Below are 227,579 nucleotides of genomic sequence, written 5' to 3'. Positions count from 1 at the left end.
CCCGGCCTCGCGGCCCGACACCCCGAGCGACGCCACCCCGTGGTCGCCCGCGAAGAGCACCACCTTCGGCTGCTCGATCGCCCGCACCTTGACCGAGCCCTGCGCCGCCGAGAGCCACTCGCCGAGCTCGTCGAGCCGGCCGAGCGCGCCGGGCGGAACGATCAGCCGTTCCCGGCGGTCCTCGGCGTCACGTCGCACCCCGCCGTCGGGGCGCTCGATCAGATCGGAGAAGTCGTCCAGGTTCAAGGCTCTTCCTCATGACGTCGGTCGGCGTTGGCATGGGTGATCGAACCCTACCCGCGCAGCACCAGAGCCTGGCCCGCTGCGACGAGGAGCACCTGCTCGCACTCGTCACCGAAGGCCGCGTTCAGCCGGCCCAGCTCGTCCCGGTAGCGCCGCCCCGACGCGGTGGCCGGCACGACCCCGGACCCCACCTCGTTGGTGACGGCGACGACCGTACGGGAGGTGGCGCGGACCGCCGCCACCAGCTCCTCGACCCGCTTCCGCAGCGCCTCCTGCCCGCCGTTCGCCCACCGCTCGTCGTCCCAGGCCCCCACCTGGTCCATCGCGTCCGTCAGCCACAGCGACAGACAGTCGATCAGTAGCGCGGGCCCGTCGGCCTCCCGCAGGAGCGGGACGAGGTCGCAGGTCTCGGACGTACGCCAGGAGCCCGGCCGCCGGTCCCGGTGCAGGGCCACCCGCTGCGCCCACTCCGGGTCGCCCTCGCGCGTCCCGCCGGTCGCCACGTACAGCACCTCGGGGAACGTCTCCAGGCGCCGCTCGGCCTCCACCGACTTGCCCGACCGCGCCCCGCCGGTCACCAGAGTGCGGCGCGGCACGTCGGGCACGGCGTGGTACTCACCGACGTACAGGGTCGTGCCGTCCGGCACCGTCCGCGCCCCGGCCGCGGCGAGCCGGCGGTCCAGCTCGGCACCGTTCGGCACGTCGTGGTCGAGATGGACGGCGATCACGTCGGTACTCGCCCCGACCGCCCCGGCCGCCCGCAGCCGCGCCAGCGCGTCGGACCGGCCCGTGACGTCCATGACGACCATGTCGTACGGTGGCCGGTCGTCCTCCGGCAGTCCGGCGGGGGAGCCGCCGGGCGGCAGATAGAGGAGCCGCTCCCCGTCCGGCGACGTCACCTCGTACCCCGTACCCGGCGAGTCCATCGACACCGCCCGCACCCGGTGCCCGCTGATCAGCGTCAACTCCCTGCCGTCCGGCACCCGCCCCGCGGCCGGCAGCCCGGCGGGCACCTCCACCGCGGGTCCGTCGTGCGGATGCGTGAGCAGCACCTGCCGTACGCCGACCAGCGAGTGCCCGGCCCGGGCGGCCGCCAGCGCGGCCCCGGGTGTCAGATCGAGCAGCAGCGACTCGTCCACGAGCAGCGAGGTGGCGGCCCGCGCCCGGTCGCCACGGGAGGTCGCGCACACGGCGCAGGGGCATTCGGGGCGGGGGAGCCCGAGGGGGGCGCCGGTGCCGAGCAGAGTCAGTTCCACCCCTTGATCCTCCCGCGTCGCCGCGAGGGGTGCGCGCCCGGCTACGCTGCGGGCAGGAAACCGATCATCCGGTGAACCTCAGGAGGCGGACATGGCATGGACGTGGCGGTTCGAGAAGGCCGACGGCTCGGAGACGGCTCCCGCGGTGGAGCCGGAGGACTGGACCACCCAGGGCGACGCCGAATCCTGGATCGGTGAGGTCTGGAAGGAGCTCCTGGAGGGCGGAGCCGAGCAGGTCAGGCTCTTCGAGGACGACACGGAGATCTACAAGATGTCCCTCCGCTCGGCCGCGGAGGCCTAGGCCCCTGAACGCCGGGGCGGCCCGGGCCCCGAGGGGTCCTGGGCCGCCCCGTTCGAACGTCGGGCGGCCCGGACCCGGGCGGGTCGGGGCCGCCCCGTTCAGATCTCCCCGAGGGTGACCTGAGCCCTGGCCTCGGTGCCTCCCCGCTCGTACACCACCGTCACCCTGTCGCCCGGCTTCATCGACGCCAGCGCCTCCTGGAGCGAGGTGATCGTCGTGACCGGCGCGTCCCCGATACGGGTGATCACATCGCCGGCCCTGATCCCCGCGCGGCCCGCCGCCCCGTCGGCCGGCGCCTCGACCACAGCGACCCCCTCGGGCTCGTAGGCCTCGTCGAGGACCGTCCGGCCCGTGATGTCCAGGGCAGCCCGGCCCGAGTCGGTGACCTTGCCGTCCTTGATGATCTGGTCCGCGACGGTCCGCACCATCGACACCGGGATCGCGAAGCCGATCCCCGGCACCGAACCCCCGCCGAGCCCCGGATCCGACGCCGCGAGCGTCGGGATGCCGATGACCTCGCCGTCCAGGTTGACCAGCGCGCCCCCGCTGTTGCCCGGATTGATCGCGGCCGACGTCTGGACCATGTTCCCGATGGTCGCCCCCGTACCGCCGTCCGTGGTGCCCTCGCTGACCGTGCGGCCGGTCGCCGAGACGATGCCCTGGGTGACGCTGCCGGACAGCCCCAGCGGGGAACCCATCGCCAGCACGATGTGCCCCATGTCGACCTCGGCCGAGTCGCCGAACGTCGCCGGCTTCAGCCCGGGCGGCACGGAGTCCAGCCGGATGACCGCGAGATCCTGCTCGGGGTAGGTGGCGACCAGCCGCGCCGCCATCGGCTCCTTGCCGGTCGCCGCCGTGACCCGGAAGGACTTCTCGTCGCCGATCACATGCGCGTTGGTGACGATGTGCCCCCGGCCGTCGTAGACGACCCCCGAGCCGAGCCCGGCCGACGCGTCGATCTGGACGACCGACGGCAGGACGTCCTTGATCACGGCCCGGTAGTCGTCCTGGAGCTCGTTGGCGACGAGCGGGGCCGCGGCCTGGGTGGAGCCCTCCGCACGTGGCACGGCGCCGGACGAGCAGCCCGAGACGAGGGCCGCCGCGCAGGCGCCGGCCGTCAGAGGCAGCAGGAGGCGTCGGGCACGGGAGACATCCATGTCCGGAGTATCACGTTCGTGTGATCCGCACGCCTCGGTGGAGGCGGCCGATCAGGGGGCGTCGGACGCGCGGGGTCAGCCCCGGACACGTGCGGGGGGCGGCCCCGGACACGTGCGGCCGTCAGCCCCGGACACGCGCGGGCGTCAGCCCCGGACACGCGCGGGCGTCAGCCCCGGACCCCGCACAGATGCAGCAGTGCCGCGACCCTGCGGTACGGCTCCGCCCGCCCGGCCCGGTCCTCCGCCGCGAGCAGCCGCTCCAGCTCGTCGGCGGCCGGCAGGCCCACGTCGCCCGCCACCCCGTCGGTGAAGACCCGCACGCCGTACCAGGCGTGCAGCGGTGCGGCGATGCCCGCCAGCGTCGACGTCAGCGCGTCGAGCCGGTCGGCCCGGACCTTGAATCCGTTGTCGTCGGTGTACGTGTCCGACTCGAAGCCGGACAGCGCGCCCGACCAGTCCCCGGCCAGGCCCGGCCGCATGGCCAGGGCGTCGGCGTTCCGGACGACCAGGGAGAGCAGACCACCGGGCGCCAGCATGCGGGCGAGGCCCGCGAGGAGAGCGTCCGGCTCGTCCGCGTACATCAGCACGCCGTGGCAGAGCACGACGTCGAAGCTGCCCGGCAGGAAGTGGACGCCCGTCTCGCGGCCGTCGCCTTCGATCAGCCGGACCCGCTCACGGATCCCCGCCGGCTCGGTGGCCAGCGAGTCACGGGCGGCCTTCAGCAGCTCGGGATCGGACTCCAGACCGGTCACCGTGTGACCGGCCCTGGCGAGGCGCAGCGCCTGCGTGCCCTGCCCCATGCCCGCGTCCAGGATCCGCAGCCGCTGCCCCACCGGGTAGCGGCCGGATATCTGCTCGTCGAGCTGGCGCGCGACGAGCTCCTGGCGGACGGTCTCGCGCAGCCCGCCGTACCCGCTCGGCCACGGAGAGGTGGCGGGCAGCAGTGGACTGCCACCCGCTCCCGTATCCGTACCGGACTCGGAGCCGACCGCGCTCAGGGCCGCTCTCCGCGCTTGACCTGCGGCTTCGGCAGTCGCAGTCGGCGCATCTGGAGCGTACGCATCAGGCCGTAGGCCACGGCACCGCGCTTCGGCTCGTTCGGGAAGCGCTCGTTGAGCTGCTTCTTCAGACGGAGCCAGATGCCGATCGAGTCGATGACGATCATCACGATCACACCGAGCCAGAGCAGCAGAGAGACGTTCTGCAGCACCGGGACACGGATCATCGACAGCACGAGGATCACCACGGCCATCGGCAGGAAGAACTCGGCGATCGCGAAGCGCGAGTCGACGAAGTCGCGCACGAAGCGGCGGACCGGACCCTTGTCGCGGGCCGGCAGATAACGCTCGTCGCCGCTGGCCAGCGCCTCGCGCTGGCGTGCCAGGTCGGAGCGGCGGGCCTCGCGCTGGCGCTTGGCGGCCTCCTTGCGGTCGGTCGGCACCGTCGCGGCGCGACGGCGCTGGGTCTGCGCCTCACTCCGCTTCGGGGTCGGGCGGCCCTTGGGGGCCTCGGGGTCGCGGGGCTGCTTGGAGAGGTCCGCCGTCACCTTGTCGGTGGGGGCCTTCTCTTCCTTGGAACGGCTACGGAACACAAAGCCCAGGGTACGTGGTGGGGGGTGTGGACCCCAGTGCGGGCGGGAACGATCTGGTATCGGCCCGCGTCTGTGGGGGTACGTACGGACGACACGCACGGTTTCCCCGAGGTCCATCTACTCCCTGGGCCGGAGAGAGCCCGTTCGCACTCGTCCTTGGGGAGGAGCACATCCGGCCCCGAACAGTGCGTCAATGGAGACAGGGCCCGTACTGTGGATCCTGTTGGAGTGCTTGAGCCGAGTCCGTCAGAAGGGGGCGCGCGAAGCCCATGAGCGGTGTCATGAAGCGTATGGGGATGATCTTCCGCGCGAAGGCAAACAAGGCCCTTGACCGGGCCGAGGATCCGCGCGAGACCCTCGATTACTCCTACCAGAAGCAGCTGGAGCTCCTGCAGAAGGTCCGCCGGGGCGTCGCCGACGTGGCGACGTCGCGCAAGCGGCTCGAACTGCAGCTGAACCAGCTCCAGGGTCAGTCCGCGAAGCTGGAGGACCAGGGCCGCAAGGCGCTGGCGCTCGGCCGCGAGGACCTGGCCCGTGAGGCGCTCTCCCGGCGGGCGGCGCTCCAGCAGCAGGTGAGCGACCTCGAGGTGCAGCACCAGACGCTGCAGGGCGAGGAGGAGAAGCTCACGCTGGCGGCGCAGCGCCTCCAGGCCAAGGTGGACGCCTTCCGTACGAAGAAGGAGACCATCAAGGCGACGTACACGGCTGCCCAGGCGCAGACCCGGATCGCCGAGTCCTTCTCCGGCATCTCGGAGGAGATGAGCGACGTCGGTGTGGCCATCCAGCGCGCCGAGGACAAGACGGCGCAGCTCCAGGCACGGGCCGGCGCGATCGACGAGCTGCTCGCCTCGGGCGCTCTCGACGACCAGTCGGGCCTGGCCAAGGACGACATCCAGGCCGAGCTTGACCGGCTGTCCGGCGGTACGGACGTCGAGCTGGAGCTCCAGCGGATGAAGGCGGAGCTCGCCGGTGGGCCCTCGGCCTCGAAGCAGGCCATCGAGGGCGGCAACGGCGCGGCCGCGCCGCAGGACCAGCAGCAGTCCCAGCCCCGCTTCGACAAGCAGTAGAGCGAGCAGCAGAGCGGGAAGCCGCAGCGAGCAGGAACGAGCCCGAAGGACGCGTCATGATCGTACGGATCATGGGGGAGGGCCAGTGGACGCTGGCCGACAGCCACTTCGTCGAGCTGAACAAGCTGGACGACGAGCTGCTCGCAGAGATGGAGTCGGGGGACTCCGCCGGCTTCCGCCGGACCCTGTGCGCGCTGCTCGACGAGGTCCGCAGGCTCGGTGAGCCCCTCCCGGACGACGCCCTGGAGCCCTCCGAACTGATCCTGCCGTCGCCGGACGCGACCCTCGACGAGGTGCGCGAGATGCTCTCCGACGACGGCCTGATCCCCGGCTGAGCCGCCCGACTCCGACGCACCGGTGCCCCGCCCCCTCACCCGAGGGAGCGGGGCATCCGCGCGTCCCACCCCGTACCGTTGCCTGTCGTGACCTCCCTCGACAGCGGCTTCCAGCGGGGCCGGCAGTGGCTGCGGGCGCACCCCCTCGCCTGCGACGGGGCCCTCGCGTTCGCCGTGCTCGCCTGCATGATCACGGCCTCCTTCGCCGACCCCCACGGCAGCCGCAACGGTCCCACGTTCGGCGACCGCACCCCCGACGTGAGCAGCGTGCTCCTCATGGTCCTCGGCGCCGCCGCCCTCGTCCTGCGGCGCCGCGACCCCCTCGCCGTCCTGGCCTTCACCGGCGGTGTCACCCTCGCCGAGCTGATCACCGACAACAGTCCGGCCCCTGTCACGATGAGCGCCGTCATCGCGCTCTACACCGTCGCCGCCCGCACCGACCGCCCCACCACCTGGCGCGTCGGCCTCGTCACGATGGCCGTGCTGACCTGCGGGGCGATGCTGTTCGGACCCACCCCCTGGTACGCGCAGGAGAACCTCGGGATCTTCGCCTGGACCGGCATGGCCGCGGCCGCGGGTGACGCCGTCCGCAGCCGCCGCGCCTTCGTCGACGCCATACGGGAACGGGCCGAGCGCGCCGAGCGGACCCGGGACGAGGAGGCCCGGCGCCGGGTCGCCGAGGAACGCCTGCGGATCGCCCGCGACCTGCACGACGTCGTCGCCCACCACATCGCGCTGGTCAACGTCCAGGCCGGAGTCGCCGCCCACGTCATGGACAAGCGGCCCGACCAGGCCAAGGAGGCCCTGGCCCACGTCCGTAACGCCAGCCGCTCCGCCCTCAACGAGCTGCGTGCCACCGTCGGGCTGCTCCGCCAGTCCGGCGACCCGGAGGCGCCCACCGAACCGGCCCCCGGCCTCACCGTCCTCGACGAGCTCCTCGCGACCTTCCGCCACGCCGGCCTCCCGGTCGAGCTGGCGCGCGCCACCGACGACGCCGCGCTGCCGGCGGCCGTGGACCTCGCCGCGTACCGGATCATCCAGGAGGCGCTGACCAATGTGCAGAAGCACGCGGGCCCGGGCGCCAAGGCGGAGGTGAGCGTCGTACGGGTCGGCCGGACCGTCGAGATCACCGTCCTCGACAACGGCGTACCGCAGCAGGCGGCGCCCGACGACGGCACGGGGGGCCACGGGCTGATCGGCATGCGCGAGCGCGTCAGCGCCCTCGGCGGCACGCTGACCGCGGCACCCCGCTACGGCGGAGGCTTCCGCGTACAGGCGATACTGCCCGTGACGGCCCGTACGGGGGAGGACACATGACCATCCGGGTGCTGCTCGCCGACGACCAGGCGCTGCTCCGCAGCGCCTTCAAGGTGCTCGTGAACTCCGAGCCGGACATGGAGGTCGTCGCCGAGGCGGCGGACGGGGCCGAGGCCGTCGCGCTCGCCCGGTCCACCCGGGCCGACGTCGTCCTGATGGACATCCGGATGCCGGGTACGGACGGGCTGGCCGCGACCCGCCTCATCACCGCGGACCCGGAGCTGGCCGATGTACGGATCGTCATGCTGACCACCTTCGAGGTGGACGAGTACGTCGTGCAGTCGCTCCGCGCCGGGGCCTCGGGCTTCCTCGGCAAGGGGGCGGAGCCGGACGAACTGCTGAACGCCATCCGTATCGCCGCCGCCGGAGAGGCCCTGCTCTCGCCCGTCGCGACCAAGGGCCTGATCGCCAAGTTCCTGGCGCAGGGCGGCAGCTCGGGAACCGACGACGACCCGGACTCGCCGTCGTACTCCGAGCGTCTGGCCGCCCTCACCACCCGCGAACGCGAGGTCCTCGTCCTCGTCGCCGGCGGCCACTCCAACGACGAGATCGCCGAACGCCTGGAGGTCAGCCCCCTCACGGTGAAGACGCATGTGAACCGGGCCATGGCGAAACTCGGCGCGCGGGACCGGGCCCAGCTGGTGGTCACGGCGTACGAGTCGGGGCTGGTACGTCCAAGGGTGGAGTGAGGGAGTAGTCCGGCGTACTCCAGACGCGGTATGCGCCGGATAAGGATTTGGACCCCGGGGCCGAGGATCCGTCGCTTCCCATGGCTGATCGTGTAGGCGGGCACCCATCACCGCCCGCCTGCCGAGCACGCCACAGAAGAGAGACCCCATGTCCTGGCTGTCCAGATTCAGCCTCGCGCAACGGGCCCTGATCGGGCTGATGTCCATCGTGGCCATCGTCTTCGGGGCGATAGCCATCCCGCAGCTGAAGCAGCAACTGCTGCCCTCGATCGAGCTCCCGATGGTCTCGGTCCTCGCCCCCTACCAGGGCGCGTCCCCCGACGTGGTCGAGAAGCAGGTCGTCGAGCCGCTCGAGAACACGATCAAGGCCGTCGACGGCATCAAGGGCGTGACCTCCACCGCCTCCGAGGGCAACGCCCTCATCATGGCCACCTTCGACTACGGCGACGAGGGCACCAAGCAGCTCGTCGCCGACGTCCAGCAGGCCGTGAACCGGGCGCGCGTCGCGCTTCCGGAGGGTGTCGACCCGCAGGTCGTCGCCGGTTCCACCGACGACATCCCGACCGTCGTCCTCGCCGTCACCTCGGACAAGGACCAGCAGGCGCTCGCCGACCAGCTGGAGCGCACGGTCGTTCCGGCGCTCGAGGACATCGACGGTGTCGGCCAGGTCTCCATCGACGGCGTCCAGGACCTCCAGGTCTCCGTCACCCCGGACGACAGGAAGCTCGCCGCGGCCGGCCTCACCACCATGAAGCTCGCCGAGGCCATCCGGTCGGGTGGCGGCACGGTGCCCGCCGGCGCGTTCTCCGAGGACGGCAAGAGCCGCACGGTCCAGGTCGGCGGCGGCTTCACCTCGCTCCAGCAGCTCCAGGACCTGCGCATCAAGCCCGAGAAGGGCGAGGCCGTCCGTCTCGCCGACGTGGCCTCGGTGCGGCAGGAGGAGTCCTCGCGGGTCTCCATCACCCGTACCGACGGCAAGCCCAGCCTCGCGGTGATGGCCACCATGGACAACGACGGCAGCGCCGTCGCCATCTCCGACGCGGTCAAGGACAAGCTGCCCGACCTGCGCGAGGACCTCGGTTCGGGCGCCGAGCTCACCGTCGTCTCCGACCAGGGTCCCGCGGTCTCCAAGTCGATCTCCGGTCTGACCACGGAGGGCGCGCTCGGCCTCGTCATGGCCGTCCTGGTGATCCTGGTCTTCCTCGCCTCGATCCGCTCCACCCTGGTCACCGCGGTCTCCATCCCGCTCTCGGTCGTCCTGGCCCTGATCGTGCTGTGGACCCGGGACCTCTCGCTCAACATGCTGACGCTGGGCGCCCTCACCATCGCCATCGGCCGGGTCGTCGACGACTCGATCGTGGTCCTGGAGAACATCAAGCGGCACCTCGGCTACGGCGAGGAGCGCCAGGCCGCGATCCTCACCGCCGTACGCGAGGTCGCGGGCGCCGTGACCTCCTCCACGCTCACCACCGTCGCGGTCTTCCTGCCGATCGGTCTGGTCGGCGGCATGGTCGGCGAGCTGTTCGGATCGTTCAGCCTGACGGTCACCGCGGCCCTGCTCGCCTCGCTCCTCGTCTCGCTCACCGTCGTCCCGGTGCTCTCGTTCTGGTTCCTGCGCGCCCCCAAGGGCACGTCGGAGGACCCGGACGAGGCCCGGCGCCTCGCGGAGGAGAAGGAGAGCAGGAGCCGGCTCCAGCGCCTGTACGTCCCGGTCCTGCGGTTCGCGACCCGGCGCCGCCTCACCAGCGTGGCGATCGCGATCGTCGTCCTGGTCGGCACCTTCGGCATGGCTCCGCTCCTGAAGACGAACTTCTTCGACCAGGGCGAGCAGGAGGTCATGAGCATCAAGCAGGAGCTGGCTCCCGGCACCAGCCTGGCGGCGGCCGACGAGGCCGCGAAGAAGGTCGAGAAGGTCCTCGCCTCCACCGACGGTGTGAAGAACTACCAGGTCACGGTCGGTTCCTCGGGCTTCATGGCGGCCTTCGGCGGCGGCACGGGCGCCAACCAGGCCTCGTACCAGGTGACGCTGGAGGACTCGGCGTCGTACGAGAAGACCCGCGACGCCATCGACACGGCCCTCGGCGCGCTCGACGGCATCGGCGACACGACGATCGCGGCGGGCGACGGCTTCGGCAGCCAGGACCTGAGCGTCGTGGTCAAGGCCTCCGACGCGGACACCCTGAAGAAGGCATCCGAGGCGGTCAAGGCCGAGGTGGCCACGCTCGACGACGTCACCGACGTCCAGAGCGACCTGTCGCAGTCCGTGCCCCGGATCTCCGTCAAGGCCAACGCGAAGGCGGCGGACCTCGGCTTCGACGACACCACGCTCGGTATGGCCGTCGCGCAGGCGGTCCGGGGCACCCCGGCGGGCAAGGCGATCCTCGACGACACCGAGCGGGACATCGTCCTGACCTCGGCGAAGCCGGCCACCACGATGGCGAGCCTGAAGGCGCTGCCGCTCGGACCGGTCAAGCTCGGCGACATCGCCGAGGTGAAGCTGGTCCCGGGCCCGGTCTCGATGACCCGGATCGACGGCTCGCGGGCCGCGACGATCACGGCCAAGCCGACCGGTGACAACACGGGCGCGGTGAGCACCGAGCTCCAGTCGAAGATCGCCGCGCTCGACCTCCCGAAGGGCGCGACCGCGTCCATCGGCGGTGTCTCCGAGGACCAGTCCGAGGCGTTCGTCAACCTCGGCCTGGCGATGCTCGCGGCGATCGCGATCGTCTTCATGCTCCTGGTCGCGACCTTCAAGTCGCTGATCCAGCCGCTGATCCTGCTGGTGTCGATCCCGTTCGCGGCGACCGGCGCGATCGGTCTGCTCGTGCTCACGGGCACGGCGATGGGTGTCCCGGCGATGATCGGCATGCTGATGCTGATCGGCATCGTGGTCACCAACGCGATCGTCCTGATCGACCTGATCAACCAGTACAGGGCGCAGGGCCTCGGTGTCGTCGAGGCGGTCGTCGAGGGTGGCCGCCACCGGCTCCGCCCGATCCTGATGACGGCTCTGGCGACGATCTTCGCGCTGCTTCCGATGGCGCTCGGTATCACCGGCGAGGGCGGCTTCATCGCCCAGCCGCTGGCGGTGGTGGTGATCGGCGGTCTGATCACCTCGACGCTGCTGACGCTGCTGCTGGTCCCGACGCTCTACGCGATGGTGGAGCTCCGCAAGGAGCGCCGCGCGAAGAAGAAGGCGGCGAAGAAGGCGAAGAAGGACGGCGGCTCCCGGGACAACCCGGAGCAGCCGGACACGAGCCCCGCGGACGCGACGTTCCTGGACGCGCTCGACGTCTGACGGGCGAGGCCACGACGACCGGAGGCCCGGCCCGGCACCCAAGGTGCCGAGCCGGGCCTCCGGCGTACGGGTCGAGGAAGAAGCGTTACGGCAGGGCGAGCATCCGCTCCAGTGCCAGCTTCGCGAAGCTCTCCGTCTCCTTGTCGACCTGGATCCGGTTCACCAGGTTGCCCTCCGCGAGGGACTCCAGCGCCCACACCAGGTGCGGCAGGTCGATCCGGTTCATCGTCGAGCAGAAGCAGACCGTCTTGTCGAGGAAGACGACCTCCTTGTCCGGGTGCGCGTTGGCGACGCGGCGGACCAGGTTCAGCTCCGTGCCGATCGCCCACTTCGAGCCGGCCGGGGCCGCCTCGAGCGTCTTGATGATGTACTCCGTCGAGCCGACGTAGTCGGCGGCGGCGACGACCTCGTGCTTGCACTCCGGGTGCACCAGCACGTTCACGCCCGGGATCCGCTCGCGCACGTCGTTGACCGAGTCCAGCGAGAACCGGCCGTGCACCGAGCAGTGGCCCCGCCACAGGATCATCTTGGCGTTCCGCAGCTCCTCGACGGTCAGGCCGCCGTTCGGCTTGTGCGGGTTGTACAGGACGCAGTCGTCCAGTGACATGCCCATGTCCCGCACCGCCGTGTTCCGGCCGAGGTGCTGGTCGGGCAGGAACAGGACCTTCTCGCCCTGCTCGAAGGCCCAGTCGAGGGCTCGCTTGGCGTTGGACGAGGTGCAGATCGTGCCCCCGTGCTTGCCCGTGAAGGCCTTGATGTCGGCCGAGGAGTTCATGTACGAGACGGGGACGACCTGCTCGGCCACCCCGGCCTCGGTCAGCACGTCCCAGCACTCGGCGACCTGCTCGGCGGTGGCCATGTCGGCCATCGAGCAGCCGGCCGCGAGGTCCGGCAGCACGACCTTCTGGTCGTCGGTGGTGAGGATGTCGGCCGATTCGGCCATGAAGTGCACACCGCAGAAGACGATGTACTCGGCCTCCGGGCGCGCGGCCGCGTCGCGGGCGAGCTTGAAGGAGTCGCCCGTGACGTCGGCGAACTGGATGACCTCGTCGCGCTGGTAGTGGTGGCCGAGCACGAAGACCTTGTCCCCGAGCTTCTCCTTGGCCGCGCGGGCGCGCGCCACCAGGTCGGGGTCGGAGGGCGACGGAAGGTCGCCGGGACACTCCACTCCGCGCTCGCTCTTGGGGTCGGCCTCGCGGCCGAGCAGCAGGAGGGCGAGCGGCGTCGGCTGGACGTCCAGGGGCTGGGCGGTGGTCACGTCACGCACCCTTTCTTTCTGCGGAAGACCTTTTCGTCTAAATGACGCTATCTATCATAACCGCTTCACGTCAGTTTGACGATGTCCATAGTGTCGATGTGACGAATTCGCGGTGCCCGAATCGGATCTTGCCGTTCTCCGGTCCGCGAGCGGGTGTGCGAGCATGAAGGGGACAAGACGTGAGAGCCGAGCCTCGCCCGGAATGAATCCGGGGCCCCGCCGGTTGCACCCGTCGGCAAGCAGTCTCCGTACAACCCGGGAGAGAAGCAGATGTCCGTATCGGACGAGAAGACCACTGTCAGCGACGGCATCCTCCTGTCTGACGCCGCCGCGGCCAAGGTCAAGGCCCTGCTCGACCAGGAAGGCCGCGACGACCTGGCGCTGCGCGTCGCCGTACAGCCCGGCGGCTGCTCCGGCCTGCGCTACCAGCTCTTCTTCGACGAGCGTTCGCTCGACGGCGACGTCGTCAAGGACTTCGACGGCGTCAAGGTCGTCACCGACCGGATGAGCGCCCCGTACCTGGGCGGCGCCTCCATCGACTTCGTCGACACCATCGAGAAGCAGGGCTTCACGATCGACAACCCGAACGCCACGGGCTCCTGCGCCTGCGGCGACTCGTTCAGCTAAGTCGTCAGCCGTACGTACGAAGGCGGCCGCCCCGGAATCCCGGGGCGGCCGCCTTCGTACGTATGCCGTCGTCCGCCTGCCTCACTTACGCGGGACGGGCTCCCCGCTCGGCGCGTCCACGACCGTCCGGCCGCCCAGCGGCTGCTCGAGCGTCACCGTCCGGGTCACCTCGACCGCCATGGCGATGCACGCCCTGCCCGGCTCCATCGGCTTCTCCGTCACCCGCACGGTGACCTTGTCGGCGCTCTCCCCGGCCGTCGCCGTGTACTCGCTGCACACCCCGCCCCAGAAGGTGACCGACAGCTTCGTGCCGGCGCCGTCGACCCGGTACGACGTGAGCTGCCGCTCGGGCGCCGTGCCCTCGCCCGGATCCCGCGCCGGGGGCGGCGTCGGACTGGGCTTCGCCGGGGGTGCCAGGTGCTCCGGCGCCACCGCCGTCCGTACGACCGTGTGGGGCTTCGCCCCGGCCTCCGCCTCCACCTGGAAGAGCCAGGACGGTACGAGAGCCCGCTCACCGTCCACGAACTGCGACGCGAGCCCGAGGACCGCGCCCGTGACCGCCAGCTCCTTCGGCTTGCCGTCCGGCTCGCAGGTCACCGTCGGGGCCTCCCCGGCCGGCGGATCGGTCGCGCAGCCGCCGATCCCGATCGAGCCGGGACCGGACGACGCCTTGTTCAGCTCCTCAAGAGCCTTCTCGGCATCGATCAGGGGGTACTCGGCACCCTTCGCCGGCTCCTTCAACTGCCCGGTGCCCGCGACCAGTTCACCGCCCGGACCGACATGGATGCCGGTCGACCAGCCGTACGTCGGCAGCCCGCCCACCACCGGATCGGCGTTGACGACCCGTACCGCCCCCATCAGCTGGCCCGCGTCCAGCTTCGCGTCCTCCTGGCCGATCGCCTTCAGTACGGGAGTGGCCGCCGCCCTCGCCGCCGCCTCGCTTACCGGCCCGCCGCTCGGGGGCTTCACCTCGCCCGGCGGCGGACATGCCTTGCCCTTGAGGCAGGTGTCGCCCGCCGGACCCCCGTCGTACCGCGAGAACGTCCAGCTGCCCGGGGCCTCGGCCGACACGTCGAGCCGCAGCCCCGAGCCGTCCTTCTCCGGCGCGATCTTCCAGACCTCGCCCTCCAGGCGCGGCGCGCCCGGGATGCCGAGGGCCTGGGCCAGTCGGGTGACCTCCGCCGAGGTGACGCGGCCCTCGGGCCGGTGGACGGCGGCCGAGGAGGGCCCGTCGGGGAGGGGGCCCTCGGCCCGGTAGACGGCCCCGCCGCCATTGGGGTCGGGCTCGCCGGGCGCGATCCCGGACCCGCCGTCGGTACCGCCCGTGCCGTCCGCGCCGCCCTTCGCGTCGAGGCGCAGCGGCGGGGGAGCGGCCGCACCCGCGGGGCGGGCGTCACCCGCGTCGGACGCCGCGGTCGCCAGATACACCCCGCCGCCCCCGGCCAGCAGGACGCCCGTCGCCACCGAGGCCACGAGCAGCGGCCGGTGCCGCATCCGCCGGTTCTCCGTACCGCTCACCGCATCGCTCCTTCGTCCCTGACCCCGGAAGGCGTCTCCCCGGGAAGCATCCTCCGGAAGACATCCCCCGGACGACATCAGTGGGACGGAACGGGCGAGCGGGTGGTTCCGTCGCTCAGGTGCCGGATCGCTCAGGCGCCGTAGTCGGACGTCGCGGCGATCAGCCGAGCCGACGCGGGCGGAACGACGACACCGTGGATCCGCGCGGGGGAGACCCTGGCGGGCGTGGCGACCGCGGGCAGCACCCAGTGGGGGGCCATCCGCGCACTGTCGCCGCACAGCTGGGCCAGGCTGAACTCGGACTCCTGACGCTCACGACGAGCGGGGTACGTGGACATAAGCGCACCGTACGCACGCCATGGCTTCGGGGAAAAGGCCTACTCTGGGGTAGTTTCCACTGTTCGGCAGGGCGGCCCCCAGCCGGTAGCGTGAACTGTCAACCCCTTTCCGTCCCGCAGGAGCGCCCAGCCGTGCGTATCGCAGTCACCGGCTCCATCGCCACCGACCACCTCATGACCTTCCCCGGCCGGTTCGCAGACCAGCTCGTCGCGGACCAGCTGCACACGGTCTCCCTCTCCTTCCTCGTCGACAACCTCGACATCCGTCGGGGAGGCGTGGGCCCGAACATCTGCTTCGGCATGGGCCAGCTCGGCGGCAACCCGATCCTCGTGGGTGCGGCCGGTTACGACTTCGACGAGTACCGCGCCTGGCTCGACCGCCACGGCGTCGACACCGGATCGGTGCGGATCTCCGAGGTCCTGCACACCGCCCGCTTCGTCTGCACCACGGACAAGGACCACAACCAGATCGGCTCCTTCTACACGGGTGCGATGAGCGAGGCCCGGCAGATCGAGCTGAAGGCCGTCGCGGACCGCGTGGGCGGCCTCGACCTCGTCCTGATCGGCGCCGACGACCCCGAGGCGATGCTGCGCCACACCGAGGAGTGCAAGACCCGGGGCATCCCCTTCGCCGCGGACTTCTCCCAGCAGATCGCGCGGATGGACGGCCACGAGATCCGCACGCTCCTGGACGGCGCCACCTACCTCTTCTCCAACGAGTACGAGAAGGGACTCATCGAGTCCAAGACCGGCTGGTCCGACGAGGAGATCCTCGGCCGGGTCGGCCACCGGGTCACCACGCTCGGCTCGCGCGGTGTGCGCATCGAGAGCAAGGGCGGGGAGACCGTCGAGGTCGGCTGCGCGGAGGAGGAGGCCAAGGTCGACCCGACCGGCGTCGGCGACGCCTTCCGCGCCGGCTTCCTCACGGGCCTGTCCTGGGGCGTCAGCCTGGAGCGCGCGGCTCAGGTCGGCTGCATGCTCGCCACGCTGGTGATCGAGACCCTGGGCACCCAGGAGTACACGCTGCGCCGGGCGAACTTCATGGAGCGCTTCACCAAGGCGTACGGCGACGAGGCCGCGGCCGAGGTCCAGACGCACCTGAGCTGACCCGCCAGGGGCTCCGCCCACGGCGGAGCCCCTGTGCCACCCGGCGCGGAGCCCCTGTGCCCCACCCGGCGCGGAGCCCCTGTGCCCCACCCGGCGCGGAGCCCCTGCGCGGACGCCACGTCTCCTCGCGCACCGCCTAGGCCACCCGGCGCACCACGTACGCCGACCCGCCCCTCGGGGACGGCTCCTCGCCCACGTACTCCTGGCCGCGCATCTCGCACCAGGCCGGGATGTCCAGGCGGGCCGCCTCGTCGTCCGCGAGGACCGTGACCGTGCCCCCCACCGGCACGTCGCCGATCACCTTCGCCAGCTCGATCACCGGGATCGGGCAGCGCTTGCCCAGGGCGTCGACCACGAGCGACCCCGAGACGCCCGGCTCCGTCGTCGCCTCCGGCGCGCCGAGCCGCTCCCGTACCTGCGCGACCACCCCCGGCAGCACCGCCAGGAAGCGGTCCACGTCCTCCTCCGAGGTGCCCGTGGGCAGAGACACCCGGACGTTGCCCTCGCTCAGTACCCCCATCGCGCGCAGCACATGGCTGGGCGTCAGCGTCGAGCTCGTACACGACGAACCGGACGAAACGGAGAAACCCTCCCGGTCCAGCTCGTGCAGCAACGTCTCACCGTCGACATAGAGACAGGAGAAGGTGACGAGATGGGGGAGCCGGCGCACCGGGTCGCCCACCACCTCCACATCCGGCACCAGCTCCGGAACCCGTGCCCGGATCCGGTCCACCAGACCCCGTAGCCGCGCCCCTTCGGCCTCCGCCTCCGCCCGTACCGCCCGCAGCGACGCCGCCGCCGCCACGATCGCCGGCAGGTTCTCGAAACCGGCCGCCCGCCCCGACTCCCGTTCGTCCGCCGGGCCTTGGGGCGAGAAGCGGACACCCTTACGGACCGCCAGCAGGCCCACGCCCGCCGGACCGCCCCATTTGTGCGCACTCGCCGCGAGCAGCGACCAGGCCCCCTCCACCGGCCCCCAGCCCAGCGACTGCGCCGCGTCCACGAGCAGGGGCACCCCCGCCGCCCCGCAGGCCTCCGCGACCTCCGCGACCGGCTGCGCCGTCCCCACCTCGTGGTTGGCGGACTGCAGACAGGCCAGCGCCGTCCCCGGCTCCAGGGCCGCCGCGAAGGCCGCGGCCTCCACCGCCCCCGACCGGCCCACCGGCACCTCCGTCAGCGACCCGCCCGCCGCCGCGTGCGTCTCGGCCGCGTGCAGGACGGAGGAGTGCTCGACCGCCGAGACCACCAGCCGGGTCCCGACACGCCGACGCCCCGCGAGCGCGCCGGAAATTCCGGAATGGACCGCCCGTGTCCCCGAAGGAGTGAACACCAGCTCGTCGGGCCGGCAGCCCACCGCCTCAGCGGCGGCCTCCCGCGCCGCGTCGAGCAGCATCCTGGCCCGCCGCCCCTCCCGGTAGAGCCGGGCCGGGTCGGCCCAGCCCTCGTCCAGGGAGGCAAGCAGCGCCTGGCGGGCGACGGGGTGGAGCGGGGCGGAGGAGGCGGCGTCGAAGTAGGGCACTCGAATACGCTAGCCCGCGATCCGTAATCCCCCGTCAGATGCCCCGCCCGGACCGTCGATCGCCGCACGTCCGGGGGGTCGCGGCCCCCTCGCGGAGGCCAGGAGTCCACCCCTTCGGGGAGTCGGACGGCGCGTTGGGCACCCTCCCCGCGCGACCCCAAATAGCGTCCAGTAGGGTTTGGTCCGCATAAACATCCAAACCCCTGCCCGCGGCCGGGGCGGCGACCGACCAGCGAGGCGGCCGTAGCCGACCAGCGCGGGCCGAGACTCTCGGGAAGGCGCTACGTGAGTCCCAACGGCTCCGACCTCCCCCGCAGCCAAGGCGCGGGTGGTACCCCCACGTCTCGGCGCCCGATGCGGCGGAAGCTGCCGCAGGTGCTGACTGCGGGCCTGATCCTGGCGACAGCCACCGGCTGCTCGTACAACTGGGAAGACTTCCCCCGCCTTGGTATGCCCACCCCCGTCACGGAAGAGGCTCCCACGATCCTCTCCCTCTGGCAGGGTTCGTGGGCCGCTGCGCTCGTCACGGGCGTGCTGGTGTGGGGGCTGATCCTGTGGTCCGTCATGTTCCACCGGCGCAGCCGCACCAAGGTCGAGGTTCCTCCGCAGACGCGGTACAACATGCCCATCGAGGCGCTGTACACGGTCACCCCGCTCATCATCGTGTCGGTGCTCTTCTACTTCACCGCGCGCGACGAGTCGAAGCTCCTGTCGCTCTCCGCCAAGCCGGCCCACACGATCAACGTGGTCGGCTACCAGTGGAGCTGGGGCTTCAACTACATCGAGAACGTGCCCGGGGTGACGGGTGACGCACAGACGGCCCCGAACCTCGACGCCATTCCGGACAAGTACCAGGACCAGTTCCCGGCGAACGCCGGCGGTGTCTACGACGCCGGTATCCCCGGTGACCGGAACCCGCAGACCGGCAACCCGGGCCCGACCCTGTGGCTGCCGAAGGGCGAGAAGGTCCGGTTCGTCCTGACCTCCCGTGACGTCATCCACTCCTTCTGGGTGGTCCCCTTCCTGTTCAAGCAGGACGTCATCCCGGGTCACACCAACGTCTTCGAGGTGACCCCGAACCAGGAGGGCACTTTCCTCGGAAAGTGCGCCGAGCTGTGCGGCGTCGACCACTCCCGGATGCTCTTCAACGTCAAGGTGGTCTCTCCTGAGCGCTACCAGCAGCACCTGAAGGAGCTGGCGGAGAAGGGGCAGACCGGCTACATCCCGTCCGGCATCGAGCAGACGGACCCGGCCAGGAATGCGGAGAAGAACCAACTGTGAGCATCCTCAACGAACCCCAGGGTGCGGCCGCGGCTGAGGACTCGTACGAGAACGAGCTCCCGGTACGCCGCAAGCAGCCCGGCAACGTCGTGGTGAAGTGGCTGACGACCACGGACCACAAGACGATCGGCACGATGTACCTCGTGACGTCGTTCGTCTTCTTCTGCATCGGCGGCGTGATGGCGCTCTTCATGCGCGCCGAGCTGGCCCGTCCGGGCACGCAGATCATGTCGAACGAGCAGTTCAACCAGGCGTTCACCATGCATGGCACCGTCATGCTGCTGATGTTCGCGACGCCGCTGTTCGCCGGATTCGCGAACTGGATCATGCCGCTGCAGATCGGCGCGCCCGACGTGGCGTTCCCGCGGCTGAACATGTTCGCGTACTGGCTGTACCTCTTCGGCTCGCTCATCGCCGTGGGTGGCTTCCTCACCCCGCAGGGTGCCGCCGACTTCGGCTGGTTCGCCTACTCCCCGCTGTCGGACGCCGTCCGTTCGCCGGGTGTCGGCGCCGACCTCTGGATCATGGGCCTGGCCTTCTCCGGCTTCGGCACGATCCTGGGCTCGGTCAACTTCATCACCACGATCATCTGCATGCGCGCTCCGGGCATGACGATGTTCCGCATGCCGATCTTCACCTGGAACGTGCTGCTGACCGGTGTGCTGGTCCTGCTCGCCTTCCCGGTCCTCGCCGCCGCGCTCTTCGCGCTGGAGGCCGACCGCAAGTTCGGCTCGCACATCTTCGACGCGTCCAACGGTGGCGCGCTGCTGTGGCAACACCTCTTCTGGTTCTTCGGCCACCCAGAGGTGTACATCATCGCGCTGCCGTTCTTCGGCATCGTCTCCGAAGTGATCCCGGTCTTCAGCCGCAAGCCGATGTTCGGCTACATCGGTCTGGTGGCCGCGACCATCGCGATCGCCGGTCTCTCCGTGACCGTGTGGGCCCACCACATGTACGTCACAGGCGGCGTCCTCCTGCCGTTCTTCTCCTTCATGACGTTCCTCATCGCCGTACCGACCGGTGTGAAGTTCTTCAACTGGATCGGAACGATGTGGAAGGGCTCGTTGTCCTTCGAGACACCGATGCTCTGGACGATCGGCTTCCTGGTCACCTTCACCTTCGGTGGTCTGACCGGCGTCATCCTGGCCTCGCCGCCGATGGACTTCCACGTCTCCGACTCGTACTTCGTCGTCGCGCACTTCCACTACGTCGTCTTCGGCACCGTGGTCTTCGCGATGTTCGCCGGCTTCCACTTCTGGTGGCCGAAGTTCACGGGCAAGATGCTGGACGAGCGGCTCGGCAAGATCACCTTCTGGACGCTCTTCATCGGCTTCCACGGCACGTTCCTGGTCCAGCACTGGCTGGGTGCCGAGGGCATGCCGCGCCGGTACGCGGACTACCTGGACGCCGACGGCTTCACCGCGCTGAACACGATCTCGACGATCTCCTCGTTCCTGCTCGGCCTGTCGATCCTGCCGTTCATGTACAACGTCTGGAAGACCGCCAAGTACGGCAAGAAGATCGAGGTCGACGACCCGTGGGGTTACGGCCGTTCGCTGGAGTGGGCCACCTCCTGCCCGCCCCCGCGGCACAACTTCCTCACCCTGCCGCGGATCCGCTCAGAATCCCCGGCGTTCGACCTGCACCACCCTGAGATCGCCGCTCTCGACCAGCTCGAGAACAAGCCGCACGAGGCCGAGGCCCTCACCGGCAGCAAGGAGGCCGGCAAGTGAAGATCCAGGGCAAGATGTTCATCTGGCTGAGCGTCTTCATCCTCGCCATGGCGATCCTCTATGGCGTGTGGTCGAAGGAGCCGGTCGGCACCACGGCGCTCTTCCTGGCCTTCGGCCTCGCCATCATGATCGGCTACTACCTGGCCTTCACGGCCCGGCGTGTCGACGCGATGGCGCAGGACGACAAGGAGGCGGACGTCGCGGACGAGGCCGGCGAGGTGGGCTTCTTCGCCCCCCACAGCTGGCAGCCGCTCTCGCTCGCCATCGGTGGTGCGCTCGCCTTCCTCGCCGTCGCGATGGGCTGGTGGATCCTGTACTTCTCGGCTCCGCTGATCCTGGTCGGCCTGTTCGGCTGGGTGTTCGAGTTCTACCGCGGTGAGAACCAGAACCAGTAGCCCGTAGCGGTACCACGCAACACCCCGAGGGGCCCGGACACTTCGTCACCCGAAGTGTCCGGGCCCCTCGTTTGCAGTACTCGGCGCGCTGGCCGCGAGGATTGTTCTTACGGTGATGTCATGAACGACACGCCGCGCATTCGGACTGTTCTGAGCTGCACCCTTATGGCCCTCATGGTCACCGTCGGCGCCGGTGCCTGCGCGGGCACCGACGGCAACCCGCTGTCCACCAAGCCCTACGACGCCGCGGAGCAGGTCTCCTTCAGCGCCCCGGAGGACGGCAAGAAGGCCGACCCGGACAAGGCGCTGGAGATCAAGGCCAAGGGCGCGGACGGCCGCATCACGGACGTGACGGCCGTCGACGGCGGCGGGCACCACCTGGCCGGCGAACTCACCGCGGACGGCCTTCTCTGGCGCTCCACGGGCTCACTGACGGCCGGCGCCCGCTACACCGTCAAGGTGTCCACGGAGGACGAGGACGGAGCTCCTGGTACCCGTACGTTCACCTTCGAGACGGCCCCGGCCAAGCGGGCCCTGACCGTCGCGTTCGGCCCGGAGGCGGGCACGTACGGCGTCGGACAGCCCATCACGGCCGAGCTCAGCCTCCCCGTCAAGGACCTGGCGGCCCGCAAGGTCGTCGAACGGGCCCTGAAGGTGCGCTCCACCCCGGCCGTCGTCGGCTCCTGGCACTGGGTGGACGACCGGAAACTGCACTTCCGTCCGAAGGAGTACTGGCCCGCCGGCGCGGCCGTCACGGCCACCGCCAACCTCGCCGGCGTCAAGGTCGGCGACAAGGTGTACGGCGGGGACTCCAAGCCGCTGAAGCTGACGATCGGCGACCGGATCGAGGCCGTCGCGGACGCGGGCTCGTACTCCATGACCGTGCGGCGCAACGGAGAAGTGATCAAGACCATCCCGGTGACCACCGGTAAACCGGGCTTCTCCACCCGAAACGGCATCAAGGTCGTGCTCGGCAAGGAGTACTACGTCCGGATGCGGGGCACCAGCGTCGGCATCGCGGAAGGCAGCTCGGAGTCGTACGACCTGCCCGTCTACTACGCGACCCGGGTCACCTGGAGCGGCGAGTACGTCCACGCCGCGCCCTGGTCCGTGGGCTCGCAGGGGTTCGCGAACGTCAGCCACGGCTGTGTCGGCATGTCGACGGGCAACGCGGCCTGGTTCTTCGAGACCGTCCGTCCGGGCGACATCGTGCAGACCGTCAACAGCATCGGCGACATGATGGACCCGTTCGGGAACGGCTTCGGCGACTGGAACCTGCCCTGGGACAAGTGGCGCGAGGGCAGCGCCCTGGTGGCCGACACCAAGAGCGCCGCGCACGAGCCGGCCCCGAGCCGCCTGCAGCCGTCGATCTGACCGTCAGGCGTCGATGGAGAGACGTGAACGGAGGAGGGCGGACAGGGACGCCGCGAACTCGACCGGTTCCACCGGAAGGGTGACCGCGGCGTCCGCGCGGCTCCAGGTGGCCAGCCACGCGTCCTGCGGGCGGCCGATCAGGAGCAGCACCGGCGGGCAGCGGAAGACCTCGTCCTTGATCTGCCGGCAGACGCCCATGCCACCCGCAGGGACCGCCTCGCCGTCCAGGACGCAGGCGTCGATGCCGCCCTCCTCCAGCCGCTTGAGCACGGCCGGGAGTGTCGCGCATTCGATGAACTCGACCGGCGGAACGTCGGCCGCGGGCCTGCGACCCGCAGCCAGCCGCACCTGTTCCCGCGTGTTCGCGTCGTCGCTGTAGACCAGGACTGTGGCGCTCGACTGCATCGTTCCTCCGTGAAGGTCATCAACCGATGCGCGGGATGCTACTCCGTCCCACACCCCGTCAACACCGGTACGACACCGGTTGGGAGGCCACTTCGATGGGCCGTTCGGGCTGGACAGAGGCCCCTGACACTCCGAACGGCACCCCCCGGAGTGAGGGCGGGATAAGCGACCGACATAATGTCGGTCGTGGCGACAGTAACGACAGTAGAAACCGGGCACGCGCACCCGTCGGTCAATCGACCGAACCTCACCAGCGTCGGAACCATCATCTGGCTGAGTTCCGAGCTGATGTTCTTCGCGGCCCTCTTCGCGATGTACTTCACCCTGCGATCGGTGACCGGTCCCGAGTTCTGGACGGAAAAGGCCGACGCCTTGAACTTCCCGTTCTCGGCGACCAACACCACGATCCTGGTGCTCTCCTCGCTCACCTGCCAGCTCGGCGTCTTCGCCGCCGAGCGGGGCGATGTGAAGAAGCTCCGGACGTGGTTCATCATCACGTTCGTGATGGGTGCGATCTTCATCGGCGGCCAGGTCTTCGAGTACACCGAGCTGGTCAAGCACGAGGGGCTCTCGCTCTCGTCGGACCCGTACGGCTCGGTGTTCTACCTGACCACCGGCTTCCACGGCCTGCATGTGACGGGCGGTCTCATCGCCTTCCTGCTGGTCCTGGGCCGGACGTACGCCGCCAAGAGGTTCACTCACGAGCAGGCAACCGCCGCCATCGTCGTGTCCTACTACTGGCACTTCGTCGATGTCGTCTGGATCGGCCTCTTCGCCACGATCTACATGATCAAGTAATCGGGTCCCGGGACCCGAGCACATCCAGCAAGCACCGACGCAGAAGATCCTGACACCGGGGTAATCCGTGAAAAAGCTCTCCGCACGACGACGCCATCCGCTGGCGGCGGTCGTCGTCCTACTCCTCGCGCTGGCGGCCACCGGGGGGCTGTACGCCGCGTTCGCGCCCGCGGGCACGGCGAAGGCCGATGAAACCGCCCAGTCCCTCGCCATCGAGGAGGGCCAGAAGCTCTACGCCGTCGGCTGCGCCAGCTGCCACGGCACCGGCGGTCAGGGCACCTCTGACGGCCCGTCCCTGGTAGGCGTCGGCTCGGCCGCCGTGGACTTCCAGGTCGGCACGGGCCGCATGCCGGCCCAGCAGCCCGGTGCCCAGGTGCCGAAGAAGAAGGTCATCTACACGCAGGCTGAGATCGATCAGCTCGCGGCGTACATCGCCTCCCTCGGTGCCGGCCCGACCACACCGAAGGCGAGCCAGTACAGCCCGGACGGTGCCGACATCGCCCGTGGTGGCGACCTGTTCCGCTCCAACTGTGCCCAGTGCCACAACTTCACCGGTGAGGGCGGCGCGCTCACGCACGGCAAGTACGCCCCGAACCTCGAAGGCGTGAGCCCGAAGCACCTGTACGAGGCCATGCAGACCGGCCCGCAGAACATGCCCTCCTTCCCGGACACGACCATGCCGGAGAAGGAGAAGAAGGACATCATCGCGTACGTCCAGGCCGTCAACGGCGAAAAGGCCGACAGCCCCGGCGGGCTCTCGCTCGGCGGCCTCGGCCCGGTCAGCGAGGGTCTGTTCGCCTGGGTCTTCGGTCTCGGTGCGCTGATCGCAGTTGCCGTCTGGGTCGCGGCCCACACCGCTAAGGCCAAGAAGTCATGAGTAGCCAAGAGATTCCAGAAGAGAACCTGCCCGCTGAGCAGGACACCGCGCACGGCGCGGTGAAGGTCCTCGACGACCCGTTCGCGGACCCGGGCCTTCCGCCCCACAAGCCGCGCATCCAGGACATCGACGATCGGGCCGCCCGCCGGTCCGAGCGTGCGGTCGCCTTCATGTTCACGCTGTCGATGCTGGCCACCGTCGGCTTCATCGCGTCGTACGTGATCTTCCCGGTCGACAAGATCGTCTACATCTGGCCGTTCGGCCGGGTGAGCGCGCTCAACTTCGCCCTGGGTCTCACCCTCGGCGCGGCGCTCTTCTTCATCGGCGCGGGCGCGGTCCACTGGGCCCGCACCCTGATGTCCGACGTGGAGATCGCCGACGAGCGTCACCCGATCCAGGCGTCGCCGGAGACCAAGGCGAAGGTCATGGCGGACTTCGCGGCCGGTGCCGCCGAGTCCGGCATGGGCCGGCGGAAGCTGATCCGCAACACGATGTTCGGCGCGCTGTCGCTCGTACCGCTCTCCGGTCTCGTGCTGCTGCGTGACATGGGCCCGCTGCCCGAGAAGAAGCTCCGGACCACTCTGTGGGCCAACGGCAAGCAGCTCATCAACATGAACACGCACGAGCCGCTGCGTCCCGAGGACGTCGCGGTCGGTTCGCTGACCTTCGCGATGCCCGAGGGCCTGTCCGAGCACGACCACGACTTCCAGGTGCAGATCGCCAAGGCCGCCCTGATGATCGTCCGGATCCAGCCGGAGGACATCAAGGACAAGCGCGAGCTCGAGTGGTCGCACGAGGGCATCGTCGCCTTCTCGAAGATCTGCACCCACGTGGGCTGCCCGATCTCGCTGTACGAGCAGCAGACGCACCACGTGCTCTGCCCGTGCCACCAGTCCACCTTCGACCTCTCCGACGGCGCCCGTGTCATCTTCGGCCCGGCCGGTCACGCCCTTCCGCAGCTGCGGATCGGTGTGAACGACAAGGGCAACCTGGAGGCGCTCGGCGACTTCGCCGAGCCCGTCGGCCCTGCCTTCTGGGAGCGCGGATGAGCACTGTGACCGATACGAAGAAGAAGGCACCCGCCGGCGAGCGGGTGGCCGACTGGGCCGACGGCCGCCTGGGGATCTACTCCCTGGCCAAGGCCAACATGCGGAAGATCTTCCCGGACCACTGGTCCTTCATGCTCGGTGAGATCTGCCTCTACAGCTTCCTCATCATCATCCTGACGGGTGTGTACCTGACGCTGTTCTTCCACCCGTCGATGAACGAGGTGGAGTACCACGGCAGCTACATCCCGCTCCAGGGTCAGCTGATGTCCGAGGCGTTCAACTCGACCATGCACATCTCCTTCGATGTGCGCGGTGGTCTGCTCATCCGGCAGATCCACCACTGGGCGGCGCTGATCTTCCTCGCCGGCATGTTCGTGCACATGATGCGCGTGTTCTTCACGGGCGCGTTCCGCAAGCCGCGTGAGATCAACTGGCTGTTCGGCTTCCTGCTGTTCTTCCTGGGCATGTTCACCGGCTTCACCGGTTACTCGCTCCCGGACGACCTGCTCTCCGGCACCGGTGTCCGCTTCATGCAGGGCGCGATCCTGTCCGTGCCGATCGTCGGCACGTACCTGTCGATGTTCCTGTTCGGCGGAGAGTTCCCCGGCGGCGACTTCGTGGCCCGGTTCTACTCGGCCCACGTCCTGCTGCTGCCCGGCATCATGCTGGGTCTGGTGGTCGCCCACCTGATCCTGGTCTTCTACCACAAGCACACGCAGTTCGAGGGCCCCGGCCGTACGAACAAGAACGTCGTGGGCATGCCGCTGCTGCCGGTCTACATGGCCAAGGCCGGAGGCTTCTTCTTCCTGGTCTTCGGTGTCATCTCGATCGTCGCGGCGATCGCCTCGATCAACCCGATCTGGGCGCTCGGCCCGTACCGCCCGGACCAGGTGTCCACCGGCGCCCAGCCCGACTGGTACATGGGCTTCGCCGAGGGTCTGATCCGAGTGATGCCGGGCTGGGAGATCAACCTCTGGGGCCACACGCTCGTCCTGGGCGTGATGATCCCGCTGGCGATCTTCCCGCTGGTCCTCGCGGCCATCGCGGTCTACCCGTTCATCGAGTCCTGGATCACCGGCGACAAGCGCGAGCACCACATCGCGCAGCGCCCGCGCAACGCTCCGACGCGCACCGCCTTCGGTGTCGCCTGGATCACCGCGTACATGATCATGCTCGTCGGTGGTGGAAACGACCTCTGGGCCACCCACTTCCACCTGTCGATCAACTCGATCACCTGGTTCGTCCGGATCTTCTTCTTCGTCGGACCGGTCATCGCGTTCATCGTCACCAAGCGGATCTGTCTCGGCCTGCAGCGCCGCGACAAGGACAAGGTGCTGCACGGACGCGAGTCCGGCATCATCAAGCGCCTGCCGCACGGTGAGTTCGTCGAGGTCCACCAGCCGCTCAGCCAGGGCGAGCTGTACCGGCTCACGGCGCACGAGCAGAACCAGCCGGCCGAGATCGGCCCGCTGGTCGACGAGAACGGCGTCGAGCGCAAGGTCGGCCGGATGGAGAAGCTCCGCGTCAGGCTCAGCAAGAGCTACTACGGCGAGGACAGCCAGATCGCCAAGCCGACCGCCGACGAGTACAAGGAGATCACCAGCGGCCACGGCCACCACTGATCACCTGACCTAGAGGTCGCCACAGCGGGAGCCCCGTCCATTCGATGGACGGGGCTCTTTGCCGTCCTCGTTGCTCGATAGGGTGGAGTCGTCACCGTCACGCACTGACCAGGAGCTGCCATGAGCGCTGCGACCCCCGCTGGAGGACCTACGTCGGCGGGCCGCTCCTGGCCCACCGTCCTGGACGGACTGCTGACCGGTCGCGACCAGAGCGCCGAGGACACCGCCTGGGCGATGGACCGCATCCTCCGCGGTGAGGCCACCGACGCCCAGATCGCCGGCTTCGCCGTGGCCCTGCGCGCCAAGGGCGAGACCGTCGAGGAGATCTCGGGCCTCGTGAGGACGATGTACGAGCACGCCAACGTGATCGAGGTCCCCGGCCCGTCCGTGGACATCGTCGGCACCGGCGGCGACGGAGCCAAGACCGTCAACATCTCCACGATGTCGGCGATCGTCGTGGCCGGTACCGGCGCGAAGGTCGTCAAGCACGGCAATCGCGCCGCCTCCAGCGCGAGCGGCGCCTCCGACGTCCTGGAGAAACTCGGCGTCAACCTGCAGCTCACCCCGCAGCGGGTCGTCGAGGTCGCGGAGGAGGCCGGGATCACCTTCTGCTTCGCGGTGAAGTTCCACCCGGCGCTGCGCCATGTGGCCGCGGCCCGCAAGGAGCTCGGCATCCGCACCACGTTCAACTTCCTCGGCCCGCTCACCAACCCCGCCCGCGTCAAGGCGCAGGCGACCGGTGTGGCCGACGCCCGGATGGCCCCGATCATGGCCGGAGTGCTCGCCGAGCGCGGCTCATCGGCGCTGGTCTTCCGCGGCGACGACGGCCTGGACGAGCTGACGACCACGGCCACCTCACGGGTGTGGGTCGTACGGGACGGCGCGGTGCGCGAGGAGGCCTTCGACCCGCGGGACGTCGGCATCGAACTCGTACCCGTGGAGGCGCTCCGCGGCGCCGACGCCTCGTACAACGCGGATGTCGCCCGTCGGCTGCTGGCCGGCGAGACCGGTCCGGTACGGGACGCGGTTCTGCTGAACTCCGCGGCGGCACTGACGGCCCTGGAGCCGGGCGCGGGCACCCTGGTGGAGCAGCTGCGCGAAGGAATCGCGAAGGCGGCCGAGTCGATCGACTCGGGCGCGGCACGGCAGGCGCTGGAGCGTTGGGTCGCGGCCAGCAACAGGTAGCGGCGCCGCGCGCACCCCGTTCCGCCATCCGGAACGGGGTTGCGCGCCGGCGATCACGTGGCATACGTTCAGTGCCAGGTCATGAGTGACAGCCATGAAGCCCCGGCTGGCTGTCCGGCAACCCTCCGTCCGTGGCGGGGTGCCCCGGGTGAAGACCAGGCCGTGGACAGCAAGGTCCGCGGCAAGCGCGGACCCCTGCACACCCTGGGGTCCTGGTCCTCAAGGGAGCAGTCTCGTGAGCAAGCGAATGCGCTAGGGCCTCCGGCCCCGTTTCCCCACCCTCCGCACGAACACCGTGTGTCGAGGCAACACCCGTGTGAGGCACCCCTCTTCGCGCTGCCCCGCGGGCCCTTCGCTGCCCTTCCTGCCCGGGAGATACCGCCATGTCCGCGTACCCGCACGCCGCCGCCACGACCGCCGCCCCCGCCACCTCCACCGCCGCCACCGACTCCGAGGCCGGCGATCCCTGCTGCGCCGCCCCGCTCCCGGTCCTCGGACGGGACGTCACCGTGCCTCTCGTGACCGGGGGCGAGGTCACCTACGCCGCGCTCGACTACGCCGCCAGCGCGCCGGCCCTGCAGCGGGTCTGGGACGACGTCGCCGCGTACGCCCCCTACTACGGCAGCGTCCACCGGGGCGCCGGATACCTCTCGCAGCTCTCCACCGACCTCTTCGAGAGCAGCCGCGTCACCGTCGCCGAGTTCCTCGACTGCCGCCCCGGCGACCAGGTCGTCTTCACCCGCTCCACCACCGACTCGCTCAACCTGCTCGCCGCCACGCTCCCCGCCGGCTGCGAGGTCTTCGTCTTCGAGACCGAGCACCACGCGTCGCTCCTGCCGTGGCAGGACGCCCGGGTCACGTACCTCAACGCCCCGCGCACGCCCGCCCAGGCCGTCGAGACCCTGGAGCGCGCCCTCGCCGAGCGCGACCCCTACGGCCCCGCGCTCGTCTGCGTCACCGGCGCGTCCAACGTCACCGGCGAGCTGTGGCCGGTGAAGGAACTGGCCGCCGCGGCACACGCCCACGGCGCCCGGATCGTCCTGGACGCAGCCCAGCTCGCGCCGCACCACCCCGTCTCCGTACGGGAGTTGGACGTGGACTGGGTCGCCTTCTCCGGCCACAAGCTGTACGCGCCCTTCGGCTCCGGCGTCCTCGCCGGCCGCGCCGACTGGCTCCAGGAAGCCGAGCCGTACCTCGCGGGCGGCGGCGCGTCCAAGAAGGTAGCCCGCCGCAGCGACGGCGGAGTGGACGTCGAATGGCACACCACCGCGGCCCGCCACGAGGCCGGTTCGCCGAACGTCATCGGCGTCTACTCCATCGCCTCCGCCTGCAAGGCGCTCACCGAAGCCGGGTTCGACGACCTCGTCGCCCGTGAGCAGCACCTGATCGCCACCGTCCGGGAGGGCCTCGCCGAGGTGCCCGAGGTCAAGGTCCTCTCGCTCTTCGGCGACGACTCCCCGCGCGTGGGTGTCATCTCGTTCGTCGTGGAGGGCTGGAACAGCTCCCACTTCGCCGCCGCGCTCTCCGCCGAGTACGGCATCGGCGTCCGCGACGGCCTGTTCTGCGCCCACCCGCTGGTCCGCACGCTGCTCGGCAGCGACCCGCAGACCCAGGGCGAGTGCGGGGCTCCCGAGGCCGCGCCGGGCGAGAAGTCGCTCAACGCCATCCGCGTCAGCTTCGGTGCCGGTACGCCCGACGAGCACGTGGAGCGTTTCGTACGGGCCGTGAAGGAGCTCGTCCGGGACGGCGCACAGTGGAAGTACCGCACCGAGGACGGCCGCTGCGTCCCGGACCGCGGCTGAACGCCCACTCGTACGGGTGATAGGGGGCTCCTGTCGGGGCCCCCTTCGTCAGGACTCCAGGCCGATGGCGAAGGCCGCCTCGAGGTCGTGCTGGGAGTACGTACGGAACGCCACGTGCGTGTCCGTCGCCTCGACGCCCGGGATCTTGCTGATCCGTCCGGGGATGACGTCCGCCAGGTCGTCGTGCCGGGGCACGCGGACCATGGCGATCAGGTCGTACGTGCCGGTCACCGAGAAGACCTCGCTGACGCTGTCGAGCGCGGCGATCGACTCCGCGATCTCGGGGATGCGGTCCACGCTGGTCTTGATGAGCACGATCGCGGTGATCACGGCTGGCTTTCTCCCTCGGTCGCCGCGGCTGGGGACTTCACTGTATCCCCACCCCGGTAGCGGCCCCAGGCGTAGAGGAAGCCGACGGCGAAGCCCACCACATGGGCCAGATAGGCGACACCGGGTCCCGCCCCCGCCGAGCGGGCCGCGAGCCACTGGAGCACGAACCAGAAGACGAGCACGATCCAGGCGGGAAAGCGCAGCGGCAGGAAGAAGAGGAACGGGAACAGGCTGGTCACGCGGGCGCGGGGGAAGAGATACAGGAACGCCCCGAGCACCCCCGAGATCGCCCCCGACGCCCCCACCAGCGTCTGCTCGCTGCTCGCGTACGCCGCCGCGTAGCCGAGCAGCGCCAGATAGCCGCAGCCCACATAGAAGAGGGCGAAGCCGACCGCCCCCATCCGCTCCTCGGCCATCGCGCCGAAGACGAACAGGAACAGCATGTTCCCGAGCAGATGCAGCCAGCTGCCGTGGACGAAGAGGGCGGTCAGCGGGGTGAGGAGCGTGCCCGGCTCACCGCTCATCAGCTCGGCCGGCACGACCCCCCAGCGGCGGAAGTACGCGCTCTGCGCCGCCATGGCCGTGTCCCCGGTCCCGTAGGACGGGTTCAGGCCCGACACCGGGCTGATCAGGAACGTGAGGCAGCAGGCCGCGATCAGGGCATACGTCACCGTGGGTCCGCTCCAGGCACCCCGCCACGCCCCGAGCGCCGCCTCCCGCCAGTCGATGCGCCGCCTGTCGATCATGGACAGATCATGGCGTAACGGGGCCGACCTGGACAGAGTGCCTCGCCGCGACACGGGGTACCTGCGAGGCCGTAGGGTTACGGGCAGTACCTCCGCAGTTCAATGGCGCACCGCGGCACCCGCATCCGCATCACGCACCTGAAAGAGGACGGCACGATGACGACGGTTCCCCTGCCGACCGCCGAGACCCGCTGGCGCTGCACCCTGTGCGGCAACCTGACCCGGTTCGATGTGACCCGCTCCTCCAAGGTCGTCGAGTACGTCCATCTGGATCTCGCGGGAGAGCCGAAGGTCGAGGAGCGCGAGGTGGTCAGTGAGACCATCGAGTCGGTCCGCTGCCGCTGGTGCAACGCGGTGGATCAGATCGAACTGGTGGACAGGCCCGGCACCGCTTCCTGACGGCGGCGGTGCGCAACACGATGGGGTGACGGAACGTGGAGCAGCCCGCGCGCGGTGGTGAACCGGCCGGCGCGGCAGGTGACGCTGCCGAGGCGCTCGACCGCCCGCTGCCTGACGGTGTACGGCGGAGGGTCGTCGCGCTGGTCTCGGACGCCTTCGGCGGGCTGACCGTCGCCGAGCTTCCGGCACCCCTGAGGCAGTACGCCCGCTTCACCCCGAGCCGGCGGGCCAAGTTCGCGGGCAACGCCATGGCCGCCGCCCTGGAGAGCGATCCGCTGTTCCGGCAACGGATCGGCGAGCGCTTCAAGGAGGCACAGCCCGAGCTGGCCGGGGCCGTCGAGACAGGCGCCCCGCCCGCAGCCGCCGACCCCGTCGACGTCGCTGCTGCCGCCTACGTGCTGCGCCCCACCGGCTGGGTCAAGCTGGTCGCCGCCGCGGGCGAGGAAGCCCAGCGGGCGGACGCCGAGCGCGCCGACGAGGCCGGCCGGCGCGAACTGGAGCGCCTGCGCGAGGAGGTCGCCGCCGCCAGGGAACGCGGCCGCGCGGAGACCGAGGAGCTGCGCCACGACCTGGAGGCGGCGCGCAGGGAAGCCGAATCGCTTCACCGCAAGCTGCGCAGCGCGCAGAGCGATGTGAAGCGCGGTGAGGCGGCGCTGCGCCGCACCCACGCCGAGATCGACACGATCAAGGCGGAGGCGGCGGCGCAGGTCTCGGCCGCCGAGAGTGAGACCCGTCGTCTCAAGGCCCGCCTCGGCGAGGTCGAGGCCGCCCTGGAGGCCAGCCGCCGGGCTGCCCGTGAGGGCCGCTCGGTCGAGGACATGCGGCTGCGGCTGCTGCTCGACACGGTGCTCGACGCCGCGCAGGGGCTGCGCCGCGAACTGGCTCTGCCACCCGTCTCCGTCCACCCCGCCGACACCGTCGACGCGGTGGAGCCCGGCCGGATGTCGCCGAAGGACATCGCGGCCCGCGCGCTCTCCGAGACCGATCCGGCGCTCCTGGACCAGCTTCTGGCGCTGCCGCAGGCGCATCTGGTCGTGGACGGCTACAACGTCACCAAGACCGGCTATCCCACCATGCCGCTGGAGAAGCAGCGGCTGCGGCTGCTCGGCGGGCTCTCCGCGCTCGCGGCCCGCTCGGGCGCCGAGGTCACCTGTGTCTTCGACGGGGCGGAGCTCGCCGCCCCGGTGCTCCTCGCGCCGCCGCGCGGGGTGCGGGTGCTCTTCTCCAAGCCGGGCGTGACGGCCGACGAGTTGATCCGTCAGCTGGTGCGTGCCGAGCCGCCGGGCCGGCCGGTCGTCGTGGTCTCCACCGACCGTGAGGTGGCCGACGGAGTCGCCAAGGCCGGTGCGCGGCCGGTCGCGTCCGCCTTGTTGCTGAAGCGGCTTTCGCGCGCCTCGTGACGTGTGGTAACTCCTGGGCTTAATGCCCGAATTCTGGAGGGCGCACGGTCAAGTGGCCGTTACTACCTGTGTGATGTGTGTAAATAAAGTGCCGCGTGAGCGAGATTTTGCTCATGAGGATTTGAACTGATCACAAGATGGTCACTAGGGTCAGGCCTCGAACCTCCGCGCGGTTGATCATCCATCCGGGATGGCAGCGGAGGAACCGCCTGCCGCAGCCTGGTTGGGCGGCTCGAGGAAGAAGGAGATCGCCTTCGTGGCGTCCCACCGTCGTCCCAAGCAGCCGAGCCGCACCCGTGTGACCGTGCTCACCGCGACCGCCGCCGCGGCCGTCGCGCTCTCCGCCCAGACGGGCGCCCAGGCGGCTCCCAAGCCGAAGATCGACGACGTCAAGTCGAAGGTCGACAAGCTGCACCACGAGGCCGAGGAGGCCACGGAGCAGTACAACCTGGCCGAGGAGCGTCGCGGCAAGCTGCAGAAGGAGATCGGCGCCCTTCAGGACAAGGTGGCGCGCGGCCAGCAGGAGCTCAACACCCTGCGGAACAACATCGGTTCGGTCGCCAGCGCGCAGTACCGCTCCGGTGGCATCGACCCGGCGCTCCAGCTCTTCCTCTCCTCCGACCCGGACACCTACCTCGACAAGGCGTCCGCGATCGACCAGCTCGGCGCCAAGCAGGCCGACGTGCTCCAGTCGATCCAGTCCAAGCAGCGCACGCTCGCCCAGCAGCGCGCCGAGGCGACGACGAAGCTCGCCGACCTCGAGGACGTCCGCAAGACCCTCGGTGAGAAGAAGAAGTCCTACCAGGGCAAGCTCGCCGAGGCGCAGAAGCTGCTCAACACCCTCACCGCCGCCGAGCGGGCCAAGATGCAGGCCGAGGAGCAGCGCGCCAGCCGCGCCGCCGGCGACCGCGTCGACCTCGGCAACGAGGTCCCGGCCTCGCAGCGCGGTGCCGCCGCGCTCAGCGCCGCCGCCACCCAGATCGGCAAGCCGTACGTCTCCGGCGCCGAGGGCCCCAACTCGTACGACTGCTCCGGGCTGACGCAGTGGGCCTACCGCCAGGCCGGCGTCACGCTCACCCGCACCACCTACACCCAGCAGAACGACGGCGTGAAGATCGGCCGCAGCCAGCTCAAGCCGGGCGACCTGGTCTTCTTCAACGGCCTGTCGCACGTGGGTCTGTACGCGGGCAACAACACGATCCTGCACGCTCCGAAGCCGGGCGCCTCGGTCCGCTACGAGTCCATGAGCTACATGGGCACCTTCCAGTTCGGCGTCCGCATCTGACGCGACCGCCGCACTCCGACGTGACGCCCAATCGGGTGGAATGTCGCATCCTTCTCTGACGTGACGCCCCGCCGGTGACCTGTGGTCTCCGGCGGGGCGTCACTTTGCGTGCCGGGAACCTTCGTTGGACGGAGAGTGATCACCGGCTACTGTCTGCCGCGCCAGTCTGGGTAACACCGAACGGAGCGCGATACGTGGCGTCACACCGACGACCCGCCAGGGTCACCGTCCTGACCGCCGCCGCGGCCACCGCGGCCACGGCCTTCGGTGCCGTCCCCGCGAGCGCCGACCCGGGCGGCACCCCGGAGACGACGCGCGCCACGGTCGACCGGCTCTTCGAGGAGGCCGAGCGGGCCACCGAGGGCTACAACAAGGCCGACGAGCGGGCGGACGAGCTGCGCAGGACGGTCTCCCAGGTGAAGGACAGCGTCGCGCGCGGCCAGGAGCGCATCAACCGCATGCGCGGCGCGCTCGGCTCGGTCGCCGGGGCCCAGTACCGCTCCGGCGGGATCGACCCCGCCCTCGCGCTGCTGCTCTCCTCCGACCCCGACTCGTACCTCGACCGGGCCTCCGTCCTGGACCGGGTGACCGCCCGGCAGAGCCTGGCCCTCGGTCAGCTCCAGCACGAGCAGCGCCGGCTGAACCAGGAGCGGACCGAGGCCGGCCGGCTCCTCGCCGAGCTGGAGCGCAGCCGCACCCAGGTCGCCCGGCACAAGCGCACCGTCGAGCGGAAGCTCGCCGAGGCCCGCCGGCTGCTCCAGTCGCTGACCGCCGAGGAGCGGGCGGACTTCGAGGGCCGTGCCTCCCGTTCGGGCCGTGACGGGCTGGAGGCGGAGCTGCCGCCGCTCGCCGACCTCGGCCCGGCCTCCTCGCGGGCCGCTGCCGCGGTGATCGCCGCGCGCAGTGCCATCGGCAAGCCCTATGTGTGGGGCGCGACCGGGCCGTCCGCCTTCGACTGCTCGGGTCTGATGGTGTGGTCGTACCGGCAGGCAGGCATCAGCCTCCCGCGGACCTCGGCGGCGCAGCGGTACGCGGGCCGGCAGGTGCCGCTCTCGCAGGCACAGCCCGGCGACCTCGTGACGTACCGCGGCGACGCCAGCCACGTCGGGATCTATGCGGGCGACGGGCAGGTCATCCACGCCCCCTATCCCGGCGCACGGGTGCGCTACGACCCGGTCGGGATGATGTCCCACGTGACGGTGACGCGGGTCTGACCGTACGCCCGTCCGCTCGTCTGCCCGTACGATCGGGAGCGTGGCAGGTCAGGGGTGTGGAGCGAGGCGAAGGGCGGCGGCCTGCCTGCTGACCGTTCTGCTCGCCCTCGCCGGCTGCGCGGCCCCGGAGGCGGCCGATCCGGCGCCCCAGGAGATCAGCGCGCTGCTCGACCGGCACGCGCGGGCGCTGCTCGCCCGCGACGAGGCGGCGTACGCCGTGGGGCTCGACCCCGCGTTCGCGCCCGCCGCGCTCCGGGAGTTCGACCGGCTCACCGAGGTGCCGCTCGCCTCGTGGGGCTACCGGGTGCGGGAGGTCGAGCGGCGGGACGAGGGCCGGGCGACGGTCCGCGCCGAGCTCAGCCACCGGATCGCCGGATACGACTCCGGGCCCGTCACCACCGAACGCGTCCTGGATCTGACCGAGCGCGAGGGCCGGTGGTACGTGACCGGCGACCGGCCCGCCGAGGGCGCCGCCCAGCAGCTGTGGCAGCAGGGCGAGGTCGACGCGGTACGGGGAGGGCGCAGCCTCGTCCTCGGCGTCGGGCAGCCGGAGGAGCGGCTCGAGGCGATCGCGGCGGCCGCCGACCGGGCGGTGCCCGCGGTCTCGTCGGCCTGGCCCGGCACGTGGGCGGGCCGGGTGGTCGTCCTCGTCCCCGCCTCGCTGGACGCCATGGGCGGGCTCCTCGGGGCGCCGGCGGCCTCGTACCGGGGGATCGCGGCGGTCACGACCGGGGAGGTCGGCGGCGGGCCGGACGCGCCCGCGGACCGGGTGATCGTCAACCCCGAGGCGTACGGGGTCCTCGGGGACTTCGGGCAGCAGATGGTGCTCACCCACGAGACGACCCACGTGGCCACCCGCGCCACCACCTCGGCGTCCACCCCGGTCTGGCTCTCCGAGGGCTTCGCCGACTGGGTCGCCTACCGCGGGACGGGCCGCACGGCCGCCCAGGCGGCCCCGGAACTGCGCCGCGCGGTCCAGGCGGGCGACGTACCTCCGGCCCTCCCGGATGACAAGGCCTTCGCCTTCGGCAGCGACCCGGACGCCCTGGCCCGCGCCTACGAGGGCGGCTGGCTGGCCTGCGCCCTGATCGCGGAGCGCTGGGGCGAGGCGAAGCTCACCGCCTTCTACCGCGCGGTGGGCGCCCACCCGCAGCGCGAGGGCGCGGTGGAGAAGGCGCTCGCCGAGGTTCTCGACACGACCCCGGAGGAGTTCACGGCGGCCTGGCGGGACCACGTACGGGAGCGGCTGGCGTAGGCGGCGGCGCGGCCCGCCTGTCCGGCCGGTTCCTCAGGCTCGGGCGTCCAGCTGCCGCAGCGCCTCGGTCAGCCACTCCTTCTCCGCCGTGCCGGTCGCGCGGGCGATCCTGAGCATGCCCTGGCGGAAGAGGTCGGGCTCCTCCTCGGCGCGGACCGGAGCGCCGTCCCGGTAGAAGAAGCTGGCCGGGGTGTTCAGGAAGGTCTGGCGGCGGCGCAGCACCGCCGCCTGGTCCGCCGGGGAGGGGAGCAGGCCCAGGAAGGCCAGCAGCGTGAAGAAGCGCTGGCCGTCGGTGATGTCCGCGTCCTTGGGATCGCGCAGCCGGGCGAAGAGCTCCTCCCGGCCCTCGGGGGTCAGCGACAGCGTCCTCCTCGGCGCCGCGCTCGTGCCCGGTTCCGTGTGCCGCTCCAGGAGGCCCGCCTTCACCATGCGGGTGATCGCCGGGTAGAGCGCGCCGTCGCTCACCGGGCGCACATGGCCGCTCAGCCCCTGGATGCGGTCCTTCAACTCGTATCCGTGCAGCGGCTTCTCGTAGAGAAAGCCGAGGATCGTCAGCTCCAGCACCCGCGCTCCTTCGCCCTTGTCCCGAACGGTGCGCCATGCTATCTCTTTTCGATGTGCCTCGAATCGAGGTATATCGTTTCGAGGGGGGACTGTCATGACACACCGCCGCACCCTGATCCGGCTCGCCCACCCCGTCTACTTCGAGCTTCTCGCCTCCGTCGCCGCCGGGATCATCACCATGGTCTGGGTCGCCCGCCTCGGCGGCGACGCCGTCGCGGCCGTCGCCGTCGCCACGAACGTCGAGAACGTCGCTCTCGGCGTGGTCCTCATGGCGTCCTCCGGCACCACCGTGCTCGTCGCCCGCGCCCGGGGCGCGGACGATCCGGGCGCCGTACGGGCGGCCGTCCGCGGCGGACGGCTGCTCGGGGCCCTGCTCGTCCCGCCCGTCGCCCTCGGTGGCTACCTGCTGCGCGAACCCCTCGCCGGGCTCGTCCTCGGCGGCGCCGGCACCCCCGCACACGCCCTCGCCACCGCATACTTCGCGATCTCGCTCCCCGGCACGGCCGTCTTCTTCGCGATCACCGTGGTCGACGGCATCCTCAAAGGCGCGGGGGACACCCGCACGCCCATGCGGCTCGCCTTCCTCGCCAACGGGCTGATCCTGGTCCTCGACCCGCTACTCATCCACGCGTACGGGGTGGAGGGCGCCGCACTCGCCACCGTGATCGGCCGCTCCGTCGCCCTGGCCGCCGGGCTGCTCGTCCTGCGCCGCAACCCGCTCCTGCGCGCGGCCCGGTCGGCCCTGCCCTCGGAGGGGACGACCGCCGCGCTGCGCCGTACCGTCGCCATCGGCCTGCCCATGTCCGTCGACTTCGTCGTGCGGATGGCGGGCGCCCTCGCCCTCGTCGCCGTCGTGGCCCGGCTCGGCGTCACCCCGGTCGCCGCCTACGGCATCGCCACCAAGGCCATGTACGTCGCCACGATGGCCTTCTACGCCGTGCGCCAGGCCGCCGCCATCCACACCGCGCACCTGCTCGGCGGGATGGGGGCGCCCCCTGCCCGAGCGGAGTCGGGAGCCCGGGGGAGGGACGAACGCCGGGAGGTGGGCCGGCAGGCCCTGTTCCTCGGAGCGGCCATCGGAACGACCGCCGCCGTCCTGCTGCTCGTCACCGCGGGGCTCGTGATGCGCGGCTTCGGTGCCGAGCCGGACGTGGCGGCCGCCGGCGCGCTCTTCCTGCGCTGCCTGGGGCCCTATCTGATCCTGATGGGCGGCTTCATCGCCCTCGCCGGAGTCTTCGAGGGCGCCGGGGACAGCCCCCGCCTCGCCAGGATCACCGTGCTCGGTGTCCTGGCCCAGCTCCCGCTCGCCCACACCTTCTCAGGCCTGGGCCTCCCCGGAATCTGCCTGGCCATGGCCCTCGCGATGGCGGGCCAGTGCGCGGCCCTGGGGATGCTGCACCGGCGTACGGCCGTTCCTCAGCCGACCGGCAGGCTCCGCGCGCGCTCCGGCTCCGGCTCCGTCTGAGCCGGGATCCGCACCGGGGTGAGCCGCGGCTCGGTGACCGTCTGCTGCCAGAGAATGCGACAGGCCGAGACCGACGCGGCGACCAGCAGCCCGTTCCGTATGAGCAGCAGCGTGATGCCCAGCGGGTCGCTGTCCGTCACATGCGAGAACCACACCGGGAACTCGAACTGCGTCACCGCCGTCGCCCACACCACCAGATGTGCCGGCCGTCGCATGCGGCTCGCCCGGTAGGCCATGCACACGGCGGCCAGACCGACCAGCCAGAGCATGTACTGCGGGCTGATCACCCGGCTCGTCGTGGTGAAGAGCAGCACCGCCACGAACGCCGCGTCCGCCGCGGTCGTCGACGTGAACCCCCGGGCGCGTATCCGCCACACGAGCAGCCAGCAGAACGCGGCGATGGTCAGGGCCATCGCGACCGTGGCGACCGCGGAGACGTACGGGCCGAGGAACTCGATCGAGCCGTAGTTCATCTGTGCCACGCCGTCCCAGCCGAGGTGGCGGGCCACATGGAAGACCATCGCCCCCAGGGACTCCAGCTCCAGCCCCCGGTCACGCTGGTACGTCAGGAAGGCCAGCGCCCCGGGCGCCGCGAGCACGCACAGGAGCAGCAGTCCGGCCGCCGCGCCCGCCGCCGTCGACCACGAGCGGAACGTCGCACGGCCGCGGGGCGTGCCCGCGAGCAGCAGCGCCGGCCAGACCTTCAGCATCGCCCCGAACCCCGCCAGGGCGCCGAGGACGCGCGGCCGGTGCACACCGGCCAGCAGCGCGGCCACCGCCACCGCCGTGACCATCAGGTCGTAGCGGGCGTACGCGGTCGGACCGAGCAACGGCACACCCGCGATCCAGATCCAGGCGCCGTGCCGGCTCCGGCCGCGCCGCCGGCCGGTGTACATCAGCAGTCCGAAGACGAGCGCGTCGCACAGGAAGGCGAGGACGAAGAAGGCCGAGGAGTACCCGAGGAACGGCAGCACCGCGGGGGAGAGGATCGCGAGGGCGGCCAGCGGCGGGTACTGCCAGGTCACGTCGTCCAGCGGGTACGTGCCCGTCTTCAGGACCTCGAACCAGCCCTGGTAGATCTGCTCGATGTCACTGGTGATGTCCGGCCCCGGGACCGTGACGACCTTGAAGACACACAGGAGCAGAATGATCCGGGTGAGCCCCCAGAGCACTATGGGGTTTCGTCTCGCGCGCTCGGCAGCCGTACCCAGTACGCCCGTCATGCCTACCTCGTCCCATCCTGTCGGTCTGTTCGGTCCGCGTCCGCGGACGGGTGGTGTTGCCGGGCGGGGGGTGCCGTCACGTACATTCGGCGACGATGCACAAGACCCTGATCGTAACCAACGACTTCCCGCCCCGGCCCGGTGGAATCCAGGCGTTCCTGCACAACATGGCGCTGCGTCTCGACCCCGAACAGATCGTGGTCTACGCCTCCACGTGGAAGCGCAGCCGCGAGGGGATCGAGGCGACCGCCGCGTTCGACGCCGAGCAGCCTTTCATGGTGGTGCGGGACAGCACCACCATGCTGTTGCCCACACCTCGGGTCACCGCGCGGGCGACAGCGCTGCTGCGCGAGCACGGCTGCGAATCGGTCTGGTTCGGGGCGGCGGCACCGCTCGGCCTGATGGCCCCCGCGCTGCGCCGGGCGGGCGCGCGACGGCTCGTGGCGACGACGCACGGGCACGAGGCGGGCTGGGCGCAGCTGCCCGGCTCCCGGCAGCTCCTGCGCCGGATCGGTGAGGGTACGGACACGATCACGTACCTCGGCGAGTACACGCGCTCGCGGATCGCCACCGCGCTGACCCCGGCCGCGGCCGGGCGGATGGTGCAGCTGCCGCCGGGCGTGGACGAGAAGACGTTCCACCCGGACTCGGGCGGCGACGCGGTACGGGAGCGGCTCGGGCTCAGCGGCCGGCCCGTGGTCGTGTGCGTCTCGCGGCTCGTCCCCCGCAAGGGCCAGGACACGCTGATCCGCGCCCTGCCGGAGATCCTGCGGCGGGTGCCGGACACGGTGCTGCTGATCGTCGGCGGCGGCCCGTACGAGAGGGACCTGCGGCGCCTCGCGGCGACGACCGGGGTGGCCGATTCCGTACGGTTCACGGGCGCGGTGCCGTGGGAGGAGCTGCCGGCCCACTACGGCGCGGGGGACGTCTTCGCGATGCCCTGCCGCACGCGCCGTGGGGGCCTGGACGTCGAAGGCCTCGGCATCGTCTACCTGGAGGCCTCCGCCACGGGGCTCCCGGTCGTCGCGGGCGACTCGGGCGGCGCGCCGGACGCGGTCCTCGACGGCGAGACGGGCTGGGTGGTCAGGGGCGACGCCCCGGAGGAGTCGGCGGACCGTATCGCGACCCTCCTGCTCGACCCGGCGCTCCGTGCCCGCATGGGCGAGCGGGGCCGCTCCTGGGTCGAGGACCGCTGGCGCTGGGACCTCCTGGCGGAACGCCTGAGGGAACTGCTGTAGCCGAACGCGTGGCCGGGGCCGTCGCGTCCCCGGCCACGCGACGCGGACGGGCCCCGCGGACCGCCTTTCGGCGGCCTGCGGGGCCCGTCGACGTTCAGGCACCGTGGGCGCTAGGCGCGGTAGATCGACTCGATCTCGTCCGCGAAGTCCTTCGCCACCACGTTCCGCTTCAGCTTCAGCGACGGCGTGATGTGGCCCGCCTCCTCCGTGAACTGGTACGGCAGGACGCGGAACTTCCGGACCGACTCGGCCTTGGACACCGCCGCGTTGCCGTCGTCCACCGCCCGCTGGACCTCCGCGAGCAGATCCGCGTCGTCGCGCAGCGACGCCGCTGTCGAGTCCGCCGGCTTGCCGTTCTCGGCCGCCCAGCGGCCCAGGAACTCCTCGTCCAGGGTGACCAGCGCGCCCACGAACGGCCGCCCGTCGCCGACCACCATGCACTCCGCGACCAGCGCGTGCGCCCGGATCCGGTCCTCGATGACCGCCGGGGCGACGTTCTTGCCGCCCGCCGTCACCAGGATCTCCTTCTTCCGGCCGGTGATCGCGAGGTAGCCGTCCTCGTCGAGCGTGCCGATGTCGCCCGTGTGGAACCAGCCGTCCGCCAGCGCCTCGGCCGTCGCCGTCTCGTTCTGCCAGTAGCCCGAGAAGATGTGCTCGCCGTGCAGCAGCACCTCGCCGTCGTCGGCGATCCGCACCACCGAGCCCGGCAGCGGCTGACCGACCGTGCCGATCTTCTGCCGGTCCCAGGGGTTGAACGCGGTCGCCGCGCACGACTCCGTGAGGCCGTAGCCCTCCAGGACCGTGAAGCCGATGCCGCGGAAGAAGTGGCCGAGCCGCTCACCCAGCGGTGCGCCGCCCGAGATCGCGTACTCGCCGCGTCCGCCGAGCACGGCCCGCAGCTTGGAGAAGACCAGCTTGTCGAAGACCTTGTGCTTGAGCTTCAGGCCGAGGGACGGGCCCTGCGGCGTGCCGATCGCCCGGCTGTACGCGATCGCCGTGTGCGCGGCCTTGTCGAAGATCTTGCCCTTGCCGTCGGCCTGGGCCTTCGCCCGCGCCGAGTTGTAGACCTTCTCGAAGACCCGCGGCACGCCCAGGATCAGCGTCGGCCGGAACGACGCCAGCTCGTCAGTGAGGTTCTTGATGTCCGGCACGCAGCCCAGCTTGATCGGCGCCATCACCGACGCGATCTCGACAAGGCGTCCGAAGACGTGCGCGGCCGGAAGGAACAGCAGGACCGAACACTCGCCGGTACGGAAGAGCGGCTTCAGGCGCTCCACCACGTTGCCGCACTCCGCGAAGAACGCCCGGTGCGTCAGCACACAGCCCTTCGGGCGGCCCGTGGTGCCCGAGGTGTAGACGATCGTCGCCGGGTCGTCCGCGTGCGCGGACGACATGCGCTCGTCGAGCAGCTCGTCCGAGACGTCCGCGCCGGTCGCCGTGAGCTGCGCGACGGCGTCCGCCTCGATCTGCCAGACACCCTTGAGGGCCGGCAGGCCCGCCCGTACCGACTCCACCGACTCCTGGTGGGCCGCGGACTCGACGAGGACGAGCGAAGCGCCCGAGTCACCGAGGATCCACTGGATCTGCTCCGGCGAGCTGGTCTCGTACACCGGCACGGTCACCGCGCCCGCGCTCCAGATCGCGAAGTCGAGGAGCACCCACTCGTAGCGCGTCCTGGAAAGCAGGGCCACGCGGTCGCCCGGCTCGACGCCGGCGGCGATCAGACCCTTCGCGGCCCCGCGGACCTCGGCGAGGAACTGCTTGGCGGTGACGTCCGTCCAGACGCCGGCCACCTTGCGTCCCATCACGGCGGTGTCTGGGTGCTGAGTGGCGTTGCGGCGGATGAGATCCGTCAGGTTGCCGTCCGAGGGGACCTCGTACAGGGCCGGAAGGCTGAACTCGCGCAAGACTGCTGCTCCTCATCGGGCGCCGGCGCCACGGCTCTGTGTGAATGCACCGGTGCGGTCCAAGATCGGGCAGGTGCTCAGTGGGGGTGAGCACAACTGGACTGCCCGGACGTTACCCATCAGTACTGGGTTCCCGATAGGGGGTCCTGGCCAGATGTTCCGTGCGTCACACAGCTGTGGCGGTGCTTCGCGCACAGTAGTCCACAGCTTTGAAGACTCGGAAGTAACCGCAGGTCCGACGCCCTACGCTGAACCGCATGAGGATCAACGTGGTCAGTGACGTACACGGGAACAGCGGGGCCCTCGCCAAGGCGGGGCAGGGCGCGGACGCCCTGGTCTGTCTCGGCGACCTGGTGCTCTTCCTCGACTACGCCGACCACAGCCGGGGCATCTTCCCCGACCTCTTCGGTGTCGAGAACGCCGACAGGATCGTCGAACTGCGCACCGCCCGCCGCTTCGACGAAGCCCGTGACCTGGGACGGCGCCTCTGGGCCGAGCTCCCCGTCGACCGCGACACCGCCATCGAGTCCGCCGTGCGCCGCCAGTACGAGGAGCTCTTCGCGGCCTTCCCGGACCCGACGTACGCGACGTACGGAAACGTCGACATCCCCGGGCTCTGGCGCGAGTACGCCCAGCCCGGCACGACGGTCCTCGACGGTGAGCGGGTCGAGCTCGACGGCCTGGTCTTCGGCTTCGTGGGCGGCGGGCTGCGGACGGCGATGCGGACGCCGTACGAGATCTCCGACGAGGAGTACGCGGCGAAGGTCGAGGCGCTCGGCGAGGTCGACGTGCTGTGCAGCCACATCCCGCCGGACGTACCGGAACTGACGTACGACACGGTGCCGCGGCGCTTCGAGCGCGGCAGCCGGGCGCTCCTCGACGCGATCCGGCGCACGCGGCCGCGGTACGCGCTCTTCGGCCACGTCCACCAGCCGCTGGCGCGGCGCATGCGGGTGGGAAGCACGGAATGCGTGAACGTCGGCCACTTCGCCTCGACGGGCAGGCCGTGGACGCTGGAGTGGTGACAGGCGTTCGGTGACGGCGCGATAGCCTTCGGTCCGGCACGTTCGTGCCCCTACGACTTCCGCCGGACCGCACAGTGGAGGACCCACACGATGGCCGAACACACCAGCTCGAGCATCACCATCGAGGCGGCACCGGCCGACGTCATGAGCGTCATCGCCGACTTCGCGCGCTACCCCGAGTGGACGGGCGAGGTGAAGGAGGCCGAGGTCCTGGAGAAGGACGCGGCCGGCCGCGCGGAGAAGGTCCGACTGCTGCTCGACGCGGGCGCGATCAAGGACGACCACACGCTGGCGTACACCTGGACCGGCGACAACGAGGTCGCGTGGACGCTGGTCAAGTCCCAGATGCTCCGCGCACTCGACGGCTCCTACCGGCTGGCGCCGGCGGGCGGCGGCGAGCGCACCGAGGTGACGTACCAGCTGACGGTGGACGTCAAGATCCCGATGCTGGGCATGATCAAGCGCAAGGCGGAGAAGGTCATCATCGACCGCGCTCTGGCGGGCCTGAAGAAGCGGGTCGAGTCGGGCGCGTAGGTCCGCGACCCCCGTTGTGGGCACCCGATCCGCCCCGGCGGATCGGGTGCCCACAACGGAACGGCGCCCTCGCCGGTCCCAGGCTCCCCGCTCCCACGGGTGCGGCGCCGTCGTGGGTTGCGCCCACCGGTCCCGCCCCGCGGGACGACTGCCCGCAACCGGGGGCGGGGGTGACCGCCCACAACCGGGGCCCGGTTCGTACCGGTAACGTTCCCGGCCATGGGGATCATGCTTGTCACCGGCGCCGGCGGCGCCGGGCGGACCACCGTCGCCACCGCCGCCGCCCTCGCCGGGGCGCACGCCGGCCGACGCGTCCTGCTCGTCTCCGCCGAGGCCGACGAGGGCCTCGGCGTGGACGTCCTCCGGCCGAGCCCCGCCGCCGACTTCCGGCGCGAGTTCCTCGCCCTGCAGGAACGCACCGCCACCGCCCTCGACCTCCTCGGCGCCACCCCCTTCGAGGACGCCGAGCTCACCGAGCTCCCCGGCAGCGCCCCCTTCGCCCTCCTCCGCGCCCTGCGTGACGCCGCGGCCCAGGACCGGGACCTCGTCGTCGTCGACCTGCCCCCGCTCCTGGACGCCCTCGCCCTCCTCGCCCTGCCCGAGCAGCTGCGCCGCTACCTCCGCCGCCTCCTGCCGCCCGAACGGCAGGCCGCCCGCGCCCTGCGCCCCATGCTGGCCCAGCTCGCCGGCGTCCCGATGCCCGCGCAGTGGCTCTACGAGACGACCGCCCGCTGGGAGGCCGAGCTCGCCGCGGTCCAGGCCGTCGTCGACGCCCCCACCACCACCGTCCGCCTGGTCGTCGAGCCGGGGCCCGCCGCCGCGGACACCCTGCGCACCGCCCGCCTCGGCCTCGCGCTCCACGGCCTCACGCTCGACACCGTCGTCGCCAACAAGCTGCTCCCCGCCGAGTCGCCCGACCCCTGGTTCGCCGCGCTGACCGCCCAGCAGCACGAGCACCTGGACCGGCTCCGTACCGGACACGACGGAGTCGTCCACGCGCTCCCGCACCTCGGCCGGGACCCCCGCGGCCCCGAGGACCTCGCCCTGCTCGCCGTCGACACCAAGCCCGCCCCGGCCCCCGAGTGGACCGTCGAGGACCGCCGCGCCGAGGACGGCCTCCTCGTCTGGCACATCCCCCTGCCCGGCGCCACCAAGGACGAGCTGTCCCTCGTCCGCCGCGGCGACGAACTCCTCCTCGCCGTCGGCCCGTTCCGCCGCAACATCCCGCTGCCGCCCGCCCTGCGCCGCTGCACGGTCGCCGGCGCCGGACTCGTCGACGGCGATCTCCGGGTCAGGTTCACCCCGGACACCGGCCTCTGGCCGAAGACGCCGAAGACGCCGTAGCCCCGGGCCGCCGAAGACGCCGTGGTCCCGGGCCGCCGAGAACGCCGTCGCCCCCGAGGACCGCCCGCGCCGTGTACCGTCGACGGTATAAGCCGTAAGGAGTACGCCATGAGCGATTCAGATGCCTGGGCCAAGGCGTGCGCCGAGGACCTGGAGGCCGAGAAGGCCCGCCGCCGTGCCGCGGCCGGCGTGGAGCCCGGGTCGGCCGCCGAGGAGTTCCGCAAACTCTTCGACGCCGTCGCCGAGAAGGTCTCCACACTGCGCAACCCGCTGATGGGCATGGCCGCCCAGGGCACGATGCAGCAGTTCGTCAACCAGGCGAAGGCCGCCGTCGAGCCGATCGTCGAGCGCAACCCCCAGGTCTTCGACCACCTTGCCGCGGCCGGCAACGAGCTGCTCGCCGCGTACCGCTCGGCGGTCGAGAACCACGAGACGCGCTGGACGCGCGACGAGCCGGACGACCCGCGCAAGCAGGCCCCGGCGGAGCGGCCCGAGGACGCGAAGAGGGACGACGAGGGGCCCGGAACCGGGCAGCACATCGACCTGGACTGATCAGGACGGTCGGCCCCCTCGGGTACGGTTGGCCTTAGCGGGGCTCGACCGAAAACTGAGGGACACATGGGACTCACCATCGGCGTCGACATCGGCGGCACGAAGATCGCGGCCGGCGTGGTCGACGAGGAGGGCAACATCCTCGACACGCACAAGGTGCCCACCCCGCCGACCCCCGAGGGCATCGTCGACGCGATCTGCGCCGCTGTCTCCGAGGCCGGCAAGGGCCACGAGATCGAGGCTGTGGGCATCGGTGCCGCGGGCTACGTCGACGACAAGCGCGCCACCGTCCTCTTCGCGCCGAACATCGACTGGCGGCACGAGCCGCTGAAGGACAAGGTCGAGCAGCGGGTCGGTCTGCCCGTCGTCGTGGAGAACGACGCGAACGCGGCGGCCTGGGGCGAGTACAAGTTCGGCGCGGGCAAGGGCCACGAGGACGTCATCTGCATCACCCTGGGCACCGGCCTCGGCGGCGGCATCATCATCGGCAACAAGCTGCGCCGCGGACGCTTCGGCGTGGCGGCGGAGTTCGGTCACATCAGGGTCGTCCCGGACGGACTGCTCTGCGGCTGCGGCAGCCAGGGCTGCTGGGAGCAGTACGCCTCCGGGCGTGCGCTCGTCCGGTACGCCAAGCAGCGCGCCAACGCCACCCCCGAGCGGGCCCAGGTCCTCCTCGGTCTCGGCGACGGCACCCCGGGGGGAATCGAGGGCAAGCACATCAGCGAGGCGGCCCGCGCCGGCGACCCGGTGGCCGTGGACTCCTTCCGTGAGCTGGCCCGCTGGGCCGGTGCCGGCCTCGCCGATCTCGCCTCGCTCTTCGACCCGTCCGCCTTCATCGTCGGCGGCGGAGTCTCCGACGAGGGCGAGCTGGTCCTCGACCCGATCCGGAAGTCCTTCCGGCGCTGGCTGATCGGCGGCCAGTGGCGACCGCACGCCCAGGTCCTCGCCGCGCAGCTCGGCGGCAAGGCCGGACTGGTCGGCGCGGCCGACCTGGCCCGCCAGGGCTAGCTTTCGCGCAGCACGACTCCACCCGCCCGCCGCGTCCCCCGGGGACCGGCGGGCGGGTGTCGTATGTTGCTGGGATGGCGATCACTCCGCTGCCCAACTCCCGCACCGAGACGGACGGTTCGGCCGTCGTCCGGGTCCTCGGCTACAACGTCCGTTCGATGCGGGACGACGAGGACGCGCTCGCCCGGGTCATCCGGGCGTGCGCACCCGATCTCGTCTTCGTCCAGGAGGCGCCGCGGTTCTTCCGCTGGCGCAAGCACGCGGCCCGGCTCGCCGCGAAGTGCGAACTCGTCGTACTCGGCGGTGGCGCGACGGCCGCCGGGCCGCTGCTGATGTGCTCGCTACGGGCGACGGTGGAACGCACCGAGGACGTGCTGCTGCCGCTCACCCCGGGTCTGCACCGGCGCGGTTTCGCCACCGCCGTCGTACGGTTCGGGGGCGCCCGGGTCGGCCTGATCAGCTGTCATCTGAGCCTGCGGAGCGAGGAACGGTACGCCCAGGCCGGGATGCTCCTCGACCGGGTGGCCGCTATGGACACCCCGCACGTGATCGTGGCGGGAGACCTCAACGAGCGGCCGGGCGGCCGGAGTTTCACCCGGCTCGCGAAGGAGCTCCAGGACGGCTGGGAGGTCAGCCCTTGGGGCGGCGAGTACACGTCGACGCCCGGCGACCCGCACCAGCGGATCGACGCGATCCTGGCCACGCCGGGGGTGGAGTTCCTGGGCTGCGGCGTCCCGCAGGACCTCGACCCGTCGGACCTGGAAGCGGCGACGGACCACTTGCCGGTCCTGGCGGCGGTGAGGATTCCGGCGTCCTGAGGGAAGCCGCGGACGGGGCGACCACGCTCGGCGGACGGAGTCCGGCGCAGCCGTCCCGAATCCCGTGAGGCGCCCAGGCGCCGAGCGGAGGGCGTCAGGAGCACAGCCCGGGATCCGTACCGACCGCGATCGCGGCGCCCCGCCCCGAGGCCGGGGCGCCGGCGCCGTCACACCACCGCGCCGCGGCCCGGGTCGTCGAACTCGTCGTCCTCGTCGTCGTGCCTCATCCGGGCGACCAGCGTCGCGAAGCCGCCCAGGAAGCCGCCCACGCACACCGTCGTCAGCCACCACGTCATGTCCCACTGGAGCAGCACGGCGAGGAGCATGAGGACCGGGCCGCCCACGACGCCCAGCCACGCGAACTTCGTCGTCGCGTCCGCCTCCGGCAGGGGAGGCGGCTCCGGCGGGACGAAGTGACCCTCGCCGTCGTCGTCGTCCTTCTTCGCCGTCTTCTTGCCGTCGGCCTCGGCGGTCTCGGCGTCCGGGTCCGCGAGCTCGTAGTCCCGGGGACCGCCGCCGCCCACGCCCACACCGACGCCGGGCGCGAAGACGATCGAGCTGCCCGGCGCGGGCTTGGCGGGGCCCCCGCGATCCTCGTCCTCGTCCGAGTCCTCTTCTTCCTCGTCCTCGTCCTCGTCGTCGGCGTCCGCGGTACCGCCCGCGCCGCCACCCGCGCCGCCGTCATCGTCACCGTCGTCCAGGCCGTCCACCGGCTCCGGGAGCGCCAGATCCTCCACCGACCGGAACGGCCTCGCCCCCGGCGGGTCCGCCGGCTCCTCGCCGTACCCCGCGACGATCGCGGCCCACGCCGCCTCCTCGTCGATGGGCTGCGGGTCGCCGCGCTCCCCGTCCTGCTGCTCAGCCACCGCTCGTGCTCCCCTTCTCCCCGACGACGTCCGGAGCGAGCCGGCCCACGAAGGCCAGGCTCTCCTCGAAAATCCGCTCCGCGTCATGGTCCAACGTCGCCACGTGGTAGCTCTGTTCCAGCAGGATCTCCTTCACGTCCGTCGAGGAGATCCGGCTCAGGATCCGCGCCGAGTCGGCGGGCGGCACCACATGGTCCTGCGGGCTGTGCAGAACCACCACCGGCTGCGTGACCTGCGGCAGCTCCGCGTCCACCGTGCGGAAGAGCCGGCGCAGGGAGTGCGCCGCGTGCAGCGGCACCCGGTCGTAGCCGATCTCCGCCATGCCCTCCTTGGCGATGTCGCTCGCGATGCCGTTGGTCGTACGGACGAAGTGGCGGACGACGGGCAGCGCGTGCGCCGCGAGCCCGTGCACCTTGTTGCCGGGGTTGACGAGGACGAGGCCCCGTACCGCGTCCCCGTGTTTGGCCGCGAGGCGCAGCGCCAGCGCCCCGCCCATGGAGAGGCCGAAGACGAAGACGTGCTCGCAGCGGGCGAGCAGCTCCCGCAGCTCCCGGTCCACCTCCGCGTACCAGTCGTGCCAGGTGGTGAGCTGCATGTCCTCCCAGCGCGTGCCGTGTCCGGGCAGCAGTGGCACCGACACCGTCAGTCCGCGCTCGGCCAGGTACTCGGCCCAGGGGCGCATCGACTGCGGGGAACCGGTGAATCCGTGACAGAGAAGGACGCCGACCTTGCCGCCCTCGTGGCGGTACGGCTCGGCTCCAGGAAGGACCGGCACCGGGGTCTCCTGTTCGGGGGTTTCGGCTTCGAGGAGGGCGAGGCTTCGACGAAGCGACGAGAAAAGGGGAAGGCCTTCACGGTACGCGACCGGACCGACACCGGACCAGGTCCGTTCGCACGAAGGTGCCCCGCCCACGGCCGGACCCGAGCGGGCAGGCGGGAAAAGGCGGGATAAGGTCAGTCCGACGGCACACGGAAGGTACTCGAGTTGATCTACGGCGCAATGAAGTTCTCCATCGGAGGGTCACTGAAGCTCGCCTTCAGGCCGTGGGTGGAGGGCCTCGAGAACATTCCCGCCGAGGGGCCGGCGATCCTCGCGAGCAACCACCTCTCCTTCTCGGACTCCTTCTTCCTGCCCGCCGTCCTCGACCGCAAGGTCACCTTCATCGCCAAGGCCGAGTACTTCACCTCACCCGGTGTGAAGGGCAAGCTCACCGCCGCCTTCTTCAAGGGCGTCGGCCAGCTCCCCGTGGACCGCTCCGGCGCCCGCGGCGCGGGCGAGGCGGCGATCAAGGCCGGTATCGAGGTCATCGAGAAGGGCGGGCTCTTCGGTATCTACCCCGAGGGCACCCGCTCGCCCGACGGCCGGCTCTACCGTGGCAAGCCCGGTGGCCTCGCGCGCGTGGCCCTGGCCACCGGCGCGCCGGTCATCCCGGTCGCCATGATCGACACCGAGAAGATCCAGCCGCCCGGCAAGGTCGTCCCCAAGCTGATGCGCCCGGGGATCCGGATCGGCAAGCCGCTCGACTTCAGCCGCTACCACGGCATGGAGGGCGACCGCTTCATCCTCCGCTCGGTGACCGACGAGGTCATGTACGAGATCATGAAGCTGTCCGGCCAGGAGTACGTCGACATCTACGCGACCGCCGCCAAGCGTCAGATCGCGGAGGCCGAGAAGGCCGCCAAGGAGGCCGTCAAGGCCGAGATCGCGGCACGGGAAGAGTCCGGCGCCTGACCCTCACGCAGAGGAGGGGGCGCCCCGGGGGGTGGGGGAGATGGCCAAGCGCGAGCGTGTCGTGCGGATGTCGGTCGAGCAGCCGTTGTGGCGCGCGCTCACCGCGTACCGCGTCGGCACGATGATCTACGCCGTTCTGATCTTCGTCTTCGCCCGGGACCGCTACGAGCGTCCCTGGGTGGCCGTCGCCTTCCTCGCCGTCATGTGCGTCTGGACGCTGGCCACCCTGCCCAAGGTGGCGAACGCGGCCAGCTGCACCAGGCGCTTCCTGATCGCCGACCTCGCCGTCGCCCTGACCGGCATCCTGCTCACTCCGCTCGCGGACCAGCACGCCCAGTCGGTCGACGGCCCCACCCTGCCGACGATATGGACCGCCGGCGCCGTCCTCGCGTACGCGATCAAGGGCGGGTGGCGCTGGGCCGGCTTCGCCTCCTCGCTGGTCGCCGTCGCCAACATCATCGAGCGCGCCCACCCCACCCGGGACACCCTCCACAACGTCCTCCTGGTGTGGGTGGCGTCCATCGCCATCGGATACGTCGTCGAGGTCGCCCGCGCCTCCGAACGCACCCTCGCCCGCGCCCTGGAGATCGAGGCCGCGACCCGGGAGCGGGAGCGCCTCGCCCGGGACATCCACGACAGCGTCCTCCAGGTCCTGGCGATGGTGCAGCGGCGCGGTACGGCCCTGGGCGGCGAGGCTGCCGAGCTGGGCCGGATGGCGGGCGAGCAGGAGGTCGCGCTGCGCACCCTGGTCGCCGGCGGGCTGACCCGGCCGTCGCTGGTCTCGGAGGACGAGTCCGAAGGGGCGGTGGTCCGCGTCGTCGAGGAGCCGGACGACGACACCCCGGTCGATCTGCGCGCCCTGCTCGCCCCGCGCGCCGGGGCGAAGGTCACGCTCTCGGACCCGGGCGCCCCGGTCCTGCTGCCGCAGGCCGCCGGCCAGGAGCTGGCCGCCGCCGTCGGAGCCGCCCTGGACAATGTCCGGGTGCACGCGGGCGAGGACGCGCGGGCGTGGATCCTGGTCGAGGACTGGCCGGACGAGGTGATCGTGACGGTACGGGACGACGGCCCGGGCATCCCGGAGGGGCGGCTCGCGCAGGCGGAGGGCGAGGGACGGATGGGCGTCGCGCTCTCCATCCGCGGCAGACTGCGCGACCTGGGCGGCACGGCCGAGCTGATCTCGGTGCCGGGCCAGGGCACGGAAGTGGAACTGAAGGTCCCGAGGGGCACACGCCCGACGGACGCACGGGGGAAGGCGGGAACGAGATGAGCGAGCAGCAGCAGATCAAGGTGATGGTCGTCGACGACCATCCGATGTGGCGGGACGCGGTCGCCCGCGACCTCGCCGAGGCCGGGTTCGACGTGGTGGCCACCGCGGGCGACGGCGAGCAGGCCGTGCGCCGGGCGGGGGCGGTGAGCCCGGACGTGCTCGTCCTGGACCTCAACCTGCCCGCCAAGCCGGGGGTCCAGGTCTGCAAGGAGCTGGTCGGCGCCACCCCCACCCTGCGGGTCCTGGTGCTCTCCGCGAGCGGCGAGCACGCCGACGTCCTGGAGGCGGTCAAGTCCGGTGCCACCGGCTATCTGCTGAAGTCGGCCAGCACGGCCGAGCTGATCGACGCGGTACGCCGTACGGCCGTCGGCGACCCCGTCTTCACACCCGGGCTCGCGGGCCTGGTCCTCGGCGAGTACCGCAGGCTCGCCTCCGAGCCCGCCCCGGTGGCCGGCGCGGACGAGCCCAAGGCGCCCGAACTGACCGAGCGCGAGACGGAGGTGCTGCGGCTCGTGGCCAAGGGCCTGAGCTACAAGCAGATCGCCGAGCGCCTGGTGATCTCGCACCGGACCGTGCAGAACCACGTCCAGAACACGCTCGGCAAACTCCAGCTGCACAACCGGGTGGAGCTCGTCCGGTACGCGATAGAGCGCGGCCTCGACGACGCCTGACCCTCCTGCCGCGGCCGTACCCGAGCCGTCGGCCGTGGAGCCCGTACGGCCGTGCCCGACCGCCCCGGGGCGGGGGCCGAACGGCCCCGCCCGAGCGTCCGGGCGGGAGCCCGTACCGCCGTACGGCGCAGGACAATTCACTCTCCGTGCCATGTCGAAGTGACCCACGTCACTACTAGCGTGGGTCGCGCATCCCGTCCGCACGGCGAAGGAGAGGTCCATGCGCGTCGGCGTACTGACCGGAGGCGGCGACTGCCCCGGTCTCAACGCGGTCATCCGCGCCATCGTCCGCAAGGGCGTCCAGGAGTACGACTACGAGTTCACCGGCTTCCGCGACGGCTGGCGCGGCCCCCTGGAAGGCGTCGCCGTACCCCTCGACATCCCGACCGTCCGCGGCATCCTGCCGCGCGGCGGCACGATCCTCGGTTCCTCCCGCACCAACCCGCTCACCGCCGAGAACGGCATCCGCCGGATCAAGGAGAACCTCGCCAAGTACGAGATCGACGCCCTGATCGCGATCGGCGGCGAGGACACCCTCGGCGCCGCCGCCCGGCTCGTCGACGAGTACGGCGTCCGCTGCGTCGGCGTCCCGAAGACCATCGACAACGACCTGTCCGCCACCGACTACACCTTCGGCTTCGACACGGCCGTCGGCATCGCCACCGAGGCCATCGACCGGCTGCACACCACCGCCGAGTCCCATATGCGGGTCCTGGTGGTCGAGGTGATGGGCCGTCACGCAGGCTGGATCGCGCTGCACTCCGGTCTCGCGGGCGGCGCCAACGTCATCCTCATCCCCGAGCAGCGCTTCGACCTCGACCAGGTCTGCGCCTGGGTCACCTCCCGCTTCAAGGCCACCTACGCCCCGATCGTGGTCGTCGCCGAGGGAGCGATGCCCAGGGACGGCGACATGGTCCTCAAGGACGGCACCCTCGACTCGTACGGACACGTCCGCCTCTCGGGCGTGGGCGAATGGCTCGCCAAGGAGATCGAGAAGCGGACGGGTCACGAGGCCAGGACCACCGTCCTCGGCCATGTGCAGCGCGGCGGCACGCCCAGCGCCTTCGACCGCTGGCTCGCCACCCGCTTCGGACTGCACGCCATCGACGCGGTCCGCGACGGAGCCTGGGGGCAGATGGTCGCGCTGCGCGGCACCGACATCGTCCGCGTCCCGATCGCCGAGGCGACGGCGCGGCTCAAGACGGTCGATCCGGCGCTGTACACGGAGGTGGGCGTCTTCTTCGGCTGAGCGGAGCGGCGCCGGTGAGGCCGGTCGGTGTTTTTTCCCAGCCGGTCGGCCGACCCGGAGTCAGCTGACCCGGCGTCGGCCGCCCCGGCCTGCGGCGCGGACCGCTCCCGGGGTCGTATATTCGCCGGTACCCGACAATTCCGGCGAACCCCCGGGAGGGGATCCGTGGAAATCCTGGCATTCGGTGTGCAGGCCGACGAGAAGCCGCTGATCGAGAAGGCCTTCGCGGGACTCCACGACGTCCGCTGCCTGGACGTGTTCCTCAACCAGGACACCGCCCCCATCGCGGCCGGCCACGAGATCGTCTCCACGAGCGTCAACGCCGACCTCGGCGGAGCGGTCCTGCGCACGCTCGCCGCCGGCGGCACGAAGCTCATCGTCCAGCGCTCCACCGGCTTCAACAACATCGACCTCGATGTCGCCGAGCGCCTCGGCCTCACCGTCGCCAGGGTCTCGTACTACTCCCCGTACTCCGTCGCCGAATTCGCCTGGACCCTTGCGATGGCCGTCAACCGGCGGATCGTCCGCGCCTCCAACCGGACCCGCGACTTCGACTTCCGGCTCGACGGGCTGATGGGCCGTGACCTGCGCGGCCGCACGGTCGGTGTGCTCGGCACCGGGAAGATCGGCGAGGCCTTCACCCGGATCGCCCACGGCTTCGGCATGAACCTCCTCGGCTGGGACGTCGCCGAGAACCCCGCCTGCCTCGAACTCGGCATGAAGTACGTCGAGAAGGAGCAGCTCCTCGCCGAGTCCGACCTGGTCAGTCTGCACGTACCGCTGCTCCCCGCGACCCGGCGTCTCCTCGACGCCACCGCGCTCAGGTCGATGAAGGACGACGCCATCCTCGTGAACTCCAGCCGCGGCGGGCTCATCGACACCGAGGCGCTGGTGGCCGAGCTCCGCGCCGGCCGGTTCACCGGCGTGGGACTCGACGTGTACGAGGCGGAGGCCGGGCTCTTCTTCCTCGACAAGTCGCTCGAGGTCGTCGAGGACGACACGCTGGCCCGCCTGGTGACCTTCCCGAACGTGGTGGTCACCTCGCACCAGGCGTACTACACGTTCGACGCCGTCGGCCAGATCGTCGACACGACCGTCCAGAACGTCCTCGACTACACCGCGGGGCGGCGCAGCGAGAACGTCCTGGTCCCGGCCGGCTCCTAGCGTCCGGGCCGTCTCCTAGCGTCCCGGCCGCCTCCTAGACCAGTACGCCGGCGAGCAGGGACGCCGTCAGCGCCGCTCCCTCCATCGTCAGGACCGACTCCGGGTGGAACTGGACGCCCGCGAAACCGGGCCCGCGCAGCGCGTGCACCTCGCCCGTCTCCTCGTCCCGGCTCACCTCGATCCGGTGCAGGGCCAGTTCGGTCGCCGACCGGTCGTCGCAGCGGGCCGTGAAGCTGTTGTAGAAGCCGACGGTCTGCTCCTGGCCGAAGAGGTCGATCCGCACCTGCGCCCCCTGGAACGGGGTGCGCTTGCGGACGATCTCCAGGCCCAGTTCGGCCGCGATCAGCTCATGACCGAGGCAGACGCCCAGCAGGCCGTGCCGGTGGTCCCGTACGAGATCGGCCGTGAGCCCGCGCAGGAGACGCATCTTCGGATCGGCGGCGTCCGACGGGTCCCCCGGCCCCGGGCCGAGCACCACCGGACCGTCATGGGCGAGCGCGAGCTCCCGCAGCCCCGGCTCGTCGTAGCGGACCACCGAGACCTCCAGGCCGGAGGAGCGCAGCAGGTGCGCGAGCATCGCCGTGAAGGTGTCCTCGGCGTCGATCACCAGCGCGTGGCCGCTCAGCTCGGCCGACCGGACCTGCATCCGCAGCCAGAACGGCGCCAGGTCGGCCCGCCGGGCGTCCAGCGCGGCCCGCACCCGCGGATCGTCCGCGAGCCGCGGGCCCAGCGGAGACGCGTCGCGCGGCCGCCCCTCCCGTACCCCCAGCGCGGCGAGCACGCCCGCCGCCTTGGCGTGCGTCTCGGCGACCTCACCCGCCGGGTCGGAGTGCCGCACGAGCGTCGCGCCGACCGGCACCCGCAGCCGCCCGTCGCCGGAGATGTCGGCGGTCCGGATGAGGATGGGGGAGTCCAGGGTCTGCGCCCCGCTCTCGTCGGTACCGAGCAGGGCGAGGGCGCCCGCGTAGTAGCCGCGCCCGCCGGCCTCGTGCCGCTCGATCACCCGGCAGGCGTTCTGCACGGGCGAGCCCGTGACCGTCGCCGCGAACATGGTCTCCCGCAGCACCTCCCGTACGTCGAGGGACGAACGGCCCCGCAACTCGTACTCGGTGTGCGCGAGATGTGCCATCTCCTTGAGCCGCGGCCCGATCACCACCCCGCCCATGTCGCCGACCGTGCACATCATCTTCAGCTCCTCGTCGACCACCATGGAGAGCTCCTCGGTCTCCTTGCGGTCGGCCAGGAACGTCAGCAGGTCCTCGGGGGTGGGCGCGGCCCCGGCCGGGTAGCGGTACGTCCCGCTGATCGGGTTCATGACGACCGTTCCCCCCGACATCCGGACGTGCACCTCCGGGCTCGCCCCGACGAGGGTCCGGTCGCCGGTGTGGACGACGAACGTCCAGTACGCGCCCCGCTCACCCGCCAGAAGACGGCGGAAGAGCGCGAGGGCGTCGGCGCGCCCGAAGCCGGGGATCTCGCCGGTGTAGGTCCGGCGGATGACGAAGTTGGCGCCCTCACCGGCGCCGATCTCCTCGTCGATCACCCGCCGCACGGTCTCGGCGTACGCCTCGTCCGACACGTCGAACCCGCCGCCCCGGACACGGACCGCGTGCGTCGGAAGCTGGGCGAGCGCGTCGGCGAGCGGCAGGTCGTACGCCTCCTCGGCGACGAGCACGCAGAGCGGGGTGCCGTCGTCGCGGACGTCGAAGCCCCGCTCGCGGATCTGCCGGAACGGCACGAGGGCGAGCGTCGGGAGCGCGCCGACGGGCAGCTCGGCGAGCCGCTCGGCCTCGTGGACCGAGCCGATCAGTACCTCGACGGTGTCATGGTCGCGGCCTGGCGTGCGCCTGCGGAGCAGGGCGAAGGGCGGGCAGGAGTCGTCGAGGAGACGGGAGAGGTCCATGGAGCGTGTTCCTTCCGGGAGTCGGAAGAGGAACGGCCTCGGGGTACGAGAAAGGCCGCCCCTCGGGGCGGCCTTCGCGTGTCGTGGGTGTACGCGCAGTCAGGGGGCCGCCGGATGAGCGGTCCACCACCAGTTCTGGGTCGTCTGCGCGAACATGGGTGCACTGTAACGCAGCCGGACAGCGGGAAGGGGCCCGGTTCACACCGCGGACGGTGCGAGCCGGGCCCCTCGGACGATCGGACTGATCAGATCAGGACCGGGGTCAGGATCAGAAGATCAGGTTGTAGATCTGCCAGCCGCTGCCGACCTTGGTGCGGGCGGCGAACGGGGCGGTGGCGCTGCCCGTGCCCTTGTAGAACCACAGGGTGCCGGAGCCGTCGCGGCCGACGAGGTCCACCTTGCCGTCGGCGTTCAGATCGCTCGGCCCGACGAGCTGGTTGTACGTCTGCCAGCCGCTGCCGACCTTGGTACGGGCGGCGTACGGTGCGGTGGCGCTGCCGGTGCCCTTGTAGAACCACAGGTTCCCGGCGCTGTCGCGGGCGACGAGGTCGGCCTTGCCGTCGGCGTTCAGGTCACCGGTGCTGACGAGCTGGTTGTACGTCTGCCAGCCGCTGCCGACCTTGGTGCGGGCGGCGAACGGCGAGGCAGGGTTGCCCGTGCCCTTGTAGAACCAGAGCACGCCGGACTTCTCGCGGGCTATGAGGTCCGGTATGGAGTCCCCGCTCAGGTCCCGGGCGCCCAGGATCCTGTCGTAGATCTGCCAGCCGCCACCGGTCTTGAGCCGGGCCTTGAACGGGGCGGAGGGGTTGCCGGTGCCCTGGTAGTACCAGAGCACGCCGGCGGCGTCACGGGCGACCATGTCGCCGGTGCCGTCCGCGCGCAGCGCGGTCATCGGGGTGATCGTGTTGAACATGTTCCAGCCGCTGCCGACGCGGTACCGGGTGAGGAACGGCGCGGTGGCGCTGCCGCGGCCCTGGTACTGGTAGAGCACGCCGGAGGCGTCACGGGCGAGGAGGTTGTAGCGGTTGTTCGTAGCGACGGGCGCGGCTGCCGCGACCACCTGCACGTCCTTGGACTGCACCCACGCGATGCGGTGGTTGTAGCGGATGGGGATGAACTTGGTCGTCCCCTGGACGCGGGTTCCGTCGGTGTTGTACGCGCTGGAGTAGTAGTCACCGGCGACCTCGGCGCCTGCGGCGATGTACGCCTGGCCGGCCGGGATCGTGTACTTGGTCAGCGGGTCGGAGTTCTTGTCCTGGACGCTGACGCCCGTTCCCGTGTACGCCGCGGCCTCGGGGTAGGCGCGACCGTAGACCTTGATCGGGGTCGTACCCACCGCCTTCACGACGGTCTTCGCGGTGCTCACGAGCGAGGTGTACTGTCCGCCCGGGTTGCGGAACCACGCCTTCTGGCCGCCGTACCAGATGGCGGTCCAATCGCTGCGGACGTCGGCGACGACGTACTGGCCACCGGCGACGACCTTGTTGCCCCAGTTGTCGCCGCTGTTCCACGCAACGCCAGGGATGTACGGGTCCTTGATCACCTTGGCGGAGTCGGCGACGGGCTCCGAGTACAGATACCCGAAGTTCGCCGGCTGGGCCGGAGCGGTCTTCCGGACGATGACGCCGTCGACATTCTCCGTGTAGGTCAGTGGAGGCTGGTTCGCCGAGGTGAACGGCGGCACCACACGAACCGTCTGCCCCTGCCTCAGGAGACCGCCCGCACCTTCGGCGCCGGTCGGGACGCCGATCTTGGCCATGAAGCGGTTCCAGTCCCAGAACGGGCCCGGGTCCCAGTGGACGCCCGCGGCCTTGGTGTCGAGCACACCAGGGACCTCGTCGTGGCCGATGATGTGCTCGCGGTTCAGCGGAACGTTGTACTTCGCGGCCAGGTACTTCACCATCGCCGCGGTGGTGTCGTACTGCGACTCCTTGTACCAACCACCGCCGCCCTTGATGGCGTAGCCCTCGTGCTCGATGCCGATCGAGTGCATGTTGACGGTTTTGTTGCCGGCGTGGAACGCCTCGTTCTTGGTCTCGACCATCTGCGTGACGCGACCGTCGTACCGAACGATGTAGTGGGCGCTGGCCCACCTGTTCGGGTCCTTGAACACTCCCACCGCGCCGTCGTGGGTGCCCTCGACGTCGTGAATGACGATCTGGCGGATGTCGAAGCCGCCACTGCCGTACGGCACGCGGGTCGCGATGTTGAAGTTGCCCAGGTCCTGCACGTAGGCCGCCGAGTCGTACGAGCAGACCAGACCGGAGGGGCACTCGGCAGTCGCCGCCGTGGCGGCGGCCGTCGCGGCCAGCGGAACGTTCGCCGGCTTGACCGGCTCGACCGTCGGGTCGGCCGGCAGGAGGACCTGCTCGCCGTCCGTGGTGATCTCGGCCTCGCCGGTCTTGATCGACTCGAAGACCCGCTCGGCGAACTGGTCAGCGCCCTTGCGGTCCTCGGACTGGCTGAAGCGGGCAACCGCCGGGTACCAGTCGCCCGGCTTGTCGGACAGCTCGGCGCCGGCCTGCTTCTGGTACTCCGCGAGGAGCGCCGCACCGGCGCGGATGGAGGCGTCGGTGTCCTTCTGGACGGCCTCGGTCGAGCTGTCGATCAGCTCCGCGGCCTTGTCCAGGGTGTGCAGCTTCGGGTCGTCGGTGTCGACGGTGTCCTTCGGCAGCGGAGCCAGCAGTTTCTTCTTGTCGACCTTCTTGTCGACCGACGGGTCACCGGCGCCGTTGACGAGGTGCTCGATGTGCTCATCAGAGCGCACGACGTCCTCCGGGTCGACCTTCGTCAGGCCCATGACGTTGTAGTCACCGGTGACGCTGGGCTGACCGTCGTGCGACTCCCACCGCGTCTGCCGGTACGACACCGCCATCAGCACGCTCTGCGGGACGTCGAACTCATCCGCCGCCTGCGCGAACTGCGACTGCAGCGACGTTTCTGCGGAGTTCTTGTCGTCCGAGGAGTTCAGGATCCCGGGCGACGCCACGGCGATCGTCCCGATCGTCGCGGTGGCGACGACGGCAGCCGCCGCCCCGTAAAGCAGCCGTCTCGTTTTGCGGTCCCTGCGGTGCCCCTGGCTCACGCCCACCCCTGTGAAGTATTTAGGCCTCAGATGTTTAAACACGTGTTTGAACGCGCGTGAGGGTAACACCCGTCCGAGGCGCGATCACCGTCGACAGACATTTCGGGCACGCGTCTCACCCAATGGTCGTGTCGCTGGACCGGTCGCCGGACACCGTAATGTGGTGGTTGTGACCGTGAACGCTAAGACCACCGCAACCGGTGGCAACACCTGGCGAGACCTTCCCGCGGCGCAGCAGCCTGAGTACCCCGATGCCGAGGCTCTGCGCGATGTGATCGCGGACCTCGAGTCGTATCCGCCGCTCGTCTTCGCGGGCGAGTGCGATCAGCTGCGCGCCCGCATGGGAGCCGTCGCCCGTGGCGAGGCGTTCCTGCTCCAGGGCGGCGACTGCGCCGAGGCCTTCGACGCCGTTTCCGCCGACCACATCCGTGCCAAGCTCAAGACGCTGCTCCAGATGAGCGCCGTCCTGACGTACGCGGCCTCCGTGCCCGTCGTCAAGGTCGGCCGCATCGCCGGGCAGTACTCCAAGCCCCGTTCCAAGGGGACCGAGACCCGCGACGGCGTGACCCTGCCGACGTACCGCGGTGACTCGGTCAACGGCTTCGACTTCAACGAGAAGGCCCGCGTCCCGGACCCCGAGCGCCTGAAGCGGATGTACAACGCGTCCGCCTCCACGCTCAACCTGGTGCGCGCCTTCACCACCGGTGGCTACGCCGACCTGCGCCAGGTGCACGCCTGGAACCAGGACTTCGTGAAGTCGTCCCCTTCGGGCCAGCGCTACGAGCAGCTGGCGCGTGAGATCGACAACGCGCTGAACTTCATGAAGGCCTGTGGCACCGACCCGGCCGAGTTCAAGGCCGTCGAGTTCTACGCCTCCCACGAGGCGCTGCTGCTCGACTACGAGGGCGCGCTCACCCGTACGGACTCGCGTACCGGCAAGCTGTACGACACCTCCGGCCACATGGTCTGGATCGGTGAGCGCACCCGCCAGCTCGACCACGCCCACATCGAGTTCGCCTCGCAGATCGCGAACCCGATCGGCATCAAGCTCGGCCCGACGACCACGGTCGACGACGCGCTGACGTACATCGACCGGCTCGACCCGGACCGCGAGCCCGGCCGGCTGACCTTCATCGTCCGTATGGGCGCCGACAAGGTCCGGGACAAGCTCCCGGAGCTGGTCGAGAAGGTCACCGCCTCCGGCGCGACCGTCGCCTGGGTCACCGACCCGATGCACGGCAACACCTTCGAGGCGGCCTCCGGTCACAAGACCCGGCGCTTCGACGACGTGCTCGACGAGGTCAAGGGCTTCTTCGAGGTCCACAAGAGCCTCGGTACGCACCCGGGCGGCATCCATGTCGAGCTCACCGGTGACGACGTCACCGAGTGCGTGGGCGGCGGCGACGAGATCTTCGTCGACGACCTGCACCAGCGCTACGAGACGGCCTGCGACCCGAGGCTCAACCGCAGCCAGTCCCTGGACCTGGCGTTCCTGGTGGCGGAGATGTACCGCGATCAGTAAGTAGCTTCGTACGACGATGGGGCGCGGATCCATGTGATCCGCGCCCCATCGTCGTTGCGAGGGCTTTTGAGCCTCGTGAGTGCCGGGTAAGGTTAGGTTAGCCTTATCGATCTCGGCAGGAGGTGAACCGCGTGTACGTATGCTCATGCTTCGGTGTCACGGAGAAGCAGGTCAAGGAGCACGCGGACGCGGGCGCCTGCACGCCGCGCCAGATCGCCTCGGCCTGCAAGGCCGGAACCGACTGCGGTTCGTGCGTACGACGTATTCAGGCCATTCTCGGGCGCGGCAACTGCCCGCGGCGGGAGCTCCTGGACCAGGGGCTGCCGGCGCTGACCTCGGTCTCGGATCCCGAGAGTGCCGAGAACCCCGAGAACGCCGAGGATCTGCGGGACCTGCCTGAGGCCGCTTAGCTCGGCTGCTCGATCAGTGTCGAGATGTAGAGCGCCTCACCGAGGTTCTCGATCAGCTCCAGCTGGGTGTCGAGGTAGTCGATGTGGTGCTCCTCGTCGGCCAGGATCTCCTCGAAGAGGTTGGCCGAGGTGATGTCGCCCTTGGCCCGCATGACCTCGATGCCGCGCTTCAGACGGTCGATCGCCTCGACCTCCACCTGGCGGTCCGCCTTGAACATCTCGGTCACCGTCTGACCGACCCGTACATGGAAGAGCCGCTGGTAGTTGGGCAGCCCGTCCAGCATCAGGATGCGCTCGGTGAGCTTGTCCGCGTGCTTCATCTCATCGATGGACTCTTCGCGGGTGTACTTGGCCAGCTTGGCCCAGCCCTTGTTGTCCTGGATGCGGTAGTGCAGCCAGTACTGGTTGATGGCCGTCAGCTCGCCGGTCAGCTGCTCGTTGAGGAACTCGAGGACCTCGGGGTCGCCCTGCATCGCAGAGGCTCCTTCCACGCATGTCTGGGTCGTGACTGGGCAGGATGGCCGCATCCTTGCACCACGGATGGGGGGCGTCCAGTAAGTGGAGGCTTAGTGGGACTTGCCCTGAATCGTGCACGCGTGCGAGGTTGCCTGGTCATGACCACCCCTCGCGGTCTGTCACCATGGATGACATGGGTCAGCCGGAGAGCGGAGTACGCCGGGAAGCAGAGCAGTCGGATCTTCCGCCGGGGCAGCGGCTGCAGCGCGGCTGGCCGGTCACCCATTACGGCCCCGTCCCCAAGTTCAAGCCGGACCGCTGGGAGTTCCGGGTCTTCGGGGCGACGGCGGACGGCGACAAGCGGTGCTGGAACCACGAGGAGTTCTCGGCCCTCCCGTTCTCGACGGTCGTGGCCGATCTGCACTGCGTCACGAAATTCAGCATGCTCGGGGCCGAATGGGGTGGGGTGCCCGCCCGGACGATCCTGGAGCTGGCCCCGCCGGCCCCCGCTGTCACGCATGTGATGGTCTGGGCCGAGTACGGCTTCAGCGCGAACATGCGGCTCGCCGACTTCGCGGCCGAGGGCACGATCTTCGCCACCCACAAGGACGGTGAGCTGCTCACCGCCGAGCACGGCTTCCCGCTGCGGCTCGTCGTCCCGCACCTGTACGCCTGGAAGGGCCCCAAGTGGGTCCGGGGCGTGGAGTACATGACCGCCGACCGCCGGGGCTTCTGGGAGGAGCGCGGCTACCACAACCTCGGCGACCCCTGGAAAGAGCAGCGGTACTCGTACCAGGAGGAGCCGGGCGACGGCCCGGAGCTGTAGGCGCCCCGGGCCGGCCGTGCTCAGTGGTGGTACTGGTGCACCACCGCGTGGCCCTTGCCGCGGCCGATCAGCCACTTGTTGACCGGTGTGGTGATCAGGAAGGCGACGAGGAAGGCGAAGGCCAGGGCGCCCCAGAAGAGCGCGTCCGAGAGGTGTGCGTCCATCGCGCCCGGGACCAGCAGCAGGACTCCGTTGTCGACGATCTCCATGACGGCGATGGAGAGGGTGTCGGCGGCGAGTGCGACACCGACGGCCGCCTTCAGGCTCAGTCCGGCGCGGACGACCGCCCACAGGGTGAGCGAGTAGCCGAAGAAGAAGGCCAGGACGATGGCGAGGATCATCGTCGGGGCGTTGCCCCAGCCGAGCGCGGTGCCGATGATCATGCCGAGGACCTCGCCGATGGCGCAGCCGGTGAGGCAGTGGAGGGTCGCCTTCATCGCCATGGACCAGCTGGCCTTGCCGGGGGCGTGGCCCTCGTGGGCGGTGGAGTGGTGGCCGGTGTGGTGGTCGGCGTGCGATTCGTGCTGATCCATGGGTCCCCCAATGACCAGTGGCGGTTCCTGCTGCCTACACAGGAACCGTATACCCCCTAGGGGTATTCCTCAACGGGGAGATCGCCGTGTCCTCACCCCCGGAGTTTCTTGAGCCGCTCCACATCCGCCACGTGCCCTTCCTTGCCGCCCGGTGTCTCGATGATCAGCGGGACGCCTTCGGTCGCGTGGTGCCGCATCAGCTCGCGGAACGGCTCCTCGCCGATATGGCCCGCCCCGATGTTCGCGTGCCGGTCCTTGTGCGCGCCGACGATGTCCTTGGAGTCGTTGGCATGGATCAGTTTCAGCCGCCCCTCGCCCACGGTCGCGACCAGCTGGTCGAGCGTATGCGTCATACCGTGCGGCCCGGTCAGATCGTGGCCCGCCGCGAAGATGTGGCAGGTGTCGAGGCAGATCCCGAGCCTCGGATGGCGGTCGAGCGCCTCGAAGTACGGGCCGAAGTCCTCGGCGCGCGAGCAGAGCGAGAAGCCCTGCCCGGCCGTCGACTCCAGCAGCAGGAACGGGTCGTCCGGGTGCGTCAGCTCGTCGAGCAGGGGCCGCATCCGCTCCCGTACCTGCGCCAGCGCCTCCGCGCGCGGGCGGCCTCCGGTCGCCGAGCCCGTGTGCACCACCACGCCCTTCGCCCCGATCTCCCGGCCCCGGCGCAGCGAGTGCCGCAGCGACTCGACCGACCGCTCGACGGTGGCCTCGGTGTGGGAGCCGAAGTTGATCAGGTACGGGGCATGGACCCAGGCCGAAAGGGACTCGGCCTCGCACGCGGCGCGGAACAGCTCGTCCTGCGCCGGGTTGCCCACGGGCGTGGCCCAGCCGCGCGGGTTGGCCACGAAGACCTGGACCGCCTCCGCGCCCAGCTCGCGGGCGTAGCCGAGACCGACCGTGGCGAGGCCGCCGGCCACGGGGACATGGCCGCCGACGGGGTTGCGCATGAGTCTCTACAGTCCCTTGATCGTGATGGTGATGGTGGAGCCCTCGGGGGCGGTGGACCCGCCGTCGACCGACTGGCCCGAGACGGTGTCACCGAGGAAGGGGAAGGTCTTCTCGACCTTCACCTCGAAGCCCGCCCCTTCCAGCCTCCCGCGCGCGACGTCGGTCGACTCGCCCGTCACGTCGGGGACCTCGATCATCCGGGGTCCCTTGGAGACGGTGAGGACGATCCGGTCGCCCTTCGCGGCGCGGCTGCCCTCCGCGAGGGACTGGGCCGCGACCGTGCCGGCCTCCTCGGCGGAGTGGATCTGCTCGGTCGCGATCTGCACGGTGAGCCCGGCGTCCTGGAGCGTGCCGGTGGCCTCGGCGACCGACTCGCCGGCGACGTCCGGGACGTCGATCGGGCGGCCCTTGCTGACCACGAGCGCCACGGCCGAGTCCGGGCTGCGCTCGGTGCCGGGCTCGGGGTCGGAGCTGATCACGGCGCCCTGCGCGATCTCCTGGCTGAACGCGCTGGTGATCACACCGGCGGCCAGGCCCTCCTTCGCGAGGAGCTCCTTCGCCTGCGCCAGCGGCTTGCCCTTGAGGTTCGGGACCTTCACGGTCTCGGGGCCGCGGGAGATGGTCAGCGTGACCGTGCCGTTGCCGCGGATCCGCTCGCCGGAGGCGGGATCGGCGGCCATGACCGTGCCGCGTTCGTACACCTCGCTGAACGCCCGCTTCGTCGTGCCGACGTCGAGCCCCGCGTCCGTGATCCGCTCGGTCGCCTCGGCCTCCGTCTGCCCGAGCACGGCGGGCACCCGCGTGAACTGGCCGGAATTGATGTACCAGACACCGCCGCCGAGCCCGAGGACGAGCAGAACGGCGGCGAGGACGAGGAGGGGCCCACGGGGACGGCCACCGGTGTTCCGGCGCCGCGACGGGGGCTGCTCGGGCGGCGGCATGGTCAGCCGGCTGGTGTGCTGCACCGGCTGCTCGCTCTCCACGGGCAGGACCCGCGGGATCACGCTGGTCCGGTCCTCGGAGCCGGTGCGGTCCTCGGGGTGGGCCTGTGGCGGTACGGCGTCCAGCTGCTCGTCCGTGAGGGCCGCGCGGGCCTCGCGGGCCTGGGCCAGGAGCGCGACGGCGTCGTGCGGCCTGATGTCGGGGTTGCGGGCCGTGGCGCTCGCCACCAGCTCGTCCAGTTCGAGGGCGAGGCCGGGCACGACCGCCGAGGGGGCGGGCACATCGGTGTTCAGGTGCTGGTAGAGAACCTGGGCGGGGGTGTCCCCGCCGTGCGGCTTGCCGCCGGTCAGCATCTCGTACAGGACGACACCACAGGCGTACACGTCGGCGCGGGTGTCCGCGGTGCCGTGCTCGATCTGCTCCGGCGCCAGGTACGAGACGGTGCCCAGGACCGAGCCCGTGGTGTGCGTGGCCGAGCCGACCGCGCGGACGAGACCGAAGTCGGCGACCTTCACCCGGCCGTCGTCCCCTATCAGGACGTTCTCCGGCTTCATGTCCCGGTGGACGAACCCGGCCCGGTGCGCGGCCCCCAGCGCGGCGAGTACCGGCTCCAGGACGTCGAGCGCGGCGCGCGGCTGGAGCGCCCCGCGCTCGCGCAGCACGTCACGGAGGGTGCACCCCGCGATGTACTCCATCGCGAGGTAGACGTACGCGCCGTCCGCGCCCTGGTCGAAGACCCCGACCACGTTGGGGTGGGAGAGCCGGGCGACGGACTTGGCCTCGCGGATGAAGCGCTCGACGAAGGTGGCGTCGGCGGCGAGGGCCGGGTGCATCACCTTGAGGGCGAGCACCCGGTCGAGGCGGATGTCGACGGCCCGGTAGACCGTGGCCATCCCGCCGACGGCGATGCGCGCGTCGACGCGGTAGCGGCCGTCGAGCAGCTGCCCGACGAGGGGGTCCTGAAGGGTCGTGTCCACGGCCTCGAGTTTACGAGCCGCCGAGCCCCACCCGTCCCCACCGCCCCCGACCGCAGCACAGCTGTGACGCGAGGCCGCCGCGTCAGAACGCCGGGCGCTCCGGGTCCAGGGCTGCCTGGCCCTCCGTGGGGGAGGAGGCGTGGGCGAAGTGGCGGCGGGGGATGCGGCCCGCCCGGTGGGCCAGGCGGCCCGCCTCCACCGCGTGGCGCATGCCCTCCGCCATCAGGACCGGGTCCTGCGCCCGGGTCACCGCGGAGGCGAGCATGACCGCCGAGCATCCCAGCTCCATCGCCTGCGCCACGTCCGAGGCCGTCCCGGCCCCCGCGTCCAGGATCACCGGCACGCCCGCGGATTCCACGATCAGCTCGAAGTTGTGCGGGTTGCGGATCCCGAGCCCGGAGCCGATCGGCGAGCCCAGCGGCATGACCGCCGCGCACCCCACGTCCTCCAGCTTCCGCGCGAGGACCGGGTCGTCGCTGGTGTACGGCAGGACCGTGAAGCCGTCGTCCACCAGGGTCTCCGCCGCGTCCAGCGTCTCGACGGGGTCCGGCAGCAGGGTCCGCTCGTCGGCGATGACCTCCAGCTTGATCCAGTCGGTGCCGAGCGCCTCCCGGGCCAGGCGCGCGGTCAGGACCGCCTCGCCCGCCGTGTAGCAGCCGGCCGTGTTCGGCAGGACGCGGATCGAGAGCCGGTTCAGGACGGACAGGACCGAGCCGCGCACGGTCGGGTCCAGTCGCCGCATGGCGACCGTCGTCAGCTCGGTGCCGCTGACGGCCAGCGAGCGTTCGAGCACGTCGAGGCTGGGCGCCCCGCCCGTGCCCATGATCAGCCGCGAGGAGAACTCCGTACCGCCGAGGAGGAAGGTGTCGTCGGACATGGCGCTCAGCCCCCCTGGACGGCGGTGAGGATCTCGACCCGGTCGCCCTCGCCGAGGAGGGTCGCGGACCACTGGCTGCGCGGCACGACCGTCTCGTTGACGGCCGCGGCGACACCCGACGGCGCCGTCGTCAGCGTCGCCACCAGGGCGTCGAGGGCCGTGGGCGCGGCGAGGGCACGCGCCTCGCCGTTGACGGAGACGTTCATCGAGACGGTCGTCGAGACGGTCGTCGAGGCGGTCGTCGGCTCGTTCGGCTCGTTCGTCGAGGGGTTCGTCGAGGCGTTCATACGGGCTGCTCCTGACGTACGGGGGAGAAGCGGCGGGGAGTGAAGGGGCGGGCCTCGTCCGGAAGCGCGCCGGTGGTGAGCAGCTCGGCCATGACATCGCCGGTGACAGGCGTGAGCAGGACCCCGTTGCGGTAGTGCCCGGTGGCCAGCTGGAGGCCGGGCAGCGCGGTCGGGCCGAGCAGCGGCGCGTTGTCGGGGGAGGCAGGTCGCAGACCCGCCAGCGTCTCGGTGAGCGGCAGCTCGGTGAGACCCGGTACGAGCTCATGGGCGTCCCGGAGCAGCTCGTAGACCCCGCCCGCCGTGACGGTGGTGTCCCAGCCCAGCTCCTCGCTGGTCGCGCCGACCACGAGCTCCCCGTTCTCGCGCGGCACGAGATAGACATGGCTGCCGCGGACGACGGCCCGGACGGTCCGGGACAGGAACGGCGCGAACGCGCGCGGCACGGTGAGCCGCAGCACCTGTCCCTTCACAGGGCGTACGGGAGGCAGGACCTCCCGCGGCACCCCGGCGAGCTGCCCGCTCAGGCTGCCCGCGGCCAGGACGACCTGGTCCGCGGTGAGCTCGTGGCCCCCGGTGAGCGCGACACCCGTGGCCCGGTCCCGTACCACCGTCAGCCGTTCGGCGGGACCCCGGTGGAAGACCACCCCGGCCCGCTCGCAGGCGGTGACCAGCGCGGCGGCGAGCCGGCGCGGATCGACCTGATGATCGCCGTCGACCCGCAGCCCGCCGCGCACCCCCGGCGCCAGCATCGGCTCGAGGCGGCGGCAGTCGCGTCCGCTGAGCCATTCCGACTCCAGGCCGCAGCGGGTCTGCAGCGCGTGCAGTTCACGCAGATGCGCCCGGTCGTCGGCGTCGAGCGCGACGGCGAGCGTGCCGCAGGCGCGGTAGCCGACGTCATGTCCCGTGGCGTCCTGGAGTTCGGCGGTGAACTCCGGATAGCGGCGCGCGGAGGCGAGGTTGAGGGCGAGCAGGGTCTCCTCGCCGTAGTGGAGCTCGGTGACGGCGGCCAGCATTCCGGCCGCCACCCGGGCGGCCCCGCCGCCCGGTTCGGGGTCCACGACCGTGGTGCTCAGCCCGCGCTGCGCGGCCCGCCAGGCCGTGACCAGGCCGATGATTCCGCCCCCGATGACGAGAACGTCAGAGGTACTGCATGTACGCGACATGGGCGTCCAGCCCCTCCCTTCGCCGGCATGACCCGGATCAGGTTCGTACGGTCGGAGGCCGGCCAGCCTCCCTCTCAGCCCGGTGCGTCCGGGCTCCCGCGAGTGCTCTACGTTGACGGTCAGCCTAACCCCAGCCCCCGACGCCCAGTAAGGGAGCCTCCACCGTGCCGCGTTCTCTCGACGGTCTCGTCCTCGCCCCGGTCGCCGACCAGGCCCCCGGTCAGGTCGGGACGCGTACCCGGTTCACGTACCACGAGGAGGACGGCCGGATCTGGGCCGAGTACGCGGGCGGGGACGTGGTCCGCGGGAACCTCGTCGGCACGCGCGCGGGGGACCGGCTCGACTTCCGGTACGTGCAGCTGAAGCAGGACGGAACGACTTCTTCCGGGCATTGCGTCTCCATCGTGGTCGAGCTCCCGGACGGCCGCGTTCGGCTGGAGGAGAGCTGGGCATGGGAGTCCCAGGAGGGCTCCGGCACCAGCGTCGTGGAGCAGCTGTCTTCCTGACGGTGCGTCAGATACGTAAGGTGATCGGGTGAGCGAGCAGAAGCAGGCACAGCAGCGGGTCGTCGTCGTGGGCGCGGGGATGGCGGGGGTACAGACCGCCGTAGCCCTGCGCGAGCAGGGCTTCGACGGAGCGGTCACCCTCATCGGGGCCGAGCCCCACCAGCCCTACGACCGCCCGCCCCTCTCCAAGGCGGTCCTCCTCGGCAAGGCCGAGGACTCGGCCTTCGACGTCGACTTCGAGGCGCTCTCCATCGAGCTGCGCCTCGGCCTCGACGTGACCGGCCTGCGCGCCGACGCCCACGAGGTCGACACCGAGGCCGGGCCCGTCCCGTACGACGTCCTGGTCGTCGCCACCGGCGCCGAACCCGTCACCCTGCCCGGCACCGAGGGCGTACCCGGGGTCCATCTGCTCCGCACCCTCGACGACGCCGCCCGCCTCAAGCCCGTCCTGGAGCGGCGGCACGACATCGTGGTGGTGGGCGCCGGCTGGATCGGCGCCGAGTTCGCCACCGCCGCGCGCGAGGCCGGGTGCGCGGTCACCGTGGTCGAGGCCGCCGACCGCCCGCTCGCCGGCGCGCTGCCCGCCGAGGTCTCCGCCCCGATGGCCCGCTGGTACGAGGAGAGCGGCGCCGAACTCCTGACCCACGCGCGCGTGGACCGGATCGAGCCCGGCACGGTCCACCTGGCCGACGGCCGGCGACTGCCCGCCGACGCGGTCGTCGTCGGCATCGGCGCCCGGCCGGCCACCCGGTGGCTCACCGGTTCCGGCATCGCCCTCGACGAGGACGGCTCCATCACGGCCGACGACCGGCTGCGCACCTCCCTGCCCGACGTGTACGCCGTCGGCGACTGCGCCTCGTTCCCCTCCGCCCGCTACGGCTCCCGGCTCCTGGTCCACCACTGGGACAACGCGCTCCAGGGCCCCCGTACCGTCGCGGCCGACATCATCGGCGAGACTCCCGGGACCTACGACCCGGTCCCGTACTTCTGGTCCGAGCAGTTCGGACGCTTCGTCCAGTACGCCGGGCACCACGCCACCGGCGCCGAGCTGGTCCACCGCGGGGACCCCGCCGAGCCCTCCTGGTCCGTGCTGTGGCTGCGCGACGGCGCCCTGGTCGCCCTGCTCGCCGTCGGCCGCCCCCGCGACCTGGCCCAGGGCCGCAAGCTGATCGAGTCCGGAGCGCGGCTCGACCCGGAGCGCGCCGCCGACGCCTCCGTCCCCCTGAAGGCGGCACTCCTGTAGGCCCGACTACCGACTGTCAGTCCGGGATGGCAGGCTTGTCCCCGTGACCGAGATTGACGCAAGAACCGATGCTCTCGTCCCCGCCTGGCTCTACCTCCCCGACATCGCGGAAATGCTCGACGTCGAGGTGACGCGCGTGCGGCAGCTGGTCAAGGAAGGCCAGCTCATCGCCGTCCGCCGCGGCGAGAACAAGGCGCTTCAGGTGCCCGCCGCCTTCATCGACGGCGACAAGGTGGTCAAGGGCCTCTCCGGCACCCTGACTCTCCTGAGGGACGACGGCTTCACCGACGAAGAGATGCTGGAGTGGCTTTTCACTCCCGACCCGACCCTGCCGGGCACGCCCGCGCAGGCCCTCAGCGAGAATCGCGGCACGGAGGTGAAGCGCCGCGCCCAGGCGCTTGCCGTCTGACGTAGACGAAGAGACACCACAGGAGTCTCCGGGGGCCGGCACCGCCCGGCCCCCGGGGACCGCCGCACCCAACGGGGGGAAGCACCCATGTCCACGCCTCGCGCGCAGCTCGCCGACGCCCGGCTCTACCTCTGCACGGACGCCCGCAGGCGGCAGGGGGACCTGCCCGCGTTCCTCGACGCCGTGCTCTCCTCCGGCGTGGACATCGTGCAGCTGCGCGACAAGGGCATGGAGGCCGGTGAGGAGCTGGAGCACCTCGCCGTCTTCGCGGAGGCCTGCCGCCGGCACGGCAAGCTGCTCGCCGTGAACGACCGGGCGGACGTGGCCCACGCCATCGGCTCCGACGTGCTGCACCTGGGCCAGGGCGACCTGCCCGTGCCCGCGGCCCGGGCCATCCTCGGCGACGAGGTGCTGATCGGCCGGTCCTGCCACCACGAGTCCGAGGTGGACGCGGCAGCCGCCGAGCCCGGCGTGGACTACTTCTGCACCGGCCCCTGCTGGCCCACCCCCACCAAGCCCGGGCGGTACGCCCCCGGCCTCGGCCTCGTGCGCCACGCGGCCGCCCTGGAGCAGGACCGCCCCTGGTTCGCCATCGGCGGGATCGACGAGACCAACCTGGACGAGGTCCTGGACGCGGGAGCGCGCCGGATCGTCGTCGTACGGGCGATCACCGAGGCCGACGACCCGGCCGCGGCGGCGGCCCGGCTGGCCAAGCGGGTCCGCGAGCGCGCCTGACCGGGACGGCACGGACGTCGTCGTCCGGGGGCTGTCGTCCGGCGCTTGTCGTAACGTCCGAGGACCCACCCCGACTCTCGGGTGATGTCCAAAATCGTGTCCATTACTCGGACGCTGCTTCGTCGGCCGTGGCACCCCGTCTAACCTGCCGGTATGGCCCTTGGTACCGCTTCCACCCGCTCGGACCGCGCGCGAACGGTCCGCGACATCCTCGCCTCCGGCAGGCCTTCGTACTCCTTCGAGTTCTACGCGCCCAGGACCGAGAAGGGTGAGCGGAGCCTCTGGAACGCCCTGCGCCGGGTCGAGGCGGTCGGCCCCAGCTTCGTGTCCGTGACCTACGGCGCTGGCGGCTCCACCCGCGGCGGCACCGTCAAGGCCACCCAGAAGATCGCCGGCGACACCACGCTCACCCCGGTCGCCCACCTCACCGCGGTCGACCACTCGATCGCCGAGCTGCGCAACGTCCTGGGCCAGTACGCCGACGCCGGCATCCGCAACATGCTCGCCCTGCGCGGTGACCCGCCGGGCGACCCGCTGGGGGAGTGGGTCGAGCACCCCGAGGGCGTCCGGTACGCCGCCGACCTGGTGCGGTTGATCAAGGAGTCCGGCGACTTCTGCGTGGGCGTAGCCGCCTTCCCCGAGATGCATCCGCGCTCCACCGACTGGGACACGGACATCCGTCACTTCGTGGACAAGTGCCGGGCCGGCGCCGACTACGCCATCACCCAGATGTTCTTCGACCCCGAGAACTATCTGCGGATGCGCGACAGCGTGGCGAAGGCCGGCTGCGAGACGCCGATCATCCCCGAAGTCATGCCCGTTGTGAACGTGAAGACCCTCGACCGCCTGCCCCAGCTGAGCAACGCGACCTTCCCCGCGCATGTGAAAGACCGCATCCTCGCCGTCAAGGACGATCCGGCCGCTGTACGCTCCATGGGGATCGAGTTCGCGACGGAGTTCTGCGCACGTCTGCTCTCCGAGGGTGTCCCCGGACTGCACTTCATCACGCTGAACAACTCCACCGCGACGCTGGAGATCTACGAGAATCTCGGACTGCACGTGCAGTCGTGACCGGCGTACCCGCCCCAGACCCGCGGCGGTGGCCGTAGGAGAGGGGCGGGCATGGGGTGGACGGTCCTCTACATCGCGTTCGGTGTCGTCGCGTTGTGGCTGCTGGGTGAGGTGCTCCTGCAGTACAAGGCGAGGCTCCGCTGGCGCGTGCTCGCCTTCTGCGGCTTCCTCGGAGTCGTCCTCGGTGTGCTGATGCCGTCCGTCGCGGTGATCATCGTGGGCGCGGTGGCCTTCGCCGTCGGGCAGACCTATGTGACCCTGTCGTTCCGCCGCGGCTTCTCCACCGGGTGGGCGATCGGCGGCAGCCCCGGCGCGAGCCGGCGCCGCAGGTCCGCCGCGCCGGCCGAGACCGGCCCCACGCTGGAGGTCAGCGACCTCTCCTACGAGCAGGCCGGCGAGCCGTCCGCGGCCGAGACGACCGCGGTGTACGAGCCCCAGCCGCTCCCCGACGACACCGGCCAGTACGGCGTCTACGCCACCGCCTACGACGAGTCCCAGGCGCACGCCGAGACCCCGCAGCCCGCCTACGGCGGTTACGACGGATACGGCGCGCAGGACACGCAGGGCACGCAGGGATACGAGCAGCAGCCCGGCGGCTACGAGGCGCAGCCCGGCTACGCGCAGCCGGCCTACGACTACGGCACCGGCCAGCAGCAGTACGCCGCCTACTCCGACCCGTACATCGGCCCGACCCCGGACGGCCCGCAGTACGCCGCGTACGACTACGGCACCGGCGGCCAGCAGCCCTACGCGGACCCGTACGCGCCCTCGTACGCCTACGACACCCCGCCCGGTGGGGTGTGGGTGCCGCAGCAGCGCGACGGCGAGCAGCCCGCGCCGCCGCAGCAGGGCTACGAGAACTACGAGCCCTACAACAACGACCAGCAGTACCGGTACTAGCTCCTCAAGGCCTCACCGGGAGCCGCGGAAGTCGTCGCCCTCCACGATCAGCCCGGCGACCAGCGCGCCCGACATGCCCGCGTGGGCGAGCCCGCCGCCCGGGTGGGACCAGCCGCCCGCGAAGTAGAGCCCGGGCAGCGGGGAGCGGTTGGCCGCGGGCAGGAAGGCGCCCCGGCCGCCCGCGAGCGCCGGACCAGGAACCTCGGCCGCGCCGGTCTCCCGCAGGGTGTCGTCCGGGGTGCGGACCTCCTGCCAGAGCAGCCGCTCACGGAGCCCGGGAACGGCCGATTCCGCGGCCGTCACCATCCCCTCGGCGATCTCCGCCCAGTCGTGCTCCGGGTACAGGTTCACCGTCGCGGCGAGGGTGACCGACTCGTGGCCGTCGTCGGGGCGCAATGCCGGGTCGTCGGGCCGCAGCACGGTGGTGGTCGGGCGGCCGGCGGTCGCGTGGACGACCGTACGGTGCACGGCGCCCGCCTCCCGCGCTCCGCGCAGGGCCAGACAGACCGTCATCCTGCCCGTCCCGTCGGCCTGGTACCGCGGCCACTCGTCCTGGCGCTCCCAGCCCACGACATGGTCCCGGTACAGCGCGGGGACGGGCGCGCCCGCGACGACGTGGTCCGCCTCGACCGTCTCGCCTCCCGCCAGCGCGACCCCGGCGGCCCGGCCGTCCTTCTCCAGGACCTCGGTGACCTCGGCGTCGAAGACGAACTCCACGCGCCGCCTCAGGCACCGCCGGTACACCGCGTCCGCGAGCGCCCGGATGCCGCCGCTCACGTACCAGGTCCCGAACGTCTGCTCCATGTACGGCAGGACGGCGGCCGCCGCCGGGGCGGTGGCCGGATCGAAGCCGTACGCCCAGGCGTACGCGTCGAGGAGCGCGACCAGCCGGGGGTCGCGCAGCTCCCGCGCGCCGACCTGGGCGAGCAGGGTCGTGGGACGCCGCAACAGCCCCGGCTTCAGGGCCGGGTAGGGCTCGCGGGCGAGCGGTGAGGTGTCCGCGGTCTGCGGCTCCTCCAGAAGCGGGCGGCGCGTGCGGTCCCAGGCTTCGCGGGCCCGGACCAGGAAGTCGCCCCAGCGCTCGCCGGCGCCCGCGCCGAGCGCCGCGTCCAGCGCGGCGACCGTGCCCGCCCGTGAGGCGTTCGGCAGGTCCACGCGGGTGCCGTCGGCGAAGACATGACGGCTCGCCGGATCGACCTGCGTCAGCCCGACGGAGTCCTCCAGGGACTCCTTGCCGGTCTTGACGAAGAGATCGCGGTAGACCGCGGGCAGATGCAGCAGCCCGGGGCCGGTGTCGAAGCCGAACCCGTCCCGCTCGAAGCGGCACACCGCACCGCCGTACGTCCCGCCGCGCTCGTACACCGTCACCCGGTGGCCCGCCACGGCCAGCCGGGCGGCGGCCGCCATGGCGCCGAGACCTGCGCCGATCACCACAATCCGTGCCATGTCAGCGACCTTATCGGCCGTCACCGACAGTCATGCCAGGCGCCCCGGTCAGGCGGGTGGGACCTGGGCCTCGGAGTCGGGCGTCGTCGGCGCCCCGGTCAGTAGGGCGGGACCCTCCGGGTCCCGGCGGCGGCCAGGCGCCGCTCCTCCCGCCGTTGCGCCCTGCGGCGCAGGAAGCGGCGGATGCTGTGGGCGAGGAAGCCCAGTATCACCAGGCCGAGTACGAGCAGGACGGCCGCGATGATCGCCGCCGCCTGCGGGTTGAACATCGCGAAGGTGATGATCCCGGCGACCCCGAGATCCTCGGCGGTGCTCATGGCGATGTTCGAGAACGGCTCCGGCGACGTGTTGATCGCCATCCGTGTCCCCGCCTTGACGAAGTGGCTCAGCAAGGCGGTCGAGCCGCCCACCGCGCCCGCCGCCAGCTCCGGGATCGAACCGGACTCCCCGGCGAGCAGGGCGGCGACCACGGCGCCCGCCACCGGCCGGATGACCGTGTGCACGGAGTCCCAGACCGAGTCGACGTAGGGGATCTTGTCCGCCACCGCCTCGCAGAGGAACAGCACCCCGGCGACGATCAGGACGTCGGTGCGCTGCAGCGACTCGGGCACCTCGTCGGTGAGGCCGGTCGCGCCGAAGATGCCGAGGAGCAGGACCACCGCGTACGCGTTGATCCCGCTGGCCCAGCCGCTGGTGAAGACCAGGGGGAGTACGGACACGCCCGCGATCGTAACCAGGTCTGAGTACCCGTACCTACAGGTCGAGATGAGTAGATACGCGGATGGGCTCCGACCTGCGAGGAGGAGAGAGTGGGGAGCACGGAAGGGGCGCGGCTCCGGGACCGCCGACACGGGGTGGCGGAACGGGGTCGCGCACCTGCCGGCACGGGGGTGCACGGGGGTGCAACGGGGGTTGCAGGAACGGCGGACGGCGAGGCTCGGGGGGATCGAGCCTCGCCGTTCGTCGTGGTCGTGCGGTTCAGGTCCGCCCGGCGGACTTCACCTCGCCGGGGTTCCGACCGGGGTCAGCGGCCGCTCACGCGCCCGTGCAGCAGCCGGGACAGCGCGCTGTGCACGTCGTCGAGCGAGCGCTCCCGCTGGAAGGCCTGCCAGTCGAGAGCGGCCACCAGGACCATCCCCACCAGCGCCGCGGCGGTGAGCGGGATGTCGATCTCCTCGCTCAGCTCGCCCTCCGCGACCCCCTCGCGCAGGACTCCCTCCACGACCGCGACCGCCTGCTGGCGGACCACCAGGAGGGTCGAGTTCCAGGCCCGGTTGGTGCGCCAGAGCTCGGCCACGTACAGCTGGGTGAAGGCCGGATAGCGGTCGATGAAGACCAGGCCGGCCCGGATCATCGCGTCCAGCGCGTCGACCCGGCTCCCGCCCCGCTCCGCCGTCTCCTCGGCCGCGTCCCGCAGGGAGGCGGTCAGGAGCCCGACGCCGTGCCGCAGCAGCTCCTCGAACAGCTCGGTCTTGCTCTTGAAGTTGTAGTAGACCGTGCCCTTGGCGACACCCGCGCGCTCGGCGATCTCGTCCACCGTCGTCGCCGAGAAGCCCTGCTCGGCGATGAGGGTGACGGCGGCCTCGTAGAGCTTCGCGCGCGTGGCCTGGCGTCTGGTGCTGCTGCTGTCCATGGGCTCGATTCTCACAGGTCTCGCGGATGCCACAGGGGTGGGTTCACAGGGACAGATCGGGGTGGAGCCGGTCCAGCGTCCACACCTGCTTGCGCCGCGCGGAGAGGGCCGTCAGCGCCAGCGCGCCCACCGTGAAGGCGGTCAGGACCGCGCACGCCTGCCAGACCGGTCCGATCCCGCCGCCCGAGATCAGCCGGCGCAGCGACTCGACCACGTAGCTCATCGGCAGGAACGGGTGGATCGCGTTGAAGAAGCCGGGGCTGGTCTGTACGGGGTAGGTACCGCCCGCCGAGGTCAGCTGGAGCATGAGCACGGCGAGCACCAGGATCCGGCCCGCCGCGCCGAAGCGGGCGTTGAGCCACTGGATGATCGCGGCGAAGCAGCAGGTCACCAGCGCCAGGAAGCCGACCGTGCCGGCGGCCCTGGTCATCTGGAGGCCGAGCCCCCAGTGGAGGACCGACATCAGCGCGGCGACCTGGAGCAGCCCGATGGCCGCCACGGGCAGCCAGCCGGCCAGGGCGATCCGCCAGGCCGAGGCGCCGGCGGCGAGCGCGCGCCGGTTGAGCGGCTGGATGAGCATGTACGCCACCATCGCGCCGACCCAGAGGGAGAGCGGGATGAAGTACGGGGCGAAGCCGGTGCCGTAGTTGGGTGCCTTGTGCAGCGACTGGGAGGCGAGCTCGACGGGGTCGGCCATGACCTCCGTACGCCGGTCGCGGTCCTGCTTGTCGTAGTCGGGGATCTGGGCGACCCCCTCCTTCAGGCCGGTGGCCAGCTCGCCGGAGCCGTCGGCGAGCTTGAACAGGCCGCCGTCGAGCTCTCCCGCGCCCTTCTTGAGCTTGCCGACACCGCTGTCGAGCTTCGCCGAGCCGGTCTTGGCGCCGGTCAGGCCGGTGTGGAGCTCGTCGGCGCCCTTGGCGACCTTCTGGGCACCCTCGTTGAGCTTGTTGATCTTCTTGACGGCGCCTTCGAGGTCGTCGTCCAGGTGCGGGGCGTCCTTGGCGAGGTCGTTGGCCTGCTTCTGGACGGCGGCGAGCCGCTTGTCCAGCTTCTTCAGGTCGCCGTCGCTGTCCTTGGCCAGCTCGTGGAGGTCGTCGGCGATCTTGGCCACGTCGTCGGCCGTGGTCTTGGCCTCCTTGAGGGCCGGGCAGGTCTTCGCGTCGGGCAGCGGGTTGTCCACGCACTGCTTCTTGTGGAGGGCCTCCAGCTTGTCGTCCGCCACATGCGCGGCGCTGCGGGCGACCGGGGCGCGGCGGACCACGTCGTCCAGGTCGTGGCGGACGGCCCCTGCGGCGTCGGCGACCAGGCGGGCGGTGTCGCCGATCGTCTTGCCGTTGTTCTTCAGGTACGGGCGGACCTTGTCGGCCTTCCCGTTGACCTTGTCGGCGAGCGCCTTGGTGCCGTCGGCGACCTGCCGGGAACCGGTCTCCAGCTCGCCCGCGCCCTTGTCGAGCTTCTTCAGGCCGGAGGAGAGGTTCCCGCTGCCGGTCTTGGCGTCCTTCAGCCCGTCGGCCAGGCTCTTGGAGCCCTTCTTCGCCTTGTCCACACCGTCCTTGAGGTCCCCGGCGCCCTTGGCCGCCTCGGCGGTGGCGTCGTGGATGTCGGAGAAGGAGATGAAGATCTTGTCGAGGAAGGAGCGCGAGGACTTGGTGGAGGCGGCGGTGCGCACCTCGGAGAACACCGTCCGCGAGATCTGCCCGACGATGTAGTTGTTGGCGTCGTTCGTACGGACCTTCAGCGCGCCGGTCTCGGGGGAGTCGCCCGAACTGGAGGCGATCCGGGTGCTGAAGTCCTCCGGCATGGTCAGCGAGAGGTAGTACGTCCCGTCCTCGACGCCCTTGCGGGCCTCGGCGTCGCTCACCTGGTGCCAGTCGAAGACCTTGCTGTCGAGCAGGTTCTCGGTGATGTCGTCACCGGCGTTGATCTTCTTGCCGTCGGCGGTGGCGCCCTTGTCGGCGTTGACGAGGGCGACGGGTATCCGGTCGAGCCTGCTGTACGGGTCCCAGAAGGACCAGAGGTACAGCGCGCCGTACAGCAGCGGCAGCAGCAGGATCGCGACGAGCGCGGCGCGCGGCAGCTTCCCCCTGCCGAACCGCTTCAGCTCAAGCGCGGCCAGTTTCGGCGAGCGCATCGGCTTCCCCCTCCTCGGTCGTGTCTTCGTTCGCGTCGGCGTCGGGCGTCTCCTCGGCCGTTTCCGCGGCCGTGTCCTCGCTCGTTTCCTCGGCCGACTCCTCGGCCGGTTCCATGGCCGTTTCCTCGGCCGTTTCGTTGGCCGGGTCTTCGGTCGCGTTCTTGGCCGCATCTTCGGCCGGGTCTTCGGTGCCGGCTTCGTCCGTGCCGGCGGTCGTCTCTGCGGTGGCCCGAGCCGTCGTGTCCTCGGCGGCGCGTGGTGCCGTGGTGACCCTCAGGGCGCCCTCGGGGGCCTCGCTGCACACCGCGAGCACGGTCGTGCCCGCGCCGGCGATCGAGCGCAGCAGGGCCCAGGCCTCGGCCCGGTCGGCCGGCGAGAGCTTGAGGTCGGTGTCGTCGAGGGCGAGCACCCGGGGCCGGCCGATGAGGGCCAGGGCCACGGACAGGCGCAGCGCCTCCAGACGCTCCAGGTCGCGTACGGAGGTCCGCTCGCCCTTCGGCAGGGTCTCCAGGTCGAGTCCGGCGGTCTCCAGGGCCGCGTCGATCCGGGCCCTGGTGGCGGCGGCGCGCTCGCCGGGCGGCCGGAGCAGGGCACGGACCGCGCCGTCGTAGCGGCGCTGGAGCAGGGCGCGCTCGCGCAGATGCTCGGCGACGGTGAGGGACGGGTCGAGGTCGCTGACCCCGGGCACCGGGCCGAGCGAGCTGATCCGGCGCACGGCGGCCATCCTGCGGGGCAGGGGGAGCCCGGCGACCTCGGCGTGGCCCTCCTGGGGCTTCATCCGGCCGGTCAGCGCGAGCAGCAGGCAGGTGCGGCCCGACCCCGACGGGCCCTCGATCGCGACGAGCGCGCCCGGCTCGGCCCGGAAGCCGACCTCGCGGAAGACCCAGCCGCGCGGTCCCTTCAGCCCGAATCCGTCCGCGACGACGGCGGCGCCGTGCGGCTCCTCCGGGTTCGCTTCCACCGGTCCACCCCCACTTTCCCCACTTTTGAACTGACCAGTCAGTTCAAAAACTTACCCCTTGATCGTCGTTCTCGGCAAAACGCCAGGTCAGCGGGATTGTCAGTGGTGGCCTTCACGATGGACACATACGGACACAGAGCCGTCACACGACGACAGGAGGCTCGTCATGACCAGCTCCTCCGCAGCAGCCGCGCCCAGGCGCCGCCCCGGTGGCCGGCCTGCCCCCGCACTGGCAGGACCACCGTCCGACGTCCACCCCGTGCTGCGCCGCTCCACGGCGCCGCCCGCCGCCCTCGACCTGCTCGCCCAGGCCCGCACCGGGCTCGACGAGGCCGCCGCCTTCGACCGGCCCAACGAGCGGTACGCCACGGCCCACCTCGCCGCCCTCCGTACCGCCGCCGCCGTGCTCGCCGTCCGGGGGCGGCCCGAGGCCAATCCCCGTAAACGGGCCAGGATCCGAAGCGCCTGGGAGGTGCTGCCCGAGATAGCGCCGGAGCTCACCGAGTGGAGCGCCCTCTTCGCCTCCGGCGCCTCCCGCCGGGCCCGGGCCGAGGCGGGCATACCGGGCGCCGCGACCAGCCGGGACGCCGACGACCTGATCCGGGACGCCGCGATGTTCCTGCGCCTGGTCGAGCGCCTCCTCGTCCTCCAGCCCGTACTGCCCCGCCAGACCGGCGCCGGCGAGGCCACCGGGTGAGCGACGGCTGAGCGGGGCAGCACGGCCGAGGCCATAGGGTGGGAGGCGTTCGTACACCGTCACCGAGGAGTCAACAGCCGTGTCGGACCCTTCCCCTGTCTTCGGTCGAGAGGCGTCGTCGCGGCCGTCGCGCGCCTCCCTTCGTACGGCCGTCGTCTGGGACGTCCTCAAGGACGCCCTCGATCGCCGGGTCAAGGCCACCGGGAAGGACAGCCTGGATGTCCTCGACACGGGCGGCGGCTCCGGGAACTTCGCGGTGCCGGTGGCGCGCCTCGGTCACCGCGTCACGGTCGTCGACCCCAGCCCCAACGCGCTGTTCGCGCTGGAGCGCCGGGCCGCCGAGGCCGGGGTCGCCGAGCGGGTCAGCGGGGTCCAGGGCGACATCCGGGGGCTCTTCGACGTGGTCGGACGCGACGGGTTCGACGTGGTGCTCTGCCACGGCGTCCTGGAGTACGTGGACGACCCGGCCGAGGGCGTACGGAACGCGACCGCGGCGCTCCGGGACGGCGGCGCGCTCAGCCTCCTCGCCGCGGGCGTCGGCGGCGCCGTCCTCGCCCGCGCGCTGGCCGGGCACTTCACCGAGGCCAGGAACGCCCTCAGCGACCCGGCCGGGCGCTGGGGCACCGGAGACCCGATGCCCCGGCGCTTCACCGCGGAGCAGCTCACCGAGCTGGCGGGCGCGGCCGGTCTGGACGTCGGCGCGGTGCACGGCGTGCGGGTCTTCGCCGACCTGGTCCCCGGCGTCCTCGTCGACACCGAACCCGGCGCGGCCGAGGCGCTGCTCAAGCTGGAGGCCGCCGCGGCGGAGCTGGCGTCCTTCCACGCCATCGCCACCCAGCTGCACGTCCTGGGCGAGAAGCCCGCCTGACGCCCCACCCGACACCCCGGCTGCGCCGCTGATCAGCGGCGCAACCGCACATGGAGTACGCCACAGCACCTCCGGTCCCGGGCTTTGCCCCGTATGATCGGGGGACACCGTCCGGCATGACGGGCAGGTAGCCGGGGAATCAACGCCTCAGCAACTGAACCGCATGGCGGCCCGGATTGGCGATTTGGCGTTGAGGGCGGGTTTCACGGGGGCGATTCCCTGCCTATCCTGAAAGGGCCGCATCCCGGTCGCCCCCGCGACCGACGACTAGGAGGACTCCGTGCCGCTCTCGGAGCACGAGCAGCGAATGCTCGAGCAGATGGAGCGAGCGCTGTACGCCGAAGATCCCAAGTTCGCGACAGCGCTCGAGGGAAGCGGACTGCGTACGTACACCCGGCGACGGGTCTACCAGGCAGTCGCCGGCTTCCTGGTGGGTATCGCGCTCCTCATGGCTGGAATGGTCGCTCAGCAGATCTGGATCAGCGTGGTGGGGTTCCTCGTCATGCTGGGCTGCGCGGTACTGGCGGTCACCGGATGGCGCAAGGCGCCCAAACCGGGTGAGCAGCAGGCGAGTGGCGGGGCGGCGGCCGGTGGCCGTCAGACCCGGCAGCGCCGCTCGATGATGAACCGGATCGAAGAGCGGTGGCAGCGCCGCCGTGACGAACAGCAGGGCGGCGGCCACTGACGCCGCGCTGAGGGCCCTGCGCCCCTTACACGACTCCGAGCCCCGCGGGCCCGCGCCGAAGCGCGACCCCGCGGGGCTCGTTCGTCGTGGCGCCCGGCAGCCGCCCGCGCCGGGTGCGGGCAGTCGTCCGCGCCGGCGGTACGGCTGGCCCCGTGGGGGCAGTCGTCCCGCCCAGCGGGGTACGGCCGGCCCCCGTGGGGGCAGTCGTCCCGCCCAGCGGGGTACGGCCGCCCCCCGTGGGGGCAGTCGTCCCGCCCAGCGAAGCGGTCCGGGGGATAGTCGTCCCGCCCAGCGAAACGGTCCTTGGGGCAGTCGTCCCGCCCCAGTGGGACGGTCGGCCCCCGTGGGAGTCGTCCCGCCGGGGCGGAACGGTCCCCCCACGTCGGCAGTCGTCCCGCCTCAGCGGAACGACTGCCCACAACGGGCCTCAGCCCCGTTGGCGGGTCACTCGGCGGAGCGAGGCCGTCAGGCGGAGCGTCGTGGCCTGGCGGCGTGCTCCCCAGCGGTCCGTCAGCGTCGACCAGCGGGACGAGGCCGTCCACACCACCCGGGCGGCCGAGCGCGGAGCCAGCAGCGCCCGCAGCCGGACCTTCCGGGAGGAGACCGCCGTGAAGCCGGACCTGACCAGGGCCACCTCGTCCACCAGACCCGTGCCCGGGCGGGGTTGCGGGGCGTAGAGGACCTGCTCCACCGCCCGCGCCACCCGGTGCACCGCGTTCGCCGGCTCGCCCTCCAGCGCGCCGAGCCGGACGATCCGCGCCGCCGTCTTCCGCGGCGTGATCGACTCGTCCGGCACCACCCCGTGGTCCCAGGCCGTGTCGACGATCTCCTGCCACGCCGCCAGGGTCCTGGCCACCGCGTCCTCCTCGGTGCGGCCCGAGGAGCCCAGGCGCCGCGCCCGTACCCGCGTACGCCACAGCAGTGGCGTCAGCGGCAGCAGCAGCACCACCGCCACACCCAGACACACCAGCACCACCGCCAGCGGATTCACCCCGCCGCCGTCCGACGAGGCACCACCCGCGGCGACGTCCGGGTCGCACTCGCCCAGGCGGCGCAGCTGCGGCGGGCAGCTGTCCGAGGCGCTCGGCACCGCCGACGGCGCAGCGGAGGCGCTGGTCGACGGCTGCGCCGACGCGCTCGGCGTGTCCGTCGGGGACTGCTGCCGGGTGTACTCCGGAGTGGAGCCCCGCGTCGGCGTGGGCTCGAACCGGGTCCACCCCGCTCCCTCGAAGTACAGCTCGGGCCAGGCGTGGGCGTCCCGGATGCCCACCGACATCGTGCCGTCGGCCTGGGCGTTGCCCGGCATGAAGCCGACCGCCACCCGCGCCGGGATCCCCAGGGTCCGCGCCATCGCCGCCATCGAGAACGAGAAGTGGACGCAGAAGCCCTCCCGCCGCTCCAGGAAGCGCGAGATCGCCTGGACTCCCGTCCCGGACTCGACGTCGACGTCGTAGCGGAAGCCGCCGTCCTTCGCGAACCAGTCCTGGAGCTTCACGGCACGCTCGTAGTCGTTCCGGGCGCCCCTCGTGACCTGCAGCGCCGTCGCCCGTACGTCGAGCGGCAGCGAGTCGGGGACCTTCGTGTACTCGGTGCGGAGCGTGGCCGGCGCCGGCGGGGCCGCCGCCAGCTGCGCGGCCGTGGGCCGCACGTCCAGGCTGGCCACCGTGTACCGGGCGCCCCGGGTGCTCTGCCCGTCGTCGCCGACGAGCATCCGCCCGGCCGGCTCGTACCGCCAGCGTCCGCCGATCTCGACCCGGGACGCCGGGTACGGCATCGGCAGCCATTTCTGCTCGTACGTCGAGGAGGCGACGAAGTTGCCCGTCACCTCGGTCGTGGCGACCTGCCCGCTCAGGCCGTCCGGCCGCGGCAGCGGCTTGGGGACGTCCTCGATCGGGCGGACCGAGGACTTCCAGGACGTGCCGTCGAACTGGTCGAGCGCCACGAGCCGCAGATACATGCCGCTCGTGTCGGTCGCGTTGGTCCGGTACCGCAGCACCTCGCGGTCCTCGGGCTGGCGGAGGTTGTCCTGGAGCGAGACCAGCGGGTTCACCGCCGAGATCGTCCCGCCCTTGCCGCTCTCGCCCGGTCCTCCGCCCGCGCCGCCGAACAGGCCGCCGGAGAGCGTGGGCAGCACGGCCGGCACGGCCAGCGCGACGCCCATGGCGATCACGCCGATCCGCCGGCCGGTGCGGACCGGGGCGAGCGGCCGCCCGCCTCCGGACCCGCCCGTACCCGGGCGGCCGGCCCGGGGCGCCGCGCCGAAGACCCGCCCCCACTGCGAGAGCCGGTCGCGGCCCTCCGCGAGGAGCAGCAGGAGGTAGCCGGACGCCGCCAGCAGGAACCACAGCCAGCTCGCGCCGCCCTCGGAGAGCCCCGCGGCCACCGAGTAGAGCGCGAGCAGCGGCAGACCGGCCGGGGCCGCGCTGCGGAAGGTCACCGCGAGGGTGTCCACCAGGAGCCCGATCACCAGCACGCCGCCGATGACCATCAGACGGATGCCCGCGGTGTCCGGCGCCGGGATCGCGTAGGTGCCCACGTCGTCGGCGCCCGACCGGAACAGCGTGGCGAACCGTGCGAAGGCCTGCGGCCCGGGCAGCAGCCCGAGCAGCGCCTGCTCACGGGCGAAGACCAGGGTCAGCGCCAGCAGGCTCACGACGGCCTGCGCCGTGACCGTCAGCGGCCTGGCCAGCGGCACCCGCCGGGTCAGCACGCCGACCCCGCTCTGCACCGCGAGCAGCAGCGCGGCGGTGAAGACCCAGTTCGCCGGCCGCACCAGCGGAAGGAGCGCGCCCGCCGCCATCAGTGTGGCGGCGTAGGCGCCCAGCGTCAGCCGTCCGAGGCCGCTCATGACCAACCTCCGTACGTGTCACCCGCGGCGCTCTCCGCGCGGATCCCGGCCGCCTGCTGCCACAGCTCGGCGAGCCGGGCTCCCGGGGGGACGGCCAGCGCCGTCCATCCGGCCTCCCGCAGCTGCCTCAGCCGCTCCTCGACCGCCCCGGACGCCGTGCCTCCGGAGAGCCACGTGCCGGAGTCCAGGACGAACGCCACGGCCGCGCCACTGCGCTGCCGCATCCGGGCGGCCAACGCCGCCTGCTCCTCGTCGATGTCGCCGACGAAGGCGATCAGCAGCCCTTCGTTCCCGCCGCGCAGCACGTCGTACGCGCGCGAGAGGCCGGCGCCGTCGGAGTGGTCCACGACGGCGAGGGTGTCCATCATCAGCCCGGCCGCCTCGGCCGAGTCGTGCGTCGTACCGGCGAAGCCCTCGGCGCCCTCGCCGGGCACCGAGGTGCCCGTGTCGGTGAGGAGCCGTACCGAGAAGCCCCGCTCCAGCATGTGCACCAGCGCGGAGGCCGCGCCGGAGACCGCCCACTCGAAGGCCGAGTCGGGCCCGGCGCCCTCGTAGGCGATGCCCCGGGTGTCGAGCAGCACCGTGCATCGGGCCCGCTGCGGCTGCTCCTCACGGCGCACCATCAGCTCGCCGTAGCGCGCGGTGGACCGCCAGTGGACCCGGCGCAGGTCGTCGCCGTGGCGGTAGGTGCGCGGGATGACGTCGTCGTCGCCGGCCAGCGCCAGCGAGCGCAGGCTGCCGTCGCCGTACCCGGCCGCCTCGCCGGTCAGCTTCACCGGCGGGAGCGGCTCGGTCCTCGGGATCACGGTCAGCGTGTCGTACGCGCTGAAGGAGCGCGTCAGCTCGCACAGGCCGAACGGATCGTTCAGCCGCAGCTGGAGCGGGCCCAGCGGGAAGCGGCCGCGCAGGTCCGAGCGGACCCGGTACGACACCTCGCGCCGGCCGCCCGCCTCGACCCGGTCCAGGACGAACCGGGGCCGCGGCCCGAGCATGTACGGGACGTGGTCCTGGAGCATGAGCAGCCCGGTGGGCAGCCGGGAGACGTTGTCCATCCGCAGGTGGACGCGCGCCTCCGAGCCGACCGGCACCCGCTGCGGGGAGAGCCGTCGGCTGCCCGCGACCCGGTAGCGGGTGCGGTGGAGCACCACGGCGCAGAGCAGCGGCAGCACGGCGAGCAGCACCCCGACGCGCAGCAGGTCGCCCTGACCGAGGACGAAGGCACAGATCGCGGCGGCGACACCGGCGGCGAGGAAGGACCGGCCGCGCGTGGTGAGTCCGCTGAGGGCGGCCCGCAGACCGCCCCGGTCCTCACCGGCGCGAGCGCCCAGGTCGTCACCCCGCTGCCCCTCCGGCGCGGCAGCGGTCGTCATCACAGCGGCCGAACGCCGGGCTGCTGGTGGCCGTAGTGCGGGCCGGCGGGCGGCGCGGTGGCCGGGACGGGCGTGCGCTGCAGGATGTCGAGGACGACCTGCTCCGCCGTACGCCGGTTCAGCTGGGCCTGCGCCGTCGGCAGCAGCCGGTGCGCGAGGACCGGCACGGCCAGCGCCTGGAGGTCGTCCGGCAGGACGTACTCGCGGCCGCTGAGCGCGGCGGACGCCTTGGCGGCGCGCAGCAGGTGGAGCGTGGCGCGCGGGGAGGCGCCGAGTCTCAGGTCCGGGTGGCTTCTGGTCGCGGCGACGACGTCCACGGCGTACCGGCGCACGGAGTCGGCGACGTGGACGGCCCGGACCGCGTCGATCAGCTTGACGATGTCATGGGCGTGGGCGACCGGCTGCAGATCGTCCAGCGGGTTGACCGCGCCGTGGATGTCGAGCATCTGGAGCTCGGCCTCGGCGCTGGGGTAGCCGATCGAGACGCGCGCCATGAAGCGGTCGCGCTGGGCCTCGGGGAGCGGATACGTGCCCTCCATCTCCACCGGGTTCTGCGTGGCCACCACCATGAAGGGACTCGGCAGCTCGTACGTCTGCCCGTCCACCGTGACCTGCCGCTCCTCCATGGACTCCAGGAGTGCGGACTGGGTCTTCGGCGAGGCGCGGTTGATCTCGTCGCCGATCACGATCTGGGCGAAGATCGCGCCGGGTTTGAACTCGAAGTCACGCCGCTGCTGGTCGAAGATCGACACGCCGGTGATGTCCGACGGCAGCAGGTCGGGCGTGAACTGGATGCGGCGCACCGAACAGTCGATGGACCGCGCCAGCGTCTTGGCCAGCATCGTCTTGCCGACGCCGGGGACATCCTCGATCAGAAGATGTCCCTCGGCGAGCAGCACGGTCAGCGAAAGCCGTACGACCTCAGGCTTGCCCTCGATCACACCCTCCACCGACCTGCGGACACGCTCCGCTGTGGCGGTCAGATCTGTGAGGCTCGCTCGATCGTCATAGGTCGTCACCCGGCCCTCCTCGGCCCCTCCGAAAAACACCGACACCTGCCCCCGCGTTTCATTCGGGGGGTGTCACCCGAGCATTCTTGTTGCCCTTGCCGGGTTGTGTCACTCGCCTGTGGACAAGTGGAGGCGTTATGCCGGAGTTTGCCATGTTGCGCCCGGCGGATCAGGTGGGATCGATCTCGCGGAGCAGACCGGTGGTCACATCGAAGACGAAGCCGCGGACGTCGTCGGTGTGCAGCAGGAACGGCGAGGTCCGCACGCGCTGCATGGACTGCCTGACGTCCTGCTCCACATCGCGGAAGGCCTCCACGGCCCAGGCCGGCCGCTGGCCGACCTCCATCTCCAGGTCGTGCCGGAAGTCCTCGGTGAGGGACTCCAGGCCGCAGCCGGTGTGGTGGATGAGCACCACGCTGCGGGTCCCGAGGGCGCGCTGGCTGATGGTGAGCGAGCGGATCACGTCGTCGGTGACGACGCCACCCGCGTTGCGGATGGTGTGACAGTCGCCGAGCTCGAGGCCGAGCGCGGCGTGGAGGTCGAGACGGGCGTCCATGCAGGCGACCACGGCCACGTTCAGCACGGGTCGCGCGTCCATGCCCGGATCGGTGAAGCCGGCGGCGTATCGCTTATTGGCCTCGACGAGCCGGTCGGTGACCGTACCGGCGGTGCCTATCACGTCGGCGGAAGGGTGCGCAGAGGTCGACATGCCTATGACGGTAATGGTCACGCGCGTTCATGGCCCGCTGTGAGAGTGGACAAAGAACGTCAATGAGCCTTGTTGTGAGGTAACCCACACGCATGAGCAGAGGAGGCCCATTCAGGTGAGTCGTCCCGAATGACCCGCTCCGGCCGAAGCCCCGTGCGACGCGCCAGCCGGTTGATTGACCGCTGCGGCCAGTGGACTAAAGTGGCGCGAAGTTCACGGAGACATTGAGCGATTTCCGCGCTTTCTCCCCCGCATAGGCGGCGGATGCGTAGCGGCCGCGCCGAATCATGAGCCGAATTCTGAGAGGGCGCATTGAGCAACGACCGACACGTCCCGGTGATGCTCCAGCGGTGCCTGGACATGTTGGCCCCCGCCCTGGAGCGCCCCGGCGCGGTCGTCGTCGACTGCACCCTCGGCCTCGGCGGCCACAGCGAGGCGCTACTCGAGCGGTTCCCCGAGGCGCGCCTCGTCGCCCTCGACCGCGACAAGGAGGCGCTGCGGCTCTCCGGCGAGCGGCTCGCCCCGTTCGGCGACCGCGCGACGCTCGTCCACGCGGTGTACGACGAGCTGCCCGAGGTCCTCGACCGGCTCGGCATCCGGCGCGTCGACGGCATCCTCTTCGACCTGGGCGTCTCCTCCATGCAGCTCGACGAGGCCGACCGCGGCTTCGCCTACGCGCAGGACGCCCCGCTCGACATGCGCATGGACCAGACGACCGGCGTCAGCGCGGCGGAGGTCCTCAACACCTACCCGGCCGGCGAGCTGGTCCGCATCCTGCGGGCGTACGGCGAGGAGAAGCAGGCCAAGCGGATCGTCTCCGCGATCGTGCGCGAGCGCGACAAGGAGCCGTTCACCAACAGTGCCCGCCTGGTCGAGCTGATCCGCGACGCGCTGCCGCAGGCGGCCAAGCGCACCGGCGGCAACCCGGCCAAGCGCACCTTCCAGGCCCTGCGCATCGAGGTCAACGGCGAGCTGACGGTCCTGGAGCGGGCGATCCCGGCGGCGGTGAAGGTGCTCGCCGTGGGCGGCCGGATCGCGGTCCTTTCGTATCACTCCCTGGAGGACCGGCTGGTCAAGCAGGTCTTCGCGGCGGGCGCGGCGAACACCGCGCCGCCCGGCCTGCCGGTCGTCCCCGAGCAGTACCAGCCCCGGCTGAAGCTGCTCACCCGCGGCGCCGAACTCCCCACGGAGGAGGAGATCGCCGAGAACCGCCGAGCCGCCCCGGCCCGGCTCCGAGGAGCGCAGCGCATCCGGGAGGACGAACTGTGAGCACCCGCCCGTCTCCCACCGCCACCCTGCTCGAAGCGTCACGCGCCACCCCCCTCCACCGCGACGCCGCCGGGCCGCGGACGACGACGGTGCCCGCACCGCCGCGCCTCACGGGCGGGGACGGGGGCACCGCCCGGGCGGCAGCTCCGGGGGAGAACGAGGGCGCAGGGGCATGACGACGAAGGGGCCGCTCAAAGGGCGGGCGGCGCGGCTCGGGCGGCTCATGCCCTCGGGGCCCAGTACTGCCGCACGTACCCCCTTCGTCCTGCTTGTCGTGGTGCTGCTCGGCGGCGGTCTCATCACGCTCCTGCTGCTGAACTCCGCCCTCAACCAGGGCTCCTTCAAGCTGCGCGACCTCAAGAACCGCACCACCGAGCTGACCGACGAGGAGCAGGCCCTCCAGCGGGACGTGGACGACCACTCCGCGCCCGACGCGCTGGAGCGCAGGGCGCGGGAGCTCGGCATGGTCCCCGGCGGCAGCCCCGCCTTCCTCGACCTGAACGGCACGGTCCTCGGCGAGCCCTCGAAGGCCACGCCCGCGCCGAAGCCGCCGCCCGCCCCTAAGCCGACCCCGCCGGGTGCGACCCCGGGCACGAGCACCCCGGCCGGCTCCGCCCGGCCGGCCACGCAGCCCGCCCAGGGCGGCGCGACACCCGCGAAGCCCCCCGAGACGACGCCGAAGACGACCGCGCCCGCCCCGACGACCTCCGGCAGGTGACCTCAGTGCCTCCCAAGGAGCCCCCGCGCCGCCGGGTGCCCGGCCCCGCCGGGCCCGCGCGCCCCGCCCGCCCCCGGCCCGCCGCCGCACGCTCCGGCGGCGCCCCGCGCAGGCCCGCGCCCCGGCCCCCCGCGCGGCCGAAGGCGCGCACCATCCGGCTCGGCAGCCCGAAGCCCCGGCTGCGGCTCGTCTCGCTCGGCCTGACCCTCGTGATGCTGGCGTTCGTCGTCCGGCTGCTCCAGGTGCAGGCCGTCGACGCGAGCGCGCTGGCCGCGAAGGCCGAGGCACACCGCTACCAGGAGTACACGCTCTCCGCGGAGCGGGGCGAGATCACCGACCGCTCCGGCATCGCGCTGGCCGCCAGCGTCGACGCGTACGACATCACCGCCGACCCCAAGCTCTTCACCCCCGAGGAGAGCAAGGTCCAGGACGCCCCGGAGCAGGCCGCCGCGCTCCTCGCGCCGCTCCTCGGCAAGGAGCCCGCGGACCTCGCGAAGAAGCTCCGTACCCCCGAGTCCCGCTACACCCTGCTCGCCCGTAAGCAGACCCCGCAGGTCTGGAACCAGATCAAGGACCTCAAGAAGGTCTACGCGCAGAAGTCCAAGCCCTCCGAGGGCGGCAACGGCGTCAACCTGCTCGGCGGCATCCTCAGCGAGCCCAGTAGCAAGCGCGTGTACCCCAACGGCGAACTCGCCGCCGGGATACTGGGCTACGTCAACGCCGAGGGGCGCGGCGCCGGCGGTCTGGAGTCCATGCTGGACAAGGAACTCGCGGGCCAGGAGGGCAAGATCAGGTTCGCCGAGTCCGGCGGCCGCCAGGTGCCCACCGCGGGCTCCCGGGGCACCCCGGCCGTGCCCGGCTCCGACATCGAGCTGACCATCGACCGGGACATCCAGTGGGCCGCCCAGCAGGCCATCACCGAGCAGGTGAAGAAGTCCAAGGCCGACCGCGGCTACGTCATAGTGCAGAACACGAGGACCGGCGAGGTCCTGGCCATGGCCAACGCCCCCGGCTTCGACCCCAACGACCTGTCCGCGGCCAACTCCGCCTCGATGGGCAACGCGGCCCTCCAGGACGCCTACGAGCCCGGCTCCACCAGCAAGGTCATGTCCATGGCCGCCGTCCTGGAGGAGGGCGCGGCGACGCCCGACACCCATGTCGTCGTCCCCAACCGGCTCCACCGGGGCGACCGGCTCTTCAAGGACGACATCGACCACCCGACCTGGTACCTGACGCTCAACGGCGTCCTCGCCAAGTCCAGCAACATCGGCACGATCCTGGCCACCGGCCAGCTCGGCGACACCCAGGCCGAGTCCAACCGGATCCTCCACTCCTACCTGCGCAAGTTCGGCATCGGCAGCCCCAGCGGGCTCGGCTACCCCGGCGAGACCTCCGGCATCCTCGCCAAGCCCCAGAACTGGTCGACCTCGCAGCAGTACACGATCCCCTTCGGCCAGGGCCTCTCGGTCAACGCCATGCAGGCCACCTCGGTCTACTCGACCATCGCCAACGGAGGCGTACGGATCGAGCCCACCCTCGTCCGCGGCACCAAGGGACCCGACGGCCGCTTCACCCCCGCGCCCGCCCCGAAGCAGACCCGGGTGGTGAGCGACAAGACCGCCAAGACCCTCGCGCAGATGCTGGAGTCCGTGGTCGGCGACGAGGAGGGCACCGGCACCAAGGCCCGGATCCCCGGCTACCGCGTCGCGGGCAAGACGGGAACCGCCAACCGCGTCGACCCCGAGCTCGGCCGCTACAAGGGGTACACCGCCTCGTTCGCGGGCTTCGCGCCCGCCGACGACCCGCAGATCACGGTGTACTGCGCCATCCAGAACCCCACGAAGGGCAGCTACTTCGGCGGCCAGATCTGCGGCCCCATCTACAAGAAGGTCATGGAGTTCGCCCTCAAGACCCTCCATGTGGCCCCGACGGGCAACGAGCCCGCCCGACTGCCGGTCATCTTCAAGGACAGCGAGTGACACCCCGGGAGCACCAGTGAGCACGATCACCCCCGATTCCGGGAACCGGAATTCGAACTCCGGCGACGCCCCGGCCTCTTTTGGCCCCGCGGCGGGTGGGCCCGGTACGCTCACCGCCGTGCCACACGCTGATCAGTACCGAACCACCCCGCCCCGCCCGGAGCAGGCCCGCCCGACACCCCTGGGTGACCTGGCCGGCCGGCTCGGGATCGAGACGCCCGGCGACGCCGCCGTCACGGGCATCACCCACGACTCGCGGGCGGTACGGCCCGGCGACGTGTACGCGGCCCTGCCCGGCGCCCGGCTGCACGGCGCCGACTTCGCCACCCAGGCCGCCGGCCTCGGCGCCGCCGCGGTCCTCACCGACCCGGCCGGTGCCGAACGCGCCGCCGCGACCGGCCTGCCGGTCCTGGTCGTGGAGAACCCGCGCGGACGGATGGGCGAGCTCGCCGCCGAGATCTACGGCCGGCCGGGAGAGGACCTCCTCCAGATCGGCATCACCGGAACCTCCGGCAAGACCACCACGGCCTACCTCGTGGAGGGCGGCCTCAAGGCGGCCGGGCGCAGGAGCGGCCTCATCGGCACCGTCGAGATGCGGATCGGCGACGAGCGCATCAAGTCGGAACGTACGACCCCCGAAGCCACCGACCTCCAGGCCCTGTTCGCCGTGATGCGCGAACGCGGGGTCGAGGCGGTCGCCATGGAGGTCTCCAGCCACGCCCTCGTGCTCGGCCGGGTCGACGGCTGCGTCTTCGACGTCGCCGTCTTCAACAACCTGAGCCCGGAGCACATGGAGTTCCACTCCGACATGGAGGACTACTTCCAGGCCAAGGCGCGGCTCTTCACCCCCGAGCGCAGCCGTCGCGGCGTGGTGAACCTCGACGACGCCTACGGCCGCCGGCTGGCCGACGAGGCGGGCGTCCCGGTCGTCACCTTCTCCGCCGAGGGCCACCCGGACGCCGACTGGCGCGCCGAGGCCGTCGAGATCGGCTCCCACGGCTCCACGTTCACGGTCGTCGGCCCCCGGGGCGAGCGGATCTCCGCCGCCGCCCCCCTGCCCGGCCCGTTCAACGTCGCCAACACCCTGGCGGCGATCGTCACCCTGGCCGTCGCCGGGCTCGACCCGCAGACCGCCGCCGACGGCGTCGCCGCCGTACCCGGCGTCCCCGGCCGGCTGGAGCGCGTCGACGCCGGCCAGCCGTACCTCGCGGTCGTCGACTACGCCCACAAGACGGACGCCGTCGAATCGGTCCTGCGCTCGCTGCGCAAGGTCACCGAGGGCAAGGTGCACATCGTCATCGGCTGCGGCGGCGACCGGGACACCACCAAGCGCGGCCCGATGGGCGCCGCCGCGGCCCGCCTCGCCGACACCGCCGTACTGACCTCCGACAACCCCCGCTCCGAGGACCCCCTCGCGATCCTCGCCGCGATGCTCGCCGGCGCCGCCGAGGTGCCCGCCCACGAGCGCGGCGACGTCCTGGTCGACCCCGACCGCGCCGCCGCCATCGCCGCGGCCGTGGCCCGCGCGCAGCCGGGCGACACCGTCCTCGTCGCCGGCAAGGGCCACGAACAGGGCCAGGACATCGCCGGGGTGGTCCGCCCCTTCGACGACCGCCAGGTCCTGCACGCAGCGATTGAACGCAGCCTCAAGAACAGTCAGGGATAAGTTGTGATCGCCCTCTCCCTCGCCGAGATCGCCGAAATCGTCGGCGGGCAGTCGTACGACATACCGGATCCGGCTGTCCGGATCACCGGTCCCGTCGTCATCGACTCCCGTGAGGTGAAGCCCGGCAGCCTGTTCGCCGCCTTCACCGGCGAACAGGTCGACGGCCACGACTACGCGGCCCGCGCCGTCGAGGCGGGCGCGGCAGCCGTGCTGGCCGCCCGCCCCGTCGGCGCACCCGCCATCGTCGTGGACGACGTCCAGACGGCCCTCGGCGCCCTCGCCCGCGCCGTCGTCGAACGCCTCGGCACGGATGTCGTCGCGCTGACCGGCTCGGCCGGCAAGACCTCCACCAAGGACCTGATCGCCCAGGTACTCGAACGCCACGCACCCACCGTGTGGACGCCCGGCTCGCTCAACAACGAGATCGGGCTGCCGCTGACGGCACTGCGCGCGAGCGACGAGACCAAGCACCTGGTCCTCGAAATGGGCGCCCGCGGCATCGGTCACATCCGCTACCTCACCGGACTGACCCCGCCGCGCATCGGACTCGTCCTCAACGTGGGCACCGCCCACATCGGCGAGTTCGGCGGCCGCGAGCAGATCGCCCAGGCGAAGGGCGAACTCGTCGAGGCGCTCCCGCCGGCCGACCAGGGTGGTGTGGCGGTCCTCAACGCCGACGACCCGCTCGTCCGGGCCATGGCCGCACGGACCCAGGCGCGCGTGACGCTCTTCGGAGAGTCGGACGAAGCGGTCGTACGTGCCGAGAACGTCCGTCTCACAGGGAACGGACAGCCCTCTTTCAAGCTTCACACACCCACCGGGTGCAGTGACGTGACCTTGCGCCTGTACGGTGAGCACCACGTGTCGAACGCGCTCGCCGCGGCCGCCGTCGCCCATGAGCTGGGCATGCCCGTCGAGGAGATCGCCACCGCGCTCTCGGAGGCGGGCACCCTGTCGCGCTGGCGCATGGAGGTCACCGAGCGTCCGGACGGCGTGACGATCGTCAACGACGCCTACAACGCGAACCCCGAGTCCATGCGAGCCGCTCTGCGCGCGCTCGCGGCCATGGGCCGGGCCGCACAGGCCCAGGGGGGCCGGACGTGGGCGGTGCTCGGCAAGATGGCCGAGCTCGGAGACGCATCGCTCGCCGAGCACGACGCGGTCGGACGGCTCGCCGTCCGACTCAACGTCAGCAAGCTCGTGGCAGTAGGGGACAGGGAAGCGTCCTGGCTGCAACTGGGCGCATATAACGAGGGTTCGTGGGGTGAGGAGTCGGTGCACGTGTCCGACGCGCAGGCGGCTGTCGACCTGTTGCGCAGAGAGCTGCGCCCGGGGGACGTCGTCCTTGTGAAGGCTTCCAGGTCTGTCGGTCTGGAGCAGGTCGCCCTGGCACTGCTCGACACCGGGAGCGAGGTCGCGGGCCGATGAGGCAGATCCTCTTCGCGGGCGCCATCGGGCTCTTCCTGACCCTGATCGGCACCCCGCTGCTCATCAAGCTCCTTGCCCGCAAGGGGTACGGACAGTTCATCCGCGACGACGGCCCGCGCGGCCACGCCGGCAAGAAGGGCACGCCCACCATGGGCGGTATCTCCTTCATCCTGGCCACGCTCATCGCGTACGCGCTCGCCAAGGTCATCACCGGTGAGGACCCGACGTACTCGGGTGTGCTCGTCCTCTTCCTGATGGCCGGCATGGGTCTCGTCGGCTTCCTCGACGACTACATCAAGATCGTCAAGCAGCGTTCGCTGGGTCTGCGGGCCAAGGCGAAGATGGCCGGCCAGCTGATCGTCGGCATCGCCTTCGCCGTGCTCTCGCTGCAGTTCGCGGACCTGCGCGGGCTCACCCCCGCCTCCACGAAGCTCTCCTTCATCACCGACTTCGGCTGGGCCATCGGGCCGGTGCTGTTCGTGGTCTGGGCTCTCTTCATGATCCTGGCCATGTCCAACGGCGTGAACCTGACGGACGGTCTGGACGGCCTGGCCACCGGCGCGTCGGTGATGGTCTTCGGCGCGTACACCTTCATCGGCCTGTGGCAGTTCCAGGAGTCCTGCGCCAACGCGATCACCCTGACCAACCCCAACGCCTGCTTCGAGGTCCGCGACCCGCTCGACCTCGCGGTCGTCGCCTCCGCCCTCATGGGTGCCTGCTTCGGCTTCCTGTGGTGGAACACCTCGCCGGCCAAGATCTTCATGGGTGACACCGGTTCGCTGGCCCTCGGCGGCGCGCTCGCCGGTCTCGCCATCTGCTCCCGTACGGAGCTGCTGCTCGCCCTGCTCGGCGGACTGTTCGTGCTGATCACCATGTCGGTGGTCATCCAGGTCGGCTCGTTCAAGATGACCGGCAAGCGCGTCTTCCGGATGGCCCCGCTCCAGCACCACTTCGAACTCAAGGGGTGGTCGGAGGTCCTGGTCGTCGTCCGGTTCTGGATCATCCAGGGCATGTGCGTGATCGTGGGCCTGGGCCTCTTCTACGCGGGATGGGCATCCGAAAAGTGAGCTGGAACGGCAAGAGGGTCACCGTGGCGGGTCTCGGGGTCTCCGGGATCCCGGCCGCCCGCGTCCTGCACGGCCTCGGCGCCGTCGTGACCGTCGTCAACGACGGCGACGACGAGCGTTCCCGGGCGCAGGCCGACGAGTTGCGGGCCGAGGGCATCACCGTTCGCCTCGGCGACGGCGACACCCTGCCCGAGGGCACCGAGCTGATCGTCACCGCCCCCGGCTGGCGGCCCGACAAGCCGCTCTTCACGGCCGCCGCGGAGGCGGGCGTGGAGGTCTGGGGCGACGTGGAGCTCGCCTGGCGGCTCCGCGGCCCTGACGCGGCCCCCTGGCTCGCCGTGACCGGCACCAACGGCAAGACCACGACCGTACGGATGCTCGCCTCGATCCTGGAGGCAGCGGGCCTGCGGACCGCGGCCGTCGGGAACATCGGCGTCTCGCTCCTCGACGCCGTCCTCGGCGAGGAGGCGTACGACGTCCTCGCCGTCGAGCTCTCCAGCTACCAGCTCCACTGGGCCCCGAGCCTGCGGGCCCACTCGGCCGCCGTGCTCAACCTGGCGCCCGACCACCTCGACTGGCACGGCTCCATGGAGGCGTACGCCGCCGACAAGGGCCGGATCTACGAGGGCAACACCGTCGCCTGCGTCTACAACGTCGCGGACAAGGCCACCGAGGACCTGGTCCGCGAGGCCGACGTCGAGGAGGGCTGCCGGGCCATCGGCTTCACCCTCGGCACGCCCGGCCCGTCCCAGCTCGGCGTCGTCGAGGGAATCCTCGTCGACCGGGCCTTCGTCGAGAACCGGCAGAAGCAGGCCCAGGAGCTCGCCGAGGTCGCGGACGTCCAGCCGCCGGCCCCGCACAACATCGCCAACGCGCTCGCCGCGGCCGCCCTCGCGCGCGCATTCGGCGTCGCGCCGAAGGCCGTACGGGACGGGCTGCGGGCCTTCCGGCCCGACCCGCACCGCATCGAACTGGTCGAGGAGATCCAGGGAGTCGTCTACGTCGACGACTCCAAGGCCACCAACACCCATGCCGCGGAAGCCTCGTTGGCGGCCTGCGACCCGATCGTCTGGATCGCCGGCGGCCTCGCCAAGGGCGCCACCTTCGACGAGATCGTGGCCAAGTCGGCGAAGCGTCTGCGCGGGGTCGTCCTCATCGGCGCCGACCGTGCGCTGATCCGCGAAGCCCTGGCGCGACACGCCCCCGAGGTCCCGGTCGTGGACCTCGACCGGACCGACACTGGGGCGATGTCCGCGGCGGTCGAGGAGGCGTCCCGGCTCGCGCGGCCGGGCGACACGGTCCTGCTGGCCCCGGCCTGCGCCTCGATGGACATGTTCGCCAACTACAACAAGCGGGGCGAGGCCTTCGCGGACGCGGTCCGCGCCCTCGCCGCCACCGGGCGCGTCTGACCTGACCAGCAAGGAGGTCCGGCAGCGCCGGGCACGACTGGAGGGGACAGCGCCCATGCCGAGCAGAACCGCCGGGACCCGCCGGCCCTCCGCCGTCCGCGGCGGAGGGCGCGCTCCCGCGCCTCCGCGCGCCCCCCGGACCCGCGGCGTACGGCGGATGTACGAGCAGGCGCGGCGGGCCTGGGACCGGCCGCTCACCGCGTACTACGTCATCCTCGGCGCCGCCCTGCTCATCACCGCGCTCGGCCTGGTGATGGTCTACAGCGCCTCGATGATCACGGCGCTCCGGTACGACCTCGTGCCCTCGTACTTCTTCCGCAAGCAGTTCTTCGCCGCGATCCTCGGCGCGGTGCTGCTCCTGGTGGCCTCCCGGATGCCGGTGAAGCTGCACCGGGCGCTCGCGTACCCGATCCTCGTCGGCGCGGTCTTCCTGATGGTGCTCGTGCAGATCCCGGGGATAGGGCGGGCGGTCGGCGGCAACCAGAACTGGATCTCGCTGGGCGGCCCGTTCATGCTGCAGCCCAGCGAGTTCGGCAAGCTGGCGCTCATCCTGTGGGGCGCCGACCTGCTGGCCCGCAAGCAGGACATGAAGCTGCTCACGCAGTGGAAGCACATGCTCGTGCCGCTGGTGCCCGCCGCGTTCCTGCTGCTCGGGCTCATCATGCTCGGCGGGGACATGGGCACGGCGATCGTGCTGACCGCGATCCTCTTCGGGCTGCTGTGGACGGCGGGCGCGCCCACCAGGCTCTTCGTCGGGGTGCTCGCGGTGGCGGGGGCCATCGGATACCTGCTGATCAGGACCAGCGACAACCGGCTGAAGCGGTTCGCCTGCATCGGTGCCACCGATCCCGGGGGAGAGGGCGCGCCCTGTCTCCAGGCCGCCCACGGGATCTATGCTCTGGCCTCGGGCGGATGGTTCGGTTCCGGGCTGGGTGCCAGTGTGGAAAAATGGGGCCAACTACCCGAAGCGCACACCGACTTCATCTTCGCCGTCACCGGGGAGGAACTGGGTCTGGCGGGGACGCTGTCGGTACTCGCCCTGTTCGCGGCTCTAGGCTATGCGGGTATCCGCGTGGCCGGACGCACGGAGGACCCCTTCGTGAGGTACGCCGCGGGAGGTGTGACCACGTGGATCACGGCCCAGGCCGTGATCAACATCGGTGCGGTGCTCGGTCTGCTGCCGATCGCCGGGGTCCCGCTCCCGCTGTTCTCCTACGGGGGGTCGGCCCTGCTGCCGACCATGTTCGCCGTCGGGCTCCTCATCGCCTTCGCGCGACAGGATCCCGCCGCGAAAGCGGCCCTGGCCATGCGGCGCCCCGGCTGGGGCAAGCGGGCCGGGGTGAGATGGAAGTCGATGCGACGGCGCGTCAAGAAGCGTCCGTCCGGAGAGCGGTGAATTTCGGTGCATGTCGTACTCGCCGGTGGGGGGACCGCCGGCCACATCGAGCCCGCGCTCGCCCTCGCGGACGCCCTGCGCAGGCAGGACCCGAGCGTGGGCATCACGGCGCTCGGCACGGAGAAGGGCCTGGAGACCCGGCTCGTCCCGGAACGGGGATACGAGCTGGCGCTCATCCCTGCCGTGCCGCTGCCGCGCAAGCCCACCCCTGAGCTGATCACCGTCCCCGGACGGCTGCGCGGCACCATCAAGGCGGCCGAGCAGATCCTGGAGCGCACCAAGGCGGACTGCGTGGTCGGCTTCGGCGGCTACGTGGCCCTGCCCGGCTACCTCGCGGCCAAGCGCCTCGGGGTGCCGATCGTGGTCCACGAGGCCAACGCCCGGCCGGGCCTGGCCAACAAGATCGGCTCGCGGTACGCGGCCGGGGTCGCCGTCGCCACCCCGGACTCCAAGCTCCGCAACGCGCGTTACATCGGCATCCCGCTGCGGCACACCATCGCCACCCTCGACCGGGCCCGGGTCCGGCCCGAGGCGCGCGCCGCCTTCGGTCTCGACCCGAACCTGCCGACGCTGCTCGTCTCCGGCGGCTCGCAGGGCGCACGCCGGCTCAACGAGGTCATCCAGCAGATCGCGCCGGTGCTCCAGCGCTCCGGCATCCAGATCCTGCACGCGGTCGGTCCGAAGAACGAGTTGCCGCGTGTCGACAACATGCCCGGGATGCCGCCGTACGTCCCGGTACCGTACGTGGACCGGATGGATCTCGCGTACGCGGCGGCGGACATGATGCTCTGCCGCGCGGGCGCGATGACCGTCGCCGAACTCTCCGCCGTCGGGCTGCCGGCCGCGTACGTGCCGCTGCCGATCGGCAACGGCGAACAGCGGCTCAACGCCCAGCCGGTGGTCAAGGCGGGCGGCGGGCTGCTCGTCGACGACGCGGAGCTGTCGCCGCAGTGGGTGCAGGGCAACGTCCTGCCCGTACTGGCCGATCCGCACCGGTTGTACGAGATGTCCCGCGCCGCCGCCGAGTTCGGCCGCAGGGACGCCGACGATCTGCTCGTCGGCATGGTGTACGACGCGATCGCCGCGCGCTGAGGCTCCGAGCGAGCCTCAGGAAGCACAGGAGGCCAAGGACGTGTCCGGACCGACGACCGCGGAGAAGCGCGGCACACGCGAACCGAAGGGGTCGTCGGAACGGCCGGCGGGGACGGGTGCTCGGAACGGTGGATTCCGGGTGCCCGGCCCGCGGGTCCTGCTCATCACGCTCGCCCTCGCCCTGACCGTGGCCGGCGGAGTCTGGGCACTCTACGGCTCGGCCTGGCTGCGCGTGGAACGCGTCACGACCTCCGGCACACGGATTCTGACACCCCGTGAGGTGGAGACGGCCGCCGCCGTGCCGATCGGATCGCCGCTCGTTTCCGTCGACATCGACGCCATCGAGGCACGACTGCTGCGGGAACTGCCCCGGATCGACAGGGTCGAGGTCGTTCGGTCCTGGCCGGATGGAATCGGTCTGAAAGTGACGGAACGGAAACCGGTTCTGGTGGTGGAAAAGGGCGGAAAGTTCACGGAAGTGGACTCCGCCGGAACCCGATTCGCCACCGTGGACAAAGCGCCCTCCGGCGTACCCGAACTCGTTCTGAAAGCCGCCTCCGCACCGAGCCTGCGCCGTTTCGACGAGGACCGGCTCCTGCTCGAAGCCGTGCGCGTGACGGGCGAACTCCCGGAGAAAATCGCCCGGAACACTCGTGTCGTCGAGGTCACCTCGTACGACTCCATCACCCTGGAGCTCAGCGGCGGCCGTACGGTCTTCTGGGGCAGCGGCGAGGACGGTGCCGTCAAGGCCCGCGTACTCACCGCTCTGATGAAGGCGACGCCCAAAGCGGGGCACTTCGATGTAAGCGCCCCCACAGCCCCCGCCGCATCGGAGAGTTGACGCCCATACGCGCTGGCCAGCACCCTGGTTGGCCAGCGCTACGGGTGATCACATAGGGTGAAAAGAAAAACGGGAGGTTCGGCGTGTTCGTTGAACGTGCGCCACTTGTCGACTTAGTGTCCTGTTCGGAAGAGTCCAGCGAACAGAGACACTGGTAACCCTAAACTTCAACGTTAGGGTTTGGGTCGGCGTTTCGGACCGTCCCATCGGCATCCGTCGTCGCAGCGCGACTACCACCGCGAAGCGGCGACACGTAACTCGAGGCGAGAGGCCTTCGACGTGGCAGCACCGCAGAACTACCTCGCAGTCATCAAGGTCATCGGTGTCGGCGGCGGTGGTGTCAATGCCATCAACCGAATGATCGAGGTCGGTCTCAAGGGCGTCGAGTTCATCGCGATCAACACCGACGCGCAAGCGCTGTTGATGAGCGACGCCGACGTCAAGCTCGACGTCGGCCGTGAACTCACCCGTGGCCTCGGGGCCGGGGCGAACCCGGCAGTCGGTCGCAAGGCGGCAGAGGACCACCGTGAGGAGATCGAGGAGGTCCTCAAGGGGGCCGACATGGTCTTCGTCACCGCCGGCGAAGGTGGCGGCACCGGCACCGGCGGCGCACCCGTCGTGGCCAACATCGCGCGCTCGCTCGGCGCCCTCACGATCGGTGTGGTCACCCGGCCGTTCACCTTCGAAGGACGCCGTCGGGCCAACCAGGCGGAGGACGGCATCGCCGAGCTCCGCGAAGAGGTCGACACCCTCATCGTCATCCCGAACGACCGGCTGCTCTCGATCTCGGACCGCCAGGTCTCCGTGCTCGACGCCTTCAAGTCGGCCGACCAGGTGCTGCTGAGCGGTGTGCAGGGCATCACCGACCTCATCACCACCCCCGGTCTGATCAACCTCGACTTCGCCGACGTCAAGTCGGTCATGTCCGAGGCCGGTTCGGCCCTCATGGGCATCGGCTCCGCCCGCGGCGACGACCGCGCGGTCGCGGCGGCCGAGATGGCGATCTCCTCGCCGCTCCTCGAGGCGTCCATCGACGGCGCCCGTGGTGTGCTGCTCTCCATCTCCGGCGGCTCGGACCTCGGTCTCTTCGAGATCAACGAGGCCGCGCAGCTGGTGAGCGAGGCCGCCCACCCCGAGGCCAACATCATCTTCGGTGCCGTCATCGACGACGCGCTGGGCGACGAGGTACGGGTCACGGTCATCGCGGCCGGCTTCGACGGCGGCCAGCCGCCGGCCCGCCGGGACAACATCCTCAGCTCGGCCTCGGCCAAGCGCGAGGAGCCGGCCCCCGCGCCGCGCGCCACCGAGCGCCCGCTCGGCGGTCTCGGCACCGTCGCCCCCCGGGACGAGCCGGCCGCCCCGGCCGAGCCGGCTCCGGTGGCCTCCGCCGAGAGCACGCTGCCGCCGGTCACCCCGCCGGTCGTCCCGCCGGCCCGCCCGTACCCGGACACCGCGGCCGAAGAACTGGACGTTCCGGACTTCTTGAAGTGATAGAGCAGCTCGAACCCGTGAGCGGCGCGCACTTCGCCTTCACCGACAGGTGGGGCGGGGTGAGCGCCGTTCCGTACGAGGAGCTCAACCTCGGCGGCGCGGTGGGGGACGACCCCGAGGCCGTACGGACCAACCGGGCGCGGGCGGCCGGGGCTCTGGGGCTCGACCCCGGGCGGGTCGTCTGGATGAACCAGGTGCACGGCCCGGATGTCGCGGTGGTCGACGCCCCCTGGGGCGAGCGGCCGGTTCCCGCGGTCGACGCGATCGTCACCGCCCGGCGCGGACTCGCCCTCGCGGTCCTCACCGCCGACTGCACGCCGGTCCTGCTGGCCGATCCCGTCGCCGGGGTGGTGGCCGCCGCCCACGCGGGGCGGCCCGGGATGGTCGCCGGGATCGTACCGGCCGCGGTGAAGGCCATGATCGAACTCGGCGCCGAGCCGGCCAGGATCACCGCCCGTACCGGCCCCGCCGTCTGCGGGCGTTGTTACGAGGTGCCGGAGGAGATGCGCGCCGAGGTTGCCGGGGTCGAGCCGGCCGCCTTCGCCGAGACGAGCTGGGGCACCCCGGCCGTCGACGTCACCGCCGGGGTGCACGCCCAGTTGGAGCGGCTCGGCATCCGGGACCGGCAGGCCAGTGAGGTCTGCACGCGCGAGTCGGGTGACCACTACTCGTACCGCCGCGATCGCACCACGGGGCGACTCGCGGGATATGTCTGGTTGGACGGATATGACGGACCGTAAGTCGGAACTCGCCGAGAACCTGGCGCGGGTGGAGGAACGTATCTCCGCCGCCTGCCGCTCCGCCGGCCGCAAGCGGGAGGACGTGACCCTGATCGTGGTCACCAAGACCTACCCCGCGAGCGATGTGCGCATCCTGCACGAACTCGGTGTACGGGACGTCGCCGAGAACCGCGACCAGGACGCGGCCCCCAAGGCCGCCGCCTGCGCGGATCTGGACCTCCGCTGGCACTTCGTCGGCCAGTTGCAGACGAACAAGGTCCGTTCTGTGACGAGTTATGCGGATGTCGTGCAGTCCGTCGACCGTTTGAAGCTGGTCACCGCGCTGTCGGCGGCGGCGGAGAAGGCCGGCCGGGAACTCGGCTGCCTGGTCCAGGTCGCGCTCGACGCCGAGTCCGGCGCGCGGGGTGAGCGGGGAGGCGTCTCGCCGGACGGTGTCGAGGAGTTGGCCGCCGCGGTGGAGGCCGCGCCCGGGCTGAGGCTCGACGGACTGATGACCGTCGCACCGCTCGCCGGCCCCTTCGCGGGGCGCCAACGTGCGGCGTTCGACCGCCTGATGGATTTGTCGACTCTCCTGCGCGCGACCCGTCCGGCTGCGAACATGGTGTCCGCGGGGATGAGTGCGGACCTCGAGGACGCTGTGGCGGCCGGAGCGACACATGTGCGCATCGGTACGGCGGTACTGGGTGTCCGCCCCAGGCTCGGGTAACGTCGCGAAGCAAGTCGGACCACAGCAGAAAATATGGTCATTCCCGCCGGTCGGCGGGCAGACCTCGTGGATCACGGGCACTTGGCGACGAGGCCGATCCACCACAGAGCGGAGGACTCAGAGAATGGCCGGCGCGATGCGCAAGATGGCGGTCTACCTCGGCCTCGTGGAGGACGATGGGTACGACGGCCGGGGGTTCGACCCCGACGACGACTTCGAACCCGAGCTGGAACCGGAACCCGAGCGCGAGCGGCGCCATCAGCCCCCGCGACAGGTGGAGCGCGAGGAACCGATGCGTGTGGTGCAGCAGCCCGCGCCCCGCGAGCCGGTCGTTCACGCCTCTTCACTATCCGCCGAAAGCGGACGTCCGGCTCGAATCGCCCCCGTGGCGTCCATCACACCCGAACGCCCGAGCCTGGAGAAGAACGCACCGGTGATCATGCCCAAGGTCGTGTCCGAGCGGGAGCCGTACCGCATCACCACGCTGCACCCGAGGACCTACAACGAAGCCCGTACCATCGGGGAACACTTCCGCGAGGGCACTCCGGTGATCATGAACCTCACGGAGATGGACGACACCGACGCGAAGCGACTTGTCGACTTTGCCGCCGGACTCGTCTTCGGGCTCCATGGCAGCATTGAGCGCGTGACGCAGAAGGTGTTCCTGTTGTCGCCTGCTAACGTCGATGTCACGGCGGAGGACAAGGCCCGGATCGCAGAGGGCGGATTCTTCAACCAGAGCTGAGAAAACGAAGACCGGAACGGCCGGCCGGAAGGCCGGGCAAGTGAGAGCACGAGAGCCAGGGGAGAGGGAAGCGCGGGATGGGCGTCGCACTACAAGTGGTCTACATCGCTCTGATGTGCTTCCTCATCGTGCTGATCTTCCGGTTGGTCATGGACTACGTCTTTCAGTTCGCACGTTCATGGCAACCCGGTAAGGCGATGGTGGTCGTTCTGGAGGCCACCTACACTGTCACCGATCCACCGCTCAAGCTTCTGCGGCGGTTCATCCCGCCGTTGCGTCTCGGGGGCGTGGCACTTGACCTGTCCTTCTTCGTTCTGATGATCATCGTCTACATCCTGATCTCCATCGTGAGCAGCTTCGCGAGGTGAATGTGGACGATACGGTCTTGCCGACTGCCGACGACTACGTAGAGGTGAAGAAGAGATGCCGCTGACCCCCGAGGACGTGCGGAACAAGCAGTTCACGACCGTCCGCCTTCGAGAAGGCTATGACGAGGACGAGGTCGATGCCTTCCTCGACGAGGTCGAAGCCGAACTGACCCGCCTGCTCCGCGAGAACGAGGACCTGCGCGCCAAGCTGGCCGCGGCGACGCGTGCCGCTGCGCAGAACCAGCAGCAGCAGGGCATGCGCAAGCCCCCGGAGCAGCAGGATCGTCCCGTCGGTCCCGGCGCCCCGGTGCCCGCCGCCATATCCGGACCGCCGGTCCAGCAGCAGCCCCCGCAGATGGGCCCGCCGCAGCTGCCGTCCGGTGCGCCTCAGCTTCCTGCCGGTCCCGGTGGCCACGGCCCCGGCCCGATGCAGGGTGGCCCGATGGGCCCCGGCCCGATGCAGGGCGGCCCGATGGGTCAGCCGATGGGCGGCCCCATGGGGCACCCGCAGCAGCAGATGCAGCAGCCGATGCAGCAGCCCCAGCAGGGCCCCGGCGGCGACAGCGCCGCGCGTGTCCTCTCGCTGGCCCAGCAGACGGCCGACCAGGCGATCGCGGAGGCCCGTTCCGAGGCCAACAAGATCGTCGGCGAGGCGCGCTCGCGCGCCGAGGGCCTGGAGCGGGACGCCCGCGCCAAGGCCGACGCGCTGGAGCGGGACGCGCAGGAGAAGCACCGCGTCGCCATGGGCTCGCTGGAGTCCGCTCGCGCGACGCTGGAGCGCAAGGTCGAGGACCTGCGCGGCTTCGAGCGCGAGTACCGCACGCGTCTGAAGTCGTACCTGGAGTCGCAGCTGCGTCAGCTGGAGACCCAGGCGGACGACTCGCTGGCTCCGCCGCGGACGCCGGCCACGGCTTCCCTGCCGCCGTCGCCCTCGATGGCCTCGGCGGGCGCGGGTGCGCCGTCGTACGGCGGCAACGGCTCGATGGGCGGCGCGCCGTCCATGGGCGGTGCCCCGTCCTACGGTGGCCAGCAGCAGATGTCGCCGGCGATGACCCAGCCGATGGCTCCGGTCCGCCCGCAGGCGCCGCAGCCGATGCAGCAGGCGCCGGCGCCGATGCGTGGCTTCCTGATCGACGAGGACGACAACTGACGGCGGCGGTTCGCGCGATGAGCGCGTAGCCGTCGGCAGGCTGAGGGCCGGGCCCCTGGGAAACCAGGGGCCCGGCCTTTTTGCCATGGACGGGTACGGGGGCAGGTCTACGGGGGCTCCGCCCCCGAACCCCCGGGTTGGGTGGCACGGGGGTTCCGCCCCGGGGCCCGAGACGCGGCAGCTTCGCGCCGCGGAACCCGAAGGCGGCGGCGTAAGAGCTGTGGCTTCGCGCCGCGACCGGTTCGCCCGGGATCCGGGGGTCGGGGTGTGGGAGCTTCGCTCCGGCCGCGAAGGGCGGCGGGACTGCGGGGTTCGCCCGGGTCCCGGGGGTGGGTGCGGTACGGGGTTCCTGTCCCGGGCCCCGAGGCAGGGCGGCTTCGTGCCTCGGGAGGCCCTGGGGGTGCGGCGGCTTCGCGCCGCGGAACCCGAAGGCGGCGGCGGTCGGGCGGCGGCTTCGCGTCGTGTCAGGTGCGCTCCGGGCCCCCGGCCCCCGGGCCCCGGGCGGGGCGGGGCTGGGGTTTCGGGTTCCGGCGCCGGGGCGTGGGGGTTTTGTCGCGTGGCCTGGCGTTCGCGGCGGAAACGGTCTCGTCGGGGGAACGCGAAAGGCCCGGTCCCCACAGGGGCCGGGCCTTTCGGGTTGAGGGTTATGCCTTGCGGAGGCGGAACGTCAGGGACAGGCCCTCGTCCGTGAACGGGGTGCCGTAGGTGTCGTCCGACGGGCCCGTGGCGAAGTCCGTTGCCAGGATCTCGTCCGCGATCAGGGTCGCGTGGGCCGTCAGGGCCTCCGTGGTCTCCGGGGACTCCGACGTCCAGCGCAGGGCGATCCGGTCCGCCACGTCCAGGCCGCTGTTCTTGCGGGCCTCCTGGATCAGGCGGATCGCGTCACGTGCCAGGCCCGCCTTGCGGAGCTCCGGAGTGATCTCCAGGTCCAGCGCCACCGTCGCGCCCGCGTCCGACGCGACCGACCATCCCTCCCGGGGAGTCTCCGTGATGATGATCTCCTCCGGGCCGACCGTGATCGTCTCGCCGTTGACCTCCAGCGTCGCCTCGCCGCTGCGCAGGGCGAGGGACAGAGCGGCGGCGTCCGCGGCCGCGACCGCCTTCGCCACGTCCTGGACGCCCTTGCCGAAGCGCTTGCCCAGCGCGCGGAAGTTCGCCTTCGCCGTCGTGTCGACCAGCGAACCGCCCACCTCGGAGAGGGAGGCCACCGACGTGACGTTCAGCTCCTCGGTGATCTGCGCCTGGAGCGCGGGCGAGAGGTCCGCGAAACCCGTCGCCGCCACCAGCGCCCGCGACAGCGGCTGACGCGTCTTGACGCCCGACTCCGCCCGCGTCGCCCGGCCCAGCTCGACCAGGCGGCGGACCAGGGTCATCTGCGTCGAGAGCGTCGGGTCGACCTGCGACAGGTCCGGCTCCGGCCACGTCGACAGGTGGACCGACTCCGGGGCGTCCGGCGTCACCGGCACCACCAGGTCCTGCCACACCCGCTCCGTGATGAAGGGGGTCAGCGGGGCCATCAGGCGCGTGACCGTCTCCACCACGTCGTGCAGGGTGCGCAGCGCCGCCGCGTCGCCCTGCCAGAACCGCCGGCGCGAACGCCGCACGTACCAGTTGGACAGGTCGTCCACGAACGACGAGATCAGCTTGCCCGCCCGCTGGGTGTCGTACGACTCCAGCGCCTGCGTGACCTCGGACACGAGCGTGTTCAGCTCGGACAGGAGCCACTTGTCCAGGACCGAGCGCTCCGCCGGCGCCGGGTCCGACGCGCTCGGTGCCCAGCCGGACGTACGGGCGTACAGCGCCTGGAAGGCGACCGTGTTCCAGTAGGTGAGGAGGGTCTTGCGCACGACCTCCTGGATCGTGCCGTGGCCCACCCGGCGCGCCGCCCACGGCGAACCGCCGGCCGCCATGAACCAGCGGACCGCGTCGGCGCCGTGCTGGTCCATCAGCGGGATCGGCTGCAGGATGTTGCCGAGGTGCTTGGACATCTTGCGGCCGTCCTCGGCGAGGATGTGGCCCAGGCAGACCACGTTCTCGTACGACGACTTGTCGAAGACCAGCGTGCCGACCGCCATCAGCGTGTAGAACCAGCCTCGCGTCTGGTCGATAGCCTCGCTGATGAACTGCGCGGGATAGCGGGACTCGAAGAGTTCCTTGTTCTTGTACGGGTATCCCCACTGCGCGAACGGCATCGAGCCCGAGTCGTACCAGGCGTCGATCACCTCCGGCACGCGCGTCGCCGTCTTCGAGCAGCTCGGGCAGGGGAACGTCACCGCGTCGATGTACGGGCGGTGCGGGTCCAGCTCCGACTGGTCCGAGCCCGTCAGCTCCGTGAGCTCGGCGCGCGAGCCCACGCACGTCAGATGCCCGTCCTCACAGCGCCACAGCGGCAGCGGCGTGCCCCAGTAGCGGCTGCGGGAGAGCGCCCAGTCGATGTTGTTGTTCAGCCAGTCGCCGAAGCGGCCGTGCTTCACCGAGTCCGGGAACCAGTTCGTCTTCTCGTTCTCCTCGAGAAGACGGTCCTTCACGGCGGTCGTACGGATGTACCAGGACGGCTGCGCGTAGTAGAGCAGTGCCGTGTGGCAGCGCCAGCAGTGCGGGTAGCTGTGCTCGTACGGGATGTGCTTGAAGAGCAGGCCGCGGGCGTCCAGGTCGGCAGTCAGCTGCTCGTCGGCCTTCTTGAAGAAGACACCCCCGACCAGCGGCACGTCCTCCTCGAAGGTGCCGTCGGGGCGGACCGGGTTCACGACCGGCAGGCCGTAGGCGCGGCAGACCTTGAGGTCGTCCTCACCGAAGGCGGGGGACTGGTGGACCAGACCCGTGCCGTCCTCGGTCGTGACGTACTCCGCGTTCACGACGTAGTGCGCCGGCTCGGGGAACTCCACCAGCTCGAAGGGGCGCCGGTACGTCCAGCGCTCCATCTCCGCGCCCGTGAAGGACTCGCCCGTGGTCACCCAGCCCTCGCCGAGCGCCTTCTCGAGGAGCGGCGCGGCGACGACGAGCTTCTCCTCGCCGTCGGTCGCGACGACGTAGGTGACCTCGGGGTGCGCGGCGACGGCCGTGTTGGAGACCAGCGTCCAGGGGGTCGTCGTCCAGACCAGGAGCGCCGCCTGGCCGGCCAGCGGGCCGGAGGTCAGCGGGAAGCGGACGAAGACGGAGGGGTCGACGACCGTCTCGTACCCCTGCGCCAGCTCGTGGTCCGAGAGGCCGGTGCCGCAGCGCGGGCACCAGGGGGCGACGCGGTGGTCCTGGACCAGGAGGCCCTTCTCGAAGATCTGCTTGAGCGACCACCAGACCGACTCGATGTACTCGGGGTCCATCGTCCGGTACGCGTCGTCCAGGTCGACCCAGTAGCCCATGCGCGTCGTGAGCTCGGCGAAGGCGTCGGTGTGGCGGGTCACGGACTCGCGGCACTTGTCGTTGAACGCGGCGATGCCGTATTCCTCGATGTCCTTCTTGCCGGCGAAGCCGAGTTCCTTCTCGACGGCGAGCTCGACCGGGAGGCCGTGGCAGTCCCAGCCGGCCTTGCGGGCCACGTGGTAGCCGCGCATGGTCCGGAAGCGGGGGAAGACGTCCTTGAAGACGCGGGCCTCGATGTGGTGGGCGCCCGGCATGCCGTTGGCGGTCGGCGGGCCCTCGTAGAACACCCACTCGGGGCGGCCCTCGGACTGCTCCAGGGTCTTGGCGAAGACCTTGCTCTCGCGCCAGAAATCGAGCACGGCGTGCTCGAGCGCGGGCAGGTCGACCTGGGCGGGCACCTGGCGGTACTGCGTCATCGATCTTCCTCCGGCGGACTGCTTCGTTTCCGTCCGGAGGGACGAGAGCGCCGTGCTGCGCGGCTCCCGCGGTACCACCCTCCTTGGCCCCGGGCGTGCGTCGCCCGCGGCCCCCTCATTGGGGTCGCGCTGCCGGTTCTAGTCGCCTGACGGCTTTCTTCCGGCGGCTCCGGGGTGATGCTTCACATCGGGCTCGCCCCCGGGCTCTCACCGTCCCCGGGTCGCTCATGGCTGCGTACGACGCTACTCGTCCCCATCCAAGCCTTTCGCTCAGCCCAGTGTACGGGGCCGGAAGCCGCTCGGCAGACCGCTTTTCCGGCGGCGCGCGGGGCGACCGCGCATGACCCGAATGGCCATACGGCCGTGGCCGGACTTCGCCGGCCGCCCGGGGGCGGATTACCGGGCGGGGAGCTGGGCACAACGGATGCAGACTCGCCTTGCCACCGGCATGGGGCGGGTGCGAACGGCGGCGTGCCCCGTTGCCGCGGGCCTTGGGCCGATTTATCGTCCCAGCACGATTCGCGAGCAAGATCACAAAATGTGAAGGGGCCGCGACATGGTGGCGAAGAAGACCGCCGCGAAGAAGACCTCGACCGCCGGATCCACCGGTGTGGACGGGGCGGCCAAGGACGTCACCGGCAAGAAGACGACGGTCGCGAAGAAGGCGGCCGCCAAGAAGGCCCCGGCACGCGAGACGACGGCGAAGAGCACGGCGAGGACGACGAAGACCGCCGAGGAGCCGGCCGAGGCCGCCACCGCGGCGACGAAGACCTCGGCGAAGACGGCGACGAAGACCTCGGCGAAGAAGGAGTCGGCCGAGAAGGCGGCCGACGCGAAGGCTCCGCCGACGAAGAAGGACTCCGCGGCCAAGAAGGCCCCGGCCGCGAAGAAGGCGGTCGCCAGGAAGACCGCAGCCAAGAAGACCGCAGTCAAGAAGAAGGCCGCATCCGCGGCGCAGGTGGAGCAGACAGGAGCCGCGACAGTGGCAGCGAAGAAGACCGCGGGTGGCGTCACGACGGCCGAAGGCGAGGCCGCGGTCCCCCCGGCACGCGCCGGTGAGCTCGCCGTACGCCCCGGTGAGGACCCCTGGACGCCCGCGGAGGTCGCGGAGGCCCGGGCAGGGCTGGAGAGCGAGGTGCTCCGTCTCCGGGCCGAGCTGCTCCACTCGCAGGAGGAGCTGACCGGCCTCATGCGGGACTCCGGGGACGGCGCAGGCGACGACCAGGCCGACACCGGCACCAAGAACATCACCCGCGAGCACGAGCTCGCCCTGGCCGCCAACGCCCGCGAGATGCTGGAGCAGTCCGAGCACGCCCTGGAGCGCCTCGACGCGGGCACGTACGGCCTCTGCGAGGTGTGCGGCAAGCCGATCGGCAAGGCGCGCATGCAGGCGTTCCCGCGGGCCACCCTCTGTGTCGAGGACAAGCAGAAGCAGGAGCGCCGCGGCTGAAGGGCCCGAAGGGGTGTGCCGTACCCTCGTGCACAGTCAGGGCACCTAGGTTGAGGGACTCACGTGGCAGAGGCGGAGCGCATCATCGGTACGCCGGATTCAGACGCGGACGGCTCGGGCGGCGAGGCCGCGGCCCCGGCTCCGGACCAGCGGCCGAAGGGCCGGCGCAAGATCGTCGCGCTGCTGGTCGTGGCGGTCGTCGCGTATCTGCTCGACCTCGGCAGCAAGATGCTCGTGGTCGCCAAGCTGGAGGGCCACGAGCCGATCCAGGTGATCGGCGACGTGCTGAGGTTCGAGGCGATCAGGAACCCGGGCGCCGCCTTCGGTATGGGTGAGGCCTTCACGATCATCTTCACCTTCATCGCGGCCGCCGTGATCGTCGTGATCATCCGGCTCGCGCGGAAGCTCTACAGCACGTCGTGGGCGATCGCGCTCGGCCTGCTGCTCGGCGGTGCGCTGGGCAACCTGACCGACCGGATCTTCCGTTCGCCGGGCGTCTTCGAGGGCGCGGTCGTGGACTTCATCGCGCCCGCGCACTTCGCCGTCTTCAACCTCGCGGACTCGGCGATCGTCTGCGGCGGCTTTCTGATCGTGATCCTGTCGTTCCGGGGCCTGGACCCCGACGGCACCGTCCACAAGGACTGACAAGGCATACTCGACGGGTGAGTACGAGTCCCGAGATCCGCACCCTGCCCGTTCCCGATGGCCTGGAGGGCGAGCGCGTCGACGCCGCCATCGCCCGGATGTTCGGGTTCTCCCGTACGAAGGCGGCGGAGCTGGCCGCCTCCGGCAAGGTCCAGGTCGACGGCGCCGTCGTCGGCAAGTCCGAGCGGGTCAGCGGCGGCGCGTGGCTCGAGGTCGAGATGCCCGGGGCCCCGGCGCCGGTGCAGATCGTGGCCGAGCCCGTCGAGGGCATGGAGATCATCCACGACGACGACGACATTGTCGTGATCATGAAGCCGATCGGGGTCGCCGCGCACCCGAGCCCCGGCTGGACCGGGACGACGGTCATCGGCGGCCTCGCCGCCGCCGGGTACCGCATCTCCACCTCCGGCGCCGCCGAGCGCCAGGGGATCGTGCACCGCCTCGACGTCGGTACGTCCGGGCTCATGGTCGTCGCCAAGTCCGAGCGGGCGTACACGCTGCTCAAGGCGCAGTTCAAGGAGCGGGTCGTCGACAAGCGCTACCACGCGCTGGTCCAGGGCCACCCGGACCCGATGAGCGGCACGATCGACGCGCCGATCGGGCGCCACCCCCAGCACGACTACAAGTGGGCCGTGACCGCCGAGGGCAAGCCCTCGGTGACGCACTACGACCTGATCGAGGCCTACCGCGCGGCCTCGCTGCTCGACATCAAGCTGGAGACCGGCCGTACGCACCAGATCCGTGTGCACATGTCGGCGCACCGCCACCCCTGCGTGGGCGACCTCACCTACGGCGCGGACCCGACGATGGCCAAGCGGCTCGGGCTGACGCGCCAGTGGCTGCACGCCGTACGGCTCGGCTTCGAGCACCCGTCGGACGGGCGCTGGGTCGAGTTCGCGTCCACGTACCCGGCGGACCTGCAGAACGCGCTGGACCGGATCGCGGCGGAGAGCGCGTGAGCACCGGATACGAGGTTCGCGAGGCGATCGGCCAGGGCGACCGGCAGGCGTGCTTCGCGGTCCGCCACGAGGTCTTCGTCGTCGAGCAGAGCGTGCCGCAGGAGATCGAGTACGACCGCTACGACGAGACCGCCGTCCATGTCCTGGCCGTGCGCGAGGACGGGCTGCCGCTGGGCACCGGCCGGCTGCTGCACGGCGCCGACGCGCTGGGCAAGACCGGAGGGGACGCCTCCGTCGGCTCGCTCGGCCGGCTCGCGGTCGCCGAGGCCGCGCGCGGCCTCGGGGTCGGCGCGGCGCTCGTCCGCGCCATCGAGGACGCGGCGCGCGAGCGCGGACTCGCGGCCGTCGACCTGCACGCCCAGACGCACGCGCTCGGCTTCTACGAGCGGCTCGGCTACGAGGCGTACGGCCCCGAGTTCCCGGACGCGGGCATCCCGCACCGCGCGATGCGGCGGGTGCTCTAGCACCAGCCGCTCCGGCCCGGTGGCGGGGTGGCGGCGCACATACGGCGGTCCGGGGTGATTCGCCCGCTCGCGTGGCAGGGTTGAGGCCCGATCATCGACCGTGCCTGCCGCCAGGCCGGAAGGGCGCCCCGTGGATCAATTGGCCCTGCTGTTCGTGCTGTTGCTCGGCGCGCTGCTCACCGTGCCGCTCGGGGACCGGCTCGGACTGCCCGCCCCGGTGCTCATGACCGTCATCGGGGTCGTGTTCGCGTTCCTGCCCTTCGTGCCGAACGTCGACATCCCGCCCGAGCTCATCCTTCCGCTCGTCCTCCCGCCGCTGCTCTACGCCTCCGTGCAGCGCACCTCCTGGCGCCAGTTCGCGGCCAACCGGCGGCCCATCTTCCTGCTCGCCGTCGCCCTGGTCTTCGTCACCACGGCCGCCGTCGCCGCCACGGCGAACGCGCTCGTCCCCGGGCTCCCCCTCGCCGCCGCCGTCGCGCTCGGCGCGCTCGTCGCCCCGCCCGACCCGGTCGCCGCGACCGCCGTCGCCGGCTCGCTGGGGCTGCCGCGCCGGCTCGTCTCCATCCTGGAGGGGGAGGGGCTGTTCAACGACGTCACCGCGATCGTCCTCTACCACGTGGCGATCGGGGCGGTCGTCGGCGGCAGCTTCAGCTGGCAGGGCGCCGGCCTCGACCTCGTCCTCTCCGCCGTCGTCGCGGTCGCCGTCGGTCTCGTGCTGGGCTGGCTCAGCAACAAGCTCATGGGTCTCCTCGGCGAAGCCACCCTGCAGACCGGGCTCACCCTCCTCGTCCCCTTCGTCGCCTACGTCCTCGCCGAGGAGCTGCGCGGCTCCGGAGTCCTCGCCGTCCTGGTCGTCGCCCTCTATCTCGCGGAGAACGCGCTCGACGCCGACGACGTGATGGGCCGGCTCGCCGGGCAGACCTTCTGGGAGATCGTCGACACCCTCGTCACCGGCATCGCCTTCGGACTCATCGGCCTGGAGCTCCACAACGTCTTCGGCACGGCCGACGACCGGCTCGGCGAGATGCTCGGCTGGGGCGCGGTCGTGGCCGGTGTCGTGATCGGCGTACGGCTGCTGTGGCTGCTGCCCGCCACCTGGCTGGCCAAGCGGATGCACACCCGGCGCGACTACGACGAGGAGATCCCCGTCAGCTGGCGGGAGACCGTCGTCATGTGGTGGGCCGGTATGCGCGGGGTGGCGTCGGTGGCGCTCGCGCTCGCCATTCCGCTGCGTACGGACGACGGGTCGCCGTTCCCCGGCCGGGAGCAGATCATCTTCATCGCCTTCTGTGTGATCATGACCACACTTCTGCTCCAGGGGCTCACCCTGCCCTGGCTGGTCAAGCGGCTCGGCGTGCAGGCCGACACCGACGCCGAACGGGCCCTGGAGCGCGAGCTGGCGCTGCGGGCCGCCAAGGCGGCCAGGCGGCGGCTGAAGGAGATCGAGGAGGTCGAGGAGCTGCCGGAGGAGGTCCAGGAGCGGCTCCAGCGCGGGGCGTTCGACATCGGGGCCCGGATCAGCCCGGAGATGGTGGACGAGGAGCGGCGGGCGGCCTTCGTCGAGCGGGCCGGACGCCTCAAGGCCGTCCAGCGGATCCAGCGGGAGATGATGTCGGCCGCCCGGCACGAGGTGCTCTCGGCGCGCAGCGAGCCGGGGGCCGATCCCGAGGTGGTGGACCGGGTGCTGCGCCAGCTGGACGTCCGCAGCATGCGGTGACCGGCACGCGTCTCCGCTCAGCCGCGGCCGGTCCGCGAGGGCTCGTCGCCGTTGGTGTACGGCGACGGATGCCCCACCTCGCGCGGCGACGGGTGCTCCGCCTCGCGCGGCGACGGGTGTTCCATCTCGCGCGGCGACGGCACCGCGGGCGAGGTCGCGATCCGCGGCAGGGCGTACGGGTGCTGCTCGGCGAGCCAGGCCACGAGCCCCTCCCGCACGGTGCACCGCACCGTCCAGAGGTCGTCCGCGTCCTTGGCGGTGACCACCACCCGCACCTGGATCGTGCTCGGCGTGGTGTCCGTGACGGCCAGGTTCCAGTCGCGGCCGTCCCAGGCCGGGCACTCCGCGAGGATCTTCTCGGTCCTCCGGCGCATCGCGTCGAGCGGTGTGGAGTGGTCCAGATGGAACATGACCGCCCCCGTCATCTGCGCCCCGCCGCGGGACCAGTTCTCGAAGGGCTTGCCCGTGAAGTACGAGACCGGCATGGTGATCCGGCGCTCGTCCCAGGTCCGTACCGCGAGGAACGTCAGCGTGACCTCCTCGACCACGCCCCACTCGCCGTCGACGACCACCGTGTCGCCGATCCGCACCATGTCGCCGAAGGCGATCTGGAAGCCGGCGAAGAGGTTGCCGAGGGTGGACTGGGCGGCGACGCCCGCCACGATGCCGATGATGCCGGCGGAGGCCAGCATCGAGGTGCCGACGGTGCTGAGCGCCGGGAACGTGAGCAGCGCCGCCGCCAGCGCGACCACGGCGACGACCGCCGTCACGATGCGTGTGATGAGGGCCACCTGGGTGCGTACCCGGCGGACCCGCGCGGGGTCGCGGGTCGGGGAGGCGTAGCGGGCGAAGCTGGCCTCGACGACGGCGGAGGCGATGGTGATGACCAGCCAGGCGCCGGAGCCGATGAGGAGGAGGGAGAGGATCTGGCCTATGCCCGCCGCGTGTTCCTCGACGATCCGCCACTCCGTCTCGCGATAGGTGCCGCGCAGGACGGACACGAGCAGTACGGCCTGGAGCGGTGGCCGGCAGCGGCGCAGCAGCCCCCAGAGTGGGGTCTCGCGGTGGTTGTCGTCGGCCCGGCGCAGCAGTACGTCGACGACCCACCCCACCAGCAGGGTGAGCAGGACCGCCCCTCCGACGACGAGCAGCGGGCGCAGCGCGGTGTCCATGTGATCGAGGCCTCCGTGTCTCCGACTTGGTGTGCCCGGCTGGCAGGATGGTCCGCATGGACATCATGCTTTTCCACTCGACCTACGGTCTGCGTCCAGCGGTGGAGGCCGCGGCCGAGCGGCTGCGGGCCGCCGGGCATCAGGTTCGGGTGCCCGACCTCTTCGGGGGCCAAACCGCGGAGACGGTCGAGGAGGGGATGGAGCTCCAGAAGTCGATCGGCAAGGAGGAGCTGCTGAAGCGTGCCGTCCTCGCCGCCGCGCCCTACTCGGACCGCGGTCTCGTCTACGCCGGGTTCTCCTTCGGCGCCTCGGTGGCGCAGACCCTGGCCCTCGGCGACGAGAAGGCGCGCGGGCTGCTGCTGCTCCACGGCACCTCCGACATCGCCGAGAGCGCGTCGGTCGACGACCTTCCCGTACAGCTGCACATCGCCGACCCGGACCCGTTCGAGTCGCACGACTGGCTGACGTCCTGGTACCTGCGGATGGGGAAGGCGGGGGCGGACGTGGAGGTCTACCGCTACCCGGGCGCCGGGCATCTGTTCACCGACCCGGACCTGCCGGACTTCGACGAGGCGGCGGCCGAGCAGGCCTGGGCGGTCGCGCTGGCGTTCCTCGACAGCCTGTAGGGCGACAAGGCCCTGGACGTACGGAAGGGTGCGGCGGGGGCTCTCCCGCCGCACCCTTCCTTCCTGCGGTGCGTCAGCCGGCGCGGTACGCCGTCCACATGCTGTTCATCCGCGTGACCTGGCCCGCGGTGAACTGGTACATGCACGCGTCGTACGTGTAGTCCATGAAGTTGTGGATCGGGTCCACACCGGTCTTGGACGCGCAGCTGTCACGGCCGGTCGGGCACTCGTACGCCGGGCTCTTCTCGGCCGGGGTGTCGCTCACCGAGTCGCCGTTGCCGTTGCAGCCGCCCTGGAACGTGTGGTACAGCCCCAGCCAGTGGCCGACCTCGTGGGTCGCGGTGTCACCCTCGTTGTAGTTGGCCGCGGAGCCGCCCGGCAGCGAGGAGTCGAGGACGACCACACCGTCCATGGACGGGCTGGAGTTGTACGAGGACGGGAAGGTCGCCCAGCCGAGCAGACCGCCGCTGAGCTTGGCCGTGTAGAAGTTCAGCGCGCCGGCGCCGCCCTTGCGCAGCGTCTGCTTCATCTGCTTCTCGGCCGTGGAGCCGGACGCCAGGTTGTACCAGGTGGCGTTGTCCGTGTAGTCGGTCGAGGCGAGCGTGAACTGGAAGTTGGTGTTCACGTTGCCGGTGCCCTGGCCGCCGTAGGCCGCGTTGAGGACCGCCATCTGGTTGTTGATGGCGGTGGCGCTCAGCTTGCCCGTGGTGCCGCTGTGGATGACGTGGAAGTAGACGGGGATGTTCACCACGGCGGCGGTGGAGTTCATGCCGCTCGCGCGGACCGACTCCAGTCTCTTCTTCAGGTCGGCGTCCATGGCCTTGGCCTGGGCGGCGGAGATCTCGTTGGGCTCGTGGCCGTGGTGGTCGGCGCCGCGGGCCTTGCGGGCGCCGGAGAGGGACTCCGTACCGTCCACGCACTCCTCGGCGGAGACGCCGGCGGCGGACGTGGTGGCGGCCGGGGCGGCCGACGGGGCGGAGAGGGGAGCCAGGGCCAGAGTTCCGGCCATGACCGCGGTGCCGAGCAGACGACGTGACATACGCGGCGATATACGAACAAGAGCACGCACAGGTGACTCCTCGCGGGGGGTTTGTGGAGAGGTAGTTCCTCGCCACCGCGGGGAGATTACGGGTCCATGTCAGACGTTGTTGAGCATTGATCAAGCCCAATCATTCGTGGGGCAAACCGGGTTATCGGGGAGAAGAACTTTCGTCGGTTCCGGAGTTTGAGACGTGGACGTAACGAGCCAGGTGACGGAGGCGGGTGGTGTGTCCGGATTCGATCGCCCGAACTCGCCACCCGCCGTAGTGACGTGATCTCCCGTTAACAGAAGAGATCATGGCCGAAAATCGACCATGCAGTCATCTCATCGCACCGGCTGGTACACGCGCTCGACGCGCTGCGTTCCGTTCTTCGTCCGGTACGAACGCGCCCAGGCGGTCGTCGCGTCCTGCTTCGTCTTGTCGGAGACCGTGTAGTAGTCCATCTGCGAGTGCTCGGCGGTGACGTCCAGGACGCCGTAGCCGTGGTTGTCCATGTCCACCCACTTCACATGGCGGTTGGCGGCCTTGATCGCCCCTGCCGCCACCACGGAGAGGGTGCCCGGCGCCACATGGAGCAGGTCGTCGATGTTGTCCGAGGTCACCGAGGTCACCACGAACTCGGTCGCCGCCGACTGCGACAGCGGGTACGTCGCCGCCTTCACCGGCACGTCCGTGGCCCAGGCCATGTGGATGTCACCGGTCAGGAAGACGGTGTTCCGGACGGAGCGCTGCGTCAGGTGCGCGAGCAGCTCCTTGCGGTCGTCCGTGTAGCCGTCCCACTGGTCGACGTTGATCGCGAGCCCCTCCTTCGGCAGGCCGAGCAGTTCGGCGAGCGGGCCGAGGAGTTGGGCCGGCAGTGAGCCGAAGGCGACCGGCGAGATCATCACCGACGTGCCGACCAGCTTCCAGGTGGCGTCCGAGCTCGCGAGCCCCGACTTCAGCCAGTCGAGCTGAGCGCGGCCGGTGATCGTACGCTCCGGGTCGTCGACGGTGCCGCTGCCGATCTTGGCCTGCTGTGAGCGGAACGACCGCAGGTCGAGCAGGTGCAGATCGGCCAGCTTGCCGAAGCGCAGCCGCCGGTAGACCGTGCCCTCGGTCGAGGCGCGGACCGGCATCCACTCGAAGTACGCCTGCTTCGCGGCCGCGACCCGGGCCGCCCACTCGCCCTCGGCGCCCGGCGTGTGGTTCTCCGCGCCGCCCGACCAGGCGTCGTTGGCGACCTCGTGGTCGTCCCAGATCGCGATCACGGGGTGGGCGGCGTGCAGCGCCTGAAGGTCGGCGTCCGTCTTGTAGGTGGCGTGCCGGAGGCGGTAGTCGGCGAGCGAGACGATCTCGTGCTTCGGCTCGTGCTGCCGTACGGAGTAGGCCGCGTCCGGGTAGGAGCCGGCCGCGTACTCGTAGATGTAGTCGCCGAGATGGAGGATGGCGTCCAGGTCCGCGCGGGCCGCGAGATGGCGGTACGCGGAGAAGTGGCCGGCCTCCCAGTTGGCGCAGGAGACCACGCCGAAGCGGACGCCGGGGGTGGCGGCGTCGGCCGCCGGAGTGGTGCGGGTACGGCCCACGGGGGAGACGGTGTCGCCCGCCGTGAAGCGGAACCAGTGGGCGGTCGCGGGGCGCAGGCCCCGGACGTCCACCTTCACCGTGTGGTCCGAGGCGGCCGTCGCGGTCAGGGTGCCGCGGGCGACGGTCCGGGCGAAGTCCCGGTCCTCGGCCACCTCCCAGCCGACCGTGACGGCTGGGCCTCTGCCCGAACCGGGCGTGGCGTCGGAGGTGGGGGTGACGCGCGTCCAGAGCAGGACGCCGTCGGGCAGCGGGTCGCCGGAGGCGACACCGTGCAGGAAGGCGGGTGCCTCGGAGCCCGCGAGCGCGGGGGAGGCGGCGCCCACCAGGACCGGGGTGGCGACGGCCGTGACGGCGGCGGCCTTCACGACGGTGCGGCGGGTGGGCTCGGAAGATATGTGTCGACTGGTCACGGGCAGTCAGATTACTGATCAGTATGCCGAACAGGCAGACGAAATCCGGAAAGTTCGCGCACTCGTCGCCCCGCGGTCGGCATCCGTCGGACACCTCGGGATCCTCCGGGCGTCTCGGGATCGTCCGGGTGTCTCCGGATCGTGCGGACAAAGGGGCGGGCCCGCGGGAGCGAACTCCCGCGGACCCGTACCGTCGGCCGTCGAACCGGCCGGCGCCCGATGTCAGCCCTTGAGCGCCGGGGTGAGCGCCGCGTTGAACTCCTCGACCGTCAGCGGCGGGTTCTTGCTGCCCTCGACCGTCAGCGCCTTGCCGTCCATCTTGAGGGTCGGCGTGCCGGTGACCCCGCTGGCGTCGAAGGCGGCGGACATCTTCATCGCCCAGGCGTCGAAGGTGCCGTTCTCCACATTCTTCTTGAACTCCGCGTTCCCCTTCAGCGCCGGGACCGCGTCCGCGACCTCCAGGAGGTAGGAGTCCTTGGCGAACTTGTCCTGGCTCTCCTCCGGGTGGAACTGCGTGGAGTACAGCGCCGCCTTGTACTTCATGAACGCCTCGGGGCTCACGTCCAGCGCCGCGCCCAGCGCAGACAGGGCGTTCTTCGAGCCCTCGCCCTGGTCGGAGTTGTCGATGAAGGTGGCGCCGACGTACTTGAGCTTGTACTTGCCGGCCTCCACGTCCTTGTCGACGGTGGCGCCCACCTGCTGCTCGAACTGCGCGCACACCGGGCAGCGCGAGTCCTCGTAGATCTCCAGGGTCTTCTTGGCGGACGCCTTGCCGACGACGACCGTCGTACCGTTCGTGCCCTCGGTGTTCTTGGGCGCGGTGACGCTCGCCTCCTTGGCCACCGACTCCCAGTGGGACGGCTTGTTGGCCTGGACGACGGCGTAGCCGACACCGCCGGCGACCGCCAGGACGGCGACGGCCGACACCGCGACGGTCACCTGGCGGCGGACCTTCTCCTTCTTGGCCTGGCGTTCGCGCTCGACGCGCAGCCGCTCGCGGGCGGCCGCCTTGTTGGCGTGGCTGTTGCGTGCGCTCATGGTCGTGATCTCCGTGAAAGTCGAAAGCCCGTGGGGCGGAAGGCCCGTGGGGGCGGAAGGGCGGGGACTGCGAGGCTCAGGCGAGTACGAAGCCCGGGCGCGGCGGTCCCCGCCGTCCGACGGAGTGCACGAGAAGGCGGGTACGACGGGACCGGCGCGGCCGGTCCAGGGGGCGCCCGCCGCGCCCATGAGCCGTGCGCGGGGTGCCGAAGAGCGCGACGACCAGCATCAGGGGGCGGAACGCGAAGGCGGCCACCGCGGAGAGCAGCCGGGCGAGCGCCCGCTCGCCGTGCCGCAGCCAGGCCGCCGCGAACAGCCCGACCGACACATGGGCGGCGAGCAGCAGCCACGGCAGGGCCGGGGCGGGAGAGCTCAGCAGGGCGGCCGCGGTGCCGCTCTCGGGAGCGGCGACGCCCGGCAGCGGGCTGCCGAAGGCGCCGCCGCAGAGCACGTCCACGCCCACCGAGCGCAGCGAACCGGCGACCGGGCCGCCGGAGGGGCCGTAACAGACCGTCTGGCCGGCGGTGAAGACCGTGTCGGCCGCCAGCTCCAGCGGGACGAGCAGCCCGGCTATCGGCCAGAAGCGGCGCTCCCGGCCGGCCAGGGCGTACGCGACGGCGAAGACGCCGGCCGAGAGCAGCCCCACGGTCAGCAGCGGCAGCGGCACCTGGGACAGCAGCACGTGCGAGCCGGCGGACAGCGTCACGACCAGTGCCGTGAAGAGCGCCGCCCGCAGCCCTCTGAGCCGCTTCCCTGATATGTCCATAGCGGAGGAAGTCTGCCACGCCATCCTGTAAGAGGCCCTTAAGGGCGAGCTGTGAGAGGCCTCGGCCGGCCGGGAACCGGCCTAGAGGCCCGGGATCCGGCCGTTGCGGAACAGGTCCACGAAGATCTGGTGGTCCGCACGCGCGCGTGCCCCGTAGCTGTGCGCGAAGTCCACCAGCAGGTCCGCGAAGCCCTCCTCGTCGGCCGCGATCGCCGCGTCGATGGCCCGCTCCGTCGAGAACGGCACCAGGGAGTGCCCGCTGGAGTCGTCGGCCGCCGCGTGCATCGTCGCCGTCGCCCGCCCCAGGTCGGCCACGGTCGCCGCGATCTCCGCCGGGTCGTCGATGTCCGACCAGTCCAGGTCCACCGCGTACGGCGAGACCTCCGCGACCAGCTGCCCGGAGCCGTCCAGCTCCGTCCAGCCCAGCCACGGGTCCGCGTGCGCCTGCAGGGCCCGCTGGGAGATGACCGTGCGGTGGCCCTCGTGCTGGAAGTACCCCCGCACCGCCGCGTCCGTCACATGGCGCGACACCGCGGGCGTCTGCGCCTGCTTCATGTAGATCACGACGTCGTTCTCCAGGGCGTCGCTGTTGCCCTCCAGGAGGATGTTGTACGACGGGAGGCCGGCCGAGCCGATGCCGATGCCGCGCCGCCCCACGACGTCCTTGACCCGGTACGAGTCGGGGCGCGCGAGCGAGGACTCCGGCAGGGTCTCCAGATAGCCGTCGAAGGCCGCGAGCACCTTGTAGCGGGTCGCCGCGTCCAGCTCGATGGAGCCGCCGCCGGAGGAGAACCGGCGTTCGAACTCACGGATCTCCGTCATCGAGTCCAGGAGCCCGAAGCGGGTCAGCGAGCGGGCGACGCGCAGGGCGTCCAGGAGGGGGCCCTCGGCGGTGTCCAGGGTGAAGGGCGGCACGTCGTCGTTCTTGGCGCCGGTGGCCAGGGCGTGGATCCGCTCGCGGTAGGCGGCGGCGTAGATCCGTACCAGCTCCGTGATCTGCTCGTCACTGAGCGCCTTCGTGTAGCCGATCAGGGCGAGCGAGGCGGAGAGCCGCTTCAGGTCCCAGGTGAAGGGGCCGACGTACGCCTCGTCGAAGTCGTTGACGTTGAAGATCAGCCGGCCGTTGGCGTCCATGTACGTGCCGAAGTTCTCCGCGTGCAGATCGCCGTGGATCCACACCCGGCCGGTCCGCTCGTCCAGATACGGACCGCTGGGCATGTTCCCGCCCACCCGCCCGGCGTGCTCCTGCTCCAGGTCGCTGTAGAACAGGCACGCCGTGCCCCGGTAGAACGCGAAGGCGGACCCGGCCATCTTGCGGAACTTCACGCGGAAGGCTGCGGGATCGGCGGCGAGGAGCTCACCGAAGGCGGTGTCGAAGACGGCGAGTATCTGCTCACCGCGCGCGGTGGCGGTGGGCTGCGGGACCGACATCGAGAGTGCCTCCTGGTGCAAGACTGTTCATGACAATTGGGACAGGCGTTCCGTGTCTCTCAACGCGCGACGGTACCCCCGAGTGCCCGCCCGCCCGGCACCCGGCCGCCACCCCTCATCGAGGGGCTTGCGCCCCGCAGTATCCCTCCGATGTCAGTCCGGAGAAGTAGACTTCCACGCTGTCCCCCCAGACTGTCCGCAGCCTGTTTCCCGCCGTTTCCGGAGGCCTTCCGCCGTGACCAAGCCGCCCTTCACGCACCTTCACGTACACACCCAGTACTCGCTGCTGGACGGTGCCGCGCGGCTCAAGGACATGTTCAACGCGTGCAACGAGATGGGCATGACCCATATCGCCATGTCCGACCACGGCAACCTCCACGGGGCGTACGACTTCTTCCACTCGGCCAAGAAGGCCGGTGTGACGCCGATCATCGGCATCGAGGCGTACGTCGCCCCCGAGTCCCGGCGGAACAAGCGGAAGATCCAGTGGGGCCAGCCGCACCAGAAGCGGGACGACGTCTCCGGTTCGGGTGGTTACACCCACAAGACGATCTGGGCGGCGAACGCGACCGGACTGCACAACCTCTTCCGCCTCTCCTCCGACGCGTACGCCGAGGGCTGGCTCCAGAAGTGGCCCCGGATGGACAAGGAGACCATCTCCCAGTGGTCCGAGGGGCTCATCGCCTCCACCGGCTGCCCCTCCGGCGAGCTGCAGACCCGGCTGCGCCTCGGCCAGTTCGACGAGGCCCTGAAGTCCGCCTCCGAGTACCAGGACATCTTCGGCAAGGACCGGTACTTCCTGGAGCTGATGGACCACGGCATCGAGATCGAGCGCCGCGTCCGCGACGGACTCCTGGAGATCGGCAAGAAGCTCGGCATCCCGCCGCTGGTCACCAACGACTCGCACTACACGTACGCGCACGAGGCCGCCGCCCACGACGCGCTGCTGTGCATCCAGACCGGCAAGAACCTCTCCGACCCGGACCGCTTCAAGTTCGACGGCACCGGCTACTACCTGAAGTCGACGGACGAGATGTACGCCGTCGACTCCTCGGACGCCTGGCAGGAGGGCTGCCGCAACACGCTGCTCGTCGCCGAGCAGGTCAGCACCGACGGCATGTTCGTCGAGAAGAACCTCATGCCGAAGTTCGACATCCCCGAGGGCTACACCGAGGTCTCCTGGTTCCGCGAGGAGACCATGCGCGGCATGCACCGCCGCTTCCCGGACGGCATCCCGGACGACCGCATGAAGCAGGTCGAGTACGAGATGGACACCATCATCTCGATGGGCTTCCCCGGCTACTTCCTCGTCGTCGCCGACTTCATCATGTGGGCGAAGAAGCAGGGCATCGCCGTCGGCCCCGGCCGTGGCTCCGCGGCCGGCTCGATCGTCGCGTACGCCATGGGCATCACCGACCTCGACCCGATCCCGCACGGACTGATCTTCGAGCGCTTCCTCAACCCCGAGCGCGTCTCGATGCCCGATGTCGACATCGACTTCGACGAGCGCCGGCGCGTCGAGGTGATCCGGTACGTGACGGAGAAGTACGGCTCCGACAAGGTCGCCATGATCGGCACGTACGGCAAGATCAAGGCGAAGAACGCCATCAAGGACTCGGCCCGTGTCCTCGGCTACCCGTACGCCATGGGTGACCGGCTCACCAAGGCGATGCCCGCCGACGTCCTCGGTAAGGGCATCGACCTCAACGGCATCACCGACCCCTCGCACCCGCGCTACAGCGAGGCGGGCGAGATCCGGGCGATGTACGAGAACGAGCCGGACGTGAAGAAGGTCATCGACACCGCCAAGGGCGTGGAGGGCCTCGTCCGGCAGATGGGTGTGCACGCGGCCGGCGTGATCATGTCCAGCGAGCCGATCGTCGACCACGCCCCGATCTGGGTGCGGCACACGGACGGCGTGACGATCACGCAGTGGGACTACCCCCAGTGCGAGTCGCTCGGCCTGCTGAAGATGGACTTCCTGGGCCTGCGGAACCTGACCATCATGGACGACGCCGTCAAGATGGTGAAGGCCAACAAGGGGCTCGACCTCGACCTCCTCTCCCTGCCGCTGGACGACCCGAAGACCTTCGAACTGCTCCAGCGCGGCGACACCCTCGGCGTGTTCCAGTTCGACGGCGGCCCCATGCGCTCGCTGCTGCGGCTGATGAAGCCCGACAACTTCGAAGACATCTCCGCCGTGTCCGCCCTGTACCGGCCGGGCCCGATGGGCATGAACTCGCACACGAACTACGCCCTGCGCAAGAACAAGCAGCAGGAGATCACCCCGATCCACCCCGAGCTGGAGAAGCCGCTCGAAGAGGTGCTCGCGGTCACCTACGGCCTGATCGTCTACCAGGAGCAGGTGCAGAAGGCCGCTCAGATCATCGCCGGGTACTCCCTCGGCGAGGCCGACATCCTCCGCCGCGTGATGGGCAAGAAGAAGCCCGAGGAGCTGGCGAAGAACTTCGTCCTCTTCCAGAAGGGCGCCCGGGAGAAGGGCTACAGCGACGAGGCCATCCAGGCCCTGTGGGACGTCCTGGTCCCCTTCGCCGGCTACGCCTTCAACAAGGCGCACTCCGCCGCGTACGGCCTGGTCTCCTACTGGACGGCGTACCTCAAGGCCAACTACCCGGCCGAATACATGGCCGGTCTGCTGACCTCGGTCAAGGACGACAAGGACAAGTCCGCGGTCTACCTGAACGAGTGCCGCCGCATGGGCATCAAGGTCCTGCCGCCGAACGTCAACGAGTCCGAGTCGAACTTCGCCGCCCAGGGCGACGACGTGATCCTCTTCGGTCTCTCCGCCGTCCGTAACGTCGGCACCAACGTCGTCGAGTCGATCATCAAGTCGCGCAAGGCGAAGGGGAAGTACTCCACGTTCCCCGACTTCCTGGACAAGGTCGAGGCGGTCGTCTGCAACAAGCGGACCATCGAGTCGCTGATCAAGGCCGGCGCCTTCGACGAGATGGGCCACACCCGCAAGAGCCTGGTCGCCCACCACGAACCGATGATCGACAACGTGGTCGCGGTCAAGCGCAAGGAGGCCGAGGGGCAGTTCGACCTCTTCGGCGGCATGGGCGACGAGGCGAGCGACGAGCCCGGATTCGGTCTGGACGTGGAGTTCTCCGACGTCGAGTGGGAGAAGTCCTACCTGCTCGCCCAGGAGCGCGAGATGCTCGGCCTCTACGTCTCCGACCACCCGCTCTTCGGTATCGAGCACGTCCTCTCCGACAAGACGGACGCGGCGATCTCCCAGCTGACCGGCGGCGAGCACTCCGACGGCGCCGTCGTCACCATCGGCGGCATCATCTCCGGCCTCCAGCGCAAGATGACCAAGCAGGGCAACGCCTGGGCCATCGCCACCGTCGAGGACCTGGCCGGCTCCATCGAGTGCATGTTCTTCCCCGCCACGTACCAGCTGGTGTCCACACAGCTCGTCGAGGACACGGTCGTCTTCGTCAAGGGCCGCCTGGACAAGCGCGAGGACGTGCCCCGGCTGGTCGCCATGGAGCTGATGGTCCCCGACCTGTCGAACGCCGGGACCAACGCGCCCGTCATCCTGACCATCCCGACCGTGAAGGTCACCCCGCCGATGGTGAGCCGGCTGGGCGAGATCCTCGGCCACCACAAGGGCAACACCGAGGTACGGATCAAGCTCCAGGGCCCGCGCAAGACGACCGTCCTGCGGCTCGACCGGCACCGGGTCCAGCCCGATCCCGCGCTCTTCGGCGACCTGAAGGTGCTGCTCGGCCCGTCCTGCCTGGCGGGGTGACGGCCGGCCCCGCGCGGAGAGCTGGGGCGTCCTGCCCCGCGCGGAGAGCCGGGGCGTCACGCGGCCTCCGGAAGGCCCACGCGCGGAAGGGGCGCGCCCGTCGTCACGGGTGCGCCCCTTCCGGGGTTCTGCGCGGTCAGTTGTGACCGAAGCGCTTCTGCCGGCCCTTGCGAGCCATGTCGCCGGGGGTCACCTGCGAGGCACGCTGCTCGGCCTGGGACTCCATCGACGACTGCTGCGCCTGCTGGGCGCCGCGCTCGGCCTGCGACTGCTGCGGACTGCGGTTCTGCTTTCGATTCTTGGCCATGGTGATGCCTCCTCAATGGGATCTCGGGGCCAGGGCCGCTGCCAGCCTCACACATGGGGTTAAACGCCGCATTTTGGATCATTACCGTCAGTGAGCGGGGTCCCGGTCGACCGCGGAGTGACATTCGCCACGCCGATGATCCAGTTCCGACCGTCAACCTCCCCACGTTCGGGCAGACTCGAAGGAAATCCGAAGCAACTTCCGATCCCGAGGTTCCCGAAAGAGGGTGGAACACGTGGACCGCTGCGTCGTTCTGGTGGACGCCGGCTATCTGCTGGGCGCCGCCGCGAGCCTCCTCGCCGGGGAACCGGCCCGCTCCCGGATCACCGTCGATCACGCCGCCCTCATCCAGGGGCTCCGCGAACGGGCCGAGGCGGACACCGAACAGCCTCTGCTCCGTATCTACTGGTTCGACGGCGCGCCCGACCGAGTGCCCCAGCCCGAGCACCGCAGGCTGCGGGTGATGCCCCGGGTCACCGTCCGGCTGGGGGCCCTGACCCGCAGCGACGGCCGCTGGGCCCAGAAGGGCGTCGACGCCGCGATGCACGCCGAGCTCACCGAGCTGGCGAGGAACCGGGCCTGCTCCGACGTGGTCCTCGTGACCGGCGACGGCGATCTGCTGCCCGGCCTGATGTCCGCCAAGGAGCACGGCGTCGCCGTCCACCTCTGGGCCGTCCAGGCCGCCGACGGCGACTACAACCAGTCCGAGGACCTCGTCGCCGAGGCCGACGAACGCCGCGTCCTCGACCGGGCCTGGATCACCCGGGCCGTCCGCGCCAAGGACCTCAGCGGCCTCTGCGCGCCCCCGCCCGCCCCGCGCCCCGAGATCGCCGCCATCCTCTCCGCCCCGCTGCCCGAGTCGGCCCTCGCGGCCTCCGCCGAGCGGGCCGCCGAGGCGGCGGCCGCGGAAGCCGCCTCCGTACACAACGGGGCGTCGGCCCCCGCCGACTCAGCCCCTCCGACCGACGGGGACGGACCGGCGTCCGCCGTGCCCGCACCCGCCGGGGGGCGGGGCGTCCCCACGCCCAAGGACCTCGCCGGACTGCGCGCGCCCGGCGGCCCGGCCGCTCCGCCGGCCACCAACGCCACGCTGCGCTGGTCCTCCGACAAGGGCTGGATCGAGCGACCCGGCGGCGCGCTCGGCGAGCCGCCCGAGACCGCCTCGCTGCCCACCCTCGCCCAGCTCACCAGCGCCGAGCAGCGCTGGGCCGACCGCGAGGAGGACATCACCACCGTCGGCGGCGACCCTTTCGAGGTCGGCCAGGTGTTCGCCCGTCGCTGGATGGAGCGGCTCCCCGAGCAGAGCCACGTCCAGAAGCTGTCCGTGATGTACCCGAGGATCCCGCACCGCATCGACGGCGAACTGCTCCGGTACGCGGCCAGGTTCGGCCTGCTCGCCCACAAGGACGACCAGATCGACGAGCACGACCGGTACGCGATCCGGGCGGGCTTCTGGCGCGAGATCGACGTCCGGGCCGCCGCGGAACGCGCCCCCGCGGGGGAGTAGGCCGACGGACCCCGTAGGCTCATCCCTCGTGAGTACGGTGTGCGTGGTGCGGGATCTGGTCAAGACGTACCCCGCCGCGCGCGCTCGCCGGGGGACCCCGGCGACCCCCGAGATCCGCGCCACCGACGGCATCAGCCTCGATGTCCACGGCGGCGAGATCTTCGGTCTGCTCGGGCCCAACGGCGCCGGGAAGTCCACGCTGGTCCGCCAGCTGACCGGGCTGATGCGCCCCGACTCCGGAACGGTCGAACTGCTCGGCCACGATCTCGTACGCCACCCGGAACGCGCCGCGCGCCTGCTCGGCTACCTCGGGCAGGAGTCGACCGCGCTCGACGAACTGACGGTCGCTCTCGCCGCCGAGACCACCGGGCGGCTGCGCGGGCTGACCGCACGGGACGCGCGCGCCGCCAAGGACGCCGTCCTGGAGGAGCTGGGCCTCACCGAGCTCGCCGGCCGGCCGCTGAGGAAGCTCTCCGGCGGACAGCGGCGGCTCGCCTGCGTCGCGACCGCGCTGGTGGGCGAACGGCCGGTCCTGGTGCTCGACGAACCCACCACCGGCATGGACCCGATCGCCCGGCGGGCCGTCTGGTCCGCGGTCGACCGCCGGCGCGCCGAGCACGGCACCACCGTGCTGCTCGTCACCCACAACGTGATCGAGGCCGAGACCGTACTGGACCGGGTCGCCGTCCTGGAGCGGGGCCGGGTCATCGCGTGCGACACGCCGGCCGGGCTCAAGGAACGCGTCGCGGGCGAGGTCCGGGTCGATCTGGTGTGGCGCGAGCGCGCCCCGCTGGAGGTGCCCGAGGTCGCCGCGCTGCGTGGACTCGCCCAGGAGTCGGGCCGGCGCTGGACGCTCCGGCTCGCCCCGGACGAGGCGCGGGCGACGGTGGCGGCGGTCACGGGCGGGGCGGCGTTCGCGGCTCTGGACGACTTCACACTGGCGACGCCGAGCCTGGAGGACGTGTATCTGGCGCTGGGCGGCGAGACGCAGGGGTTGGTCAAGGCTTGAGGAGCTGTACGGAGTGAGTATCGTGCCCGCCCAGGCCGCGTCGGGGTCGGCGGCGACGTCGGGGTCGGCGGCGACGTCGGGGTCGGCGTCCGCCGAGGACGTCTCGGCCTGTGCCGTCGGCGCGTCCGCCGGGAACGGGGACGCCGCCGCACCACTGGCGCCGCGCGCCCGGCTGCTGCCGGCCCTCGCCGCCGTGTACCGCGCGCAGCTCTCGCGCGCCCGGGTCTCCCGTATACCGCTGCTCTTCGTGGCGACGTTCCAGTCCGTCGGGATCATGGTCCTGATGCGCGGTGTCGTCGACGGAGGGTCGGAGGCGCGGGCCGTCGTGGCGGGCTCGTCGGTGCTCGTGGTCGCGTTCGTCGCGCTCAATCTGCTCGCCCAGTACTTCGGGCAGCTGCGGGCGACCGGCGGCCTCGACCACTACGCCACGCTGCCGGTGCCGCCGGCCGCGGTCGTGCTCGGGGCGGCGGGGGCGTACGCGTCCTTCACGGTGCCGGGGACCGTGGTGACGGCGGTCATCGGGTCGCTGCTCTTCGGGCTGCCGCTCGGCCATCTGTGGATCCTCGCGGCGGTCGTGCCGCTGGCGGGGGCCGCGCTGGCCGGTCTCGGGGCGGCGCTCGGGCTGCTCGCGCCGCGCCCGGAACTCGCGACGCTGCTCGGGCAGCTGGGCATGTCGGCCGCGCTGCTGCTCGGCGTGCTGCCGGCGGACCGGCTGCCCGGGCCGGTCGGCTGGGCGCGGGACCTGCTGCCGTCGACGTACGGGGTGGAGGCGCTGGCCCGCACGTTCGACGCGCACCCGGACTGGGCGGTGGTCGGGCTCGACCTCGCGGTGTGCGGGGCGGTCGGGGTGGCGTCGCTCGCGGTGGCGACGTGGGCGTACCGGCGGGCGGCGGTCCGCTGAGGCGGGTCGTTCCCGTACCTGGCACGATGGCGGGGTGACCGCACCTCTGACACCGCCTCACCAGCCGCCGAACGATGCCGTGCCGCCGGACGGATGGCCCTCGCCCTATCCGCCGATGCCGCCGGGCGACGGTGCCCCGAGCGTGGCCACGGAGCTCCGGCAGGCCGCGGTGGTGGCCGCGGTCTCCACGGTCGCCGGGGTGGCGCTGGGGCTGCTGTGGCTGTGGCTGGCGCCGAGGGTTCCGCTGATCTCGGACGGCAAGGCGGTGTTCCTGCGGAACAGCGAGGGGGAGTCGGCGGTCGGGGCGGACGGCACGTTCGTCCTGCTGGCGCTCGGGTTCGGGGCGGTCGCGGCGGCGCTCGTCTTCCTGTTCCACCGGCACGGCGGCGTGGGTCTTGTGCTCGCGCTGGCGGCGGGCGGTGTGCTCGGGTCGCTGCTCGGGTGGGGCGTGGGGACGTTCCTGGGGCCGACGCACGACGTGGTGGCGCACGCGCGGGAGGTCGGGGCGGGGGTGCAGTTCGACGCGCCGCTGAAGCTGGAGATGTGGGCGGGGGCGCTGCTGGCGTGGCCGCTCGCGGCGATGATCGTCCACCTGTCCCTGACGGCCCTCTTCGGCCCGAGGGACACGGAACTGGAATGGCCCCCGGAGGGGGACGCGGGCGACAAGGCGTAAGGGGTTTTGCGGGGGTGGTGGCCGGGGAGTCGGCGCCTCTGCGGGTGGCGGGGCGTTGTCTTCCCCCACCCCACCCCTCCCCGAAACTATGACGAGACCGGGGGCTCCGCCCCCGAACCCCGGCGGCGGCTTCGCGCCGCGAGCGGGCTGCACCACACCTGGGGCTCCGCCCCCCAGCCCCCGGCGGCGGCTTCGCGCCGCGAGCGGCTGCACCGCACCGGGGCCCCGGAACCCCCGGGCGGCGGCTTCGCGCCGCGAGGGGCTGCACCGCGTCGGGGGCCCCGGAACCCCCGGGCAGCGGCTTCGCGCCGCGAGGGGCTGCACCGCGTCGGGGGCTCCGCGCCCGAAGCCCCGGCGGCTCGCGCCGCGAGCGGGCTGCACTACACCTGGGGCTCCGCCCCCTAGCCCCCGAACCCCCGGGTGGCGGCTTCGCGCCGCGAGGGGCTCCGCCCCCGAACCCCCCCCGGCGGCTTCGCGCCGCGAGGGGCTGCGCCCCCGGGTGGCGGCTCCGCGTCGCGGTGGCCCGAGCGCGTTCAGCCAGTGGCTTCTCGCCGTGTGCGGCGGCGGGTGGTGGGGCGGTGATTTCCCCCACCCCGCCCCTCCCCGAAACTCTGACGAGACCGGGGACTGCGCCCCCGAACCCCCCCCGAGGCGGCTTCGCGCCGCTAGTGGGCTGCACCGCACCGGGGGCCCCGGGCGGTGGCTTCGCGCCGCTGGCGGGCTGCACCGCGTCGGGGTCCTGGAACCCCGGGCGGCGGCTTTGCCGCGCCGCGGCCTTCGTGCTGGGCCGGGGGCTACGCGCGGCCGATGGGGGCCAGGAGGGCGGCCGTGAGGGTGGTGAGGGCTTCGGGGGTCAGTTCGACCTCCAGGCCTCGGCGGCCCGCCGAGATACAGATCGTGGTGTGCGTCGACGCCGACGCGTCCAGGACCGTGCGCAGGCGTTTGCGCTGGCCCAGGGGGGAGATCCCGCCGCGGACGTAGCCCGTCGTGCGTTCCGCCAGCGCCGGGTCCGCCATCGACGCGCGCTTGCCGCCGACCGCCGAGGCCAGGGCCTTCAGGTCCAGCTGGCCCGCGACCGGGACGACCGCGACCGTCAGTTCGCCGTCGACGTCCGCGACCAGCGTCTTGAAGACCCGGTCCGGCGACACCCCGAGCGCCTCCGCCGCCTCCTCGCCGTACGACGGCGACGCCGGGTCGTGGTCGTAGGAGTGGAGGGTGTACGGAGTCCCCGCCGCGGTCAGTGCCACCGTCGCCGGCGTGCCGCCCGCCTGCTTCTTCTGCTTCTTCGCCACCGCGCTCCTCCGTCAGTTCGGGCTCGTCGGCGCCCGCGTCAGCTCCACCGCCGGGAGTGACGGCAGATGCCGCAGCACCGCCGTCTCCGACCGGAGCAGCGTCAGTTCCTCCCGCAGCCGCGTCGCCGTGTCCGGCGCCTGCAGCAGCCGCTGCTTCGCCGGCGTGTCGAGTACCGCCGCCGCCGCGACCAGGTACGACACCACCGAAGGATCGTCCGGGAGGTCACTCGTCGTCAGCGACCGCTCCCGCGCCCCCGCCAGCCGCTTCTGGTAGCTCCGGAACGCCCGCAGCACGCCCTCCGCGAGCGTGCCCGCCTCGTCGCCCTGCTCCTCCGGGATCTCCTCGATCTCGGCCACCAGGTACGGCCCCGTCGCGTCCACGGACAGCAGCTTCACCCGGGTCGTCCCCGTCGCCATCACCTCGAAGCTGCCGTTCGACCGCTCCCGGATGGTCGCCGCGTCGGCGATGCAGCCCACCCGGTGGAACGCCTGGATCGGGTCCGGGCCGAAGCCCGCTCCGGGCCCCTTCTCCGGCAGCGCCGTCTGGTCCGGCATCCCCGGCGCCGTCGGCGCGACCTCACGGCCGTCACGGATCGCGACGACGGCGAAGCGGCGCGGCTCCGACTCGTCGGTCTTGAGCAGCTCGCGCATCATGGCGCGATACCGCTCCTCGAAGACGTTCAGGGGCAGCACGAGGCCCGGGAACAGCACCGCGTTGAGCGGGAAGAGGGGCAGGCGAGCGGTGGTCACAGCGGTCAAGAGTAATGGCCGCCGGGCGCGCCCCGTCAGGCCCGTCCCGCTCGGGTTCCGCGCTGCGGCGCCGCGCCGCCCGCTTCGGCCCGCACGAGGTCCCTCGTCTCCAGGAAAGCGGCGAGCGGATCGTCCTCGACGAGCCCCCACGGAAACGTCGTCGCGTACGGGCCGATCTTCCGGAACTCCTCCAGCGCGTCCGCCCAGCGCCCCCGCCTGACCAGCACGTACACCAGCAGGTTGCGGACCTCCGCGGCCCACGGGTCGCCCTCGGGGAGCTCCGCCGACACCGCGATGCCCCGGTCCGCCGCCGCGTCGATCCGGTGGCCCTGGAAGGGGGCCGGGTCGGCGAGGAGCTGGGCGAACGCGGCGTTGACCGGGAGAGCCCGGGCCAGCGAGCCGGGCGGCGCGTCCTCGGCAGCCTGCTCCGCGAAGTCGAAGCACTCGTGGTGCGAGCCGTACCACTGGGCCGAGAGATACCGCAGCGCGGCGACGTGACAGCCGTAGTGGTGCGGGGAGCGGCGCACGGCCTGCTCCCACAGCGACTCGAAGGCCGTGTGCCCGGCATGGGTGCCCCGCGCGTGGTCCAGGGCGAGCCGCCACGGCACCGGATCGCGCGGAGAGGCCTCGGCGGCCGCGTCGATCAGCGGTCCGAGCTCGCGCAGCCGCTCGGAACGGGCCGGCGACTCCCAGGCCCTGCGCACCGCGAGCTCCGCCTTGACGAGCAGCGCGTCCGGGTCGCGGGGCGAGACGGCAAGCCAGTGGGCCAGCCACCCGTCACGGCTGTACGCGAAGGTCGCCAGCCGCGCCACGTACCGGTCCCGCTTCTCCCACTCGGCGCCGTCCCGGGTCGTCGCGAGCAGCTTCGCCGCGGGCTCGGGGTCGGCGAGCGCGGCCGCCACCAGGGCCGGGGCGAGCCTGTCGTCCGGCGCGTCGAGCAGCACGTCGTCGTCCGGCGGCAGGGCGGCGTCGAGCCGCGGTGCAAGCCGGACCATACGGGCGGTGCCGATCAGGGCGCGGAGGAGAGACATCGTGCGGACCATTCAAAAACCGCAGGTAGGGGCGGCGCCAGTGGGGGACTGTGAAGCTTTGGTAGCGGCGGGAAAGTTGTCCTGCGGGAGGTCAAGACAGCGTAAAGAAAGGGGTGGGAGTCGGCACAATCCGCCCCTCACGCCCCACCCGTCACCCCCGCCTCAAGAGCCTCGACGCTCCCGCCGCCACCGTCGTCGCCAGCACCCAGCCGAGCAGGATGAGCGCCGTCGCGACCCACTGCCACAGCCCCTCGAGCCGCCAGTAGCCGTCCTGGCCGAGATTGATCACCGGCAGCAGCAGATCCAGCGCGTACAGCGTGGCGCTCCAGTTCGGCGACTCCTCCGCCTTCAGCGGCTGCGGGTCGTAGCGCGAGAACGCCCAGGCCCCCGCCGCCCACAGCACCGCCATCCACAGCGCCGCGCGGCCCGGCCGGTAGCCGTACGCCACCGTCCAGTCCTGGAGGTACCCCCAGAGCTTCCCGGCCACCGGCAGCGTCTCCCGGCGCCGGCGCTGCTTGGCGAGCAGCACCACCCGGGCGTCCGCGTCCTCCCCGCTGTTGCGCAGCACCGTCGCCAGCCGTTCGTACGGCTCCGGGGCGTACTCCGGAGTCGCCGCGGCCACCCACTCCAGGCGGCGCGTCAGCGGGAAGTGTCCGTACGGCACGAGGTTCTCGTAGACGAAGCCGTTCATCGACAGCCCGCCAGGGCCCGGCCAGCTCGTGGACAGGTCGATCAGCGTCACCACACGGGCGCCGTTGAGCACCACCCGTCCCTCCTCCGGGCGCTCACCGTTGAACCGCAGCTCCGGGGTGGCGATCCGGCGCAGCGACACCTCCTCGCGGCTCGCCCCGTTCAGCACGAACCGCGCGTAGTGCAGGTCCACCGCGTCGCCGAACCGCCCGTCGTCGAGCCGCACCCCGCCATGGCACTCCACGGGCTTGCGCCGGGCCCCGCGCACCGGGGTGTATCCCACGCCGTACGGCGGAGTGGCCGTCGAGTTCCCCGAGCCCTCGTACACCCACGCCGCGTTCAGATAGAGCGAGCGCTCCACCGTCAGCTGCGGCGCGTTCAGCGCGCGCCGCTGCTGCGCGCCGCGCAGCACGCTGCCCCGCAGGCTCAGCGACACGCCGACCTTCGCCCCGCGCAGGCTCAGCTCGCCGTACGTCTCGATCAGCTCCGCCTGGAGGTCCTGCGCCACCACCAGACCGTCCGCCGTGATCGCCCGGCCGCGCCGGTCCGGCCACACCCGGATCTGGTTGATCAGCAGGTCGGTGCCTATCTGCGCGTCCGTCAGCCGGATTCCCCGCTGCACCTGGCACCGGGGCAGATGCAGATCGCCCTCCGTGTGCAGCCGCGCCGCCTCCAGCCGGGGTATCGCGCACTCCACCATCCGCACCGTGCCGAACCGCGCCTCCGGCAGCACGATCTCCTGGTCGAAACGGCAGCGGTTCCACTCCACGTACGGGTCGATCGTCCCGCCGGCCAGATTGAGCACGCCGGTGATCCGCACCCCCCGCAGCTTCAGAGCCGCGACCCGCCCGGAGCGCGCCTGCGGGCCGTCGAGCAGCAGCAGCGCCACCACCTCGGCGCGCACACTGCGCTGCTCGCCCCACGACTCGGCCCCGAAGGGGTCGTCCCGCGCCGCGTCCCCCTCGCTCAGATCACAGCTCCTGCCGATCCGGAAGGCCCGCCACATGGCCCGCTCCGGGCCCGTCAGACCGTCCGGCATTCCGTCCTCGTGCGGCTCGGTCACTGCCGCCCCCTCGCTTTCCACGAATCCGCTTCCCTGGATTCGTACAGCCGTTCTTCCCGCTGAGTGACGGACTGAACGCTAACGGTCAGCTGTGGCGACAAGACGCCACTGTGGCTCGTATCAGCCAGTGATACAGACGTCCGGCCCTTGTGGGGCGTCTGAGAGAATTGACCCGTGATCTCTCGTATCGACCTGCGCGGCGACGCCCTCCCCGAGGGTGGCGCACTGCGCGACCTGCTGCCCCGTGCCGAGTTCGACGTGGAAGCCGCCCTGGAGAAGGTGCGGCCCATCTGCGAGGACGTCCATCATCGGGGCGACGCGGCGCTGGTCGAGTACGCCGAGAAATTCGACGGTGTGGAGCTCACGCACGTGCGCGTGCCGGCCGAGGCGCTCGCCGAGGCCCTGGAGCAGCTCGACCCGGCCGTCCGCGCGGCCCTCGAGGAGTCCATCCGGCGGGCCAGGATCGTCCACCGCGCCCAGCGCCGTACGACGCACACCACCCAGGTCGTGCCCGGCGGCACGGTCACCGAGAAGTGGATCCCCGTCCAGCGCGTCGGCCTCTACGCGCCCGGCGGCCGCTCCGTCTACCCCTCCTCCGTGATCATGAACGCCGTCCCGGCGCAGGAGGCGGGCGTCGAGTCCGTCGCGCTCGCGTCCCCGCCGCAGAAGGAGTTCGGCGGGCTGCCGCACCCCACGATCCTCGCCGCGTGCGCGCTGCTCGGCGTCGACGAGGTGTACGCCGCCGGAGGCGCCCAGGCCGTCGCGATGTTCGCGTACGGCACCGAGTCCTGCGCCCCCGCCAACATGGTCACCGGACCCGGCAACATCTGGGTCGCCGCGGCCAAGCGGTACTTCACCGGCCGCATCGGCATCGACGCCGAGGCGGGGCCGACGGAGATCGCGATCCTCGCGGACTCCACCGCCGACCCGGTCCACGTCGCCGCCGACCTCATCAGCCAGGCCGAGCACGACCCGATGGCCGCCGCCGTCCTCGTCACCGACTCCGAGGAGTTGGCCGAGGCCACCGAGGCCGAGCTGAAGACCCAGGTCGCCGCCACCAAGCACATCGACGACCGGGTCGTCCCGGCGCTGGCCGGAAAGCAGTCCGCGATCGTCCTCGTCAGCGACCTGGAGGACGGCCTCAAGGTCGTCGACGCGTACGGCGCCGAGCACCTGGAGATCCAGACCGCCGACGCCGCCGCCCGCGCCGAGCGGGTCCGCAACGCGGGCGCGATCTTCATCGGCCCGTGGGCGCCGGTCTCCCTCGGCGACTACTGCGCCGGCTCCAACCACGTGCTGCCCACTGGCGGGTGCGCCTGCCACTCCTCGGGCCTGTCCGTGCAGTCCTTCCTGCGCGGCGTCCACATCGTGGACTACACCCGGGACGCCCTCGCCGAGGTCACCCACCACGTGGTCACCCTCGCCGAGGCCGAGGACCTGCCCGCGCACGGTGCCGCGCTCAAGGCCCGGTTCGGTTGGAAGGTGCCAGAAAGCAAGTGACCTCGAACGACACCATCCGGATCGACGACCTTCCGATCCGTGACGAGCTGAAGGGGAAGTCCCCCTACGGCGCGCCCCAGCTCGACGTCCCCGTGCAGCTCAACACCAACGAGAACCCGTACCCGCTGCCCGAGCCCCTCGTGGCCCGGATCGCGGAGCGGGTCGCCGAGGCCGCCCGCGGCCTCAACCGCTACCCCGACCGGGACGCGATCGAGCTGCGCACCGAGCTCGCCCGCTACCTGACCCGTACCGGAAAGCACCCCGTCGCCGTCGAGAACGTCTGGGCCGCCAACGGCTCCAACGAGGTCCTCCAGCAGCTGCTGCAGACCTTCGGCGGGCCCGGCCGTACGGCCATCGGCTTCGAACCGTCGTACTCGATGCACGCGCTCATCGCGCGCGGCACCGGCACCGGCTGGATCTCGGGGCCGCGCAACGACGACTTCACCATCGACGTCGAGGCGGCCGAGAAGGCGATCGCCGAGAACCGGCCCGACGTCGTCTTCATCACCTCGCCCAACAATCCCACCGGCACGGCGGTGGGGGCGGAGACGGTCCTCGCGCTGTACGAGGCCGCCCTGGCCGCCAAGCCCTCGCTCGTCGTCGTCGACGAGGCGTACGTCGAGTTCAGCCACCGGGACTCCCTCCTGCCGCTGATCGAGGGCCGGCCGAACCTGGTCGTCTCCCGCACCATGTCCAAGGCCTTCGGCGCGGCCGGTCTGCGCCTGGGCTACCTCGCCGCGCACCCGGCCGTGGTCGACGCCGTGCAGCTCGTACGGCTGCCGTACCACCTCTCCGCCGTCACCCAGGCCACCGCCCTCGCAGCCCTGGAGCACACCGATACGCTCCTCGGGTACGTCGAACAGCTCAAGACCGAGCGGGACCGCCTGGTCACCGAGTTGCGGGCGATCGGCTACGAGGTCACCGAGTCCGACGCCAACTTCGTCCAGTTCGGCCACTTCGACGGAGCCGAGGGCTCCCACGAGGCCTGGCGGAAGATCCTCGACCGGGGTGTCCTGGTCAGGGACAACGGCGTACCGGGCTGGCTGCGGGTCACCGCCGGCACCCCCGAAGAGAATGACGCGTTCCTCGATGCGGTTCGCGCACTGAAGAAGGAGCAGAGCTCATGAGCCGCGTTGGCAGAGTCGAGCGCACCACCAAGGAGACGTCCGTCGTCGTCGAGATCGACCTCGACGGCACCGGCAAGGTCGATGTCGCCACCGGCGTCGGTTTCTACGACCACATGCTCGACCAGCTCGGCCGTCACGGGCTCTTCGACCTCACCGTCAAGACCGACGGCGACCTGCACATCGACTCGCACCACACGATCGAGGACACCGCCCTCGCCCTCGGCGCCGCCTTCAAGCAGGCGCTCGGCGACAAGGTCGGCATCTACCGCTTCGGCAACTGCACGGTCCCGCTGGACGAGTCGCTCGCCCAGGTCACCGTCGACCTCTCCGGCCGCCCGTACCTGGTGCACACCGAGCCCGAGAACATGGCGCCGATGATCGGCTCCTACGACACGACCATGACCCGGCACATCTTCGAGTCCTTCGTCGCGCAGGCGCAGATAGCGCTCCACATCCACGTGCCGTACGGGCGCAACGCCCACCACATCGTGGAGTGCCAGTTCAAGGCGCTGGCCCGGGCGCTGCGCTACGCCTCCGAGCGTGACCCGCGCGCCGCCGGCATCCTGCCTTCCACGAAGGGCGCGCTCTAACTCCATGACCGGCCTCTCCACCATCCTCATCGTCGTCGGTCTCTTCCTCGCCGGCGGCGTGTACTCGTTCTCCAAGCAGAACCTGCCCAAGGGCGTGATCGCCCTCCTCGCCATCGCCTCCGTGATGTGCCTGGTCGCGGGCGTCCTGCGGATTCAGGGAATCTGGGAATAAGCGGCATGAGCACCACGAGCACCCCCAAGAAGGTCGTCGTCTTCGACTACGGCTTCGGCAACGTCCGCTCCGCCGAGCGTGCGCTCGCCCATGTCGGCGCCGAGGTCGAGATCACCCGTGACTACGACAAGGCCATGAACGCCGACGGGCTCCTCGTCCCCGGCGTCGGCGCCTTCTCCGCCTGCATGCAGGGCCTCAAGGAGGCCCGCGGCGAGTGGATCATCGACCGCCGGCTCTCCGGCGGCCGCCCCGTCATGGGCATCTGTGTCGGTATGCAGATCCTCTTCGCCCGGGGCATCGAGCACGGCGTGGAGACCGAGGGCCTCGACGAGTGGCCCGGCACGGTCGAGCCGCTGAAGGCCCCGGTCGTGCCCCACATGGGCTGGAACACCGTCGAGGCGCCCGAGGGCAGCGAGCTGTTCGCGGGGCTCGACGCCGATGCCCGGTTCTACTTCGTGCACTCCTACGGAGTGCGGGAGTGGAGCCTGGAGGTCGGCAACCCCAACATGCGTGCCCCCAAGGTCACCTGGGCCACCCACGGCGAGCCGTTCGTCGCGGCCGTCGAGAACGGCGCCCTGTGGGCGACCCAGTTCCACCCCGAGAAGTCCGGCGACGCCGGAGCACAGCTGCTCACCAACTGGATCGGAACCCTGTGACTGTGTCTTCTAACAGCGTGCTCGAACTCCTCCCCGCCGTCGATGTCCGCGACGGCCAGGCCGTCCGCCTCGTGCACGGAGAGTCCGGTACGGAGACCTCCTACGGCTCCCCGCTGGAGGCCGCGCTCGCCTGGCAGCGCTCCGGCGCCGAGTGGCTGCACCTGGTGGACCTCGACGCCGCCTTCGGCACCGGCGACAACCGTGAGCTGATCGCCGAGGTGGCCAAGGCCATGGACATCAAGGTCGAGCTCTCCGGCGGCATCCGCGACGACGCCTCGCTCGCCGCCGCCCTCGCCACCGGCTGCACCCGCGTCAACCTGGGCACCGCCGCCCTGGAGACCCCCGAGTGGGTCGCCAAGGTCATCGCCGAGCACGGCGACAAGATCGCCGTCGGCCTCGACGTGCGCGGCACCACGCTGCGCGGCCGTGGCTGGACCCGCGACGGCGGCGACCTGTACGAGACGCTCGCCCGCCTCGACTCCGAGGGCTGCGCCCGCTACGTCGTCACCGACATCGCCAAGGACGGCACGCTCCAGGGTCCGAACCTGGAGCTCCTGAAGAACGTCTGCGCCGCCACCGACAAGCCCGTCGTCGCCTCCGGCGGCGTGTCGTCCCTGGACGACCTGCGGGCCCTGTCCGGGCTCGTCCCGCTGGGCGTCGAGGGCGCGATCGTCGGCAAGGCGCTGTACGCCAAGGCGTTCACCCTGGAGGAGGCGCTGGAGGCGGTGGCTTCCGTATGACCGACGGCGTGAAGAAGGTCGTCACCGGCGCACCCTGGGAGGAGCAGTTCGGCTACTCCCGCGCGGTGGAGCTGCCGAACGGCCTGGTCCTCGTCTCCGGCTGCACGTCGGTGGTCGGCGGCCAGATCGCCGGCGGAGGCCCGTACGAGCAGGCGATCAACTCCTTCAACGTGGCCTTCGACGCGCTCAAGAAGCTCGGCCTAGGCCCGGAGGACGTCGTCCGGACCCGGATGTACATCACCCACGCGCGGGACGTGGACGAGGTCGGCCGTGCCCACAAGGAGCTGTTCGACGCGGTCCGCCCGGCTGCTTCGATGATCATCGTGTCCGGCTTCGTCGACCCGAGCCTGGTCGTCGAGGTCGAGGTCGAGGCGTTCAGGAGTGGTGCGGAATGAGCCTCGCCGTACGAGTGATCCCCTGCCTGGACGTGGACAACGGCCGGGTCGTGAAGGGCGTCAACTTCCAGAACCTGCGCGACGCCGGCGACCCCGTCGAGATGGCGAAGCTGTACGACGCCGAGGGCGCCGACGAGCTGACCTTCCTCGACATCACCGCCTCCTCCGGCAACCGCGAGACGACCTACGACGTGGTGCGCCGCACCGCCGAGCAGGTCTTCATCCCGCTGACCGTGGGCGGCGGGGTGCGCGCGGCGGAGGACGTCGACAAGCTGCTGCGCGCCGGTGCCGACAAGGTGGGCGTGAACACGGCCGCCATCGCCCGGCCCGAGCTGATCCGCGAGATCGCGGAGCGCTTCGGCCGTCAGGTGCTCGTGCTCTCCGTGGACGCCCGGCGTACGGCCTCCGGGTCGTTCGAGGTGACGACGCACGGCGGCCGCAAGGGCACCGGCATCGACGCCGTCGAGTGGGCGCACCGGGCCGCCGAGCTGGGCGCGGGCGAGATCCTGCTCAACTCGATGGACGCGGACGGCACGAAGGACGGCTACGACACCGAGATGATCGCGGCCGTGCGCAAGCACGTGACCGTGCCGGTGATCGCGAGCGGGGGAGCGGGCAAGCTGTCCGACTTCCCGCCGGCGATCGAGGCGGGCGCGGACGCGGTGCTCGCGGCCTCGGTCTTCCACTTCGGCGATCTGCGGATCTCCGAGGTCAAGGGCGCGCTGCGGGAGGCGGGCCACCCGGTCCGCTGAGCCAGGCTCCGAAAGGCCCCCGGAAGGGGGCCTTTCTGCCGGCCCGATGGGCAGGATTATTTGTGCAATTTCCATTGCGCAAGTTTTCTTTCGCACCTACGGTCGTGGACATGACCTCGCAGGAGAACCGCCGGATCACCGATCTCGGCACCCTCAAGGCGCTCTCGCACCCGCTGCGGATGCGCCTCTACCGCGCCCTCTTCGTCGCCCGCACCGCCACCGCGTCCCAGCTCGCCGACCAGGTCGACGAGGCGGTCTCCCTCGTCAGCTACCACCTGCGCAAGCTGGCCGAGCACGACCTCATCGAAGAGGCGCTGGGGCACTCCGCCGACGGTCGCGAACGCTGGTGGCAGCCCAGCTCGTACGGCGTCTCCATCCGGGACGAGGACGTCCGGGGCACACCCGAGCTGGTAGCCGCGAGCGACGCTCTCGGCCGCACCCTCAACGACCAGCGGTCCGAACTCCACCGCCGCTTCCTCGACGAACGGCTCACGTGGTCGGGCGAGTGGCGCTCCGCCTCGATCAGCTCCGAGTGGCTCCCCCGGCTGACCGCGGCCGAACTCGCCGCGCTCGGCGAGGAGCTCGACGCGCTGCTCGAGAAGTACGACACCCGGGCCCGCGCCGCCGAGCAGGCCGGCGACACCGAAGGCCGCGAGAACGTCGCCGTCCACCTCTACGGCTTTCCCTACCGGTCATGACGGCGCTCACCGAGGCCGCGGCCGGCCCCACCGGTCCCGGCGGCCCCGCGCACCGTGACCCGAACGTGCTGCGCTGGCTCGGCGCCTACACCGCCTCCACGCTCGGCGACAGCGTCTACCACCTCGCCCTGTCCTGGACCGCCGTCCGCGGCGGCACGCCCGCCGAGGCGGGGCTCGTCATGGCCGTCAGCGCCGTGCCGCGCGCCCTGCTCATGCTCGGCGGGGGAGTGATCGCCGACCGCTTCGGGCCGCGCCGGGTCGTCGTCCTCTCCGACACCGTCCGCTGCCTCGTCGTCCTCGGCGTGGCCGCCCTGCTGCTGCTCGCGAGCCCGGCCCTCTGGGTGCTCGCCGTCGTCGCCCTCGTCTTCGGCACCGTCGACGCCCTCTTCCTGCCCGCCGTCGGCGCACTGCCGCCCCGGATCGCCGCGCGCGACCAGCTAGCCCGCGTCCAGGGGATGCGCGGCCTCGCCTACCGCGCCGGGCTCGTCCTCGGCGCCCCGCTCGGCGGCCTCGCCGTCGCCCTCGGCGGACCGGCGGCCGCGTTCGGGGCCGCCGGTCTCCTCTTCGCGTTCTCCCTGCCGCTGCTCCTGAGGCTCCGGATGACGCCGCTGCCCGGCGGCGAGCCCTCCCGTGACGGCACCGCGCTGCGCGACCTCGCCGACGGACTGCGGTACATCCGCCGCCACCGGGTCCTCGGCCCGCTGATGATCGTCGTCGCGCTCTCCGACCTCGGCTTCGTCGGCCCCCTCAACGTCGGCCTCGCGCTCCTCGCCGACGAGCGCGGCTGGGGCGCCGCGGGCATCGGCTGGGTCCTCGCAGGGTTCGGCGTAGGAGCGGGCGCCGCCTCCCTGCTGCTGACCGTACGCGGCCGGATACCCCGCGCCGGGACGGTCATGGCCTGGACGATCACCCTCGGCGCGGTCTCGATCGGCGCCCTCGCGTACGTACCGCAGCTGCCCGGCGCCGTGGCCGTGTCCGTCTCCGTCGGCCTGCTCGCCGGCCTCAGCGGCGCGCTCTGCGGCGCCCTTACCCAGACGGAGTGCGACCCCGCGTACCTCGGGCGGGTGACGGCCGTGTCCAGCTTCTTCAGCCTGGGCGTCGCCCCGCTGAGCTACCCCCTCACCGGCGCGGCGGTGGGCCTGTGGGGCCTGGGCCCGGTGTTCGTGGCCAGCGCGGCGGTGTGCGCGCTGGGCGGCCTGTACGCCCTCTCGGTCCGGCCCCTGCGCCGAGCGGAACTCCCACGGGGGGACGCCGCCTGACCGGCCCTGCGCTTCGTACAGGCTGGGTGGCGCGCGGGGACGCCGCGTGACCGGCTCCGCGCCTCGGACGGGGGCGGGCGGCCCGCATCACCGGGCGGTCCGGCGGCCGGAGCCGCCCTAGATCCCCAGCTGCTTCGTCTCGTGCAGGCGGTCGATCGCGTCCTGCTCCCCGTCCAGCTCCACCTTCGCCTGGTCCTGGCGGCCGAAGACGAACATCGTCAGCTCACCCGGCTCGCCGGAGACCGTCACCACCGGGGTGCCGCGGTGCGCCACCGCCGTCTGGCCGTTCGGGCGGCGCAGCACCAGGCCCACCGGGGCCCTGCGCCCCAGCAGCTTCGCGCCCTTCTCCAGGCGCGACCAGAGCGCGTCCGAGAAGACCGGGTCCAGCTCGCGCGCCGACCAGTCCGGCTGGGCGCGCCGCACGTCCTCCGCGTGGACGTAGAACTCGACGATGTTCGCCCCCTCGTCCACCTGCTTGATCGTGAACGGGGACATCCGCGGCGGCCCCGTCCGGATGAGCTGGATCAGCTCCTCGTACGGCTTCTCCGCGAACTCCGCCTGCACCCGGTCGAGCCGCGCCTTCAACGCCGGTACGAGCGTTCCGGCGGCCGCGTCCGGGCGGCGCTCGCGCACCACCACATGGGCCGCGAGGTCGCGGGTCAGCCACCCCTCGCAGAGCGTCGGGGCATCGGGCCCGGCCGCCTCCAACAGATCGGCGAGCAGAAGGCGTTCACGCTTCGCATGGGTCGACATGCTCGCCAGCGTACGACCGACGCCCGCGGTCCGCCCAGTGGACGCCCATCCGGACACACCCCCCGGCCACGGCACAATGGCCGCATGAGCAGCAATCTCGACCCGGCCATCGCCGCCCGCCTCAAGCGCAGCCCGGACGGCCTCGTCCCGGCCATCGCCCAGCAGTACGACACCGGCGAGGTGCTGATGCTCGGCTGGATGGACGACGAGGCCCTCCACCGCACCCTCACCACCGGCCGCTGCACCTACTGGTCGCGCAGCCGCCAGGAGTACTGGGTCAAGGGCGACACCTCCGGCCACGTCCAGCACGTCAAGTCCGTCGCCCTCGACTGCGACGCCGACACCGTGCTCGTCAAGGTCGACCAGGTCGGCGCCGCCTGCCACACCGGCGCGCGGACCTGTTTCGACGCCGACGTCCTGCCCCTGGGCAAGTAGGGTCTGGCGCCATGGATCTCGAGACCTTCCGCAAGCTGGCGGAAGACCGCCGTGTCATTCCCGTCAGCCGCCGGCTCCTCGCGGACGGCGACACCCCGGTCGCGCTCTACCGCAAGCTCGCCGCCGAGCGCCCCGGCACCTTCCTCCTCGAATCCGCCGAGAACGGCCGCTCCTGGTCGCGCTATTCCTTCATCGGGGTCCGCAGCGATGCCACCCTCACCGTCCGCGACGGCCGGGCCCACTGGCTCGGCACCCCTCCCGTCGGCGTCCCCACGGACGGCGACCCGCTCGCCGCGCTGCGCGCCACGGTCGAGGCCCTGCACACTCCCCGCGACCTCGCGTCCGGGATGCCGCCCTTCACCGGCGGCATGGTCGGCTACCTGGGCTACGACGTCGTCCGCCGCCTGGAACGCATCGGGGACTCCACGCGGGACGACCTGCAGCTCCCCGAGCTGACCATGCTGCTCACCAGCGACCTCGCCGTCCTGGACCACTGGGACGGCACGGTGCTGCTGATCGCCAACGCGATCAACCACAACGACCTGGAGACCGGCGTCGACGAGGCGTACGCCGACGCCGTCGCCCGGCTCGACGCCATGCAGGCCGACCTGGCCCGCCCCGTCGCCACCGTGCCCGCCGCGCTCCCGCCCTCCGAACTGCCGGAGTTCTCCGCGCTCTGGGGCGGACCGGCCTACCAGGCCGCCGTCGAGGACATCAAGGAGCGGATCCGGGCGGGCGAGGCCTTCCAGGTGGTCCCCTCGCAGCGCTTCCAGACCCCGTGCCATGCCTCGGCGCTCGACGTCTACCGGGTCCTGCGGGCCACCAACCCGTCGCCGTACATGTACCTCTTCCGCTTCGAGAACGGCTTCGACGTCGTCGGATCCAGCCCCGAGGCCCTGGTCAAGGTCGAGGACGGGCAGGCGATGGTGCACCCCATCGCCGGCACCCGGCACCGCGGCGCGACCCCGCAGGAGGACCACGACCTCGCCGAGGAGCTGCTCGCCGACCCCAAGGAGCGGGCCGAGCACCTGATGCTCGTCGACCTCGGCCGCAACGACCTCGGCCGGGTCTGCGAGCCGGGTTCGGTGGAGGTCGTCGACTTCATGTCGATCGAGCGGTACTCGCACGTCATGCACATCGTCTCGACGGTGACCGGACGGGTCGCCGAGGGACGGACCGCGTTCGACGTGCTCACCGCCTGCTTCCCGGCCGGCACGCTGTCCGGTGCGCCGAAGCCGCGCGCCATGCAGATCATCGAGGAGCTCGAGCCGTCCCGGCGCGGACTGTACGGCGGGTGCGTCGGCTACCTCGACTTCGCCGGCGACTCCGACACGGCGATCGCCATCCGTACGGCCCTGCTGCGTGACGGCACCGCGTATGTGCAGGCCGGAGCGGGTGTCGTCGCCGATTCCGACCCGGTCGCGGAGGACAACGAGTGCCGGAACAAGGCCGCCGCCGTGCTCCGCGCCGTACACACCGCCAACCGGATGAACGGCGCGTGACGGCGTAAGGGATAGTGGGGTACGTGAGTGCTGTTCCCGTACCCCAGCCCCGAGCCGCCCGCGTGGGTGCCGCTGCCGCCGCGCCCGGCGGCCGCCGCAGCCTGGCCGCGGCTCTTCTGCTCGGCGCCCTCGGTGCCACCGTCGTGCTGCTGTCCGCGGGCCAGATCTGGGCCGAGGGCACGGCGTCGGTCGGCGGCGGCACGGTGCCCGTCGAGGCCGACGGCGGCACCGTCACCGGTGTGCCGACGGCGCTCGCGATCGTCGGCCTCGCCGCGCTCGTCGCCGTCTTCGCCGTCCGCCGCGCCGGGCGCACCCTGGTCTCCGGCCTGCTCGCGCTGAGCGGCGCGGGAGCGGCGGTGGCGGCGTTCCTCGGCGCCTCGGACAGCAACGCGCTGGACGCCGAGGCCGCCCGGATCTCCGGTGACACCGCGGCGACGGTCTCGGGCCTCGCGCACACCGCCTGGCCTTACGTCACGGCGGTCGGCGCGCTGCTGATCCTGGCCGCGGGGCTGCTCGCGCTGCGGTTCGGCACGCGCTGGCCGACGATGGGCGGACGGTACGAGCGGGCGGGCGCGCCGCGCGCCGCGCGCCGGGCGCCCGCCGCCTCCCCCGACCGGCCCGAGGACCTGTGGAAGGCCCTGGACCGCGGCGAGGACCCGACGCGCGAGGGGTGATCGCGGAGGCCGGACGCGACGCGTGATCGTCGCGCCACCCCGATTCATCCTCGCGCCCCTGTGTGCGGGACAATGAGCCACGAGTGTCCGCGCACGCGAGACCTCACCATCGAGCCACCACCGAGCAACAGCAACGAGGAGCAACTCATGGCGGGCAGCGCCCACGGACACACCCCGGCCGCCTGGACCGGTGTCATCATCTCCTTCATCGGCTTCTGCATCTCCGGAGTCTTCATGGTGGCGGCCAACACGACCGGCTTCTGGGCCGGTATGGCCGTCGTCCTGCTGGGTGGTGTGGTCGGCCTGGCGATGAAGGTGGCGGGCCTGGGAATGCCGAAGGAGTCGGCGGCGGTCGCCGCGGCCCGCGAGGCGGCGACGGCGAAGGCGCGCGCCGTCTGACGGACGACGCACACGACGTACACGACACGCGCGAAGGCGCAGTCCGGCGGGGCCGGGCTGCGCCTTCGCGCGTGAGGCGCGAGAATCACCGCGTGGACGCCAACCCCGAGCCCTCCGCCACGCCGCGGCCGACCGCCCCCACGGGCCACCCCTACCCGGCCGTGGTCCCGCCCGGTCCGTCCGTGGCGGGCGCAGGCCCGGCCCCCGCGTCGCCCGGTCCGTCCGTGACGGGCTCCGGGGCGGCCAGGGCGGCCACCGAGCCCTCCGGGGCTTCCGGGGCCCGTGAGGGCGTCGAGGCCCCCGCCGGGCCCGTCCGTGCCCTGGGCGTGCGCGAGGAGCCGCTCGGGTACTCCGCAGAGGGGCTCGGGCCGCGTGCGCCCAGGTCGCTCCCGGTGCGGCTGCTCGCGCCCGTCGGAACGCTTGCCGGGGTCGCTGCCGCGTTCGCCTACGTCGGCGCCGTCGATCCCAACGAGCCCGGGCACTATCCCGTCTGCCCGCTGCTCCGCTTCACCGGCCTGTACTGCCCCGGCTGCGGCGGACTGCGCAGTGCCCACTCCTTCGTCCACGGCGACCTCGCCGCCGCGTTCGGCGCCAACACCCTCGCCGTCGTCGGCTACGGCCTCTTCGCCCTCGTCATGGCCCTGTGGCTGATTCGCGCCGTACGGGCCGTGCCCATGAGGGTCGCCCTCACGCCCGCCTGGTCATGGGCGATCGGCGCCCTCCTCGCCCTCTTCACCCTCGTGCGGAACCTCCCGTTCGGCTCCGCCCTGGCCCCCTGACCCCTTCCCGGAAGTCCCAGTACGTGGGACGCATCACGGCCGGATGCGAGTCCGGAGCCTCGGTGCGGATACCATCGACATGGCTGAACCTGGTTCATCTGCACCACCGTCACCATCACCGTCCCGGAAGGGGGCCTCTCGCGTGAGTGTGCTCGACGAGATCATCGAAGGCGTGCGCGCCGACCTCGCAGAGCGGCAGGCGCGGGTCTCCCTCGACGAGCTCAAGGAGCGCGCCGCCAAGGCGCCGCAGGCCAAGGACGGCGTCGCCGCACTGCGCGGCGAGGGCGTCACCGTGATCTGCGAGGTCAAGCGCTCCAGCCCGTCCAAGGGCGCCCTCGCCGCGATCGCCGACCCCGCCGGCCTGGCCGCGGACTACGAGGCGGGCGGCGCAGCCGTCATCTCCGTGCTCACCGAGGAGCGCCGCTTCGGCGGCTCGCTCGCGGACCTGGAGGCCGTACGTGCCCGGGTCGACATCCCGGTCCTGCGCAAGGACTTCATCGTCACGGCGTACCAGCTGTGGGAGGCCCGCGCCTACGGCGCCGACCTCGCCCTCCTGATCGTCGCCGCCCTCGAGCAGGAGGCCCTCGTCTCCCTGATCGAGCGCGCCGAGTCCATCGGCCTGACGCCGCTGGTCGAGGTGCACGACGAGGACGAGGTCGAGCGCGCCGTGGACGCGGGCGCCCGGATCATCGGCGTCAACGCACGGAACCTCAAGACCCTCAAGGTCGACCGCTCCACCTTCGAGCGCGTCGCCCCGGAGATCCCGGCCGGCATCGTCAAGATCGCCGAGTCCGGCGTCCGCGGGCCGCACGACCTCATCGCGTACGCCAACGCCGGCGCCGACGCGGTCCTGGTCGGCGAGTCCCTCGTGACCGGCCGCGACCCGAAGGCCGCCGTCGCCGACCTCGTGGCCGCCGGCGCCCACCCGGCCCTGCGCCACGGGCGGAGCTGACCCCGCCATGACCCCGCACCGCGCCACGCCGACCCCCCAGGGCATCGCAGCCCCGGGCGGCTTCGGCGCGGCCGCGGTGACCCGCGCGATGCGCACCCGGCTCCGTACCGCCGCCGCGCCCGCCCACGCCCCGCTGGCCCGGGGCTGCCGGCCGCGCGGCTGCCGTGCACCCGCCCGCCGTGTCCACGGCCGCCGGGTGCGGTACGTGATCGGCGACGAGCCGGGCCAGGTCAACGGCATGCGATGGCGCCCCCACCCCGCGCGCACCCTCACGACGACCGCCGCCGCCTGACGGCCCCGGCCGCCCCGGCCCCCGTGTGGGCAATCGTCCCGCAGGGCGGGACGGGTGGGCACACGGGACGGCGCCCTTACGGGCGCGTCCGCTCCCCGGCCCCCGCACCACGAGGTGCCGCACCCGTGGGCGCCGGAGGGACCGGGAGCCTGGGCCCGGCAAGGGCGCCGTTCCGTTGTGCCCACCCGTTCCGCCCCGGCGGAACGCATGCCCACAACGGCGTGAGCTCGTCGCGCGCATAACGTGACCACCAGACCGCATGTCACACGGGGCATCCGTCCCGCGAGGAGCAGCCGCATGTCCAGCGAGTTCTTCATTCCGGACCCGGAGGGTCAGGTTCCGAGCGCCGAGGGTTACTTCGGTGCCTACGGCGGCAAGTTCATCCCGGAGGCCCTCGTCGCCGCCGTGGACGAAGTCGCCGTCGAGTACGACAAAGCCAAGGCCGACCCCGAGTTCGCCCGCGAGCTCAACGACCTGATGGTCGACTACACGGGCCGCCCGAGCGCCCTCACCGAGGTCCCCCGGTTCGCCGAGCACGCCGGCGGCGCCCGGGTCTTCCTCAAGCGCGAGGACCTCAACCACACCGGCTCGCACAAGATCAACAACGTGCTCGGCCAGGCCCTGCTCACCAAGCGCATGGGCAAGACCCGCGTCATCGCCGAGACCGGCGCGGGCCAGCACGGTGTCGCCACCGCCACCGCCTGCGCCCTCTTCGGCCTCGAATGCACCATCTACATGGGCGAGATCGACACCCAGCGCCAGGCGCTGAACGTCGCCCGGATGCGCATGCTCGGCGCCGAGGTCATCCCGGTGAAGTCCGGCAGCCGCACCCTCAAGGACGCCATCAACGAGGCGTTCCGCGACTGGGTCGCCAACGTCGACCGTACGCACTACCTCTTCGGGACCGTGGCAGGGCCGCACCCCTTCCCCGCCATGGTCCGCGACTTCCACCGCGTCATCGGCGTCGAGGCCCGCCGCCAGATCCTGGAGCGCGCCGGCCGCCTCCCCGACGCGGCCATCGCCTGCGTCGGCGGCGGATCCAACGCCATCGGTCTCTTCCACGCCTTCATCCCGGACGCCGACGTGCGCCTCATCGGCTGCGAGCCGGCCGGGCACGGCGTCGAGACCGGCGAGCACGCCGCCACCCTCACCACCGGTGAGCCCGGCATCCTGCACGGCTCGCGGTCGTACGTCCTCCAGGACGACGAGGGCCAGATCACCGAGCCGTACTCCATCTCGGCCGGTCTCGACTACCCGGGCATCGGCCCGGAGCACTCGTACCTCAAGGACAGCGGCCGCGGTGAATACCGCGCCGTCACCGACGACGCGGCCATGCAGGCCCTGCGGCTGCTCTCCCGCACCGAGGGCATCATCCCGGCCATCGAGTCCGCGCACGCGCTCGCCGGTGCCCTGGAGGTCGGCAAGGAGCTGGGTCCCGAGGGCCTGCTCGTCGTCAACCTCTCCGGGCGTGGCGACAAGGACATGGACACGGCCGCCCGCTACTTCGGGCTGTACGACACCGACGCGGCCCCCGTCGAGGCCGACGCCGCCGCCGAGGACGGCGCGGGCGAGATCCGGAGGGACACCAAGTGAGCGGCAACATCCAGCTCCTCAGCGACACCCTGGCCAAGGCCAAGGCGGAGAACCGCGCCGCTCTCATCGCCTACCTCCCGGCCGGTTTCCCGACCGTGGACGGCGGCATCGCGGCGATCAAGGCCGTCTTCGACGGCGGCGCCGACATCGTCGAGGTCGGCCTCCCGCACAGCGACCCGGTCCTCGACGGCCCGGTCATCCAGACCGCCGACGACATCGCCCTGCGCGGCGGCGTCAGGATCGCCGACGTCATGCGCACGGTGCGCGAGGCCTTCGAGGCCACCGGGAAGCCGGTCCTGGTCATGACGTACTGGAACCCGATCGACCGCTACGGCGTCGAGCGGTTCACCGAGGAGCTGGCCGCGGCCGGCGGCGCGGGCTGCATCCTGCCCGACCTGCCCGTCCAGGAGTCCGCCCAGTGGCGTGAGCACGCCGAGAAGCACGGTCTCGCGACCGTCTTCGTCGTCGCCCCGAGCAGCCAGGACGCGCGGCTCGCCACCATCACGGCTGCCGGTTCCGGCTTCGTGTACGCCGCCTCGCTCATGGGTGTCACCGGCACCCGCGAGTCCGTCGGCGCCGAGGCCGCCGACCTGGTCCGCCGCACCCGCGCCACCTCCGACCTGCCCGTCTGCGTCGGACTCGGTGTCTCCAACGCCGAGCAGGCCAAGGAGGTCGCGAGCTTCGCCGACGGCGTGATCGTCGGCTCCGCCTTCGTCAAGCGGATGCTCGACGCCGACGGCGAGGCCGCCGGGCTCGCCGCCGTAAGGGAACTGGCGGGCGAACTCGCCGAGGGCGTGCGGCGCGTTTCGTAACCCGTACGGGTGGATCTATGACCGGGGAGGCGCGGACGCGCCTCCCCGGTTCGTTGCTGAGGGCGTGAGCCAGAAGAACAGTGACGGTAATCGGAGCGCGCGGGAGCGCCTCCAGCAGCAGCGCGAGCGCGAGAAGGCCAGGGAGAAGCAGCGGCGCGTCCTGATCGTGTCGGCCGCGGTCGTGGGTGTCCTCGGCCTGGCGGCGATCGCCGGAGTGATCGCCGCCAACACGGGAGGCGACGACGGCGGCTCGGACAAGGCGGGACCGGTCGTCGCTCCGACCGGCTCGATCGAGGGGGACAAGCCCGCGATCCCGACGGGGGCGTCGGACGCCCCCTCGACGCTCGAGATCTGGGAGGACTTCCGCTGTCCGGCCTGCGCCTCCTTCGAGAACGCGTTCCGGGACACGATCCACGAGCTGGAGGCGTCCGGCGCGCTCAAGAGCCAGTACCACCTCGCCACCCTCATCGACCGGAACATGGGCGGCCAGGGCTCGCTCCGCGCGGCGAACGCGGCGGCCTGCGCCCAGGACGCCGGGAAGTTCACCGCGTACCACGACACGCTGTACATGAACCAGCCGCCGGAGCCGGACGACGCCTTCGGAGACAACGCCAAGCTGATCGAGCTGGCGGCGAAGGTGCCGGGGCTCGACACACCGGCCTTCCGCAGCTGTGTCGAGGACGGCACGCACGACAGCTGGGTCGGGAAGTCGAACGAAGCCTTCCAGAAGGGCGACTTCCAGGGCACGCCGTCCGTGCTGCTCAACGGAGAATCGATCTTCCCGTCGAAGGGCGGCGAGCAGATCTCCCCGGAGAACCTGAAGAAGTGGGTCGCCGAGGCGAACCAGGGCAAGAAGCCCGGCACGGCCTCACCGGCCGCGGGCTGACGTTCCTCCGGAAGATCCCCTTAGTTACGCAGACGTTGCCGGGTGGGCTGCCGTGACGCCCGCCCGGCAAGGTAGCGTCGGTTCTGCCATGGACCTTGCCTACATTCCCAGCCCGTCGACCGGCGTCCTCCACCTCGGACCGGTCCCGCTGCGCGCCTACGCCTTCTGCATCATCATCGGTGTCTTCGTCGCCGTCTGGATCGGCAACAAGCGCTGGATCGCCAGGGGCGGCAAAGCCGGCACCGTGGCCGACATCGCCGTCTGGGCCGTGCCCTTCGGTCTCGTCGGCGGCCGGCTCTACCACGTCATCACCGACTACCAGCTGTACTTCAGCGAGGGCGAGAACTGGGTCGACGCCTTCAAGATCTGGGAGGGCGGCCTCGGTATCTGGGGCGCCATCGCGCTCGGCGCGGTGGGCGCCTGGATCGGAGCCCGCCGGCGCGGCATCCCGCTGCCCGCGTACGCCGACGCGATCGCACCCGGCATCGCCCTCGCCCAGGCCATCGGCCGCTGGGGCAACTGGTTCAACCAGGAGCTGTACGGCAAGCCGACCACGCTGCCCTGGGGCCTGGAGATCTCCGCCGGCGCGAACCGCGAGGAAGGGATCTACCACCCGACCTTCCTGTACGAGTCGCTCTGGTGCATCGGTGTCGCGCTCCTGGTCATCTGGGCCGACCGCCGCTTCAAGCTGGGCCACGGCCGGGCGTTCGCGCTGTACGTCGCCGCGTACTGCGCGGGCCGTGGGTGGATCGAGTACATGCGCGTCGACGAGGCGCACCACATCCTCGGCCTCCGGCTGAACGTCTGGACCGCGATCGTCGTCTTCGTCCTGGCCGTCGCGTACATCGTGATCTCGGCGCGGCTCCGCCCGGGCCGGGAGGAGATCGTGGAGCCCGAGAAGGACAAGCCGTCCGGCGGCGCCAAGGGCGCGGCCGCGACCGAGGACTCTCCCGGGGCCGACGCCGGCGAGGACCGTGACGGCGGCGGCGAGGCCGCTCGGCGCGAGGCCGTGACCGACGAGCCGGACGGCGCACCCGCGAACGGCACGGAGTCCGCAGCCAAGGGCTGACCAGCAGACCGACGTACGCCACAGGGCCGCCGGGACCGATGGGTCCCGGCGGCCCTGTGGCGTACGGGCGGGAGCGCGGGCCGCCGGTCAGGCGGCTCTCGCCGCCAGGGTCAGGACGCGGCGCGCGCCCTCGACGACCGCCGCGTCGACGAAGCGGCCGTCCGGGAGGGCCAGGGCGCCCTCCTCCGTCTGGGACGCCTTGACGACCTCCTCGGCCGCGGCCACCTCGTCGGGTGTGGGGAGGTAGGCCTGTTCGATGACCGGGAGCTGGCGGGGGTGGATCGCCGCCCGGCCGAGGAAGCCCATGGCGCGGCCACGCGCGCAGCCCGCCGCCAGGGAGTCCAGGTCGCGGATGTCGGGATGGACCGACTGGATCGGTGGCGGGAGGGCCGCCGCGCGGGCGGCGACGACGAGGCGGCCGCGCGACCAGTCGAGGCCGCAGTCGTCCCGTACCCCCAGGTCGGCGCGGAGGTCCGCCTCGCCGAGGGCGATGCCGTGGACGGTGGGGTGGGCGGTGGCGATGGTGTACGCCCGCTCGACGGCGAGCGCGTTCTCCAGGAGTGCGTAGAGCGGGAGCCCCGAGGTGACCTCGGCGATCCGGTGGATGTCAGTGGCGTGTGTCACCTTGGGAACACGGAGACCACGGAGGCCGGGGAGGGAGGCCAGGGAGGGGATGTCGCGTGGCGTGTGGATGCGGACATGGATCGGTACGGGGTGCGGATCGGAGAGCAGATCGGCCGTGGCGGCCAGCGCGTACGCCTTGCGGTCCGGGGCCACCGCGTCCTCGAGATCGACGATCACCACGTCCGCGCCCGAGACCAGGGCCTTCTGGACGACGGCGGGGCGGTCCCCGGGGGCGTACAGCCAGGTGAGGGGGAAGTGCGTACCGCTCATACGGCTCCTTCACCGCGGAGGGCGCCGATCTCGGCCGGAGTGAGGCCGAGCTCGGCGAGGACCTCGGCCGTGTCCGCGCCGTGCGGGCGCCCGGCCCAGCGGATCCCGCCGGGGGTCTCGGAGAGCCGGAAGAGGACGTTCTGCATCCGGATCGGTCCCAGCTCGGGGTCCGGGACCTCGGTGACGGTGTCCAGGGCGCGGAACTGCGGATCCTCCATCACGTCCCGGACGTCGTAGACGGGCGCGATCGCCGCCTCGGCCTTCTCGAAGGCGGTCATCGCCTCCTCCCGGGTGTGGCGGGCGATCCAGGCGCCGACCGCCTCGTCGAGCTCGTCCGCGTGGGCGGCCCGGCCCGCGCCGTCGGCGAACCAGGGTTCGTCGATCAGCTCGGGGCGGCCGACCAGCCGGAGCACGCGTTCGGCGATCGACTGGGCGGAGGTGGAGACGGCGACCCAGGAGTCGTCGGACGTGCGGTAGGTGTTGCGGGGGGCGTTGTTGCGGGAGCGGTTTCCGGTGCGGGGCTGGACGTAACCGAGCTGGTCGTACCAGAGGGGGTGGGGGCCGATGACGGAGAGCATCGGTTCGATGATGGCCATGTCGACGACCTGGCCGCGGCCGGTGGCCGTCCTGGCGGTGAGCGCGGTCATCACCGCGTACGCCGTGGCGAGGGCGGCGATCGAGTCGGCGAGGCCGAAGGGGGGAAGGGTGGGCGGACCGTCCGGTTCGCCGGTGATGGCGGCGAAGCCGCTCATCGCCTCGGCCAGGGTGCCGAAGCCGGGCCGGTGGGAGTACGGGCCGAACTGGCCGAATCCGGTGACCCGGGCGAGGACGAGACCGGGGTTGACGGCGGACAGCTCCTCCCAGCCCAGACCCCAGCGTTCCAGGGTGCCGGGGCGGAAGTTCTCCACGATCACGTCCGCGTCGGCGGCCAGACGCAGGAGGGTGTCCCGGCCGCCGGGAGAGGAGAGATCGAGGGTCATGGTCCGCTTGTTGCGGCCGAGGACCTTCCACCAGAGACCGACGCCGTCCTTGGATGGTCCATGACCGCGGGACGGATCGGGCTTGCGGGGGTGCTCGATCTTGATGACGTCGGCGCCGAAGTCGCCGAGCATCATCGCCGCGAGCGGGCCGGCGAAGAGGGTGGCGAGATCCAGGACGCGCAGTCCGTCGAGGGGAGGCGCGGTGTCGGATGTACGGGTCATACGGCGTCGACCTCCTGGCCGCTGAGGGGACCGTGGGCCGCGTCGATCTCGGAGCGGTACGGCATCGAGGACGAGGCGCCTTCGCGCTGGACGGAGAGCGCCGCAGCGGTCGAGGCCCAGGCCATCGCCTCGCGGACGGGCCGGCCCTCGCCGAGGGCGACGGCGAGCGCGCCGACGAAGGTGTCGCCCGCAGCGGTGGTGTCCACGGCGCGGACACGGGGGGCGGGGACCGTGAACGGCTCGGTGTCGCGGGCCGCGTAGAGGGCGCCGGCCGCGCCGAGGGTGATGACCACCTCGGGGACCTGGGCGAGCAGGGCGGTGGCGGCGGAGCGCGGGTCGGCGACCCCGGTGAGCGCGGCGGCCTCGTGCTCGTTGGGGACCAAGAGGTCGGTGGCGGCCAGGAGTTCGGCAGGGAGCTGCTGGGCCGGGGCGGGGGTGAGGACGGTGCGGACGCCGAGGCGGCGGGCGGTGACGGCGCCCTCGACGACCACGGAGAGGGGGAGTTCGAGCTGGAGGAGCAGCGCCCCGGCGTTGGCGATCAGGGCCTCGTCGCCGTGGTCGAGGGAGGAGACGGTGCCGTTGGCGCCGGGGACGACGACGATCGCGTTGCCGCCCTCGTCGTCGACGACGATGTGCGCGGTGCCGGAGGGGCCTTCGACCGTGCGCAGCAGGTCGGTCTCGACCCCGGACGCCTCGAGCGTGGCACGGAGCCGTACGCCGAACTCGTCGTTGCCGACCGCGCCGATCATCGACACGTCGCCGCCGGCGTGGGCGGCGGCGACGGCCTGGTTGGCGCCCTTGCCGCCGGGGATCGTCCGGAACTCCCGTCCGGTGACGGTCTCGCCGCGCGCGGGGGCACGGGAGACGAAGGCGACGAGGTCCATGTTGGTGCTGCCGAGCACCACGATGCTGGTCATGGGCGTACTGCCTCCTGATACGTCAGTTCGGCCAGGGTGTCGAAGCCGATGCCGTCGAAGGACGGGATCGAGGTGGAGAGCCGGTTCTTGAGGGGGGAGGTCCAGCGCTCGGGCAGCCGGTCGGGGTGGCCGGCGAGGAGACCGGCGACGGAACCGGCGGTGGCGCCGTTGGAGTCGGTGTCCCAGCCGCCGGAGACCGCCGCGCAGATGGTGCGCGAGAAGTCGCCGTCGCCGTGGGTGAGGGCGGCGGCGAGGAGGGCGGAGTTGGGGACGGCATGGACCCAGTGATACCCGCCGAGGGCGGTGTGGAGCCGGTCCACGACGGTGTCGAAGTCGGGGGTGGTGCGGGCCGTCTCGATGCCGAGACGGACGGCTCGCGCGAGCCGCGAGCGCGGCGGGACCACGGCCAGACCGGCGGCGAGGGCACGGTGGACGTCGGCGGTCCCACCCGTGGCGGCGGCGATCGTCGCCGCGACGAACAGGGCGCCGTGGACGCCGTTGGCGGTGTGGGTGAGCGCCGCGTCCCGGTACGCCTGCTCGGCCGCGGCCCCGGGGTCGCCGGGGTTCGTCCAGCCGTGTACGTCGGCGCGGATCTGGGCGCCGATCCACTCGCGGAAGGGGTTGCGGTGGACGGCGGTCAGCGGGGGTTCGATGCCGTCGAGGAGGTTGCGGTAGGCGACGCGCTCGGCGGTGAAGGTGCGGCCGGCGGGGAGTTCGTCGAGCCAGAGGCGGGCGACGTCGGCGGTGGCGAAGCCGCGGCCGTACCGCTGGAGGAGCAGCAGGTTGAGGAGGGGGTAGTTGAGGTCGTCGTCCTCGGGCATGCCGTCGATGTTCTCGGCGAGTGAGGTGGCCGCGGAGCGGCGGTTCCAGGGGTGGGCCGCGAGCAGGTCCGCGGGGACGCCGGTCTCGGTGAACCAGGTGGTGAGCGGCCAGTTGCCCGCGGCGCGGGCGAGGGCGCGGATGGCGGGGAGGGGGAGCTTCTCGACGGGCTTGCCGAGGAGACAGCCGGCGGCGCGCCCGAGCCAGGCGGCGTGCAGCCGGTCGCGCAGGGGGCGGTCCTCGGGGTGGTCCTCCCGCAGAGCGCGAGGTGCCCCGCGCGACAGGGAAAGGGGATGGGGGACCAGTGCCTGGATGGCGGGAAGAGCCGTCGGTTCGTGCGGGGTCAGGGGGCTGGGGAGCGTGGCCAGGTCGTCGAGGAGGGTCTCGGCCAGCGGACGCAGGTCCGGGCGCGGGGTGGCGGACGCTCCGGCCGTCGACGGGGCGGGGTGGCCACCCGCCGCGCGCCAGCGGGCGGCGATCGCGGCGACGTCGCGGCCGTCCTCCGCGGCCTGGCGGAGTTCGTGGCCGACGAGGTCCTCCGGCTGGACCCAGGTGACGCGCAGGTTCATCGGACCGCCGCGCTCGTCAGGGTCGCGTACGCCGACTCGTGGGCCCGGCGGCGGGCCGTGTCGCGCGCGAAGACCTCGTGGGCGACGGCCGTCAGCGCGCGCGCCGGGGCGTGCAGGTCCAGGCGGCTCGCCTCCGCGACCTGCTTCGCCCAGGCGGGCGGGATCGCGGCCTCGCCGCCGAGAGCGCCCACGATCGCGCCCGCCATCGTCGCGATCGAGTCGCAGTCACGGCCGTAGTTGACCGCGCCCAGGACCGTACGCCGGTAGTCGCCGCCGCCCACGAGCAGCATCCCCAGGGCGATCGGCAGTTCCTCGATCGCGTGCAGCCGCGACGGGCGGCGCGCCCCCAGCGACGGTGCGCGGTAGTCGGGGCCCACGGTGTCGAACGGCGCCACCGCCTGGCGGAGGGGGACGAGGGCCGACTCGAAGTCCGTGTGCCCGGACGCGACTTCGGCGACCGACTCGATCGCCCCGCGGGTGCCGTCCTTCGCCAGGGAGAGTGCGGCCGTCACGACGGACTCCGGGGTCGCACCGGGCGCGCACGCCGCCGCCACCGCCGCCGCGAACACCCCCGCCGCCTCGCGGCCGTAGGAGGACTGGTGCGGCGCCGCGATGTCCAGCGCCTCGGCGTACGCCGCCTCCGGGTGGGCCGCGTTGATCAGGCCCACGGGCGCCATGTACATCGCCGCCCCGCAGTTGACGATGTTTCCGCTGCCCGCCTCGCGCGGATCGACATGGCCGTAGTGGAGGCGGGCCACGAGCCACTTCTCCGCCAGGAAGATCCGCTGGAGGGGGAGCGCCCGCGCCTCGAGTTCGGGGATCCAGACCGGGTTGCCGATGAGCTCGGGGACGAGGTGGTCCGCCACCGCGTACGCGTCGAGATGGTCACGGACCTTCTCGTACACCCTGATCAGGGCGTGGGTCATCAAGGTGTCGTCGGTGACGTGCCCGTCGCCCTTGTGGTACGGCGCGATGGGGCGGGCCGTACGCCAGGCGTCGCCGTTCCAGGGGCCGACGACGCCGGTGACCCGGCCGCCGTGGCGTTCGACGATCTGCTCGGGGGTGTAGCCCTCCACGGGGCCGCCGAGGGCGTCGCCGACGGCGGCCCCGAGGAGACTTCCGGTGATCCGGTCATCCAGTGTGGGAGTCATGTCGGAATTGTCCACCCGGCGTGGCCAGTTCCGTGTCTCCGAGCAGCCCGGCGAGTTCGACGAGGTCCGTGCCGGCGAGGCGGGGCAGCGCGCAGCCGGCCAGCCTGCGGCATGCTTCACGCCAGGTGGCGGGGAGCGCGTCGGCGCCGCCGAGCGCACCGGTGAGCGCGCCCGCGAGCGCCGGGGCGGAGTCCGCGACACGCGAGAGGCAGGCGGCCGCGGGTACGGCCCCCGACACCTCGCCGCGCGCGGCGAGGGCGAGCGCCAGGGCGACCGGCACGGTCTCGGCGGCGGCGATGCCGTAGCTGTAGACGTGGTCGACGATCTGGTGCTCCAGGAGGGGGACGAGCTCGAAGGCGCTCGTGACGTCCTGGGCCATCTTCACGGCCTGACGGGCGTTGCGGCCGATCTCGGTGGTGGGCGGGAGTTGGGCGAGGGCCACCTCCACGGCCTCGTCGACGTCCGCACCGCCGAGAGCGGCGGCGACGGCGGCGGCCATCGCGCGGGCGCCGTGCACGCCGTCGCCGTCCTGGGTGTACCGGGCGTCGAACTCGGCGAGTTCGGCGGCGGCGGCCGGGTCGCCCGGGTGGACGACGGCGAGCACGGCCGCGCGGACGCAGGCGGCGTCGTCGAAGTAGTGCGGGTTGTCGTGGCCGGTGGCGGGGGGACGCAGTCCGGTGGCGAGATTGCCGAGCCCGGCGCGTACGGAGATCCGGGCGCGGAGGGGGAGGATGGCGGACTCGACCTCGGGGGCGCGGTCGGCGGCGGCGGCGACCTGGCTCGCGAGGGAGTTCCAGGCGAGGTCGACGGCGGCGCGGAGGCGGCGCTCCGGGGGGAGCGTGGCGAAGAGGGGGCCGGTGGCGGCGAGGACCGCCTCGGCGGTGAAGACCGCCCATTCGGCGTCGTCGGAGGGGCCGAGACGGAGGGGTTCGGGGGGCTGGTTGAGGGCGATGGGGACGGGGAGGGTGGTGGTGGCGTTCTGTTCGGCGAAGGTGTCGAGTTCGCGGGTGAGGCGGCGGGTCCATTCGGGCATGCGGGCGGCGCGGTGCCTGGCCGCGGGCCAGCCCGCGGCGTCGCCCGCGGCGAGGCCCAGGAGAAGACCGGCGATCCTGGCGGGGCTGGGGCGTCTGTCCCGGGCGCCGGCCCCGGGGCCGGCCTCCGGGCTCCCGTGGGTGCCGCCCTGGTCCAAGGCGCCGCGCTCGGGGACGGGGCCCACGCCTTCCGCCCCGGCGGAACAGATGCCCACAGGGGTCGGAACAGTCGCGGCCGCAGCGGGGTCGGCGGAGCCGTAGGTGCGGTGGGTCGGGTCCGTGGTGGTCATGCGGCCTCCTCCTCGTCACCCGTCAGCAGGTCCGCGATGTCCAGGACGTGGTAGCCCCGCATCGACGGGAGGCAGCTGCCCGTCACCGGGGCGATCGCCGACGCCCACTCCTCCGGGATGGCCGAGACGCCCGAGGCCGCGCCCGCGAGCGCGCCCGCCACCGCCGCCGTCGTGTCGGCGTCGCGGCCCATGTTGACCGCCATCAGGACCGCCGTACGGAAGTCTCCGCGGGCCGCCGCGAAGGCGCCGAAGGCGAGGCCCACCGCCTCCGGGGCGAGGTCCGTCCACGGGTAGCCGCCGATGACGACCGCCGAGCGGACCGTACGCTCGCGCACCAGCGGATCGGGGTCCACCCGCTGCGCCGCCACGACAGCGCGGCGCATCGAGCGCGCCGTCCAGGAGTCCATCGGGACCACCGACAGGGCCGCCGCGATGACCGAGGTCACCGACGCGCCGCCCATCGCCGCCGCGACACCCGCCGCGACCGCCTGGCCGCCGTAGATGCCCTCGCCGTCGTGGCTCACGGTGCCGTCGATGGCGACCAGCCGGGCCGCCTCCGACGGGCGGCCCGCCGCGAAGACCCCGAACGGCGCGGCCCGCATCGCCAGGCCGTCCGACCACGCGTGCCGGTGCTGCGCCGAGATGGGCGCCGCGAGGCCCCGCCGGAGGTTCTCCAGCGTGCCCCGCTCGCTGAAGCCCGCCCCGCGGAACGGGCCCTCGTCCAGGTCCGCGATCCAGTGGTGCCAGGCCCGTTCCACGTGCTGGACGGTCAGCGCCGAGCCGTGCCGGGCGAGCAGCAGCCCCGAGAAGATCGCGTACTCGGTGTCGTCCGTGCCCGCCGGGCGGTCCGTCACGAAGCCCTCGATCCGGCCCCAGCGGCGGCGGATCTCCGACGGGCGCATGTTCTCGGCGGGGGCGCCGAGCGCGTCACCGACCGCGAGGCCGAGCAGCGCGCCCCTGGCGCGCTCGCGCGTATCGCATGCCGTCGTTCCCGTCTCGCTCACCATCTCGCACCCCTTCTTCACGGTTCCTGGATCTGTGCCACGCCGGGGAGGAGATGACGTCGCAGAAACGTCTCTGTCACCCGGCTGACACCCCGCCAGAAGGGCAGGTCAGCCTTACTAAGTACGGCCTGCCTTGCTGGCGGGCCCCTTACATCGGGCGTATTTTCGAGGGTGTTGGGGGCGGCGGGTGCGGCCCGGCCCGCCGGAGCGAACAGGGGAGAAGCATGTCCATCATCGAAGTTCAGGCACCACTGCACGAAGCCCACCGCGACAACCACACGCACCGCGATGTGAACGGCGGCTGGCTGCGCCCGGCGGTGTTCGGGGCGATGGACGGACTGGTCTCCAACCTGGCGCTGATGACCGGTGTCGCGGGCGGTGCGGTCTCGCAGCAGACCATCGTCATCACCGGTCTCGCGGGGCTCGCGGCGGGCGCCTTCTCCATGGCGGCCGGCGAATACACCTCCGTCGCCTCGCAGCGCGAACTCGTCCAGGCGGAACTGGACGTCGAGCGCCGCCAGTTGCGCAAGCACCCGGTCGACGAGATGGAGGAGCTCGCCGCGCTGTACGTGTCCCGTGGCGTCGAGCCCGCACTCGCCCGCGAGGTCGCGATGCAGCTCTCCCGTGACCCGGAGCAGGCGCTGGAGATCCACGCCCGCGAGGAGCTGGGCATCGACCCCGACGACCTGCCGTCGCCGATGACCGCCGCCGTGTCGTCCTTCGCCTCGTTCGCGCTCGGTGCGCTCCTTCCCGTACTGCCGTATCTGCTCGGCGCGAGCGCGCTGTGGCCGGCCGTGCTCCTGGCGCTCCTCGGGCTCTTCGGCTGCGGCGCCCTCGTGGCCCGCGTGACGGCGCGCAGCTGGTGGTTCAGCGGACTGCGTCAGCTCGTGCTCGGTGGCGCGGCCGCGGCTCTCACGTACGGGCTCGGCATGCTCTTCGGCGCCGCGATCTGAGCCGGGGCGCGCCCGCCATCGAGGCCGGGGCGCCCGCGAGCACCCGCTCGCGAGCCCCGCTCCCGTACCCGCACCGAAGGCCCTCGTCCTGCGACGGGGGCCTTCTGCGTGCATGCTTGCTGTGACGTATATCCCCTGGGCGGATCGGCCGGCCAGTGAGACACTATGCACAGCGCGACATATGTAGCCGTTACCCGGCGGTTTCGAATGCATGACCACCGGGCATGAGGCGTAAGCGCCGCGGGCAATGAGGCTCGCTCTGCGTCGGGTCGTCCGACCCCTTGAGATCCACCGAGATTCACCCCTGAGATCCACCACTTGACGCGTGAACCACCATCACCGCTCCGTGTCAGCGGTGTCCGCATGCTGGAATGAGCTATCCGCTTCGCGAGAAGCCAGCCATCATGTAACCTGCACGAAATTTCGCGGAGGGCCAACGTCGTCCCTCGGCAGCTGCATATGCCACGACGACGACGGGAGAGCCGATGCGTTCCGACGCCTGGTCGCCCATGGACGGTCGCCCCGCTCCGCAGGGGATGTACGACCCCCGTAACGAACACGACGCCTGTGGTGTCGGGTTCGTGGCCACCCTGACCGGTGTTGCCAGCCACGCGCTGGTCGAGCAGGCGCTGACCGTACTGCGCAACCTCGAGCACCGCGGCGCCACCGGCTCCGAGCCCGACTCCGGAGACGGCGCCGGCATCCTGCTCCAGGTCCCGGACGCCTTCCTGCGCGAGGTCACCGACTTCGACCTTCCCGACGCCGGCGCCTACGCCGTCGGTATCGCCTTCCTCCCTGCCGACGGCTCCGCACAGGCCGTCTCGCAGATCGAGACGATCGCGTCCGAGGAGGGTCTGAACGTCCTCGGCTGGCGTGAGGTCCCCGTCGCCCCCGAGCTGCTCGGCGCCTCCGCCCGCTCCACCATGCCGGTCTTCCGTCAGCTCTTCGTCGCCGACGGCACGAGCACGGACATCGCGCTCGACCGCAAGGCGTTCGTGCTGCGCAAGCGCGCCGAGCGCGAGGCCGGGACGTACTTCCCGTCCCTCTCCGCCCGCACCATCGTCTACAAGGGCATGCTGACCACCGGCCAGCTGGAGCCCTTCTTCCCGGACCTGTCGGACCGCCGCTGCGCCACCGCCGTGGCCCTGGTCCACTCCCGGTTCTCCACCAACACCTTCCCGAGCTGGCCGCTGGCCCACCCGTACCGCTTCGTCGCGCACAACGGTGAGATCAACACGGTCAAGGGCAACCGCAACTGGATGGTGGCCCGCGAGTCCCAGCTCGCCTCCGACCTCTTCGGCGAGGGCAAGCTCGACCGCATCTTCCCGGTCTGCACCCCGGACGCCTCCGACTCGGCCTCCTTCGACGAGGTCCTGGAGCTGCTCCACCTCGGCGGCCGTTCGCTGCCGCACTCGGTCCTGATGATGGTCCCCGAGGCGTGGGAGAACCACGACTCCATGGACCCGGCCCGGCGCGCCTTCTACCAGTACCACTCCACGATGATGGAGCCCTGGGACGGCCCGGCCTGTGTCACCTTCACCGACGGCGTCCAGGTCGGCGCGGTCCTCGACCGCAACGGTCTGCGCCCCGGCCGCTACTGGGTCACCGACGAGGGCCTCGTCGTCCTCTCCTCCGAGGTCGGCGTCCTCGACATCGACCCCGCGAAGGTCGTCCGCAAGGGCCGCCTCCAGCCCGGCAAGATGTTCCTCGTCGACACCGCAGAGCACCGGATCATCGAGGACGACGAGATCAAGGCCGGCCTCGCCGCCGAGAAGCCGTACGCGGAGTGGCTGGAGACCGGCGAGATCACGCTCGAGGACCTCCCCGAGCGCGAGCACATCGTCCACACCCACGCCTCGGTCACCCGCCGCCAGCAGACCTTCGGCTACACCGAGGAAGAGCTCCGCATCATCCTCGCCCCGATGGCCCGCACCGGCGGCGAGCCGCTCGGCTCCATGGGCACGGACTCCCCGATCGCGGCCCTGTCCGAGCGCCCCCGGCTGCTCTTCGACTACTTCACCCAGCTCTTCGCGCAGGTCACCAACCCGCCGCTGGACGCCATCCGCGAGGAGCTCGTCACCTCGCTGCACTCCTCGCTGGGCCCGCAGGGCAACCTCCTGGAGCCGACCGCGGCCTCCTGCCGCAGCGTCACCCTGCCCTTCCCGGTGATCGACAACGACGAGCTGGCCAAGCTCATCCACATCAACGCCGACGGCGACATGCCCGGCATGAAGGCCGCGACCCTGTCCGGCCTGTACCGGGTCTCCGGCGGCGGCGACGCGCTCGCCGCCCGCATCGAGGAGATCTGCACCGAGGTCGACGCGGCGATCGAGGGCGGCGCCCACCTGCTCGTCCTCTCCGACCGGCACTCCGACGCCGAGCACGCGCCGATCCCGTCGCTGCTGCTCACCGCGGCCGTCCACCACCACCTCATCCGTACCAAGCAGCGCACCCAGGTGGGTCTGCTGGTCGAGGCCGGGGACGTCCGCGAGGTCCACCACGTGGCCCTCCTCATCGGCTACGGCGCCGCCGCCGTCAACCCGTACCTGGCGATGGAGTCGGTCGAGGACCTGGTCCGCGCCGGCACCTTCATCGAGGGCCTGGAGCCCGAGCAGGCCATCCGGAACCTGATCTACGCCCTCGGCAAGGGCGTCCTCAAGGTCATGTCCAAGATGGGCATCTCGACCGTCGCCTCCTACCGCGGCGCCCAGGTCTTCGAGGCCGTCGGCCTCGACACCGCCTTCGTCGAGAAGTACTTCAACGGCACGGCCACCAAGATCGGCGGCGCCGGCCTCGACGTCGTCGCCAAGGAGGTCGCCGCCCGCCACGCCAAGGCGTACCCCGCCTCCGGCGTCCCCTCCGCGCACCGCGCGCTGGAGATCGGCGGCGAGTACCAGTGGCGCCGCGAGGGCGAGCCGCACCTGTTCGACCCGGAGACCGTCTTCCGGCTCCAGCACGCCACGCGCAACAAGCGGTACGACATCTTCAAGAAGTACACGGACCGGGTGAACGAGCAGTCCGAGCGCCTGATGACGCTCCGCGGCCTGTTCGGCTTCACCTCGGACCGCGAGCCCATCTCGATCGACGAGGTCGAGTCGGTCTCCGAGATCGTCAAGCGGTTCTCGACCGGCGCCATGTCGTACGGCTCCATCTCCCGCGAGGCGCACGAGACCCTCGCGATCGCCATGAACCAGCTGGGCGGCAAGTCCAACACCGGTGAGGGCGGCGAGGACCCGGAGCGCCTGTACGACCCGGCGCGCCGCTCCTCCATCAAGCAGGTCGCCTCCGGCCGCTTCGGTGTGACGAGCGAGTACCTGGTCAACGCGGACGACATCCAGATCAAGATGGCCCAGGGCGCCAAGCCCGGCGAGGGCGGCCAGCTGCCCGGCCACAAGGTCTACCCGTGGGTCGCCAAGACCCGGCACTCCACCCCGGGTGTCGGTCTGATCTCCCCGCCGCCGCACCACGACATCTACTCCATCGAGGACCTGGCTCAGCTGATCCACGACCTCAAGAACGCCAACCCGGCCGCGCGCATCCACGTGAAGCTGGTGTCGGAGGTCGGCGTCGGCACGGTCGCCGCCGGTGTCTCCAAGGCGCACGCGGACGTGGTCCTCATCTCCGGCCACGACGGCGGTACGGGCGCCTCGCCGCTCACCTCGCTGAAGCACGCGGGCGGTCCCTGGGAGCTCGGCCTCGCCGAGACCCAGCAGACGCTGCTGCTCAACGGGCTGCGCGACCGGATCGTCGTCCAGACCGACGGCCAGCTGAAGACCGGCCGTGACGTCGTCATCGCCGCGTTGCTCGGCGCCGAGGAGTTCGGTTTCGCGACCGCGCCGCTCGTCGTCTCCGGCTGCGTCATGATGCGCGTCTGCCACCTGGACACCTGCCCGGTCGGCATCGCCACCCAGAACCCGGTCCTGCGCGACCGCTTCTCCGGCAAGGCCGAGTTCGTCGTCAACTTCTTCGAGTTCATCGCCGAAGAGGTCCGCGAGATCCTCGCCGAGCTGGGCTTCCGTACGCTCGAAGAGGCCGTCGGCCACGCCGAGCTGCTCGACACCAGCCGCGCCGTGACGCACTGGAAGGCGCAGGGCCTGGACCTGGCCCCGCTCTTCCACGTGCCCGAGCTCCCCGAGGGCGCGGTCCGCCACGCCCTGATCGAGCAGGACCACGGTCTGGAGAAGGCCCTCGACAACGAGCTGATCGAGCTCGCCGCCGAGGCGCTGGGTGCGGCGACGGCCGAGGAGGCCCAGCCGGTCCGGGCCCAGGTCGCGATCCGCAACATCAACCGGACGGTCGGCACCATGCTCGGCCACGAGGTGACGAAGAAGTTCGGCGGTGCGGGTCTGCCGGCCGACACCATCGACATCACCTTCACCGGCTCCGCCGGCCAGTCGTTCGGCGCCTTCCTGCCGGCCGGTGTCACGCTCCGCCTGGAGGGCGACGCCAACGACTACGTCGGCAAGGGCCTCTCCGGCGGTCGCGTCGTCGTCCGCCCGGACCGTGGCGCCGACCACCTGGCCGAGTACTCGACCATCGCCGGCAACACCATCGCGTACGGCGCGACCGGCGGCGAGCTGTTCCTGCGCGGCCGCACCGGTGAGCGCTTCTGCGTCCGCAACTCCGGCGCGCTGGTCGTCTCGGAGGGCGTGGGCGACCACGGCTGCGAGTACATGACCGGCGGCACCGCGGTCGTCCTCGGCGAGACGGGCCGCAACTTCGCGGCCGGTATGTCGGGCGGCGTCGCGTACGTCGTCGACCTCGACCGGGACAACGTGAACTCCGGCAACCTGTCCGCCGTCGAGACGCTGACGGACTCCGACAAGCAGTGGCTGCACGACGTCGTGCGCCGTCACCTCGAGGAGACCGGTTCGACGGTCGCGGAGAAGCTCCTTGCCGACTGGCCCGCGAACGCGGAGCGCTTCAGCAAGATCATCCCGTCCACGTACAAGGCAGTGCTCGCCGCCAAGGACGCCGCTGAGCTCGCCGGTCTCTCCGAGGCCGAGACCACCGAGAAGATGATGGAGGCGGCGACCAATGGCTGACCCCAAGGGCTTCCTGACCACCGGGCGCGAAGTCGCCAAGACCCGTCCGGTGGGCGAGCGCGTCAAGGACTTCAACGAGGTCTACGTTCCCGGCTCCCTGCTGCCGATCATCAGCAAGCAGGCCGGCCGCTGCATGGACTGCGGCATCCCGTTCTGCCACAACGGCTGCCCGCTCGGGAACCTGATCCCCGAGTGGAACGACTACGCCTACCGCGAGGACTGGTCGCAGGCGTCCGAGCGGCTGCACGCCACGAACAACTTCCCGGAGTTCACCGGCCGCCTGTGCCCGGCTCCGTGCGAGGCGGCGTGTGTGCTCGGCATCAACCAGCCGGCCGTCACCATCAAGAACGTCGAAGTCTCGATCATCGACAAGGCGTGGGACAGCAACGACGTCAAGCCGCAGGCGCCCGAGCGCCTGTCCGGCAAGACCGTCGCCGTGATCGGCTCGGGCCCGGCGGGTCTCGCCGCCGCCCAGCAGCTGACGCGGGCGGGCCACACGGTCGCCGTCTTCGAGCGCGCCGACCGGATCGGCGGACTGCTGCGGTACGGCATCCCCGAGTTCAAGATGGAGAAGCGGCACATCAACCGGCGCATCGAGCAGATGCGCGCGGAGGGCACCAAGTTCCGTACGGGTGTCGAGATCGGCCGCGACATCACGGCGACCGACCTGCGCAAGCGGTACGACGCCGTGGTCATCGCCGCGGGCGCCACGACCGCCCGTGACCTGCCCGTCCCTGGCCGGGAGCTGTCCGGCATCCACCAGGCGATGGAGTACCTGCCGCTCGCCAACAAGGTCGTCGAGGGTGACTTCGTCACGGCGCCGATCACGGCCGAGGGCAAGCACGTCGTCGTCATCGGCGGCGGCGACACGGGCGCGGACTGCGTGGGCACCGCCCACCGCCAGGGCGCGGCCTCGGTCACGCAGCTGGAGATCATGCCGCGTCCGGGCGAGGAGCGGCCGGCCGGCCAGCCGTGGCCGACGTTCCCGATGCTGTACAAGGTCACCTCGGCGCACGAGGAGGGCGGCGAGCGGGTCTACTCCGTCTCCACCACCCACTTCGAGGGAGACGAGGACGGCAACGTCCAGTTCCTGCACCTGGTCGAGGTCGAGTTCGTCGACGGCAAGCTGACGCAGAAGCCGGGTACGGAGCGGAAGATCCCGGCGCAGCTGGTGACGCTCGCGATGGGCTTCACGGGTACGGACGTCGAGAACGGCCTGGTCGCGCAGTTTGGTCTGGACCTCGACGAGCGGGGTAACATCGCCCGAGACGCGGACTTCGCCACCAACGTCGGTGGTGTGTTCGTGGCCGGTGACGCCGGCCGCGGCCAGTCGCTGATCGTCTGGGCGATCGCCGAGGGCCGCTCGGCCGCCCGCGGAGTCGACCGCTTCCTGACGGGCGCGAGCGACCTCCCGGCCCCGATCCGCCCGACGGACCGAGCCCTGACGGTCTGACCGTCCCGTCCCCAGGACGTCCCGTACAACGACGTACGGAACTGAGCGCGGCGCCCCCCGAATGTCCCCGACCGGACGACTGGGAGGGCGCCGCGGTGCGTGTCCCTGCGGGGTGCTGGGTGCTGGGTGCGGGGTGCGGGTGTGCGGGGTGCGGTGTGCGGGGTGTTCGTCGGGGCGGGACGCGCTACTGGAGGCTCATCCGGTGCGGGTGTGCCGGGTCCGCCGGGCAGACGAAAACCCGGTACGCGCCGTCCCGGCCGACCCGGATGCCGGTCGGCTGGTGCGGGTCGACCGGGAACGGGCCCCAACTCCCTCCGGTTTCGTACGAGTCCATCGTCAGGAGCACCCGCATCTCCGTCCCGCACACCCCGCAGAACACCCGTACGAGATCGGTCCTGTGCCAGGAGTCCCAGCCGCCGATCTTCCAGCCGGGCGCGAGTGACAGGTCGTCCTGGTAGAGCGGCGCCGCGTCCCCGGCCCGCTCCGTCAGCGCGTCCTCCCAGGCCTGGATCCGCTCGTCCAGCTCCTTCGGCAGATAGTCCCCGAACGGGTACTCGACGATCCGCTCGGGGAAGAGCACGCACGGCTTCGGGAGGTACTTCTGCCGCTCGACGACCGGGGGCTCCGGCTGGTCGGCCCACGGCTCCGCCACCTCCGCCGCCCTTCGCCAGCGAAGGTGCGTCGAAGGGCCCATGTCGCTGAGCCGACCGTCGTCGTCATGGTCCGTGAACGGGCACCACAGCACCTGGAGCAGGTCCGTCCCCGGCGGTGCGAACGTCGCCAGGTCCGGTACGTCCCGGGCGTGGAACTGGGCCAGCGCGAGAAGCGGCACGGGGGATCCGTCGTGACGGTCCGGCTGGTAGCCCGCGTCCGTCATCTCGTCCAGCTCGGCCTGTTCGGCGTCCGAGTACGGCAGGCCCTCCGCACCGGCCGGCCGGGGACGCGCCCAGGCCGCCTCGACGATCCGCTCGTACCGCCGGGCCCGCTCCGACCGCACCCCCGGCACCCGCCCATGGGCCGTCCCGCACACCGGCCACGCCTCGTCCGCCGGCCACAGCAGCGGCCCGCCCACCGAACTGTCCGCCGCCGTCGGCGTGCCCCGGCGCGGGTGAAGCCGGGTCGCCGTCCGCGCGTACGCGGCCAGTTCGGGGAAGGGGATCGTGATGTCCAGGGGACGGTACGGCGTGGTCGGCCTCACCGGCACAGGCTAGCGAGCCAGCCGGCCGCGCCCGCCAGGGCCGCGTCCGCCTCCGGCAGTACGCCTCGCGCCCCCAGGAAGCCGTGGAAGACCCCGGTGTGCAGCCGCACCTCGGCGCGGACGCCCGCCGAGGAGAGCCGGCGGGCGTAGGCCAGGCCCTCGTCCCGGAGCGGGTCGCAGTCGGCGAGGACCACGAGGGCCGGCGGGAGGCCGGTGAGGTCGGGGGCCAGACCGGGGGAGGCGGCGACCAGGTCGCCGCCCGGGCCGACGTACTGCTCCCAGTACCAGCGCATATGGGCCGTGGTGTGGAAGAAGCCCTCGGCGTACGCGTCCGCCGAGACGGAGTCGAGCCGGTGGTCGAGGGCCGGGTAGAAGAGCAGCAGGCCCGCGACCGAGGGGCCGCCCGCGTCCCGCGCGCGCAGGGCCGCGCCCGCCGCGAGATTGCCGCCGCTGGAGTCGCCCGCCAGGATCAGCGGGCCTCCGTACCGGGCGGCGGCCCACTCCAGGACCGCGTACACATCGTCCTCGGCGGCCGGGAAGCGGTCTTCGGGGGCGCGACGGTAGTCCACGGAGACCACCGAAACCCCTGCCCGGACGGCCAGTTCTCGGCAGAGGCCGTCGTGTGTGTCCAGGTCGCACAGAACCCAGCCGCCGCCATGGGCGAACACGACGACGGCCCGCTGGCCGGGATCCGCAGGCGCGTGCGCGAAACCCCCACCCGGCCCGGAGCCCGCACCCGGCCCGGAGGCGGTACCCGGCCCGGAGGCCGTACCCGGGCCCGAGGACGTGCCCGGGTCGTAGAGCCGTACCCGTACGCCGTTCGCCGTCGTCTCGTGCGGCGGCGGGACGTCCTGTACGCCCGCCCGTGCCGCCGCCCGCAGCGCCGCCGGCGATCCCGGGCCCGGGAAGTTCGCCGACATCGCCTCGCAGAGCGCCCTGGCCGCCGGTGTCAGTGGATCCGTCATCCGGTCGTCAGCCCCCCGTCCACCGTGAACTCCGCGCCCGTCACGTAGGAGGAGGCGTCCGACACCAGGAAGGCGATCAGTCCGCCGACCTCCTCCGCCCGGCCCATCCGGCCGAGCGGCACGTGCGACCAGTCCCTGCCCGCCGCCACCACCGCAGCCGTCATCGGCGTGTCGACGGCCCCCGGGTGCACCGAGTTGACCCGGATGCCGTACCTCGCCAGGTCGAGCGCCGAGGAGCGGGTCAGGCCGCGCAGTCCGAACTTGCTCGAGCCGTACGCCGCGTGGCCCGGGATGCCGACCAGGCCTGCCGTCGACGACACGTTCACGATCGAGCCGCCGCCCGCCTCGCGCAGCGCCGGCGCGACGGCCTGGATGCCGAGGAACGGGCCCAACAGGTTCACGCGGAGGAGGAGTTCGAAGTTCTCGTACGTCTCCGCCTCCACCGGAGCCGTCCGCCACTGCGCCGCGTTGTTGACCAGCGCGTCCACGTGACCGTACGACGCGACGGCGCGCGCGACCACCTCCCGCCAGCCCTCCGCCGAGGTGACGTCGTGGCGTACGAAGAGGCCCGCGTCGCCGAGCTCCGCCGCGACCGCCCGGCCCTCCTCCTCCCGCACGTCCGTGCAGACGACCCGCGCGTCCGACGCCACCAGGAGCCGGGCCTCCGCCGCGCCCTGGCCGCGCGCCGCGCCCGTGACGACCACGACCTTGCCGGAGAGGGAGGTCACGAGGTCTCCCCCGAGCGCGCGCGGAAGTGCGGGATGACCCGCTCGCCCCACTGCCGGATGGTCTCCATGCAGACGTCCTGCGGGACCGTGCCCATCTGGATCAGGCACATCACCTCGTCGACGCCGATCTCGCGCAGCCGCTCGACGTAGGCGATGGCGGTGTCGGCGTCCCCGTAGGCGTGGTCGGTGTTGTACGGGCCGGTGTCGACCGGGCGGGCCGGGACGTTCGCCTCGTGGAGCCGGGCGACCAGCTCCTCGCGGCGCTGCGCGAGCGCGGCCGTGTGGTCCTCGTCCTCGGCGTAGCCCGTGGGGGCCGGGGCGCTGCCGTACCAGTGGGCGATCGACTCGGCGAAGAACCGCTGGCCGCGCGTGCCGAGGCGCAGCGCGCGCTCCGCGTCGTCCAGGACGATCGTGGGGCAGAGCGCCGAGAAGTGGTCGTTGACCTCGGTGGAGACGAGCCGCGAGCCGTCGCGTACGGCGATGGCGTCGTCGTAGACCTTGCGCATGGCGCGGACGTCGTCGGCGCCCGCGAACCCCAGCACCAGAGCGCCGATGCCGAGTTCGGCGGCGAGCTTGAGGGTGTCGTGCTTCGAGCAGGCCATGAAGAGCGGCGGGTGCGGGTCCTGCACGGGGCGCGGGAGGACGGCGCCGGGGCCGATGTCGATGGAGCCGTGCCACTCGAACCGCTCCTCGCGCCAGGCGTGCGAGAAGATCCGCAGGGCCTCCTCCATCTGCGGATACGTGTCCTCCTGGCGCACTCCGTACATGCGCATCTCCTGCCGGGTCGCGCCCCGGCCTGCGCCGATGTCCACCCGGCCGCCGCTGAGGACGTCGAGCATGGCGGCGCGCTCGGCCACCCGTACCGGGTGCTGATAGCCGAAGGGCATGGTGACGACGCCGTGGCCGATCCGGATGCGTTCGGTGCGGGCGGCGACCCAGGACAGGAAGACCTCGGACGCGCTCATGTGCGCGTACTGGGTGAGGGAGTGGTGCTCGACGGCCCAGACGCGGTCGAAGCCCATCCGCTCGGCGTGGACGGCCTGTTCGACGCAGTCGTGGATGACCTGGCGCTCACGTTCGGGGGTCGGGTCGACGAGCTGGGCCTCGAAGATCATGGAGAACTTCACGATGAACTCCTCTATTCCGAATAGAAATACTTCTAGCAGTCATAGGTGGGGGACGGAAGAGAGTCGTAGACTTCGGTCCGTGGCGGACAAGACGACGGCGGGGCGGGGCGAAGAGCCGGAGATTCCCGGGTTTCCTGCGACCAGTTGGGCGGTGCTCGGACTGCTCTCCTTCGGTCAGGAGCTGTCCGGCTACGACCTCAAGAAGTGGGCCGACCAGTCACTGCGCTTCTTCTACTGGAGCCCGTCGTTCAGCCAGATCTACAGCGAGCTGAAGCGCCTGGAGCAGGCCGGCTTCGCCACCTCGCGGACGGTCGCCCAGGAGACGGGGAGCCGGGACAAGCGGGTCTACCGGATCACGGACGAGGGAATGACCGCCGTCCGTACCTGGGCCCGCACCGCGCCCGTCGACCCGCCGGTGCTCAAGCACGGACCGATGCTCAGGCTCTGGCTCGGCCATCTCCTCGAACCCGAGCAGATGCGCGAAGTCCTCGCCCGACACCGGGAGTTCGCCGAGACCATGCGCCTGCGCGCGGAGGCCGACGTGGAGGGGGCGAAGGCCGAGGAGGCATGGGCGTACCCCATGCTCACCCTCACATGGGCCGAGCGGTACTACGCCGCCGAGCGCGACCTCGCGGACGCCATGCTCACGGACATCGAGAACCTGGAGAGATCCCGCGCGGCAGAGAGCGGACGCCCGGACGGCGCCGCACCGCGCTCTCCCCGTACTGCCGGAGGGCTGTGATGACGACCGAGATCGAGCAGTGGTGGGCCGAGGGCGAGCAGATCACGCTCACCGTCGCCGGGGTTCCCCGCGAGGTGTTCGTGCGCCGGACCGGCAGCGGACCCGTGATGACCCTCCTCCACGGCTTCCCCAGCTCCTCGCACGACTGGGCGAGGGCGGTACCCGCGCTCGCCGCCCGTCACACCCTCCTCATACCGGACTTCCTCGGCTTCGGCGCGAGCGAGAAGCCGGCCGACCACACCTACTCGATCCATGAACAGGCCGACCTGGTGGCCGCGTTGTGGCAGCACGAGGCGGTGTACTCGACGCATCTCGTGGCCCACGACTACGGGACCACCGTGGCGCAGGAGCTCCTCGCCCGCCGCGCCGAGGGATCGTCGAAGAGCCGGATCGCGACCCTGACGCTGCTGAACGGCGGCATCTACCCCGAACTCCACCGGCCGGAACCGGCCCAGTCCGCGCTGCTCGATCCCGAGCTCGGCCCTCAGCTCAGCGCGGCGCTGAACGCCGAGCTCCTGGCCGGCGCCCTCGCACCGACCTTCGCCGAGGGCCACGACGCGAGCGCCGACGTGGCCGGGATGTGGAAGGGCCTCAGCCGCGGTGACGGACACCTGAACGCCCATCGGCTGATCCGCTACATCGACGACCGGGCCACCCACCGCGACCGCTGGGTCGGAGCCATGGAGGCCCGCGATCTGCCCACGACATTCGTCTGGGGCATGCTCGACCCCATTTCGGGTGCCCACATCGCCGAGCGGATCGCCGAGCGCATGCCGGACGCGACGCTCCACGCCCTGGCGGACGTCGGTCACTGGCCCCCGCTGGAGGCCCCGGAGCGCGTCGCCTCCCTGATCCTCGCGGTGGTGGGAAGCGCGTGACGGCTGCCCGTCGGAGAACGTGAATCGCGCCACGGCTGATCCCGTACGCTCGGGAGTCCATGCGGGAGGGAGTCCGCGCGGGAGTACTCCGCGCGGCCCTGGGGAGGGGAGCCGTCCGTGGCACTGAGTCTGCGCAAGGTCGAGGAGACCGCACCGGCGCTGGTGAGTCTCTACAAGTCGGCAGGTGTCTCCCTGCGCAAGCACGGCATGGAGGGGCAGCGCGTCGCCGTCTATCTCGTCCTCGACTACTCGGGCTCGATGAAGCCGTACTACAAGGACGGCAGCGTCCAGGCGCTGGCCGACCGGGTGCTGGGTCTCTCGGCCAACCTGGACGACGACGGCCGGGTGCCCGTGGTCTTCTTCTCCACCGACATCGACGCCGAGACCGACATCGAACTCGCCGACCACCAGGGGCGGATCGACCGGATCGTCTCCGGCCTCGGCCACATGGGGAAGACCAGCTACCACCTGGCCATGGACGCGGTCATCGACCACTACCTCGACAGCGGCGCCACCGCGCCCGCGCTCGTCGTCTTCCAGACCGACGGCGGGCCGATCAACCAGCTCGCCGCCGAGCGGTATCTGTGCAAGGCGGCGATGCTGCCGCTCTTCTGGCAGTTCATCGGCTTCGGTGACCCGGGCAGCCGGCAGTTCGAATTCCTTCGCAAGCTCGACGAGTTGGCGGTACCTGACAAGCGTCCCGTCGACAACGCCGGGTTCTTCCACGCGGGCATGGACCCGCGCAGGGTCCCGGACGCCGAGCTGTACGACCGGCTCGTCTCCGAGTTCCCCACCTGGCTCTCCGCCGCCCGGGCCCGCGCCATCGTCCGCTCCTGAGTCCTGCCGGAAAGGCGTTGGCCAGAGGGTGTTGATCAGGTGATAGTGATTCCATGGCATCTCTTGTGCGACATGTGACGATCGACTGTGCCGACGCGTACACCCTGGCGACCTTCTGGGCCGCCGTGCTGGACTCCAAGGTCTCGGACGAGGACCAGCCCGGCGACGAGGAGGCGCTGGTCGAGACGCCCGGAGGCGGTCTGCTCTTCATCCAGGTACCGGAGAAGAAGTCGGTCAAGAACCGGATCCACCTCGACCTCCAGCCGCAGGACCGCAGCCGGGACGAGGAGGTCGAGCGGCTGCTCGCTCTCGGCGCCACGTTGGTGGAGGACCACCGGAACGCGGACGGTACGGGGTGGGCGACGCTGGCGGACCCGGAGGGCAACGAGTTCTGCGTGGAGCGCAGCCGGGCGGAGCGCGAAGGCACGGAGTAATCCAGACAGAAGGTGTCTGGTATCCGGTGTTCACTGGAAACATGGGACATACCACCGGATCCGGAGCCACCTGGGCGGCCTTCGCGGCCGCCGAGCCCGCGTTCGCCACGACCGTGCGCGAGCGCTTCGGGCAGTACACCCACCACTCGCTCGCCACCCTGCGGAAGGACGGCTCGCCGCGGCTCAGCGGCATCGAGGCCGACTTCCGCTGGGACGAGCTGTGGCTCGGCATGATGCCGAACTCCCGCAAGGCGCTCGACCTGCGCCGCGACGGCCGCTTCGCGCTCCTCGCCAACCCGGGCGCGGGGACGGACATGGGCGGCGGCGACGTCCGGATCTCGGGCCGGGCCGTCGAGGTCACCGACACGGGAGCGCTGGAGCGGTACGCGGAGGCCGTGGGCATGCCGCTGCCGTTCCATGTCTTCCGCGTGGAGCTGACGGAGGTGGTCCGCACCTTCGTCGAAGGCGACGACCTGGTCGTCCGCACCTGGTCGCCGGGGCGGCAGATGCGGACGATCCGGCGCGGTACGGACGACAGCCCGCCGCGCGAGGAGTCATGAACCGCCGTACGCGTCGAGGACACGGGCCCGGCACCAGGACGGCGTGCCCCAGGCGTCCCGGAGGGGGCGGGCCTTGCGGAGCCAGAGGGAGAGATCCAGCTCCTCGGTGTAGCCGATGGCGCCATGGATCTGGAGCGCCGTGCGGGCGGCGGTGTACGCGGCCTCGCCTGCCGTGACCTTGGCGGCCGCGAGATCGGTGCTCGCGAGATCGGTGCTCGCGAGATCGGTGCTCGCGAGGCCGGTGGTCGCGGGGCCGGTGTCCGATGGGCCGGTGCTCGCGAACGTGAGCGCCGCTCCGAAGACGAGGGGGCGGGCGAACTCGAGCGCGATCAGGGTGTCGGCCAGCCGGTGCTTGACCGCCTGGAAGGAGCCGATCGCCGTACCGAACTGCCGGCGCTGCTTGGCGTACGCCACGGTCCGTTCGAGCAGCGTGAGCCCGACGCCGAGCGCCTGAGCGGCGGTCGCGAGCATGGCCCAGTCCCCGGCCCGCGCGACGGCCGCCGTCACACCGGGCCCGGCGGCGAGGAGCTCCCCGCCCGGTGCGGGCCGCGCGAACCGGCGTGCGGGATCGGCGGAGATCCGTACGTCCTCGTACCCGTCGGCGATCCGCAGCTCGTCCCCTCGGACGACGAGGACGAGGTCGGCGCTGTCCGCGTCCAGGGCGGCGCCCCGGGGCGGGGCGGGAGGCGCGCCCACCGCCAGCGTGGCGATCGTCCCGCCCGTGGCGATTCCCGGGAGCAGCCGCTTCGCGGGGCCGTCGTCGCCCTGCCGCGCCAGCTCCGCGAGCAGCGCCGACACCGCCACCGTCTCGACGGCCGGACCCGGCACTCCATGCCGGCCCAACTCCACGAACGCCGTGACCAGTTCGACCGGCAGCGGGCCCACGCCCTCGTACGGCTCCGGCACCGCGAGCGCGAGGGCGCCCGCCTCCGCGAGACGGGACCACAGGGCGCGACCCGGGGACTGATCGCCCGCCGCCCAGGCCCGTATCACCGTCGGCGTCCCCGCCGCCGCCAGCATCGCGTCCAGCGAGCGCGCGAAGTCGCGCTGCTCCTCCGTCGCCAGGAACTCCATCAGCGCCGCCCCTTCGGCAGGCCGAGCAGCCGCTCGGCGATGATGTCGCGCTGGATCTCGTTCGTGCCCGCGTAGATCGGGCCCGCGAGGGAGAAGACGTACCCCTCGCCCCACGCGCCGTCCGCCGACTCCGCCTCGTCGCCCAGCAGATCGAGCGCCGTCTCGTGCAGCGCGATGTCGTACTCCGACCAGAAGACCTTGTTCAGGCTCGACTCCGCCCCCTTCGTCGCCCCCGCGGCGAGGCGCGCGGCGGCGCCCGCCGTGAAGAGCTGGTACGCCCGTGCCCCGATCACCGCGTCCGCGACCCGGTCGCGGACCCCCCGGTCCTCGCCGCCCGCGCGCCACAGCCGGACGAGCCGGTCGGCGGCGGCGAGGAAGCGGCCGGGGGAGCGGAGCATCAGACCGCGCTCGTTGCCGGTCGTGGACATCGCGATCCGCCAGCCCTGGCCGGGCTCCCCGATCACGTCCTCGTCCGGCACGAAGACCTCGTCGAGGAAGAGCTCGGCGAACGCCGGCTTCCCGTCGAGGCGCCCGACGGGCCGGACGGTCACCCCCGGCGCGCGCAGGTCGAACATCAGATACGTCAGCCCCCGGTGCGGCCGGGCGGGGTCCGTCTCGGGGTCGGTGCGGAAGATGCCGAAGGCGCGGTCCGCGAAGGCCGCCCGCGACGACCAGGTCTTCTGCCCGGACAGCAGCCAGCCGCCCTCCGTCCGTACGGCCCGCGAGGTCAGTGAGGCGAGGTCGGAGCCGGACTCCGGCTCCGACCAGGCCTGCGCCCAGACGACCTCCCCCGTCGCCATCGACGGCAGCACGCGGGCCCGCTGCTCCTCCGTGGCGTGGTCGAAGAGGGTCGGGGCGAGGAGGCTGATGCCGTTCTGCGAGACCCGGCCGGGCGCCCCCGCCGCGTAGTACTCCTCCTCGAAGACCAGCCACCGGAAGATGTCGGCGTCCCGGCCGCCGTACCGCTCGGGCCAGGACACGACCGACCAGCGGCCGGCGGCCAGCTCCGCCTCCCAGGCGCGGTGCGCGGCGAAACCCTCCTCGGTCTCCAGGGACGGCAACGGCTCGGCGGGGACATGAGCCCGCAGCCACTCCCGGGCCTCCAGGCGGAAGGCGTCCTCCTCGGGGCGGTACGAGGCGTTTTCTTCGGCGCGGTACGAGGCGTCCTCCTCGGCGGTGTGCGACGGGTCCATCGGGACACTCCTTCCCTAACAAGTGTTTGGTAGGTTAACGTACGGCCATGAGCAGCGCCATGAGCAGCGTCGAGGAGTTCCGCGCCGAGATACGCGCCTGGCTGCGGACCCACCTCGTCGGGGAGTTCGCCGGCCTCAAGGGTCTCGGCGGACCCGGCCGCGAGCACGAGGCGTTCGCCGAACGCCTCGCCTGGGAACGCCACTTGGCCGCCCACGGCTGGACCTGCGTCGGCTGGCCGAAGGAGCACGGCGGGCGCGGCGCGAGCATCGAGGAGCAGATCGCCTTCCACGAGGAGTACGCACTCGCCGACGCCCCCGCCCGGGTCAACCACATCGGCGAACAGCTCCTCGGCCCCACCCTCATCGACCACGGCACCGAGGAGCAGAAGGCCCGCTTCCTGCCCCCGATCCGGGCCGTCGAGGAGCTCTGGTGCCAGGGCTACAGCGAGCCGGAGGCCGGCTCCGACCTCGCCGCCGTCCGCACCCGCGCCGTGCGGGAGGGCGACGAGTGGGTGGTGACCGGCCAGAAGATCTGGACCTCGCTCGCCCACGAGTCCCAGTGGTGCTTCGTCGTCGCCCGCACCGAGCCCGGCTCCCGGCGCCATGCCGGACTCTCGTACCTGCTCGTCCCCCTGGACCGGCCGGGCGTCGAGATCCGGCCGATCGTCCAGCTCACCGGCACCAGCGAGTTCAACGAGGTCTTCTTCGACGGGGCCAGGACCGCCGCCGCGAACGTCGTCGGCGAGCCCGGCGACGGCTGGCGCATCGCCATGGCCACCCTCGGCCACGAACGCGGTGTCTCCACCCTCGGCCAACAGGTCGGCTTCCGCCGCGAGCTGGAAGGCCTCATCGCGCTCGCCCGGCGCAACGGCGCCCTCGCCGACCCGCTGATCCGCGACCGGCTCACCCGGGCGTGGACCGGGCTCCAGGCCATGCGCGCGAGCGCCCTGCGCGGCACCGATCCCTCCATGGCCAAGCTCTACTGGTCGCACTGGCACCGCGACCTCGGCGAGCTGGCCATGGACGTCTGCGGCGCCGCCTCCACGGTCGTCGCCGCCGAGCCGTACGAACTCGACGCATGGCAGCGGCTGTTCCTCTTCTCCCGCGCCGACACCATCTACGCCGGATCGAGCGAGATCCAGCGCAACCTCATCGCCGAGCGGGTGCTCGGCCTCCCCAAGGAGCCGCGCCCATGACCCCACCCGCGACCCCACCGGGCGCCCCGCCCCCGTACGTTCCCGGGCACGGCCTCCTGGCCGGCCGTACCGCAGTCATCACCGCCGCCGCCGGAGCGGGCATCGGCGGGGCCACCGCCCGCCGCTTCCTTGAGGAGGGCGCCCGAGTCCTCATCAGCGACGCCCACGCCCGCCGCCTCAAGGAGACCGAGGCCGCCCTCGCCGCAGAGTTCGGCGCGGACCAGGTCGACGCGCTCCCCTGCGACGTCACCGACGAGAGCCAGGTCCAGGCCCTCTTCGACACCGCCGTACGGCTCCACGGCCGCCTCGACGCCGTCGTCAACAACGCCGGGCTCGGCGGCACCGCCGCGCTCGTCGACATGACCGACGCCCAGTGGAGCCGCGTCCTCGACGTCACCCTGACCGGCACCTTCCGCTGCACCCGCGCCGCACTGCGCCGCTTCGAGGCCGCCGAGCAGGGAGGCGTGATCGTCAACAACGCCTCCGTCGTCGGCTGGCGCGCCCAGGAGGGCCAGGCCCACTACGCCGCCGCCAAGGCCGGCGTCATGGCCCTCACCCGCTGCGCCGCCGTCGAGGCCGCGGCGTACGGCGTCCGTGTCAACGCCGTCTCCCCGTCCCTCGCCATGCACCCGCACCTGGTCAAGGTCACCTCCGCCGAGCTGCTCGCCGAGCTCACCGAGCGCGAGGCGTTCGGGCGGTACGCCGAGCCCTGGGAGGTCGCCAACGTCATCGTCTTCCTCACCAGCGGCTACTCCTCCTACATGACCGGCGAGACCGTCTCGGTCAGCAGCCAGCACGCGTAGGACCAGAATGGACGTGTGCCGAAGACCGTCAGCAGCAACAGCAAGAAGAAGCCCCCCGTGACCGCCTCGCCCGAGCGCCGCCGGGAACTCCTGGACACCGCGGCCGAGGTGTTCGCCGCCCAGGGGTACAACGCCACGACCGTACGGAAGATCGCCGACGCCGCCGGCATGCTCGCCGGCAGCCTCTACTACCACTTCGATTCCAAGGAATCGATGCTCGACGAGATCCTCTCCACCTTCCTGACCGAGCTGTGGGAGGGGTACGACGCCGTCCTCGCCGCAGGACTCGGCCCCAGGGAGACCATCGAGGCCCTCGTCACCGAGTCCTTCCGGGAGATCGACCGGCACCGCGCCGCCGTCGCGATCTACCAGAAGGAGTCCAGGCACCTCACCGACCAGCCCCGCTTCCACTACCTCTCGGACTCGCAGCAGAAGTTCGAGAAGGCGTGGCTGGGCACGCTGGAGCGCGGGGTCGAGGCCGGTACCTTCCGCGCCGACCTCGACATCCGGCTCACCTACCGGTTCGTGCGCGACACCGTATGGGTCGCCGCGTCCTGGTACCGCCCGGGCGGACAGCACAGCCCGGACGAGATCGCCCGCCAGTACCTGTCGATGGTCCTGGACGGAATCGCCGTACGTCCCTAGACGTCTGGAGGAGTTGTCATGGCCGAGGCCTACATCGTCGAAGCGGTCCGCACCCCGGTGGGCCGCCGCAAGGGAGGCCTGGCCTCCGCCCACCCGGCGGACCTCGGCGCGCACGTCCTGAAGGCCCTCGTCGCCCGCTCCGGCGTCGACCCCTCCGCCGTCGAGGACGTCGTCTTCGGCTGCCTCGACACCGTGGGCCCGCAGGCTGGCGACATCGCCCGTACGGCATGGCTGGCGGCCGGCCTCCCCGAGGAGGTCCCCGGCGTCACGATCGACCGCCAGTGCGGCTCCTCCCAGCAGGCCGTGCACTTCGCGGCGCAGGGCGTCCTGTCCGGCACCCAGGACCTGGTCGTGGCCGGCGGCACCCAGAACATGTCGGTGATCCCGATCGCCTTCGCCTCCCGGCAGGCCGCCGAACCCCTCGGCCTGACCGACGGCCCCTACGCCGGCTCCGAGGGGTGGCGGGCCCGGTACGGCGACGCGCCCGTCAACCAGTTCCACGGCGCCGAGCTGATCGCCAAGAAGTGGGGCATCACCCGCCGTGACCAGGAGGAATTCGCCCTCCGCTCCCACCGGCGGGCGCTGCGCGCGATCGACGAGGGCCGCTTCGAGCGCGAGACCGTCCCCTATGGCGACGTGACCGTGGACGAGGGCCCGCGCCGGGACACCACCCTGGAGAAGATGGCCGGGCTGAAGCCGGTCGTCGAGGGCGGCACCATCACGGCGGCCTGCTCCTCCCAGGTCTCCGACGGCGCTGCGGCGATGCTCCTGGCGAGCAAGCGGGCCGTACGGGAGCACGGTCTGACGCCGCGCGCCCGTGTCCATCACCTCTCGGTGCGGGGCGAGGACCCGATCCGGATGCTCTCCGCCCCGATACCGGCCACCGCCCACGCCCTGAAGAAGACCGGCATGACCATCGACGACATGGACCTCGTCGAGATCAACGAAGCCTTCGCCCCGGTCGTCCTCGCCTGGCTGAAGGAGACGGGCGCCGACCCGGAGCGGGTCAACGTCAACGGCGGCGCGATCGCCCTCGGACACCCCCTGGGCGCGACGGGCGTGAAGCTGATGACGACCCTCCTCCACGAACTGGAACGAACGGGCGGCCGCTTCGGCCTCCAGACGATGTGCGAGGGTGGGGGCCAGGCCAACGTGACGATCATCGAGCGGCTCTGACCGTCAGCACGTGCCGTGACGATCATCGAGCGGCTCCGACCTTCTCACCGCTCCCGGTGTGATGCTCGTCGCCGTCCCGCCCTCCGGGTGGGGCGGCATGCTAAGGTTTCACTGTTGCTAGTTGGTACCCATGAACTTTATGTGCGCCTGACGGGAATGTTCCTCAGGCGCAATTTTGTTTTCCGGACTCTCCGGGATGGGACCCTTACCTATTCAGGAGATAATTGTGGCTACCGGAACCGTGAAGTGGTTCAACGCCGAAAAGGGCTTCGGCTTCATCGAGCAGGACGGCGGCGGCGCCGACGTCTTCGCCCACTACTCGAACATCGCGACCTCTGGCTTCCGTGAGCTGCAGGAAGGCCAGAAGGTCACCTTCGACGTCACGCAGGGCCAGAAGGGCCCGCAGGCGGAGAACATCCTCCCGGCCTAATTGCCGGACGCGTTTTCTCGCAGCCGGGACCCGCACCGCGCAGGTGCGGGTCCCGGCTTGTGCTGTGCTCAGGCCAGGAAGGCATTTCCCATGACCCGATCCGAAAGGCGGCCCCGCAGGGCCGCGGAATCCCGCTCCGGAAACCCGTCCGGAAATACCCGCCGTGGCTCCGCCGCCGCCCCCAAGGGCAAGGCCAAGGGCGCCGGCCGTGGCCGTGGACCGGCCTCGCCTCCGCCGCCGCGTGAGTTCACCCTGCCCGAGACGCTGACGCCCGCGCTCCCCTCCGTCGAATCCTTCGACGCCCTCGACATGCCCGCGGCCCTGGTCAAGACCCTGGGCGCCCAGGGCGTGACCGAGCCGTTCCCGATCCAGGGCGCCACCCTGCCGAACTCGCTCGCCGGCCGGGACATCCTCGGCCGCGGCCGCACCGGCTCCGGCAAGACCCTCGCCTTCGGCCTCGCGCTCCTCGCCCGCACCGCGGGCCGCCGCGCCGAGCCCAAGGCCCCGCTGGCCCTGGTCCTGGTGCCCACGCGCGAGCTCGCCCAGCAGGTCACCGACGCCCTCGCCCCGTACGCCACCTCGGTGCAGCTGCGGCTCGCCACCGTCGTCGGCGGTCTGTCGATCACCAAGCAGGCCAACTCCCTGCGCCGTGGCGCCGAAGTCGTCATCGCCACGCCCGGCCGCCTGAAGGACCTCATCGAGCGGGGCGACTGCCGGCTCGACCAGGTCGCGATCACGGTCCTCGACGAGGCCGACCAGATGGCCGACATGGGCTTCATGCCGCAGGTCACCGCGCTCCTCAAGCAGGTCGAGCCCGACGGCCAGCGGATGCTCTTCTCCGCGACGCTCGACCAGAACATCGACCGGCTCGTGAAGATGTTCCTCGACGACCCGGTCGTGCACTCCGTCGACCCGTCCGCCGGCGCCGTCACGACGATGGAGCACCACCTGCTCTACATCGCCGACGAGACCGACAAGAAGGCCGTCACGCTGAAGATCGCCGCCCGCGACGGCCGCACGATCCTCTTCCTGGACACCAAGCGTGCCGTGGACCGCCTGGTCAAGCGGCTGCTCGCCAGTGGCGTACGCGCCTCCGGCCTGCACGGCGGCCGCTCGCAGCCGCAGCGCAACCGCACCCTGGACCAGTTCAAGAACGGTCAGGTCACCGCGCTCGTGGCGACCAACGTGGCGGCCCGTGGCATCCACGTCGACGACCTCGACCTGGTCGTGAACGTCGACCCGCCCATCGACCACAAGGACTACCTGCACCGGGGCGGCCGCACCGCCCGGGCCGGCGAGTCCGGCAGCGTGGTCACCCTCGTCCTGCCCGAGCAGAAGCGCGACATGGGCCGGCTGATGTCGAACGCCGGCATCAGCCCGCGTACGGCGCAGATCAAGTCCAGCGACGACGAGCTGACCCGTCTCACCGGCGCCCGCGAGCCCTCGGGCGTCCCGGTCGTCATCGAGGTCCCGCAGCCGACGCAGCCCGCGCAGCCCCGCACCGGCGGCCAGCGCTCGCGCCGCGGCGGCGGTGGCGGCGGCCGTTCCCGCTCGGGCGCCAACACCCGTACGGGTACGGCTGGTTCGCGTACGGGAGCGGGTACGGCCGGTGCGCGCACCGGAGCGGGTACCGGCGGTGCGCGTACGGGTACGGGTGGCGCGTCCACCCGCACCCGCAGCGGCGGCGGTTCCGGCTCCGGGACCGGCGGCGGCCGTGGCGGTCGCCGTGGCGGCGGCGCGTCCGCCTAGTCGACGAGGCGGTCCTGGAGCTTCGCCAGCGTGCTCAGCTCCAGGCCGAGGCCTTGGGTGAGGTAGCGGAAGAGGCTGCCGTACCCCGCCTTGACCTCGTCGAGCGCGGTCTTCAGATACTCGGTCCGCACCTCCTGGAGAGGGATGATCAGGTCCGGGTTCTGCATGAGCCCGCCCTGCTTCAATCCCTCCCGCACCTTCGCGTCGTACGCCGCCCGGAAGGTGTTCGAGGCCAGGTAGTCGCCGACGGCCGTCGTCTCCGGCACGCCCAGAGCCGTCAGGAGCAGGTAACTCGTCCAGCCCGTACGGTCCTTGCCCGAGGTGCAGTGGTACAGCGACGGTGTCGCGCCCAGGCCGGCCAGCTCGCGGAGCGTGAGGCCGAGCTGGGCACGGTTCGCCGCGCTCGTGACGAAGGAGCGGTACACCTCCCGCATGAAGGCGGCCGCCCGGCCGCCGCCGAGCATCTCCTCCTGCCGCACCGGGTCACGGGAGCCGATCGCCGCGAGCAGCTGCCCGAACAGGCCGTTGTCGGTGACCGGCCGTGACACCGCCACGAGCCCGGCCGGGAGCCGGTCGGCGCCGTCGTACTGGACCTCCAGCGGGATCCGGAAGTCGACGACCCGGCCCAGCCGCAGCCCGGCGAGCGTCGTCACGTCGGCGTCGGTCAGCTTGCTCAGGGCGTCGGCGCGGTAGACCAGGCCGTGCCGGACCCGTTCGCCCGTGTACGTCAGGTAGCCGCCCAGGTCACGTACGTTGACCGCGCCCTGGAGCGGGATGTGGCGGACGGCCGCGGCGCGGGCACGGCTCCGGGGCGCCGCGACGGCCGGGGCGGTGACCGCCGTGAACGCGGCGGCGGTGGCGGTGCTCAGCAGTGCGCGTCTCGACAAAGGCATGAGGGAACTCCCGTGGGGGACGAGGGCTTCACCCTGGTGATGGCAGGGTGCGGAGCACGTGCTCGGCCTCGGACATGACCCGCAGGACGAGTTCCTCGCAGCTGGGGAGGTCCTCGATGATTCCCGCGACCTGTCCGGACGCCATGACACCGAGGTCGGTGCGGCCCTCGACCATGGACGCTCTGAGGAGCATGGGGGTGTTCGCGGCGAGCAGGACCTGGCTCCACGACAGGTCCTTGCCGTGTTTCATCGCGAGACCGTCGCGGACCATCCGTGACCACGAAAGCCCGGAGATCCCGCGGAAGCCCGCCGCGCGGCGGACCGCCTGTGCCAACGCCCGTACGCGCCCCGCCCGTTCGAGGGCGGCGACCATCTCCGTACGGAGCATCCGGTGCGGCAGCCCGTCGACGGCGGTCGTCACCGTCACGTCCTTGACCGTCGCGGCGAGGTACTTCGCCTTGACGGCGTCGGGAACGGTGGAGTCGGAGGTGAGGAGGAAACGGGTACCCATGGCGATGCCCGCGGCCCCGTAGGAGAGCGCGGCCACCAGACCGCGCCCGTCGTGGAAGCCGCCCGCGGCGATCACCGGGATGCCGACCGCGTCGACGACCTGCGGGAGCAGGACCGTCGTGGCCACGTCGCCGGTGTGCCCGCCGCCTTCGCCGCCCTGCACGATCACCGCGTCCGCGCCCCAGGCCGCGACCTTCTCGGCGTGCCGCCGGGCCCCGATGGAGGGGACGACGACCACGCCCGCGTCCTTGAGCTCCGCGATCAGCTCGCGGGAGGGGGCGAGGGCGAAGGAGGCGACCTGTACCCCCTCGTCGACGATGATTCGCACGCGCTCGCGGGCGTCGCCCGCGTCCGCGCGCAGGTTGACCCCGAACGGCCGGTCCGTACGGGACTTCACCTCGCGGACCGCGGCCCGGAGTTCGTCGACCGTCATCGTCGCGGAGGCGAGGATGCCGAGGGCGCCCGCCTCGGCCGTGGCGGTGACCAGGCGGGGGCCCGCGACCCAGCCCATGCCGGTCTGGACGATCGGATGCCGGACCCCGGTCAGCTTGGTGAGCGCCGTCTCCATCAGGCCCTGACCTCCCGGTCCCGCAGCCCCCGGGGGTCGATCACCTCGCGGATCAGCCGCAGCTCCTCGGCGGTCGGCTCGCGGGTGTACGGGACGGCGTCGCCGATCACGAGGTCGAAGCCGGTGGCCCGGCGGACCTGGTCCACGGTGACGCCCGGGTGCAGGGAGGCGAGCCGCATCGAGCGGTCGGGCGTCTCGAAGTCGAAGACGCCGAGGTCGGAGACGACCCGGGGGATCCGGTGGAAGCGGTTCACCCCGGCGGCTGCCGCGCGGTCGTGGCCGACCCCGCTGACCATGTCGACGCGTTCGACGAAGACCCTCGGGGAATGCTTGGGGATCCAGTAGCTGACCGGGTTGTTCAGGGTGTTGACCGGTGCGCCGCGGACGCCGAGGAGCTGCCGGGCAGGACGGGACCAGTCGCCGATGCACGAGATGTTCTGGTTGCCGTACCGGTCGATCTGGCTCGCGCCCATCATGACGTGCCGCTTGCCGCCGGTGACCATCGTCAGATGGCGGCGGTACGGCAGCCAGCCCTCGACCTCCCCGTCGAGGCCGACGAGCATCGCCTCGCCGTCGGTCAGGAGCAGGTCGGGGGAGAAGGAGCGCTTGGCCAGCCGGGCGCCGAAGGAGGAGACCGGGGCCATGGCGGCGGCGAGGACCTCGCCGCCGTCGCGCCAGGCCTCGGCGCAGGCGACGACGCAGTACTCGGCGCGGGTGACGGTCGTGGTCGTGGTCACTGCTGCTCCTCGTGCCAGACGCGGACGGCCTGCTGGTAGTCGTCCTCGCTCTTGCCGGAGAGGAAGCGCGCGGCGAACTCGGTCCAGGGAGTGGTCGCGTACAGCTTCTGGAAGGGTTCGTCACGGCCGCGGTCGGGGACGCAGGAGGTGAAGTGGGCGCCGTTCGGTGTCTCGACGACGCCGGTGACGCTGTGCCGGCTGACGAGCAGGGACTGCGGGGCGGTGCCGGCGTCGAACCGCTCGACGATCCGCTCGCACGAGAGGTACGCGGTGTCGGCGGCCTCGCAGAAGAGGTCGTCGAAGTACGGGTCGGGGCCCAGGTACTGGCCGTTGCCGAGCCGGTCGGCGCGGTTGAGGTGGACGAAGGCGGCGTCCATGCGCAGGGCGGGCACGGCGACGAACGTCTCGCCGTCCTCGTAGGGCGAGGTGACCGTCCGCAGCTCGGGGTTGACCGTCATCACGTCCGAACCGAGACCGGCGCGGACGGGCATGAAGGGCAGCCGGTTGGCGGCGGCGTGGAGGCCCCACATGAACATGGCCTCGTCGAGTTCGGTCATGGTGAAGTCGCCGCGTTCGCGGGCGGCGCGGAAGTGCGGTTCGAGGGGGATGGAGTCCAGGGTGGTGAAGGCGGCCACCAGCCGGCGGATCCGGCCGGCGGCTGCCAGCAGCCCGACGTCGGGGCCCCCGTACGAGACCACGGTGAGATCGGTGATCTCGGACCGGAGCAGCGCTCTGACCAGCGCCATCGGCTTACGGCGGGAGCCCCAGCCGCCGATGCCGAGGGTCATGCCGCTGTGCAGGCGGCCCACCACCTCGTCGGGGGTCATCGTCTTGTCGGTCACGAGCCGGCCTCCCTGGCCTCGTCCTTGCCGAAGGTGTCACGGACGCGGTCGGCGACCCCGCTGAGGTTGGCCTCGAAGGTGAAGCCCTGCTCGAAGCGGTAGCTGCGGCGCACGTCCACGGGGTCGATGCCGTTGATCGCGGCCTTGGCGAGCCGGATCAGATACCCGTCCTTCCGGGCGATCTCGGCCGCCAGCTCCAGCGCCGCGCCGAGGAGTTCCTCGCGTGGCACGACCTTCCAGACCGAGCCGTGGGCGTGCAGCTCGGCGGCGGTGGCGGTGCGCGAGGTGTAGTACAGCGCGCGCATCAGATGCTGGGGGACGAGCCGGGCCAGGTGGGTGGCGGCGCCGAGGGCGCCGCGGTCGAGTTCGGGCAGTCCGAAGGTGGCGTCGTCGGATGCCACGATCGCGTCCGCGTTGCCGACGAGCCCGATGCCGCCGCCCAGGCAGAAGCCGCCGACCGCCGCGACGACCGGCACCTCGCACTCGTACACCGCCGCGAACGCCTCCGCGCAGCCGTGGTTGGCGCCGATGAGCCTGCCGTGCCCGGTGTCCCGCTGCATCTCCTTGATGTCGACCCCGGCGTTGAAACCGCGGCCCGCGGCGGTCAGGACGACGCAGCGGGTCCCCGGGTCCCGGCCGGCCGCGCGGACGGCGTCGGCGAGCTCGTACCAGCCCTGTACGGGCAGGGCGTTGACCGGTGGGAAGTCGACGGTGACGAGGGCGATGCCCTTGCCCGGGCTTGTGGTGGAGACACCCATGAGCGGATCAGCTACCTTTCCACCAAACATTTGTTAGGTGACTGCTTGGTGAGGAAGGTAGCAGCCGATGGAGCTGGACGGGAGGGTCGCCGTCGTCACCGGCGGCACACGCGGGGTCGGCGCGGGCATCGCGCGGGCCCTTCTCGGGGCGGGGGCGCGGGTGATCGTCTGCGCCCGCCGACCGCCGGACACGCCCGTGGCGGAGGGCGGCCGCGAGGCCTTCTTCGTCCCCGTCGACCTGCGCGAACCCGCCGCCGTCGGCGCGTTCTTCGCCGAGGTCGGCGAGCGGTACGGCCGGCTCGACGTGCTGGTCAACAACGCGGGCGGCACGCCCTACCGGCTCCTGGGGGAGGGGGGCGCCGAACGGCACGCACGGGTGGTGGAGTTGAACCTGACCGTCCCGCTACGGGTGTCGCTCGCCGCCCACGGGCTGCTGCGGGCCGCGCGCGGCTCCGTCGTCATGATCGGCAGCGTCAGCGCGACCCGGCCCTCACCGGGCACGGCCGCGTACGGCGCCGCGAAGGCCGGCCTGGAGAACCTCGCGCGCTCGATGGCCGTGGAGTGGGCTCCGTACGTCCGGGTGAACACCCTGGTCCTCGGGATGGTCCGGACCGAACTTTCCCATCTGCACTACGGGGACGAGGACGGGATCGCGGCCGTCGCCCGGACCGTGCCGCTCGGCCGGCTCGCCGATCCCTCGGACGTGGGGGAGGCGGTGGTCTTCCTGGCCTCCGACCGGGCCGGCTACATCTCCGGAGCCTCACTGCTGGTGCACGGGGGCGGCGAGCGCCCCGCCTTTCTGGAAGCCGCGACGGTCAACCATGCCGCAACTGCCGACAAGGAGAGCTGAGATGGGTCTGTGCGAGGGCCGGGTCGTGATCGTGACCGGTGCGGGACGGGGCCTGGGGCGGGCGCACGCGCGCGCCTTCGCCGCCGAGGGGGCGAAGGTCGTGGTCAACGACCTGGGGGTGGGTCTCGACGGCTCCGCCGGGTCGGGCTCGCCCGCCGGGCAGGTGGTGGAGGAGATCCGTACGGCGGGCGGCGAGGCCGTCGCGCACGGCGGCGACGTCGCCACGGAGGAGGGGGCGGCCTCGCTGGTGGCCGCCGCGCTGGACGCCTTCGGACGCCTGGACACCCTGGTCAACAACGCGGGCTTCCTGCGGGACCGGATGCTGGTGAACCTCGGCGAGGACGACTGGGACGCGGTGATGCGCGTCCATGTGAAGGGCCACTTCCTGCCCCTGCGGCACGCGGCGGCGTACTGGCGCGCGGAGGCGAAGGCGGGTCGCAAACCGGTGGCCCGGGTCGTCAACACCACCTCGGGCGCAGGCCTGTCGGGGAGCGTCGGGCAGGGCAACTACGCGGCGGCCAAGGCGGGCATCGTCGGTCTGACGCTGGTCGCGGCGGCGGAGATGGGCCGTTACGGGGTCCAGGTCAACGCGATCGCCCCGGCGGCCAGGACGCGGATGACGGAGCAGGCCTTCGCGGGCCTGGAGGGCGCACCGGAGGACGTCTCCCCGCTGGTCGTCTGGCTGGGCTCCGCCGCCTCGGCGGGTGTGACCGGCCGTGTCTTCGAGGCGGAGGGCGGCCGGATCACGGTCATGGAGGGCTGGCGACCGGGCCCGACGGCCGACAAGGGGGCGCGCTGGAGCCCGGCGGAGGCGGGGGAGGCGGCCTCGAAACTCCTGGCGGAGGCGGAGGTGCCGCGACCGGTGTACGGCGCGGGTGGATGAGCCTTCACCTGCGAAGAAGGGGAGGACGTGACGTCCGGGTGAGGGCCGCACACGCGGCCCCCACATCGGGCAGAAGAAGTTAACGTCCGTGGAAATCAAGGGAGTTGGACTGTCGGGGCCGCTTCTACGCGCGTCATCATCGGGGGCATGCGAATCCCCCCACGATTCACCGTCATCGGCGGCGCCGCCGCCCTCGTCTCGACCCTCCTCCTGGGCGCCCCGGCCGGCGCGGCCGTCGCCCCGGCGGCCCCGGTGTCCGCCGCGTCCGCCTACTCGGCCGCCGCCGTCGGCGAGATCTGCTACTCCGACCTCCCCTCCCAGGCCCACGACACCCTCCGCCTGATAGAGCAGGGCGGACCCTTCCCGTACGACCAGGACGGCAGCGTCTTCCAGAACCGCGAAGGCATCCTCCCGGCCCACTCCACCGGCTACTACCACGAGTACACGGTGAAGACCCCGGGCTCCTCCACCCGCGGTGCCCGCCGGATCGTGACCGGTGAGTCCCACCAGGAGGACTACTACACCGCCGACCACTACGCCTCGTTCGACCTCGTCGACCACGGCTGCTGAACCACCCGCCCCCCTCAGCCCCCGGTTCGCGGCCGGCCCCCATCCTGGCCGGGCCGCGGACCGGGCACGATGGCGTCCATGACGTGCCGCCTGTCGCCGGAGTCCGGTTCGGGCGGCTGTTGGGCTGTCCGTAACCCCTCGGTCATCCGCGGCTGCGAGGCTCCTCGGAGAACGGAAGTTGTCTGTACAACTTGGAGAACCTCATGGCGTCACTCGCCGCCGCACCGCCGCTCTGGCTGCGCGACAACTGTCCCTGCACCGCCTGCCGGGACCCCCGGAACGGCCAGAAGCTGTTCCAGATCACCGAGCTCCCCGCCGCGCTCGCCGTCGGCACCGTCCATGACACCCGCACCCCCGACGGCGCCCCCGCCCGCGAAGTCGTCTGGGCTCCCGACGGACACCGGTCGGTCTACGCCGAGTCCTGGCTGGGCGCCCACCTCCCCGGCGCGGCGGCCGCACCCGGCGACGGCCGCACCGAGGACGACAAGGAGCTGTGGGCCGCCGAGCGGTTCGCCGACGGGCTCCCCGAGGCCGACTGGACCGCCTACACGACCGACCCCACCGTCCGCGCCGACACCCTCGACGCCGTGCTCCGCCTGGGCTTCGCGGTCGTCCGGAACGTGCCCGTCCGCGACCGCCAGGTCCTCGACGTGGCCCGTACCTTCGGCTACGTACGCGAGACCAACTACGGCGAGCTGTTCGAGGTCCGGGTCGAGGCCGACCCCAACAACCTCGCGTTCACCGGCGCGCGGATCACCCCGCACACCGACAACCCCTACCGCGACCCGGTCCCCACCCTCCAGCTGCTGCACTGCCTCACCAACGCGGCGCAGGGCGGCGACTCCGGCCTCGTCGACGGCTTCCACGCCGCTTCCCTGCTGCGCGCCGAGGACCCGGAGGCGTACGAGATCCTCACCCGCGTCCCCGTGCCGTTCGCCTTCGCCGACGAGCGGACCGAACTCCGCGCCCACCGGCCCCTGATCGGCACCGACCCGACCGGCCGGATCCGCGAGATCCGCTTCAACAACCGCTCCATCGGTACCCTGCGGCTGCCCGCCGACCTCCTCGCCGACTTCTACGCGGCCTACCGGCGCTTCGGCGAGCTGCTCCTCCGAACGGAGCTCCAGCTCGACTTCCGGCTCACCCCCGGCGACTGCCTGATCTTCGACAACACGCGGCTGCTGCACGCCAGGACCGCGTTCGCCGAGTCCGGCGACCGCCACCTCCAGGGCGCCTACGCCGACATCGACGGCCTCGCCTCCACGCTGGCCGTCCTGCGCCGGGAAGGGACCGCGAAGTGAACCCCCTCGACACCCTCGCCACGCTCTTCGAGGGCGAAGGCAGCGCCGAGTACTTCGGCGAGGCCGTCACCCAGGCCGAGCACATGCTCCAGGCCGGCGCCCTCGCCGAGGCGGCCGGTGCCCCGCCGCACCTGGTCGCGGCGGCGCTGCTCCACGACGTCGGCCACTTCCAGGGCGCGGTCACCGGCCGTGACCTGATGGAGAACGGCACCGACAACCGCCACAGCCACACCGGGGCCGACTGGCTCGACCAGTGGTTCGGGCCCGAAGTCACCGAACCCGTACGGCTGCACGTCGCCGCCAAGCGGTACCTGTGCGCCGTCGAGCCCGGCTACGTCGCGCTGCTCTCCGAGGCATCCGTCCACACCCTGGAGGTCCAGGGCGGGCCGATGACCGAGGACCAGGTCCGCGCCTTCGAGGCCCACCCGGGGGCCGCCGACGCCGTCGCCGTACGCCGCTGGGACGAGCAGGCGAAGGACCCGGACCTGCCGACCCCCGGCTTCGCGCACTTCAGGCCCCTGCTGGCCGCCCTGCTCAGAAGCTGAGCGCAAGAACCTCGGTCAGGAACCGAGCCGCCTGCCCAGCGCGCTCGTCGCCGTCGAGCTCTGCATCGTGAACGCCACCGTCCCCGGCAGATAGCGGTCCTGCGACCACTCCACCGGGTTCCCCGCCGGGTCGGTCGAGTGCCGCCGCTCCCGCAGTAGCGACTCCCCGGCCCGGCAGCCCAGCAGCTCCGCGTCGTCCGCGTCGGCCGGCACCAGATCGATGGTGTGCCGGGCGTCGGCGAACAGCACGCCGTGCAGCTCCAGTTGCTCCGAGTGCGAAGCCGTGTCCAGCGGCATCCCGGCCACCAGCTCCCCGATCCGCTCCGGATACGTCGTGCGCTCCACCATCACCGGCGTGCCCGCGAGCGTCCGCAGCCGCCGCACCCGGTAGACCGGCGCGCCCTCCTCGACGCGCAGCTTCTCGGCCTCCTCCGCGTCCGCCGGCACCCGCTCCACCGCCACGATCCTGCCCCCCGGCTCCTCGCCGAGCGAGCGCGCCCAGCGCGTGAAGGAACGCAGCTCGCCGAAGCTGTGGAGCCGGGGCCCGCCGAGGACCACCCGGCGCGAGCCGCGCCGGGAGGTGATCAGCCCGTCGGTGCGCAGCGCGGCCAGCGCCTGGCGGACCGTCCCCCGGGACACGCCGTAACGACGGGCCAGTTCGTCCTCCGCCGGCAGCTTCGCCCCGGAGCCGTACTCGCCCGCCGTGATGGCGGTCCGCAGATCGGCGGCGACCTTCAGATACAGCGGCGTCCGCGCCCGTTCCTCACTCACACGTCCACCCTGTCATGTGCCCCGCTCACCCGACCAGGGAGTGCAGGAGCTCGGGGTCGACCTCGGTCAACGAGCCCGCCAGCGTGACGCCTTCGGTCCCGGCGAACTCCCCGAGCGGCTCCGTCGACGGCACGGCGAGGACGCGGCAGCCGGCGGCGACGGCCGAGGCGACCCCCGTCGGGCTGTCTTCGACCGCCACGCACCGCCCGGGCTCGGCGCCGAGCGCCACGGCGGCCGCCAGATAGGGGTCGGGCTCCGGCTTCGTCCGTGCCGTGTCCTCCGCGCCGAACAGCGCGTCGAACCGGTGCCCGTCCAGGGTGCTCGCCACCTGGGCGACGACCGCCCGTGGCGAGGCGGAGACCAGCGCCGTCGGCACCCGGCTCTCCCGCAGCGCGGCGAGCAGCCGCAGCGCGCCCGGGCGGGGCGCCGCGGCCACCGCGAGCCGCCCGGCGAAGTCCGCGCTCAGCTCTGCGGCGAGCTCGGCCGCCGGGGCGTCCAGGTAGGTGTGCAGCAGGGCCGCGGTGTCCTCGACGGACCGTCCCGTCACCGCCGTTCGGCGCCCGGCGTCCAGGGCGCGGCCCCGGCGCGCGGCGGCCGTCTCGACGACGTCCAGCCAGACGCCCTCGGTGTCGACGAGGGTCCCGTCCATGTCGAACAGGACCGCCTGCAGCCGTGTCACGCCGCACCGCCCGTCGGCGCGGAGGAGACGAGCAGCACGGGCCGCTGGTGCGGACGGACGGAGACGTCCGTGCCCGGGGTGAGCCCGGCCGCCGCGTGCGTGGGGACGTCCGCCTTGACGTCCGTACCGTCGGGCAGGGTGATCCGCAGCCGGGTCGTCGGGCCGTGGAACGAGGTGCCGGTGACGCGGGCGGGGCCGCCCGCCGTCACCTCCAGGGCCTCCGGTCGCAGGAGCACCCGCACGTCACCCGTGCCGCCCGACCCCTCGACCGGCAGCCGGGCGCCGAGCACCTCGACGAGACCGTCGCCCACGGCCCGGCCGGGAACCCGGTTCATGGTGCCGATGAACCCCGCGACGAAGTCCGTGGCGGGACGCTCGTACAACTCCGTGGGAGTGGCGCACTGTTCGAGCCGGCCGCCGTTCATGACCGCGACCCGGTCGGCCATCGACAGCGCCTCCTCCTGGTCGTGCGTGACGAACACGGTGGTGATGCCCAGCTCCAGCTGGAGCCGGCGGATCTCCTCCCGGAGCGTCACCCGGACCCGGGCGTCGAGCGCCGAAAGCGGCTCGTCGAGCAGCAGCAGCCGGGGACGCAGCGCCAGCGCGCGGGCCAGCGCGACCCGCTGCTGCTGGCCGCCGGAGAGCTGGTGCGGGAAGCGGTCGCCGTGGCCGGCGAGCCCGACCAGTTCGAGCAGCTCGGCGGCGCGCGCACGCCGCTCGGCGGCCCGCACCTTGCGCATCCGCAGCCCGAAGGACACGTTGTCGGCGGCCGTGAGGTGCGGGAAGAGGCTGTACGACTGGAACACCATCGCCGTGTCACGGCGGTTGGCGGGCACCGGCACGATGTCCTCGCCGTCGAGCAGGACCTGGCCCTCGTCGGGCCGCTCGAATCCGGCGAGCACGCGCAGCGCGGTCGTCTTGCCGCAGCCGGACGGGCCGAGCAGGGCGAGGAGTTCGCCGGGGGCGACGTCCAGGTCGAGGCCGTCGAGCGCGACGGCGGAGCCGAAGGACCGGCGCAGGCCGCGCAGCTGGAGAGCCGCCCCGGTCCGGGTGGGGGTGTCGGTCACGGTCATCGGGAGGTCTTTCCTCGGGAAGCCTCGGTGGCTTCGGACGTACGGGAAGGGCGCGACGCGCGGCGGCGGTCGCCCCGGCGCCGGTTGCCCACGGTGGTCAGCGCGAGCAGCAGCACCCAGGTCAGCAACAGACTCAGCAGCGACACGGCCACCGAGAGCCGGGCGTCGGAGCCGGAGGCCTGCACGATCCACACCGCGAAGGGCTGGTAGCCGAGGAGCGAGGCGACCGTGAACTCGCCGAGCACCAGCGCCAGCGTCAGGAACGAGGCGTTCAGGAGCGCGCCGCGCAGATTGGGCAGCACGGCCGAGACCAGCGCACGCGGCCAGGACGCGCCGCAGTCCCGCGCGGCCTCGACCAGCGTGCGGACGTCGACCGCGCGCAGACCCGCGTCGAGCGCCCGGTGGACGAAGGGGAGCGCCATCACGGCGTACGCGAGGACCAGGACGAAGGGGAAGTCCGGGTTCTGCACGGCCACGAAGGTCTGGTAGAGCGGGGTCGTGGAGAGCTTCTCCGGACCCCAGCGCAGGACGGTTCCGAGCCCGGCGGTCAGCGCCACCGGCGGCACCACCAGCGGCAGCGTGCACACGATCTCCAGGACCGGCCGCAGCCGGGGCACCGAGAGCCGGGCCGCGACCGCCGCGGGGATGGTGATCAGCAGGACGAGCGCGACGGTCGCCGCCGCGAGCCCCAGCGAGAGCAGCAGACTGCCGGTGAACCCGGGCGCGGTGAAGATCCGGGTGTACGAGGAGAGGGTGAGCCCCTGCCCGGGGATGTCCACGGTGAAGACGGCGGACGCGAGCAGCGGCACCAGGAAGTAGATCCCCGCGACCAGGAGGACGAAGGGACGTCCTAGGCGAGCCATCGGGTGCTCCTTCGCTGGAGGGGGAGGTGGACGGCCATCACGAGCGCCGCGACCACGACCATGTCGAGGCTCAGCGCGAGCGCCACGTTCTCCTGGCCGACCAGGACGTTGCCGGAGAGCGCGTCCGCGATCTGCAGGGTGACCAGCGGCACGGAGCTGCCGACCATCGCCGCCGCCGTCGCGTACGCGGCGAACGCGCTGCCGAACAGCAGCACGAAGCCACCCAGCAGGGACGGCAGGAGCACCGGGATGCCGACATGCCGCCAGTACTGCCAGGTCGTCGCGCCGTTGTCGTGGGCCGCCTCGCGCCACTGCACGCGCAGTCCGTCGAGCGCGGGCGCGACGGTCAGCACCATCAGCGGCACGAGGAAGTACAGATAGGTCAGGGCGAGGCCCCAGAATCCGTACAGCGACCAGCCGTGGTCGGCGAGACCGAGGTGGGTGGTGAGCACGCCCGCGTTGCCGAGGGTGGCGACGAACGCGAAGGCGAGCGGGACTCCGCCGAAGTTGGCGAGCACACCGGACGCCGTGAGGACGGCTTCGCGGAGCGCCCGGCCGCGCGAGGAGACCACGGCCTGGGCGAGGAGAAGACCGAAGACCGTGCCCGCGGCGGCCGTGAGCGCGGAGAGCTCGACACTGCCGATCAGGGCGGTGCGGTACGCGCCGTCCACGGACCGGGTCACGTTGTCGAGGCCGTACCCGCCGTCGGCGACGGTGAAGGCACCGTCGGCCATGGCGAGCGCGGGCAGCCCGAAGGCGAGCGCGACGACCAGGAACAGCGGCAGGGCGGCGAGCCAGCCGCTGGGCCGCCTGCGGCGCAGGGCCCGGCGCACGGGGGCGTGCGGGGCGGGCGGGGTGGGCAGGGCGTGCGGGGCCGCGGGCGAGACCGGGGCCGCGAGGGAGTCGTCGGCCATGGGGGAACCGGCGGTTCCCGACCCCGCCGGGGCCACCCGCGCGGTATGCGCGTGGGCGGCCCCGGACGGGGCGGTGGAGGAGTGCGGAGTCATCGAGGCGTCACCCGGAGACGGCCGCGGCCCAGCCCTGCGACAGGGTCTCCTTGGCCTTGGACGTCTGCTGCTCGGTGGGGAACTCCGGGGTGCCGGAGACCTTCGGCAGCGCGGCGGCGGCGGTCTTGTCGAGCGTGCCGTCGGCCTCCATGGCCGGCATCAGGACGGGCCGGGCGTAGCCCTTGAGCCACAGGTTCTGGCCCTCGGCGCTGTACAGGTACTCCTGCCACAGCCGCGCGGCCGCCGGGTGCGGGGCGTCCTTGTTGATCGCCTGCGAGTAGAACTGGGCGTAGACACCGTCCGTGGGCACGGCGACCTTCCAGTCCACGCCCTTGGACGCGAACTGCTCGGCGTAGCCGGCGTTGAGGTAGTCCCAGTCGATGGAGATGGGCGTCTCGCCCTTCTCCACGGTGGCGGGGGTCGACTCGACGGGGTTGTAGTTGCCGTTCTTCTTCAGCTTGCCGAAGAAGTCGATGCCCGGCTGGATGTCGTCGAACGAGCCGCCGTTGGCCAGCGCCGCCGCGTAGACGCCGCCGAAGGCCGAGCCGGACTTCGTCGGGTTGCCGTTGAGGGCGACCTTGCCCTTGTATTCGGGCTTGAGCAGATCGGCGAAGGTCTGCGGGCAGACCTTGACGCGCTTGGCGTCGCAGCCGATGGAGACGTAGCCCCCGTAGTCGTTGAACCAGCGGCCCTGGGCGTCGCGCTGCGTCTGGGGGATCTTGTCGAAGGCGGCGACCTTGTACGGGGCGGTCAGGCCCTGCTCGCCGGCGGCCTGGGCGAAGGAGGCGCCGAGGTCGAGGACGTCGGGGGCGCGGTCCTGGCCCTTGCGGGACTTCACCGCGTTGATCTCGTCCTGGCTGGAGCCGTCGGGGTTCTCGACGTTCACCTTGATGCCGTACTTCGCGGTGAAGCCGTCGATGATCGCGCCGTAGTTCGCCCAGTCGCGGGGGATGGCGATCGCGTTGAGCGTGCCCTCCTTCTTGGCGGCGGCGACCAGGGCGTCCATCCCGCCGGCCTCGGTGGCGGAGCCGGCGGTGGCGAGGTCCTTCCCGTCGGCGCCCGCGGCGCCCTTCGTGGGGGCGGCGCCGCAGGCGGTGAGGGTCAGGGTGGTCAGACCGAGGGCGCCGAGAAGAACGGCGGCGCGGGCAAGGGAGGTCACGCGTACTCCATGGGGGAAGGGGAGCGGGGCCAAGATGTATGAACAACTGTTGTCCATACAACTCCTGCATTACGGGGGGTCGCGATGACCCGTCGGTGAACGCGAGGCGAAGCCCGCCCTGCGATTCCCCGGCGGAACGGGGGGCTCGGCTCTCCGCCGGGCGCGCCCGGAAGCCGGGGTTCCCGCCCCCGCCGTCAGCGGCAGCGCGGGGCCGTCCACTCCAGGCGGGTCCTGACCCGGGGGTCCGCGATGTACTCGACGGCGGCCAGCGCGGTGTCGCGGGCCGAGCCCTCCGGGTCGCCGTCGGCGAGGATGCGCGCCAAGACCTCGACGGCGCGCGGATCCTGACGCATCGCCAGCCCTCGGGCGGCCTCGGCCACGGCGTCCTCGTCGTCGTCCGCGAGCCGCGCGACGAGCGCCGCCCGCAGGACGGGGGTGTCCTCGGGCACCTCCGCGAGCGCGAGCGTCGCCCAGTCCCGTACGCCGTGGTCGTGGTCCCGGCTCAGTGCGATCAGGGTCGACACCGCCTCGGGGTGCCCGGCGGGCACGGGCCCGGTGAGCGCGCAGCCGAGCGCCCGCCGCACCTCGATGTCGGGGTGCGAGGCCAGCGCCAGCAGCTCGGGCAGTGCCTCCGCCTCCCCGCACCGCCCGAGCGCGACGACGGCGGAGAGCGCGGGCTCCCGGGCGGCGCCGGGGGAGGCTCCCGGACCCGCCTCCGCCGCCATCGCCGCCGCCCCGGCTCGGGTCTCCCACCCGGCTCGGGCCTCCGACCCCGCTCCGGCCTTTGCCTCCGCGCCGGTCTCCGACTCCGCTCCGGTCTCCGACTCCGCTCCGGTCTCCGACTCCGCTCCGGCCTTCGCCTCCGCGCCGGTCTCCGACTCCGCTCCGGCCTTCGCCTCCGCGCCGGTCTCCGACTCCGCTCCGGCCTTCGCCTCCGCGGGCGCCTTCGCCGGCAGCGCGGCCTCCGCGGCCCCCGCAGCCTCCTCCGCCGCTTCCGCCGCGAGGCGGCGCAGGACCGGGACGGCCTGCGCCGTGAAGCGGTCGAGGCTGCCCAGGACGCGGGCGCCCAGCGCCCGCCGGAGCGGGCCGCCGCTCGCGCACCAGCCCGCCGCCACCCGGAAGGTCTCCTCGTCGTCGCGGTGGGCCAGCGCGCGGACCGCCTCCTTCCAGTCGTCCAGGTCCGGGTCCCCGCAGCCCAGGGCGCGGGTGGCGAGCTCCTCGGGCGACACCCGCACACCGAGTGCCCGCTCCAGGAGCGTGGCGATCGCCGCGTGCCCGGTCTGCTGCTCGTTGCCCCTGCTCGGCGCGCCGTTCGCCCGCAGCACGTCGACGACGACGGTCACTCCGCCCTCCTCGTACACGCGCCGCACCACGGTCTCGCCGGACCCCTCGGGCCCGCCCGCGTCGAGCAGTCCACGCCGCAGCTCCTCGGCGATGTCCACGCCGATCCAGCGCCGGGCCTCCCGCAGGGCGTCCTCGGCCGGCCCCGCGCCGTACTCGAGGAGCGCCCGCACGCTCGCGGTCGAGCCGCGCCGCGCCGCCGCCACCAGCGGCGGGAGCCCGTCGGGCCCGGGCCGGCTCGGCGCGGCGCCGTGTTCGAGCAGGATCCGTACCGTCTCGGCGTGCCCGAGCCGCACCGCCCAGTCCAGGGCCGTGAAGCCGAACGCCTCGGCCTGGTCCGCCTGTGCCCCGCCCGCGAGCAGCGCCCGCACCACCTCGGCGTGGCCGCCGCAGGCCGCCCCGCACAGCGGAAGGTCCCCCGCCTCCTCTCCGCTGCCCCGGCCCGGATCCGCCCCCGCCGCCAGCAGGAGCCGGACGATCCCCGGCTCGTTCGCGACGGCCGCCCGGTACAGCGCCGTCTCCCCTTCGTCGTCGGTCTCGGCGGAGACCCCGGCCCGCAGGACGCGCACCACGGCGTCGTCCCCCTCGTACATTGCCTCGAACAACGTGCTCATCCACCGACCTTCACCCGCCGGGCACGGACGGCGCAAACGAGTTGAAGCCCTCTCACGGAGCCCTCCCGCGGAGCCCTCCCGCGGAGCCCTCCCGCAGAGGTCTCCCGCGGAGCCCTCCCGCGGTCTACGTGTCGCACTCCAGGACCGACCCGCACACCCCGCACCTGGCGCGCACCCGCCGCCCCGCCGGCACCCGCAGCCGCTGCCGGCACACCGGGCACGGGAACGAGACCCGGGCCGAGGACCCGCTCCCCTCGAAGGCGTACGGAGCGCCCTCCGCCGCCCGCCCGTAGCGGCGGTCCTTCGCGTACCGGTGCCGCGCCGCCCACCCGGCCGCCGCCAGCGGCGGCTGCCGCTCGTCCCGCGCCGCCTCCGCCCGCCCCAGGGTCCACGCCTCGTAGGCGCGGGGGCTGGTGAACCACGGCGAGGGGTCCTCCCCGAACACCTCCGCCCGCTTGGCCAGCACGTATCCGAACTCCTCCGGTGTCAGATACCCGAGTTTCTGGCTGGACATCCCGTCCTCCCGGAAGGCGTCGAGCAGCAGCCAGCCTGCCCCCAGATAGGCGGTCACCACATCGGTGAGGATCTCGTTGTCCCGGGTACCGGAAAAGCCCAGGTCGAGGCGGTGGAGCAGCACGTGCGTGATCTCATGGGCCAGCGCCGCCCCGACGTCCCTGCGGTGGCCCCGGAAGCGGTCGTTCAGCTCCACGAAGTACTCGGGACCGGCGGCCAGTTCGACGCTCGCCGCGTGCTCCATCTCCCGGAAGCTCACGATCATCCGCGCCTCGGGCAGCCTCAGATGGTGCACGAGGGCCTTGGCCACACGCTGCGCCCCGAGGTGGAGGTCCTCCTCGTCGGTAAAGGCCACGGCCGCCGGATGCACGCTCGTCCCGTACTGCAGCACCCCGTCCGCCGACAAACGCCGGTACAGCGCGGTGATCGAGGCCCGGACCGTGGCGAGGTGCGGGAACCCATGGACGACTTCGTTTCCGTTCGGCACGCCGCACCCCCTTCCCTCCACTGTACGAGGCCGTGCGGGGGTGCGGCGCTGGCCGAAAACGTGCCCTTGTGGCCCTCACCGGGCGCTGTCCATAATCCCGACCAAGCCTTGACGCGCTCATGCCATCAAGGCCAACTCCCCATGAAAGGCAGACACTTGAAGAAGAACAGGTTCGTCCGCGCCCTTCAGAGAATCGCCGCCGCCGGCGCCGTCGTCCTCGCGGCCGTCAGCCTCCAGCCCTCCAACGCCTTCGCCGCCCCCGCCCCGGTCGTCGGCGGCACCCGCGCCGCGCAGGGCGAGTTCCCCTGGATGGTCAGGCTCTCGATGGGCTGTGGCGGCTCCATGCTGACCTCGCAGATCGTCCTCACCGCCGCCCACTGCGTGAGCGGCTCCGGCAACAACACCAGCATCACCGCCACGGTCGGTGTCGTGGACCTCCAGTCCAGCAGCGCCATCAAGGTCCGCTCCACCAAGGTCCTCCAGGCCCCCGGCTACAACGGCAACGGCAAGGACTGGGCCCTCATCAAGCTCGCGTCGCCGATCACCTCGGTCCCCACCCTGAAGATCGCCGACACCACCGCGTACAACAACGGCACCTTCACCGTCGCCGGCTGGGGCGCCGCCCGCGAAGGCGGTGCGCAGCAGCGCTACCTCCTCAAGGCCACCGTCCCGTTCGTCTCCGACACCGACTGCAAGAGGGCGTACGGCAGCTCCCTGATCGCCGGCGAGGAGATCTGCGCCGGCTTCCCCCAGGGCGGCGTCGACACCTGTCAGGGTGACTCCGGCGGCCCGATGTTCCGCCGCGACAACGCCGGCGCCTGGATCCAGGTCGGCATCGTCAGCTGGGGCCAGGGCTGCGCCCGCCCGAACTACCCCGGCGTGTACACCGAGGTCTCGACCTTCGCCACCCAGATCAAGTCCGCCGCGGCGACCCTCTAGCGGCGGCCTTCCCGCACGACCCCGGGCGTGTACGGGGGCGGGGCCGCCGCCCCCGTACACGCCCACCGCTCAGTCGAGCCGTACGCTCCCCGCCCCGCCCTCCAGTTCGAGCACCCACACCTCGTTGGCGCCCTCCCGGAGGACGGGGCCCGGGACGAAGAGCGACTCCTGCGGGCCCGCGCTCCAGTACCGGCCGAGGCAGAAGCCGTTCACCCACACGAAGCCCCGCGTCCCGCCCGGCAGCGACAGCGCCGCGTCACCCGGCCCGGACACCTCGACCGTCGCCCGGTGGAGACCCGGCAGCCCCTCGGCGGCCACCGGACGGAACGGCACCTTCGCGACCGCCGCCGCCTCCAGGGCGTCGAGCCTCAGGCCCCGGGCCCGCACCCCGTGCACGTACTGCCGCTCGTGCCGGACCCCGCCCGTGATCCCCTTCGGCTCCGCCTGCCGCGGCCCGTAGTTGACCCGCCCCAGCGACTCCACCCACAGCTCCACCACCGCAGGCCCCGCCACCGGCTCCGGCAGCACCGCGTCCTCCGACGTCAGCACGCCCGCCCGGACCCCGTCCACGTACACCACGGCACGGTCGCGCAGCCCGGTCACCGAGAGCGGATACGGCCGCCGGGGGCCGGGGACCTCCAGGCGGTAGCGCACCAGACCCCGGTCCACGCCCAGTTCCTCGAAGGTCGGCGGCATCGGCGTGTGCGCCTCCTCGTCGCCGAGGACCTCCAGGACCTCCCCGAGCGGCGCCCACTCCGCCAGAGCCGCCTCGACCGGCCCCGCGATCCGCCGCGGCGGCTCCGGCACCTCGGGCAGCGGCCCCTCCGCGTACTCCGCGAGCACCTCACGGAACCGCCAGTACTTCTCCGTCGGCAGCCCCGCCTCGTCCACCGGCGCGTCGTAGTCGTACGAGGTCACCGTCGGCCGCAGCTCGCCGTCGTGCAGCTCACCGGCCCGGTTCGCACCCGCCCAGCCCGCGAAGTTGGTGCCCCCGTGCGCCATGTAGAGGTTCACCGAGGCCCCGCACTCCAGGATCTCCCGCAGCGTCGCCGCCGCGTCCGCCGCGTCCCGTACGGAATGCTCCGTGCCCCAGTGGTCGAACCAGCCGCACCAGAACTCCATGCACATCAGCGGCCCCGACGGCTGATGCCGCCGCAGCACCGCGAACGCCTCCCGCGCCCCCGAGCCGAAGTTCGCCGTCGCCAGCACACCCGGCACCGACCCGCCCGTCAGCATGTGGTCCTCCGGGCCGTCCGACGTGAACAGCGGCACCTCCACCCCGCAGTCGAGCAGCAGATCCGCGACACGGCGCAGGTACCCCTGGTCCGAGCCGTAACTCCCGTACTCGTTCTCCACCTGGACCATGATCACCGGCCCGCCGCGGCCGATCTGCCGCTCCACCACCTGCGGCAGCACCCTGCGGAACCAGCGCTCCACATGGGCGAGATACTCGGCGTCGACCGTCCGCACCCGCCGCCCCAGGCGGCCCGTCAGCCAGTGCGGCAGCCCGCCGTTCTCCCACTCGGCGCAGATGTACGGCCCCGGCCGCACGATCGCCCACATCCCGGCCGCCGCGACCGCGTCCAGGAAACGGCCGAGGGCGCCCACGTCCCGGTAACGGCCGGGCTCCGGCTCGTACAGATTCCACGGGACGTACGTCTCGACACAGGTGAGCCCCATCGCGCGGAGCATCTCCAGGCGATGGCCCCACTGCTCCTCGTGCACCCGGAAGTAGTGCAGCGCCCCCGACAGCAGCCGGACCGGCCGGCCGTCCAGCAGAAAGTCCTCGTCACCCACAGCGAACGTCCTCATGACGTCACCCTCGCCCTCTGGCGGCGGACCGGTCCATGGACAAAGATCGTCGCTGTTTGGACGGAAGAAAGGCAGGTACGGCGGATGTACCACACCTGGATGCGCTATTTCACGCCCAGCCCGGTCCACCACCGCCTCGGACTCGTCTGCCTCGGCGTCGGACTCCAGCACGGCGCCCTGCCCACCGTCGGCCCGCGCACCCTCGACCACCACGTGGCCGTCGTCGTCAGCGCCGGCAGCGGCTGGTACCGGGGCACCGACGGGCGCCGCACCACCATCACCGCACCCGCCCTGATCTGGCTCACCCCCGGCGTACCCCACCACTACTCCGCCGACCCCGACACCGGCTGGGACGAGGCCTTCGTCGACTTCGCCGGGCCCGCCACCACCACCTACACCGAACTCGGCTACATCGAGCCCGACCGGCCCGTCGTCCCCCTCTCCGACGCCACCGCCCCGCGCGCCGCCGTCGCCCGCATCGCCCGCGCCGCCCGCCGGGGCAACCCCCTCCTGGAGGTCGAGACCGGGGCCGCCGTCCACGAACTCCTCGTCGCCCTGCGCCGCGCCCGCGCCGACACCAACGCCGACGGCGACCCCGTCCTCACCGCCCTCGCCCGCGACGCCTTCCAGCCGCTGTCCGTCGCCGAGCACGCCGCCCGCCACGGCATGACCCAGGCCGAACTGCGCACCGCCGTCCGGCGCACCGCCGGGTGCAGCCCCAAGGACTACCTGCTCACCATCCGGCTCGGTCGCGCCAAGGAACTCCTCGCCGCCACCGAACTGCCCGTCGCCGCCGTCGCCCGCCGCGTCGGCTACGACGACCCCGCCTACTTCTCCCGGCTCTTCACCCGCAGAGTCGGCACCGCCCCCATCCGCTTCCGCGAACAACAGGGCCGGACCGTCCCCGGCGGCTGGAGCAACCGGATCCCGGATCCCGAACACCCGCCGACCATCCGCCCCCGATCCGTCTAAGCTCGCTGCTCATGAGCGAGATCGACGAGTCCGTCACCGCGGAACTGACCAGGCTGCGTGAAAGCATCGACAACATCGACGCGGCGGTCGTCCACATGCTCGCCGAACGCTTCAAATGCACCCAGCAGGTCGGCGTCCTCAAGGCCAAGCACCAGCTGCCGCCCGCCGACCCGGCGCGCGAGTCCCGCCAGATCGCCCGGCTGCGGGAACTGGCCGAGAACGCGAAGCTGGACCCGGCGTTCGCGGAGAAGCTGCTGAACTTCATCATCGCGGAGGTCATCCGCCACCACGAGACGATCGCGGACGGAGCGCAGCCGTGAACCGCGTCACGGTCTTCACCCTCGGCGGGACGATCTCCGCGCGGGGCGGCGACGCGAGCCGCATGACGGGCGCCGAGGTCCTCGCCGGCCTCGGCGTCACCGACGGCACCGACCTCGCCGTCGAACTGCGCGACTTCCGCCGGCTCCCCAGCTCCTCCCTCACCTTCGAGGACCTCGCCGCCCTCGCCCAGGAGATCCGCGACACCGTCGCCGAGGGCTCCGGCGTCGTCGTGGTCCAGGGCACCGACACCCTGGAGGAGACCGCCTTCCTCCTCGACCTGCTCTGCGAGACCAGCAGACCCGTCGTCCTCACCGGCGCCATGCGCCGCCCCGACCTGCCCGGCGCCGACGGTCCGGCCAACCTGGCCGCCGCGATCGCCGTCGCCGCCGACCCGGGCTGCGCAGGCCTCGGCGTCCTGGTCGTCCTGGCCGACGAGATCCACGCCGCCCGGCACGTCCGCAAGACCCACACCACCTCCGTCACCACCTTCGCCTCCCCGGGCGCCGGACCGCTCGGCGCCGTCGTCGAGGGCGAGCCGCGCGTCCTGCTGCGCCCCACCGGCACCAGCGCCATCCACCCCCTCCGCTTCGACCCGGCGGTACGCGTCGCTCTGGTCACCCTCTCCCTCGGCGACCGCGGCGAACTCCTCGAAGCGGTCGACTCCCGCTTCGACGGCCTCGTCGTCGCCGCCTTCGGCGCCGGCCACGTCCCCGCCTGGCTCGTCGAACCCCTGGAACGGCTCGCGACCCGCATCCCCGTCGTCCTCGCCTCCCGTACCGGCGCCGGCGCGACCCTCACCCGTACCTACCGCGGACCCGGCTCCGAGCACGACCTCCTGAAACGCGGCATCATCCCCGGCGGCCCGCTCGACCCCGCCAAGGCCCGCCTCCTCCTCCACGCGCTCCTCTCCACCGGCGCCAAGAGCACGAGCGGATACGACCGCCCCGGCATCACCGCCGCCTTCACCCACGTCACCGGCACCGGCCTGGCCTGACGACGCCGCGCTGAGCTGTCAGCGGAACCCCCGTGCCCCGCCACCACCCCATCGGGCAGCATGGGCCCATGTCCGTACTGACGCGCGACGAAGCGCAGACCCGTGCCCAGCTCCTCGACGTCCAGCACTACACGGTCGACCTCGACCTCACGACCGGCGACGAGACCTTCGAATCCACCACGCTCATCCGGTTCACCGCCCGGGCCGCGGGGGACACCTTCGTCGAGCTGAAGCCCGTGACGCTCCACTCCCTCCTCCTCGACGGCGAGCCCCTCGACCCCGCCTCCCTCGTCGAGAACCGGGTCCCGCTGAGCCTCACGGAGGGCGAGCACGAGCTGCGCGCCGTCACGACCATGCGGTACTCCCGTACCGGCGAGGGCATGCACCGCTTCAAGGACCCCACCGACGGCGAGTCGTACGTCTACACCCAGCTCTTCATGGAAGACGTCCAGCGCGTCTTCGCCGCCTTCGACCAGCCCGACCTGAAGGCCGTCTTCGAGGTGAGCGTCAAGGCCCCCGAAGGCTGGACCGTCCTCGCCAACGGCATCACCGAGCAGCAGAACGACGGCCGCTGGAAGGCCGCCGCCACCCCGCTGCTCTCCACCTACTTCGTCTGCGTCGCCGCCGGCCCCTGGCACTCCGTCCGCACCGAGCACGCCGGACTGCCCTTCGCCATCCACTGCCGCCGCTCCCTCGCGCCCCACCTCGACGCCGACGCCGACGAGATCCTCGACATCACCAAGGCCTGCTTCGACCGCTTCCACGAGAAGTTCGAGGAGCCGTACCCCTTCGACTCCTACGACCAGGCCTTCGTCCCCGAGTTCAACGCGGGCGCCATGGAGAACCCGGGCCTCGTCACCTTCCGCGACGAGTTCGTCTACCGCTCCGCCGTCACCGTCACCGAACGCCAGACCCGCGCCATGGTCATCGCCCACGAGATGGCCCACATGTGGTTCGGCGACCTCGTCACCCTGCGCTGGTGGGACGACATCTGGCTGAACGAGTCCTTCGCCGAGTACATGGGCTACCAGACCGTCAACGAGGCCTGCTCCGACCGCTTCCCCGACACCTGGATCGACTTCGGCATCGAGCGCAAGGCCTGGGGCTACGACGCCGACCAGCGCCCCTCCACCCACCCCGTCGCCCCCGACCCGGACGCGGTCCCCGACACCGCCTCCGCGCTCCTCAACTTCGACGGCATCTCCTACGCCAAGGGCGCCTCCGCCCTGCGCCAGCTCGTCGCCTGGATGGGCGAGAAGGACTTCCTCGCAGGCATCAACGCCCACTTCAAGCGGCACCGGTTCGGCAACGCCACACTCGCCGACTTCATCGACAACCTCGCCTCCGCGACCGACCGCGACGTCCACGCCTGGGCCGAGCGGTGGCTGCGGACCACCGGCGTCGACACCCTCACCCCCGACCCGGGCGGCGACGAGACCCGCACCACGCTCACCGTCCGGCACGACGGCAGCCGGCCGCACCGCATCGCCGTCGGCGTCTACGACCGCGACCTCGTCGACGGCCGCCGCCTCGTCGCACGCGAACGCCTGGAGATCGACGTCCCGCAGAACGCGCCCCTCGACCTCCCCGGCCCGCGCCCCGTCCTCGTCGTCCTCAACGACGGCGACCTCACGTACGCCAAGGTCCGCCTCGACGAGACCTCGCTGGAGACCGCCCTGCGCGGCATCTCCGGCATCCCCGACGCGCTCACCCGCGCGCTCGTCTGGAACACCCTGCGCGACATGGTCCGCGACGGCGAACTCGCCCCCGGCGACTACCTGGCGACGGCCGGCACCCACCTTCCCGCGGAGACGGACCTCGCCATCGTGCAGGGCGTCCTCGCCTTCGCCCGCACCCAGATCGCCGACCGGTACGTCTCCGCCGAGGAGCGCCCCGCCGCACTGGCCCTGCTCACCGGCCTCGCCCGCGACCTCCTCCGCCGCACCGAGGACGGCGACAACCCCGGACTGCGCCTCACCGCCGTCCGTACGTTCATCAGCAGCGCCACCCAGCCCGACACCATCGCCGGCTGGCTCGCCGACGGCACCGTCCCCGGCGGCCCGGAGACCGACCCGGAGCTGCGCTGGCGCATCCTCGCCCGGCTCGCGGTCCTCGGCGCGGTCGACGAGGCCGCGATCGACCGGGAGCTGGAGCGGGACCCCAGCGCCACCGGCCAGGAGGGCGCGGCCCGCTGCCGCGCCGCCCTGCCGACACCCGAGGCGAAGGCGGCCGCCTGGTCCCGCCTCTTCGACTCGGACGACCTTTCCAACTACCTGTTCACGGCGACGGCCCAGGGCTTCTGGCAGCCCGAACAGACCGACCTGGTACGGGAGTACGTGCCGCGCTTCTACCCGGCGGCCACCGCGCTCGGCGCCCGCCGCGGCGCCGCGATGGCCGAGGCGGCCGGCCGCTACGCGTTCCCCGCGTTCGCGATCGACCAGGAGTCCCTGTCCCTGGGCGAATCCCACCTCACGGACCCCACCCTGACCCCGGCCCTCCACCGCAAACTGACCGACCAACTCGCCGACCTCCACCGGGCCCTGAGGGTCCGCACCGCCTGACCCACCACGGCGCCCGTCGGCGGTTCGGCCTCACGCACCACAGAGGTTGAACCGCCAACAGGACCCGCCGACGTCCAGACCGCATAGTGGGCAGGGGAGCGCCTTCGCGGCGTCTGCCCGGGGCCTCCCTCCGCACCCCAGCCCACCCCAGCCCTGCGGGCGTCTGCGAGGCCCCCCATGCCGTACCTCCGTATCCAAGGCGAATTCCGGATCGTGGGAACCCGTCCGGACGGCGACACCGTCCGGTTCTACCCGGACGATCCCGACGCCTGGAGCACCATCCCCGGCCCCCACCCGATCGTGATCCGCGGCCCCGGCGGGGCCAACCTGCGCCTGGAGGGCATCGACGCCCTCGAAACCCACTTCAAACCGCCCTTCGTCAGCGGCCCCGAACTGCATCAGCCCAAGGTGCCCGCCGAGGCGGCGGCCGCCGAGCTGCTCCGGCTCCTCGGCTTCGACCCCGTCCAGCGCACACCCAGCGGAAAGGTGAAGGCCCCCACCAACCCGGCCGCGGTGCGCGGTTACGTGATCACGCGCGGAGCCGATCCGCACGGCCGCTGCATCGCGTTCACCGGCCCGGGCGACGGGCCCGAGGCCGACGCCGCCGGCGAGCTGTTCTTCACCCCCGCGATGATGCGCGAGACGGTCAACCACAAGCTGCTCGCCACGGGCTTCGTCTACCCGATCTTCTACCGCACGCTCTTCCCGGACCTGCGCACCGACCTCGCCGCGACCGCGGTCAAGGCCCGAACGGACCGCGAGGGCCTGTGGCCGCTCGACAAGACCCACAGCAACACCGTCGTGACCGCCCCGCCCACGGTGAACGAGGACGTCATCTACCCCAAGTTCTACCGCCGGCTCGGCGAGTACGTGCTCGAGAACGACGGGGACCCGTCACTGGACGGCTTCGTGGCCTACCTCCGACGCAAGGCCGACAGGTTCACCATCCTCTCCACCGGCCACTTCAGCACCGGTCTCGACCTGATCATCGAAGTCAACGACCACAAGGTCCGCTGGACCCACCCCGTCGAGGACATCGTCTACGACGAATGAACGCCGACCCGGGGGACGGCGGCCGCCTCTGCCCGGCCACCTCCGCGCAAGGCCCGCTTCCCCCGTTCGGGTTACGCCGGCGCACTCCCCGGACAAACCCGTAAAACCCCCGGCAGGGTGGTGCCATGTGTGCCGCGCCCACCCCCGAGACCCCCCTCCTCGCCGGAGGCGAGACCGGACCCGACGCCCTGCGCCCCCTCCTGGACACCGTTCTCGACGCCCTGCGCGCAGGCGCGCACCTCCGCGGTGGGCCGATCCCGGCCGGCGGACCGGACGCGGTCGCCGCCCAGGTGCGGGAGGCCCTGGGGGACCCGTTCCCGGCCCACGGCACCGGCTCCGACGACGCCCTGCGCACCCTTGTCCGTACCCTCGCCGCGGGCGCCGCCGAACCTGCCGACCCCCTCTGCGCCGCGCACCTCCACACCCCGCCCCTGGCGCTCGCCGCCGCCGCCGACCTCGCCGCATCCGCGCTCAACCCCTCCATGGACTCCTGGGACCAGGCCCCCGCCGCCTCCGCCCTGGAGGAACTGGTCACCAAGGCCCTGGCCACGGCCGTCTACCCCACCGCTCCCCGCCCCGACGCCCTCGTCACCACCGGCGGCACCGAGTCCAACCAGCTCGCGCTCCTCCTCGCCCGCGAGCGCCACGGCCCGGGCCACCCCGTCCAGACCGTCGTCGGCGCCAACGCCCACCACTCCTTCCGCCGCGCCGCCTGGCTCCTCGGCCTCCCCGAGCCGGTGGCCGTACCCACCCCCAACGGCACCCTCGACCCCGTCGCCCTCGACGAGGCGCTCACCGACCTCCACGGCCCCCTCCTCGTCGCCGCGACCGCCGGCACCACCGACACCGGCAGCATCGACCCGCTCCCCGACATCGCCGACCTCTGCGACGCCCACCACGCCGAGCTGCACGTCGACGCGGCCTACGGCGGCGCCGCCCTCTTCAGCGGCACCCACCGCCCCCTCCTCGCCGGCCTCGACCGCGCCCGCTCCGTAACCCTTGACCTGCACAAACTGGGCTGGCAGCCGGTCGCCGCCGGACTCCTCGCCGTACGGGACGGGCGCGACCTCGACGCCCTCTCCCACACCGCCGACTACCTCAACGCCGCCGACGACACCGAGGCCGGCCTCCCCGACCTCCTCGGCCGCTCCCTGCGCACCACCCGCCGCCCCGACATCCTCAAGATCGCCGTCACCCTGCGCGCCCTCGGCCAAGACGGCATGGGCGCGCTCGTCGACCGGGTCTGCGACCTCGCCCACCAGCTCGCCGACCTCGTCGAGAAGAGCCCCGGCCTTCAGCTGTACGAGCGCCCGGCCCTGACCACCGTCCTGTTCCGGCCCACCGCCGCCGACGACACCACCGTCGCCGCGATCCGCCGCACCCTCCTCACCGAAGGGCGCGCGGTCCTCGGCCGCGCCCACGCGGACGGCCGGCTCTGGCTCAAGGCCACCCTGCTCAACCCCCACACCACCCCCGGCGACCTCCAAGACATCCTGGACCTCGTGGAAGGCAGCACCGACCGATGACCGGCAGCACCCCCCAGCGCGACCTCGACCACCCCCATGACCTGGTGGGCATCGGTATCGGCCCCTTCAACCTCTCGCTCGCCGCGCTCGCCCAGGGCGTCCCCGGCGGTCTCGCCACCGCCTTCTACGACCAGAACCCCGCCTTCCACTGGCACCCCGGCCTCCTCATCGAAGGCGCCACACTCCAAGTCCCCTTCCTCGCCGACCTGGTGACCCTCGCCGACCCCGCCAGCCCCTGGTCGTTCCTCAACTACCTGCGCTCCCGCGACCGGCTCTTCCCCTTCTACTTCGCCGAGAAGTTCCACATCCAGCGCGCCGAGTACGACGCCTACTGCCGCTGGGCCAGCGCCCAGCTGCCCGGGATGCACTTCGGCCACCAGGTCGACGCCGTGCGCTGGAACCCCGAACGCGCCCTGTTCGAGGTCGACTTCACCCAGCTCGACAACGACGGCGAGGCCGAGGCCCTGGGCCGCGCGTACACCCGGAACGTCGTCCTGGGCGTCGGCACCGAACCGTACGTACCCGAACCCCTGCGGCCGCTCGCCGACGCCCCGAACGTCCCCGTCCTCCACTCGGCCGACTACCTGCACCACCGCGAACGGCTCCTCGCCGCCGAGCACGTCACGATCATCGGCTCCGGCCAGTCCGGCGCCGAGATCTTCCTCGACCTGCTCCGGGCCAGGCCCGCCGGCGCCGAGAAGATCCACTGGCTCGCCAGGACCGAGGCCTTCGCCCCCATGGAGTACTCCAAGCTCGGCCTGGAGCACTTCACCCCCGACTACACCCGCTACTTCCACGCGCTGCCCGAGCAGACCCGCAACGACCTCGTGCCACGTCAATGGCAGCTGCACAAGGGCATCGACACCGACACCATCACCGCCATCCACGACGAGCTCTACCGGCGCACCCTCCACGGCGGCTGGCCCGACGCCGTCCTCACCCCCGGCGTCCGGGTCCGTACCGCCGGCCGCGTCGCCACCACCAAGGTCGAACTCCATCTGGAGCACGTCCAGCAGTCGACCCGCTCCCGCCTCACCACCGACGCCGTCGTCCTCGCCACCGGCTACCGCGAACGCCCCGTCGACCGGATGCTCGCCGGGCTCGACCCGTACCTGCGCCACGACTCCGCGGGGCGGGCCAGGATCGACGACGAGTTCCGGCTCGTCCTCGACGCGTCCGTCACCGGCTCCGTCTACGTACAGAACGCCGAGAAACACACCCACGGCGTCGGCGCCCCCGACCTCGGCCTCGCCGCCTGGCGCAGCGCCACCATCCTCAACTCACTGACGGGCAAGGAGCCGTACCCGCTGCCGCGCCGCACCGCCTTCACCAGCTTCGGCCTGGAACGGCGAGAGGCGCCACACATCCCGGCCCAGGGCCAGAAGCTGACGCCTCTCACACAGAGCTGAGCCGCACTAGAAGACCGGGACACCGTCCCGGGTCAGCCTCCAGTCCACCGACGCGAACTGGCCCGGGTCGATCGACCCCTTCGCCTTCACCCACTGGATGATGGTGTTGCGGATCTCGTCCGAATTCGCCCACAGCTGCTGGGCACCGGCGACGTGCGGGAAAGCGCCGCCGCCGCTGGCACGGTAATTGTTCACCGCGAGCACGAACTGAGCGGCCGGGTCGATCGGCTTGCCGCCGAAGGACAGGTTCACGATCCGCGAACCGGCCGGCCTGGCGATGTCGATCTCGTACGTCACGCCGTACACGACGTCGTAGTTGTAGTCCGGCGTGCCGCCGGCGTTCGTCAGCTTCGCCGTGTCCACCGGCGCGCCCGCCGGGGTCTGGACGTAGTACCGCGCCGAGAACTCCAGGTAGTCCTTGATCTGGGCACCCGTCAGAAGACGCGCCTCCAGGGTGTTCTCGAAGACATACAGCCCGGCCGCGTCCCGGATCGTGACCTGACCGGCCGGGATCGCCGCCGTACGGGAGAAGCACGACGCCTGCGACAGGACGGGCAGAGCCGCGTACGCGCCGCCGGCCAGCGCCTGCTTCACCGTCTCCGCCTGGACGTGGTTGATCAGGTCGATGATCGGCTCGTCCTTCCACGGCGCGTCGGCCGTGGCCATCGTCGCGCTGGAGGTCCCGATGATCTGGTTGACGTACGCGACGACCTTCCTGTGCTCGTCGGCGAGCAGCCCGACGATCTCCGGGTCCTCCTCCACGGTGTTGGAGTTCAGCACCTGGGCACCGACCTTCTCGACGACCCAGCGGCCCTTCTCCCACACCAGGTCGAAGTCGAAGAGCGTGAGGCGCTGACCCCACTTGAGCGGCTCGGACAGCACGACGTCCTTGCCGGTCTCCTTGTTCCTCACCCGGTACTCGGAGATCTCGGTGTGCGCGTGACCCACGAGGATCGCGTCGATGCCCGGGACCTGCTCGGCGACCAGACCGGCCGCGTTCTCGATGTGCGGGAGCTGGTCACCGTACGAGGACGTGCCGCTGGAACCGCTGTGCGCCGACACCACCACGACGTCCGCGCCCATCGAGCGCAGCCTCGGCACCCACTTCGCCGCCTGCTCCTCCAGACCGGGGAAGACCATCTTGCCGCTGACGTTGGCCTTGTCCCAGATCGCGATGCCCGGGTTCGTCAGACCAAGGACCGCGACCTTCACGTCCCGGCCGTGCGGGGTGCGCAGCCGGTGCATGCTGTACGGCGGGAACGCCGGCCGCAGCGTCTTCGCGTCGAGCGCATTGGCGCCGAGCAGCGGGAAGTCGCACTGCTCCTCGAACTTCCGCAGCACCGGTATGCCGTAGTTGAACTCGTGGTTGCCGAGCGCGGCCGCGTCGTAGCCGATCGCGTTCATCGCCTGCGCCATCGGGTGCACGGGGCCGCGGCGGGCGGTGATCGGGTCGACCTTGGCGTAGTAGTACGACAGCTGGGTGCCCTGGATCGTGTCACCGGCGTCGATGAGGAGCGTGTTGCACCTCCCCTTCGCCTCGCGCACCTGATCGACGAGGGTGGAGATCTTCGCGAGGCCCACGTCGTTGTGCGCCTTGTCGTCGAACTCCTTGTCCGTGAAGTAGTCCCAGTTGAAGACGTTTCCGTGCAGGTCGGTGGTGCCCATCACGGTGAAGGAGTACCGCCTGGCGGGCCGGGGGGCCGGCCCGTGGGCCTGCGCCGGGACTGCGGCGACCCCCGTGGTGAGGGCGGCTCCGGCTCCGACGGCGACGGAGCTCTCCAGGAACGTCCGGCGGTTCAGCGGCATGTGTTTCTCCTTGGTCCAATGGCGCACAACGCGCGTAGATTCTGGCCCACCCGTCACGCCGGCGACAGAGTTTTCCGGTTACGGAGTGGGAAAGTGTTCGGGACCGCAGCCGTCGCCCGCACGAGGGAGCCCGAAGTGACGACCCCCCAACCGAGCCCACACCCGACCCCGGAGGCGCCGCAGGTGGCGGTCCGCGGAGAAGCCCGACTCGACGTCGATCCGGAAGTCGCCCGCCTCGGCGTGACGGTCAGCGCCCGCGGCACGGACCGGGCGGCGACCCTCTCCGACCTCACCCGGCGCAACGCGCTCGCCCTGGACCTCGTCAAGTCCTACGGCGACGCCGTCGAGAAGCTGGAGACCGGCGCCTTCTCCATCACCCCCGAGCCCGGCAAGCACGGCCGCGGCGAACGGATCCGCGCCTACCAGGGCCGCGTCCATCTCACCGTGGAGCTCGCGGACTTCACCGCCCTCGGCGAACTCACCACCCGCCTGGCCGACCTCGAACTGACCCGCGTCGACGGCCCCTGGTGGGCGCTGCGCCCCGACTCCCCGGCCTACGCGGAAGCCCGTCGCACGGCGGTGGGCGAGGCGGTCCAGCGTGCCCGCGCGTACGCGGCCGCCCTCGGCACCTCGCTCACGGCCCTCCTCGAGCTCTCGGACACAGGACTCCTCCCGCCCCCGGCGGCCATGGGAGGCATGCGCATGGCCTTCGCCGCGGACGCCACCGACACACCCCCGCCGCTCGACCTCGAACCCCAGCGCCAGACGGTCACGGCGGAGGTGACCGCCCGCTTCACCATGGCCCCTCCCGCCCTCTAGAACCACCCCCGAAACGCTCATCGGAGCACCCGCCCGCACAGATTCAAGACTTGTCAATAACCTTTCACGCAAAGGTTGTTGAACAGACATGCCCGGCCCCTCAACTACCCGCCGGTAAGCCCTAGGGTCGAACCATGCGCCGAGCGAAAATCGTTTGTACCCTGGGGCCCGCCACCGACACATACGACCAGATCAAGGCCTTGGTCGAAGCCGGTATGGACGTCGCCCGATTCAACCTCAGCCACGGCTCCTACGCCGAACACGAGGAGCGCTACCAGCGCGTACGCAAAGCCTCCGACGAAACCGGCCGCAGCATCGGAGTCCTCGCCGACCTTCAAGGTCCGAAGATTCGCCTCGGCCGCTTCCGCGAAGGCCCCGTACTCCTTGAACGCGGCGACGACTTCACCATCACCGTCGAGCCCATGGAAGGCGACCGCCACATCTGCGGCACCACCTACGACGGACTCGCCGCCGACGTCACCACCGGGGAGCGCATCCTCGTCGACGACGGCCGCGTCACCCTCGAAGTCACCTCCGTCGACGGCCCCCGCGTCCACACCCGCGTGATCGAAGGCGGCATGGTCTCCGACAACAAGGGGCTCAACCTGCCCGGAGTCGCCGTCTCCGTCCCCGCCCTCTCCGAGAAGGACATCGACGACCTCCGCTGGGCACTGCGCACCGGAGCGGACATCATCGCCCTCTCCTTCGTCCGCAGCGGCCGCGACATCGAAGACGTCCACCGCATCATGGACGAGGAAGGCCGCCGCCTCCCCGTCATCGCCAAGATCGAAAAGCCCCAGGCCGTCGAGAACATCGACGACATCGTCGCCGCCTTCGACGGCATCATGGTCGCCCGCGGCGACCTCGGCGTCGAGATGCCCCTCGAACAGGTCCCCATCGTCCAGAAGCGCGCCATCAAACTCGCCAAGCGCAACGCCAAACCGGTCATCGTCGCCACCCAGATGCTCGACTCGATGATCGACAACTCCCGGCCGACCCGCGCCGAGGCCAGCGACGTGGCCAACGCCGTCATCGACGGCACCGACGCCGTGATGCTCTCCGGCGAGACCAGCGTCGGCAAATACCCCATCGAAACCGTCCGCACCATGGGCAGGATCGTCGAGGCGGCGGAGGAAGACGTGCTCGCCAAGGGCCTGCCGCCCCTGACCGAACGCAACAAGCCCCGCACCCAGGGCGGAGCCGTCGCCCGCGCCGCCGCCGAAATGGGCGACTTCCTCGGCGCCAAGTTCCTCGTCGCCTTCACCCAGTCCGGCGACACCGTCAAGCGCCTCTCCCGCTACCGCTCGCCCATCCCCCTGCTCGCCTTCACGCCCGACCCGGCCACCCGCTCCCAGCTCAACCTCACCTGGGGCGTCGAGACCTTCCTCGGCCCCCACGTCGACTCCACGGACGCCATGGTCGCCCAGGTCGACGAAGAACTCCTGCGCATCGGCCGCTGCCGGAAGGGCGACATCGTCGTCATCACCGCCGGCTCCCCGCCCGGTCTCCCCGGCTCCACCAACCTCGTCCGTGTCCACCACATCGGCGAGGACGACAGCCCGAAGGAGTGACCACGGCGGCCCCGTCGCGCCCCGACCCCCGCGTCCGAGCGCGAAGGTGACGCCATGTCACACCACCTCAGCGGACCCCACCTGCGCTCCCCCATGGACGACGCCCGCCTGGACCTGACCGACCTCTTCGCCTTCACCGTTCCCGGCGGACGCACCGTTCTCATCATGAACGTCAACCCCATCGCACCCACCGGGGGCACCGCGTTCCACCCCGACGCCGTCTACCGGATCAACGTCGACACCGACGGCGACAACCAGGCCGACATCGCCTTCAGCTTCACCTTCTCCGACCCCGCCGAGGACGGCGAGCAGACCCTCGCCCTCCACCGCGCCACGGGCGTCGAGGCCCGCGCCCACGAGGCCGCCGGAACGCCCCTCTTCACCGACGTCCCCGTCTCCTTCGGCCGCGAACTCTCCGTCACCGAAGCCGACGGCTACAAAGTCTCCGCCGGACTGCGCAGCGACCCCTTCTTCGCCGACCTCGACGGCATCGTCGCGGACTTCACCTGGACCGGAACCGACTGGGGCGCCGACAAGAACGTGTTCGGCATCGCCCTCGAAGTACCCGACACAGCGCTCGGCGACGACCCCCGGATCGGCGTCTGGGCCCGCGTCAGCCTCCACGTCGACGGCGAACTGAAGTCCGTCGACCGCGGAGCGCACCCCTCCCTCACCGCGTACCTCAACGCGGAGGACGCCAAGGACGCCTACAACGCCGGGGAGCCGGCCGACGACTGGGCGACCTACCTCGAACCCTGGAAGGCGGCCCTCGCCCACACCGGCGGCTACACCCCACAGGCCGCGGAAGAGGCACTGCGCACGGTCCTCCCGGACGTCCTGCGCTACGACCGCGCCAAGCCGGCCGCGTACCCCAACGGGCGCACGCTGACGGACGACGTCACCTCGGCCCGGCTCGCGATGATCTCGAACGGCAAGGTCACCTCGGACCACATCGGCCCCCACAAGGACCTGCTGCCGCACTTCCCCTACCTGGGAACGCCCCACTGAGGCCCACGGTGTCCGCCGTGCGTGATCACCGGGTCGGCCGAAGATCGCCGACGGAAAGTTCGAACCTTTAAATCGAAGGTAGAGTGCCCCGGGTGGGATTCGAACCCACGCTGGATGGTGTTTGAGACCACTGCCTCTACCGCTGGGCTACCGGGGCATCCTTCAGAACGAAGATCGGCGGTCACCCGCCGTGCCCCCACCTTACAGGAGGTGGGTAGGCTCTTGGGGAGCTGTATCCGCCTTGGAAGAGGCCTTGAACGAGGAGCCCCCGTGACCGCCCCCGAGTCGCCCCAGCCCGCCGACGACGCCGACGTGTCGCACGTCCCGCCGCTGACGACCCGCGTCGTCATCGCCGAGGACGAGGCACTCATCCGCCTCGACCTCAAAGAGATGCTCGAAGAAGAGGGCTACTCGGTCGTCGGTGAGGCCGGCGACGGCGCCCGGGCCGTGGAGCTCGCCCGGGAGCACCGCCCCGACCTCGTCATCCTGGACGTCAAGATGCCCGTCCTCGACGGCATCTCCGCCGCCGAGAAGATCGCCGGGGAGTCCATCGCGCCCGTCCTGATGCTCACCGCCTTCTCGCAGCGCGACCTCGTCGAGCGGGCGCGGGACGCCGGCGCCATGGCGTACCTGGTGAAGCCGTTCAGCAAGAGCGATGTCGTGCCGGCGATCGAGATGGCCGTGTCCCGGTTCGCCGAACTCCGCGCGCTGGAGAAGGAGGTCGCCGACCTCTCCCAGCGTCTTGAGACGCGCAAGCTGGTGGACCGGGCGAAGAGCATTCTGCAGACGCAGTACGGGCTTACCGAGCCCGCCGCGTTCCGGTGGATCCAGAAGACGTCGATGGACCGGCGCATGTCGATGCAGCAGGTCGCGGAGGCGGTCATCGAGGACGCCGAGGAGAAGAAGGCGGCCAAGGGCCAGCAGTGACGCCTCAGCACGAGGCCGCGGGTCGGCGGTGACGCCGTAGCGGGACGTACGAGAAGGAGGCCCGCCCCACAACGCTGTGGGGCGGGCCTCCTCGTTTTTCGGGTACCGGTGGCTCAGTCCTCGCCGAGGTACGCCTTGCGCACGGACTCGTCGTGGAGGAGGTCCCGGCCGGTGCCGGACAGGACGACCTTGCCGATCTCCATGACGTGACCGTGGTCGGCCAGCGCGAGGGCGGCCTGGGCGTTCTGCTCGACGAGCAGGATGGTGGTGCCCTGGGCCTTGAGCTCGGCGATGGTCGCCATGATCTTCTGCATCATGATCGGGGAGAGACCCATGGAGGGCTCGTCGAGCATGAGCAGCTTGGGCTGGGACATCAGGGCCCGGCCCATGGCGAGCATCTGCTGCTCGCCGCCGGAGAGGGTGCCCGCGGCCTGCTTGCGCCGCTCCCCGAGGATCGGGAAGAGGTCGTAGGCGCGCTGGACGTCCTTGGTGATGCCCGCGGTGTCCTTCCGGAGGAAGGCGCCGAGGAGCAGGTTCTCCTCGATCGACATCCGGGGGAAGATGTGGCGGCCTTCGGGGGAGTGGGCGAGTCCGAGGGAGACGATCTTGTGTGCGGGTGTCTTCCGGAGGGACTTGCCTTCGAACTTGATCTGTCCGCCGACGGGCTTGAGGAGTCCCGAGAGGGTGCGCAGTGTGGTCGTCTTGCCGGCGCCGTTGGTGCCGATCAGGGTGACGACCTCGCCGGCCTCGACGGAGAACGAGATGCCCTTGACGGCCTCGATCTTGCCGTAGGCGACGCGCAGGTCCTCGACTTCGAGCAGTGCGGTCATGCGTCGTTCTCCTTGCCCGAACCGGGGGCCTTCGGGGTGTCCTCGGCCGCGGTCTCTGTGCTGTCCGTGGCGGCCTCGGAGGTCTCGTCGGCGTCGGCGGCCTCGGAGGTCTCGTCGGCCTCGTCGGCGTCGGCGTCGGCGGGCTCGGGGTCGGCGTCCGTGTCGGTCGCCTCTTCCGCGCTGGCCTCCTCCGCGGCGGCCTCCGCCGCCTCGACCTCGGCCACCTCTTCCTCGCCGGGCGCGCCCTCGAAGGGCTCGCCCAGGTAGGCCGCGATGACCCGCTCGTCGCTCTGGACGGTCTGGCTGTCGCCCTCCAGCAGCTTCTCGCCCTGGACGAGTACGGCGACCCGGTCGCAGAGGTTGAAGATGAAGCGCATGTCGTGCTCGATGACGAGCACGGCGACGCCCATGTCCCGGATGGCGAAGATGAGCTCTTCGGCGGCCCGGGTCTCCTGCGGGTTCATGCCGGCCGTGGGCTCGTCCAGGAGGATGAGGCCGGGGTCGCTCGCGAGTGCGCGGGCGATCTCGAGCTTGCGCTGCTCGCCGTAGGGGAGGTTCTTCGCGAGGTGGTCGGCCTTGTGCTTGAGGCCGATGAACTCCAGGAGTTCGAGGGCTCGCGTCTCCGCCTCGGTCTCGGCCTTCTTGAAGCCGGGGAGGCGCAGCAGGGCGGACCAGAGGCCTTGCTTCATCCGGGTGTGGCGGCCGACCAGGACGTTCTCCAGGACGGTCATGTTGCTGAAGAGCCGGATGTTCTGGAAGGTTCGCGCGATGCCGGCGTCCGTGACCTTGAAGGACTTCGGCGGCAGGACGTTGCCCTTGTAGCGGACTTCGCCTTCGGTGGGGATGTAGAGGCCGGTGAGGCAGTTGAAGAACGTGGTCTTGCCGGCGCCGTTGGGGCCGATGAGACCGACGATCTCTCCGCTGTTGACGGTGAGGTTCACGTCGCGGACGGCGGTCAGGCCGCCGAAGCGCATCGTGACTCCGCGGGCGTCGAGCACGGGCTCGCGGTCCGGGACCGCCGGGGCGGTGTCCTTCGTCGTGGTGGTGGTGGTCATGGTTCAGGCACCTGCCTTGGCGAGCGTGGCGGGCGCTTCGGCGTTCTCGTGGAACTCGAGCTGGTTGCGCCGGTTCGCGATGATGCCCTCGGGGCGGAACCGCATGAGCAGGATCAGCGCGAGTCCGAAGGCGAGCAGCTGGTAGTCGCCCATGAACTGAAGCTTGTTGGGGATCAGGAAGAGCAGGGCCGCGCCGACCAGCGGGCCGCTCATCGTGCCCATGCCGCCGAGGACGACGGCCGCGAGCAGGAAGGCGGAGTTGGGCGGGATGGGACCGGCGAAGAGGTACTGCTCGGGCGTCACGGTGTAGGTGACGTGGGCCTGGACGGTACCGGCGACACCGGCGAGGGAGGCGCCGAGTGCGAAGGCGATGAGCTTGACGCGGAAGCCGTTGATGCCCATGGCGAGCGCGGCGGTCTCGTCCTCGCGGATGGCGACCCAGGCGCGGCCGATGCGGGAGTTGCCGCTCCGTCGGAAGACGAGGACGACGACCGCCATGATCAGCAGCATCAGGAAGAAGTAGTTGGCGAAGCGTCCGATGGTGAATCCGGCGATGGAGTGCTCCATGCCGAAGTCGAAGCCGAAGATGTTGAGGTTCGGGATGGACGCGATGCCGTTGGAGCCGTTGGTGATGTCCGGGCCGGACGTGCCGTCCGTGTTCATCATGGTGATGCGGAAGATCTCACCGAAGCCGAGCGTCACGATGGCGAGGTAGTCGCCGCGCAGCCGCAGGGTCGGGGCGCCGATGAGGACGCCGAAGACCAGGGACGCACCGGCACCGACGAGCACGGCCGCCCAGAAGGGGAGGTGGATGCCGAGCGGGGAGGTCGGCGCGCCGGAGACGAGCGCGGCCGCGTAGGCGCCGACGCCGAGGAAGGCGACGTAGCCGAGGTCGAGCAGGCCGGCGAGGCCGACGACGATGTTCAGGCCGAGGGCCACCGTCGCGAAGATCAGGATGTACACGCCGATGGTGGCGTACTGGTCGTCGGTCTGGGTGAACGGGAACAGGGCCGCGGCGATGAAGGCGCCCGCGATCGTGAGGTTCTGGTGCTTCGACGTCAGCTGGGTGGCCTGCTGGAGGAGGCCGGACTTGGTGAGCGCGGCGAAGCCGAAGCCGGCCGTGATCAGGAAGCCGATGAACGCTTCGTCGTACTCGGTGCCGATGCCGTAGGTGAAGACGCCGAGGCCGGCGGCGAGGATGCCGGTGATGATGAGGATCTCGACCGCGGACGGCAGGGGGGGCACGGGGCGGGCCTGGCCCGAGGCGAAGGAGGCCTTGAAGGTCTGGAGGCTGTTGGCGATCCGGTGCTTGAACTGCGACCAGCCGTCGTCCTCGGGGTCCACGGGGTGGAGTGCGGGACGCTCGAAGGGCAGGGCCAGCGCGCCGATCAGGGTGAGGAGGGTGGCGACGCCGACGACGGCGCCTCCGGGCTCCAGGTTGATCGGGCCGCCGAGCTGGACGCTGATCGAGACGATCGTGTACCAGGCGGTGGCGAAGGCGGCGAGTGCGGAGAACTTGATCGCCGCGTCGGCGCCGGCCGGGGAGAGCCAGCGGGTGCCCTTGACGCCGTACGAGGAGAGGCTGAACAGGACGGTGAGGAGGCCGGTCACGAGGACCTGCCACTGCAGGCCGCCCGGGTAGCCGTAGACGGTGAGGTCGCCGGGGAAGGCGGCCGTCCAGGTCCAGGAGAGGAAGCAGCTGACCACCGTGAGCGCGCCGCCGCCGAGGGCCAGGGCCCGGGCGGTGGCGACGGGCAGGGGGAGGAGACCGGTCGCCTTGACGGGCGTGGGCTCGGGTGCGGCGGGGGCCGTCGTGTTCTCGGAAGTTGTGGTCATGGTGGTCACGCCCTGTCCGCGACGCGCTCGCCCAGCAGACCCTGGGGCCTGAGGAGGAGGACGACGATGAGGAGTACGAACGCCCAGACATCGGCCCAGGACTGGCCGCCGAGCTGCTGCATGCCGGGGATGTGGTTGATGTAGGCGGTGGCCATCGTCTCGGCGATGCCGAGGACGAGTCCGCCGATCATGGCGCCGTAGATGTTGCCGATGCCTCCGAGGACGGCCGCGGTGAACGCCTTGAGGCCGAGGAGGAAGCCCATCTTGTAGTCGATCTGGCCGTACTTCAGGCCGTACGCGACGGCTCCGACGGCGGCGAACGAGGCGCCGAGCGCGAACGCGATCACGATGATGCGGTCGGTGTTGACGCCCATCAGGCGCGCGGTGTCCGGATCCTGGGCGGTGGCCTGCATGCCGCGTCCGATGCGGGTGCGCATGACGAAGAAGGCGAGGAAGGCCATGCAGATCGGGGCGGCGATGACGAGGAAGACGTCGCCGGTTCCGATGGTGATCGGGCCGAGCTCGATCGGGCCGCCGGGGATCTGCGGGAAGGTGCGGGCCGACTTGGCCTCCGGGTACCAGGCCCAGACGGCCTGCTGGAGGGCGAGCGAGAGGCCGATGGCCGTGATGAGCGGTGCGAGCTTGGGTCCGCCGCGCAGTGGCCGGTAGGCGAAGCGTTCGGCGCCGACGGCTATGGTCGTGGCGACCAGGATGGCGCCGATGATCATGAGGGGGAGCGCGATCCAGAGGCTGGTGCCTCCGGGGAGCATGAGCCAGACCGTCAGGGCCCCGAAGCCGCCGGTCATGAAGATCTCGCCATGGGCGAAGTTGATGAGCTGGACGATGCCGTAGACCATCGTGTAACCAACGGCGACCAGCCCGTACATGGATCCCAGTAGCAGGCCGTTGACCAGCTGCTGCGGCAGTTCGTTCACCGCATTGTCCTCCGAGACTTTCGACGGATGTGACACCGCGCGGGGCGCTTGGTGCGGCGCCCCGCGCGGCAAGGGTGGTGCTTGGTGGGGGTGGAGCGGATCAGCTGCCGAAGGTGCCGGACTCGATCGGCTTGTGGGCACCGTTCTCGACGCCGTACACGGTCAGCTGCTTGTTGGTGGTGTCACCGAACTCGTCGAAGGAGACCTTGCCGGTCACGCCCTCGAAGGAGATGGTCTGCATGGCCTCGACGATCTTGGCGCGGGCGTCGGAGGGCAGCTTGCCGCCGTTGGCGTCCACGACCTTCTTGACGGCCTCGATGATGGCCCAGGTCGAGTCGTAGGAGTAGCCGCCGTAGGCCTCGTACGCGTCCTTGTAGTTCTCGGCCTTGTAGTTGGCCAGGAACTCCTTGGCGGAGGGCAGCTGCTCGATCGGCGCGCCGACGGAGGTGGCGATGTCACCGTTGGAGGCGGCACCACCGAGCTTGATGTACTCGGCGCTGTAGAGGGCGTCGCCACCGACGACGACGACCTTGGCGCCGGCTTCCTTGATCTGCTTGGTCAGCGGGCCGCCGGCCGGGTACTCGCCACCGTAGTAGACGACGTCGGCGCCGGAGCTCTTGACCTTCGTCGCGACGGCGCTGAAGTCCTTGGTGTCGGGGTTGACGTGGTCGGTGCCGACGACCTTGCCGCCGAGCTTCTCGAACTCGCCCTTGAAGGTGGCGGCGAGGCCGGCACCGTAGGTCTTCTTGTCGTCGATGATGAAGGCCTTGGTCTTCTTGGCCTTGTTGACGACGTACTGGGCGGCGAACGGGCCCTGGATGGCGTCGGTGGTGGCGGTGCGGAAGTAGGACTTGTAGGTCCGCTTCTTGTCACCGGAATTCCAGTTGGGGCCCTGGGTCAGCGACGGGTTGGTGTTGGCCGGGGAGACCTGCACCAGGTTCGCGTCCTGGAAGACCTTCTGCATCGACTCGGCGACGGAGGAGTTCAGCGGACCGACGACGCCGAGAACCTCCTTGTCGGCGACCAGCTTGGTGGCGTTCTGCTGGCCGGAGGACGGCTGGGCCTGGTCGTCGAGGGACTCGAGCTTGAAGGTGACGCCCTTGACGTACTCCTTCTTGTTGGCCTGCTTGACCGCGAGGTCGGCCGAGTTCTTGATGCCGAGGCCCAGCGCGGAGAGGTCGCCGGTCAGGGGCGCGTCGAGGCCGATGACGACGGTCGTGTTGCCGCCGCCGGCGGCGTCGCCGCCCTTGTCGTCGCGCGAACCGCAGGCGGTGAGGGTGAGTGCTCCCGCGGTGATCGCGGTGGTGAGGATGAGCAAGGAACGGTGTCGCACGATGAATCCTTTCCCTGGCGCGGCCCCCTCGAGCTGAGGCGGTGCCGTGAAGCATGGAGCTGGAGGTGCCGTTTGTGAATGCCGGGCCGTACTGGGATGACTGAGCGGTGCTGCTGGGTCTTGCAGTGGACGCGCCCGGCGGCGCGGTGACTGGCGGTGACTCTAAGCGCAGGTGGAGGAGGTGGGGAGCGGCGAGGTCAGGATGTGACTGTCTTGTTATCGCCTGGGGGAGAGGAGGTGGACAGGGGGTGGGTAAATCGGGACAAATGGGTCCGCAACATGGTGTTCACATAGTGAGAACGCCCAGTTCCGCTAAGGGGCTTGAGCGGAACTTGCTCCTGTCGGACCGTTTCTGACGCTCTCCGGATATCGGACAGTCCCCCGGACGTCAGCGGACGGACCCCTGGAATCGGCCGCTTTCTTGGATGACTGCACGAAGGTCACGGAGTGTTACGTATGGGGGTGGTGGAGGCGGGGTGGGGGAGGGGGCTGCGGGGGCGGCTCCCGTTCCCCGGGCGGCCGGTCGCGTCCTGCCCATGTGCGTCCCTCGAGCGCTTCGTTCGCCCCGGTACGCGACGAGGTCGGTGCGGATGTCCACCGCCGGGCCGGATCGCGTCCGCGCCGGCGCGGACGCCGCTCGGGGGGCCGGAACGTACGGCGGGAATCTCCTGTGCGGGGGCGCTGGAGGATCGAGACGCCGGCGCACAACAGGCCGACTGGTTACGGTAGTTGGGCGAGCGATGTCGAGCCGGGACGCGCGCCCGTGGCGACGGCCGGAGTGGTGATCCCGGTGGTGAACTGCGCGAATCGCTGTGGCGGGCAACGCCGTTGACGCACCGGGGGCCGGGGCAAGGGGTGCGGGTGGGGGTGGTGGTGCGGTCCGTGGCGCGGGGCTCGGCGTCTTCGCGCGCTGTGGTGGCGCCGTCGGACCGGCGGCGCCGGTGTCCGGGAGTCGAAATTCCCGCGCTGTCCGCCGGAGCGGTTTGTCGTCGGGTCCGCGTTCGGAAGCCGATGCTCCGCGTCCGGGGGCCGGTGTTTCCGGGTCTGGTGCACCGCACCGGCGGCAGTGCCCGGAAGAAGGGGCTTCGCGCTCTCGGGAGTGGTGGCCGGGGCCCCGGCGCGGCGCCCTGCGGACCTCCGC

Annotated in this window: 209 protein-coding genes, 1 tRNA gene and 2 riboswitches (1 of these 212 cut by a window edge); of the genes, 127 read left to right on the top strand and 83 right to left on the bottom strand. The window is 71.7% G+C overall.

From position 1 onward, the window contains the following. Together cobT and ACFY8U_RS22735 are read right to left on the bottom strand one after the other, a co-directional pair. On the bottom strand, nucleotides 1–246 hold the 5' end (the start) of the coding sequence (gene cobT / locus ACFY8U_RS22740) for a nicotinate-nucleotide--dimethylbenzimidazole phosphoribosyltransferase (protein WP_389572887.1). It extends 843 nt beyond the left edge of the window; the window shows 246 of its 1,089 coding nt (coding positions 1–246); the start codon lies at nucleotides 244–246; the stop codon falls past the left edge of the window. A 47-nt stretch (nucleotides 247–293) separates the two neighbouring features. Then, complete coding sequence (locus ACFY8U_RS22735; protein WP_389572885.1) at nucleotides 294–1,499, bottom strand: bifunctional adenosylcobinamide kinase/adenosylcobinamide-phosphate guanylyltransferase; 1,206 nt, start codon at nucleotides 1,497–1,499, stop codon at nucleotides 294–296. A 91-nt stretch (nucleotides 1,500–1,590) separates the two neighbouring features. Between ACFY8U_RS22735 and ACFY8U_RS22730 the strand changes: the two genes are divergently transcribed. Then, nucleotides 1,591–1,800, top strand: a complete 210-nt coding sequence (locus tag ACFY8U_RS22730) for a hypothetical protein (RefSeq protein ID WP_361593303.1) — start codon at nucleotides 1,591–1,593, stop codon at nucleotides 1,798–1,800. A 98-nt stretch (nucleotides 1,801–1,898) separates the two neighbouring features. On the opposite strand, the gene ACFY8U_RS22725 is transcribed toward ACFY8U_RS22730, so the two are convergent. The 3 genes from ACFY8U_RS22725 to ACFY8U_RS22715 form a co-directional block, all read right to left on the bottom strand. Further along, nucleotides 1,899–2,957: a S1C family serine protease gene (locus ACFY8U_RS22725; RefSeq protein WP_389572882.1), complete on the bottom strand. Its 1,059-nt coding sequence runs from the start codon at nucleotides 2,955–2,957 to the stop codon at nucleotides 1,899–1,901. A 167-nt stretch (nucleotides 2,958–3,124) separates the two neighbouring features. Further along, nucleotides 3,125–3,859: a class I SAM-dependent methyltransferase gene (locus ACFY8U_RS22720; protein ID WP_389573274.1), complete on the bottom strand. Its 735-nt coding sequence runs from the start codon at nucleotides 3,857–3,859 to the stop codon at nucleotides 3,125–3,127. 92 nt (nucleotides 3,860–3,951) lie between these two features. Continuing rightward, complete coding sequence (locus ACFY8U_RS22715) at nucleotides 3,952–4,548, bottom strand: DUF3043 domain-containing protein (RefSeq protein ID WP_361433217.1); 597 nt, start codon at nucleotides 4,546–4,548, stop codon at nucleotides 3,952–3,954. 269 nt (nucleotides 4,549–4,817) lie between these two features. Between ACFY8U_RS22715 and ACFY8U_RS22710 the strand changes: the two genes are divergently transcribed. The 5 genes from ACFY8U_RS22710 (at nucleotide 4,818) to ACFY8U_RS22690 (ending at nucleotide 11,254) form a co-directional block, all read left to right on the top strand. After that, nucleotides 4,818–5,615, top strand: coding sequence for a PspA/IM30 family protein (locus tag ACFY8U_RS22710; RefSeq protein ID WP_361593299.1), 798 nt, complete (start codon nucleotides 4,818–4,820; stop codon nucleotides 5,613–5,615). 56 nt (nucleotides 5,616–5,671) lie between these two features. Further along, nucleotides 5,672–5,950, top strand: coding sequence for a hypothetical protein (locus ACFY8U_RS22705; RefSeq protein WP_361433214.1), 279 nt, complete (start codon nucleotides 5,672–5,674; stop codon nucleotides 5,948–5,950). 87 nt (nucleotides 5,951–6,037) lie between these two features. Continuing rightward, complete coding sequence (locus tag ACFY8U_RS22700; RefSeq protein WP_389572877.1) at nucleotides 6,038–7,267, top strand: sensor histidine kinase; 1,230 nt, start codon at nucleotides 6,038–6,040, stop codon at nucleotides 7,265–7,267. Beyond that, a complete protein-coding gene (locus ACFY8U_RS22695) occupies nucleotides 7,264–7,956 on the top strand; it encodes a response regulator (protein WP_389572875.1) in 693 nt (230 codons plus the stop codon). The genes ACFY8U_RS22700 and ACFY8U_RS22695 overlap by 4 nt, the downstream gene beginning before the upstream one ends. A 148-nt stretch (nucleotides 7,957–8,104) precedes the next feature. Further along, nucleotides 8,105–11,254, top strand: coding sequence for an efflux RND transporter permease subunit (locus ACFY8U_RS22690; RefSeq protein ID WP_389572872.1), 3,150 nt, complete (start codon nucleotides 8,105–8,107; stop codon nucleotides 11,252–11,254). An 85-nt stretch (nucleotides 11,255–11,339) separates the two neighbouring features. Here ACFY8U_RS22690 and nadA read toward each other — a convergent pair whose 3' ends face one another. Further along, a complete protein-coding gene (gene nadA / locus ACFY8U_RS22685; protein ID WP_361433205.1) occupies nucleotides 11,340–12,521 on the bottom strand; it encodes a quinolinate synthase NadA in 1,182 nt (393 codons plus the stop codon). A gap of 261 nt (nucleotides 12,522–12,782) precedes the next feature. Here nadA and ACFY8U_RS22680 point away from each other — a divergent pair, with 261 nt between their 5' ends. Next, complete coding sequence (locus ACFY8U_RS22680) at nucleotides 12,783–13,139, top strand: iron-sulfur cluster assembly accessory protein (protein ID WP_018848827.1); 357 nt, start codon at nucleotides 12,783–12,785, stop codon at nucleotides 13,137–13,139. 81 nt (nucleotides 13,140–13,220) lie between these two features. On the opposite strand, the gene ACFY8U_RS22675 is transcribed toward ACFY8U_RS22680, so the two are convergent. Together ACFY8U_RS22675 and ACFY8U_RS22670 are read right to left on the bottom strand one after the other, a co-directional pair. Further along, nucleotides 13,221–14,657: a hypothetical protein gene (locus tag ACFY8U_RS22675; RefSeq protein WP_389572869.1), complete on the bottom strand. Its 1,437-nt coding sequence runs from the start codon at nucleotides 14,655–14,657 to the stop codon at nucleotides 13,221–13,223. Between the two features lie 131 nt (nucleotides 14,658–14,788). Then, nucleotides 14,789–14,995 carry a hypothetical protein gene (locus ACFY8U_RS22670; RefSeq protein WP_389572866.1) on the bottom strand — a complete coding sequence of 69 codons (207 nt, stop codon included), beginning with the start codon at nucleotides 14,993–14,995 and terminating at the stop codon, nucleotides 14,789–14,791. Nucleotides 14,996–15,127: 132 nt separating this feature from the next. Between ACFY8U_RS22670 and ACFY8U_RS22665 the strand changes: the two genes are divergently transcribed. Continuing rightward, nucleotides 15,128–16,102 (top strand): carbohydrate kinase family protein, encoded by a 975-nt coding sequence (locus ACFY8U_RS22665; RefSeq protein ID WP_361433199.1) that lies wholly within the window; start codon nucleotides 15,128–15,130, stop codon nucleotides 16,100–16,102. A 136-nt stretch (nucleotides 16,103–16,238) separates the two neighbouring features. Here ACFY8U_RS22665 and ACFY8U_RS22660 read toward each other — a convergent pair whose 3' ends face one another. After that, nucleotides 16,239–17,621 (bottom strand): cysteine desulfurase/sulfurtransferase TusA family protein, encoded by a 1,383-nt coding sequence (locus ACFY8U_RS22660; protein ID WP_389572864.1) that lies wholly within the window; start codon nucleotides 17,619–17,621, stop codon nucleotides 16,239–16,241. A gap of 285 nt (nucleotides 17,622–17,906) precedes the next feature. On the opposite strand from ACFY8U_RS22660, the gene coxB reads away from it, so the two are divergent. The 4 genes from coxB to ACFY8U_RS22640 all read left to right on the top strand — a co-directional run bounded on the left by coxB (nucleotide 17,907) and on the right by ACFY8U_RS22640 (nucleotide 22,404). Then, the gene (gene coxB, locus ACFY8U_RS22655) at nucleotides 17,907–18,902 is read left to right on the top strand and encodes a cytochrome c oxidase subunit II (RefSeq protein ID WP_389572861.1); all 996 of its coding nucleotides are present in this window, start codon (nucleotides 17,907–17,909) and stop codon (nucleotides 18,900–18,902) included. Continuing rightward, nucleotides 18,899–20,635 carry a cytochrome c oxidase subunit I gene (ctaD, locus tag ACFY8U_RS22650; RefSeq protein ID WP_361433192.1) on the top strand — a complete coding sequence of 579 codons (1,737 nt, stop codon included), beginning with the start codon at nucleotides 18,899–18,901 and terminating at the stop codon, nucleotides 20,633–20,635. The genes coxB and ctaD overlap by 4 nt, the downstream gene beginning before the upstream one ends. Then, nucleotides 20,632–21,030 (top strand): cytochrome c oxidase subunit 4, encoded by a 399-nt coding sequence (locus ACFY8U_RS22645; protein ID WP_352189325.1) that lies wholly within the window; start codon nucleotides 20,632–20,634, stop codon nucleotides 21,028–21,030. The genes ctaD and ACFY8U_RS22645 overlap by 4 nt, the downstream gene beginning before the upstream one ends. 120 nt (nucleotides 21,031–21,150) lie before the next feature. Then, a complete protein-coding gene (locus tag ACFY8U_RS22640; protein WP_389572857.1) occupies nucleotides 21,151–22,404 on the top strand; it encodes an Ig-like domain-containing protein in 1,254 nt (417 codons plus the stop codon). A gap of 3 nt (nucleotides 22,405–22,407) precedes the next feature. Here the strand turns inward: ACFY8U_RS22640 and ACFY8U_RS22635 are convergent, their stop codons facing one another. Beyond that, nucleotides 22,408–22,809, bottom strand: coding sequence for a hypothetical protein (locus ACFY8U_RS22635; protein WP_389572855.1), 402 nt, complete (start codon nucleotides 22,807–22,809; stop codon nucleotides 22,408–22,410). 177 nt (nucleotides 22,810–22,986) lie between these two features. Between ACFY8U_RS22635 and ACFY8U_RS22630 the strand changes: the two genes are divergently transcribed. From ACFY8U_RS22630 to ACFY8U_RS22605, 6 genes are all read left to right on the top strand, one after another. Next, complete coding sequence (locus tag ACFY8U_RS22630) at nucleotides 22,987–23,607, top strand: heme-copper oxidase subunit III (protein ID WP_352189322.1); 621 nt, start codon at nucleotides 22,987–22,989, stop codon at nucleotides 23,605–23,607. 67 nt (nucleotides 23,608–23,674) lie between these two features. Beyond that, nucleotides 23,675–24,484 (top strand): c-type cytochrome, encoded by an 810-nt coding sequence (locus tag ACFY8U_RS22625; protein WP_361433187.1) that lies wholly within the window; start codon nucleotides 23,675–23,677, stop codon nucleotides 24,482–24,484. Further along, a complete protein-coding gene (locus ACFY8U_RS22620; protein ID WP_361762140.1) occupies nucleotides 24,481–25,533 on the top strand; it encodes a Rieske 2Fe-2S domain-containing protein in 1,053 nt (350 codons plus the stop codon). The genes ACFY8U_RS22625 and ACFY8U_RS22620 overlap by 4 nt, the downstream gene beginning before the upstream one ends. Beyond that, on the top strand, nucleotides 25,530–27,155 hold the full coding sequence (locus ACFY8U_RS22615) for a cytochrome bc complex cytochrome b subunit (RefSeq protein WP_361433182.1): 1,626 nt from the start codon (nucleotides 25,530–25,532) through the stop codon (nucleotides 27,153–27,155). Before ACFY8U_RS22620 ends, ACFY8U_RS22615 begins: the two co-directional genes overlap by 4 nt. Nucleotides 27,156–27,275: 120 nt before the next feature. After that, complete coding sequence (gene trpD, locus ACFY8U_RS22610) at nucleotides 27,276–28,340, top strand: anthranilate phosphoribosyltransferase (protein ID WP_361762146.1); 1,065 nt, start codon at nucleotides 27,276–27,278, stop codon at nucleotides 28,338–28,340. Nucleotides 28,341–28,417: 77 nt separating this feature from the next. Continuing rightward, nucleotides 28,418–28,534: riboswitch (SAM riboswitch) on the top strand. A gap of 189 nt (nucleotides 28,535–28,723) precedes the next feature. Further along, nucleotides 28,724–30,142 (top strand): aminotransferase class V-fold PLP-dependent enzyme, encoded by a 1,419-nt coding sequence (locus ACFY8U_RS22605; protein ID WP_389572851.1) that lies wholly within the window; start codon nucleotides 28,724–28,726, stop codon nucleotides 30,140–30,142. Nucleotides 30,143–30,190: 48 nt separating this feature from the next. On the opposite strand, the gene ACFY8U_RS22600 is transcribed toward ACFY8U_RS22605, so the two are convergent. Together ACFY8U_RS22600 and ACFY8U_RS22595 are read right to left on the bottom strand one after the other, a co-directional pair. Beyond that, nucleotides 30,191–30,472, bottom strand: a complete 282-nt coding sequence (locus ACFY8U_RS22600; protein WP_017238849.1) for an Lrp/AsnC family transcriptional regulator — start codon at nucleotides 30,470–30,472, stop codon at nucleotides 30,191–30,193. Then, a complete protein-coding gene (locus ACFY8U_RS22595; protein ID WP_389572847.1) occupies nucleotides 30,469–31,218 on the bottom strand; it encodes a rhomboid family intramembrane serine protease in 750 nt (249 codons plus the stop codon). Before ACFY8U_RS22595 ends, ACFY8U_RS22600 begins: the two co-directional genes overlap by 4 nt. A 156-nt stretch (nucleotides 31,219–31,374) precedes the next feature. Between ACFY8U_RS22595 and ACFY8U_RS22590 the strand changes: the two genes are divergently transcribed. From ACFY8U_RS22590 to ACFY8U_RS22570, 5 genes are all read left to right on the top strand, one after another. Then, the gene (locus tag ACFY8U_RS22590; RefSeq protein WP_260228851.1) at nucleotides 31,375–31,617 is read left to right on the top strand and encodes a hypothetical protein; all 243 of its coding nucleotides are present in this window, start codon (nucleotides 31,375–31,377) and stop codon (nucleotides 31,615–31,617) included. A gap of 35 nt (nucleotides 31,618–31,652) precedes the next feature. Continuing rightward, complete coding sequence (locus ACFY8U_RS22585; protein WP_361762155.1) at nucleotides 31,653–33,017, top strand: NYN domain-containing protein; 1,365 nt, start codon at nucleotides 31,653–31,655, stop codon at nucleotides 33,015–33,017. Between the two features lie 256 nt (nucleotides 33,018–33,273). Beyond that, nucleotides 33,274–34,302, top strand: a complete 1,029-nt coding sequence (locus ACFY8U_RS22580; protein ID WP_361593265.1) for an NlpC/P60 family protein — start codon at nucleotides 33,274–33,276, stop codon at nucleotides 34,300–34,302. A 194-nt stretch (nucleotides 34,303–34,496) separates the two neighbouring features. Continuing rightward, on the top strand, nucleotides 34,497–35,516 hold the full coding sequence (locus ACFY8U_RS22575; RefSeq protein ID WP_389572843.1) for an NlpC/P60 family protein: 1,020 nt from the start codon (nucleotides 34,497–34,499) through the stop codon (nucleotides 35,514–35,516). A 40-nt stretch (nucleotides 35,517–35,556) separates the two neighbouring features. After that, nucleotides 35,557–36,771 carry a hypothetical protein gene (locus ACFY8U_RS22570; RefSeq protein WP_389572840.1) on the top strand — a complete coding sequence of 405 codons (1,215 nt, stop codon included), beginning with the start codon at nucleotides 35,557–35,559 and terminating at the stop codon, nucleotides 36,769–36,771. 33 nt (nucleotides 36,772–36,804) lie between these two features. On the opposite strand, the gene ACFY8U_RS22565 is transcribed toward ACFY8U_RS22570, so the two are convergent. Next, entirely contained in the window at nucleotides 36,805–37,335 is a 531-nt protein-coding gene (locus tag ACFY8U_RS22565; RefSeq protein WP_361593259.1) for a PadR family transcriptional regulator, read from the bottom strand. Nucleotides 37,336–37,429: 94 nt separating this feature from the next. Between ACFY8U_RS22565 and ACFY8U_RS22560 the strand changes: the two genes are divergently transcribed. Beyond that, nucleotides 37,430–38,800: an MATE family efflux transporter gene (locus ACFY8U_RS22560; protein WP_389572837.1), complete on the top strand. Its 1,371-nt coding sequence runs from the start codon at nucleotides 37,430–37,432 to the stop codon at nucleotides 38,798–38,800. Here ACFY8U_RS22560 and ACFY8U_RS22555 read toward each other — a convergent pair. Continuing rightward, a complete protein-coding gene (locus tag ACFY8U_RS22555; RefSeq protein WP_389572834.1) occupies nucleotides 38,752–40,023 on the bottom strand; it encodes a glycosyltransferase 87 family protein in 1,272 nt (423 codons plus the stop codon). The two genes, ACFY8U_RS22560 and ACFY8U_RS22555, sit on opposite strands and share 49 nt — an antisense overlap. A 95-nt stretch (nucleotides 40,024–40,118) precedes the next feature. On the opposite strand from ACFY8U_RS22555, the gene ACFY8U_RS22550 reads away from it, so the two are divergent. Next, nucleotides 40,119–41,261 (top strand): glycosyltransferase family 4 protein, encoded by a 1,143-nt coding sequence (locus ACFY8U_RS22550; RefSeq protein ID WP_389572831.1) that lies wholly within the window; start codon nucleotides 40,119–40,121, stop codon nucleotides 41,259–41,261. A gap of 110 nt (nucleotides 41,262–41,371) precedes the next feature. Here ACFY8U_RS22550 and ACFY8U_RS22545 read toward each other — a convergent pair whose 3' ends face one another. Next, nucleotides 41,372–43,168 (bottom strand): AMP-dependent synthetase/ligase, encoded by a 1,797-nt coding sequence (locus ACFY8U_RS22545; protein WP_389572829.1) that lies wholly within the window; start codon nucleotides 43,166–43,168, stop codon nucleotides 41,372–41,374. A 257-nt stretch (nucleotides 43,169–43,425) separates the two neighbouring features. Here ACFY8U_RS22545 and ACFY8U_RS22540 point away from each other — a divergent pair, with 257 nt between their 5' ends. The 6 genes from ACFY8U_RS22540 to ACFY8U_RS22515 all read left to right on the top strand — a co-directional run bounded on the left by ACFY8U_RS22540 (nucleotide 43,426) and on the right by ACFY8U_RS22515 (nucleotide 48,449). Beyond that, nucleotides 43,426–44,193 (top strand): metallophosphoesterase, encoded by a 768-nt coding sequence (locus tag ACFY8U_RS22540; protein WP_361593249.1) that lies wholly within the window; start codon nucleotides 43,426–43,428, stop codon nucleotides 44,191–44,193. 90 nt (nucleotides 44,194–44,283) lie between these two features. Beyond that, nucleotides 44,284–44,727, top strand: coding sequence for an SRPBCC family protein (locus tag ACFY8U_RS22535; RefSeq protein WP_389572826.1), 444 nt, complete (start codon nucleotides 44,284–44,286; stop codon nucleotides 44,725–44,727). 219 nt (nucleotides 44,728–44,946) lie between these two features. After that, nucleotides 44,947–46,071 carry an ArsA-related P-loop ATPase gene (locus tag ACFY8U_RS22530; protein ID WP_389572823.1) on the top strand — a complete coding sequence of 375 codons (1,125 nt, stop codon included), beginning with the start codon at nucleotides 44,947–44,949 and terminating at the stop codon, nucleotides 46,069–46,071. A 108-nt stretch (nucleotides 46,072–46,179) separates the two neighbouring features. Beyond that, nucleotides 46,180–46,623, top strand: a complete 444-nt coding sequence (locus ACFY8U_RS22525) for a DUF5304 domain-containing protein (protein WP_389572820.1) — start codon at nucleotides 46,180–46,182, stop codon at nucleotides 46,621–46,623. A 66-nt stretch (nucleotides 46,624–46,689) separates the two neighbouring features. Beyond that, nucleotides 46,690–47,631: an ROK family glucokinase gene (locus ACFY8U_RS22520; RefSeq protein WP_361762179.1), complete on the top strand. Its 942-nt coding sequence runs from the start codon at nucleotides 46,690–46,692 to the stop codon at nucleotides 47,629–47,631. A 74-nt stretch (nucleotides 47,632–47,705) separates the two neighbouring features. After that, nucleotides 47,706–48,449, top strand: a complete 744-nt coding sequence (locus tag ACFY8U_RS22515; protein WP_389572817.1) for an endonuclease/exonuclease/phosphatase family protein — start codon at nucleotides 47,706–47,708, stop codon at nucleotides 48,447–48,449. Nucleotides 48,450–48,616: 167 nt separating this feature from the next. Here ACFY8U_RS22515 and ACFY8U_RS22510 read toward each other — a convergent pair whose 3' ends face one another. Continuing rightward, nucleotides 48,617–49,315, bottom strand: coding sequence for a hypothetical protein (locus ACFY8U_RS22510; protein WP_389572816.1), 699 nt, complete (start codon nucleotides 49,313–49,315; stop codon nucleotides 48,617–48,619). Beyond that, nucleotides 49,308–50,090 carry an alpha/beta hydrolase gene (locus tag ACFY8U_RS22505; protein ID WP_389572814.1) on the bottom strand — a complete coding sequence of 261 codons (783 nt, stop codon included), beginning with the start codon at nucleotides 50,088–50,090 and terminating at the stop codon, nucleotides 49,308–49,310. The genes ACFY8U_RS22510 and ACFY8U_RS22505 overlap by 8 nt, the downstream gene beginning before the upstream one ends. A 225-nt stretch (nucleotides 50,091–50,315) precedes the next feature. Here ACFY8U_RS22505 and ACFY8U_RS22500 point away from each other — a divergent pair, with 225 nt between their 5' ends. From ACFY8U_RS22500 to ACFY8U_RS22480, 5 genes are all read left to right on the top strand, one after another. Then, nucleotides 50,316–51,047: a lysophospholipid acyltransferase family protein gene (locus tag ACFY8U_RS22500; RefSeq protein ID WP_361433551.1), complete on the top strand. Its 732-nt coding sequence runs from the start codon at nucleotides 50,316–50,318 to the stop codon at nucleotides 51,045–51,047. Between the two features lie 40 nt (nucleotides 51,048–51,087). Then, nucleotides 51,088–52,314 carry a MacS family sensor histidine kinase gene (macS, locus tag ACFY8U_RS22495; protein ID WP_389572812.1) on the top strand — a complete coding sequence of 409 codons (1,227 nt, stop codon included), beginning with the start codon at nucleotides 51,088–51,090 and terminating at the stop codon, nucleotides 52,312–52,314. Then, nucleotides 52,311–52,985 carry a response regulator transcription factor gene (locus ACFY8U_RS22490; RefSeq protein WP_361433130.1) on the top strand — a complete coding sequence of 225 codons (675 nt, stop codon included), beginning with the start codon at nucleotides 52,311–52,313 and terminating at the stop codon, nucleotides 52,983–52,985. The genes macS and ACFY8U_RS22490 overlap by 4 nt, the downstream gene beginning before the upstream one ends. Before the next feature lie 220 nt (nucleotides 52,986–53,205). Beyond that, nucleotides 53,206–54,234, top strand: coding sequence for a 6-phosphofructokinase (locus tag ACFY8U_RS22485; RefSeq protein WP_361433128.1), 1,029 nt, complete (start codon nucleotides 53,206–53,208; stop codon nucleotides 54,232–54,234). 165 nt (nucleotides 54,235–54,399) lie between these two features. After that, nucleotides 54,400–55,398, top strand: coding sequence for a 2-hydroxyacid dehydrogenase (locus ACFY8U_RS22480; protein ID WP_389572809.1), 999 nt, complete (start codon nucleotides 54,400–54,402; stop codon nucleotides 55,396–55,398). Between the two features lie 34 nt (nucleotides 55,399–55,432). Here ACFY8U_RS22480 and ACFY8U_RS22475 read toward each other — a convergent pair whose 3' ends face one another. The 3 genes from ACFY8U_RS22475 to ACFY8U_RS22465 form a co-directional block, all read right to left on the bottom strand. Continuing rightward, entirely contained in the window at nucleotides 55,433–57,301 is a 1,869-nt protein-coding gene (locus ACFY8U_RS22475; RefSeq protein WP_389572807.1) for an anthranilate synthase family protein, read from the bottom strand. A 99-nt stretch (nucleotides 57,302–57,400) separates the two neighbouring features. After that, on the bottom strand, nucleotides 57,401–57,457 hold the full coding sequence (locus ACFY8U_RS22470) for a trp operon leader peptide (protein WP_361594124.1): 57 nt from the start codon (nucleotides 57,455–57,457) through the stop codon (nucleotides 57,401–57,403). 112 nt (nucleotides 57,458–57,569) lie between these two features. Further along, nucleotides 57,570–60,386 carry an N-acetylmuramoyl-L-alanine amidase gene (locus ACFY8U_RS22465; RefSeq protein ID WP_389572805.1) on the bottom strand — a complete coding sequence of 939 codons (2,817 nt, stop codon included), beginning with the start codon at nucleotides 60,384–60,386 and terminating at the stop codon, nucleotides 57,570–57,572. A 169-nt stretch (nucleotides 60,387–60,555) separates the two neighbouring features. On the opposite strand from ACFY8U_RS22465, the gene ACFY8U_RS22460 reads away from it, so the two are divergent. After that, complete coding sequence (locus tag ACFY8U_RS22460) at nucleotides 60,556–61,908, top strand: class II 3-deoxy-7-phosphoheptulonate synthase (protein WP_352191835.1); 1,353 nt, start codon at nucleotides 60,556–60,558, stop codon at nucleotides 61,906–61,908. A gap of 122 nt (nucleotides 61,909–62,030) precedes the next feature. Continuing rightward, nucleotides 62,031–62,318 (top strand): bacterioferritin-associated ferredoxin, encoded by a 288-nt coding sequence (locus ACFY8U_RS22455; RefSeq protein ID WP_389572801.1) that lies wholly within the window; start codon nucleotides 62,031–62,033, stop codon nucleotides 62,316–62,318. Here ACFY8U_RS22455 and bfr read toward each other — a convergent pair. After that, nucleotides 62,315–62,791, bottom strand: coding sequence for a bacterioferritin (bfr, locus tag ACFY8U_RS22450; RefSeq protein WP_361433115.1), 477 nt, complete (start codon nucleotides 62,789–62,791; stop codon nucleotides 62,315–62,317). The two genes, ACFY8U_RS22455 and bfr, sit on opposite strands and share 4 nt — an antisense overlap. A gap of 176 nt (nucleotides 62,792–62,967) precedes the next feature. Between bfr and ACFY8U_RS22445 the strand changes: the two genes are divergently transcribed. Further along, nucleotides 62,968–63,600, top strand: a complete 633-nt coding sequence (locus ACFY8U_RS22445) for a sulfite oxidase-like oxidoreductase (protein WP_389572798.1) — start codon at nucleotides 62,968–62,970, stop codon at nucleotides 63,598–63,600. Between the two features lie 20 nt (nucleotides 63,601–63,620). Here the strand turns inward: ACFY8U_RS22445 and ACFY8U_RS22440 are convergent, their stop codons facing one another. The 6 genes from ACFY8U_RS22440 to thiO all read right to left on the bottom strand — a co-directional run bounded on the left by ACFY8U_RS22440 (nucleotide 63,621) and on the right by thiO (nucleotide 69,324). Further along, nucleotides 63,621–64,133 (bottom strand): DUF4396 domain-containing protein, encoded by a 513-nt coding sequence (locus tag ACFY8U_RS22440; protein WP_389572795.1) that lies wholly within the window; start codon nucleotides 64,131–64,133, stop codon nucleotides 63,621–63,623. A gap of 92 nt (nucleotides 64,134–64,225) precedes the next feature. Next, complete coding sequence (locus ACFY8U_RS22435; protein ID WP_389572793.1) at nucleotides 64,226–65,077, bottom strand: deoxyribonuclease IV; 852 nt, start codon at nucleotides 65,075–65,077, stop codon at nucleotides 64,226–64,228. Between the two features lie 6 nt (nucleotides 65,078–65,083). Then, nucleotides 65,084–66,997: a Stk1 family PASTA domain-containing Ser/Thr kinase gene (gene pknB, locus ACFY8U_RS22430; protein ID WP_389572791.1), complete on the bottom strand. Its 1,914-nt coding sequence runs from the start codon at nucleotides 66,995–66,997 to the stop codon at nucleotides 65,084–65,086. A gap of 82 nt (nucleotides 66,998–67,079) precedes the next feature. After that, nucleotides 67,080–67,874, bottom strand: a complete 795-nt coding sequence (locus ACFY8U_RS22425; protein WP_389572789.1) for a thiazole synthase — start codon at nucleotides 67,872–67,874, stop codon at nucleotides 67,080–67,082. Nucleotides 67,875–67,879: 5 nt separating this feature from the next. Continuing rightward, complete coding sequence (thiS, locus tag ACFY8U_RS22420) at nucleotides 67,880–68,080, bottom strand: sulfur carrier protein ThiS (RefSeq protein ID WP_361433548.1); 201 nt, start codon at nucleotides 68,078–68,080, stop codon at nucleotides 67,880–67,882. A gap of 77 nt (nucleotides 68,081–68,157) precedes the next feature. After that, nucleotides 68,158–69,324 (bottom strand): glycine oxidase ThiO, encoded by a 1,167-nt coding sequence (gene thiO / locus ACFY8U_RS22415; protein WP_389572787.1) that lies wholly within the window; start codon nucleotides 69,322–69,324, stop codon nucleotides 68,158–68,160. Beyond that, a riboswitch (TPP riboswitch) is annotated at nucleotides 69,322–69,434 on the bottom strand. (Overlaps the previous gene by 3 nt.) A 54-nt stretch (nucleotides 69,435–69,488) precedes the next feature. Here thiO and ACFY8U_RS22410 point away from each other — a divergent pair. The 6 genes from ACFY8U_RS22410 to ACFY8U_RS22385 all read left to right on the top strand — a co-directional run bounded on the left by ACFY8U_RS22410 (nucleotide 69,489) and on the right by ACFY8U_RS22385 (nucleotide 74,188). After that, nucleotides 69,489–69,830, top strand: coding sequence for a hypothetical protein (locus ACFY8U_RS22410; protein WP_389572784.1), 342 nt, complete (start codon nucleotides 69,489–69,491; stop codon nucleotides 69,828–69,830). Nucleotides 69,831–69,858: 28 nt separating this feature from the next. Continuing rightward, on the top strand, nucleotides 69,859–71,073 hold the full coding sequence (locus ACFY8U_RS22405) for an FAD-dependent oxidoreductase (RefSeq protein ID WP_361762224.1): 1,215 nt from the start codon (nucleotides 69,859–69,861) through the stop codon (nucleotides 71,071–71,073). Nucleotides 71,074–71,116: 43 nt separating this feature from the next. Beyond that, complete coding sequence (locus ACFY8U_RS22400; RefSeq protein WP_361433095.1) at nucleotides 71,117–71,482, top strand: Rv2175c family DNA-binding protein; 366 nt, start codon at nucleotides 71,117–71,119, stop codon at nucleotides 71,480–71,482. Nucleotides 71,483–71,569: 87 nt separating this feature from the next. Continuing rightward, entirely contained in the window at nucleotides 71,570–72,217 is a 648-nt protein-coding gene (gene thiE / locus ACFY8U_RS22395; protein WP_389572781.1) for a thiamine phosphate synthase, read from the top strand. A 153-nt stretch (nucleotides 72,218–72,370) separates the two neighbouring features. Next, the gene (metF, locus tag ACFY8U_RS22390) at nucleotides 72,371–73,288 is read left to right on the top strand and encodes a methylenetetrahydrofolate reductase [NAD(P)H] (RefSeq protein ID WP_361433091.1); all 918 of its coding nucleotides are present in this window, start codon (nucleotides 72,371–72,373) and stop codon (nucleotides 73,286–73,288) included. A 51-nt stretch (nucleotides 73,289–73,339) separates the two neighbouring features. Then, a complete protein-coding gene (locus ACFY8U_RS22385) occupies nucleotides 73,340–74,188 on the top strand; it encodes a hypothetical protein (protein ID WP_389572778.1) in 849 nt (282 codons plus the stop codon). Nucleotides 74,189–74,200: 12 nt separating this feature from the next. Here ACFY8U_RS22385 and ACFY8U_RS22380 read toward each other — a convergent pair whose 3' ends face one another. From ACFY8U_RS22380 to ACFY8U_RS22360, 5 genes are all read right to left on the bottom strand, one after another. After that, nucleotides 74,201–75,634 (bottom strand): phytoene desaturase family protein, encoded by a 1,434-nt coding sequence (locus tag ACFY8U_RS22380; RefSeq protein ID WP_389572775.1) that lies wholly within the window; start codon nucleotides 75,632–75,634, stop codon nucleotides 74,201–74,203. A 98-nt stretch (nucleotides 75,635–75,732) separates the two neighbouring features. Next, complete coding sequence (locus tag ACFY8U_RS22375) at nucleotides 75,733–76,353, bottom strand: DUF4126 domain-containing protein (protein ID WP_389572772.1); 621 nt, start codon at nucleotides 76,351–76,353, stop codon at nucleotides 75,733–75,735. A 305-nt stretch (nucleotides 76,354–76,658) separates the two neighbouring features. Beyond that, on the bottom strand, nucleotides 76,659–77,267 hold the full coding sequence (locus tag ACFY8U_RS22370; RefSeq protein ID WP_361593197.1) for a helix-turn-helix domain-containing protein: 609 nt from the start codon (nucleotides 77,265–77,267) through the stop codon (nucleotides 76,659–76,661). 43 nt (nucleotides 77,268–77,310) lie between these two features. Beyond that, complete coding sequence (locus ACFY8U_RS22365; protein ID WP_389572769.1) at nucleotides 77,311–79,398, bottom strand: YhgE/Pip family protein; 2,088 nt, start codon at nucleotides 79,396–79,398, stop codon at nucleotides 77,311–77,313. Further along, nucleotides 79,370–80,359, bottom strand: a complete 990-nt coding sequence (locus tag ACFY8U_RS22360) for an ATP-binding cassette domain-containing protein (RefSeq protein WP_389572766.1) — start codon at nucleotides 80,357–80,359, stop codon at nucleotides 79,370–79,372. The genes ACFY8U_RS22365 and ACFY8U_RS22360 overlap by 29 nt, the downstream gene beginning before the upstream one ends. Before the next feature lie 166 nt (nucleotides 80,360–80,525). On the opposite strand from ACFY8U_RS22360, the gene ACFY8U_RS22355 reads away from it, so the two are divergent. The 3 genes from ACFY8U_RS22355 to ACFY8U_RS22345 all read left to right on the top strand — a co-directional run bounded on the left by ACFY8U_RS22355 (nucleotide 80,526) and on the right by ACFY8U_RS22345 (nucleotide 82,609). Then, nucleotides 80,526–81,056: an SAV_6107 family HEPN domain-containing protein gene (locus tag ACFY8U_RS22355; RefSeq protein WP_361433072.1), complete on the top strand. Its 531-nt coding sequence runs from the start codon at nucleotides 80,526–80,528 to the stop codon at nucleotides 81,054–81,056. A 79-nt stretch (nucleotides 81,057–81,135) separates the two neighbouring features. Beyond that, the gene (locus tag ACFY8U_RS22350; protein ID WP_361593189.1) at nucleotides 81,136–81,924 is read left to right on the top strand and encodes a methyltransferase; all 789 of its coding nucleotides are present in this window, start codon (nucleotides 81,136–81,138) and stop codon (nucleotides 81,922–81,924) included. 280 nt (nucleotides 81,925–82,204) lie between these two features. After that, nucleotides 82,205–82,609 (top strand): DUF3040 domain-containing protein, encoded by a 405-nt coding sequence (locus ACFY8U_RS22345; RefSeq protein WP_352191812.1) that lies wholly within the window; start codon nucleotides 82,205–82,207, stop codon nucleotides 82,607–82,609. 427 nt (nucleotides 82,610–83,036) lie between these two features. On the opposite strand, the gene ACFY8U_RS22340 is transcribed toward ACFY8U_RS22345, so the two are convergent. The 4 genes from ACFY8U_RS22340 to ACFY8U_RS22325 all read right to left on the bottom strand — a co-directional run bounded on the left by ACFY8U_RS22340 (nucleotide 83,037) and on the right by ACFY8U_RS22325 (nucleotide 88,546). Then, entirely contained in the window at nucleotides 83,037–85,457 is a 2,421-nt protein-coding gene (locus ACFY8U_RS22340; RefSeq protein ID WP_389572762.1) for a DUF3488 and DUF4129 domain-containing transglutaminase family protein, read from the bottom strand. Continuing rightward, entirely contained in the window at nucleotides 85,454–86,827 is a 1,374-nt protein-coding gene (locus ACFY8U_RS22335; protein ID WP_389572760.1) for a DUF58 domain-containing protein, read from the bottom strand. The genes ACFY8U_RS22340 and ACFY8U_RS22335 overlap by 4 nt, the downstream gene beginning before the upstream one ends. Next, nucleotides 86,827–87,846: a MoxR family ATPase gene (locus tag ACFY8U_RS22330; protein WP_361593183.1), complete on the bottom strand. Its 1,020-nt coding sequence runs from the start codon at nucleotides 87,844–87,846 to the stop codon at nucleotides 86,827–86,829. The genes ACFY8U_RS22335 and ACFY8U_RS22330 overlap by 1 nt, the downstream gene beginning before the upstream one ends. A 160-nt stretch (nucleotides 87,847–88,006) precedes the next feature. Next, on the bottom strand, nucleotides 88,007–88,546 hold the full coding sequence (locus tag ACFY8U_RS22325) for a beta-class carbonic anhydrase (RefSeq protein WP_389572757.1): 540 nt from the start codon (nucleotides 88,544–88,546) through the stop codon (nucleotides 88,007–88,009). A gap of 312 nt (nucleotides 88,547–88,858) precedes the next feature. Between ACFY8U_RS22325 and rsmH the strand changes: the two genes are divergently transcribed. The 16 genes from rsmH (at nucleotide 88,859) to ACFY8U_RS22245 (ending at nucleotide 106,611) form a co-directional block, all read left to right on the top strand. After that, on the top strand, nucleotides 88,859–89,815 hold the full coding sequence (gene rsmH, locus ACFY8U_RS22320) for a 16S rRNA (cytosine(1402)-N(4))-methyltransferase RsmH (protein ID WP_361433059.1): 957 nt from the start codon (nucleotides 88,859–88,861) through the stop codon (nucleotides 89,813–89,815). A 172-nt stretch (nucleotides 89,816–89,987) separates the two neighbouring features. Continuing rightward, on the top strand, nucleotides 89,988–90,533 hold the full coding sequence (locus ACFY8U_RS22315; RefSeq protein WP_389572754.1) for a septum formation initiator family protein: 546 nt from the start codon (nucleotides 89,988–89,990) through the stop codon (nucleotides 90,531–90,533). A 5-nt stretch (nucleotides 90,534–90,538) separates the two neighbouring features. Continuing rightward, nucleotides 90,539–92,512: a peptidoglycan D,D-transpeptidase FtsI family protein gene (locus ACFY8U_RS22310; protein ID WP_389572752.1), complete on the top strand. Its 1,974-nt coding sequence runs from the start codon at nucleotides 90,539–90,541 to the stop codon at nucleotides 92,510–92,512. Between the two features lie 16 nt (nucleotides 92,513–92,528). Beyond that, complete coding sequence (locus tag ACFY8U_RS22305) at nucleotides 92,529–94,178, top strand: UDP-N-acetylmuramoyl-L-alanyl-D-glutamate--2,6-diaminopimelate ligase (RefSeq protein WP_389572750.1); 1,650 nt, start codon at nucleotides 92,529–92,531, stop codon at nucleotides 94,176–94,178. A 3-nt stretch (nucleotides 94,179–94,181) separates the two neighbouring features. Next, nucleotides 94,182–95,606 carry a UDP-N-acetylmuramoyl-tripeptide--D-alanyl-D-alanine ligase gene (murF, locus tag ACFY8U_RS22300; RefSeq protein WP_389572748.1) on the top strand — a complete coding sequence of 475 codons (1,425 nt, stop codon included), beginning with the start codon at nucleotides 94,182–94,184 and terminating at the stop codon, nucleotides 95,604–95,606. Then, nucleotides 95,603–96,673 carry a phospho-N-acetylmuramoyl-pentapeptide-transferase gene (gene mraY / locus ACFY8U_RS22295; protein ID WP_260228793.1) on the top strand — a complete coding sequence of 357 codons (1,071 nt, stop codon included), beginning with the start codon at nucleotides 95,603–95,605 and terminating at the stop codon, nucleotides 96,671–96,673. The genes murF and mraY overlap by 4 nt, the downstream gene beginning before the upstream one ends. Next, entirely contained in the window at nucleotides 96,655–98,082 is a 1,428-nt protein-coding gene (murD, locus tag ACFY8U_RS22290) for a UDP-N-acetylmuramoyl-L-alanine--D-glutamate ligase (protein WP_389572745.1), read from the top strand. Before mraY ends, murD begins: the two co-directional genes overlap by 19 nt. A gap of 55 nt (nucleotides 98,083–98,137) precedes the next feature. Then, entirely contained in the window at nucleotides 98,138–99,478 is a 1,341-nt protein-coding gene (gene ftsW / locus ACFY8U_RS22285) for a putative lipid II flippase FtsW (RefSeq protein WP_389572742.1), read from the top strand. Between the two features lie 6 nt (nucleotides 99,479–99,484). Then, complete coding sequence (murG, locus tag ACFY8U_RS22280; RefSeq protein ID WP_361433042.1) at nucleotides 99,485–100,570, top strand: undecaprenyldiphospho-muramoylpentapeptide beta-N-acetylglucosaminyltransferase; 1,086 nt, start codon at nucleotides 99,485–99,487, stop codon at nucleotides 100,568–100,570. 40 nt (nucleotides 100,571–100,610) lie between these two features. Further along, entirely contained in the window at nucleotides 100,611–101,411 is an 801-nt protein-coding gene (locus ACFY8U_RS22275) for a cell division protein FtsQ/DivIB (protein ID WP_389572739.1), read from the top strand. Between the two features lie 279 nt (nucleotides 101,412–101,690). Further along, nucleotides 101,691–102,902 carry a cell division protein FtsZ gene (ftsZ, locus tag ACFY8U_RS22270; protein ID WP_389572737.1) on the top strand — a complete coding sequence of 404 codons (1,212 nt, stop codon included), beginning with the start codon at nucleotides 101,691–101,693 and terminating at the stop codon, nucleotides 102,900–102,902. Continuing rightward, nucleotides 102,899–103,642 carry a peptidoglycan editing factor PgeF gene (gene pgeF / locus ACFY8U_RS22265; RefSeq protein ID WP_389572734.1) on the top strand — a complete coding sequence of 248 codons (744 nt, stop codon included), beginning with the start codon at nucleotides 102,899–102,901 and terminating at the stop codon, nucleotides 103,640–103,642. The genes ftsZ and pgeF overlap by 4 nt, the downstream gene beginning before the upstream one ends. Then, a complete protein-coding gene (locus ACFY8U_RS22260; protein WP_389572733.1) occupies nucleotides 103,629–104,348 on the top strand; it encodes a YggS family pyridoxal phosphate-dependent enzyme in 720 nt (239 codons plus the stop codon). Before pgeF ends, ACFY8U_RS22260 begins: the two co-directional genes overlap by 14 nt. A gap of 124 nt (nucleotides 104,349–104,472) precedes the next feature. Next, entirely contained in the window at nucleotides 104,473–105,093 is a 621-nt protein-coding gene (locus ACFY8U_RS22255; RefSeq protein ID WP_361433031.1) for a cell division protein SepF, read from the top strand. Nucleotides 105,094–105,170: 77 nt separating this feature from the next. Next, the gene (locus ACFY8U_RS22250) at nucleotides 105,171–105,461 is read left to right on the top strand and encodes a YggT family protein (RefSeq protein ID WP_019885526.1); all 291 of its coding nucleotides are present in this window, start codon (nucleotides 105,171–105,173) and stop codon (nucleotides 105,459–105,461) included. Nucleotides 105,462–105,516: 55 nt separating this feature from the next. Then, nucleotides 105,517–106,611, top strand: coding sequence for a DivIVA domain-containing protein (locus tag ACFY8U_RS22245; RefSeq protein WP_361433029.1), 1,095 nt, complete (start codon nucleotides 105,517–105,519; stop codon nucleotides 106,609–106,611). Nucleotides 106,612–107,255: 644 nt separating this feature from the next. On the opposite strand, the gene ileS is transcribed toward ACFY8U_RS22245, so the two are convergent. Next, nucleotides 107,256–110,387, bottom strand: coding sequence for an isoleucine--tRNA ligase (ileS, locus tag ACFY8U_RS22240; RefSeq protein ID WP_389572728.1), 3,132 nt, complete (start codon nucleotides 110,385–110,387; stop codon nucleotides 107,256–107,258). Between the two features lie 556 nt (nucleotides 110,388–110,943). Between ileS and ACFY8U_RS22235 the strand changes: the two genes are divergently transcribed. The 5 genes from ACFY8U_RS22235 (at nucleotide 110,944) to ACFY8U_RS22215 (ending at nucleotide 115,622) form a co-directional block, all read left to right on the top strand. After that, on the top strand, nucleotides 110,944–111,837 hold the full coding sequence (locus ACFY8U_RS22235) for a TraR/DksA family transcriptional regulator (RefSeq protein ID WP_389572725.1): 894 nt from the start codon (nucleotides 110,944–110,946) through the stop codon (nucleotides 111,835–111,837). A gap of 63 nt (nucleotides 111,838–111,900) precedes the next feature. Continuing rightward, the gene (gene lspA / locus ACFY8U_RS22230; RefSeq protein ID WP_361642379.1) at nucleotides 111,901–112,482 is read left to right on the top strand and encodes a signal peptidase II; all 582 of its coding nucleotides are present in this window, start codon (nucleotides 111,901–111,903) and stop codon (nucleotides 112,480–112,482) included. A gap of 17 nt (nucleotides 112,483–112,499) precedes the next feature. Then, entirely contained in the window at nucleotides 112,500–113,441 is a 942-nt protein-coding gene (locus ACFY8U_RS22225) for an RluA family pseudouridine synthase (RefSeq protein WP_361433021.1), read from the top strand. Beyond that, nucleotides 113,438–113,905: a GNAT family N-acetyltransferase gene (locus tag ACFY8U_RS22220; RefSeq protein WP_389572722.1), complete on the top strand. Its 468-nt coding sequence runs from the start codon at nucleotides 113,438–113,440 to the stop codon at nucleotides 113,903–113,905. Before ACFY8U_RS22225 ends, ACFY8U_RS22220 begins: the two co-directional genes overlap by 4 nt. Before the next feature lie 130 nt (nucleotides 113,906–114,035). Then, nucleotides 114,036–115,622, top strand: a complete 1,587-nt coding sequence (locus ACFY8U_RS22215) for a Na+/H+ antiporter (protein ID WP_389572719.1) — start codon at nucleotides 114,036–114,038, stop codon at nucleotides 115,620–115,622. A gap of 17 nt (nucleotides 115,623–115,639) precedes the next feature. On the opposite strand, the gene ACFY8U_RS22210 is transcribed toward ACFY8U_RS22215, so the two are convergent. Then, a complete protein-coding gene (locus tag ACFY8U_RS22210; RefSeq protein ID WP_389572716.1) occupies nucleotides 115,640–116,794 on the bottom strand; it encodes a mechanosensitive ion channel family protein in 1,155 nt (384 codons plus the stop codon). A 47-nt stretch (nucleotides 116,795–116,841) separates the two neighbouring features. On the opposite strand from ACFY8U_RS22210, the gene ACFY8U_RS22205 reads away from it, so the two are divergent. Beyond that, on the top strand, nucleotides 116,842–117,420 hold the full coding sequence (locus ACFY8U_RS22205) for a dienelactone hydrolase family protein (RefSeq protein ID WP_389572713.1): 579 nt from the start codon (nucleotides 116,842–116,844) through the stop codon (nucleotides 117,418–117,420). A gap of 73 nt (nucleotides 117,421–117,493) precedes the next feature. Here the strand turns inward: ACFY8U_RS22205 and ACFY8U_RS22200 are convergent, their stop codons facing one another. The 5 genes from ACFY8U_RS22200 to ACFY8U_RS22180 all read right to left on the bottom strand — a co-directional run bounded on the left by ACFY8U_RS22200 (nucleotide 117,494) and on the right by ACFY8U_RS22180 (nucleotide 123,671). Then, nucleotides 117,494–118,459, bottom strand: a complete 966-nt coding sequence (locus tag ACFY8U_RS22200; RefSeq protein ID WP_361593143.1) for a zinc metalloprotease — start codon at nucleotides 118,457–118,459, stop codon at nucleotides 117,494–117,496. A gap of 327 nt (nucleotides 118,460–118,786) precedes the next feature. Then, a complete protein-coding gene (locus ACFY8U_RS22195) occupies nucleotides 118,787–120,436 on the bottom strand; it encodes an alkaline phosphatase D family protein (RefSeq protein WP_389572710.1) in 1,650 nt (549 codons plus the stop codon). Nucleotides 120,437–120,658: 222 nt separating this feature from the next. Next, nucleotides 120,659–121,474 (bottom strand): thioredoxin domain-containing protein, encoded by an 816-nt coding sequence (locus ACFY8U_RS22190; protein WP_389572708.1) that lies wholly within the window; start codon nucleotides 121,472–121,474, stop codon nucleotides 120,659–120,661. Nucleotides 121,475–121,550: 76 nt separating this feature from the next. Beyond that, nucleotides 121,551–122,240: a hypothetical protein gene (locus tag ACFY8U_RS22185; RefSeq protein ID WP_389572705.1), complete on the bottom strand. Its 690-nt coding sequence runs from the start codon at nucleotides 122,238–122,240 to the stop codon at nucleotides 121,551–121,553. An 81-nt stretch (nucleotides 122,241–122,321) separates the two neighbouring features. Then, entirely contained in the window at nucleotides 122,322–123,671 is a 1,350-nt protein-coding gene (locus ACFY8U_RS22180) for a DUF2252 domain-containing protein (protein ID WP_389572703.1), read from the bottom strand. Nucleotides 123,672–123,906: 235 nt separating this feature from the next. Here ACFY8U_RS22180 and dnaE point away from each other — a divergent pair, with 235 nt between their 5' ends. Beyond that, a complete protein-coding gene (dnaE, locus tag ACFY8U_RS22175) occupies nucleotides 123,907–127,446 on the top strand; it encodes a DNA polymerase III subunit alpha (protein ID WP_389572701.1) in 3,540 nt (1,179 codons plus the stop codon). A 136-nt stretch (nucleotides 127,447–127,582) separates the two neighbouring features. Here the strand turns inward: dnaE and ACFY8U_RS22170 are convergent, their stop codons facing one another. Continuing rightward, the gene (locus tag ACFY8U_RS22170) at nucleotides 127,583–127,753 is read right to left on the bottom strand and encodes a hypothetical protein (protein ID WP_361432994.1); all 171 of its coding nucleotides are present in this window, start codon (nucleotides 127,751–127,753) and stop codon (nucleotides 127,583–127,585) included. A 226-nt stretch (nucleotides 127,754–127,979) separates the two neighbouring features. Between ACFY8U_RS22170 and ACFY8U_RS22165 the strand changes: the two genes are divergently transcribed. The 4 genes from ACFY8U_RS22165 (at nucleotide 127,980) to ACFY8U_RS22150 (ending at nucleotide 131,843) form a co-directional block, all read left to right on the top strand. Then, nucleotides 127,980–129,260 (top strand): NYN domain-containing protein, encoded by a 1,281-nt coding sequence (locus ACFY8U_RS22165; protein WP_389572698.1) that lies wholly within the window; start codon nucleotides 127,980–127,982, stop codon nucleotides 129,258–129,260. 37 nt (nucleotides 129,261–129,297) lie between these two features. Continuing rightward, nucleotides 129,298–130,269, top strand: coding sequence for an ABC transporter ATP-binding protein (locus ACFY8U_RS22160; protein ID WP_389573270.1), 972 nt, complete (start codon nucleotides 129,298–129,300; stop codon nucleotides 130,267–130,269). A 154-nt stretch (nucleotides 130,270–130,423) separates the two neighbouring features. Next, a complete protein-coding gene (locus tag ACFY8U_RS22155; protein ID WP_361433542.1) occupies nucleotides 130,424–131,170 on the top strand; it encodes an ABC transporter permease in 747 nt (248 codons plus the stop codon). 142 nt (nucleotides 131,171–131,312) lie between these two features. Next, a complete protein-coding gene (locus tag ACFY8U_RS22150; protein WP_389572695.1) occupies nucleotides 131,313–131,843 on the top strand; it encodes an ABC transporter permease in 531 nt (176 codons plus the stop codon). A gap of 794 nt (nucleotides 131,844–132,637) precedes the next feature. Here the strand turns inward: ACFY8U_RS22150 and ybaK are convergent. The 4 genes from ybaK to ACFY8U_RS22130 form a co-directional block, all read right to left on the bottom strand. Continuing rightward, nucleotides 132,638–133,135 (bottom strand): Cys-tRNA(Pro) deacylase, encoded by a 498-nt coding sequence (gene ybaK, locus ACFY8U_RS22145; RefSeq protein WP_389572693.1) that lies wholly within the window; start codon nucleotides 133,133–133,135, stop codon nucleotides 132,638–132,640. A gap of 12 nt (nucleotides 133,136–133,147) precedes the next feature. Further along, the gene (locus ACFY8U_RS22140; RefSeq protein WP_361642362.1) at nucleotides 133,148–133,885 is read right to left on the bottom strand and encodes an LON peptidase substrate-binding domain-containing protein; all 738 of its coding nucleotides are present in this window, start codon (nucleotides 133,883–133,885) and stop codon (nucleotides 133,148–133,150) included. 35 nt (nucleotides 133,886–133,920) lie between these two features. After that, a complete protein-coding gene (locus ACFY8U_RS22135; protein ID WP_389572690.1) occupies nucleotides 133,921–134,928 on the bottom strand; it encodes a hypothetical protein in 1,008 nt (335 codons plus the stop codon). A 139-nt stretch (nucleotides 134,929–135,067) separates the two neighbouring features. Beyond that, entirely contained in the window at nucleotides 135,068–136,669 is a 1,602-nt protein-coding gene (locus ACFY8U_RS22130; protein WP_389572688.1) for an oxidoreductase, read from the bottom strand. A 174-nt stretch (nucleotides 136,670–136,843) separates the two neighbouring features. Between ACFY8U_RS22130 and hisD the strand changes: the two genes are divergently transcribed. From hisD to ACFY8U_RS22080, 10 genes are all read left to right on the top strand, one after another. Then, nucleotides 136,844–138,169, top strand: coding sequence for a histidinol dehydrogenase (hisD, locus tag ACFY8U_RS22125; RefSeq protein WP_361593110.1), 1,326 nt, complete (start codon nucleotides 136,844–136,846; stop codon nucleotides 138,167–138,169). Then, complete coding sequence (locus ACFY8U_RS22120; RefSeq protein ID WP_389572686.1) at nucleotides 138,166–139,296, top strand: histidinol-phosphate transaminase; 1,131 nt, start codon at nucleotides 138,166–138,168, stop codon at nucleotides 139,294–139,296. Before hisD ends, ACFY8U_RS22120 begins: the two co-directional genes overlap by 4 nt. Further along, the gene (hisB, locus tag ACFY8U_RS22115; protein WP_158986436.1) at nucleotides 139,293–139,886 is read left to right on the top strand and encodes an imidazoleglycerol-phosphate dehydratase HisB; all 594 of its coding nucleotides are present in this window, start codon (nucleotides 139,293–139,295) and stop codon (nucleotides 139,884–139,886) included. Before ACFY8U_RS22120 ends, hisB begins: the two co-directional genes overlap by 4 nt. A gap of 4 nt (nucleotides 139,887–139,890) precedes the next feature. Continuing rightward, nucleotides 139,891–140,058, top strand: coding sequence for a hypothetical protein (locus ACFY8U_RS22110; protein WP_361432973.1), 168 nt, complete (start codon nucleotides 139,891–139,893; stop codon nucleotides 140,056–140,058). A 5-nt stretch (nucleotides 140,059–140,063) separates the two neighbouring features. Continuing rightward, nucleotides 140,064–140,714, top strand: coding sequence for an imidazole glycerol phosphate synthase subunit HisH (gene hisH / locus ACFY8U_RS22105; RefSeq protein ID WP_361593107.1), 651 nt, complete (start codon nucleotides 140,064–140,066; stop codon nucleotides 140,712–140,714). Nucleotides 140,715–140,716: 2 nt separating this feature from the next. Next, a complete protein-coding gene (gene priA / locus ACFY8U_RS22100) occupies nucleotides 140,717–141,454 on the top strand; it encodes a bifunctional 1-(5-phosphoribosyl)-5-((5-phosphoribosylamino)methylideneamino)imidazole-4-carboxamide isomerase/phosphoribosylanthranilate isomerase PriA (RefSeq protein ID WP_361593104.1) in 738 nt (245 codons plus the stop codon). Continuing rightward, entirely contained in the window at nucleotides 141,451–141,849 is a 399-nt protein-coding gene (locus ACFY8U_RS22095) for a RidA family protein (protein WP_389572684.1), read from the top strand. Before priA ends, ACFY8U_RS22095 begins: the two co-directional genes overlap by 4 nt. After that, the gene (gene hisF / locus ACFY8U_RS22090; RefSeq protein ID WP_361593098.1) at nucleotides 141,846–142,601 is read left to right on the top strand and encodes an imidazole glycerol phosphate synthase subunit HisF; all 756 of its coding nucleotides are present in this window, start codon (nucleotides 141,846–141,848) and stop codon (nucleotides 142,599–142,601) included. Before ACFY8U_RS22095 ends, hisF begins: the two co-directional genes overlap by 4 nt. 110 nt (nucleotides 142,602–142,711) lie before the next feature. Next, complete coding sequence (locus ACFY8U_RS22085) at nucleotides 142,712–143,299, top strand: helix-turn-helix domain-containing protein (protein WP_389572681.1); 588 nt, start codon at nucleotides 142,712–142,714, stop codon at nucleotides 143,297–143,299. Next, nucleotides 143,296–144,558, top strand: a complete 1,263-nt coding sequence (locus tag ACFY8U_RS22080; RefSeq protein WP_389572679.1) for an MFS transporter — start codon at nucleotides 143,296–143,298, stop codon at nucleotides 144,556–144,558. Before ACFY8U_RS22085 ends, ACFY8U_RS22080 begins: the two co-directional genes overlap by 4 nt. Before the next feature lie 117 nt (nucleotides 144,559–144,675). Here ACFY8U_RS22080 and ACFY8U_RS22075 read toward each other — a convergent pair whose 3' ends face one another. Continuing rightward, on the bottom strand, nucleotides 144,676–145,311 hold the full coding sequence (locus ACFY8U_RS22075; RefSeq protein ID WP_389572676.1) for a TIGR03085 family metal-binding protein: 636 nt from the start codon (nucleotides 145,309–145,311) through the stop codon (nucleotides 144,676–144,678). A gap of 84 nt (nucleotides 145,312–145,395) precedes the next feature. Here ACFY8U_RS22075 and hisI point away from each other — a divergent pair, with 84 nt between their 5' ends. The 11 genes from hisI to lgt all read left to right on the top strand — a co-directional run bounded on the left by hisI (nucleotide 145,396) and on the right by lgt (nucleotide 154,704). Beyond that, nucleotides 145,396–145,746, top strand: coding sequence for a phosphoribosyl-AMP cyclohydrolase (gene hisI / locus ACFY8U_RS22070; RefSeq protein WP_345692165.1), 351 nt, complete (start codon nucleotides 145,396–145,398; stop codon nucleotides 145,744–145,746). A gap of 11 nt (nucleotides 145,747–145,757) precedes the next feature. Beyond that, nucleotides 145,758–147,248, top strand: coding sequence for an anthranilate synthase component I (locus ACFY8U_RS22065; protein ID WP_389572673.1), 1,491 nt, complete (start codon nucleotides 145,758–145,760; stop codon nucleotides 147,246–147,248). A 14-nt stretch (nucleotides 147,249–147,262) separates the two neighbouring features. Then, on the top strand, nucleotides 147,263–147,922 hold the full coding sequence (locus ACFY8U_RS22060) for a TIGR02234 family membrane protein (RefSeq protein WP_389572671.1): 660 nt from the start codon (nucleotides 147,263–147,265) through the stop codon (nucleotides 147,920–147,922). Between the two features lie 147 nt (nucleotides 147,923–148,069). Then, nucleotides 148,070–148,321 carry an HGxxPAAW family protein gene (locus ACFY8U_RS22055; RefSeq protein WP_389572669.1) on the top strand — a complete coding sequence of 84 codons (252 nt, stop codon included), beginning with the start codon at nucleotides 148,070–148,072 and terminating at the stop codon, nucleotides 148,319–148,321. A 392-nt stretch (nucleotides 148,322–148,713) separates the two neighbouring features. Continuing rightward, a complete protein-coding gene (locus tag ACFY8U_RS22050; protein ID WP_389573267.1) occupies nucleotides 148,714–149,100 on the top strand; it encodes a DUF2752 domain-containing protein in 387 nt (128 codons plus the stop codon). A 142-nt stretch (nucleotides 149,101–149,242) separates the two neighbouring features. After that, entirely contained in the window at nucleotides 149,243–150,052 is an 810-nt protein-coding gene (gene trpC / locus ACFY8U_RS22045; RefSeq protein WP_389572667.1) for an indole-3-glycerol phosphate synthase TrpC, read from the top strand. A gap of 88 nt (nucleotides 150,053–150,140) precedes the next feature. Further along, nucleotides 150,141–150,344, top strand: coding sequence for a tryptophan biosynthesis modulator TrpM (gene trpM / locus ACFY8U_RS22040; RefSeq protein ID WP_389573264.1), 204 nt, complete (start codon nucleotides 150,141–150,143; stop codon nucleotides 150,342–150,344). A gap of 297 nt (nucleotides 150,345–150,641) precedes the next feature. Next, complete coding sequence (trpB, locus tag ACFY8U_RS22035) at nucleotides 150,642–151,937, top strand: tryptophan synthase subunit beta (RefSeq protein ID WP_389572665.1); 1,296 nt, start codon at nucleotides 150,642–150,644, stop codon at nucleotides 151,935–151,937. Continuing rightward, on the top strand, nucleotides 151,934–152,749 hold the full coding sequence (trpA, locus tag ACFY8U_RS22030; RefSeq protein ID WP_361593077.1) for a tryptophan synthase subunit alpha: 816 nt from the start codon (nucleotides 151,934–151,936) through the stop codon (nucleotides 152,747–152,749). Before trpB ends, trpA begins: the two co-directional genes overlap by 4 nt. 64 nt (nucleotides 152,750–152,813) lie before the next feature. Further along, entirely contained in the window at nucleotides 152,814–153,635 is an 822-nt protein-coding gene (locus ACFY8U_RS22025) for a thioredoxin domain-containing protein (protein WP_361593075.1), read from the top strand. A gap of 88 nt (nucleotides 153,636–153,723) precedes the next feature. Next, nucleotides 153,724–154,704, top strand: coding sequence for a prolipoprotein diacylglyceryl transferase (lgt, locus tag ACFY8U_RS22020; RefSeq protein ID WP_389572661.1), 981 nt, complete (start codon nucleotides 153,724–153,726; stop codon nucleotides 154,702–154,704). 87 nt (nucleotides 154,705–154,791) lie between these two features. Here the strand turns inward: lgt and ACFY8U_RS22015 are convergent, their stop codons facing one another. The 7 genes from ACFY8U_RS22015 to ACFY8U_RS21985 are packed head-to-tail and all read right to left on the bottom strand — an operon-like array spanning nucleotide 154,792 to nucleotide 162,584. Continuing rightward, nucleotides 154,792–155,598: a CoA ester lyase gene (locus tag ACFY8U_RS22015; RefSeq protein WP_361432937.1), complete on the bottom strand. Its 807-nt coding sequence runs from the start codon at nucleotides 155,596–155,598 to the stop codon at nucleotides 154,792–154,794. Beyond that, nucleotides 155,595–156,800, bottom strand: coding sequence for a CaiB/BaiF CoA transferase family protein (locus ACFY8U_RS22010; RefSeq protein WP_389572658.1), 1,206 nt, complete (start codon nucleotides 156,798–156,800; stop codon nucleotides 155,595–155,597). The genes ACFY8U_RS22015 and ACFY8U_RS22010 overlap by 4 nt, the downstream gene beginning before the upstream one ends. Then, entirely contained in the window at nucleotides 156,797–157,717 is a 921-nt protein-coding gene (gene rbsK, locus ACFY8U_RS22005; RefSeq protein WP_389572656.1) for a ribokinase, read from the bottom strand. Before rbsK ends, ACFY8U_RS22010 begins: the two co-directional genes overlap by 4 nt. Continuing rightward, nucleotides 157,714–159,105, bottom strand: coding sequence for an ADP-ribosylglycohydrolase family protein (locus ACFY8U_RS22000; protein WP_389572653.1), 1,392 nt, complete (start codon nucleotides 159,103–159,105; stop codon nucleotides 157,714–157,716). Before ACFY8U_RS22000 ends, rbsK begins: the two co-directional genes overlap by 4 nt. Further along, complete coding sequence (locus ACFY8U_RS21995; protein WP_389572650.1) at nucleotides 159,102–160,256, bottom strand: ADP-ribosylglycohydrolase family protein; 1,155 nt, start codon at nucleotides 160,254–160,256, stop codon at nucleotides 159,102–159,104. The genes ACFY8U_RS22000 and ACFY8U_RS21995 overlap by 4 nt, the downstream gene beginning before the upstream one ends. Then, a complete protein-coding gene (locus ACFY8U_RS21990) occupies nucleotides 160,237–161,577 on the bottom strand; it encodes an ADP-ribosylglycohydrolase family protein (RefSeq protein WP_389572647.1) in 1,341 nt (446 codons plus the stop codon). The genes ACFY8U_RS21995 and ACFY8U_RS21990 overlap by 20 nt, the downstream gene beginning before the upstream one ends. Further along, entirely contained in the window at nucleotides 161,574–162,584 is a 1,011-nt protein-coding gene (locus ACFY8U_RS21985; protein ID WP_361593052.1) for an ADP-ribosylglycohydrolase family protein, read from the bottom strand. Before ACFY8U_RS21985 ends, ACFY8U_RS21990 begins: the two co-directional genes overlap by 4 nt. A gap of 221 nt (nucleotides 162,585–162,805) precedes the next feature. Here ACFY8U_RS21985 and ACFY8U_RS21980 point away from each other — a divergent pair, with 221 nt between their 5' ends. From ACFY8U_RS21980 to ACFY8U_RS21970, 3 genes are all read left to right on the top strand, one after another. Continuing rightward, the gene (locus ACFY8U_RS21980; RefSeq protein WP_361593049.1) at nucleotides 162,806–163,534 is read left to right on the top strand and encodes a VIT1/CCC1 transporter family protein; all 729 of its coding nucleotides are present in this window, start codon (nucleotides 162,806–162,808) and stop codon (nucleotides 163,532–163,534) included. A gap of 485 nt (nucleotides 163,535–164,019) precedes the next feature. Beyond that, nucleotides 164,020–168,579, top strand: a complete 4,560-nt coding sequence (gltB, locus tag ACFY8U_RS21975) for a glutamate synthase large subunit (RefSeq protein ID WP_389572644.1) — start codon at nucleotides 164,020–164,022, stop codon at nucleotides 168,577–168,579. Then, nucleotides 168,572–170,032, top strand: a complete 1,461-nt coding sequence (locus ACFY8U_RS21970; protein ID WP_389572641.1) for a glutamate synthase subunit beta — start codon at nucleotides 168,572–168,574, stop codon at nucleotides 170,030–170,032. The genes gltB and ACFY8U_RS21970 overlap by 8 nt, the downstream gene beginning before the upstream one ends. Before the next feature lie 184 nt (nucleotides 170,033–170,216). Here the strand turns inward: ACFY8U_RS21970 and ACFY8U_RS21965 are convergent, their stop codons facing one another. From ACFY8U_RS21965 to ACFY8U_RS21950, 4 genes are read right to left on the bottom strand one after another with little or no spacing between them, the layout of a single operon-like run. Then, nucleotides 170,217–171,230: a hypothetical protein gene (locus ACFY8U_RS21965; protein ID WP_389572639.1), complete on the bottom strand. Its 1,014-nt coding sequence runs from the start codon at nucleotides 171,228–171,230 to the stop codon at nucleotides 170,217–170,219. Next, nucleotides 171,227–172,195, bottom strand: coding sequence for an alpha/beta hydrolase (locus ACFY8U_RS21960; RefSeq protein WP_389572636.1), 969 nt, complete (start codon nucleotides 172,193–172,195; stop codon nucleotides 171,227–171,229). The genes ACFY8U_RS21965 and ACFY8U_RS21960 overlap by 4 nt, the downstream gene beginning before the upstream one ends. Next, nucleotides 172,192–172,923 carry an SDR family NAD(P)-dependent oxidoreductase gene (locus ACFY8U_RS21955; protein ID WP_389572634.1) on the bottom strand — a complete coding sequence of 244 codons (732 nt, stop codon included), beginning with the start codon at nucleotides 172,921–172,923 and terminating at the stop codon, nucleotides 172,192–172,194. Before ACFY8U_RS21955 ends, ACFY8U_RS21960 begins: the two co-directional genes overlap by 4 nt. Further along, nucleotides 172,920–174,050, bottom strand: coding sequence for an LLM class flavin-dependent oxidoreductase (locus ACFY8U_RS21950; protein WP_389572631.1), 1,131 nt, complete (start codon nucleotides 174,048–174,050; stop codon nucleotides 172,920–172,922). The genes ACFY8U_RS21955 and ACFY8U_RS21950 overlap by 4 nt, the downstream gene beginning before the upstream one ends. A gap of 79 nt (nucleotides 174,051–174,129) precedes the next feature. Here ACFY8U_RS21950 and ACFY8U_RS21945 point away from each other — a divergent pair, with 79 nt between their 5' ends. From ACFY8U_RS21945 to ACFY8U_RS21925, 5 genes are all read left to right on the top strand, one after another. Continuing rightward, nucleotides 174,130–174,792, top strand: a complete 663-nt coding sequence (locus ACFY8U_RS21945; RefSeq protein WP_389572628.1) for a PadR family transcriptional regulator — start codon at nucleotides 174,130–174,132, stop codon at nucleotides 174,790–174,792. After that, nucleotides 174,792–175,670, top strand: a complete 879-nt coding sequence (locus ACFY8U_RS21940; protein ID WP_389572625.1) for an alpha/beta fold hydrolase — start codon at nucleotides 174,792–174,794, stop codon at nucleotides 175,668–175,670. Before ACFY8U_RS21945 ends, ACFY8U_RS21940 begins: the two co-directional genes overlap by 1 nt. A 117-nt stretch (nucleotides 175,671–175,787) precedes the next feature. Next, nucleotides 175,788–176,507, top strand: coding sequence for a vWA domain-containing protein (locus ACFY8U_RS21935; RefSeq protein WP_389572622.1), 720 nt, complete (start codon nucleotides 175,788–175,790; stop codon nucleotides 176,505–176,507). A gap of 53 nt (nucleotides 176,508–176,560) precedes the next feature. Continuing rightward, entirely contained in the window at nucleotides 176,561–176,941 is a 381-nt protein-coding gene (locus ACFY8U_RS21930; protein ID WP_389572619.1) for a VOC family protein, read from the top strand. A 41-nt stretch (nucleotides 176,942–176,982) separates the two neighbouring features. Continuing rightward, on the top strand, nucleotides 176,983–177,501 hold the full coding sequence (locus ACFY8U_RS21925; protein ID WP_389572616.1) for a pyridoxamine 5'-phosphate oxidase family protein: 519 nt from the start codon (nucleotides 176,983–176,985) through the stop codon (nucleotides 177,499–177,501). Here the strand turns inward: ACFY8U_RS21925 and ACFY8U_RS21920 are convergent. Next, entirely contained in the window at nucleotides 177,496–178,575 is a 1,080-nt protein-coding gene (locus ACFY8U_RS21920; protein WP_389572613.1) for an acyl-CoA dehydrogenase family protein, read from the bottom strand. The two genes, ACFY8U_RS21925 and ACFY8U_RS21920, sit on opposite strands and share 6 nt — an antisense overlap. Continuing rightward, nucleotides 178,575–179,768, bottom strand: a complete 1,194-nt coding sequence (locus ACFY8U_RS21915; RefSeq protein WP_389572610.1) for an acyl-CoA dehydrogenase family protein — start codon at nucleotides 179,766–179,768, stop codon at nucleotides 178,575–178,577. The genes ACFY8U_RS21920 and ACFY8U_RS21915 overlap by 1 nt, the downstream gene beginning before the upstream one ends. A 59-nt stretch (nucleotides 179,769–179,827) precedes the next feature. On the opposite strand from ACFY8U_RS21915, the gene ACFY8U_RS21910 reads away from it, so the two are divergent. From ACFY8U_RS21910 to ACFY8U_RS21885, 6 genes are all read left to right on the top strand, one after another. Then, nucleotides 179,828–180,964 carry an acyl-CoA dehydrogenase family protein gene (locus ACFY8U_RS21910; protein ID WP_389573261.1) on the top strand — a complete coding sequence of 379 codons (1,137 nt, stop codon included), beginning with the start codon at nucleotides 179,828–179,830 and terminating at the stop codon, nucleotides 180,962–180,964. After that, nucleotides 180,961–181,767, top strand: a complete 807-nt coding sequence (locus tag ACFY8U_RS21905; RefSeq protein WP_389572607.1) for an SDR family oxidoreductase — start codon at nucleotides 180,961–180,963, stop codon at nucleotides 181,765–181,767. Before ACFY8U_RS21910 ends, ACFY8U_RS21905 begins: the two co-directional genes overlap by 4 nt. Nucleotides 181,768–181,782: 15 nt before the next feature. Further along, the gene (locus tag ACFY8U_RS21900; protein WP_361766607.1) at nucleotides 181,783–182,412 is read left to right on the top strand and encodes a TetR/AcrR family transcriptional regulator; all 630 of its coding nucleotides are present in this window, start codon (nucleotides 181,783–181,785) and stop codon (nucleotides 182,410–182,412) included. Between the two features lie 18 nt (nucleotides 182,413–182,430). Next, the gene (locus ACFY8U_RS21895; protein ID WP_389572604.1) at nucleotides 182,431–183,588 is read left to right on the top strand and encodes an acetyl-CoA C-acetyltransferase; all 1,158 of its coding nucleotides are present in this window, start codon (nucleotides 182,431–182,433) and stop codon (nucleotides 183,586–183,588) included. 226 nt (nucleotides 183,589–183,814) lie between these two features. Further along, complete coding sequence (locus tag ACFY8U_RS21890; protein WP_290114082.1) at nucleotides 183,815–184,018, top strand: cold-shock protein; 204 nt, start codon at nucleotides 183,815–183,817, stop codon at nucleotides 184,016–184,018. 90 nt (nucleotides 184,019–184,108) lie between these two features. Beyond that, entirely contained in the window at nucleotides 184,109–185,767 is a 1,659-nt protein-coding gene (locus ACFY8U_RS21885) for a DEAD/DEAH box helicase (protein WP_389572600.1), read from the top strand. Here the strand turns inward: ACFY8U_RS21885 and ACFY8U_RS21880 are convergent. The 5 genes from ACFY8U_RS21880 to ACFY8U_RS21860 are packed head-to-tail and all read right to left on the bottom strand — an operon-like array spanning nucleotide 185,764 to nucleotide 190,075. After that, on the bottom strand, nucleotides 185,764–186,660 hold the full coding sequence (locus ACFY8U_RS21880) for a tyrosine-protein phosphatase (RefSeq protein ID WP_389572597.1): 897 nt from the start codon (nucleotides 186,658–186,660) through the stop codon (nucleotides 185,764–185,766). The two genes, ACFY8U_RS21885 and ACFY8U_RS21880, sit on opposite strands and share 4 nt — an antisense overlap. Nucleotides 186,661–186,688: 28 nt before the next feature. Next, nucleotides 186,689–187,738: an NAD(P)H-dependent flavin oxidoreductase gene (locus tag ACFY8U_RS21875; RefSeq protein ID WP_389572594.1), complete on the bottom strand. Its 1,050-nt coding sequence runs from the start codon at nucleotides 187,736–187,738 to the stop codon at nucleotides 186,689–186,691. Next, entirely contained in the window at nucleotides 187,738–188,475 is a 738-nt protein-coding gene (locus ACFY8U_RS21870; RefSeq protein ID WP_389572591.1) for a CoA-transferase subunit beta, read from the bottom strand. The genes ACFY8U_RS21875 and ACFY8U_RS21870 overlap by 1 nt, the downstream gene beginning before the upstream one ends. Continuing rightward, nucleotides 188,472–189,317 (bottom strand): CoA transferase subunit A, encoded by an 846-nt coding sequence (locus ACFY8U_RS21865; RefSeq protein ID WP_389572588.1) that lies wholly within the window; start codon nucleotides 189,315–189,317, stop codon nucleotides 188,472–188,474. The genes ACFY8U_RS21870 and ACFY8U_RS21865 overlap by 4 nt, the downstream gene beginning before the upstream one ends. Next, nucleotides 189,314–190,075, bottom strand: coding sequence for an enoyl-CoA hydratase family protein (locus tag ACFY8U_RS21860; protein WP_389572586.1), 762 nt, complete (start codon nucleotides 190,073–190,075; stop codon nucleotides 189,314–189,316). Before ACFY8U_RS21860 ends, ACFY8U_RS21865 begins: the two co-directional genes overlap by 4 nt. A gap of 67 nt (nucleotides 190,076–190,142) precedes the next feature. Between ACFY8U_RS21860 and ACFY8U_RS21855 the strand changes: the two genes are divergently transcribed. The 5 genes from ACFY8U_RS21855 (at nucleotide 190,143) to ACFY8U_RS21835 (ending at nucleotide 194,224) form a co-directional block, all read left to right on the top strand. Then, entirely contained in the window at nucleotides 190,143–190,925 is a 783-nt protein-coding gene (locus tag ACFY8U_RS21855; protein WP_389572583.1) for an SDR family oxidoreductase, read from the top strand. 1 nt (nucleotide 190,926) lies between these two features. After that, the gene (locus ACFY8U_RS21850) at nucleotides 190,927–191,808 is read left to right on the top strand and encodes an SDR family oxidoreductase (protein WP_389572581.1); all 882 of its coding nucleotides are present in this window, start codon (nucleotides 190,927–190,929) and stop codon (nucleotides 191,806–191,808) included. Nucleotides 191,809–191,955: 147 nt separating this feature from the next. Then, entirely contained in the window at nucleotides 191,956–192,378 is a 423-nt protein-coding gene (locus tag ACFY8U_RS21845; RefSeq protein WP_361592973.1) for a ribonuclease, read from the top strand. Between the two features lie 203 nt (nucleotides 192,379–192,581). Beyond that, a complete protein-coding gene (locus ACFY8U_RS21840) occupies nucleotides 192,582–193,679 on the top strand; it encodes a TauD/TfdA family dioxygenase (protein WP_389572578.1) in 1,098 nt (365 codons plus the stop codon). Further along, complete coding sequence (locus tag ACFY8U_RS21835; RefSeq protein WP_389572576.1) at nucleotides 193,676–194,224, top strand: phosphonate degradation HD-domain oxygenase; 549 nt, start codon at nucleotides 193,676–193,678, stop codon at nucleotides 194,222–194,224. Before ACFY8U_RS21840 ends, ACFY8U_RS21835 begins: the two co-directional genes overlap by 4 nt. Nucleotides 194,225–194,239: 15 nt before the next feature. On the opposite strand, the gene ACFY8U_RS21830 is transcribed toward ACFY8U_RS21835, so the two are convergent. The 8 genes from ACFY8U_RS21830 to ACFY8U_RS21795 form a co-directional block, all read right to left on the bottom strand. After that, nucleotides 194,240–194,995 (bottom strand): GntR family transcriptional regulator, encoded by a 756-nt coding sequence (locus ACFY8U_RS21830; RefSeq protein WP_389572573.1) that lies wholly within the window; start codon nucleotides 194,993–194,995, stop codon nucleotides 194,240–194,242. Nucleotides 194,996–195,020: 25 nt separating this feature from the next. Continuing rightward, a complete protein-coding gene (locus tag ACFY8U_RS21825; RefSeq protein ID WP_389572571.1) occupies nucleotides 195,021–195,674 on the bottom strand; it encodes an HAD family hydrolase in 654 nt (217 codons plus the stop codon). Then, nucleotides 195,671–196,747 (bottom strand): ABC transporter ATP-binding protein, encoded by a 1,077-nt coding sequence (locus tag ACFY8U_RS21820; protein ID WP_389572569.1) that lies wholly within the window; start codon nucleotides 196,745–196,747, stop codon nucleotides 195,671–195,673. Before ACFY8U_RS21820 ends, ACFY8U_RS21825 begins: the two co-directional genes overlap by 4 nt. Further along, on the bottom strand, nucleotides 196,744–197,610 hold the full coding sequence (locus tag ACFY8U_RS21815) for an ABC transporter permease (protein WP_389572566.1): 867 nt from the start codon (nucleotides 197,608–197,610) through the stop codon (nucleotides 196,744–196,746). Before ACFY8U_RS21815 ends, ACFY8U_RS21820 begins: the two co-directional genes overlap by 4 nt. Next, nucleotides 197,598–198,524, bottom strand: a complete 927-nt coding sequence (locus ACFY8U_RS21810; RefSeq protein WP_389572564.1) for an ABC transporter permease — start codon at nucleotides 198,522–198,524, stop codon at nucleotides 197,598–197,600. Before ACFY8U_RS21810 ends, ACFY8U_RS21815 begins: the two co-directional genes overlap by 13 nt. A gap of 100 nt (nucleotides 198,525–198,624) precedes the next feature. After that, the gene (locus ACFY8U_RS21805; protein WP_389572561.1) at nucleotides 198,625–199,776 is read right to left on the bottom strand and encodes an ABC transporter substrate-binding protein; all 1,152 of its coding nucleotides are present in this window, start codon (nucleotides 199,774–199,776) and stop codon (nucleotides 198,625–198,627) included. A 194-nt stretch (nucleotides 199,777–199,970) separates the two neighbouring features. After that, nucleotides 199,971–201,731 (bottom strand): ankyrin repeat domain-containing protein, encoded by a 1,761-nt coding sequence (locus ACFY8U_RS21800; RefSeq protein ID WP_389572558.1) that lies wholly within the window; start codon nucleotides 201,729–201,731, stop codon nucleotides 199,971–199,973. A 124-nt stretch (nucleotides 201,732–201,855) separates the two neighbouring features. Then, nucleotides 201,856–202,731, bottom strand: a complete 876-nt coding sequence (locus ACFY8U_RS21795; protein WP_389572555.1) for a hypothetical protein — start codon at nucleotides 202,729–202,731, stop codon at nucleotides 201,856–201,858. Nucleotides 202,732–202,872: 141 nt separating this feature from the next. On the opposite strand from ACFY8U_RS21795, the gene ACFY8U_RS21790 reads away from it, so the two are divergent. Next, nucleotides 202,873–203,670, top strand: a complete 798-nt coding sequence (locus ACFY8U_RS21790) for a S1 family peptidase (RefSeq protein WP_389572553.1) — start codon at nucleotides 202,873–202,875, stop codon at nucleotides 203,668–203,670. A 69-nt stretch (nucleotides 203,671–203,739) separates the two neighbouring features. On the opposite strand, the gene ACFY8U_RS21785 is transcribed toward ACFY8U_RS21790, so the two are convergent. Next, on the bottom strand, nucleotides 203,740–205,482 hold the full coding sequence (locus ACFY8U_RS21785; protein WP_389572551.1) for a beta-galactosidase family protein: 1,743 nt from the start codon (nucleotides 205,480–205,482) through the stop codon (nucleotides 203,740–203,742). Between the two features lie 84 nt (nucleotides 205,483–205,566). Here ACFY8U_RS21785 and ACFY8U_RS21780 point away from each other — a divergent pair, with 84 nt between their 5' ends. The 7 genes from ACFY8U_RS21780 (at nucleotide 205,567) to ACFY8U_RS21750 (ending at nucleotide 214,318) form a co-directional block, all read left to right on the top strand. Then, a complete protein-coding gene (locus ACFY8U_RS21780) occupies nucleotides 205,567–206,454 on the top strand; it encodes an AraC family transcriptional regulator (protein ID WP_389572548.1) in 888 nt (295 codons plus the stop codon). 11 nt (nucleotides 206,455–206,465) lie between these two features. Beyond that, nucleotides 206,466–206,774 (top strand): chorismate mutase, encoded by a 309-nt coding sequence (locus ACFY8U_RS21775; protein WP_361432824.1) that lies wholly within the window; start codon nucleotides 206,466–206,468, stop codon nucleotides 206,772–206,774. Further along, nucleotides 206,771–207,769, top strand: coding sequence for an asparaginase (locus tag ACFY8U_RS21770; RefSeq protein ID WP_389572545.1), 999 nt, complete (start codon nucleotides 206,771–206,773; stop codon nucleotides 207,767–207,769). Before ACFY8U_RS21775 ends, ACFY8U_RS21770 begins: the two co-directional genes overlap by 4 nt. A 68-nt stretch (nucleotides 207,770–207,837) precedes the next feature. After that, nucleotides 207,838–210,330, top strand: a complete 2,493-nt coding sequence (gene pepN, locus ACFY8U_RS21765) for an aminopeptidase N (protein WP_389572542.1) — start codon at nucleotides 207,838–207,840, stop codon at nucleotides 210,328–210,330. 213 nt (nucleotides 210,331–210,543) lie between these two features. Next, nucleotides 210,544–211,383, top strand: a complete 840-nt coding sequence (locus tag ACFY8U_RS21760) for a nuclease (RefSeq protein WP_389572540.1) — start codon at nucleotides 210,544–210,546, stop codon at nucleotides 211,381–211,383. Nucleotides 211,384–211,508: 125 nt separating this feature from the next. Further along, nucleotides 211,509–212,909 carry a pyridoxal phosphate-dependent decarboxylase family protein gene (locus ACFY8U_RS21755; RefSeq protein WP_389572538.1) on the top strand — a complete coding sequence of 467 codons (1,401 nt, stop codon included), beginning with the start codon at nucleotides 211,509–211,511 and terminating at the stop codon, nucleotides 212,907–212,909. Beyond that, the gene (locus ACFY8U_RS21750) at nucleotides 212,906–214,318 is read left to right on the top strand and encodes a lysine N(6)-hydroxylase/L-ornithine N(5)-oxygenase family protein (protein ID WP_389572536.1); all 1,413 of its coding nucleotides are present in this window, start codon (nucleotides 212,906–212,908) and stop codon (nucleotides 214,316–214,318) included. The genes ACFY8U_RS21755 and ACFY8U_RS21750 overlap by 4 nt, the downstream gene beginning before the upstream one ends. 6 nt (nucleotides 214,319–214,324) lie before the next feature. Here ACFY8U_RS21750 and ACFY8U_RS21745 read toward each other — a convergent pair whose 3' ends face one another. Further along, entirely contained in the window at nucleotides 214,325–216,124 is a 1,800-nt protein-coding gene (locus tag ACFY8U_RS21745) for a bifunctional metallophosphatase/5'-nucleotidase (protein WP_389572534.1), read from the bottom strand. A gap of 135 nt (nucleotides 216,125–216,259) precedes the next feature. Here ACFY8U_RS21745 and ACFY8U_RS21740 point away from each other — a divergent pair, with 135 nt between their 5' ends. The 3 genes from ACFY8U_RS21740 to ACFY8U_RS21730 all read left to right on the top strand — a co-directional run bounded on the left by ACFY8U_RS21740 (nucleotide 216,260) and on the right by ACFY8U_RS21730 (nucleotide 219,522). Beyond that, a complete protein-coding gene (locus ACFY8U_RS21740) occupies nucleotides 216,260–216,943 on the top strand; it encodes an SIMPL domain-containing protein (RefSeq protein ID WP_389572531.1) in 684 nt (227 codons plus the stop codon). A gap of 134 nt (nucleotides 216,944–217,077) precedes the next feature. Further along, nucleotides 217,078–218,514: a pyruvate kinase gene (gene pyk / locus ACFY8U_RS21735; RefSeq protein ID WP_389572528.1), complete on the top strand. Its 1,437-nt coding sequence runs from the start codon at nucleotides 217,078–217,080 to the stop codon at nucleotides 218,512–218,514. A gap of 54 nt (nucleotides 218,515–218,568) precedes the next feature. Next, nucleotides 218,569–219,522, top strand: a complete 954-nt coding sequence (locus ACFY8U_RS21730) for a DUF4331 family protein (RefSeq protein ID WP_361592902.1) — start codon at nucleotides 218,569–218,571, stop codon at nucleotides 219,520–219,522. Between the two features lie 84 nt (nucleotides 219,523–219,606). On the opposite strand, the gene ACFY8U_RS21725 is transcribed toward ACFY8U_RS21730, so the two are convergent. Next, a tRNA-Leu gene (locus ACFY8U_RS21725) sits at nucleotides 219,607–219,679 on the bottom strand. Between the two features lie 113 nt (nucleotides 219,680–219,792). Between ACFY8U_RS21725 and ACFY8U_RS21720 the strand changes: the two genes are divergently transcribed. After that, on the top strand, nucleotides 219,793–220,449 hold the full coding sequence (locus ACFY8U_RS21720; RefSeq protein WP_361432797.1) for a response regulator: 657 nt from the start codon (nucleotides 219,793–219,795) through the stop codon (nucleotides 220,447–220,449). A gap of 113 nt (nucleotides 220,450–220,562) precedes the next feature. Here the strand turns inward: ACFY8U_RS21720 and ACFY8U_RS21715 are convergent, their stop codons facing one another. The 5 genes from ACFY8U_RS21715 to ACFY8U_RS21695 form a co-directional block, all read right to left on the bottom strand. After that, a complete protein-coding gene (locus tag ACFY8U_RS21715; RefSeq protein ID WP_361764946.1) occupies nucleotides 220,563–221,279 on the bottom strand; it encodes an ABC transporter ATP-binding protein in 717 nt (238 codons plus the stop codon). Continuing rightward, nucleotides 221,276–222,334, bottom strand: a complete 1,059-nt coding sequence (locus ACFY8U_RS21710) for an ABC transporter ATP-binding protein (protein ID WP_389572525.1) — start codon at nucleotides 222,332–222,334, stop codon at nucleotides 221,276–221,278. Before ACFY8U_RS21710 ends, ACFY8U_RS21715 begins: the two co-directional genes overlap by 4 nt. A 3-nt stretch (nucleotides 222,335–222,337) precedes the next feature. Continuing rightward, a complete protein-coding gene (locus ACFY8U_RS21705; RefSeq protein WP_389572523.1) occupies nucleotides 222,338–224,179 on the bottom strand; it encodes a branched-chain amino acid ABC transporter permease in 1,842 nt (613 codons plus the stop codon). Further along, entirely contained in the window at nucleotides 224,176–225,105 is a 930-nt protein-coding gene (locus ACFY8U_RS21700; RefSeq protein WP_361592884.1) for a branched-chain amino acid ABC transporter permease, read from the bottom strand. Before ACFY8U_RS21700 ends, ACFY8U_RS21705 begins: the two co-directional genes overlap by 4 nt. Before the next feature lie 100 nt (nucleotides 225,106–225,205). Then, nucleotides 225,206–226,438, bottom strand: coding sequence for a branched-chain amino acid ABC transporter substrate-binding protein (locus ACFY8U_RS21695; RefSeq protein ID WP_389572519.1), 1,233 nt, complete (start codon nucleotides 226,436–226,438; stop codon nucleotides 225,206–225,208). Nucleotides 226,439–227,579 lie beyond the last annotated feature (1,141 nt).

Source organism: Streptomyces sp. NPDC012508, assembly GCF_042902595.1.
Lineage (GTDB): Bacteria > Actinomycetota > Actinomycetes > Streptomycetales > Streptomycetaceae > Streptomyces.
Note: the sequence above shows the minus strand (reverse complement) of the source record. Positions and strands in the feature narration are given on the sequence as shown.

Bases quoted from the DNA above. Each gene is read 5' to 3' on its own strand.
- gltB (WP_389572644.1), top strand. From the start codon at position 164,020: ATGCGTTCCGACGCCTGGTCGCCCATGGACGGTCGCCCCGCTCCGCAG.
- ACFY8U_RS21785 (WP_389572551.1), bottom strand. From the start codon at position 205,482: ATGAGGACGTTCGCTGTGGGTGACGAGGACTTTCTGCTGGACGGCCGG.
- ACFY8U_RS22730 (WP_361593303.1), top strand. From the start codon at position 1,591: ATGGCATGGACGTGGCGGTTCGAGAAGGCCGACGGCTCGGAGACGGCT.
- ACFY8U_RS21855 (WP_389572583.1), top strand. From the start codon at position 190,143: ATGGAGCTGGACGGGAGGGTCGCCGTCGTCACCGGCGGCACACGCGGG.
- ACFY8U_RS22690 (WP_389572872.1), top strand. From the start codon at position 8,105: ATGTCCTGGCTGTCCAGATTCAGCCTCGCGCAACGGGCCCTGATCGGG.
- ACFY8U_RS22180 (WP_389572703.1), bottom strand. From the start codon at position 123,671: ATGTCGGTCCCGCAGCCCACCGCCACCGCGCGCGGTGAGCAGATACTC.
- pepN (WP_389572542.1), top strand. From the start codon at position 207,838: ATGTCCGTACTGACGCGCGACGAAGCGCAGACCCGTGCCCAGCTCCTC.
- ACFY8U_RS22435 (WP_389572793.1), bottom strand. From the start codon at position 65,077: ATGCGCAACCCCGTCGGCGGCCATGTCCCCGTGGCCGGCGGCCTCGCC.
- ACFY8U_RS21845 (WP_361592973.1), top strand. From the start codon at position 191,956: ATGCGAATCCCCCCACGATTCACCGTCATCGGCGGCGCCGCCGCCCTC.
- ACFY8U_RS21745 (WP_389572534.1), bottom strand. From the start codon at position 216,124: ATGCCGCTGAACCGCCGGACGTTCCTGGAGAGCTCCGTCGCCGTCGGA.
- ACFY8U_RS22550 (WP_389572831.1), top strand. From the start codon at position 40,119: ATGCACAAGACCCTGATCGTAACCAACGACTTCCCGCCCCGGCCCGGT.
- ACFY8U_RS22185 (WP_389572705.1), bottom strand. From the start codon at position 122,240: ATGGACATATCAGGGAAGCGGCTCAGAGGGCTGCGGGCGGCGCTCTTC.
- ACFY8U_RS22325 (WP_389572757.1), bottom strand. From the start codon at position 88,546: ATGTCGACCTCTGCGCACCCTTCCGCCGACGTGATAGGCACCGCCGGT.
- ACFY8U_RS22205 (WP_389572713.1), top strand. From the start codon at position 116,842: ATGGTCCGCATGGACATCATGCTTTTCCACTCGACCTACGGTCTGCGT.
- ACFY8U_RS21810 (WP_389572564.1), bottom strand. From the start codon at position 198,524: ATGGCCGACGACTCCCTCGCGGCCCCGGTCTCGCCCGCGGCCCCGCAC.
- ACFY8U_RS21885 (WP_389572600.1), top strand. From the start codon at position 184,109: ATGACCCGATCCGAAAGGCGGCCCCGCAGGGCCGCGGAATCCCGCTCC.
- ACFY8U_RS22695 (WP_389572875.1), top strand. From the start codon at position 7,264: ATGACCATCCGGGTGCTGCTCGCCGACGACCAGGCGCTGCTCCGCAGC.
- ACFY8U_RS22355 (WP_361433072.1), top strand. From the start codon at position 80,526: ATGACCAGCTCCTCCGCAGCAGCCGCGCCCAGGCGCCGCCCCGGTGGC.
- ACFY8U_RS22560 (WP_389572837.1), top strand. From the start codon at position 37,430: ATGACACACCGCCGCACCCTGATCCGGCTCGCCCACCCCGTCTACTTC.
- ACFY8U_RS22425 (WP_389572789.1), bottom strand. From the start codon at position 67,874: ATGTCCGACGACACCTTCCTCCTCGGCGGTACGGAGTTCTCCTCGCGG.
- ACFY8U_RS22235 (WP_389572725.1), top strand. From the start codon at position 110,944: ATGGTGGCGAAGAAGACCGCCGCGAAGAAGACCTCGACCGCCGGATCC.
- bfr (WP_361433115.1), bottom strand. From the start codon at position 62,791: ATGCAGGGCGACCCCGAGGTCCTCGAGTTCCTCAACGAGCAGCTGACC.
- ACFY8U_RS21840 (WP_389572578.1), top strand. From the start codon at position 192,582: ATGGCGTCACTCGCCGCCGCACCGCCGCTCTGGCTGCGCGACAACTGT.
- murD (WP_389572745.1), top strand. From the start codon at position 96,655: ATGGGCATCCGAAAAGTGAGCTGGAACGGCAAGAGGGTCACCGTGGCG.
- ACFY8U_RS21960 (WP_389572636.1), bottom strand. From the start codon at position 172,195: ATGACGGATCCACTGACACCGGCGGCCAGGGCGCTCTGCGAGGCGATG.
- ACFY8U_RS22540 (WP_361593249.1), top strand. From the start codon at position 43,426: ATGAGGATCAACGTGGTCAGTGACGTACACGGGAACAGCGGGGCCCTC.
- ACFY8U_RS21880 (WP_389572597.1), bottom strand. From the start codon at position 186,660: ATGCCTTTGTCGAGACGCGCACTGCTGAGCACCGCCACCGCCGCCGCG.
- ileS (WP_389572728.1), bottom strand. From the start codon at position 110,387: ATGACGCAGTACCGCCAGGTGCCCGCCCAGGTCGACCTGCCCGCGCTC.
- ACFY8U_RS21815 (WP_389572566.1), bottom strand. From the start codon at position 197,610: ATGGCTCGCCTAGGACGTCCCTTCGTCCTCCTGGTCGCGGGGATCTAC.
- ACFY8U_RS21775 (WP_361432824.1), top strand. From the start codon at position 206,466: ATGAGCGAGATCGACGAGTCCGTCACCGCGGAACTGACCAGGCTGCGT.
- ACFY8U_RS21990 (WP_389572647.1), bottom strand. From the start codon at position 161,577: ATGACCACCACGGACCCGACCCACCGCACCTACGGCTCCGCCGACCCC.
- ACFY8U_RS22725 (WP_389572882.1), bottom strand. From the start codon at position 2,957: ATGGATGTCTCCCGTGCCCGACGCCTCCTGCTGCCTCTGACGGCCGGC.
- ACFY8U_RS21930 (WP_389572619.1), top strand. From the start codon at position 176,561: ATGGCATCTCTTGTGCGACATGTGACGATCGACTGTGCCGACGCGTAC.
- thiS (WP_361433548.1), bottom strand. From the start codon at position 68,080: ATGAACGTCTCCGTCAACGGCGAGGCGCGTGCCCTCGCCGCGCCCACG.
- ACFY8U_RS22710 (WP_361593299.1), top strand. From the start codon at position 4,818: ATGAGCGGTGTCATGAAGCGTATGGGGATGATCTTCCGCGCGAAGGCA.
- ACFY8U_RS22015 (WP_361432937.1), bottom strand. From the start codon at position 155,598: ATGAGCGGTACGCACTTCCCCCTCACCTGGCTGTACGCCCCCGGGGAC.
- ACFY8U_RS22440 (WP_389572795.1), bottom strand. From the start codon at position 64,133: ATGGATCAGCACGAATCGCACGCCGACCACCACACCGGCCACCACTCC.
- ACFY8U_RS22620 (WP_361762140.1), top strand. From the start codon at position 24,481: ATGAGTAGCCAAGAGATTCCAGAAGAGAACCTGCCCGCTGAGCAGGAC.
- ACFY8U_RS21820 (WP_389572569.1), bottom strand. From the start codon at position 196,747: ATGACCGTGACCGACACCCCCACCCGGACCGGGGCGGCTCTCCAGCTG.
- ACFY8U_RS22170 (WP_361432994.1), bottom strand. From the start codon at position 127,753: ATGGCCAAGAATCGAAAGCAGAACCGCAGTCCGCAGCAGTCGCAGGCC.
- ACFY8U_RS21895 (WP_389572604.1), top strand. From the start codon at position 182,431: ATGGCCGAGGCCTACATCGTCGAAGCGGTCCGCACCCCGGTGGGCCGC.
- ACFY8U_RS22385 (WP_389572778.1), top strand. From the start codon at position 73,340: ATGGGGTGGACGGTCCTCTACATCGCGTTCGGTGTCGTCGCGTTGTGG.
- thiE (WP_389572781.1), top strand. From the start codon at position 71,570: ATGTCCACGCCTCGCGCGCAGCTCGCCGACGCCCGGCTCTACCTCTGC.
- hisB (WP_158986436.1), top strand. From the start codon at position 139,293: ATGAGCCGCGTTGGCAGAGTCGAGCGCACCACCAAGGAGACGTCCGTC.
- ACFY8U_RS22670 (WP_389572866.1), bottom strand. From the start codon at position 14,995: ATGTCCACGTACCCCGCTCGTCGTGAGCGTCAGGAGTCCGAGTTCAGC.
- ACFY8U_RS21755 (WP_389572538.1), top strand. From the start codon at position 211,509: ATGTGTGCCGCGCCCACCCCCGAGACCCCCCTCCTCGCCGGAGGCGAG.
- ACFY8U_RS22250 (WP_019885526.1), top strand. From the start codon at position 105,171: ATGGGCGTCGCACTACAAGTGGTCTACATCGCTCTGATGTGCTTCCTC.
- ACFY8U_RS22705 (WP_361433214.1), top strand. From the start codon at position 5,672: ATGATCGTACGGATCATGGGGGAGGGCCAGTGGACGCTGGCCGACAGC.
- ACFY8U_RS21800 (WP_389572558.1), bottom strand. From the start codon at position 201,731: ATGAGCACGTTGTTCGAGGCAATGTACGAGGGGGACGACGCCGTGGTG.
- hisH (WP_361593107.1), top strand. From the start codon at position 140,064: ATGAGCACCACGAGCACCCCCAAGAAGGTCGTCGTCTTCGACTACGGC.
- ACFY8U_RS22065 (WP_389572673.1), top strand. From the start codon at position 145,758: ATGGATCTCGAGACCTTCCGCAAGCTGGCGGAAGACCGCCGTGTCATT.
- ACFY8U_RS22315 (WP_389572754.1), top strand. From the start codon at position 89,988: ATGACGACGAAGGGGCCGCTCAAAGGGCGGGCGGCGCGGCTCGGGCGG.
- lgt (WP_389572661.1), top strand. From the start codon at position 153,724: ATGGACCTTGCCTACATTCCCAGCCCGTCGACCGGCGTCCTCCACCTC.
- ACFY8U_RS22110 (WP_361432973.1), top strand. From the start codon at position 139,891: ATGACCGGCCTCTCCACCATCCTCATCGTCGTCGGTCTCTTCCTCGCC.
- ACFY8U_RS22530 (WP_389572823.1), top strand. From the start codon at position 44,947: ATGGGGATCATGCTTGTCACCGGCGCCGGCGGCGCCGGGCGGACCACC.
- ACFY8U_RS22245 (WP_361433029.1), top strand. From the start codon at position 105,517: ATGCCGCTGACCCCCGAGGACGTGCGGAACAAGCAGTTCACGACCGTC.
- pyk (WP_389572528.1), top strand. From the start codon at position 217,078: ATGCGCCGAGCGAAAATCGTTTGTACCCTGGGGCCCGCCACCGACACA.
- ACFY8U_RS22380 (WP_389572775.1), bottom strand. From the start codon at position 75,634: ATGGCACGGATTGTGGTGATCGGCGCAGGTCTCGGCGCCATGGCGGCC.
- trpD (WP_361762146.1), top strand. From the start codon at position 27,276: ATGAGCGCTGCGACCCCCGCTGGAGGACCTACGTCGGCGGGCCGCTCC.
- ACFY8U_RS22475 (WP_389572807.1), bottom strand. From the start codon at position 57,301: ATGGACCTCTCCCGTCTCCTCGACGACTCCTGCCCGCCCTTCGCCCTG.
- thiO (WP_389572787.1), bottom strand. From the start codon at position 69,324: ATGTCGCGTACATGCAGTACCTCTGACGTTCTCGTCATCGGGGGCGGA.
- ACFY8U_RS22535 (WP_389572826.1), top strand. From the start codon at position 44,284: ATGGCCGAACACACCAGCTCGAGCATCACCATCGAGGCGGCACCGGCC.
- ACFY8U_RS22680 (WP_018848827.1), top strand. From the start codon at position 12,783: ATGTCCGTATCGGACGAGAAGACCACTGTCAGCGACGGCATCCTCCTG.
- hisI (WP_345692165.1), top strand. From the start codon at position 145,396: ATGAGCAGCAATCTCGACCCGGCCATCGCCGCCCGCCTCAAGCGCAGC.
- ACFY8U_RS21910 (WP_389573261.1), top strand. From the start codon at position 179,828: ATGAGCAGCGTCGAGGAGTTCCGCGCCGAGATACGCGCCTGGCTGCGG.
- ACFY8U_RS21980 (WP_361593049.1), top strand. From the start codon at position 162,806: ATGTCCATCATCGAAGTTCAGGCACCACTGCACGAAGCCCACCGCGAC.
- ACFY8U_RS22190 (WP_389572708.1), bottom strand. From the start codon at position 121,474: ATGAGCGCACGCAACAGCCACGCCAACAAGGCGGCCGCCCGCGAGCGG.
- ACFY8U_RS22445 (WP_389572798.1), top strand. From the start codon at position 62,968: ATGGGTCAGCCGGAGAGCGGAGTACGCCGGGAAGCAGAGCAGTCGGAT.
- ACFY8U_RS22485 (WP_361433128.1), top strand. From the start codon at position 53,206: ATGCGCGTCGGCGTACTGACCGGAGGCGGCGACTGCCCCGGTCTCAAC.
- mraY (WP_260228793.1), top strand. From the start codon at position 95,603: ATGAGGCAGATCCTCTTCGCGGGCGCCATCGGGCTCTTCCTGACCCTG.
- macS (WP_389572812.1), top strand. From the start codon at position 51,088: ATGGCCAAGCGCGAGCGTGTCGTGCGGATGTCGGTCGAGCAGCCGTTG.
- ACFY8U_RS21915 (WP_389572610.1), bottom strand. From the start codon at position 179,768: ATGGACCCGTCGCACACCGCCGAGGAGGACGCCTCGTACCGCGCCGAA.
- ACFY8U_RS22000 (WP_389572653.1), bottom strand. From the start codon at position 159,105: ATGAACCTGCGCGTCACCTGGGTCCAGCCGGAGGACCTCGTCGGCCAC.
- ACFY8U_RS21715 (WP_361764946.1), bottom strand. From the start codon at position 221,279: ATGACCGCACTGCTCGAAGTCGAGGACCTGCGCGTCGCCTACGGCAAG.
- ACFY8U_RS22640 (WP_389572857.1), top strand. From the start codon at position 21,151: ATGAACGACACGCCGCGCATTCGGACTGTTCTGAGCTGCACCCTTATG.
- ACFY8U_RS21985 (WP_361593052.1), bottom strand. From the start codon at position 162,584: ATGGTGAGCGAGACGGGAACGACGGCATGCGATACGCGCGAGCGCGCC.
- ACFY8U_RS21940 (WP_389572625.1), top strand. From the start codon at position 174,792: ATGACGACCGAGATCGAGCAGTGGTGGGCCGAGGGCGAGCAGATCACG.
- ACFY8U_RS22135 (WP_389572690.1), bottom strand. From the start codon at position 134,928: ATGGTCCGCACGATGTCTCTCCTCCGCGCCCTGATCGGCACCGCCCGT.
- ACFY8U_RS21970 (WP_389572641.1), top strand. From the start codon at position 168,572: ATGGCTGACCCCAAGGGCTTCCTGACCACCGGGCGCGAAGTCGCCAAG.
- ACFY8U_RS22515 (WP_389572817.1), top strand. From the start codon at position 47,706: ATGGCGATCACTCCGCTGCCCAACTCCCGCACCGAGACGGACGGTTCG.
- ACFY8U_RS22370 (WP_361593197.1), bottom strand. From the start codon at position 77,267: ATGGACAGCAGCAGCACCAGACGCCAGGCCACGCGCGCGAAGCTCTAC.
- ACFY8U_RS22630 (WP_352189322.1), top strand. From the start codon at position 22,987: ATGTCGGTCGTGGCGACAGTAACGACAGTAGAAACCGGGCACGCGCAC.
- ACFY8U_RS22010 (WP_389572658.1), bottom strand. From the start codon at position 156,800: ATGACCCGTACATCCGACACCGCGCCTCCCCTCGACGGACTGCGCGTC.
- ACFY8U_RS22500 (WP_361433551.1), top strand. From the start codon at position 50,316: ATGAAGTTCTCCATCGGAGGGTCACTGAAGCTCGCCTTCAGGCCGTGG.
- ACFY8U_RS22615 (WP_361433182.1), top strand. From the start codon at position 25,530: ATGAGCACTGTGACCGATACGAAGAAGAAGGCACCCGCCGGCGAGCGG.
- ACFY8U_RS21780 (WP_389572548.1), top strand. From the start codon at position 205,567: ATGTACCACACCTGGATGCGCTATTTCACGCCCAGCCCGGTCCACCAC.
- ACFY8U_RS21710 (WP_389572525.1), bottom strand. From the start codon at position 222,334: ATGACCACCACCACCACGACGAAGGACACCGCCCCGGCGGTCCCGGAC.
- rbsK (WP_389572656.1), bottom strand. From the start codon at position 157,717: ATGACCAGCATCGTGGTGCTCGGCAGCACCAACATGGACCTCGTCGCC.
- ACFY8U_RS22365 (WP_389572769.1), bottom strand. From the start codon at position 79,398: ATGCGCTCGCCGAAACTGGCCGCGCTTGAGCTGAAGCGGTTCGGCAGG.
- ACFY8U_RS22210 (WP_389572716.1), bottom strand. From the start codon at position 116,794: ATGGACACCGCGCTGCGCCCGCTGCTCGTCGTCGGAGGGGCGGTCCTG.
- ACFY8U_RS22605 (WP_389572851.1), top strand. From the start codon at position 28,724: ATGTCCGCGTACCCGCACGCCGCCGCCACGACCGCCGCCCCCGCCACC.
- ACFY8U_RS22490 (WP_361433130.1), top strand. From the start codon at position 52,311: ATGAGCGAGCAGCAGCAGATCAAGGTGATGGTCGTCGACGACCATCCG.
- ACFY8U_RS22335 (WP_389572760.1), bottom strand. From the start codon at position 86,827: ATGACGACCGCTGCCGCGCCGGAGGGGCAGCGGGGTGACGACCTGGGC.
- ACFY8U_RS22200 (WP_361593143.1), bottom strand. From the start codon at position 118,459: ATGTCACGTCGTCTGCTCGGCACCGCGGTCATGGCCGGAACTCTGGCC.
- ACFY8U_RS22590 (WP_260228851.1), top strand. From the start codon at position 31,375: ATGACGACGGTTCCCCTGCCGACCGCCGAGACCCGCTGGCGCTGCACC.
- ACFY8U_RS21790 (WP_389572553.1), top strand. From the start codon at position 202,873: ATGAAAGGCAGACACTTGAAGAAGAACAGGTTCGTCCGCGCCCTTCAG.
- trpM (WP_389573264.1), top strand. From the start codon at position 150,141: ATGCGCACCCGGCTCCGTACCGCCGCCGCGCCCGCCCACGCCCCGCTG.
- ACFY8U_RS22095 (WP_389572684.1), top strand. From the start codon at position 141,451: ATGACCGACGGCGTGAAGAAGGTCGTCACCGGCGCACCCTGGGAGGAG.
- ACFY8U_RS21860 (WP_389572586.1), bottom strand. From the start codon at position 190,075: ATGGGTGTCTCCACCACAAGCCCGGGCAAGGGCATCGCCCTCGTCACC.
- ACFY8U_RS21750 (WP_389572536.1), top strand. From the start codon at position 212,906: ATGACCGGCAGCACCCCCCAGCGCGACCTCGACCACCCCCATGACCTG.
- ACFY8U_RS21995 (WP_389572650.1), bottom strand. From the start codon at position 160,256: ATGACTCCCACACTGGATGACCGGATCACCGGAAGTCTCCTCGGGGCC.
- ACFY8U_RS22635 (WP_389572855.1), bottom strand. From the start codon at position 22,809: ATGCAGTCGAGCGCCACAGTCCTGGTCTACAGCGACGACGCGAACACG.
- ACFY8U_RS21730 (WP_361592902.1), top strand. From the start codon at position 218,569: ATGTCACACCACCTCAGCGGACCCCACCTGCGCTCCCCCATGGACGAC.
- ACFY8U_RS21920 (WP_389572613.1), bottom strand. From the start codon at position 178,575: ATGGAGTTCCTGGCGACGGAGGAGCAGCGCGACTTCGCGCGCTCGCTG.
- ACFY8U_RS22255 (WP_361433031.1), top strand. From the start codon at position 104,473: ATGGCCGGCGCGATGCGCAAGATGGCGGTCTACCTCGGCCTCGTGGAG.
- hisF (WP_361593098.1), top strand. From the start codon at position 141,846: ATGAGCCTCGCCGTACGAGTGATCCCCTGCCTGGACGTGGACAACGGC.
- ACFY8U_RS21925 (WP_389572616.1), top strand. From the start codon at position 176,983: ATGGGACATACCACCGGATCCGGAGCCACCTGGGCGGCCTTCGCGGCC.
- ACFY8U_RS22055 (WP_389572669.1), top strand. From the start codon at position 148,070: ATGGCGGGCAGCGCCCACGGACACACCCCGGCCGCCTGGACCGGTGTC.
- ACFY8U_RS22595 (WP_389572847.1), bottom strand. From the start codon at position 31,218: ATGATCGACAGGCGGCGCATCGACTGGCGGGAGGCGGCGCTCGGGGCG.
- metF (WP_361433091.1), top strand. From the start codon at position 72,371: ATGGCCCTTGGTACCGCTTCCACCCGCTCGGACCGCGCGCGAACGGTC.
- ACFY8U_RS22080 (WP_389572679.1), top strand. From the start codon at position 143,296: ATGACGGCGCTCACCGAGGCCGCGGCCGGCCCCACCGGTCCCGGCGGC.
- ACFY8U_RS22525 (WP_389572820.1), top strand. From the start codon at position 46,180: ATGAGCGATTCAGATGCCTGGGCCAAGGCGTGCGCCGAGGACCTGGAG.
- ftsW (WP_389572742.1), top strand. From the start codon at position 98,138: ATGCCGAGCAGAACCGCCGGGACCCGCCGGCCCTCCGCCGTCCGCGGC.
- ACFY8U_RS21905 (WP_389572607.1), top strand. From the start codon at position 180,961: ATGACCCCACCCGCGACCCCACCGGGCGCCCCGCCCCCGTACGTTCCC.
- trpB (WP_389572665.1), top strand. From the start codon at position 150,642: ATGTCCAGCGAGTTCTTCATTCCGGACCCGGAGGGTCAGGTTCCGAGC.
- ACFY8U_RS22260 (WP_389572733.1), top strand. From the start codon at position 103,629: ATGACGGACCGTAAGTCGGAACTCGCCGAGAACCTGGCGCGGGTGGAG.
- ACFY8U_RS22085 (WP_389572681.1), top strand. From the start codon at position 142,712: ATGACCTCGCAGGAGAACCGCCGGATCACCGATCTCGGCACCCTCAAG.
- ACFY8U_RS21875 (WP_389572594.1), bottom strand. From the start codon at position 187,738: ATGGAGACGGCGCTCACCAAGCTGACCGGGGTCCGGCATCCGATCGTC.
- ACFY8U_RS22075 (WP_389572676.1), bottom strand. From the start codon at position 145,311: ATGTCGACCCATGCGAAGCGTGAACGCCTTCTGCTCGCCGATCTGTTG.
- ACFY8U_RS22555 (WP_389572834.1), bottom strand. From the start codon at position 40,023: ATGACGGGCGTACTGGGTACGGCTGCCGAGCGCGCGAGACGAAACCCC.
- ACFY8U_RS22340 (WP_389572762.1), bottom strand. From the start codon at position 85,457: ATGAGCGGCCTCGGACGGCTGACGCTGGGCGCCTACGCCGCCACACTG.
- ACFY8U_RS21850 (WP_389572581.1), top strand. From the start codon at position 190,927: ATGGGTCTGTGCGAGGGCCGGGTCGTGATCGTGACCGGTGCGGGACGG.
- ACFY8U_RS22520 (WP_361762179.1), top strand. From the start codon at position 46,690: ATGGGACTCACCATCGGCGTCGACATCGGCGGCACGAAGATCGCGGCC.